Origin of the sequence: Parafrankia discariae (assembly GCF_000373365.1) — a bacterium.
Taxonomy (GTDB): Bacteria; Actinomycetota; Actinomycetes; order Frankiales; family Frankiaceae; genus Parafrankia; species Parafrankia discariae.
This window is the reverse complement of record NZ_KB891230.1, coordinates 114,845-345,530: the sequence shown is the minus strand read 5'-3', so window position 1 is coordinate 345,530 and position 230,686 is coordinate 114,845. Positions and strand designations below refer to the sequence as shown.

Below are 230,686 nucleotides of genomic sequence, written 5' to 3'. Positions count from 1 at the left end.
CACCGCCGGCGCGGCCAACCACGACTATCTGCGCGCCCTGGGCGCGATCCCGGTCGCCTACGGCGACGGCCTGGTCGAACGCGTCCAGGCGCTCGCGCCCCAGGGTGTGGACGCCGCCCTGGACGGAGTCGGCGGCGACGCGCTGACCGCGTCACTGGCCCTGGTCGCCGACCGGGGCCGGATCCTCACCCTCGTCGAGCACGGCCGGGCGGGCGAGCTCGGGATCCGGGTCACTCCCCACCTCCGGTCAGCCGCCCGGCTGGCCGAGCTGGCCGACCTCCAGGCGCGCGGAGCCCTGCGCGTCCACGTCCGCCGGGTCGTCCCGCTCGCGGACGCCGCCGAGGCACACCGGGAGCTGGAGACGGGACACGGCCGCGGCAAGGTCGTCCTCGCCGTCGGCACGGACTGAAACCCGCCCGCCCGCTCCTCAGCCCGCCCGGCTCGTCGCCAGGAGACGCCCGTCCCGGTCGTAGGCCCGGACGACCGGTCGGGTGGCCTCATACCAGTCGTAGTAGTTGAAAAGCCTTCGGTTGTTCTGGTTGAAGTCCTCGAACCCGGGCTCACCGGGCTGTGGACCGGGCTCGGGCGGATCGGTCTGGACGGTCCTGACCACGACCTTCCCGTCCTGGATGGGAACCTCGACGATGTCGCCGGAGGGAGTCGTCGCGGTGACCCGGGCAACCCGGGCCGACACCCGTCCGCCACGGTCATGGACCGTGCGACTGTCACCGGGGCCGCTACTGAAGCCGGGTCCCAGACGGCCACCGAAGCCGCCACCGATCCCGTGACTTCCGCCGGCGTGCTCCAGCTCGAGATCCGTCCGGGGCATCGTGTCGTGCCCGCCCCCCGAGTTGTAGACATACGCCCCGTCGACGTCCAGTCGACCTGCCGCGTCCGCCGGCACGTCGCAGTCGACGAACGTCGAGGGGTTCGACAGGATCACGGTCGCTCCGGTGACGTCCCGCGCCGCCGCCCACACCGTCAGCTCGCCCGGCTGGAAACGCGCCGGGTCCGCCGGCCCAGGACCGGACTGCAGGCACTCGATCACGAGATGTGCCGCTTCGTCCGGGGTGAAGGTGACCGGCTGGAGCCGGGTGATCCGCGGGCCCGGCGGAAGGTCGGCGGGCGCGAGGGAGGCCTTCCCCGTGCCACCCCCCAGGGTCAGACCGGCCGCGATCCCCACCGCGGCCACGGCGAAGGCCACCGCCGGGGCGGCCCGCCGCGTGACCCGGCGCCGGCGCTCCCCCGGAACCCGGGCCCGTACGCCGGCCCACAGATCACCCGACGGCCGGACGTCCACCGCCCGCGCCGCGCCGCGAAGGCGTTCGGCCATCTCCTCGTCGGAGGTCACGCCGCACCTCCTCTCGTCACGTCCAGTTCCGATGAGCCGAGCCGGGGCGACACGGCGCCACCGCCGCCTGATCCCGGCGGCTGCCGCACGTCGTCGGATCGCGGTCCCATCGCCGTCTTCAGCGACGGGTCGGCCCGCAACCGGGCCAGGCCCCGTGACGCGTGGGTCTTCACAGTCCCGACCGAGCAGCCGAGGATCTCCGCGACGCGGGCCTCGGACAGGTCCTCGCAGTAACGCAGCACCACGACGGCCCGCTGCCGCGTCGGCAGGGCGGCCAGCGCCGTCGCGAGCCCCGCCCGGTCCTCCACCGCCGCCAGCTCACCGGCGGACCCGCCGACCAGCCTGTCGGGCACCATGGGCATCAGCGTCTCGACCACCCGGCGGCCGCGGAACCGTCGCCGATGAGCGTTGACGAGGATTCGCCGCACGTAGGCGTCCGGGGAGTCGCACACCCGGACCTTCCGCCAGGCGACGAAGGTACGGGCCAGTGCCGTCTGCGCCAGGTCCTCCGCCTCGGCCGCGTCGCCGGTCAGCAGGTACGCGACGCGCAGCAGGGCCGGCAGCCGGGCGGCGAAGTACGCCCGGAACTCATCGTGTTCATCGTCGTCCATCAGCCCTCCTCAACCCCCCAGAGGCCCCCGGGGCCCGTTCGGGTTGACCGCGGCGAACTGACCGACCCGACGTCGCAGACGGGACCGATCATGACGGGGCGGGTTTGACTTCGAGCACACTCCAAGTCCTAGCTTCGAGACATGACCGCGGTCGACGAGCTCAGCGAGGACGGTCCTCAGGCGGAGGACGGGCCTCGGGCGCCGGACGGGCCTGCGTCGGGCCGCCGGGAATCCGGGGTGGGACGGCCCTCTGCCGGCGTCGCCCGGTCGGCGGACAGCGGCCTCACCATCGCCGAGGCGGCGACGGTGAGCGGCGTGAGCGCGCACACTCTGCGGTACTACGAGCGGGTGGGCCTCATGCTCGAACGGGTGACGCGGGCTCCGTCGAGCCATCGCCGCTACGACGACGGGGACCTGCGCTGGATCGCGACGCTCACCGCGCTGCGCCGTACCGGCATGCCGATCCGCCAGATCGCGCGGTACGCGGCGCTGGTACGGGCCGGCAACGGCAACGAGACCGAACGACTCAAGCTGCTCAGCGCCCACAGACAGCACGTCGCCGAGCGGCTCGACGAGGTTCGCCGCCATCTCACGGCCATCGACACCAAGATCGATATCTATCGGGAAAGGACGAGGCGACCGATGTCCCACGACACACCGCGCCGGGTACCACTCGGTTCCCAGGGACTCCAGGTCAGCGCGCAGGGCCTGGGCTGCATGGGCATGTCCGACTTCTACGGCGCGACCGACGACACGGAATCGCTCGCCACCATCGCGCGGGCCCTCGACCTGGGAGTCACCTTCCTCGACACCGCCGACATGTACGGACCGCACACCAACGAAAAACTGGTCGGACGGGCCATCTCCGGCCGGCGCGACGAGGTGACCCTCGCGACCAAGTTCGGGATCGTCCGCGACCCGGACAACCCCCAGGCGAGGAACATCGACGGCCGGCCGGAGTACGTCCGTTCGGCCTGCGACGCTTCCCTTTCCCGGCTCGGGGTCGACCACATCGACCTCTACTACCAGCACCGGGTCGACCCGACTGTGCCGATCGAGGACACCGTCGGCGCCATGGCCGAACTGGTCGCCGCCGGAAAGGTGCGCTACCTCGGCCTCTCCGAAGCATCACCGGCCACGATCCGCCGGGCGCACGCCGTGCATCCGATCTCAGCGCTGCAGACCGAGTACTCGATCTGGTCACGTCACCCTGAGGAGGAGATCCTCCCGACACTGCGTGAACTCGGCATCGGCTTCGTCGCCTACAGCCCGCTGGGACGGGGATTCCTGACCGGAACCTTCCGCACCCTGGACGATTTCGAGGCCGGTGACTTCCGTGCCGGCATGCCTCGGATGAACTCCGAGAACCTGGCCGCCAACCTCTCGGTCGTCGACCGGATCGAGGAGATCGCGACGGCGCGGAACGCGACACCGGCACAGGTGGCGCTCGCCTGGGTGCACCACCGGGGAGACGACATCGTCCCAATCCCCGGAACGAAACGACGCCACTACCTGGAACAGAACATCGCCGCCGCCGCCCTCACGCTGACACCGGGCGAGGTGGAGATCCTCACCAGGGCCGGGGAGGCCGTACAGGGCGAGCGCTACCCGGACATGTCCAACGTCAATTTGTGATCTCGACAATTTGTGATCTCGACGCACCATCAGCCGGGCCGTGCCGGCCGCGGCCGAACCGGTGGCCACCAGCCATACCGGTGGCCACCAGCCATACCGATGGCCACCGGCCATACCGACGGTGGTTGTCAGCCGTGCCGGCGACGGATCCATCCGCGCACCGCGAACCCGGCCACGACGGCGGCGGACGCCGCGAATCCCGCCGCGGCGGCCCGCCTCACCGCATCCGTAAGACCGGGCAGGACCCCGGAGATGCCGGGCTCCACCCGGCGGCTCCCCAGAGCCAGGCCGCCGATACGAGAATCGGCGTCGGCCCCGATGGTGACGAGCGGGCCGGCCGAGCCGTCGAGCTCGACCGTCATGCCTTCGGCGGCGAGGAGGTCGGCGAGCCCGCGCAGGGCGGTACGCCCGGTGGGGACGGTGGCCGGCAGCGCGCCGGGCGGAAGGGCGGCCAGGAGGTCCCCCGCCATCGACCACAGCCGGCCCGGCTGAAGAGTGGTGATCCGGATACGGTCACCGGACGCCTCCAGGCGCCCGCCGACCGACCCGGAACCGTCTTCGGCGCTGAAGGCGACATCACCCTCGAAGCGGGCTGTCACGAGTGCGCGGCGCCGTTTCCTGCGTTGCCGCCCGAGTCGTTATCCGAGGTGACGATCCGCAGCGTGCCATGCAGCCGCCAGGTCGCGCGCGGAGCGTCGGGCCCGGTGTCCCGCGGTACCTCGACGAGCATGTCGACGAACTGGTAGTTGATCGCCGCGCCTCTACTCGTCAGGTAAGACCATAGATCCTTACCCAGATCCGTCCAGTCAACGACCGCGTGGTCTCTACTGGTCTGCGTCATGGTCATGTCCCCCATTTTCGGCCGGGCGCGGAATTCGCGAAGCTGGCGAACTTCAACTCCGAAGGTACGACGGCCCGCACCGGACCACATCTTGAAAAGACCAGCCGGGCCGATTTCTCCTGTCAGGCCAGGGAATCCGGGCACTCGGCAAGAAACAGCGGATAGGGCCGACGGCATACTGGACGGCCCAACGAAATAGGCGGATATCGGTCCCGGGAGCCGCCGCGGTCGCGGTCGAGGTCGATCGCCGCCGGCCAGGTCAGGCGCGGCCTGACACCCGGGGGCCCGGGGGGCGCCCCCCTGCGACATCGCGGCCAACAGCGCAGCTGACCACAGATCAGCAAGCAGCCGAACCAGCTCGTGGACAAAACCGTCCACAATGCGAACCGCTATCCAAACATCACGGGGCCGACCATAGCCCTAGAGTCCTAGAGTCCTAGAGTCCTAGCTGCTCCAGGCTACGTTCTTACAGGCCCGATCGAGGGCCCTGGTCGGCTTGACGTTCCTTTTCGGGCCGCTCGGGTCGAATGGGTACGGACCGACATTGTTCACTCGCCCCCGTTGCTGACGCCGCCGAGTTGTTCGACCCGCTGGGCCGCAGGTCGGTCAGCACGGCGACGGAGGCGGTGGGTGAGCCGTCCGGCGCACGAGCAGACGGCTCCGAATCCTGTGACGTGACACCGCCCGCCAGCGGCCCCCGGTGCCCTGGCGGCTCAGGGCGCGGTGAGGGCTGCGGTGGGCTGGAGGCGGGAGGCGCGGGTGGCGGGGTAGAGCCCGGCGACCGCGCCGATGACGATAGTGGCGCCGAAAGCGAGAAGCATCGCCCAGGAGGGGACGACGGTAGGCCAGGCCTGAGTGGTGGCGTAGCACGTGGTGACGCCGGTGCCGAGGATGAGTCCCGCTATCCCGCCGAGTGTGGACAGGAGAAGCGCCTCGGCGAGGAACTGGTTGCGGATGTCCCCGCGTGTGGCCCCGAGCGCGCGGCGAAGTCCTACCTCGCCTCGTCGTTCGAGGACGGATATGACCATAGTGTTCGCGACGCCGATGCCGCCGACGAGCAGCGCGACGGAACCGAGGCCGAGCAGGAGCCCGCCGAGGGTGGAGTCGGCCGCGTGCTGTGCGGCGAGGGCGTCGGAGGGACGTGAAACGTCGACCTCGTTGGGCGCCGTGGGGTTGGCCGTGCGGGCGAGCAGCGTCTGCACGGCTTCGACATGGTTGGGGTCTGTGCGGGTGTACAGGGTGGTCGGGTGGGTGTCGAAGCCGAGCAGGTCGGCGGCGACGGGCCAGCCCACGAGGGCGGCGCGGTCGAGCTCGGGCGCGAGGCCGACCGGGGCGAGGATGCCGACCACGGTGAACCACTGGCCGTCTAGGTGGATCTGCTGATCCGGTCCGGTCGAGTCGACGCCCAGGTGGGCTGCCGCCGTCGATCCGAGTACCACAGCGGGATAGTGCTGGGTCGCCTCGTTGAGGTAGGTACCGGCGACGATGTCGGCGCCGACGGTGTCGGGCAGGTCCAGCCTGGTTGCCAGCACGGCGATACTGCCGGATTCCGCAGCCGGGATGTGGTCGTTGCGGTAGACCTTGGCGTCTGGCACCAGGCCCGTGGCGCTGACCGACTCGACGTCGCCGATCACGCCGATCATTGTGACGGCCTCGGTCGGCAGGTGTGCCTGATCACCGAAGAGGTTCTGGCCGGGGCTGATGGTGAGCAGGTTGGTGCCGAGTGCGGCGATCTGGCGGTGGAAGTCCTCCCGGCTGGAGGAGGAGATGCCGATCACCGAGATCATGGCCGCGATGCCGATCGCGATCCCCAGGGCGGACAGCGCGACACGCGTCGGTCGCGAGCGCAGACCTGCGGTGCCGACTCGGACCAGCTCCCGCGCCGCGAGCCGGACCGGGCGAAGCACCGGGTCGGCATCCGGCACCGGTCCGGGGTGAGTCGCAGGTCCGGACTCGCTCGTCGGCGAGATGCCGTCCTGAGTAGACACGTCGGTCGTTGGTGAGGCACCGGTCGTTGATCGGGCGGTGGTCATGCGCGGGCTCCCTGAGGTGTCCGGACGTCTCCGCTGTCGCCGACCTTGTGGCCGTCCCGCATCTCGATGCGTCGTGGCAAGGCGGCGGCGATGTCGCGGTCATGCGTGATGATCACGATGGTGGTTCCGGCGGAGTGGAGCTGTCGTAGCAGGACCATCACCTCGGTCCCGGACGAGGAGTCGAGGTTGCCGGTGGGTTCGTCGGCCAGCAGCAGCGTGGGCTCGCCGACCACAGCGCGGGCGATCGCGACGCGTTGGCGTTCGCCGCCGGAGAGCTCGTGCGGCCGGTGGTGGACTCGGTGATTGAGACCGACCCGGTCAAGGGCTGCGCGTGCGCGTTCGAGCCGTTCCGAACGACGTATGCCGCCGTACAGCAGCCCATCGGCCACGTTGTCCAGCGCCGGCACGCCAGGGGCGAGGTGGAACTGCTGGAAGATGAATCCGATGCGCTGCGCGCGCAGCACCGAGCGCTGGTCGTCACTCAGCGCGTGGACCGGCTGGCCGTCGACGGTAACGATTCCCGTCGTCGGCCCATCGAGGGTGCCCAGCAGGTGGAGCATCGTCGACTTGCCCGACCCGGACGGCCCTACGATCCCGACGAGCTCGCCATAGTTGATCCGCAGGCTGACGTCGGCCAGCGCGCTGACCGGGCCGAAGCGCCTGGACACCCGGTCGAGGACGACGATGGGAACCGCGGCGCTCACTGGGCGACCCGCACGGTGACGCCCTCGGCGATGCCCGCACCGCTGATCTCGACCTTGCCGTTGGCGAACATCCCGGTCGTCACCGGTACGAACGTCGACTGCCCGTCCTGGACCGTCTGGACCGCGTACCCGCCGTCCGGCTTCGCCACGAGCGCGGTCACCGGCACGGTCAGTGCATTCGCCCGCTGCCCCGTGACGATCGTCAACGTCACCGGCGACGAATCGAAGCCACCGGCGAGCGCAGAGGGATCGTCGAACGACACGATCACGGTGACGAAGGTCTTGTTCTGCTCCTCAATGGTCTGCGCGACCGTGCCGACGCTGCTGACCGTGCCGTCGAGATGTTGACCGGTCGGAAGCGCGATGGTCGCAGGGTCGTCTGCGTGGACGAGATGTTGCAGCGACACGTCCAGCGGGATCGATGCCACCTGCGTGGTGCCGCTGTAGGTGATGACCTGCTGGTTGGGTTGCAGACCCAGATGGCTGCCGACCGGGATGGCCTGGAGGGCGACCCGGATGTCGCCGTCGTGGACGAAGATCTGGTCGGGGGAGACTGTGCCTGTGACGGGTAGCCCGCTCTTGGCCTGCCACGCCTGCACGGCCGAGGCGGTGGCGGCGTCGAAGGTGTCATCAACGGCGAAACCGGTGTAGCCCAGCTCCTGGAGGCTGGCCTCCAGCTCTTTCACATCGGGACCCACTGTGCCTGTGGCGAGTGTCCGGTACGGCGTCGCGGTGCCGTGCAGAAGGATGACCGGCCTGCCGTCGACCGCGTACACGGGTTGGCCGATCTTCACAGTTGGGCCCGGCGCTGCGATCCAGGTGACAACTCCGGACTGCTGCTGGGCGACGAGCCCGACCGGCTCGCCGTAGGAGATCAGACCGCCGACCTGCTGGGTCTGGGTGAGGGTGCCGCGTTGGACCGTCGCGGTCGCCGTGGGAACCGGCCCGGTCGGCGACGGCGGCGGGCTGCCGCCGAATCCCAGGGCGGCGGCGACGATCAGCGCGACGGCTCCCGCCCCCGCGAGGACGAGCAGGTGCCGGCGTGGTCGGCGCTGTAGCGGGCTCGTCCACGAGGCAGTCATCGCCCGCGCCCAGGCCCTGCTCGGCACATACCGGCCGCCGGCCTTGTACTCGGCTGCCGTCTGCGGGGCGGTCACGGAAGTCTCACCGGTTCTGGTCTCACCGGTTCTGGTTTCGTCGGTCCCGGTCCCGGTCATGGTCACGCGCCGGCCTTGTCGAGGATGCCCTGGCACTGCTGGGCCGCCTGTTGGAACGCCGGATCGCCACGGTCAACGTCCGCGCCGGCGAACAAGCCGCCGGCCGAGCCGGGCTGGGGGTCGGGGAAGCCCGGCAGACCGTTGTCGCGCATGCACTGCGCGAAGGCCACATAGACATCGAGATCCGCGTCGCCCGGTTCTCCCCTGCTGCCCGCGGGAAGCAGATCCTGGCAGACGGCCAGCGCCTGCTTCACGGCTGGATCGTCCGGATCAACACCCTCCCCGAACTGCGGAACTTCCGTGGACGGGTCCGGGTCAGCCATGTCGATGTCGTGGTCGCGCATGCACTGCGCGTACGTCTGTACCGTCGGCGTCCCAGTGACACCGCCGCCGGACGCCGTCCCGCCCGGCGCCGTGCCACCGCCGGAGCCGCAACCGGCCAACGCCATGACCACCAGGCTCAGGCCGGCGGCCGCCGTCGCCAACGGCCGCGTGGTTCTGATCATCCGTGTCCTCCGTCGTGGTCGAGCGATACCGAGTACGGCGCCCAGTGGACGGCATCGCGGATAACCAGGCCGTAACGTCGGCGGCGCTGGTTATCCGACGGTTATGCCGACGGCGCCACGCTGGACGGGCACCGCACCGGGGCGCAGGCGAGGCGAAGGGCGGAAAGCGGATGGTTCGGGTGATGGTCGTGGAGGACGAACCAGAGCTCGCCGGTGCGCTCTGCGAGGCGTTGACACGCGAGTCGTTCGCGGTCGACGTCGCCTACGACGGCGGCGAGGCACTGAAGAAATACGCCGCTCACGACTACGACGTCGTCGTCCTGGATCGGGACCTGCCCGTCGTGCACGGCGATGACGTCTGCCGCGCGATCGTCGCGGCCCAACGATCGACCCGGGTGCTGATGCTCACCGCCGCCTCGGCGATCCGCGCCCGGGTCGAAGGACTCGCGATCGGCGCCGACGACTACCTCGTGAAGCCCTTCGCCCTGGCCGAGCTGTCCGCCCGCGTGCACGCTCTCGCCCGCCGCACCGCGCCGGCCGCCGCTCCAATCCTCGAACGCGCCGGCCTACGCGTAGACCAGGCCAGCCGGACCGTCACCCGAGACGGCCACTCCATCACCCTGACGAACAAGGAATACGCGGTCCTGGTCGAACTGCTCCGCGCCGCCGGCGGCGTCCTGTCCGCCGAGCAGCTACTGGAGAAGGTCTGGGACGAGAACATCGACCCCTTCACCAACACCGTCCGCATGACGGTGATGAAACTGCGCCGCAAGCTCGGCACACCGCAACTGATCGAAACGCTGCCGGCGGCCGGATACCGCATCCGATGAGCCGCCTGAGCCTGCGCGCCCGTCTCACCGTCCTCTACGGCGCACTGTCCATCCTCGCCGCAGCGGTAATCCTCACGCTGCTCTACCTGGTCGTCCAAGCCCGCCTCGACGCCGAGCTCACCGGAGACGCCGAGTCCCGCATCGCCGCTCTGCAACAGCGGGCCGGCCAGGCAGGCGAAACGACGATCACCACACCCAACGGGAGCCGGATCAGCCTCGACGACCTCACCGAACAGATCAGAGGCAACGAGGAAAAGATCCGGAACGCCGCCCTCGACACACTCCTCGTTCGAGGCAGCGGCATCGTCCTCGCCATCGGCCTCGCCACCTCGGGCACCGGCTGGATCATCGCCGGCCGCGGCCTGCGACCACTCCATGCCATCACCGCCACCGCCGAGCAGATCGCGCGGTCCACCGGCCCGCACCGCGACCTCAGCCGGCGGATCGCGCTGACCAGACACAGCGACGACATCAGACGGCTGGCCGATGCCTTCGACGCCATGCTCGAAACCCTCGACCACGCCTTCGATGGCCAACGCCGCTTCGTCGCGAGCGCCTCCCACGAACTACGCACCCCACTCGCGCTGGAACGAGCCGTAATCGAGCTCGAAGCGACCAAACCAGCCGCTCACCCCGACACCGTCCACTTCGCCGACCGCCTGCTGGCCATCAACACCAGGAACACCGACCTCGTCGACCGGCTCCTGACCCTCGCCGACGGAGGTAACGAACTCACCGAACCGGTCCTCGTCGATCTCGCCGACGTCGCGGCCGACGTTCTCGCCCAGACCAGAACGGACACCCCGACCAGCGCCCGGATCACCGCCGACCTGGCTACCGCTCCGGTGCTCGGCGATCCCATCCTGCTCCACCAACTCGTCCGCAACCTGGTCGAGAACGCGGCCAACCACAACGTGCCGGGCGGCTGGATCAGAATCGGCACCGGCACCGGCCCGACGTACCTGGCCATCACGAACAGCGGTCCGCTACTGCGCCCTCAGGACGTGAACGGACTCTTCGAACCCTTCCGGCGCGGCCGACCCGACCGAACACGTGGCACAGGCCGCCGCGGGTTCGGCCTCGGCCTCACGATCGTCAAGGCCATCTCCGACAGCCATCACGCGCAGATCACCGCTCTCCCCAGGCAGGACGGCGGACTGGACCTGCGCATCACATTCCCGGCAGCGCCCTCACCCCGGTGACGGCCCAGCTGGGACAACTCCGTGACCCTCCAATACCCCGAACGCCTACGCCGCTGGTCACCTCGCCCATGCGCACCATGCCCGCGCATCCGACCGCGACAGCACCACCTTCACCACCGGCCTCGACGGCATCGCAGCTTCACGACACTGCGACCCCCAAGCCGCACTTACTACAGTGAGTAGCAAGGCAGTCGAGGAGCGCAAGGGGCTCGAACCACCCGCAAGCCCCTGACCTGCACAAACGCCTCGCCGCCACGCGACACGCAGCCAGCCGCACAAGAAAAACGATCAATAAATTGAACGTCTTCGCAGGTCATCATGTATGTGACTCTGCGTGGTGGAGACGAGGGGACTTGAACCCCTAACCCCTGCCTTGCAAAGGCAGTGCTCTGCCAGTTGAGCTACGCCCCCGTGAGGTCGACCGCCCAGGCGTCACCGCCCTGAGTGACCGATGCCTGTCAAGAGTACGGCATGACTGCCAGCGCGGGGATGGTCCGGCTGGCTCCTGGCCGCTGATGCCTGGCCGTCCAGAGACCTGCCGGCTCACGCTGTCGCGGTGGCGCCCGCCGGTCGTCCGTCAGCGGGTCGCCGGCCGCCGTCGCGCCCAACCCCGCCGACGCGTGGGTGGCGTCGTTCTCCAGTAGTCACATCCAGTTCACGCTCAGGGGCCGTTTACATGGGTCTTTGTTGTGTGTAGTCGAGGTTTCGCGCCGCGACGCTGCCCACCCAGGGTGTGTGTTGAACCAGAGTGCCACGAATCGGCCGTAGCTCGTGACAAACGGGTGGCAATGCGCCATGCTCTCCACAACAAGCGTTGTGAACACATATGACGATCTCGTTAGCTCGCCCCAGTGGGAGCGTTGTTCGACCGGTTGGGGCTGTGTCCGGTTAGGCCTGTTCCGCCATCGACGGTGCCCGCCAGCGGGCATCGTCAGCGCGGCTGGGCAGCGCTGAGAAGCACGCCCTGTGGATGGCTGTGGAAGGTTCCCTGCCGCTGACCATGGAATCCCTGGGCGACGTGCACCGCCCGCGGAATCCGTTGACGCATTCCCGGCCACGGCCCTTCTGCGCGCACTGCGGCCATTCCCCGGCAGCGGGGCGAGCCGGCCGCCGTGAGACGAGCCGGCTGCCGCGGGACATCTGACCGGCGGCGGACTCCGCGGCCTGCCCGGGGGCATCGAGGCTGGGGCACCGGATCTCCGGTCGCCGCACGCTGCCCTCAGATGGGTGATGTCAGGGTTTTCTCGGATGAACGCCGTGGACAACCCGGGTCAGCCCGGGACTGGGCCGGGCTGACCCGCCGGCCCGCGGTTCGAAGCGACGCCGAGCGTGGCCGCCCGGCTTCACTGCCGCGATGAGCCGCCGCCGACCAGGTCCAACTCGCGGAGACTGATCGACCCGCGGTGTGTCGCGCCCGGGGCGGGTGCACCGCAGAACACCATGATCGATTTCGGTTGGAGATGATGGCGGCCGGTCGTTCGGGACGGCAACGCCGCCGGGCGGGCGGCGTGCGCCGGAGTTGTGAGAACCGCACCCGCAGATCGGTCTCACGCGGAACCGACCTGGCGGAAAAAGGTTCGGTGCAATAAATATTCGCGCCAGCCAGGTCCCTCCGCGCGGTTCCGCGGAACCGTGGCGGTCCAGGGACAGCCAGGACTCATTCAAGCGCCACACATCATTGGACGGCGGGACCCGCCATGCATAAGCACCCGGTCGCTTTGTTCCGGGGAGGGTGTGCGGTCAGCTGATCGGACGGCGGGCTCAGAAAGCACAACCGACACAGATCCTGCTTCCCGACCGAAACGGACCCGGCGTTCCCGGTGGGTCCGGATCCGGCATTCCCGGCGGGTACAGGAGCCGACAACCCGGCGCCGCCAGCGGGGTGCGGAGCCGACGGAAGCCAGCGGGAAGCCAACGGCGACGCCAGGGACAGCGCAAAAGGGCGAGCCGGTCACCGGCGTCCTCACTGGAGTCCGACGTATTTTGTCGCTAAGCAAACGTCGTACACTCACTCCCCACACGGGCAGCGTCCGAATCCTCCAGCACATAGCGCCGGAGGTCATCGATTCCGATTGACGGCAAGCAAAATTTTTGAGTTCCACCACCAGAACCCCTGCGGGGCTTGCACTGTCCGATCCTCCAGACACCTCATCTGGAGTCCGTCAACGTTTGGCGATGAGCAAAATAATTGGACAGAAACCGGCCACGGAATTGGTTCGCGACGCCTTCGGACACCAGCCATGGTCATCGGTATCATTTGACAATCAGCAAAATGAATGGCCATGACCATCCGCGGAGTCCGACGACGAATCGATCGGCCATCGCCGACGGTTTCCGTGATCGTTTGACGATCAGCAAAAGAAAACAACCTTCTCCAGCCGGGGAAATCGATACAGAAGGATGCGGCACGCGCCGATGGTCATCGGTAGATTTTGACGACAAGCAAAGATAAGTAACCATCACCCCGGCCGGCATCCGTCACCTGATAATCGCGACGGTCCGGGCGGTCATCGTCGACGTTTTACGACAAGAAAATTTCGCGAACCGTCACCATGACGGATCTCTGGAGTCCGCCGCGCCCGCGAGCCTCTGCCGAGCCAGTGAGCGCCGGTGGCGGTGGGCGGGCGGCGGGCGGCGGGCGGCTCAGCCTCGGCGCAGCGTCGGGTCGATGAAGACGAGTCTGTCCCGAACCTTTGTCGCCAGCTCCCGGAAGTCCGAGAAGCAGCGCCGTACGGCGCTCTGCGTTCCCCCGACAGCGCCGTCCCCGGAGCGCAGCTCGAACATCGGCTTGCGGGCGTCCTGGGCGAGGGGCATCAACGCGGCGTAGTTCTTCATGGTCGCGATCTCGAAGGAGCGGTCACCGGCGGCCGGGACGGCCGAGCCGAGCACGGAGGTTGCGAACACGCCCGGGATGCGGTCCAGCCACCGCCCATGGCCTTTCGACGGCCGGTCCGCGCGGGCCGGCGGTTCGACCAGGATGTAGCCGATCGGCATCATCAGGCCGCGCGGCGCCGGGATCCGCTCGGGGATCCGCGGCAGGATCGTGCCCTGCCAGGTCATCCGCCAGTCCCGCAGGGTGGGTCCGATGTTGCGCAGGCCGCGCAGCGAGAAGAGGTCGGCCGCCAGGGGCATCAGGATCGTGTCGGCGGAGAGCAGCGCCGCGCGGTTGATGGCACCGAGGTTCGGCCCCACGTCGATGATCACGATGTCCGCGCCGGTCTCCCGGGCACCGTGGTCGATGGCGCGGTGCAGCGCGGTGGTGGTGCGCAGCGCGGCGACGTCCCGGCCCAGGAAACTGTTGGGCCACGCCGCGGAGAGCCGGTCCTCGAAACTGGCGAGATTGACGTCCCCGGGCAGGAGCCACAGGCCGTCCTCGACGGTGACCGGCTCGCTCAGCCGGACGTCCCCGACACCTTCCATGATCGGTTCGATGGCGGTGGCCAGGGTGCCGTTGCCGGCTCCGATCCGGCTGCGGCGCGGGTCGAGCACGGCCGGCCGGGGCGCGGAGGATCCGAGGTCGTCGTCCTCTTTCCAGATGCTGGCGAGCTCGTCCTCGTCCAGGAACTGGGCGGTCAGGTTCGCCTGGGGGTCGAGGTCCACGGCGAGCACCCGGTGTCCCATCCGCTGGAACATGTGGGCCAGGTGGTAAGCGAGCGTCGTCTTGCCCACGCCGCCCTTGTTGTTGAACAGCGCCATCGAGATCACACCCGGACATTCTGGATGGCGGTGATTTCCCCGCCCCGGGCGGGCCGGCACACCGGCAGGCCGGCCTGGCACGGGCGCCGGTGGGATCAGGTCCAGGGGCCCAGCTGCGGCCAGGCCGGGTCGCCGACGTCCCGACCGGTCAGCCAGCGCAGCGCCGGCAGCGTCGGGACGTCCACCCGGACGACCCGCGAACCCCGCCCCACGGCGCGCGACGGCCGGTCCCCCGGGGTGAGCAGGACAGTGACCTCGGCGGGCAGCCGTTCGGGCAGCAGCCGGGTGCTCCACGCCCACTCGGCCGCGACGTAGGCGGGGCTGAGGTCGTCCCACTCCGGGCCGCCGCGATCGGTCAGCGCGAGGTCGACGAGGTGGATCTCGGCCTCCCGCCACCGCAGGAACACCAGGTCGGACAGGCTCGTCGCGCCGCGCGCCGCGGTCAGCCCCAGGCCGCCGCGCCAGACGTCGACATGGGTGCCGTCCCAGGCTCGTTCGAGCCGGGCCACCGCGGCGCCGAGGTCGGCGAGCAGCAGGTCGGCCGGCTGGTGGGCACCCGCCTCGATGCCGCCGTCGCGCTGGGTCAGCCCGCCCGGGTACTGCGCGACGGTCCGTCCTTCGGCCGCCGCCTCGAACATCGAGGTGTGGCTGTCGGCGTTGCGCGCCAGGTGGGTGACGAGGTGGCCGACGGTCCAGCCGGGCAGCAGGGACGGCCGGCGGGCGGTCAGGTCGTCCACGCGGGCGACGGCTTCGAGCAGCCTGGCGTGCGAGCGCGCGCAGCCCAGCAGGATGTCGAGCGGCACGGCGGACGGTGTGTACTCCGGTCCCGATCCCGGCGACGATGACGACCGCGACGACTGCGACTGCGAGACCGGCGAAAGTGACGGTGAGCCCGAACGAGGCCCGACGTGGGCGTTCATGCGTCCAGGGTCCTCCTCGGCGCGTCACCGGCGCCACTTCATCCGGGGCGGTGTTGACGCACGGCGGAACGGCCCTGTACCGATCGGCCCTGTACCGATCGGTCCCGCGCGGGCGGGCCAGAACCACACGGAGGGACTCGCATCGTGACCAGCAACGGTCGGCCGGGGAATCCCACGGCACCGGACGTGTCGCAGGGGACGGTTCCCGATCCGGCACTGCTGCGCGGCCTGACCAGACGTCGCTTCGACCGGCGGGACCTCCTGCGCCTCACCGGGGCGGCCGGCGGTGCCGCGTTTCTGGCCGCCTGCGGGGTCGGGGGGGAGGCCGGTGATTCGGCGCGGGCCGGCGACGTCGCCGGCTACTGGTCGGGCCGGGACAAGGCGGGAACGCTCGACTTCGCGAACTGGCCGCTCTACATGGATGTCGGCGCCACCGACACGGAGCATCCCTCGCTCGACCTGTTCACCCGGGAGACAGACATCAAGGTCACCTATCACGAGGTGATCCGGGACAACGAGTCCTTCTTCGCCCAGATCCGGCCCGGTCTCGCCGGCGACCGGCCCATCGGGTACGACCTGATGGTCCTGACCAACGGCATCACCCTCAGCCGGGTCATCCAGCTCGGCTACCTCGCCCCGCTCGACCACGCAAGGCTGCCCGCCTTCGCCGCCAACGCCGACCCGAGCGTCAAGGATCCCGCCTACGATCCGGGAAACCAGTTCACCGTCGCCTGGCAGTCCGGTATCACCGGGATCGCCTACGACCCGGAGCGGACCGGCCGGGAGATCACCGGTTTCGCCGACCTCATGGACCCCGCCTTCGCCGGCAGGGTCGGAATGTTCGGTGAGAACCAGGAGCTGCCGAACCTGGCGTTACTCGGCATCGGTGTCGCCCCCGCCGACTCCACTCCGCGGGACTGGCGGCGCGCGGCCGACAGACTGATCGAGCAGCGCGACGCCGGAATCGTCCGCAGGTACTACGACCAGCGCTACATCGACTCGCTCGCCCGCGGCGAGCTGTGGATCTCGATGGCATGGTCGGGGGACGTCCACCAGCGGCTCGCGGCCGGCACGAGACTGAAGTTCGTGGTGCCGGAGGAAGGCGGCCTGATCTGGACCGACAGCATGTGCATCCCGAAGACCGCCAAGCACCCGGTGGACGCCCTCAGCTACATGGACTTCGTGTACAGGCCCGACGTCGCCGGGATGCTGGCCGAGCACATCAACTACCTGACGCCGGTGCCCGCCGCCCGTGACCATGTCTCCGCCGAGTTGGCCGAGTCCACGCTGCTGTTCCCGACCCGGGCGGAACTCGACCGCGTGCACCGCTTCCGGATGTTGACGACGGAGGAGGAGGCCGAGTGGAACAGGATCTTCCAGCCGGTCTACCAGTCCTAGCGCACGCCCTCCACAGCGGCGGTACCCGCGGCACCGGTCGGGCGCGGCCGGCGACCGGGCACGCCCACTCGCCGGCCGGGCCGGTTGGCTTCGGTCAGCGGTTCCCCGCCGCGGACGTCGCCTCGCGCCACAGGTCGATCTCGTCCTTGTTCCTGCGGCGGCGGGCGGCGGTGAGGAGTGCGCCGGCGCTCGCCACCAGGGCGACGACAGTGAACTTGCGCATACCGACTCCCCTTCGTCGACTGCCTTCGCAGGCCACCGTATCTCGGCGGGATGCTCCCCGCCCCCGACGATCGTGATCTGGTCACGATCGGATCACACCTCCGGGACCGGGGCACGGCACGGTGCCGGCCCGACCGCCGGTCAGCGCTGGTAGGTCGCCCGCAGTACGGCCCGCGCCAGGCTGTGGAAGGTCAGGTTGAACCCGACGACCGCGGGCGCCACCGTCGCGTCGATCTCCAGCTTCGGGACGTCCACGGCGTGGACGACGAAGACGTACCGGTGCGGCCGGTCCCCCTCAGGAGGCGCCGCGCCGCCGTAGTTCGCCGTGCCCCAGTCGTTGCGGACGTGGTACGCCCCGGCCGGCAGCCCGGAGAGGTCGCCGCTGCCGGCGCCCTTGGCCAGCTCCGTCACGCTGGCCGGCACGTCGACGAGGACCCAGTGCCAGAAGCCGCTCCCGGTCGGGGCGTCCGGGTCGAAGCAGGTGACGGCGAAGCTCTCGGTCCGCGCGGGGAAACCCGTCCAGGACAGGTGCGGCGACAGGTCCGCGCCGCCGGCGCCGCTGAACACCTGGTCCAGGCCGAGCGGGCTTCCGTCGGTCAGGTCGTCGCTGCTCAGCGAGAACGACGGCAGCGGGGGCAGCAGGTCGAGCGGATCCGGTGCGGTGTTGCGGTCCAGCAGGGACATCGGTCGATCCTCTCGTGCACGTTGGATGACACTGTGGAGACAGGGCCGGCAATCCGTCGGCTCTGCGTTTCCTCGCGATGAAACATCAGCGCGCCGGTACGGGTGGAGACGGGTCATGAAGCTGGTCACCGCGATCGTGCGGCCCCACCGCGTCGACGACGTGCGAGCAGCCCTGACAACCTACGGTGTTCATGGGATGACCGTCAGCCAGGTCACCGGATTCGGGCTGGAACTGTGGCGCACCCAGACCTACCGCGGGAACGCCTTCCATGACGAGTCAACCAGCAACATCCGGCTGGAGCTGGTGGTGGCGGACACCGACGCGCCCGACGTGGTGAACGTGATCCGGCGAGCGGCGGCGTCGACGTCCAGCGGGGCCGGCAAGATCTGGGTGCTCCCGGTGGAGGGCCTGGCCCGGATCCGGACCGGCGAGCGGGGGACCGACGCGCTGTGAGCCCCCGGGGCCCCGAAGGACCCCGGGCAGGCCCTGACCAGGACCCGAACATCCCGCCGCAAGACCGGTCGCAATGTGTGTATTGGGACAATCCGGGAGCTTTTCGGCTTATGTTGTGTCGCCGGGGCGACATCGGGCCCACCGAGCGGATACGGTGGACAGGTTCCGGCGGGTGTCTCCCACTGAATCCCCCCGTATCAGTGGGCCGCCCGCCGGAACCCAGAACATCCCCGGTGCCACGGCCAGACCGCCTCGCGGTGGCCGCGCCCTTCTCTCGCTGCCGGCGGCACAGGCCACCCGGCGGACGCCCGTCCCACACCCGCGGACTCCCGCCCACGGGCCTGCGCCGCGCGCTCCCGCCTCAGCGTTCCCGGTCGCTCCCGGCCCGGCTGATGCTCCCGGTCAGCGCTGCCGGGAGCCATCAGCGGGGCCCGAGGGCTCAGCGTTGCCGAGGAGCGGAGTGCCGGCCGCCGCCACGGCGCCCGGCCGGGCCACGGTCCTCCCGGATCGGGCCCTCGCCCTCCCGGGGCCGAGCCTCCGGGAACTTTTCGGTGTCGTACCCGTATCCGCCGGGCCCACTCGGACCCGCCGCGCTCGCGCGGGACTGGTCGTAACGCCCGTCGGCGTAGTGGTTCTCCGGCTGCCACCCGTCGGCGTTCCGGTACCCGGCCGCGGTCTGGTGCTCGTCGACCGGCTGGTAGCCGTCAACGGGCTGATAGCCACTCTGGTAGCCGCCCGCGGCCTGGTGACCGCCCGCAGCCTGGTAGCCGCCCGCGCTCTGGTGACCGCCCGCGCTCTGGTAGCCGCCCGCCGCGTCACCAACGTCGGGAGACCCGGCGGTGACCCCGGCCTTCGCCTTCTTCCGGCGGGCGCGCAGGAACTCGACCATGATCGGCACCACCGAGACCAGCACCACCAGGATCAGAATCGCCTCGACGTTCTCCCGGATGAAATCGATCTTCCCCAGAAGCGCACCGAGCACCGTGACCCCGCACCCCCACAACAGGCCACCGATCACGTTGTAGACCACGAACGTCCGGTAGTTCATCCGACTCACCCCGGCGATCACCGGCGTGAACGTCCGCACGATCGGCACGAAACGCGCCAGCACGATCGAACGACCACCATGCTTCTCGAAGAACTCGTGCGCCTGCTCCACATACTCCCGCTTGAACAGCCGTGAGTCCGGACGCCGGAACAGCGCCGGACCCGCCTTCCGCCCGAACAGGTAACCCACCTGGTCACCCGCCACCGCCGCCACACCGACCAGGGCACACGCCAACCACAGCGGCGTCGACACCTCATCCTGCGAGATCAGCAGACCCAGCGTGAACAGCAACGAGTCACCCGGCAGGAAGAACCCCACCAGCAACCCGGACTCCGCGAAAACGATCAGGAGGACGACCACCAGGCCGGCCTTCGCCAGGCTGTCGGCACTGATGAAGTCCGGCCCCAGGGCCAGAGTGTTCGACGCGAACGTGGTCACTGTCGAGGGCCTCCAGGAAACTCAGGCGACGGGGCCGGCGCCCGCCCGTCCAGGGTCTCACGCCACCCGGGCGGCGCCGATCCCGCCTCGGGGAGGCCGGCCCACCGACGGCACGCCCCCACACCGGGGCGGAACTCGTTATATGGGCCCTCAGCTCACAAGAAACACAGCGGACCCACAGACGACCTCTCCTCCACCGAAACGCCCCATAACCTCATTACGTGGCAAGATCCCGACTGTCTCCGCGCGGACTTGCCCTCTCGCTCGTCATTCTGACGGGGCTGCTCACCACCTGCGCGCCGGAGCCGACCCCACCGCCGGCGCCGGCCACAACCCCCCAGGCACCCGGTTTCGGCTACCAGCTCGCCGGCTACGGCCTGGAGGACGTCATGACCGGCGGCCGGCGGGGCTCCACCGATCTCACCGACCTGCCGCCCGGAGCCCCGGGTGAGCTCGTCTCATCTGCCGAGGTGTCCGCCCCGCACGGCGTCCGCGCCTGGCGGATGATCTATCACTCCCGTGGCCCCCGCAACGAGGACCGCCTGGTGACAGGCCTCGTCGTCGCCCCAGCCGGTTCCTCCGCCGCGCCGGCCGGCGGCCGCCGGCTGATCTCCTTCGGCCACGGGACCACCGGGATCAACGACTCGTGCGCGCCGTCCCGGGCCGAGCCGCCCCTGTCGACGGTGGGCGGGGTGCTGCCCCTCGTCCAGGCCGGCTACGTGCTGGCCGTCACCGACTACATCGGCCTGGGTGGGCCCGGTGAGCACCCGATCTACGTCGCCGAGCAGGAAGGACGGGCGCTGCTCGACGCCGCCCGCGCCGCGCACTCGCTCCAGGCGGCCCGAGCGGGGCGGGACGTCGTGCTCTGGGGCTACTCCCAGGGTGGCCAGGCGGCGCTCGCCGCCGGTGGGCTGGCCGCGTCGTACGCGCCCGACCTACGGGTGCACGGGGCCGCGGCGACGGCGCCGCTGGCGGACCTGCCCACGTCGCTGCGCCTGCTCGACCGCACCGCGCCGGACGGCGTCGCCTACGTGCTCCTCGCCGCGCTCGGCCTGGCCGCCGCGGATCCCACCGTCGACCTGAACGCCATCCTGACCGCGACCGGGCGGCGGCTGACCGCCGTGGCGCGCAACCAGTGCGCGGTGGGCCTGCTGAAGGCCAGCCAGGGGGAGTCCACGGCGAGCGTGTTCACCGCGGACCCGCTCACCACGGAGCCGTTCGCGGGCGGGTTCGCGCGCCAGTGGCGGCAGGCGCGGCTGCCCGGGCCGCCCGAACTGGTGCTCCAGGGCGACCTGGACACCGTGGTCCGGCGGTCCACCACCGACGGCGTCGTCAGCGGGCTGTGCGCCGCGGGCGGCCCGGTCGAGTACCACCGGTACTGGCTGGCCGACCACGGCACGATCCTCGACGTCTCCCTGGCCGATCTGACCGGCTGGATCAACGCCCGGTTCGCCGGGACGAAGCCACCCGGAGACATCTGCGCCCGGCCCTGAACGTCACCGCCCCGCCCTGAGCGTCATCCCATGGGCGGATGGCGGTGCTCGGCGGCGATCCCGAAGCGTCGGTGGGCCGGGGTCTCGGCGGGGGTGACGGGGTCCAGGCGCGCGGGCGACAGATCCACCCGCTCGGGGTGATCTCCAACGCCGTCGTCGGTGGTCCCGGTGTCCGCGGTTCGGGTGTCCGCGCCGGCCTCGTCGAGGGCTTCGAGGCGGGACAGGTCCGCGGCTGAGACCAGCGCCGCGACCGACTTCCCGTGCCGGGTGAGGCTGACGCGCTCCCCGCTGAAGGCGACCCGGCTGACGAGATCCGACAGTTCCGCGCGCGCCTGGGTGACCGGGATCTGGCGCGTCATAGCTTCTCGATGTACGTTCTGTACAGAACGAACAGTGAGGAGAGACTGTCCATGGAAGCAGTGTGTCATCGGAAGGGCCCTCTCTGCCCATCCGCACCCATGAAGATCGACCAGCCCCAGGGCATCGCCGGTCCCTCGTCCACGACGGCGCCGGGCTGGACCCTGGACGAGCAGGTCTACCAGCGGCTGCTGGACGACCGGATCGTCTTCGTCGGCGCCGCCGTCGACGACGCGCTCGCGAACCGGGTGTGCGCGCAGCTCCTGCTGCTCGCCCGGGCCAGCCGGCGCCAGGACATCTCGCTGTACATCAACTCGCCCGGCGGCTCGGTCGACGCCGGTATGGCGATCTACGACACGATGCAGTTCATCGAGAACGACGTCACGACCTACGCGCTCGGGCTGGCGGCCTCGACGGGCCAGTTCCTGCTCACCGCGGGCACCGCCGGCAAGCGCTTCGCGCTGCCGAACGCGCGGATCATGATGCACCAGCCGCATGGCGGCGTCGGCGGCACCGCGTCCGACATCGCCATCCAGGCCGAGCAGGCGCTGCACACCCGCCGCCGGATGCAGGAGCTGATCGCCGAGCACAGCGGTCACCCGGTGGCGGAGATCGCCGCCGACTCGGACCGCGACCGCTGGTTCACCGCGGCGGCGGCGCGGGAGTACGGGCTCGTCGACGCCGTCGTGGAGCACGTCCGGCGCGCGCCCGCCGGCTTCACCCGCTGACCGGCTCCCCCCGCTGACCGGACGCTAAGCGGTACCGACGACCCGGCCGGCACCCCGCGCCGCGGCGAGGGAGAACTCGACGAGCCGGCGGTGGTAGGCCGTGACCGCGCCGGGCGGCCGCTCCCCCGGCTCGTCGCCGGGGTCGGCACGCGGCCGGCCGAACGCCTGGCGCCCGAACGCCTGGCGAGTCAGCAGGGCGCCGAGGAACGCGGCGGCGGCCAGGTCGGTGTCGAGGTCGGGACGGGTCTCCCCGCGCCGCCGGGCGTCGTGGAAGGCGTCCTGCACGGCCGCCGCGCAGCGGTCGACCGACTCCCGCCGGAACGCCTCGTACAGCCCGGGATGGCGGGACAGCTCGGCCAGGCACCGGGCGAGGATCGACATCCGCGGCTCGGTGAAGACGGCGTCCACCAGAGGTGCCAGTCGCAGGAGATCCTCGCGCAGTGATCCGGTGCGCGGCGGCACGAGACCGGCGGCCAGCGTGCCCAGCGCGGCGAGGACGAGATCGTCCCTGGTCGCCCAGCGGGCGTAGATGCCCCGCTTCGCCACGCCCGCACGGGCGGCGACGCTGTTGACGCTGAACCCGCCGACGCCACGACCAGCCAGTTCGTCGACGGCGGCCCGCAGCACACGTTCGTCGATCGTCGCGTCGCGAGGACGGCCCCGGCGGGGCCGCGCGCACTCCGCGGCCGGTTCGTCGGGGGGCATCCGTCAAGAGTAAGGGCCGCCCGCGTGGGCACCGATCTCACGGAGCGCGGAGCTACCCGGCGGTGTGGGTCACAGCATGCCGGCGAATATCCGGGCTGTGGCACTGGTTGTGACCGGCGGGTGCGCCTGTGCCCGGAGGCATCCCGCGCGATCTCGGGGTACCCACGAACGGACCGCTCGAACGGACCGCGGAACCAGACCGCGGAACCGGACCACCCGAACAGACCAGCCCACGAACAGAGGAAACGATGGCCGCACCGCTCTACACCGCCACGTCCACCGCCTGGGGCGGCCGCGATGGCCGCGTGGTGTCCAACGACAGCCGGATCGACCTGCAGCTGTCCATGCCGAAGGGGCTGGGTGGCGACGACGGGCCCGGTACGAACCCCGAGCAGCTCTTCGCCACCGGCTACGCCGCCTGCTTCCACGGGGCGCTGAAGGCCGTCGCCCGGGAACGCAAGATCGACGTCACCGACTCGGCGGTCACCGTGTCGGTCAGCATCAGCCGCACCGACGAGGGCCTCGACCTGGCCACCCGCATCGAGGCACAGATCCCGGGTGTCGACCCGGCGACCGGCCGTGAGCTGCTCGACCTGGCGCACGCCAAGTGCCCGTACTCGCGGGCCACCCGGGGCAACGTCGCTTCGGAGGTGACGCTGGTCGACGGCGAGAGCTGAGCGGCGAGAGCTGAGCGGCCAGAGCTGAGCCGCGGCGGCTGAGCGGCGGCGCCCGCCGCCCGCCAGGCCAGCGGGAGCCCCGCCGCAGGACAGCCCACCGCGCACAGCCCGGGGACGGGTCAGCCAACGCGCGGACAAGCGATCGGACAGACGGTTCGGGGCCTTCGGCACCGATTACGAGCCGTCACCGGCTTTGTCGCGGAGCAGGGGCAAGTGTCCCGATTCCGTGAAGATCGCGGTTCGATGTCCTAGTGTGCCAAGCAACGGCGCTGTCCTCGGGCTCGCGGGACCCGTAGGAGGCCGCGAGCGATGGAGGGCGCACCGTTGCGGATAGCGTTGCTGTCGTACCGAAGTTTGCCTACTTGTGGTGGCCAGGGGGTGTACGTACGGCAGCTCTCGCGTGAACTGGTGACTTTGGGTCATCAGGTTCAGGTGGTGAGCGGGCCGCCGTACCCGAACCTCGACCCGGGGGTGGGGCTCACCAGGCTTCCCAGCCTCGATCTCTACCGCGACGGGGACCCCTTCCGCTGGCCGGGGTTCCGTGAGTTCCACTCGCTGGCGGACGTCGTCGAGTTCGGCATGATGCGCACCGGGCAGTTCTCGGAGCCGCTGGCGTTCTCGCTGCGGGCCTTCGAGGCGCTACGGCCGCGGCGTGGCCAGGGCCGGCCCGACTTCGACATCGTGCACGACAACCAGGGGCTGGGCTACGGCCTGCTGCCGCTGCGCCGGGCGTTGCGGCCCTACGGCATCCCGGTCGTGTCGACGATCCACCATCCGATCACCGTCGACCGGCGCCTGCACCTGGCCGCCACGACCGGTCGCCGGGCCGCGCTGGGCGTACGCCGCTGGTACTCGTTCCTGCCCATGCAGGCCCGGGTGGCCCGTGGTCTGGACGGCGTGGTGGTTCCCTCCGAGAGCTCCCGGCACGAGATCGTCGCCGACATGAACGTCCCCATCGAGACCCTGCACACCGTCCCGCTCGGCGTGGAGGCCGACGTGTTCACCCCGCGGCCGGCGCCGCCGTCCGACGCCGCGCCCGGCACCGGGGGCAGCGCCGACGGCGGCGCCGCCACGCCGGTGCCGGGGCGGATCATCGTGGTGACCAGCGCGGACGTCCCGCTCAAGGGGCTGATGGTGCTGCTGGAGGCGCTGGCGAAGCTGCGGGCCGAACGCCCGGTGCACCTGGTGTGCATCGGGAAGGTGCGCGAGGGCGGGGCCGCGCAGCGCCAGGTCGGCGAGCTCGGGCTCACCGAGGCGGTGACGTTCCGGTCCAACGTCCCACAGGCCGAGATGGTGGACCTGCTGCGCTCCGCCGAGGTCGCCGTCGTCCCGTCCCTCTACGAGGGCTTCAGCCTGCCGCTGGTCGAGGAGATGGCGTGCGGGCTGCCGCTGGTCGCGACCACCGCGGGCGCGCTGCCCGAGGTGGCCGGGCCGAACGGCGAGGCCGCGCTGCTGGTGCCCCCCGGCGACGCCGGCGCGCTCGCCGGCGCGATCGCCACGCTGCTCGACGACCCGGAACTGCGGGCGCGGATGGGCGCCGCCGGCCGGCGCCGGGTGGAGGAGCGGTTCTCCTGGCAGGCCGCCGCCGCCGGCACCGCGGCCTGGTACGAACGGCGGATCGCGGCCGTACGGGCGGCCGTCCCGGGCAGTGGGCCACCGCCCGTCGCCGCCTCGACCGGCGCGGTGGCACCGGTCGAGCCGGCATGCTGACCGTCGACTTCGCCCGGTTCCCCGTCCCGCGCGAGGCGAGGGTGCTCGACCTGGGCTGCGGCGCGGGGCGGCACTCCTTCGAGGCGTTCCGCCGCGGCGCGCACGTGATAGCCCTCGACTACTCGGCCGACGAGGTCACCGGCGTCGGCGCGATGCTCGCCGCCATGTCCGCCGAGGGCCAGGTTCCCGGCGGCGCCCGGGCGGCACCCGTGCGCGGCGACGCGCTGGCGCTGCCGTTCGCGGACAGCACCTTCGACCGGGTCATCGCGGCCGAGATCCTGGAGCACCTGCCCGAGGACACCGGTGCGATGGCCGAGCTGGCCCGGGTGCTGCGCCCCGGCGGGTTCGCGGCGGTCACCGTGCCCGCCCGGCTCCCGGAACGGGTCTGCTGGGCGTTGTCGGACGACTACCACAACGTCGAGGGCGGCCACATCCGCATCTACCGGCGCGACCAGCTGATCGAGAAGCTGCGCGTCAGTGGCCTCGAACTGGTCGGCCAGCACCGCGCGCACTCCCTGCACGCCCCCTACTGGTGGCTGCGCTGCCTGGTCGGCGTGCACGACGACGACCACCCCGCCACGAAGCTGTACCACCGTCTCCTGGTCTGGGACATGATGCGACGCCCGGCGCTCACCCGGACGGCCGAGCGCCTGCTGGACCCGGTGCTCGGCAAGAGCATCGTGCTCTACCTGCGCAAGCCGCGCCCCAGGACGGCGGACGCGACCGACGCGGCGACGCTGGCCGCCAGGGCGGCGGACGCGGCGGACGCGGCGGCGCTGGCCGGCAGGACACCGGAGGTCGAGCGTGCGACCAGGTGAGCCGGCGCCGGGTGTTCCGCTCCTCGCCCGTGAGGCACTGCGCGCCACCGCGGACGCGATAGCCGCGGTCCAGGAGCCGGACGGAGCGATCCCGTGGTTCGCGGGCGGCCACACCGACCCGTGGGACCACCTGGAATGCGCGATGGCCCTGCTGATCGCCGGCCGGGTCGACGCCGCGGACGCCGCCTGGGACTGGCTGCGCCACCACCAGCGCCCGGACGGCTCGTGGGCCACCAGCCACGTCGGCGGAGCCGTCAAGGAGGACTTCGCCGACAGCAACCAGTGCGCCTACGTGGCGACGGCGCTGTGGCATCGCTGGCTCGTCACCGGCGACCGCGCCTTCGTGGCCCGGATGTGGCCGGTCGCCCGCGCCGCGCTGGACTTCGTCGTGGACCTGCAGGCCCCCGGCGGCCAGATCTGGTGGGCCCGCACCGCGGCCGGTGAGGACTACCCGGAGGCGCTCGTCACCGGCTGCTCGTCGACCCTGCACAGCCTGCGGTGCGGCCTCGGTCTCGCCGCGCTGGTCGGCGAGACGCGGCCGGAGTGGGAGGTCGCCGCCGGCGCGCTGTGGCACGCGCTGCGCCGCCATCCCGAGTACTTCCTGCCGCGGGACCGCTGGTCGATGGACTGGTACTACCCGGTGATCGGCGGCGCGCTGCGCGGCGCGGAGGGGCGGGCCAGGCTGCGCTCCCGCTGGGACGACTTCGTCGTGCCCGGCCTCGGCATCCGCTGCGTGGCCGACGAACCATGGGTCACCGGCGCCGAGACCTGCGAACTCGCCATCGCGCTGCACCTGGTGGGCGAGACCGGGGCGGCGACCGACCTCGTCCGGGAGATGCAGCACCTGCGGACCCCCGACGGGGCCTACTGGACCGGCTGGCAGTTCGCCGACAAGTGCCACTGGCCGGAGGAGCAGTCGACCTGGACGGCGGCCGCGGTCGTGCTCGCCGTCGACACCCTGGCCGGCGGCCCCACCGAACGCACCTTCCGCGGGGACGATCTGCCCGAGGGCCTGCACGTCGTGCACCGCGACGACCTGCCCGAGCCACGCGACCCGTCGACGCCCCGCACCGGGCGAGGCACGGCCGGCGAACGGGCGCCGCGCGGCGAGCAGCGGGCCGGCGACCTCGCCGCCCCCGGTCGGGGCGGCGAGGCGCTCACCGGTCCGTGGCGCGCGTGCGGGTGTGACTCAGAAGAGCCGGCGGAGGACCCGCAGCGATCCCGTGCGTGACATCTCGCTGAAGCCGTCCCGAACGGCGCGCAGCAGGACGTGGTACGGCGCCTGGCCACCGTCGGCGGGGTCGGGGAACACGTCGTGGATCACCAGCCGGCCGCCGGGACGCACGTGGCGGGCCCAGGCCTCGTAGTCGGCCTGCGCCTGCTTCTCGGTGTGCCCGCCGTCGAGGAACAGCAGGTCGATGGGGGTGGACCACCATCGCCCGACGATCTCGGACCGCCCGACCACCGCGGTGACGACGTCCTCGACCCCGGCGGCCTCCAAAGTCGTGCGCAGCGTGGGCAACGTGTCCAGCCGGCCGGTACGCGGGTCGACGAGCGTGGTGTCGTGGTACTCCCAGCCCGACTGGTTCTCCTCCGATCCCCGATGATGATCGACGGTGACGACCGCGGCGCCGACGAGCCGGGCGGCGGCGGCGAGATAGAGAGTGGATTTCCCGCAGTAGGTGCCGATCTCGCAGATCAGGCCGCCGCCGGGCAGTTCGGCCGCGGCCGCGTGCAGCGCCTGTCCTTCCTCGGGTGGCATGAAGCCCTTGGCGGCCTCGGCCGCCTGCCGCAACGCCACGTCCACGTTGTCTCCTCGTCCCAATGTCAGGGGATCCGAGAGGCGGATCCGGGGTACGCGACCGGCGGGATGGACCCGCCCGGCGCCCCGCCCCTTCGCCGCTGCCGCTCGCCCGTCTTACCAGATCAGGCAAACCGGACGCATCGGATGTAAGGGCTCCCGGCCCTCTCTCGGCGCACCCACGCGGCTACCGGATGGGGTCAGACCACTGGCCCGGCCAGGGTTTACCTCCTGAGATTCCGCCAGCACGGCCCGACCCGGGTCGGCTGTCCGACACGCCGCTCGCTCACATCCTGCCTGGATACGTCCCGGAACGCACGGAATGAACAGGGATATCCACAGCATCATCCACAGGTTTATCCACAGCCCTGTGCACAGCGCACAGCGCCTGGCAAGCACAACGGCCCGGAAGCACACACTCAGACCCGGCGAGCCCAGCGATCCGCGGCATCCAGCAGTACCCGTGGCAGGGCCGGGGCGCGATCAATCCCGCCCAAACCAGACCCCAGACCCCAGGCCCGGTGCCCGTGGGTGAGGGAACTCGAACCCCCTGCCTCGCCCGAACACCACCAACCCGAAACGCGATCGCGCACGTGGGGGGTTCGGGGGGCTCGGCCCCTCCGAAAACATCGCGGCCCGCCGGAAAGCCGACCAAAGGTCGGCGAACACGACGGGCCAGCTCGTGGACCTAGGTGGACTTGAACCACCGGCCTCTTCCTTATCAGGGAAGCGCTCTAACCGACTGAGCTATAGGTCCTTGGCTGCTGATGAGAGTACAGGATGGCGACGGCTCCATGACGGCCGCCGCCCCCCGAATTCCGACGGATCGGCTACTGGTCGCTCAAGGTGACCTCGAGCCCGCCGATCATGTCCGCGCAGAGGTTGTAGAGCAGCGCGCCCAGGGTCGCCAGCGCCGTCATCAGGACGACGTTGATCGCCCCGACAAGCAGGCTGATCTGCATCGCCCTCCCGAAGGACAGCCAGCCTGAGACGTCGGTGTTCGTGCCGTCGGTCAGCGTGTCGGCGGCGTCGGTGACACTGTCGAAGACCCCGATCGAGTTCAGCACGAACCACAGCACCGCCACGGCGACGACCATGATCAGGAAGACGCACAGCGAGAACGCGAACGAGAGCCGCGTCACCGAGAGCGGTTCCACTCTGGAGAGCCGCAGGCGGGCGCGTCGGCCACCGGCCGGGCCCCGGCGCGGCCCCTGGCCGGCGGTGTCCCGCACCGGCTCGCGGCCGCCTGGCTGCTGGCCCCGCGGGGGACCACCCTGCGGCCCGGGAGCACCCGCGGGCCGGGCGCGGTCGGCCTCGTCGACCCGGTCGAACGGCTCGGTGGACAGACCGTTCGGGCCCAGGCCACCGGACGTCGGCAGCGGCCCTGGCGGCGTCCCAGGGCGGTCGTAGGGGGCGGTACGGTCCGCCGGCGGCGGCGCCTGCCGGGCCGACGGAGTGGCTGCCCGCACCGGTTCAGGGGTGGGGCGGCGCTCGGCGGGCATGCGGTCGGTGACCGTGCCGCGATCCGGGGAGGTCTTCACGTCCGCGCCGACCCGGTCCGCCGGGCGCTTCGAGCCCCGTTTGGGCAGGTTCGGTCGCACCAGCGAGATCGTGTCGCTGTCCCGGGGTGGGTCGGCCGGGGTGCCGGGGCGTGCCGCCGGGCTTCTGACGGTGGTCTGCGCATCGTGCTTTCTCGTCGTCTCGGCTCTGGATGTTTCCGGGCGGGCGGTGTCCGGGCGGGCGCCTGTTCGGGATGTCCCCGGGCCGGCTGACGGGGCGGCCTCCTTGGCGGCGCCCACACCGCCCGCACCGGCCGCCTCCGCCGGCTTCCGGCCGTCACCCGCCGGCCTCGCCGCGTCCGCGTCGCGGGCGGGCTGCCGACCGGCCGACGGCCGGGCTGCCTCGTCGGGTTCGGAGTCGCCACCGCGTGGCGCGGGGGCAGCGCGGTCCGCCCCGCCACCGGCGCCTGCCGGGGACGAGCCCGGAACGGCCCCCGACGCGCTCAGTGGCTTGGGCTCGCCCGCACCGCCGGCACCGAGGCGCGTCGTCTGGCTGGCCTGACCGGCCTGGCCGGGTGCGTTGTCCCGGTCGGGTGGGGCGTTCTCGTCCCGGCCGGGACGCTGGAAGAAGGGGCTCGCCGCACCGCCGGCACCCGCACCGCCGGCACCGCCCACACCCGCGCCACGCGCGGGCGGCGCCGCCCCGGAACCACCGGGCGACGCCGCTCCGGGAGCGCCCTTTCCGGGCGACGCCGGCCCCGGAGCACCCGCTCCGGGCGACGCCGCTCCGGAGGAGGGCCGGGACGGGCCGCGAGAGCCCGTTCCAGCCCCTCGCCCGGCCGCGGGACGGCTCTCCCCCGGCCGGCCGTCCGCGGGACGGCCGGTTCCGGGGAGGAACCCGCGTTTGGACTCGCCGTCGTCCTTCCCCGGTGTCGAGCGGGGGCCGCCCGCACCGCCCACCGCCGCGCTCGTGCCGGAGCCGGCCGCCCCGGCCGTGCCGGCTGCCCCGGGAGCTCCCTTACCGCTCCCGGCTCCGATCCCCGTCCCGGTGCCGGCACCCACGCCCGGTGCCGCGCCCACGGGGCCGGCCTTCGCCGGGCCCGACCGGCGGGTCCGGTCCGGGTCGTCCGACCGGCCGGCCACGGCCGCGGTGCGCTGCTCCGGACGGGCCGGGGAGGCGCGGTGGACGGCCGACCGGGCGGGCCGGTCATTCTGACTGTCGCTCACGGATTCTCCCCGTCCACTCCTGGTCGCACGTGGGGTCGCACGCCTGTGGTCCTGGCGTGCCACCGACGACGCGCGACGTGGCCGCCCGGGACGGTCAGGTCACCGGCTTCAGCCCGCCGCGCCGTCCGGCCCGGCGGTCTCGCCGTCGCCGTCGCTGTCGTTGGCATCAGCATTGCGCGCCACACCGACCACCTGCACACCGGCCTCCAGGTCGATGAGCCGTACGCCCATCGTCTGCCGTTGTGCCTGGCGGACATCCTTCGCTACGGTGCGCAACACACCGCCATTGGATGTGATGGCGTAGAGCTGGTCGTTCGGTTCCACGACGAGCGCCCCGACCAGACCGCCCCGGGTCGACACGATCTTCGCCGTGAGGACCCCCTTGCCGCCTCGGCCCTGGACGGGGTACTCCGCGAGCGGCGTCCGCTTCGCGTAACCGCCGCTGGTCGCGACCAGCAGATCCGCGGGGCTGTCCGGCACGACGACGGACATGGAGAGCAGCTCGTCCGCCTCGTCGAAGCGCATGCCGATCACGCCGGACGTCGCCCGCCCCATCGGCCGCAGCTGCTCGTCGTCGGCGTGGAACCGGATGGACTGGGCGTTCCGGCTGACCAGCAGCAGATCGTCACCCGGAGCGACGAGACGGGCGGAGATGAGCTCGTCGTCGTCACGCAGGTTGATGGCGACCAGGCCGCCGGCGCGGTTCGAGTCGAAGTCGGTCAGCGCCGTCTTCTTGCACAGGCCACGCTTGGTGGCGAGCACCAGGTAGGGGGAGGCCTGGTAGTCCTGGATCGCCATCACCTCGGCGATCCGCTCGTCCTGGCTGAAGGCGAGGATGTTCGCGACGTGCTGCCCCTTGGCGCTGCGCGCCTGCTCGGGCAGCTCGTGCGCCTTCGCCCGGTAGACCCGGCCCTTGTTGGTGAAGAACAACAGCCAGTGATGCGTCGTCGTGACGAAGAAGTGCTCGACTATGTCGTCCTCGCGCAGCGCCGCGCCCTGCACGCCCTTGCCGCCGCGCTTCTGCGAGCGGTAGAGGTCGGTCTTGGTCCGCTTGGCGTAGCCGCCGCGGGTCACCGTGACGACGACGTCCTCACGGGCGATGAGGTCCTCGACGGACATGTCGCCCTCGAACGGGACGAGCCGCGTCCGCCGCTCGTCGCCGAACTTCTCGACCACCTCGGCCAGCTCCTGGCCGATGATCTCGCGCTGCCGCACCGGCGAGGCGAGGATCGCCTCCAGCTCGTCGATCTTGGCGCGCAGCTCGGCGGCCTCGTCGATGATGCGCTGGCGCTCGAGGAACGCCAGGCGGCGCAGCTGCATGTCGAGGATCGCGGTGGCCTGGATCTCGGAGAGCGAGAAGCGCGCCATGAGCTGGCCGCGGGCGACCTCCGCCGACTCCGCGCTGCGGATGAGGGCGATGACCTCGTCCAGGTGGTCGAGCGCGATCAGCAGACCGTCCAGGACGTGCAGCCGCTCGCGCGCCTTGCGCAGCTGGTAGCGGGTGCGCCGGACGATCACGTCGACCTGGTGCTCGACGTAGTAGGAGATCATCTGGTCGAGCCGCAGGGTACGCGGCACGCCGTCGACGATCGCCAGCATGTTGACGCCGAAGGTGTCCTGCAGCTGGGTGTGCTTGTACAGGTTGTTCAGCACGACCTTCGCGACGGCGTCGCGCTTGAGGTCGATCACGAGACGCTGCCCGATACGCGCGGACGTCTCGTCGCGGACGTCCGAGATGCCGGTGACCTTGTTGTCACGGACGAGCTCGGCGATCTTCTCGGCGAGGTTGTCCGGGTTGACCTGGTACGGCAGCTCGGTGACGACGAGCTGGGTGCGGCCCTTGTTCTCCTCGACGTTGACCACGGCGCGCATCCGGATGCTGCCGCGACCGGTGCGGTAGGCGTCCTCGATGCCGTTGCGCCCGACGATCAGGCCGTGGGTCGGGAAGTCCGGGCCCTTGATGATGCCCAGGAGCGCCTCGAGGAGCTCCTCGGCGGTCGCCTCGGGGTGGTCCAGGGACCACTGCACGCCCTTGGCGACCTCGACCAGGTTGTGCGGCGGGATGTTGGTCGCCATGCCGACGGCGATGCCGCCCGCGCCGTTCACCAGCAGGTTGGGGAAACGGCTGGGCAGGACGAGCGGCTCCTGCGAGCGGCCGTCGTAGTTCGGCGCGAAGTCGACCGTCTCCTGGTCGATGTCGCGCAGCATCTCCATGGCCAGCGGCGCCATCCGGGCCTCGGTGTACCGCATGGCGGCGGGCGGGTCGTTGCCCGGCGAGCCGAAGTTGCCGTTACCGTCGACCAGTGGGTAACGCAGCGACCACGGCTGGGCGAGCCGGACGAGCGTGTCGTAGATCGCCGAGTCGCCGTGCGGGTGATAGTTACCCATGACGTCACCGACGACGCGGGAGCACTTGAAGTACCCCCGGTCCGGCCGGTAACCGCCGTCGTACATCGCGTACAGAACCCTGCGGTGGACGGGCTTCAACCCGTCACGCACCTCCGGCAGGGCACGGCCGACGATGACGGACATGGCGTAGTCGAGATACGACCGCTGCATCTCGACTTCGATGCCGATGGGTTCGATGCGGTCGCCGGGGGGCGGGGGTAGGACGTCGACCACGGGGTCCTTCCAGGCAGTGGGGGCGATGAGTCGGCTGGGGCGGGCCGGGCGCCGGGTCGCGGGGATGGCCCGGTCCGGGCCACGCCTTCCGCGGGCCGCTCACTCGCAGGTCCGCCGGGATCGGAGTCGAAGGTGCCAGGCTGCCGGGACGGGTCGATCGGCCCGGTCAGCCCGGACCCGCCCCAGCGGAGGCTGGCTCAGATGTCCAGGAAACGCACATCCTTCGCGTTGCGCTGGATGAAGTTGCGCCGCGCGTCGACGTCCTCGCCCATCAGGACCGAGAACAGTTCGTCGGCGACGGCGGCGTCGTCGAGCGTCACCTGGAGCAGGATCCGCTTGTCCGGGTCCATGGTGGTGTCCCAGAGCTCGGTGGCGTTCATCTCGCCGAGACCCTTGAATCGCTGGATCGCGTCCTTGGGCAGTTTGCGGCCGGCCTCGACGCCCTGTTCGAGCAGGCCGTCGCGCTCCCGGTCGGAGTAGGCGTACTCCCAGTCCTCACGGCCCCACTTGATCTTGTAGAGCGGGGGCTGCGCGAGGAAGACGTGCCCGGCCTCGACGAGCGGGCGCATGAACCGGAACAGCAGGGTGAGCAGCAGGGTGCGGATGTGCTGGCCGTCGACGTCGGCGTCCGCCATCAGCACGATCTTGTGATAGCGCAGCTTGGCGATGTCGAAGTCGTCGTGGATACCGCAGCCCAGCGCCTGGATGAGCGCCTGGACCTCGGTGTTCTTCAGGACCCGGTCGATGCGGGCCTTCTCCACGTTCAGGATCTTCCCGCGCAGCGGCAGGATCGCCTGGAACTTCGAGTCCCGACCACCCTTGGCCGAGCCGCCGGCCGAGTCACCCTCGACGATGTACAGCTCGCACCGCTCGGGGTCGGTGAACTGGCAGTCGGCGAGCTTGCCGGGCAGGCCCGTCCCGCCGAGCAGGCCCTTGCGCCGGGTGAGGTCGCGGGCCTGGCGGGCGGCGATGCGGGCGCGCTGCGCGTCGAGCGCCTTGCTGACGATCGAGCGGGCCTCGGTGCGGTTGACCTCGAACCAGTCCTTGAGCGCCGAGTAGCACATCTCCTGGACGAACTTCTTGGCCTCGGTGTTGCCGAGCTTCGTCTTGGTCTGGCCCTCGAACTGCGGCTGCGCGAGCTTCACCGAGATGATCGCGGTGAGGCCCTCCCGGATGTCGTCGCCGGAGAGCCGCTCGTCGGGGTTCTTCGAACCGGCCTTGACCGGCTTGAGGAGGTTCTGGTCCTTCGCGTAGGCGTTGACCGCGCTGGTGAGGGCGGCCCGGAAGCCCTCTTCGTGGGTCCCGCCCTCGTGCGTGTTGATCGTGTTCGCGAAGGTGTAGACCGACTCGTTGTAGCCGGAGTTCCACTGCATCGCGAGCTCGGCCTCGATGCCGGTGCCCTTGGACTCCAGCGAGATGACGCTGCGGTGGACGGCGTCCTTGGTCGCGTTGAGGTGACCGACGAAGTCGACCAGGCCGTTGTCGTACCTGAAGGTGATCTCGGTCGGCTCGACTGCCTCGACCGGCTTGGCCGCCTCGGCCGCTTCCTCTGCGGCCGGGGCCGGGGCAGAGGCCTTACCGCGCTCGTCCCGCAGGGTGATCGACAGGCCCTTGTTCAGGAACGCCATCTCCTGCAGGCGGCGGAAGAGCGTCTCGTACTTGTACGTGGTGGTCTCGAAAATCGTGGGGTCGGCCCAGAACGTGATGGTCGTACCGGTCTTCTTCGACGTGCCGGTCTGCGCCAGCGGCCGCGCGGGACGGGAGTTCTCGTAGGGCTGGAACCAGCTGTGCCCGTCGGTCTGGATCTCGACGTCGAGCCGGGTCGACAGTGCGTTCACGACGCTCACGCCGACGCCGTGCAGACCACCGGAGACCGCGTACGACTCGCCGTCGAACTTGCCGCCGGCGTGCAGCGTGGTGAGCACCAGCTCGACGGTCGGGATCTTCTTGACGGGGTGTTCGCCGACCGGGATCCCACGGCCGTTGTCCGTGACGCGTACGCCGCCGTCGGCCAACAGGGTCACGGAGATCGTGTCACAGTAGCCAGCGAGGGCCTCGTCCACCGCGTTGTCCACGACCTCGTAGACCAGGTGGTGCAGGCCCCGTTCCCCGGTGGAGCCGATGTACATGCCAGGGCGCTTGCGTACCGCTTCGAGACCCTCGAGAACCTTGATCGAACTAGCGTCGTAGGCCACGCGGCAGGTCCCCTCGTTCTGGACGGAAGTACTACTCAGTCTACCTGGCAACCCGTCGTAACGGACGCAAGGTGCCGTCTCAGCCGTGCGCTGGGCCCCGAACTTCGACCCGGTGACCTCCCCTACCGGCTCCGCACCGCCCGCAGTCTTGCGCGCCTCTGCGACCGGCAGGCGACCGAGGCCGCCTCCCAGCCGCCCCGCCGACCCGCTTGCGGGCCCGCCAGCGCTCCGCCGACCGGCCCGAGGCGGTCTTTCGAGGATCTCCGGGAGCTGCCGGGAGCTGGTCCGTCATCCGTAGGTGTCCCGCGGGCCACGGCCACCCTGCGCGGACATGCCGCCGTGGTTCCATGAGGGCGCGGCCGGCCCCCGTACCGTGATGCGCCGAACCACGTGCGGCCCGAGCTCCTTGCGGAGAATCCCGAGAATCTGCCGGGAGAGCATGCGCAGCTGCGTCGCCCAGGCCGTCGACTCCGCGACCAGCTCGAGCTCCCCGTCCCGCAGCGAGACCGGGGAACAGTGCGCCGCGATGCCCGGCCCCACCAGGACATCCCACCGCGCCAGCACCGACGCGTCGGTCGCCCGCGTCTGCCAGCCGCGCTCGGCGACGAGGCGCGCGACGGCCGAACCGAAGTTCATCGGTGTCCGCCACTCCCGGCCCGGCGCGGCGATGCCCGGCAGCCGCTGGCGGGCCGGCGGATCGCCGGAGTCGTCCCGCCCACGGCGCCCGGCCGCGGTGGCGCGGCCGCCACCGCCGCTACCCGCTGCGCCGCCCGGGCGGCCCGTCCCCCGGGCCCGCGCGTCCTGCTTCGCCCGCGCGAGCATCTGCCGGGCGAGATCGGCCCCGCGCGCCGCGGGCTCTGGCGCCGCGGGCTCTGGCGCCGCGGACCCGGACGTTGCGGACCCGGACGTTGGAGGCGCCGCGGGCGGAGGGAGCTTTCCCGCGCGGTCGGTTGGTTCGTCGGCCGATCCGTCAGCCGGCACGGCACACCTCCCCGGAGACCACCTCGAAGCGCACACCGGCGAGCTCCGCCGGCACGTCCGCGTCGACCGCCGCCGTCACGAGTACCTGCTCCGCGTCAGCGACCAGGGCGGCCAGCCGCGCCCGCCGACGGGTGTCCAGCTCCGCGAACACGTCGTCGAGCAGAAGTACCGGCTCCCGGTCGTCCGCGCGCAGCAGTTCGAACGAAGCCAGCCGCAGCGCGAGCGCCAGCGACCAGGACTCGCCGTGGCTGGCGTAGCCACGGGCCGGCCGCCCGTTCACCGAAAGCAGCAGATCGTCCCGATGCGGGCCGACCAGCGTCACACCGCGATCGACCTCCTGGGTGCGCACCGCCGCGAGACCGGCGAGGATCGCCTCCGCGAGCGCCGCCCGGGTCGCCGTCCCACCGCCCGGCCGGTCCGGGCCGGCGTCGGGTCCGTCCCGCTCGACGTGCCCGTTCTGGTCGACGTGCCCGTCCGGCTCGCCCAGGCCAGCTCGGCCTGCGGGCAAGGCCCGATCGGGTGACGAGTCGAGCGTCACGGTCGAGCGGTACTCGACGCCGGTGGGCGCGTCCTCGCCCGCGACCGCGACATAGGCGCTCTCGACCCGCGGCCGCAGCTCCTCGACCAGCGCCAGGCGGGCCGCGAGCAGCTCCGCGCCGTGGTCGGCGAGATGCCTGTCCCACACCTCGAGCGTGCGCAGGTCACCCCGGCCACCGGCGCGGCGGGCGGCCCCCGCCGACCGCAGGAGCGCCGAACGCTGTTTGAGCACCCGGTCGTAGTCGGACTGCACCGCCGCCATCCGCGGCGATCGCGCGACGAGCAGGTCGTCGAGGAACCGCCGCCGCTCGGCCGGGTCGCCCTTCACCAGCGCGAGATCCTCCGGGGCGAACAGGACCGTGGCGAGCAGCCCCGCGACGTCGCGGGGCCGGGCCACCGGGGCACGGTTCAGCCGGACCCGGTTCGCCTTGCCGGGCACGATCTCCATCTCGACCAGCGCGGCCCGGTCACCTCGTACGATCCGCGCCCGCACGACGGCCTGCCCGCACCCCTCTCGGACCAGGGGAGCGTCGTTCGCGACCCGATGACTACCCAACGTGGCGACGAATCCGACTGCTTCGATCAGGTTCGTCTTGCCCTGACCGTTCGAACCCACGAACGTCGTGACACCGGGCTCGAGTACGAGGTCCAGCCGGGCGTACGAACGGAAGTCGGTCAGCGACAGGTGGGTGAGATGCACGTCACCCGTTGAGTCGGATCGGCATCAGCAGGTAGCGGTAGTCGGGGATCTCGGTCTGGTCGTCGCCGCCCTTGCCCGTGAGGATCGCGGGCTTGCTCGCGGCGAGCGCGGCGTCCTCGGCGCTGGCGAACCCGATCCGGACGATGTCGGACTCGAGCGCGCCGAGGGCGTCGAGCAGGTAGGCGGGGTTGAAGGCGACGGTCAGTTCGGGCCCGTCGTAGCTGACGGGCAGGGTCTCGGACGCCTGGGCCTCGCCGCCCGCACCGGCCTCGAGGACGAGGTGGTCCGGGGTGAACGTGAGCTGCACCGGTGCGGTACGGGCCGCGACCAGCGCGACACGCTTGACCGCCTCGGTGAGCGGAGCTATCTCAAGCTGGGCGATCAGCGGTGAGCTGTCGGGGAGCAGCTTGCGGTAGGGCGGGAAGGTCCCCTCGAGCAGACGCGTGGTGGTCTGGCGGGTGTTGCCGGCGAAACCGGCGAGCGTCTCCCCGGAGGGACCGGTACCGAGCGCGATGGCGACCTCGACGCCCGAGCCGGACAGGCTCTTGGCCGTGTCGAGCAGGGTGCGGGCCGGGACGAGCGCGACGCCGGAGGCCTCCGGGGCCGAGGGACGCCACTTGAGCGTGCGCACGGCGAGGCGGTAACGGTCGGTAGCGGCGAGGGTGAGCGTGTCACCCTCGATCTCGAGCCGCACGCCGGTGAGAACCGGGAGCGTGTCATCCCGGCCCGCGGCCACGGCGACCTGCGCGACGGCGCTACCGAACGCGGCGCCCTCGATGTGCCCGGTGATCTCCGGCATCGGCGGCAGGGTCGGGTAGTCGTCGACGGGCAGCATCGGCAGAGCGAAACGGGCGTTGCCACAGGCGACGACGAGGCGGGTGCCGTCAACGTGGACGTCGACGGGGGCCGCCGGCAGGGAGCGGGTGATGTCCGCGAGCATCTTGCCGTTGACCAGGCCACGGCCCTCTTCGGTGACGGTGGCGTCGAGCTCGCCCTGGGCGGCGACCTCGTAGTCGAACGCCGCGACCTTGAGCGCCGGACCGGTGGCGTCGAGCAGCAGGCCGGCCAGTACCTGGAGCTGCGTGGTCGCCCGGCTCGGCAGGGTGCGGGCCGTCCAGGCCACCGCGTCGGTGAATTCGTCCCGTTCCACGCGGAACCTCATGGACATGTCCTCCCGTCGTCCCGCGGCGGCCGTTCCCACGGCCGTTCGCGGAACTTGACATCACCGGCATAGCTACGCCGAGCCGAGCTCCCGACCCGCGCGCCGCCCGCCTGGTCGGCGGGGAGCGGGCAGTCGAGCACCAGCCTGACCCGATCCAGCATCCCAGAGCGCCGGGAGCGGGCAGCGGGTGGTCTGTGTTCCGAGGGTGGCACACCGGGCCCGGCTGCCGGGCACGCACCCCGCACCGGCCGATCGGAGATCCGCGGTGGGCAGAGCGCAGGGCCGCCCGCCGCGACGGCCCGCGACGGCGTCGTGCCCGGGACCACCGCGCCCGCGCTGGAGCCGTGGAGCCGCACGGTCCCACGGCGATCGTCGAGCCCCGAGCCGGGTGCCGGGTGGGCTGGGGGCCGCGCGGCGTCAGGGCGACTCCTCGGCGGAGGTCGAGGTTTCACGAGACGCCTCGATGGGGAGGCGGCTGACCGAGGGCAGCGACCGGGTTGCTCCGCGCTCACTCCGGGCTGTCGGACCACACCATGATCGAAATTTCGAGGTTGTCCCCAGCTCCTACTGCTTCGAGTTTTTGATCTCTCTAATGAAGATCTCGTTAGTAGTAGTAGTAGGGGCTGTGGAAACTGTGGAAAACGGCCATTTTCCCAGGTCAGAGTGGGTGAGTCCCTGTGCGCATCCTGGGGGTGACGGTGTGGATGATCAAGGCGTTTATCCCCAGGGCTTGATCGATTCCACAGATGACCCTCAGATGCACACAGGCTGTACACACGTTCATCCACCGGCTACCCACAGGTTACGAGGCCACTGTCCCCAGCTTCGACGCCCTTTCGAGGCCCGCTCGGAGTGCGCTCGAAGCCCGTCCGATGATCCGAGCGATCGCCCGAGCGCGCTGGGCGATCAACACTGATTCCTCGCAGGTCGGGAATCACCCGTTATCCACAGCCTTTTCCACAAGCTGTGGGTGAATGCCACGCAGTGGGCTCTCAATCGTTTGATCGGCACGCTCGTTCTCCGCCGGCCCCGCCCCGACTCGCGGCACCGATCCGAAACGCACGCCCGGACGCGAACCCACGCTCGAGGCGAACTCGAACTCGAACTCGAACTCGAACTCGAACTCGAACTCGAACTCAGGACCGGGACCGGACCGCCCGGACCGGTGCTCCTGTCCGGGTCGGCATCCCCGCTCGGGTCGGCCCACCTACCTGAACCGTCGCTCCCGCCCTGATCCGTGCTCCCGCCTGGACCGGTACTCGCGTGGACCGGGACTCCTGTTCGGACCGGGCGGACCCAGCCCCGAACCAGCGGACTCAGCCTCGAACCGGCATCGGTCCGGAGTCGGTCCCGAACCTGAACACGGGCTTGAATCGGCTTCCACCCCGACCCGGCGGAGTCGGGAAGCACGCCAGTCGATCGCCCGGATCCGAACGCCGACCCGTAACCCGGAGTCGTGCCCGGGCCTGGACGCGAATGAACGAAGTGCGGTGGCCGGTGCGGACTGTGCAATTTCCTCCGCCGGTCCTCGCGCGCGTCGAATGTTCCTTTCCGCATTCGGCGTGGCCGCGGCGGAACGGTTGGGCGCTGACAGGAAGTCGCGGCGGCCCGGGTTCGGAGGATCCGGGCGGGTCGGAATCCTGGCGACAGCCGGATCCTGTGCGAACACCGGACCGGGACTGGGCGTGAGGCGCCGGCGGCTCGGAGCCCGCGACGATTCGAGCCCTCACCGCACCGATACGCGGGCCCCTTCACCCGGACGCACCCAAAAACCCAACCCGAACCCCAACAAAACCACCAGAAAATCCATCAAACCCCAAAAGCCCCAACCTGGACCAGGTCACCGGCTCCGGATCCTTGTGTGGCGGGTGAGTGAGTCCCGGGACTCACTCACCCGCCACACAAGGAAATGAGGGCGGCTGGGGGGGTGGGGCGAAGGCGTGGGGGTCAGGCGTGTCGGGCCTGGGCGCGGATGCGGTTGGTCAGCTCGGTCACCTGGTTGTAGATCGCCCTGCGCTCGGCCATCAGGCCGCGGATCTTCCGGTCGGCGTGCATCACGGTGGTGTGGTCCCGGCCGCCGAAGTGCTGACCGATCTTCGGTAGAGACAGATCGGTGAGCTCACGGCAGAGGTACATCGCGATCTGACGGGCTGTCACCAGGACCCGGCTGCGTGACGTCCCGCACAGGTCTTCCATGGAGATGCCGAAGTACGCCGCGGTGGCGTTCATGATGGCCGCGGCGGTTATCTCCGGGTTGGCCGCGTCGGGGATGAGGTCGCGCAGCACGATCTCGGCGAGCGTGCGGTCGACGTGGGACTTGTTCAGGCTGGCGAAGGCCGCGACCCGGATGAGCGCCCCTTCGAGCTCGCGGATGTTGCGCTCGATGTGGGTGGCGATGTACTCGAGCACGTCCGGAGGGACCGGCAGCCGCTCGGTGGCGGCCTTCTTCGAGAGGATGGCGATCCGGGTCTCGAGGTCGGGCGGCGTGACGTCGGTGATCAGCCCCCACTCGAACCGGCTGCGCAGGCGGTCCTCGAGGGCCGAGAGCTGCTTGGGTGAGCGGTCCGAGCTGATGACGATCTGCTTCTCGGTGTCGTGCAGGACGTTGAAGGTGTGGAAGAACTCCTCCTGCGTCCGCTCCTTGTTCTCGAGGAACTGGATGTCGTCCACCAGCAGGACGTCGATGTCGCGGTAGCGGCGCTGGAACGCGAGCTGCCGGTCGTCGCGGATCGAGGCGATGAAGTCGTTGGTGAACTCCTCCATGCTCACATACTTGATCTTGCTCTCGGGGTAGAGCTTGACCGTGTAGTGACCGATCGCGTGGAGTAGGTGCGTCTTGCCCAACCCGGAGTCACCGTAGATGAACAGCGGGTTGTAGGCCTTCGCCGGAGCCTCCGCGACCGCCACGGCCGCCGCGTGCGGGAAGCGGTTGCTGTCACCGATGACGAAGGTCTCGAACAGGTAGCGGGGGTTGAGCCGGGCCGGTTCGGACGGGCGGGGCGAGGGGTCGCGGCCCAGCCCCGGGGCCATCCGCCCGGGGGGCGCTCCGTCGACCCGTCCCTCGAGACGCCCGTCGAGGCGATCTTCGCTCCGGCGGTCCTCCCGGCGGTCCTCGCCTCGGTGGTCCTCTCCCAGGCGGGGCTCGTGGCCGGTCGAGAGCAGCGAGCGTGGGCCGCCGCCGGCGTCGATGCCCGGGAGGGTGAGGGGACCGGTCATCGGCTCCGGGTCCGGCGTGTGCTCGACGGTGACCGCGACCCGGATCTCCCGGCCGTAGGCGGTGGACAGCGCGGTGGAGAGGAACGGGCGCAGCCGGGAGTCGAGCAGGTCTTTCGTGAACTCGTTCGGCGCGGCGAGCAGCGCGGTGTCCTGGACGAGCCCGAGTGGACGGGTGAGCCTCAGCCATGCCCGCTGCTGGCCGGAGAGCGTGCCGTCCGCGACGCCCGCCACTGCCTGTTCCCACACCGCCGACAGGTCCGGCTCCGAGGTGGGCGCGGCTCCCCGGGACGGCTGACCGGCGACGGAGTCGGCGCTGAGGTCGGTCACAGGGGTGCTCCTTGTGGCTCTTCGTGGCTCTCGGGCGGGACCACACGACCGCCGGGAGCCGGAGTCGCTGGCTGGCACTGTGGTCTCTTTGCGTCAATGCGCGTCAGCTGTGTCGGGCCGGCGACATCGCCGACCGGCGGTGCCGCCCGGTCGGCCGCCGGTGCGGTGCCGACCAGCCGGTGCCGCCGGTGGCTCAGGTCCTGGTTCGGTGGTTCGTGCGCTGGTGGTCGAGACGTTCCTGGTGGTTAAGGGGGTGATGGTGACAGGATGCGCGACTGTTGTGTAGCCGAGGATTGTTCCGTGTCGCCGCGGCCGATGGACGTGGACCCCCGGCCCGAGCGCACCGGACCCGCCGGGCGCGGCCGGCGGCGCGCCGCTCCTCCGGAAGCGGTTCTCCACATCGTCGTCCACAACCTGTGCATGGACATGACACCGCATCCGGCGTGGCGTCGGCGACCGGCCCACAAAGTGGATGACAGCCACGCGGACCACTGAGCGGACCACTCTATGAGGTGCGCCAGGGGGGCCGGCCTACGAGGTGCGCCGGGGAGACCGGTCGGTGATGGTGCTCCTGCCCGTGTGGTCCGGTGTGGAGTCCACCCACGGAGTCCACCCACGAGTCCACCCACGGAGCCCGTGGGCTCGGAGGGGCGGCAGACGGTTCACGGACTGAGCTGTGGGCAGCGGACTCGACCGTAACAGTCACACCGGGACACCCGGACCGGGGTGCCCTCGCGGTGTCCGTCCGGTCACCTCGTCGTGGCCTGTGGTCCGGACGGAGCCGGCGTTGGTGGCATCGTGTGTAGGCTAGGGCGAACCACGGCGGCGGTCGGCTCGTGGGCCCGGCTTCGTGCTGGGCCTGATCTCACGGGCCTGACCTCACGGACGTGGGCTCCGGTGGCGGGTCTCCTCAGGCTGAGGGCTCCTGTCGATCGGTCGCCCGGGTTCCGGTCCCGTCACCGAGGTCCCAGCCACGGCCGGCGTCCAGCCGGCATCCCGCCCGTCTGTGTCTCCGGAGTCCTCACGTGAGTAAGCGCACCTTCCAGCCGAACAACCGCCGGCGGGCCCGCACCCACGGGTTCCGGCTCCGGATGCGGACCCGCGCCGGCCGCTCGATCCTGTCCGCGCGTCGCAGTAAGGGCCGCAGCCAGCTCTCCGCCTGACGGTGGAGTGAGCGCGCCCGCCGCCGTCAGCCATGCTCCCCCGGGGCTCCCGAGTTCGCACCAGGCAGGAACACGCCCTTGCCGGGCGTTCCGGCCGGCGCGTTCGGGCAGGGTTAATCGTTGTCCACAGTGTGCAAACCGATGTGGACGGACCGCCTCGGGCCGGGTTCGTCGTCGGCCGCCGGGTGGGTAACGCGGTGATGCGTAACCGCGTCCGCAGGCGGCTGCGCGAGCAGACGCGCTCCCGGCTGTCCTCGCTGCCACCGGGAACCGCTGTCCTGATCAGGGCGTTACCTGAGGCGGCGGGTGCGACGTCGGCTGATCTCGGTCGTTCGCTCGACTCCGCTTTTCGTACCGTCCGCTCCCCGCGGCCGCAGCGATCGGCGCGGTCGGGATGAGCGCGGTCGCCGGTGTGGGCAGCGCGGCCGCCGTCTTGGCGTTCGTCGATCTCGTCCTCGTCGCGCTCGCGACGTCCACGAGGTTCACCATGCTGGCCAGGGCGTCCAACGGCGCGCTGCGTGGCCCGCTGGCCTGGGCTCTCGCCATGGCGGTCCGGGTCTACCGGGCCGGCTGGTCGGGGCGGAACGCGGGCTGTTGCCGCTTCGAGCCGTCCTGTAGTGCCTACGCGCTGACGGCGGTGACCCGCCACGGCGGCGTCATCGGTGGTCTGCTTGCCATCCGTCGGCTGTTGCGCTGCCAGCCGCTTTCCGCGGGTGGCTACGACCCGGTGCCCGGTGAGGCGCCCGGAGGGTCCGTCGATCCCGGCACCGGTCGGTGCCGGACGGCCTCGGGTCCGGTGGGCGCCGTCGATGCCGGCACGAGGCACGGGCATGGCTCTGCGTCCCTCCACCGGGGGACGCGTTCCGAGATCGTCGGTTCCCGTCGCGGAACGCGGGTGTGAGGAGACAGTCTGGTGTTGGATCCGCTTTATCATCTCGCGGCGAACGCGATCGTCTTCTTCCACAGGGGATTCGGGCCGATCTTCGGCGCGGACAGCTTCTTCGCGTGGGCGTTGTCGGTCGTTCTGCTTGTCATCTGTGTCCGGATCCTGATCTTCCCGCTGTTCGTCAAGCAGGTGAAGTCCCAGCGGACCATGCAGATGATGCAGCCCCGGATCAAGGAGATCAAGGAGAAGTACGGGCACGACAAACAGCAGATGCAAGCGGAGATCATGAAGCTCCAGAAGGAGCATGGCAATCCGCTGCTCGGCTGTCTGCCGATCCTCCTGCAGATCCCGCTGTTCATCTCGCTGTTCCACGTCTTCACCCACCTCGCCCCGATGAACGAGGGCCCCGGCGGCTCGCTGGTGTGGCGTCCGCGGGTCGGCCTGTCCGCCGACCAGGTGGAGCAGATCGCCAGCGCGAAGCTGTGGGGCATCTCGCTGTCGAACTCGTTCGGCTCCTCCCAGGACCTGCTGGACTTCCTCGGGGCCAACGGGACACACGCCAAGATCCTCGCGGTCGTGCTGATCGTCCTGATGGGTGCGACGACGTTCTTCACCCAGCGCCAGATCATGGCGCGGACCGGGCCGGTCGATCCGCAGCAGGCGATGGTCCAGAAGATCCTGCTGTACGGTTCGCCGCTCATGCTGGCGATCTTCGGATTCCGGTTCCCGATCGCCGTCCTGCTGTACTGGCTGACCACGAACCTGTGGAGCATGGGGCAGCAGTTCTTCGTCATCAAGAAGATGCCTCCGATCAAGCCGCTCGCCGCGAACGGCAAGGTCCCCGGCGCCCGGACGGCACCGTCTGACGGTGCCGCGGTCTCCCGGCCCTCCCCCGGTGCCCGCGCGGGCGCGAAGTCGAAGAGCCGCCCCCGTCCCGCCACGACGTCCCTGACGAAGGGCGCGGACTCCGGTGCCGGCGGCCAGGCGGCGGGCGAGAACGGGCGGGCCTCCTCCGGTTCGGCGGTCGCCGTCGGGTCCGGTGAGCGGGTGTCGAGCGCCCCGCCCGGAACCCGCTCCCGGTCCGGCACGTCCACGAGCAAGCCGAAGACTCCGGCCAAGGCGGCCGGAGCGAAGGCCACCCCCAAGGGCACGCCCCAGAGCACGCCGAAGGCCACGGCGGTTGACGCCGCCGGCGGCGCCGGGAAGGCGTCCGCCACGAGCGAGATCGCCGACTCCGGCCGGGAAGCCGCCACCGGTTCGGCGACGGCGGCAGCGGGCACGTCCCGTTCGAACGGTGTCGCGGAGTCCGAGGGAGCCTCCCGGTCCACCCCGCCGCCGGTCCCCGCGGGGATGCGCCGCGCCCCCGGTGGGTCGCGGCCGGCCAAGCGCCGGGGAAAGGGCAAGCGACCGGGCGGGCGGCGCTGATGAGCCGGCGGATTCCGGTCCCGCCCACAGGCATCGTCCGGGCTGAACGCCCCGTCCGCCCCGGACGCCCCGGTTCGTCCCGGGCGGTTGCCCCCCGTAACCGCCGCGCTGACCCCGCGGCGCCCGGACGTCCCGTACGCTCGGCACCGCCGCCCCCTTTCCCCTGGAGTAACGCTGATGACCGGTTCGGCACCTGACCTGGCCGTGGAAGGACCCGAGGCCAATGAGGACGGCCCGACGGCCGGGGCCGACACGACCGCGGGCGAGGACACCACGAGCTCGAACGGCTCCGGCGAGCGCCGGCTCGCCGACCTCGAGCAGGAGGGTGAGATCGCGGCCGACTACATCGAGGGCCTGCTCGACATCGTCGACATGGACGGCGACCTCGATCTCGACGTCGAGGGCGGGCGTGCCGTCGTCGCCGTGGTCGGGGACGGGCTGGACAAGCTGATCGGGTCCGGCGGTGAGACCCTCGAGGCGCTGCAGGAGCTGACCCGGCTAGCCGTGCTCCAGAAGACGGGCGTCCGCAGCCGGCTCATGCTCGACGTCGGCGGTCATCGAGCCCGCCGCCGGATCGAGCTGGGGAAGGTCGCGACGAACGCCGCGAACCGGGTCGCCGACACCGGCGAGCCCCAGAAGCTGGTTGCGATGACACCCTTCGAGCGCAAGGTCGTGCACGACGTGATCGCCACGATCGACGGCGTGCGCAGCGAGTCCGAGGGTGAGGAGCCCACCCGCCGGGTCGTCGTTCTGCCTGACTGACGGCCGTGTACCGTCACCGGAGTTTGTCCGGGGCAGGGAACCGATCGCGGATCTGACGCTCGCGCACGACTCTGACGCCGTGCGCGGCCGTGACGCCGTGGTCGGCCCCCGTCGAGGACGTCGGATGCGCGGCGAGGGGAACGAGGGCGCCAGTGGTGCTGCCGAGGGTGGGCGGGCCGCCACCGGAATCGACCACGACACCTGTGATCATTCCCGCGACGCCCGCGACCACCCCCGAGGCGTCCGCCATCATCCGCGGCGGGCCGCGGCTGTGGTTGCCCGGTCTCGTCGCTCTCGCGCTCACCCTCCTGGTGGTGCTGCTGCACGCCTATCTCGACCGACCGTTCTGGTACGACGAGATCTGGCGCGGGCACTTCGTCAGTGAGCCGATCGGCTCTCTGTGGTCCGAGCTGACCGTCGCGAACACGCCGTCGGCTCTGGGATGGCTGGGTGTCACCCGGCTCTCCGGAGACCTGTTCGGCTGGCACAGCTGGGCGTTGCGGCTGCCGGGCTTCGCCGCTCTGCCGGCGCTCGGCGCACTGACCGCCGTTCTCACCCGGCGGTTCTCCGGAGCTGTGGCCGCCCTGTTCGCGGTGTGCTGGCTCTGTCTGAACGCGACCTTCCTGGACCTCGCCACCCAGCTCAAGCCGTACACGATCGAGACCCTGGCGGCGGTGGCCGTCGTCCTGCTGTGGCTTGGCCGCCCGGAGCCCGGTTCCGAGACCGGCTCCGGCTCCCGGAGCCGTCTCGGCCCGGTCGGCCGTGGCCGCCTGAACCGTGGCCGCCTCATCCGCCGCACGGCGGCTGGCGTGATCTCCCTGTTTTCCGTTCCGGCGATCTTTCTTGTCATTCCGCTCGCGGTGATGGACCTCGTGCCCGGCCCGGACCGGCGGCGGCGGATCGCCGAGACGCTGCCGAGCGTGGTGCTGGTTGCCGCGCACACGCTTTTCTTCATCGGTCACCAGTCCGCGCAGCGCGCCGGGGGCTACTGGGACGCTCAGTTCCTCGCCGGGCGGGACCCCTGGCAGGCCGTGAGGTTCGTGGCCGAGCAGCTGTGGCGGTTCGGCACCGGTTCGCCGCCCGGGATCGACCAGTTCGACCCCAGCCTGGTGCCGGGATTCGTCGACCTTCCCGGGTATCTGCCGTGGCTGCTGGCCCCCGCGATCGTCGTGCTCGGCGTGACCGGCGCCGCCGCGCTCGCTCGCCGGCCGGACGGCCGCCGCGTGCTCGGCGCGCTCGCCGGCGCGGAACTGCTCATGCTGGGCGCGAGTGCCGCCCGCTTCTGGCCGTTCGGGCCGACGCGGACCAACCAGTTCGTCGTGCCGCTGTTCGTCCTGGTCGTAGTGGTCGGCGGGGATCGGGTCACCCGCCACGCCGCCCGCCGGGCGGCTCGGGCCTGGCGGGCTCGCCCGGTCGACCGGCGCGCCCGCGCGGTCGACGCGGGGGGTGCGGTGGCGGTGGTCCTCACGGTGGTCCTCGCGGCGGGCGTGGCCCTGGCGGGTGCCGGGTCCGGCGACCGGCTCGTCTGGGAACGGCAGGATCGGATGCGCGGCCTCGACCTCATGGTGGACGCGGCGGTGACCACCCGCCGGCTGGTCCGCCCCGGGGACCTCGTGGTGGTCGGCGGCCGGCTCGCCCGCCCGGGATGGATCTACGCGATGGAGGTCAGCGCGGACGCCCCCCGGATCCCCGAAGCGCTCCCCCAGTCCGGCCGGGGGACCGTCTCCGGAACGTTCTCCGGAACCGCCTCCGGAAACGAGCCGCCTCGGGTGGCCCGCGCGGACACCGTTTTCGTCGATCCCGGCCGGCGTGATTCCGCGGGCCGGCTGGTGCCCCTCGCCGCGCAGTTGGAACGGTCTCGCCGACCCGGCCGTCTTGTCGTCTTCGTCTTCGACATCGATGCGGCCGCGATGGCTCCGGGGCTGGCGGCTTTGCGCGACGAAGGCTGGTGCCCCGGTGAGAGTCGGCGATTCCGACTGACCGGTTCGGTCACGGTCTACTCCGCCTGCTCCAAGCCCCCGGTATCGAGCCGTGGATGATTCACGGTGTCGATGACCGTCGAAAAAGGGGCTGTGCGTGGCTGTCGGAGGTCGGCGTGCCCGCCTGATCGCATCGGTCGCACTGGCACTGCTGGTCACCTCGGCGGCGCTGGCGGGTCTGCTGCTCGAAACACGGCCGGGTTCATCCGGCGGAACCACCCGGGCAGCTGACCCCGCGACGCAGGCCGCGGCCATTGTCGCCGCGGGCGACGACCTGGCCGGGTTCGTCGACCCTTTCATCGGCACCGCGCGACAGCGCCGGGATGTCATAGCCGGCGACGGGGTCGCGGGTGCCTTTCCCGGCGCCGCGGCGCCGTTCGGAATGGTGCAGTGGAGCCCGGACACCGACGGACGGGCGGCCGCGGGGTCGGGAGGATACCGGTACGCCGACTCGGTGATAGACGGATTCAGCCTGACCCACTTACACGGCACGTCGTGCTCCGCGGCACAGGACGTCTCGATCATGCCGTCCACCGGTCCTTATCCGTTCCATCCACCCACCGGCGAGGTGAACGAGACCTCGCCGTGGGAGGCCGGCTTCTCCCACGACGACGAGTCGGCCGCGCCCGGTCGTTACAGCGTCCAGGTCACCTCGCAGGCGGGCGATCGGATAGGCGTGGATCTCGCCGCGGGAACCCGCGCGGCGGTTGGTCGTTTCTCGTTCCCGCCCGGCGTGCCGGGATCCCTGTTCGTCGACCTGGGCCGCCGTGGTGACGGCGCCCTCCGGGCGGACCTGCAGGTGGACTCCGCCACCGGCGAGATCTCCGGCTCGGTGACGAGTCGGGTCTTCTGCCGGCAGCCGGCCGTCAGCACGCTCTATTTCGTCGCGAGGCCGGATCGGCCGCCCGCGGCCGTCGGCACCTGGTCGGCGGGGAACTGGTCGCCGAGCCCGGGCGCGGCCGACGAAGGCGGGCCCACCGCGACGTCGCGTTCCGCCTCGGTCGGAGCCTGGCTGAGAATGCCACCGACAGCAGACGGAGCGGTCGTGCTCCGTACCGCTGTGTCGTACACCAGCGTCGAGGGGGCGCGGGCCAACCTCGCGGCCGAGTACCCCACCAGTGTCGACGCGGTCGCGAGTGCCACCCGCGCCGAATGGAACCGGAGGCTGGCGGCCGTGCGTGGCGTCTCCGCGTCGCGGTCGGAGTTACGCGTCCTGTATACGGCGCTTTATCACGCGATGCTGGGCCCCGGCGCCGTCAGCGACACCGACGGCACCTACCGTGGCTGGGACGGCTCCGCCGCCGCCGCCCCGGGCTGGACCGTTCGCAGCGGGGTCGCCGGCTGGGATGCCTACCGCAGCTCGTTCCCGTTACTGGCGATGCTGGCTCCGGATGTCGCCACCGACACCGCGCGGTCGTTGCTGGCGGGTGCCACGCAGACCGGGTCGGTGCCGGGATGGACCCTCGCGACCAGTCGGCCCGACATCATGCCGGGTGACGGCGGCACGGTCCTGCTCGCCCAGGCGGTGGCGCTCGGGCTGCCCGTCGACCCGGCGCAGGCGCTGGCCACCGCGCTGGCCAGCGCGGCCCGCCGCCCGTTCGCGGCCGAGTACGACCGGCTCGGTTTCGTCCCGGTCAGCCCCGGCGGTCTCCCGGACGCCGTGTCCGTCACCCTCGAGTACGCCCTCGCGGACTTCGCTACAGCGCAACTGGCGCTTGCCGCGAACCGGCCCGAGATCGCGACCGTCTTCACCGGACGGTCGAAGCGCTGGCGGTCGGTCTGGGATCCGGTCAGCAAGCTGCCGGCCCCCCGCGGCCCGGACGGCGCCTTCCTGCCGGTGGAGCCGACGACCCTGCCCGGCTACACCGAAGGCACCGCGGCCCAGTACTCCTGGCTGGTTCCCCAGGATCCCGACGGTCTCGCCGAGGCGATGGGCGGGCGGCGCGCCGCGGTCGACCGGCTCGCCGACTTCCTCACCCGGCTCGACGACGGCCCGATCGGGACGCACGCGGAGATGGGAAACCAGCCCAGCCTGCTCGTCCCCTGGCTCGGTGCGTCGTTCGGCGCCGTTGATCTGACGATCGACGCTCTCGACCGGACGCGCCGGACCCTGTTCCGGGACACTCCCGACGGCCTGCCCGGAAACGACGACACCGGGGGTCTGTCGGCCTGGTACGTGCTCGCCTGGCTCGGGCTGGGTCCCGTCCAGCCGGGAACAGACCTGCTCATCGTGACTCCGCCGGCCGTCTCATCGGTCGAGATCACCCTCCCGCGTGGACAGCTCCGTTCGGTGAGCGAACAGGTCGGCAGGGTGGACGGCCGCCTACCGGTCGGGCTGAGACGGGACGGCGAATCGCTCCCCGGGCCCTGGATCCGCTTTCGTGACGTCAGCGCCGGAGCGACGCTGGCCTGGTCACTGTCCGATCAGCAGCCGACCGCCCCGAGCCCTGGGCGCTGACCGGCGATGATTCACGGGAAACATCTGTCCGCGCTGTCCGGCTCCAGGCGCCGAATTCCCGACACAGCGCCTATCTGAGGTATCACCTGACGCGCCGGAACGGGTCTACCGGGGATGCTGGGGTGGTGCCTTCGCGTCGCACCCTCCCGCCCCGCCCCGAGCGCCCGCGGCCGCCTGCCGCGCGCTCGTCCAGTTTCGGCTGTCCGGGCCGTCCGATCTCAGCCGGGGGCGAGCCACATCCGGGCCCGGTTCCGCGGGCCCGGCGTGCCCTCTCGGCCTGGCCGACAGTTCAGACCGGTCAGCTGTGCCGGCTGGGCATGTCGGGCGCGTTGGTGGTTGAGGTGAAGCGATGACACCGCCCGACCAGACGGCCGGTGACCGCCGTCCCGACTCCTCCCCCTCGGATCAGCTGGCCCCGTCGCCGTCGCCGTCGCCGTCGGCCCCGGCTCAGCCGGGGACGACGTCCGAAGGCCCGGCCGGAACCGCCGAGGTGGTTCCCGACGCCGCTCGCACCGTCTTCGGTGATCGTCTCGGTCTCGCGGTGCGATATGCCGAGCTGCTTTCGACGGCCGGGGTCGAGCGAGGGCTGATCGGGCCGCGGGAGACCGGCCGGCTCTGGGAACGGCACCTCCTCAACAGCGCCGTTCTGGCCGAGGCGATCCCGACCTGGCCTTTTTCTCCCGGTTCCACCTCGTCCTCCCCCGGCTCCACCCCGCCCGGTTCCGACTCCGCCGCTTCCGGTTCCGCTGGTTCCGGTGAGCCCGCGCTCGAGGTCGTCGACGTCGGCAGCGGCGCCGGGCTTCCCGGAATCCCGCTCGCGCTCGCCCGGCCCGACCTGCGGGTGACGCTGCTCGAGCCGATGGAAAGGCGCTGCCGTTTCCTCGCGGAAGCCGTGGCCGAGCTCGGTCTGGCGGGCCAGGTGGAGGTCGTGCGCGGACGAGCTCCGGACGTTTCCGAGCTGCCGCCGCATCGCACATTCGACGTTACGGTGGCCCGAGCAGTAGCCCCTTTGGGACGTCTTGGCGCGGTACTGCTGCCGATCACGCGTCCGGGCGGTGTCATGCTTGCACTGCGCGGTTCGCGAATCCTTGAGGAATTGCAGGCCGCGCGTAGTGATCTCGATTCCCTGGGTTGGCGCGAGGTGAACGTCATGACGTGCGGGGCTGGCCTGGTGGACGAACCCACCCGTGTGCTGCGCGCGATGCGGTCACCTCAGTCCACCCAAGGGGACGGCGGGAGGGGACGGCGCGGCGCGGATGACCGGCAGGCCAGACGGACGACACAGCCACGGCGACCACGGGAGGGCACTCGTGATCGACCGGCACGTGGGAGGTCCCGTTCCACGTGAAACAGCGAAGCCATATGAGACGGCGAGGGCACCTGAAGCAGCGTCGGCGGGTCGAGGCGGCCGGGTACACGGGGGGAGTCCGGGTGGCACGCCCGGCCTCCCGGGCCTGGACCCCCTCGACTCCTCGACCCCGATCGGAGCGGCGGCGGCAGCAGCGGTGGAAGCACTGACGATGGAACGACGACGACCCTTTCCCCGACCCAGCCGGCGGCGTGTCATCACCGTCGCCAATCAGAAGGGTGGCGTCGGCAAGACGACGACCACCGTCAACCTGGCCGCCGCACTGGCCATGCACGGAGTCCGCGTACTGGTCGTGGACCTCGATCCGCAGGGCAACGCCTCCACCGCCCTCGGCGTGGACCATCGGTCCGGCACTCCCTCGATCTACGAGGTGCTGCTCGGAGACCGCCCCCTCGACGACGTGGTCGTGCGGTCCAGTGAGTCCAACGGGCTGTTCTGCGCGCCGGCGACGATCGACCTCGCGGGCGCCGAGATCGAGCTGGTCTCGATGGTCGCCCGGGAGACCCGGCTGCGCCGGGCCATCGACGGCATGCGCAACGAGGTCGACTACGTCCTCATCGACTGCCCGCCGTCACTGGGGCTGCTCACGGTCAACGCGCTCGTGGCGGCCCGGGAGCTCCTGATCCCGATCCAGTGTGAGTACTACGCGCTGGAGGGCCTTGGTCAGCTGCTGCGTAACGTCGAGCTGGTCCAGGCCCATCTCAACCAGGAGCTCCGGCTGTCGACCATCCTGCTGACCATGTACGACTCGCGCACCCGACTCGCCGATCAGGTCGTGCACGAGGTGAAGGAGCATTTCGGGGACAGGGTGCTGAGCACCACGATCCCGCGCAACGTCCGGCTCGCCGAGGCGCCGAGCTACGGCCAGTCCGTCCTGACTTACGATCCCGCCTCCCGCGGGTCGCTGTCCTACCTGGCCGCGGCACGCGAGCTCGCCGAGCGCGGAGTCGACCCGCCCCCCCGCGGCAGCGCCGGGAGTGCCCGCAACGGGGCTCCCAGCGGTTCCGCCCCGACCGGTGGGGCTCCGGCGAACGGCCACTCCCCCAGCGGCCCCCCGCCGCCCGTCGGCCGCGGCACGGGCGCCGCCCAGACCAGCCCTGACCGGCCCGGCCCGGCGCCGTCCGGCTACCGCGCCGACGGTGGCTACCCCGGTGACGACAGCTACTCCGGCGGCGACGGTTATCCCGGTGACGACGGTTATCCCGGCGGCGACGGCTACTCCGACGACGACCGGTACGGCACGCCCGCCGACGGCTACGCCTCGCCGGGCGGTCACGCCGCCACGGGCGGGCCGGCCACGCCGGAGGGCTTCGCCGTTCCGGACGGGCCGCTGGTTCCGGGCACACCCGGCACCCGGGACGGGTACGGACGGCCCAACGGGTACGGCCCGCACGGCGGGGCCTCCGGGTCCGGCGGTCCGAACCTGAACGGGGCCGGTCGATGACGGCGCGGCGCGGTGGTCTGGGCCGTGGTCTCGGCGCGCTCATTCCGGCGGCCGCCGAGCCGCAGGACGGGTACCAGAGCAACGGCCTGGACCACGCTCCGGCACCGGCTCCCGCCCCGGTCGCGGGCGCCGTCTTCCGGGAGATCCCGGTGGACTCGGTGACCCCGAACCCGCGCCAGCCACGGACCCACTTCGACGAGGACGCCATCGCGGAGCTGGCCGCCAGCCTGCGCGAGGTGGGGCTCCTCCAGCCGATCGTCGTCCGGGAGCTCCTGCCCGGCCGCTACGAGCTGGTCATGGGCGAGCGGCGGCTGCGCGCGTCGAAGCTCGCCGGGCTGGAGCGGGTGCCCGCCATCGTCCGGGACACCGCGGACGACGCCATGCTGCGCGACGCCCTGTTGGAGAACCTGCACCGCCAGCAGCTCAACCCGCTCGAGGAGGCCGCGGCCTACGAGCAGCTGCTGCGCGACTTCGGGGCGACGCACGAGGAGCTGGCCGGCCGCCTGGGCCGTTCCCGCTCGCATGTCACGAACACCATCCGCCTGCTCGGGCTGCCGCCGGCGGTGCAGCGTCGGGTGGCCGCCGGGGTGCTGTCCGCGGGGCACGCCCGCGCGCTGCTCTCCCTGGAGAATCCCGATGCCCAGGACAGGCTGGCGACGCGCATCGTCGCCGAGGGTCTGTCCGTACGGGCGGTGGAGGAGATCGTGGCCCTCGGCGAGGAGGGCCCCCGCAAGCGGGCTCCGCGCGGGCCGCGGGCGGCTGAGCCGGCGCTGACCAGCATCGCCGACCGTCTGTCGGACCGACTGGAGACCCGGGTCAAGGTGGACATGGGCCGCAGCAAGGGCCGCATCACCGTGGAGTTCGCGACGATCGAGGATCTGGAGCGGATCGTCGAGGTGATGTCCCCGAACTCGAGGGCCTCCTGACCGTCTCCTGATCTCACCGCGGGGCCCCGGGGCGCACGTGCCAGCCACGTGCGCCCCGACGCATGTCCGGGGTCGGTGCGGTGCGGGCGCGGCCCGCTCAGACGGCGCCGGGGACGGGGTTCACCTGGCGCAGGACGCCTTCGGGATTCATCGAGCCGAGCAGACGCTCCAGGGCCACCTCGACGTCCTCCCGCCAGCTGACGGCGTTCTTCACCTCGAGGCGCAGGCGGGGCCAGCGGTGGTGCGGGCGAACCGTCTTGAACCCGACCGCGAGCAGGTAGTCAGCGGGCACGACGCAGCGGGTGCCGGAGTCGCGCAGGTCGCCGAACGCCTCCAGGGCGCGGTAGCCGCGCCGGGTGATCTCCTTGGCCACCGACTGGATGAGGACCCGGCCCAGACCCTGACCGGTGAACTCCTGGACGATCTGCGCGGTCATGAGCAGCACCGCGTCCGGGCTGACGGGGCTGGTCGGGAACGCCACGGAGCGCGGCACGTACGCCGGCGGCGCGAACATGACGAACCCGGCCGGGACGTTGTCGATGTACACGACTTTTCCGCAGCTACCCCATTCGAGAAGCGCGGACGAGACCCAGGCCTCCTTCTCGATGTCCGTGCCGCCGGCCTCCTCGGCCCGGCTACGGGCTACCGGATCGAGCTCCCAGAAGACGCATCTGCGACAGAGGGGCGGCAGGTCGTCGATGTTGTCGAGGGTGATGTTCGCGATCCGACGACTCATCGAGCCAGCCCTCCCAGCGGTCCGGACGACCGTCCCCGGCCGATTCTTCCGCTTACCTTGAACAGCCTAGGACGGTCGCCACCGCCTGTGGCCACGGGCACGCCGTGACCTGTTCCACGTGAAACCTCGCCAATGAGTTGCACGTTCCCGGGACGTCCGCCGCAAAGCTGGTGGCGACTGTGAAACGCGACAAGCTCGGGTGGCAGGGGAGACTCCCGCGGCGCGGCGCGGCGGGGCGCGAAGGCTGGGGCGCGGCGCGGCGCGGCGCGGGGCGGGGTGGGGTGCTGGGTGGGATGGGGTGGGGCGTCAGGCTCGGGCCGCGATGCGGGGGACGCGCAGCTGCCCCGTCGGCGGGTCCTGCTCGGGCGGCAGGAACAGGCGCTGGGTGGCGGCGAGCAGGCCCTCCGCGACGGCGGCCCGGAACTCGGTCGACGCCAGCGCGGCGGCATCGTGGGTGTTGCTGAGGTAGCCGAGCTCGATCTGGACGGCGGGCATCCTGGTCCGGCGCAGCAGCTCCCAGGTCTTGGGATGGGCGCGGCAGTCCACCATGTCGGTCCGCGAGACGATCTCGCGCTGCACCAGGGCGGCGAAGCGCTCACCGACCGCCGACGAGCCTCGCGCGTGGCCGTAGTAGTACGTCGAGACACCCTGCGCCTGCGCGGAGCCGCTCGCGTCCACGTGTAGCGAGACCAGCAGGTCGGCGCCGATCTCGTTCGCCCGGGCCGCGCGTTCCGCCTCCGGCGGCGACTCGTGCGGACCGTGCACCGGGTAGGCCTCCAGGCCGGACGCGAGCAGCCGGGCCTCCAGCCGCGAGGCCAGGTCGGCCATCAGGTCGCGCTCGCACAGCCCACCACTGGACACGCCGAGGTCGTCGCCGCCGTGCCCGGGGTCGATGGCGACGACCATCCCGAGCAGCGACGGCCCCCGGGCCAGCAGGCGCATGGACTCGCGCAGGACGTCCGGGCGGCCGCCGGTGACCGTGCGTTCGAGGCGCTTGAGCTCGCGCAGGGTCCGCGGGCCGCAGAGGCCGTCTGGGTCGAGTCCCCGGTTGCGCTGGAAGTCCCGGACGGCGGAGTCTGTCCGGGCGCCGAAGATGCCGTCCGCGCGGCCGACGTCGAAGCCCATGTTCGACAGCCGCTCCTGCAGGGCGGCGACGTCGTCACCGACGAACGGGTGGGTGACGCTGTAGTGGAGGAGCCGGTCGCCGAGCCGGCGGCGAGCCTCCTCGATGGCCCGGAAGGTGTCGGGGCCGATGATGCCGTCGACCGACAGCCCGCGGCTCTGCTGAAACGCCCGGACGGCGTTGTCCAGCTCGCTGTCGAACTGGTCGGTGTCGTCCACCTGGCCGCCGTTCCCGGTAGCCCCGCCGCTCCCGTCCGGCCCGTCGGCTGCGGGGGGCACCCCGGGGACAGCTGCCCCGGGGCTGTCGGCCGCATCGGTCTGGCGGGGGGCGACGGGAAGGAAACCCAGGTGGATGAAAGCTGCCCGGGCCTCCACCACAGAGGGGTCACGGTCACCAAGACGCAGCAGCTTCACGAATGAGTACCTTTCGAGTCCGCGTTCATCGAGCCGTCGACCTGCGTCAGGCGGTTCCGCCGCCGAATCCCGGTCATCAGATTAGGCCATCGGTCCCGGGCTGTGAGGACGGCGATCCCCCTCGCCCACCTTTCTGCCCCGGTGCCCCGTACCCGCGCCCGGCGCCCCGCGCCGACCGGGCCGGAACCCGGAGTCGGCGCGGGTGGCCGCTGAAGTGAGTTGTCTGAGCCGTTTCATGTACCGGTGGGGCAGCTCGGTTCGGTGTGAACCCCGGCTGGCGGTGGCCATCCCGGAGAAACGGCCGATGACTACCTGATGTGACCAAAGATGACGTGCGCGGTGCATGAGCAGCTATGCGCCGCTCATTCGATCATGTCTACGGCCCGCTCAGGGCCGATAGCGGTCGACAGTCCGGAAAATCCCACCGGACGTGGGCTTCCGGCTACCAAAAGTTCCACAGACGGGGCTGACCGGCGGAGAGGGCGGCCGGCGGTGCGGTTGGCCGGCGGTGCGGTTGGCGACAGACGCGGTTGGCCGGAGACGAAGACGGCCCGCTCCGGGATCGGAGCGGGCCGTCGAGATCGACCATGGCCGGCGGGGTGCGCTGGCCCGGCCTGGACGTGGCCGGGTGCGGACCGATCAGATGTAGGCCGACAGGTCGCGCAGCAGCGCGGCCTTCGGCTTGGCGCCGACGATGCTCTTGTCGACCTCGCCGTTGACGAAGACGGCCATCGTCGGGATCGACATGATCTGGTACTGGCGCGCGATCTCCGGGTTCTCGTCGATGTTGAGCTTGACGATCCGGAGCTTCTCGCCGTGCTCCTTGGCGATCTCCTCCAGCACCGGCGCGACCATCTTGCACGGGCCGCACCACTCGGCCCAGAAGTCGACGAGTACGGGCTTGTCGCTCTTGAGCACCTCGGCGGCGAACGTGCCGTCCGTCACCTTGGTGGTGGAGCCTGCCATGGCGCTCTCCTCAGGGTTGAACTCTTGTGTCCTGGACTGGTGGCTGGCGGCTTTGCCGTGGCGGGGCGTACCCGTCACGGCGGGGGTGGTTCGCGTCAGGTCGTCGCGGCGAGCTCCGGCGCCGCTTCCCGGGGTGCCTCGGCGGTGGTGTCCGCGGCGCCCTCCAGGTCGGCGATGTGACGCTCGGCGTCGAGGGCGGCCGAACATCCGGTGCCGGCCGCGGTGATCGCCTGGCGGTAGGTGTGGTCGACGACGTCGCCGCAGGCGAACACACCGGGGAGGTTGGTGTGGGTGGTCGGGTGGGCCACCTTGATGTAGCCCTCGCCGTCCAGCTCGAGCTGGTCGTGGATCAGCTCCGTGCGGGGGAGGTGGCCGATCGCCACGAACAGGCCGGTGACGGCGAGCTCGTCCGTCTCGCCGGTGACCGTGTCACGCAGCCGGACGCCGGCGACCTTGTCCTCGCCGAGGATCTCCTCGACCACCGCGTTCCACCGGAACCGGATCTTCGGGTTGGCGAACGCCCGCTCCTGCATGATCGCGCTGGCGCGCAGCTTGTCCCGCCGGTGCACGATCGTCACCGACTTCGCGAACCGGGTGAGGAAGGTGGCCTCCTCCAGCGCCGAGTCACCGCCGCCGACGACGGCGATGTCCTGGTCCCGGAAGAAGAAGCCGTCACAGGTCGCGCAGGCCGACACGCCCCGGCCGAGCAGCCGGTCCTCGTTCTCGACACCGAGCTTCTTGTAGGCCGAGCCGGTCGCGACGATGACCGAGCGGGCGAGGTAGGTCTCGTCGCCCACCTTGATCACCTTCGGGTCCGCGGCCAGGTCGACCTCGGTGACGTCGTCCGCGACGAGCTCGGCGCCGAACCGCTCCGCCTGGGCGCGCAGGTTCTCCATGAGCGCCGGCCCCTGGATGCCCTCGGGGAAGCCCGGGAAGTTCTCCACCTCGGTCGTGGTCATCAGTGCGCCGCCCGCGGACACCGCGCCCTCGAAGACGACCGGCTTCAGGTTCGCCCGCGCGGTGTAGATCGCCGCGGTGTATCCGGCCGGCCCGGATCCGATGATGACGACGTCCAGGACGCGCTCGCCGGAACGCTCCGCTCCGGTGGCCTGACCGGCCTGGTCCTTGCCCTGGGCTGTCACACCCACTCCCTTCACGACTGTCGGACGGGGCCCCGTCGACCCTGTCGTACGTTGCCTCGCCGACGTGATGTCTGCCCCCATAACCGTCGCCGACCGCCGCTGATTCCACCGCGGGGTCACCGTGGCAAGGGGGTGTGTCCGTCCCTACGTGTGTGTCGCCGTGTCGCCGACCCCCGCCTACAGCACGCGGGTGGTGTTCGCGCTGTACAACACCGCGCCCGGCATCCGTACCACGCCGCAGCGTGCGTCGATCACGACGACCCGCGCGGCGGTGGGCTGGCCGGCGACCGAGAGGACCACCAGCAGCGCCCGCTGACCGTCGAAACGCACCCGGTCGAGGGCCAGTACCGACCCGCCCGTCTGGGCGGTGAGGCTGTCGTAGCACATCCGCAGCTGCGGAGTGTCAATCACCCGGGCGAGTTCCTCCGGTGTCGTGGCGGAGGGCACCGACAGGTCCGTTCCCGGTCGCGGGGTGGGCGCGCCGCCCTCGGCGGCCCGCTCCGTGCCCGCGGTGGACGGCACGGGCGTCCCACCGGCAAGGGCGGGCAGGACGGACCAGGTGAGCCTGGTCGTCGGGATCTGCCCGGTGAGCAGGCTCCGGCCGTGCACGACTATGTCGTCGGCCCGGACCGCCTCGCCCGAGTCGGCGACCATCGCGACGGCCGCGGACGGCTCCTCGGACGTCCCGGCGGCACCGGCGGCTTCGGGGGCTTCGGGGGCGTTGGGAACGGTCGCGGCGGCGGCCGGCCCGGGCGCCCGCGCGATCTCCGGGCCGCTCGCCTGGGAGGCGCCTGACAGCGCCGTGGCCGCGTCGCTGGCCGCGGTGGAGCTCGCGTCCCCGCCGCCCGCGGTCAGCCCGCGCAGGGTCAGTACGGCGGCGCCGAACGCCACCAGCGCGACGCAGGTCGCCGCGATCGAGACCCAGTCGCGGGCGGCCCGGCCACCGGCACCGACGAGCCCCCTGCGCCGCCTTCCGCCGCCACCGTGCCGGGTGCTGCCGTGCCGGGTGCTGCCGTGCCGGATGGTGCCGTGGTCGGCGGTGTCCTGTCCGGCGCCGCGCGGCGCCGTCGTGCCCGGAGCCCCGGTGCCTGACGTCGGGGTGCCTGGTGCCTGGTGCCCTGGTGCCCTGGTGCCTGGTGTCGAAGCCTCTGGCGCCGAAGTGTCCGGCGCCGCGGCGCCAGGTGCGGTGGCGGTTGGCTCGCCAGTGCCGGACTCCGCGTTGCCTGCTCCCGCGTTGCCTGGTGCGGTGGCGCCTGATCCCGTGGTGTCTGATCCCGTGGTGCCCGACCCGGCGATGTTCCGCTCGGCGATGCCCGAGCCGAGGCCGCCGGCGCCGACGCCCGCGGCTGTTCGCCCCGGGTCGCCCGCGGTGGTCTTCCGTTCGAACTCCCCAGGGGCGACGAGGCCCGAGGCCGACAGCGAGCCGACCCGCCCGAGACGGCGGCGTGGCCGCGGTGGGCCGCCGGCCGTTCCCCCGCGGGAACCGCGCCCCGGCCGGACGCCTTCCCGTTCCCGGAGGTCCGTGGCCGACCTGGCGGCCAGCGCGGCCTGGATGCGCTCGGCGACGTCGGCCGGCATCGTCATGCTCGCGAGGCGGGCGAGGTCGGCGCGGACCCGGCGCAGGGCCGTGAGCGCCTCCTGGCAGGCGGCACACGAGTGGACGTGGCGCTCGACCCGGGCGACCGCCGGCTCCAGGGGGAAGCCCTGGGCCGCCGGGTCCGGCCGGGCGTCCAGGTAGGCGTCGAGCGCCTCCACGTCGGGATGCCCGCCGGCGGCGTGCTCGCCGGTGGCGAGCCCGTCGGCCGTGCGCTGGGCAGCCGTGCGCTGGGCGGCTGCGCGCTGGGCGGCCGTGCCGGCCCGGGAACGCGGGCCAGGGTCGCCGGGGCGCCAGCCCGGATCAGGGGCGTGGGCGCCGTGTTCGTCCGTCACCACCACCGATCACCTCCTCCGGCGAGTCAGCCGCCCGGCCGTGGTGCCGGTCCGGTCGGCGGGTCTCGGGACGCCGGCCGCGCCCGGTATCTCGACGGGTTCGGCGGCGGCGCCACGAGTGGTCGTGCCGGTGGGGTCGGTACCGTCCGCCTCCTCGCGGTCGGACCCCGCCCGCCCGACCGGCTGGTCGAGCGGTTCGACCGAATGTTCGATCGACTGGTCGGCCGGTTCCTCGAAACCGCCGGCCGATGTGTCGTACCGTCCCTCATCACAGACGGAAGGCGAGGCCGCCTGGTTCCCGGCGGCCGGCCGGCGAGCCCCTTCGGGGGCAAGGTGCCCGAGCAGGACGGCGAGTCGCGCCCGGCCGCGCGCGCAGCGGCTCTTGACCGTCCCGACCGGTATGTCCAGCAGTTCGGCCACCTCGGCGACCGGCCGGCCCTCGACGTCCACGAGGACGACCGGGGTGCGCAGTGTGACCGGAAGCATGCCGAGCGCGGCGCCGATGTCCATCCGGGTGTCGTGCTCGGCGATCGCGTCCCGGGTGTCGGGCGGCTCGTAGGGGACGCCGTCGGGGGTCGAGGGCATCGGCACCGTCGGGCGCACGGCGCGGCGGCGCAGCCGGTCGAGGGCGGCGTTGGTGACGATCCGGTGCAGCCAGGTGCCGACCGCCGCCTCACCCCGGAAGTCGGCGGCCCGCCGGTGCGCGGAGAGCATCGCCTCCTGGACGGCGTCCGCCGCCTCCTCGGTGTCCTGCAGCAGCGCGAACGCCACCGACCACAGTCGGTCGGCGTGCGCGCGGAACAGCTCGCCGAACGCGGCCGGGTCCCCCGCCACGTGCCGACGCAGCGCCTCCAGGTCGGCCGCGGGTGCCCGGCCGGAGGACCGGGCACCCGTCGCCGCGGGCGGGTTCACCGACGTCCAGACGCCGGCGACGGCCGCTCAGCCGCAGTGCGCATCAGAGTCGCCACACCTGATTCCGGCTGGTCAGGCCCGGAAGACGATCTCCGCGATCGACCCCTTGAACTTGCCGTCCTCGGGATTCGTGGGCAGCGACGTCAGCCATAGCACCCAGTACTTGTGCGGCTGCGGGTCGGAGGGCATGGTGATCGCCACCTGGCTCGACTTGTTCAGCTGCGGCGAACCGATGACCTGGTAGTCGTCGATGTTCTCCGAAAGGGTGTCCGAGGCTCTCAGCTCGAACGAGACCGGATTCAGGGATCCGACGGTGACGATGACTTCGCTCGGAGTTATGGCATTGGGGAAGGCGAACCGTAGCCCCACACCGGACTTCAACCCACCGAACTGCCGGTCCGGGTTGTAGCCGGTCGTCGTCCACTGGGTCGACGCATCACCGTCGATGGCCTTCGGGACGTCGGCCGGGTTCTCGTCCTTCGGCGAGTCGGCTGCCTGCGGGTCGAACGAGGTGACCTCGCCGAAGGGGATCGGTGTGCCGGAGGGCACCACGGCCATGGAGGAGGGGCCGGTGTCTCCGTCCGGGGTGCCGCCGCCGTCGTCCTTCGGGCGCAGGGCGATCACGGCGACCACCGCGACGAGGGCGACGACCACCAGCAGCGCCACCCAGGGCAGGACCCGGCGGGCCGTGCCGCCGGCCGAGCCGCCTGACCCGCCGCCCTGGCGGTGGCCGCCGGCGGGCGGGTAGCGGTCGTCGTCGTACCGGCGCTGCTCGGGTGCCTCGCGCTGCGACGGGTAGCCGCCGCGGTCGCGGTCGTCGTAGTTGTCCCGGCCGCCGTAGCCGCGGTCGTTGTAGGAGGTCTGGTCGTAGCCGTCGCGGCCCAGGTAGGAGGTCTGGTCGTAGCCGCGGCGGTCGTAGTCGTCCCGGCCGCCGTAGCCGTTGCCGCCCGAGTTGTTCCCGCCGCCGTAGCCCTGGCCCGGGTAGTCCGAGGGGGCGGGGTAGTCGTCGGTGGCCGGGTTGTAGCCGTCGACCGACATCGCCTCGGTGCTCGGGGGGCCGTCGTCACCGAGGCTCATCAGGCCGGTGTCGAGGACCTGGTCGACCGGGCTGACCGCCTCGAGCTCGGCGACCAGCTCCGCGGCGGTCGTGATCGGCGCACCGGCCCGCTCGTCGCCGAGGGTCGCCAGAGTGATCGCGTCGAGGTCGCGCGGGACGGCCGAGTTGATCTGCCGTGGAGTCCGCAGCCGGCCGTCGCTCGTCGGGGCGGCCGGCAGCGCGTGCTCGCCGAGCAGCGGCCAGGTGCCGGTCAGCCCGGCGTAGAGAAGCCCGCCGAGAGCCCGGACGTCCGCCAGCTCGGCCGAGGGAGGCGCGTCGTCCTTCTCCGGGTCGGAGCCGATGGTCGGCTCCGCGCCGGTCGCCGCGCCGTCCAGCCCGGCGAGGACACCGCCGATCTCCAGGTCGACGACCTTCACGGTGCCGTGGCCGGAGACGATCACGTCGCCGGGGTTGAGCCCGCCGTGGTGGATGCCGCGGTCGTGCGCGGCGGCTAGGACCCGGGCCGCCGCCAGGACGATGGCCCCGGCCTGTTCGGGGCGCAGTGGCCCGTTGGTGGCGAGCTGGCGCAGGGTGCGCCCCTCCACCCACTCCGAGACGACATAGGAGACACGGGCCGTGCCGGTGGTCGTGGTCGTGGCGTCGTAGGTCGACGCGGCACCCGGGTGGACCAGCCGCCCGGAGTTGATCGCCGCCTTCAGCAGGGCGCGGGCGGCGTCCTCCCGGACACCCGGATCGATCTCCGCCGCGGCGTCGGGGTCGGTGCCGGGGTCGACGTGCTCGACGATCCGGACGGCCACCGGCCGGGCGAGGGTGTTGTCGTCACCCCGCCACAGGGTCACCGGACCGCGGGTGTTCAGCGGCGCCAGGAGGCGGTAGCGGCGGTCGAGGACGGATTCGGCCAGCACGGCTGTGCTGGCCGGGCGCTCGCCCGGCGAGTCGGTGGTCACGTCGTTATCGACGTCCGCGCCCTGCGGTCGGTTGCTTCCGTCGACCACAGCGCCTCCGTCGTCCGCACACCCGCCGGCCGACCCGACGGCGGGTTGCCCCACCTCACCCGGGCAGGGGATCCGCCCAGCGTTCCGCTACTGCGAACGAACATCCCGGACACCCTCCGTCGCATCGGAACGCATCGTGTGACCAACGCGACGAGCTGGGTGCTGCGCCTGGTTCACCGGCGACGTTGGGCGGGGCCCGCGCACAGCGTGTTCAGTGTACGAGTCCGGCCCTGGCATCTCGCGGATGTCTCCGGACAAGCCAGCTTGGCACACCGGGGCGAACCATCCGCCTATGGACACGCCATGGACCCGGCGTGCGCTCGTGCGAAATCAGTGGTAACACACCCATCTTCACCCCTACACCCGTTCGACGCCACTAGAGGATCACTTTCTGTGCTTATCTGTGTTCGGGTGTGTCAAATCTTTGCCGAATGATTTGCTGCTGTCACTTAAAGTCGTGTTGATGGGTGGCCGGTGGCATGGGCGTGGTTGGGGTTCCGCTCCCGCCGCCGGGCGCCGTCCGCCACGCCGATGGGACCTTGGTGCCATGCCGGTGGGGAATCCGGGCGACGGAATCGAGACCATCGGCCCGCACGGGCGGGACCAGTGCCAGCAGGTGTCGCGGCCGGTCAGCCGCGGCGGCCCGAGGAGCCGCCGCGCCGCCCTGACGGCCCGCCGGGCCGGCCGGAAGGTCCGCCGCGCCCGCCACGACCGTCCGCGGGCCCGCCACGCCCACCGTCGCCGCGTCCGCCCGCGGGCCCGCCACGCCCACCGGGGGGGCCGCCACGACCGCCTGAGGGCCCGCCCCGGCCGCCGTCTCCCCGGCCGGCCGATCGCGGTGACGGCGTCGCGGACGCCGGCGCCGCGCCGGCACCGGAACCAGCGCCGGCGGCCTTGGCCCGTCGGCCGAGGCCGAGCCGGCCACCGACGATGCGCATCAGTGCCGTCATCTCGTGCATGCCGGTGCGCACGGAGATCACAACGAAGACCAGGCCGCCGACGACCAGCGCCAGCACCACCGCGACCCCGGAACCGAGCCAGCCCCTGCCGAGCAGGTCACGCAGGCCGCTCGCGATGACGCTGGCGAGGACCGCGCCCACCCCGGCCGTCACGCTCACCCGGGTCGTCACCCGCGCGATGCGGTTGCCGTCGATGCCACGCAGGCGGCGGCGCAGCAGGACCGTCGTCGCGACCAGGCCGATCAGATAGGCCAGCGAGAAGGCCAGCGCCAGCGCGGCCGCCCGGTGCTTCTCGGCGACCACCTCCGACAGCACGAACGCTGCCAGCACGTTCGTGGCGACCACGCCGATGTTGACCAGGGCGGGCGTGCGGCTGTCCCGGTAGGCGTAGAAGGCCCGCAGCTGCACCTGGAACAGCGAGAACGGCACGAGCGCGATCGCGAAGGCGCTCAGCGTGTCCCCGATCGCGATCGCGTCGTCGTAGCCGACCGCGCCGTGGTTGAAGACCGTCACGGCGATCGGGCGTCCCAGCGCCAGCAGGAACAGCGCCGAGGGGACGATCGCGGTGACCGTCATCCGGGCCGCCGTCGAGAGGTCCTCGCGCACCAGGTCGGCCTGCTCGCTGGCGGCGTGGCCGCTCATCCGGGGGAGCAGCGCGGTGATCACCGAGACGCCGATGATCGCGTACGGCAGCTGGAAGATCTGGTAGGCGTAGGTGTAGATCGAGTAGGCGGTGGTCGACGACGACAGCCGGGTGATCATCAGATAGCCGAGCTGGCTGATCAGGACGTAGAGCAGCGTCCAGCCGGCCAGCCGGGCCGCCGTGATCAGCCCGGGGTGGCGCAGGTCGAGCCGAGGTCGGTAGCGGAACCCCACGGAGCGCACCGAGGGCAGCAGCGCGATGGTCATCACGACCACGCCGAGCGTCGTGCCGCCCGCGAGAACGATCTTCTGGGCGTCGGTGATGCCGTCCAGGGTCGGCGGGCGCGGTCCGGGCAGGAAGATGAACACCACGCAGGTGGCGATCACCACCAGGTTGTTCAGCACCGGCGCGAACATGGGCGCGGCGAAGGACTGGCGGGTGTTGAGGATCGCCCCGAGCGTCGCGCCGACGCCGTAGAAGAGGATCTGCGGCATGAACCAGCGCAGCAGGTCCGCGCCCAGTGCGCGCTGTGCCGGCCCGGCGTTCAGGTAGAGGCTGATGATCTGGGGTGCGGCGAACATCCCCACCAGGACCGCCGCGCCCAGGCCGAGCACCATCAGCGTGATCAGGGACGAGGCGAAGCTGTCGCCCCCGTCCGGGTCCTCCTTGGACGCCTGCACCAGCACCGGTACGACGACGCTGGTCAGGATCCCGCCGAGCAGCAGGTCGTAGAGGATGTTCGGGGTCGTGTTGGCGACGTTGAAGGCCTGGCCGACGGCCCCGGTGCCGATCGCCGCGGCGATCGCGACCGTGCGCAGGAAGCCCGAGGCCCGCGAGGCGATGGTGCCGATCGCCATCGTCCCGCTGGCGCGGCCGAGCCCACCGCGTTTCGCCGTGGCGGCGCCGCGCGTGGTGCCACCGGCCTGCTTGCCCGGCGCCGGCCGGCTCCCGGCCTGCCGGCCCGTGGCCTGCTTGCCGGTGGCGGGCCGGTCGGTGGCCTGTCGGCCCGGGGCCCGCCCGCGCCCGGCCGGCCGCGCGCCCTCGGGCGCGGGGCGCCGGTTGGACGCCGGTGGCGGTGTCACGGGCGGCGCCAGCCTGCTGGTGCGCTCGTCGGCGGGCAGCTCGTCGAGCGGGTCCACCAGCGGGTCCACGAACGGCTCGACCGGTGGCTCCACCGGCGGATCCGCGAACGGTTCGACCGGTGGCCGGGTCCGGCGCGCCGGACCGGCGCCGGCCCGCGGAGCCGCGCCGGGGGCCGGCGTGCGGGAGCGGGACGACCACATCGCCGGGCCGCCCTCGGACGGCGGTGGCACGGCGGGGGCGCTCGGCAGTCTGCGGGTCTGCTCACCTGCCGGCGGCCGTCCCTCGGGTGGACGCCCGCCGATCTCCGGGCCGTCCTCCTGACGGGACTGGGGCGACCTGCCCGCGCCCGGACCGGCACGACGCGGCCCGGTCGGGTGCGGCGCGGTCGGGTGCGGCGCGGCGTCGTAGGGATCGTCGGGATCGGGGCGGCGCCGGCCGGGCACCGGCGGGGGGGTGTCCGGGTAGGCGGAGCCGGTGGGCACCCGGGCCGTGGTGTGCGACCCGTCCGCGTACCAGTCCGGCGGTTCGCCGTGGCGAGGTTGCCCGTACCGGGGTCCGCCGTCGTATCGGGGCTCGCTGTACCGGAGCTCGTCGTATCGCGGCTCGTCGGGGCGGGAGTCGTCGTACCGGGGCTGGTCACGCCCGTCGTACCGGCGATCCCCGTACCGGGGTTCGCCGCGTTGGGCCTCGCCGTAGGGCGCCTCGTCGTACGGCGGTTCGCCGTAGGGCGCCTCGTCGTACCGGGGATCGCCGTCGCGTGGGTCCCACCCGCCGCGGTCAGGCTCGTACGGCGGCGGTCCGGGGGGCCGCTCCGACGGCGCTTCCCGATCGCCCCACGGCGTCGGCGGGTCCTGAGCGGGCCGGTTCACGTTCGGACGGTAGCGGGCCGGCTGCTCATCGGCATGAGGAAACGGCGAACCCGGCCGATGCGGCTCACCGGTGTCCGCGTACCGGTCGTCCGGGTACGGACTGCCCCGGTACGGGCGGTCGTCGTACCCACTGTCCCCGCCGTCCCCGTATCGACCCCCCGGGCCGCTCGGGCCCGCCGGATAGCCGTCGCCCGCGTACCCGCCGGTGCCGTCGTAGTGCTGGTCGGGACGTCCACCGCCGTCGTACCGCCCGGCGGCGTACCCGTCGTCCCGGTGGGTTCCGCCCCCGTCGCGGCCCCCACCCCGGCCGTCGTCCCGGCCGCCGCTCGGGTAACCGTCGCCGGCGTACCGCTCGTCGGGGTAGCGCTCGTCGGGGTAGTGGTCATCCGGATAACGCCTGTCCGGATAGCGGTCGTCCGGGTGGCGGGGGGTGCCCGGGCCGTCCCGGGGGTCGTGGCGGCCGTCGTCGGGCGGCCAGCGCGACTCGTCGGCCGGGGTCACCGGCCGTCCCGGCGCCGCGGCTGGGACGCGGATCCGGCCGGGGCCGCGGGACGCTCGGACCACGGCCCCGCCGCCCTGCCACCGGGACCACCGGTGGGCTGGCCGTACGGGGAGCCGGTGGGCTCCCGCTCCCGGTAGGCGGCGGGAGCGGTCAGCCCGTCGAAGTAGGGATCGTGCCCGGGGCCGGCCGGCACGGGATCGTCGACGGGCCGCTCCGGCCAGCCCGGATCCGGGCCGGTCCCGGGCGCCGCCGCGTCCACCGCCGTCGTCGCTGTCGCCGTCGCCGTCGCCGCTGTCGCCGCCGATCCGCCGCGGGAGCGCGCGCGGAGCCTGCGCAGCAGGCGGATCAGCACGGCCAGCATCAGCACGCCGATCGCGCCGATCGTGATCGCCGTGGCGATGGCCCCGTAGACCGTCGAACGCACCAGCACCCGGGCGGCGGCGTCCGGGCCGACGGCCTGCCCGTCGACGGTCTCGAGCCGGATGTCCACCGGGAAGGTGCCGGCGCTCTCGGCGTCCACCTCGATCTCGAACTGGTCCTTCTGGAACGGTTCGAGGACCCGGGTGACCTCGGTCGCCGAGACGAGCCGCCCCCGGTCGGTGGACGAGAGTTTCAGGACCACGGTCACATTCCAGTCAGAACCGTTCTCCAGCGTCACCGGGACCCGCCCGCGGCTGCTGGTGAGGTTCACGATCCGGGACGCGACGACCCGGATCTTCGACCGGTAGTCACCGACCTGTCCGTCCGCCTGCTGGGCCAGGGAGAACCCGCCGAGCCGGTCGGTGCGCCACCACGCCGACAGGGCTGTGATCAGTGTGTTGCTCATCGGGGCGACCAGGTCCTGCTGGCACTTGAGCAGCCCCAGCCCGGTCATGGTGGTCGGCGGGCAGAAGGCCGCGCTGAGGACGGCCACCTCGCCGCGGATCTGCCCGACGCCCTTCACGTAGTCGACCGGCAGCTCCCGGCTCTGCGCGTCGGCGTTGTAGGTCAGGCCGGCACGCTGCCGGGTGGCGTCCGGGGACGGCTCCCTGATGCCGACCGGCCTGGAGTAGGCGCTGTCGAGGCTGCGCAGGATCGAGTTGAGCCAGCCGGCGGGCGGCGTGAAGTCGCGCGGGAGGGCCAGCACCGCGGCCCGCTCGTTCGGCTGCTCGGCGGTGATCATCGCCAGCTCGGCGCGGAACCGGGCGAGGGCCTGCTCCGGGAGCTGCTGGCCGTCGTAGCCGGCGACCGCGTCGGCCAGCCGGTGGTCCGCCGCGAGCACGCGGACCTGGCCGGTGGACGTCGCCACGGTGACCGCCGCGGACGGGGTGTACCGCACGGCCTGGGCCGCGGGCAGCAGCCGGTCGTCGACGATCACCGTGCCGGCGCCGTTGGCACCGAGCACGTCGACGGTGGGCGCGTCGGCGATGCCGTCGGCGGGGAAGGCGATCGTGCCGCTCCTCTGGATCCCGCCGCCCAGCAGCCCGGCGATGACGACCTGGCCCGTGTTCACCGAGTACTGCAGCGTGTCGAGCTGGTCGGCGCGGACGAGCGCCGGCAGGTCGGTGTCCCCGTAGGGCAGGGCGATGACGGTGCCGCCCCGCCGCGCGAAATCCTTGATCCGGTCGAGGAAGGCGCCCGCGTCGGGGTCGGCCGGGGCGTCTCTCGCCCCACTCGGGGAGGCGTACCGGTACGGGTCCTCCATGCGCCGCAACGCCTGTACCAGCGTGGGGTCGACCGCGAGGGCGACCTGGGGCGGCGGTGCCCCGGGGGCGGTGGACTCGAGCGGGTCGAGCAGCGCGTCGAGCCGGCCGCCGTCGCGGACCTCGTCGGTGAGGGTGTCGTCGGTGAGCAGGCCGTCCGAGCGCAGCCGGGGCTTGCTGGAGACGGGCAGGACGGTGACGACCGCTGTGCGTGCCGCCGCCTGCGGGGGCGAGACGACGATGAACGTCGTCAGCGACGCGACGGTGCTCCGCGCGCGCTCGCCGACCCGGCCGACGATCCTGATCTGGACCGGCCGCACGCTCACGGTCGACGAGCGGAACAGCGCGGGCACGTCCGCCTGCGCGGCGAACTGGCCGGGGGTCGTCGCGGTGGGGCTGATGGTCAGCGGCCCGCTGGCGAGCGTCGAGTAACGGATCTGCGGGGGCGGGCCGCCGCTGGTCAGCTGGGCGAGCTCGCCGCGGGACCGCAACGGGCCGCCCACCTCGAGGACGACGCCGAGGTCGGTCGGCAGCACCGTCCCGCCCACGTCGACCGTGCCGGTCATCCGGAGCTGGGGGGCGGCGGCACTCGGGGTGACGAGGCTGGTGAGGCGGACCTCGATGGGCAGGCCCGTGGTCCCGTTCGTGGCTCCAGCGGTACCCGGTGTGGTCTGTTGCGTGCTCGATGTGCCGCTTGTGCCGGGGTTCGTCCGGGTTATCGGCTGGGCGATCGTCCCGCCGTCCGGCGAGATTCCCACAGATGAGGCTGATCCTGTGGACAACTCTGTGGACAGCCCTGTGGAAACTGTGGATGAAGCCTGTGGATTATGCGGATTGAGCTTCGTGCTCGCCAGGCTCACGCCGGCCCCGGGCCAGAGCAGCGCGGCGGACCCGAGCAGCGCCGCGGCCGCCAGCCGGTGCCGGCGGAACGGGGTACGGCCGGTCACGAGGCGTCGGCGAGGATCGTCGGCACCCCGTCGAGCAGCCGTCGTTCGTCGGCGTACGCGAGCCGGCGGGCCACCTCGGGCAGCGGGACCCACGCGACCTCCGCGACCTCGACGTCGTCGTCGGACAGGTCGCCCGACGTCCGGAGCAGGAGGAAGTGGTGGACGGTCTTGTGCACGCGCGCCTCGCCGGCGACGAACCAGAAGTCGATCGTGCCCAGCGGGCCCAGCACCGCTCCGGTCACACCGGTCTCCTCGGCGACCTCTCGGACGGCGGCCTCCTCCGTGGTCTCGTCGCGCTCGACATGGCCCTTCGGCAGCGACCACAACAACCGGCCACGCTTGTCCCTGCGGGCGATCAGCGCCGCGTTCGCGCCGGCCGACGCGGTGTCGAGCACGAGGCCCCCGGCCGAGGTCTCCTCCACCCTGCGCAACGGCCTGCGGCCGGGCGTCCTGGGCGGGGAGGGCATGGACTGATCGTACGAGCACCAGCCGAAACAGCCCCGTTGTGTGTCCCGCTCGTCCGGGAAAATCGCCGCAGGGGCCCGAGTGGGCACTTTCGTCCGTCGTGCGGGGCACCATACGACGATGGTCCCGTGTCGAGGGGGGCCGGACACGTGCCGAACAGGCACGGCCATCAGCAACCGCCCGCTCGCCCGTAATCTGAACAGGTGGCTGTGATCAGTCTTGACAATCCCCGGGACTCGGCGGAACAGGTGGTGAGTGACCTGCTCCGGGTGCCCGCGCCCGCCGACGAGCTTGGTCGGATCTTCGCCGACCACGGGCACACCCTCCATCTGGTCGGTGGCTCCGTCCGCGACGCCCTGCTCGGCCGCGCGAGCGATCCGAGGGACCCGGGCGGCCCGAGGGACCCGGGCGACCCGGGCGGCCCGCGCGCGACCGGTGCCCCGATCGGAGGCCCGCCGGACCTCGACTTCACCACGGACGCCCGCCCCGAGCGCGTCCTGGAGATCACCCGGGGCTGGGCCGAGGCGACCTGGGACGCCGGCATCGCGTTCGGCACCGTCGGCCTGGCCCGCCGCGGGGTGCGCTTCGAGGTCACGACCTACCGGTGCGAGTCGTACGACCGGACGTCACGCAACCCGGCCGTCACTTACGGTGACAGCCTGCGGGAGGATCTCGTCCGTCGCGACTTCACCGTGAACGCGATGGCGGTCTCCGTCCCCGGGCACGACTTCGTCGACCTCTTCGGCGGGATGGCCGACCTGGCCCGCGGCGTGCTGCGCACCCCCGGCCCCCCGGAGGCGTCCTTCGACGACGACCCGCTGCGCATCATGCGGGCCGCCCGGTTCGAGGCGGCCCTCGGCCTCACCCCGGTTCCCGAGCTGGTCGCGGCCATGCGCTCCCGGGCCAGCCGCATCTCGATCGTCTCCCCGGAGCGGGTGCGCGACGAGCTGCGCAAGCTGATCGCGAGCCGGGACCCGGTCGCCGGCCTGGAGCGGCTCGTCGAGATCGGCGTCGCCGACCTGGTGCTCCCCGAGCTGGGCGCCATGCGGATGGAGATCGACGAGCACCACCAGCACAAGGACGTCTACACGCACACGATGACCGTGCTGCGCCAGGCGATGGCGCTGGAGGAGGACGGCCCCGACGAGATCCTGCGCTGGGCCGCGCTGCTGCACGACATCGGCAAGCCGCGCACCCGCCGGCACATCGCCGGTGGCGGGGTGTCCTTCCACCACCACGAGGTGGTGGGGCGGGACATGACGCGCCGCCGCCTGGTGGCCCTGAGGTTCCCGAAGGACGTCGTCGACGCCATCTCCTCGCTGGTCTACCTGCACCTGCGCTTCCACGGGTACGGGTCCGGCGAGTGGACGGACGCCGCCGTCCGCCGCTACGTCCACGACGCCGGGCCTCAGCTCTCCCGGCTGCACAAGCTCGTCCGCTCGGACTGCACGACCCGCAACCGGCGCAAGGCGGAGAACCTGGCCCGCGCCTACCGGTCGCTGGAGGAGCGGATCACCGACCTCGCCGCCCGCGAGGAGATCGCGGCGATCCGGCCGGAGCTGTCCGGCGACGACATCATGGCGCTGCTGGGCCTGCGGCCGTCGCGGCTGGTCGGGCAGGCCCGGGCGTACATGCTCGACGTCCGGTTCGAGCGTGGTCTGCTCGGCCGCGAGGCCGCCGAGGCCGAGCTGCTCCGCTGGGCCCGGGAGAACGACATCCCCATCCCCGGCGAGCCCCCCACCCCCGGCGGGCCCCCAGCCCCCGGCGCCTGACGCCGGCCCGGGGCTCGCCCCGGGCTTGTCCCGAAGCGTGTTGTGTCACCGGCGGATGGCGCGGCTGAGGCAACACGCTTCGGCGTCAGCGGGCCGGGCCGGACCCGGTGGCTGAGACCGGGCCCGCGGATCGGCTCGGGCCGGTGGTCGGCTCTGGGCCCGTGACCGGGCCGGGGGGCTCGGTGGAGACGGGCGGCTCGGTGTGGGAGTCGCCGATGCCGCGGATCACCCGGTCCTCCGGGTGGCGCATGGCGGCCCGGTAGTAGAGAAGGCCCGCCAGGCTGTAGCCGATGCCCGCGGCGATGATGGTCGGCGAGGACCGCCCGTCCTCCGGGACCACCACCGCGGCGACCGCGGCCGCGGCCACGAAGGCCACGTTGAACAACAGGTCGTACAGGGAGAAGGCCCGTCCGCGGTACGCGTCCTGGGTCTCCTCCTGCACGATCGTGTCGACGCAGATCTTGCTCGCCTGCGCGGAGAAGCCGAGGAGCAGCCCGGCGGCGATGTACAGCGGGGAGAGGTACGGCAGCCCCAGCACCACCTCGACGACTCCGCCGGCGCCGAGGACGATCGCGATCCAGGTGGCCTTCGGCATCCGCCGGGTCACCCGGGGGGTGACGACGGCGGCGAGGATCGTCCCCACGCCGCTCGCCGCGACCACCGCCGCGAGCCCGGCCAGCCCCCCGCCGGCCCCGGTGAAGTGGTTGCGGTACAGCAGCACCGTCATGACGAGCACCAGCCCGTAGGCGGCGCGGGACGTCGTCAGCGCGGCGAGCGCGCGCCGGGCGGGCCCGTGGTTCCACAGGTAGCGGACGCCGTCCAGCATGTCGGCGACGACGCGGTGGGCCTGTGACCAGGCGCCCTGCCAGGGCATCGTCTCGACCGGGCCGAAGGTGAGGCGGGCGGGGCGGGCCGCGGTGCCGGCGGCGACGACGTAGGCGAGGGCCGCCAGGCCGGCCACCAGCGCGACGGCCCGGTCGTCGCCGTCGGTGAGCCCGCGCAGCCCGCTGCCGACACCGGCCCCGACCAGGGTGGCGATGGTGCCGGAGGTGACCGACAGCGCGTTGGCCGTCACGAGCCGGTCGACGTCGACGACCATCGGCAGGCCCGCGGACAGCGCGGCCAGGACGAACCTGTTCACGCTCACCGAGGCCAGCGCCGTCGCGTAGAAGTCGGCGCCGGTGTGGCCGCCGAGGATCAGGCCGACGAGCACGATCATCAGCAGCGTGCGGACCACAGAGGAGACAACGAGTACCCGCTGGCGGGAGACCCGGTCCAGCACGATGCCGGCGAACGGCCCGATGACGCTGAACGGCAGCACGACCACGGCGAGGGAGGCGGCGAGCGCCCCGGCGGACGTCGCGCGTTCCGGGGAGAACAGCACGTAGCTGACCAGGCTCGCCTGGAACACGCCGTCGGCGGCCTGTGACGTCAGTCGGCAGGCGTAGAGCTGCCGGAACGTGCGACCGCCGAGCAGTGCGCGCAGGTTGCCGGTCCAGGCCACGACGGCCAGCCTACGGAGCCGCCGGCGGCCCCGTGGCGCCGGGCGGCACGTCCGATCCCTCCGCCGGCACAGCGGAAGCCGACGATAGCTATGGCCCGACGGCACAGGGACAGCATTCCGACGTCGAATCAATGCAGGGACTTCGGTTGTCCCATCCGGCGCCGACCTCGGCACGTTCGGTTACGGTCGCGGTCCAGACCTCGGTTTGTCCCGGGAGGTCCCGGTCTGATGCCTGGTGCCCGTCACCGGAACCGCCGTTCCGGTCCCTCGTTACGAGTGGTCGCGGCGGTGGCCGCCGTACCCCTCATGGTCGGCGCCGCGACCTGCGGATGGCTCGTCCTGCGCGGGGGTGCCGGCCCCGTGCGCTGCGATCGCTCGGTCACCCTCGCGGTGACCGCCTCGCCCAGCCTGACCCCGGCGCTGAGCGAGGCCGCCGCGGCCTACGGCAGCGGGCGGCCGACGGTGTCCGGGTACTGCGTGTCCGTCCGGGTGGACACGCAGGGCGGCGGCCAGGTCGCCGCGTACATGAGAGGCGGCTGGACCGAGCCGGCGGCCGGTTCCATCCCGGACGTCTGGGTGCCGGACTCCGCGGACTGGCTCACGCTGGCGCGGACCACCGAGCCGGCGAACCGGCTGCTGGTCGACAACGGCAGCGTGATCGCCACCTCACCGGTCGTCATCGCGATGCCCCGCCCGATGGCCGAGGCGTTCGGCTGGCCGCGGCGCGAGCTCTCCTGGGCCGACCTGCGTGGCCTCGGTGGCGACGAGGACTACTGGGGATCACGGGGCCGGCCGGCCTGGGGCGGTTTCACCCTCGGGCTGGCCGACCCCCGGGCCTCGACCGCCGGGATGACCGCGCTGGCCGAGGTCGTCTCCGCCGCGCTGAAGACCCCGGTCGACCGGCTCACCGAGAACATGTTCACCGACGGCCTCGCGGCCAAGGGCGCCCTGCTGAATCTGGAGCGCTCGTCGGTGCTGGTCGCCGCCTCCGACACCGACCTGCTCAACGCCGTCCGCGCGGCGAACCTGGAGGATCCCGCGGCGACCAGGCTCGCCGCGTTCCCGCTCCAGGAGAGCCTCGTCTACCAGTACAACCACCGGGTGGGCCTCGGTGCCGCGCTGCCGGACGGCCCCGGGCCGGCGCTGGCCGCCTTCTACCCGCGGGACGGCACCGAGCTCGCCGAGATCCGGTACACCGTGCTGAGCCGGGCGTCGGCCGACCCGGTGAAGGCCGAGGTGGCGCGGGACTTCCTGCGGACGCTGACCTCCGGGCCGGGGCGGGAGGCCCTGCTCGGGAACGGCCTGCGCCCCCCGAACGGCATCGCCGACTCGTTCACCGCCCGGACGGGCCTCACCCCCCGGCCACGGCTGACGCCCGAGCGGACCCTGGACGCGACGGTGCTGACCGCGCTCCAGGGGAGCTTCGCCGGGGTCCATCAGCGCGGTAACACCCTCGCCGTGCTGGACACCTCGGGCTCCATGAACGAGGAGGTGCCCGGCAGCGCGGGCCGCAGCCGGCTGTCGGTGGCGCTCGACGCGGCGAGGTCCGCCGTCCCGCTGTTCGCCGACGACAGCAACCTCGGGCTGTGGCAGTTCTCCACCCGGCTGCGCGGCGACCAGGACTGGGAGGAGCTCGTGCCGCTCGGGCCGATGGGCGAGCGGCTGGGCGCCGGCACCCGTTCGCAGGCGGTGGCGGACGCGCTGGACCGGATCGAGCCGCGCGGCGACACCGGCCTCTACGACACCGCGCTCGCCGCGTTCCGGTACCTGAACCAGCACTACGTGCCGGGCCGGCCGAACCAGGTGGTGCTGGTGACCGACGGAAAGAACTCCGATCCGGGCAGCATCGAGCTCGACGAGCTGGTGCGGATCCTGCGCCGGGAGCACTCGCCGCAACGGCCCGTCCAGGTGATCACGATCGGCTACGGGGCCGACACGGATCTCGCCGCGCTGTCGCGCATCTCGGCCGCGACCGGCGCCGAGACGTATCCCGCGCTGGACCCGAACAACATCTTCGAGGTCCTCGTCGACGCGCTGACCGAGGTTCCCGGTTGACGCCCGGCTGAGCGTTGGATTCCCGGCTGGGCGCGGGCCGGTTCCCGCACCGGCGCGCACGCCGGTGGGCCGGTCGTCCCCCCTCCGGACGACCGGCCCACCTGACGGACAGCGGGTGGTGCTCGTACTTCTGGTGGTCGTACTTCTGGTACTGCCTTCTGGCGCTGCTGGTACCGCTGGTACCGCGGAGGTCAGTTCTCGCCGCGGATGAACGCCTCGACCTTGTCGCGGGCCTCGTTGTCGCGGTACTGCTCCGGCGGCGACTTCATGAAGTACGACGACGCGGAGAGGATCGGGCCGCCGACGCCGCGGTCCAGCGCGATCTTCGCGCAGCGGACGGCGTCGATGACCACGCCGGCGCTGTTGGGGGAGTCCCAGACCTCGAGCTTGTACTCCAGGTTCAGCGGGACGTCGCCGAACGCGCGGCCCTCGAGCCGGACGTAGGCCCACTTGCGGTCGTCGAGCCAGGCGACGTAGTCGGACGGGCCGATGTGCACGTTGTCCTTGCCCAGGTCGTGGGAGACCTGGGAGGTGACGGCCTGGGTCTTGGAGATCTTCTTCGACTCCAGCCGGTCCCGCTCGAGCATGTTCTTGAAGTCCATGTTGCCGCCGACGTTGAGCTGCATCGTGCGGTCGAGGACGACGCCGCGGTCCTCGAACAGCTTCGCCATGACCCGGTGGGTGATGGTGGCGCCGACCTGCGACTTGATGTCGTCGCCGACGATCGGCACGCCCGCCGCGCGGAACTTCTCGGCCCACTCGGGGACACCGGCGATGAAGACCGGCAGGCAGTTGATGAACCCGACGCCCGCGTCGATGGCGCACTGGGCGTAGAACTTCGCGGCGTCCTCGGACCCGACCGGCAGGTAGCAGACGAGCACGTCGGCGCGGGTCTCGCGCAGCGTGGCCACGACGTCGACCGGGGCCTCGTCCGACTCGTCGATCGTCTCGCGGTAGTAGCGGCCGAGACCGTCGAGGGTGTGCCCGCGGGCCACGGTCACGCCCAGCGGCGGGACGTCCGCGATCTTGATGGTGTTGTTCTCGCTGGCGACGATGGCCTCGGAGAGGTCACGGCCCACCTTCTTCGCGTCCACGTCGAACGCGGCGACGAAGGTCAGGTCGGAGACGTGGTAGTCGCCGACCGTGACGTGCATCAGGCCTGGGACCTGGGCCGAGGGATCGGCGTCGCGGTAGTACTCGACCCCTTGGACGAGAGATGCGGCGCAGTTGCCCACGCCCACGATGGCGACACGTACCGAACCCATGACGGATGCGCTCCTTAGCTGATGGGGGATACTGGCGTTCCCGGCGGACGGGACAGGCCGGTGCTGACCGGGACACCGGCTGATGCCGACGCCGCGTGGAACTGACGCCGCGTGGAACTGACGCCGCGTGGTGCTGAGACACCGGATGGCGCCGGCGCCGGGCGACCGATCGCCGCCGCGCCGCCGGTTCCGCCCGGCCGCCCGCTAGCTGTCGGGGGATGGGCCGGCGCCGCCGGGGCCCTCGTCATCGTGCTCCGGGCCGCCCACCGCCTCGTCCCGCCCCGCCCCGGCTGTGGACGAACCTGTGGACAACTCTGTGGATGATGTGGACAACACCTGTGCCCCGCGGGCCGAGCCGGGCGTCTGTGCCCGTTCGGTCTCGATCAGCTCGCTGAGCCACCGGACCTCGCGCTCGACCGACTCGAGGCCGTGTCGTTGCAGCTCGAGGGTGTAGGAGTCGAGCCGCTTCGTGGTGCGGGTCAGCGCCGAACGCACCTTCTCCCCACGCTCCTCGAGCCGGCCGCGCCGCCCCTCGAGGATCCGCAGCCGCACCGCCGCGTCGGTCTTGGCGAAGAAGGCGAAGCGGACGCCGAACATCTCGTCCTCCCATGAGGACGGCCCACCTTCGCCCAGCAGCTCCGCGAGCTTTTCCTTGCCCTCGCCGGTGAGGGTGTAGACGACCCGGCTGCGGCCACCCAGCCGGGTGGCCGCGCCGACGTCGTCCGCCGTCACGTACCCCGAGGCCTGCAGGCGGCGCAGGCACGGGTACAGCGACCCGTAGCTGAAGCGGTGGAACGAGCCGAGAACGGCGGCGAGCCGCTTGCGCAGCTCGTAGCCGTGCATCGGGCTCTCCGACAGGAGCGCGAGCACCGCCAGCTCCAACATGCGCGCTCTCCTCTCGCACCGGGCCGGCGCCCGCCGTCTCACGACGGCCGGGTGTGTCGGCGGACTGTATCGCTTGGTTCTGTATCGCCTTGTCCTGTCGCCCCGACATATCGAGGCGATACATCGAGGATAGACGCGCCGGTACTACTACCGCAACTAGGGATGGCCGATCGGCGACCGGCTGATGACGGACGGGCGCGGACAACAGCACGCGGCCGGCCGGCCGGGGGGCGTGTCGGGCGTGCCGGCGCGGTGGCGCGGGACGCGCCCGGGGCCGGGAAACGCCCACTGGCGGACCGGCTTTCACCAGTACGAACGGCCCAGCCGGCCTGTCACCTTCTGTCGGTACCGTCTGCCCGGGCCGCGGCGTCGGCGTACCGTGGATGCCATGCGTCCACGGTCGGTCATCGACTACGCGCTCGCCCGCCGGGCGACGCTGGGCGACCTGTTCGCGGGGCGGATCTCCGCGCCGGACGTGTGTGACGCGCACCCTTATCTGCTCCGTGCGGCGAAGTACCACGGAGAGCCCACGAAGAAGCGCTGCCCGGTCTGCCGCGGGGCTGAGCCGCTCATCAACGTCACCTATACCTACGGTGACGAGCTCGGCCCGAGCTCCGGCCGGGTCCGGGCCACCAAGGAGCTTCCCGGGCTGGCCTCCCGGTACAGCGAGCTGAATGTGTACGTCGTCGAGGTGTGCCCGCCCTGCGGCTGGAACCATCTGATCACGTCCTATGTGATCGGCACCGGCGAGCCGCCGGCGAAGAAGCAGCCGCGCCGCCGCGCCGCCGACACCTAGGCCCGGTCGGGGCGGTCCGGCGGCGTCCGGCGAGGGGTACGGGTAACCCGGCCGAATACCCGGTGTGAGCGGCGAGTCCTCCTCGGCCTTTCTGCCCGCGCCCTGTTGGCACAGGGCCGGGCCGCGGTGTGCCGAGAGTGCGCGCCATCCCCACTTCAGTGCCCTGCCGCAGGGGCCCCGATCTGGCGTGAGATTCTGGTCTGCCATGTGGGCTTCCACGTGGGTGCGGCCGCCTTCGGCGCGCTGTACCGGAATCTGGGGGCACTGGCCGGACTATGGCATCGGCACGGTGACCGGGGGGATTCACGGCAACGGACGGGGTAGTTGGTGAGTACTCCCTATGACCAGGGCGCGCGGACGATAGGACCTCGTGCCGGCGACGGGCGGGTTCCGCCCGGTTCCGCCGTGCCCGGTCCGGGCGGCGGGAGGCCGGCCCCGGGCGGCCGGCCGGCCGGCGCGGGTTCGCCCGGCGGGCCGCCCGCCGGCAGTGGCGCGGCCGGTGGGAGCACCGCCCCCGACCAGGACGCCGGTGGTTGGACCCCGGACCGCGGCGCCGCCGCGCGCCGCCGCGCGGCCACGACCGGCTCCGGTACGTCCGGTACGTCCGGCCGCCGGGCGGCTGACCGGGGCGCCGGGCGCCCGCCGGGCCCGCGAGGTGCTTCCGGCGGTTCTGGTGCTTCTGGTGCTTCCGGCGGTACGAGCGGTACCGCCGGTCCGGGCGGCGCCGGCCGGTCCGGGCCTGCCGAGACGGGGCGGTCCGCGGCGGGCGGCCCGGCCACCGGGCGAACCGGGGCCGGCCGGGCGACCGGCGTCTCCGACCGTGCCGGTTCGGGCCGCGGCGCCCCCGAGCGCGGTGTCCCGGACCGCGGTGTCCCGGACCGTGGTCTCTCCGATCGTGGTGCCGCGGGGCGCGAGGCCCCAGGCCGTGGCGGCTCCGAGCGCGGTGTCTCCGATCGTGGTGTCTCTGATCGTGGCGGCTCGGGCCGTCCCGGTGCCGGGCCCGTGGAGCCGGGCCGCACCGGATCCGACCGCCTTCCCGCCACCCGCGGTGACGCTGCCCGCGGTGACTCGGCGCGCATTGACGCTGCCCGCGGTGAGGCGACCCGTGGGGACTCCACCCGCGGTGGCGCCCGCGGTGATTCAGCCGGCGGTGGCTTCCCACGCGGCGACGCCCGGGGTGAGCTCGCTCGCGGCGACTCCGGCCGGGGTGCCGCCGGCCCCGGCCGTGGTGCCCCGGGCCAGCACGAACCCGGGCGCGGCGAGCCTCGGCCCGGCGGCCCGGAGGGCCGTGGCCGGGCCGCGGCCCCGGACGCCGACCCGGCGGCCACCCGGACCCAGCGGCGGGCGGGTGGGCGGGCGTCCCGTCCTGTGGCGGGTCGGGCGGCCGCTGATCGAGCCGCGGCCCGGTCGGCGGCCGGAGTCGGAGCCGCCGAGGCGACCGGCCGGGACGGCCGGCTGACCGGCGCCACCACCCGGCTGCGGGCGTACCGCCCGGGCGGCGGGCGCGGGGCCGGGCCGGAGGAGCCCACCGGCCGCACGAACGCCCTGTACGACACGGTCGACCAGGCCGCGCTGCGCCGCGTCGACGTACGCGAGCGCACCGCCGACGCGACCGTCTACCACAAGGTCGCGCCCGGCGACGGACTCGACTCGTTCGGTGACGCGGACCGCACGGGCCTGCTCGACCGCACCGGCGGCGGCACGTCGCGCTCGGCCGGCACCCGGCTGGACGCGCTGGAGGACGGCCGCGGCCGTACCGGCACCGGCCGCACCGGACCCGGTCGCCGGCCGGGCGGGCCGACCCGTCCGGGAGAGCGGGGCCGGCGGCCCGGCGCGGGGGACACCTCCGCCGCGCACGCGACCGGTGGCCGGACGGGCGCCCGGGGCCGCGTCCGGCCGAACGCGGGCAGGCGTGGCCCGCGGTGGTGGCGGAACCGGCCCCGGTGGCTGCGCCGACTGGTGCTCATCGGGATGACGTCCGGGGCGCTGCTGTTCGTCGCGGGCATCGCGGTGATCTACGCGGCGACCCGGGTGCCACTGCCCGAAGAGGTGAAAACCGACCAGACGTCGATCATCTCGTGGGCCGGCCCGGACGGAAAGCCCGGCGCCGAACTCACCCGGATCGGCACCGTGAACCGCACGGACGTCCCGCTCTCGCAGGTGTCGAAGGACGTCCAGCACGCGGTGCTGGCCGCCGAGAACGAGAACTTCTACAACGAGCCGGGTATCTCCCCACGGGGTATCGCGCGGGCGCTGTGGGTGAACCTCAGCGGCGGCGAGATCGCCCAGGGCGGTTCGACCATCACCCAGCAGTACGCGAAGAACGCCTATCTCACCCAGGAACGCACGTTCACCCGGAAGATGCGGGAGATCGTGCTCGCCATCAAGCTCGACCACAAGTACTCGAAGGACCAGATCCTCGAGTTCTACCTGAACACGATCTACTTCGGGCGTGGTTCGTACGGCATCGAGGCGGCGGCGAAGACCTACTTCGGGAAACCGGCGGCGCAGCTGACGGCTGGGGAGGGCGCGGTTATCGGGGGACTCATCAGATCCCCGAACTACCTGGACCCGAAGGAGAATCCGGGGCCGGCGGAGTCCCGCTGGAAGGACGTCGTCGCGACGATGGTCGCCAAGGGCTGGGCCCCGGCGTCACTGGCGAGCGAGAAGCCGCCGCCCGTGCAGGAGAAGACCGACAGCTCCGGTAGTTCCTCCGATCAGGTCAAGTACATCCGCGACCAGGTCAAACGCGAACTCACCGCCGCCGGCATCACCGAGGACCAGATCAACCGCGGTGGACTGCGTATCACCACGACCCTCGACCTGGGCCGGCAGACCGCGGCCTTCTCGGCGGTGACCAGCCAGATCTCGAAGGCCTATGCGGCCGTACCCGACCTGCGCACGGGGCTGGTGGCGATAAAACCGGGAACCGGTGAGGTGCTCGCCTGGTACGGAGGTTCCCTTTACGGCAAGGGCACGAACGGCCAGGAACAGTACGTGGACAACGTCTCCGGAGCAAAACTTCCGCCCGGTTCGACGTTCAAGCCCATCACCCTGGTGACCGCCCTGAAAAAAGGCATCAGCCTTAAGTCCACCTACCCGGCCCCCGCCCATCTGCAGGTCCTGGACTACCCGGTCAGCAACGACGAGAGCGACCCCGGAGACCTGGGCTACCCCGACCTCGTGGAGTCCACCGCCGAGTCGATCAACACCGTGTTCGTGCCACTGGGTGTCGACGTGGGCGTCGCGAACGTCATTCAGACCGCCCACGACATGGGGGTCGACGCCGACCTCGAGAACGTCGCCGGCGTCAGCCTCGGCAAGGACGGCGTGACCGCGCTCGACATGGTCGAGGTCTACGGCACGCTGGCCAGCGGCGGCTACCGGGCCACCCCGCACATCGTCGCCAAGGTCGAGGACAACTCGGGCCGGGTCATCCTGGACGGGATGAGCGTCGGCTCGAAGCCGGTCGTCGACAAGGAGCCGGTCGTGCCGCCGTCGGTGGCGAAGGACGTGACCTTCGCGCTGGAGAGCGTGATCGACCACGGCACCGGCAAGAGCGCCCGGCTGGCGAACAACCGGCCGGCGGCGGGGAAGACGGGCACCACCGACGACTTCCGGTCCGCCTGGTTCTGCGGGTACACACCGGAGATCGCCTCCTGCGTGAACATGTTCCGCGGCAAGGGCGAGGTGGCCGACCAGCTCCGGGGCATCCCCGGCGCCGAGCGGGGTGTGTACGGAGGCACCTACCCGGCGAAGATCTGGAAGGCGTTCATGGACGCGGCGCTGCAGGGCATCGCGCCGAAGTCGTTCGACCCGCCCGCCTACGGCGGGATCGTCACCCAGCGCAGCCCCGCGCCGGCGCCGACCCCGTCCGACCTGCCCACGCAGCCGCCGGTCGCGGGGACCGACGACTGGGACATCTTCGGTGACCACCAGAACAACGGTCAGAACGGTGGCCAGAACAACGGCCAGAACGGTGGCCAGAACGGCGCCGGGCAGACCGGGCAGACCGGTCAGACGCCGGGACGTCCCCGGGCGACCCAGCAACCCGGCGGGGGCGGCGGCATCACGGTCGATCCGTTCCGGAACTGAGCGAGCCGACTCCGGAACCGAGCGAGCCGACGGCTGAGCGAACAGCGCCGCGGGTGCCCCTGGCACCCGCGGCGCTGTGTCGTCGGGGGGCCTCGTCACCGCGTGTACCAGAATGGCCGGCATGGCCACGACACCGGCGTCGCCCCACCGGACCAGCCCGGCGCGCACCGACCCGGTGGTCGCGGGCGCGAGTGAGCTCATCGGGGGCCCACCGGGGCGGCACGCGCTGCCCGGCGCGGGCCGGAGCTGGTGGACGCCGCTGCGCGTGCTGATGCTCCTGGTGACACTCACCTGCGTGCTCGGCTACGCGCAGAAGTCCGGCTGCCGCGACACCCGCAACTGGACGGACGAGTACCAGTACACCCGGATGTGCTACTCCGACGTGGTGGCCCTCTACAGCCAGGAGGGCCTGGTCGACGGCAAGATTCCCTATCTGGACTACCCGACCGAGTACCCGCCGGTGATCGGTGGCGCCATGCAGCTGGTCTCCTCGCTGGCCGGCCTCGGCTCGGCACCGGCCGCGGTGTTCCGCACCGACAAGGCGGGCGCCCAGGTCTTCGACCACTACTCGATGGACTCCCGCTCGGCGCTGTTCTACGACCTCACCGCACTGCTGTTCCTGGTGGCCGCCTGCGTGGCGGTCTTCTGCACGGCGCTGACCATGGCGCCCTCCCGGATCTGGGACGCGGCCCTGCTCGCCCTGGCACCGACGCTCGCGCTGCACCTGCTGACCAACTGGGACGTCCTCGCCGTGGCCTTCGCGGCCGGCGGGCTGCTCGCCTGGTCGCGGCGGGCCCCACGGCTGGCCGGCATCCTGTTCGGGCTGGGGGTGGTCACCAAGCTCTACCCGGCGTTGTTCCTGCTGGGGCTCGCCGTGCTCTGCCTGCGGACGGGCAGGATGCGGGAATGGGCGCGCACCGTGGTCTACGCGGTGGGCGCCGCGGTCGCCGTGATGCTGCCCGTCTGGCTGACCGCCGGCTACTTCGACGGCACGACGAAGGTCAGTGACGGCATCTGGTCCACCTTCTGGGGCGGCGGCGATTGGGTCGCGCTGCTGGACGGGGAGCAGGCCGGCGCGCACAACGGCCTGCAACGCTTCTTCGAGCTCAACTCCGAGCGCGGCGCCGACTGGGATTCGCTGGCCTTCGCGACGACCTGGCTGGCCGGCAAGTACGACACCGGCTGGTTCGCGCCCCTGCACCTGGTCGTCCTCGCCGTCGGGCTGGCCGTCGCCGGGGCCACCGCCGCGCTGGCGGTGCGGCGCTGGCCGTGGCTGCGCGCGCAGGTCATCGGCACCGCCGTCGGGTGCTGGCTGATCCTGCTGGTGGCCACGCCGCTGGTCCTGGGCGCCGTGCGCGACCACGGCATCCCGGTCGGGACGCTGAACGTGCTGACCGCGATCGGCCTCGTCCTGGCCGTGGTGGGCATCCTGGCGCTGGCCCTGCTGGCGCCGCGGCGACCCCGGGTGCCCCAGGTGGTGCTCCTCCTGGTGATCGCCTTCCTGCTGACCAACAAGGTCTTCTCGCCGCAGTACACGATCTGGCTGCTGCCGCTGCTGCCGCTGCTGGCGCTGGCCCGGCCGCGCTGGCGGCTGTTCCTGGTCTGGCAGGCCTGCGAGATCTGGGTGCTGTTCACCCGGTTCATGCACTTCATCTACAACGACACCTCGGGCTCCGACGGGATCGACCGGGGCTGGTTCGTCAGCGCCGTGGTGCTCCGTGACCTGATGCTCTGCGTCGTCGCGGCCTTCGTGGTGCGCGAGATCCTCCGCCCCGAGCTGGACGTCGTGCGTGACGGCGGTGTGGACGACCCGGCCGGCGGGATCCTCGACGGCGCGCCCGACGTGCGCGGCGGCCGCCTCGGCCTGCTGCTGCCGTCCCGGCCCTGGGCCCGGGCGGTGCCCGCCGGGCCATTCGCTCCCGGTGGCGACCCGCTCGGCCCCGGCAGTGAGACGCCCGTCCCCGGCGGGGAGCCGGCGGGCCTGGTGGGAGTGGTGGAACCACCGTCCCCGCGGCCCGGTGACGGGCAGGAGAAGGAGTGACGGCGGACGCCCCGGCCGAGTCGCACGCCGGGCGTCCCGTCGAGCCGGGCGGCGAGCCGACCGCCGAGCCGAGCACCGGACCACCCACGGCGCGGACCACCGAGCGGACCACCGGACCGACCATCAAGCCGGCCGCTGAGCCGATTTCCGGACCGGCCACCGGACCGGCCGCCGGACCGACCGCGAGGCACGCCGCTCCCGGCGTCGCCGGGCCGGTGCGGGCGGGCTGGGCCCGGCTGCCCGACGCGGTGCGGGCCTCCCTCCCGGTGTGGTTCGCCAGCCGGGTGGCTGTGGTGGTCGCGTCGCTGGCGGGGGCCCGCGCGCTCTCGAACGGCCCGGCCGGCGACGCGCCCGGCCTCACCACCCTCTGGGACCGCTGGGACGTCGGCCTGTTCACCAAGGTGGCCCGCTACGGCTACCTGTCGTCGGCCTACGCCGACCGGACGGAGGTCGACTTCCCGGGGCTGCCGCTGGCCATCCGTCTCGTCCACGTGGTCGTCCCCGACTGGATCGCCGCCGGGCTGGTGGTCTCGTTCCTCGCCGGCACGCTCGCCGCCGCCGCGCTGTGGCGGCTGGCCGCCGACGAGGTCGGGCGGGAGGACGCGCGGTTCGCGGTCGTCGCGCTCGTCTGCTTCCCGTACGCGGTCTTCCTGTTCGCCGCGTACTCCGAGGGTGTCTTCCTGGGCTTCGCGGTGGCCTCCTGGCTCGCCGCGCGGCGCGACCGGTGGCTGCTCGCCGGCCTGCTGGGCGCCGGCGCCGCCTCGGCGCGGGTGACCGGGATCCCGTTCTGCGCCGCCCTGGTCGTGCAGTACGTGCTCGTGCGCCGTGCCGCCGGGCGTCCGGTGTTCGCCCCGCCGGCGCTGGCGCTCGCCCTGCCCCCGCTGCCGATCGTCGGCTACGTCCTCTACCTGCGCGCCCGGACCGGGCGGTGGGACACCTACACCGAGGCGATGCACGCCGGCTGGAACCGCGGCGTCGACTGGCCGTGGCGGGGGTGGTCGCGGACCTGGGAGTCCGCGTTCGACGGGAGCGGGGCGTCGACGTTCGTCTGGTTCTGGCGCGGGGAGCTGCTCGCCGTCGTGATCGGCGTGCTGCTGACGGGCGTGCTGCTGTGGAGCAGACGCTGGGGCGAGGCGACCTTCGTCGGGCTGATGACCGTCCTGATGAGCTTCTCGAACTACTACGCCTCGGGGATCCGCGGGATCCTGGTCGCCTTCCCGCTCTACCTGCTGCTGGCGCGGATGGCCGCGCGCCGGCCGTGGGTCCGCGGCGCCTACGTCTGGCTCTGCGCGCCGATCATGGTGGTCTTCGTCGTGGCCTTCACTCAGGGCAACTGGGTCGACTGATCCAGCCCGTCGCCCGTCGCCCGTCGCCCGCAGGGAGCGGCGGGGACGGCGGCGACACGACCGTCGGGACCGGATGTCGGTCCGGGCGGCCGGCACATGCGCGAGGATGGGGCGGTGGCGGCAGACGACGTACGGGTGGGCGGATCAGGGTCCTCGTCGCGACCGCCGTCGGGCGTGACGGTGTCCGCCGCCGTGGCGGGCCTGCTGGCGCTGGTGTTCCTGGTCCTCGCCGTCGTCGTGCCCGATCCGTCCCGGCACGCCCACGGGCTGCTGGTGGTCGTCGACCTGGTGGGCGTGGCCGGGGTCGGCGTCGTGTGGATCCGGGTGGTCCGCCTGGTCGGCCGCTCCGTGGGTCGTCGTCGGGTCGAGTAATCTCGTCCAGACACACCGTGTGCCGACGTTTCAGCTCGCCCGTTGGGCGGACCTCCGGCACCGGTCCCTCCTGCCACGGATGATCCGTGGCCGCTAGAGTCCACAGGAGGTGGGTTCAGCCTTGCCACGCCACTATGAACTGATGGTGATCCTCGATTCCGAGCTCGAGGAGCGCACGGTCGCACCCTCGCTCGACCAGTACCTCAACGTCGTCCGACAGGGCGGCGGAGTGGTCGAGAAGGTCGACGTGTGGGGCCGTCGCCGGCTCTCCTACGAGATCGCCAAGAGCTTCGAGGGCATCTACGCCGTCATCGACCTGCACACGGAGCCGGCCGTCGTCGCCGAGCTGGACCGCCAGCTCGTCCTCAACGAGTCCGTGATCCGGACGAAGGTGATCCGGCTGCCCGAGCCCAAGGCCCCGCGGCCGAACCGCCGGGCGGCAGCGTGACGTGCTCGGCCCGGTCGGCGCTGAGCGCGCTGCCGCGGGCCACCCGACCGGAGGAGCGTGATCATGGCCGGTGAGACGGTGATCACGGTCGTCGGTAATCTGACGAACGACCCCGAACTGCGTTTCACGCCGAACGGCGCCGCGGTCGCGAGCTTCACGGTCGCGTCCACCCCGCGCACGCTCGACCGTGGAACGAACGAGTGGAAGGACGGCGAGGCGCTCTTTCTTCGCTGTTCGATCTGGCGGCAGGCTGCCGAGCACGTCGCCGAATCCCTCACCAAGGGCGCGCGCGTCATCATTCAGGGGCGCCTCAAGCAGCGCTCCTTCGAGACCCGTGAAGGCGAGAAGCGAACGGTGATCGAGCTGGACGTCGATGAGATCGGCCCCTCGCTCCGTTACGCGACCACGAAGGTGACCAAGGCTGCCCGCGGTGGCGGCTTCGGTGGTGGCCAGGGTGGTAGCGGCGGATTCAACGGCGGCCAGGGCGGCCCGAGCGGCCCCGGTGGCCCCGGTGGCCAGCCCGGTGGCGGCTACAACGGCGGATCCCCGCAGGGCGGTGGCTCCGGCTATGCCGGCGGCGCCGTCGACGACCCGTGGTCGCAGCCCGCGGGTGGTTACTCCGACGAGCCGCCGTTCTGAGCGGCCGCGTGTCATCTTCGCGCGACCGGAACTCGGGCGCAAAACGAGGTAGGAGCACATCCATGGCCAAGGCGGCCGTGCGCAAGCCCAAGAAGAAGGTTTGCGTCTTCTGCAAGGACAAGGTCCACTACATCGATTACAAGGACACTTCCCTGCTCCGGAAGTTCATCTCGGACCGGGGGAAGATCCGTGCCCGTCGGGTGACCGGCAACTGCAGCCAGCACCAGCGTGACGTCGCGACCGCGGTGAAGAACAGCCGCGAGATGGCGCTGCTGCCGTACACCTCGACGGCCCGCTGAGGAGGATGACGATGAAGCTCGTCCTCACCCAGGAGGTCCCGGGGCTCGGCAGCCCGGGGGACATCGTCGATGTGGCCGACGGCTACGGCCGGAACTACCTGGTGCCGCGCCGGTACGCGATTCTCGCGACCCGTGGCGCCGAGCGTCAGGTCGCCCAGATCAAGCGGGCGCGGGACGCCCGGGCGGTCCGCGACCTCGACCACGCCAAGGAGATCGCCGGCCAGCTCTCCGGCCTGTCCGTCCGGCTGGTCAGCCGCGCGGGCAAGGAGGGCCGGCTGTTCGGCTCGGTCACGGCCGCCGACGTGGTGTCCGCGGTGACCGACGCCGGCGGCCCCGCGCTGGACCGGCGCCGGGTCGAGCTGAGCACCCCGATCAAGTCGCTCGGTTCGCACACCGTCGCGGTGCACCTGCACCCCGAGGTCAGCGCGAAGCTGACCGTCCAGGTCACCTCGGCCTGATCACGGCGCAGGCCAGGGCGCGCCGCTCACGGCGCCGCCCTGGCCTGCTCTCGTCTTCCCCCACTCACCTCGCCGAGGCGGTTCACGGTGACCTGACCGGGTGGCGCGACCACATTCGGATCACTTCTGTGTCCGCGTGTGAGCGGGCGGTGACGCTTCGATTCGGGCAGAATGCTCGTGGGCCTGTCGCCGGGAGATCCCTCCCCTGGGCGGTATAGCTCGAAATGATTAGTCACACCACGATCTCGGGGTAACTCGAAAGTTTCTTTTTGTCCACAGGTGTGTCGTCCCTGTAGTCCTACTGGCGCTGCGGTTCTGGGCGGTTATGACGCCGTCATCCACAACGTCGCTGCCGCCTGTCCCGAGGCGTTCCCCAGAAACTCGCTCGTTACCAACAGGTTGTCCACAGGAGGATGTGGATAACTTTTTGGCGCTGCCCCATGTGGGCCTCTACCGTCGAGCCCTCCACACTGGCCAGGTATCCGTGGGAACGGGATAGTCCAGACGGGTGAGGTGGACGTGATCTTCGGGTCGGTGGGCGGGCGGGCGGGCGAGTTGACACCCTCCTCTCCGCGATCGAACATATGTTCGATGATGTCGACAGGTTCGGGCCTGGCAGGCTTCCCCGCGGTGGGCTCGCCTTCGGTGGGATCGGGCCGGGAGCTCGCGCCGCACGGCGCCGCTCCGACCGCCCGGTCGCGGTGCGCCGGCGGGCCGGCCGACATCCGAGAGGGGGAGGCGTGAGCGTCGCCGACATCACGCGCGGGCCCGGATCCGCGGTCGAGTTCGATCGCACCCCGCCCCACGATCTCCCGGCGGAGCAGAGCGTGCTGGGGGGCATGCTGCTCTCGAAGGACGCGATCGCGGACGTCGTCGAGGTCCTCCGGACGAGTGACTTCTACCGGCCGGCGCACGCCACCATCTACACCACGATCGGCGACCTCTACGGCCGTGGGGAGCCGGCCGACGTCATCAGCGTCGCCGCCGAGCTGGGCCGGCAGAACCTGCTGGAGCGGGTCGGCGGGCCGTCCTACATGCACACCCTGATCTCCAGCGTCCCGACCGCGGCGAACGCCGGCTACTACGCGCGCATCGTCGCGGAGAAGGCCGTGCTGCGCCGGCTGGCCGAGGCCGGCACGCGCATCGTGCAGCTCGCCTTCGGCCCGGCGCCCGACGTCACCGACGTCGTCGACCGGGCCCAGGCGGCCGTCTACGAGGTGACCGAGCGGCGCACGAACGACGACTACACCCCACTCGGCGAGCTGCTGAACCCGGCGCTGGAGGAGATCGAGGCGATCCAGGCCCACGACGGCGCCCTGACCGGGGTGCCGACGGGGTTCACCGACCTCGACGAGCTCACCAACGGCCTGCACGGCGGCCAGCTGTGGATCGTCGCGGCCCGGCCCGCGGTCGGCAAGTCGACCCTGGGCCTGGATTTCGCCCGCGCCGCGTCGATCAAGAACGGGATGACCTCGGTCGTCTTCTCACTGGAGATGAGCCGCATGGAGATCACCATGCGGCTGCTCTCCGCCGAGGCCCGGGTGTCGCTGCAGAACATCCGCACCGGCCGGCTGACCGACGACGACTGGGGCCGGCTGGCCCGGCGGATGGGCGAGGTCGCCGAGGCGCCGCTGTACATCGACGACAGCCCGCACCTGACCATGATGGAGATCCGGGCGAAGGCGCGGCGGCTCAAGCAGCGCAACGACCTGCGGCTGGTCATCCTCGACTACCTGCAGCTGATGTCCTCGCCGAAGAAGGTCGAGAGCCGTCAGCAGGAGGTCAGCGAGATCTCCCGGTCGCTGAAGCTGCTCGCGAAGGAGCTGGAGGTCCCCGTCGTGGCGATCTCGCAGCTCAACCGGGCCTCCGAGCAGCGGGCCGACAAACGCCCACAGGTTTCCGACCTGCGCGAGTCCGGCAGCCTCGAGCAGGACGCCGACGCGGTCATCCTGCTCTACCGGGAGGACACGGTGGAGAAGGAGTCGGCACGGGCCGGCGAGGCCGACCTGATCATCGCCAAGCACCGAAACGGCCCCACCGGTACCGTCACCGTGGCCTTCCAGGGCCACTACTCCCGGTTCGTCGACATGGCCAACTGACCTCGCCGGGTGATGCGTCCGCGGTGGCTGAGACGCGACGAATTCCGGAGATGGCATCCGTTCGGGTGGCTGACGGTGGCGGAAAACGGGCCCGCGCGTCCACGCGGCTGAAGAGCCGGCTCCGCGGTGACAGACTGGGCGACATGAGCGTTTCCGGTGTTCCCCCGCGCGACTCCGGGGTCGTCGAGGTCGCGCGGTTCGACGTGTTGCCAGGGCGCGAGGAGGAGTTCGCCGTGGCGTACCGGGCGGTCCGGCATGAGCTGGTCAACACGCCCGGGTGCCGCTCCGCCCGGATGACCAGGGGGGTCGAGTCCCCGTCCAGCTTCGTGCTCCTGGTCGACTGGGACAGCCTGGAAGCGCACACCGAGACCTTCCGCGGCTCGGAGCGGTTCACCCGGTGGCGGGCGGCGCTCTCCCCGTTCTTCGCGGCGGCGCCGTCGGTGGAGCACGTCGTGGCGATCATGGATCCAGTCGTGCCGGCAGCGGCGTCGGCGGACCGACCGGCCAGTTCCTGAGCCCGCCGGCCGTCGCGCGCCTCCGCCGCCATGCTGACCTTCATCGGGTACCTCTTTCTGGCGCCCCTCTCGGCCGCGTTCTTCGGTTTTCTGGTGTGGTTGCTGCCCGCGATCGCGATGCGCGACGTGATCGGCCGCATGCGGATCAAGCCGTTCACGTTCTTCGTGACCGGCTACGTCTTCATCGGCCTGATGAGCTTCTACCTGCTGGTCTTCTATGAGGATCATGAGGTGGCGCCGTTCCTCGGAACGGTCGCGTCGCTGGGCCTGGTGTGGGCGGTCCGGCGGTGGTGGCGCTCGCGGCGCGGCTCCCGCACGGTCGCCGGGTTCAACCGGCTGACCGGCCCCCGGCAGCGTCCGGGAACGCCCACGGACGGACCCGGTGTCCCCCACCCGGGCCAGTACGGAGCCCACCCGGGCCAGTGGGGCGTCCAGCCGGGTCAGTACGGCGGTCAGGCTGGACCGTGGAGCGGCCAGCCTGGTCCATACGGCGCCCAACCGGGGCAACCCGGCCACCCGGGGCAGTGGGGCGTCCAGCCTGGTCAGTACGGGGTCCGGCCCGGTGCGTATCCCGGGCCGTACGGCGGGCCCGGGTATCCGGGCATGCCCGGCCAGGCCACTCCGTCGGGAGAGCAGACCCCGCCCGGTCAGGGGAGCCGTCCCGGCCATCCGGGGGCCGCGGCCGGGGATGGTCCATCCGGGCCGGCCGGCCGCCCGCCCGCGGGTGGTCCCGTTCGGCCGGGAGATCCCGGCTGGACCCCCGGCCTGGAGGGTGAGCTCCCAGGTGCGACGGGTGCCGGCGAGCCACCCGTCCCCGGCCGGACCGGCCGGATCGCCGGCTATCCGCTCGCGGCGCCGCCGCCGGACCTGTCGTCCGGCCCGCCCGGGTATCCGCCGCCGGAACGCCCGGCACCCGGTGGACCGGCGGGGACCACACCGGAGGCATCGGGCGGACCCGCGCCGAGTGGTCCGGTGCCAGGTGGTCCGGTGCCGGACGGTCCGATGCCGGGCGGGGGTGGTCCGGTGTCCGGTGGACCGGGCGTGGGGTCGTCGGCCTGGAGCGACGAGCCGGACATCGACCCGACCTGGCTGGAGTTCCTCGCCAGCGAGCCCGGCGGCCTGGGTGGCCCAGGTACTCAGGGCGGCCCAGGTGCCCAGGGTGGCCCGAGTGCCCAGGGTCGTCCGGTGGATTCCGCTGGATCCGATGATTCCGCGGGGCCGGACGACCCGGACGACCCGGACGACCCGGCCTCCGGTCCCCCCGGCGGCCGGAGGCCCTGACCTCCAGGTTCGCCGGGGCCGGGCCGGTTCGCCGGGTGGCATCGCCGGCGGCCGGGCCGGGCCGGCGGGTGGCCTGGCTGGCCGGGCGCGCGCGAGGCGTAGCCTGATCGGTGGCGAACGCTCCGGATCGGAGCGCGCCCGCGTGCCGCCCGTCGACTCGGGAACCCCGCCGACTCGGGAGCAGCGACGTCGGAAACACCGCTGTCGGGCTTCGGAAACACCGATGGCGGGTCACCGACGTCGGCGCCGTCGCACGGCGGCGTGTTCGCCAGCCCGCGTCCGGCACCCCGACGCACCGCCCGTCTCCAGTGCCCCACAGCCCAGCTCAGAGGTCGAGATGCCCGCTCTGCGTTCCCGCACCACCACCCACGGTCGCAACATGGCCGGTGCCCGCGCCCTGTGGCGGGCGACCGGAATGACCGACGACGACTTCGGCAAGCCGATCGTCGCGATCGCGAACAGCTTCACGCAGTTCGTTCCCGGACACGTCCACCTGCGGGACGTCGGGAAGATCGTCGCGGACGCGGTGGTCGGGTCGGGCGGGGTGGCCAAGGAGTTCAACACGATCGCCGTCGACGACGGGATCGCGATGGGCCACGGCGGCATGCTGTACTCCCTGCCGTCCAGGGAGATCATCGCGGACAGCGTCGAGTACATGGTCAACGCCCACTGCGCCGACGCGCTGGTCTGCATCTCGAACTGCGACAAGATCACTCCGGGGATGCTGATCGCCGCGCTGCGGCTCGACATCCCGACCGTCTTCGTCTCCGGCGGCGCGATGGAGTCCGGCAACGCCGTCGTCACCGGCGGCATCGTGCGCTCACGGCTCGACCTGATCGACGCGATGACCGCGGCGGTCAACCCGAACGTCAGCGACGCCGACCTCGAGACCATCGAGCGGTCCGCCTGCCCGACCTGCGGGTCCTGCTCCGGCATGTTCACGGCCAACTCGATGAACTGCCTGACCGAGGCCCTCGGTCTGGCGTTGCCGGGCAACGGGACGACGCTGGCCACCGCGGCGGCCCGGCGTGGCCTGTTCGTCGAGGCCGGTCGCCTGGTCGTCGACCTGGCCCGCCGGTACTACGAGAAGGACGACGAGGCCGTCCTGCCGCGCTCGATCGCGACCGCGGCGGCCTTCCGTAACGCGTTCGCGGTGGACGTCGCGATGGGCGGCTCGACGAACACCGTCCTGCACCTGCTCGCCGCCGCGGTCGAGGCCGAGGTCGGGGTGACCCTCGACGACATCGACCAGATCTCCCGCTCGGTGGCCTGCCTGTGCAAGGTGGCTCCCAGCTCGACCGACTACTACATGGAGGACGTCCACCGGGCCGGCGGAATCCCGGCGATCCTCGGCGAGCTCGACCGCGGCGGCCTGCTGGACCCGAACGTGCACAGCGTGCACGCGGCCAGCCTGCGCGAGTTCCTCGACCGCTGGGACGTTCGCGGCACCGACCCGGCTCCGGACGCGGTCGAGCTGTTCCACGCCGCGCCCGGCGGTGTGCGCACCGTCGAGCCGTTCGGCTCGACGAACCGCTGGGACACCCTCGACACCGACGCGAAGAGCGGCTGCATCCGCTCGGTGGAGCACGCCTACTCGGCCGACGGCGGCCTGGCCGTGCTGCGCGGCAACCTGGCGCCCGACGGCGCCGTGGTGAAGACGGCCGGCGTCGACGAGAGCCAGTGGACGTTCCGCGGACCCGCGCTGGTCGTCGAGAGCCAGGAGGCCGCGGTCGACGCGATCCTGAACAAGGTCGTCAAGGCGGGCGATGTGATCATCGTCCGGTACGAGGGCCCCCGCGGTGGCCCCGGCATGCAGGAGATGCTCTACCCGACGGCGTTCCTCAAGGGCCGTGGCCTCGGGCCGAAGTGCGCGCTGATCACCGACGGCCGCTTCTCCGGGGGCAGCTCGGGCCTGTCGATCGGCCACGTCTCCCCGGAGGCCGCGCACGGTGGCCCGATCGCGCTCGTCCGGGACGGAGACCTCGTCGAGATCGACATCCCGCGGCGCCGGATCGACCTGCTGGTGCCGGACGCCGAGCTCGCCGCGCGGCGGACCGAGATCGAGGCGAACGGCGGCTACCACCCGGCGAACCGGGAGCGTGTCGTGTCGGCCGCGCTGCGCGCCTACGCGGCCATGGCGACGTCCGCTTCGACCGGTGCCGTCCGTGACGTCCGGCTCATTACCGGCTGAGATCTCGTTCGGTAGCTGAGTTGATCGCGGTGTGTATGCGAAGGTGGGGTCTGTTCGCTTGGCGCGACTTCAGGTAGCCATCTGATCACCTAGTGATCGGGTGGGTGCGGGTGGTCGTGGCTGGGGCCGCGGGGGGCGCGACCGTTCCAGGAGATCCGCCTCGCCATGGCTCGTCACCGGCACCCAGACCGCCTTCGCGCTCGCCGCGTCCCCGAGACCCGCCGCGTTCTCCGGACCCGTCACGTTCTCCGGACCGGCCCCGGCCACTTCGCTCGTCGCGTCCGCCCGGCTCGCCCTGCCGGGGGTGGGGTGAGGTTTCCCGTGAATCCTCGCGTCCATCGGCGCGGGGGTTCACGGGCGCGTTCGCACCCGGCCCGGCTGCTACTGGCGGTGGTCGCGGTGACGGTGGTCGGACTGGCCACTCTCGGCCTGGTCGCGGGTCTGGACCGTACCGGCGGGTCCAGATCGGGCGACGGGCCGACCCGTCTCGGTGCGGCGGAGATCCCCACCGGGCTGAAAGGGTCACCCGGACCGCTGGCGGCGCCCGGCGCCACCGACCCGGACACCACCCACTCGGGCGGGGCCGGGTCAGGTGTCGCCGAATCGGGTGCCGCCGAGTCGGGTGCCGTGGGGCCGGGTTCCGGAGGACCGGGCGTTGGTGAGCCTGATGCCGCCGGGTCCGGTGCTGCTGGGTCTGGTGCTGCTGGGTCTGGTGCTGCCGGGGCCGGGGCCGCTGGGGCTGGGGCTGGGGCTACCGGGTCCGCGGGGGAGGGCTCGCGGGCGGCGGGAGTGGGCCCGGCACCAGCGGGGACCCTTCGGGAGGGCGCGGCGCAGGGCAGGGTGGGAGGTGGCCAGGCCATGGGCACCACAGGCCGGCAGGAGCCCCGGATGCCGGGATCAGGCGCGGGTGGCGCGGGTGGCGCGGCCACCAGCACGCCGCAGCCCGCCGTGGAGCGGGCGATGACCCCCTCGAAGAGCCCCTCGACCAGCCCCGCACCGGTCGCCGGGAGAGACGACGGCGCCGGTCTGCTGTGGTCGGACGAGTTCGGCGGCGCGGCGGGCGCGGCACCGGACCCGGGTACCTGGATCACCCAGACCGGCTTCGGCTGGGGCGACCAGGAGTTGCAGTGCTACACCCGCGACCCGCGGAACCTGGCGACCGACGGCCACGGCAACCTCGTGATCACCACGCGCAGGGAGCCGTCCTGCGACGGAGCGCGCTTCTCGTCCGCGCGGATCGAGACGCTCGGCAAGCGGACCATGCGCTACGGCTACCTGGAGACCCGGGCCGTGCTGCCGACCGGCCGCGGCGCCTTCCCGGCGGTGTGGCTCCTCGGCTCCGACATGCCGGCCGTCGGCTGGCCGGCCAGCGGCGAGCTGGACGTCGTCGAGGCCGTCTCGACGGCGCCCACGACCGTGCACACGAACGTCCACGGCGTGGACACCGCGGGAGCTCACTGGCAGGCCACCTGGGGCAACGGCGGGATGTACGACGCCGGGGCCGACCTCGCCGCGGCCTTCCACACCTACGGCCTGGAGTGGACGCCGTCCGCGCTGCGGTTCTACTTCGACGGCCGGCTCATCCGGACCGTCACCCGCGAGCAGGTTCCGGTCTGGCTGTGGGACCGGGAGCACTACGTGATCCTCAACGTGGCGGTGAACTCGCAGGGCGCGGGCGCCACGGCCACCGACTACCCGCAGCGGATGGGGGTCGACTACCTCCGCGTCTACGCCACCAAGCCCTGACCCCACCCCCCTGCCCTCCGGGCCAAGCGGGGCCGGCCCCCACGCGGCTGGCGCCGAAGCGAGTCGTCCTGGCGGCGTATGGAGCGGCTGAGACAACTCGCTTCGAGCGCGTGCCGGTGTTCACGGGGAGTTGGGCGGGGCGGGGCGGGCTGGTGGGGCGGGGCGAGCGGCCAGGTCAGGAGGGGACTGCCAGGGTCAGGGCGAAGTCGCCGTCCGGGTCCGTCCACTGGTGGCTGACGGCCAGGCCGGCCGCGGCCAGCTCGGCGGCGATCGCGTCGCGGGTGAACTTGGCGCTGATCTCGGTGCGCATCTGCTCGTCGGCGTCGAAGCGGGCGACCAGGTCCAGGGCGCGAACCGCGACCTTCTGCCTGCGGACGCTGCGCAGGCGCATCTCGATCCAGGAGTTCTCCGCGTCCCAGGCGGCGACGTGGGCGAATCCGCGCAGGTCGAAGTCGGCCCGCAGCTCCCGGTTGATCACCGAGAGGACGTTGCGGTTGAAGGCGGCTGTCACGCCGGCGCTGTCGTCGTAGGCCGCGACGAGGCGCCGCGGGTCCTTCACCAGGTCGGTGCCGAGGAGCAGGGCGTCGCCGTCGGTGAACTGGTCGCTCAGGGCGCGCAGGAAGGCGGTGCGCGCCGTGGGCCGCAGGTTGCCGATGGTTCCGCCGAGGAAGGCCACGAGCCGCCGGTCACCGTGGCCTTCTCGGTGGCCTTCGCCGTGGCTGTCACCGGTGCCGGTGCCGGTGCCGGTACCGGGCCGGGCACCGGGGAGGAGGCCGAGGTGGTGCTCGAAGTCCCCGACGACCGCGTGCACCGAGATGCCCGGATACGCCCGCAGGATGTCCTGGCCGGCCTGGAGGAGGGTCTCCTCGTCCACGTCGAAGGGGACGAAGCGGCGCAGCACCCCGGCGGCGCGCAGCGCGTCGAGGAGCAGGCGGGTCTTCTCCGAGGTGCCGGAGCCGAGCTCGATGAGGGTGCCGGCCGGGCAGGCGGCCACGATCTCGGCGGCGTGCGCGGTGAGCACGGCGTGTTCGCGGCGGGTCGGGTAGTACTCGGGCAGGCGGGTGATCCGGTCGAAGAGCAGGCTGCCGGTGGCGTCGTAGAACCACTTGGGCGGCAGCTCCCGGGGTTGGGAGGTCAGGCCGGCGCGCACGTCCGCGGCGAGCGAGGCGTGCCGTTCGGTGTCGGTGAGGTGGCGGTCCACGGTGATCTGCGGGGTCTGGTCCGTTCGGGCGGGTTCGTCGGGTCCGCCCGACGGGTCGGACCCGTTGCCGGTCGTGGCGGGATGCGGCTGCCTGCCGGGCACGGGAATCGTCTCCGGGGCGGTAGCCGGTGTCCTCGATGTCATCGTGGTGCCCTCCGTCTGCCTCGTACGACTCACCGTAGTCGTTCTAAGAGATCAAACTACTAAGAGTGACTTTGTGTGTGTCGGCCACCAGGAGATATTGGTCCGGTACGTCGACCCAACCCGATTCGTCATCATCTGGCTCACTGGCGATGATGATCCCGTCCGCCTCCTCCCGATAGCTGAGGGTGTCCCGCCAGGTGCTCCCCACGATCTGCGTACCGTCGGTCACCAGCAGGTTCAGCCGGGACGGCGTCCCGTCCGGCTCGCTCAGCCCGCCCAGCGTCAGGACGACGTCCGCCACGGCCCGCGGCAGCGGCAGTCGGGACGTGCTCTCCCACAGCAGGGCGGCCACGAGGGCCGAGTCGCAGCGGGAGTCCGGCACCGGCGCGCCGGGCCGGTCCGCCAGCACGCGCAGCGCCCCGGCGGCGGACACCCGCCCGTTGTGGCTCAGCAGCAGCCGGCCGTCGGTGAACGGGGCGGTCGCGGTCTCCTCGACGGGCATCCCGACGGTGGCACTGCGCACCGCGGCCAGCACACAGCCCGAGGTCACGGCGCCGGCGAACGAAGCGTAGGACGCGTCCGTCCACATCGGCACCGCGCGCCGGTAACGGGCGGGTTCGGGGCGCAGGTCGGGCGCGTACCAGCCGGCGCCGAAGCCGTCGGCGTTGACGGTCCCGTGCCGCATCCGGCGGGGCGCCCAGGACTGGCGCAGCAGGCTGGACGGCCGGTCGAGGGTCAGCGCCGCGAGCGTGCGCGGAGCACCGAGCCAGGCCAGGTGACGGCACACGGGCAGGCGTGACCTTTCTGAGCGCGGGCCTCGGCGCCCCGCCCCGGGCGGCAGCCCGCCGGCACCGACGCCGGCGGGGACGCGGGCGTCGGTGCCGGTGCCGGTGCCGGTGCGGGTACGGGCGGGTGGCGGCGGGGTCAGGAGGCGTCGGCGTCGCGGGCGAGCCGGAACCCGGAGAAGATCTGTCGCCGGATCGGGAAGTCCCAGTTGCGGAACGTGGACCGGACGGCACTGGGATCGGTCGCCCAGGAGCCGCCGCGCAGCACCCGGAACCGGGCCGGGGCCGCCTCGCGAGGATAGAAGACCTCGCTGTACTCCCGGTACGGGAACGACGCGAAGCCCGGGTAAGGGGTGAACCCGCCGGCGGTCCATTCCCAGACGTCCCCGATCATCTGTTCGGCGCCGTACGGGCTCGCGCCGGCCGGAGTGGCGCCCACTGGTGCGGGCCGCGCGATGCGGTGCCCCAGGTTCGCAAGCTCGGGAGTCGGGTTGGTGTCGCCCCATGGATACCGTCGTGAACGCCCGGTGACGGGGTCGTGCGCACACGCCTTCTCCCACTCGGCCTCCGTGGGCAGCCGTCGTCCGGCCCAGCGGGCGTGGGCCTCGGCTTCATACCAGCACACGTGCTGCACGGGCTCGTCGAGAGGCACCGGTTCGACCCGCCCGAATCGGCGGCGTGTCCAGACGTCGCCGTCGCGTGACCAGAAAAGCGGCGCCGTCAGGCCCTCCTGGCAGCGCCACGCCCAGCCCTCGGCGGACCAGAGCCGCTCGTCGTCGTAGCCGCCGTCCGCGATGAAGGCCAGGTGGGCCCGGTTGGTGACCGGGTAGCGGCCGAGGTGGAAGGCCGGCACGAACACCCGGTGCGCCGGCCGCTCGTTGTCGTACGCCCAGGGTTCGGCGGAGGTGCCCATGGTGAACTCCCCGGCCGGCACCAGGACCTCGGCCGCCTCGTCCACCTCGGCCGCCTCGTCCACCTCGGCCGCCTCGTCCACCTCGGCCGCCTCGTCCACCTCGGCCGCCACGGCCACCGGGCTGGCGCCGCCCGCCGGGGACGGCGGTGCCGGTGCCAGCGGCGGCGTCGGCCGCGGGTCGGCCAGGACGGGCGGGCCCGCGCGCAGCTGCAGCGTCGCGAGCATCGTCTCGTCGTGCTGGTGCTCGTGCTGGATGACCATGCCGTAGACGAACGACCCCGAGAGCAGCCGAGCCCGCCGGGCCACGGCCTCGCCGGCGGTCTCCGGGGCGCGCAGCAGGTCCGGGTCCAGCCCGGTCAGGACGTCCAGCGTCCGCCCGCGGACGTCGCGCAGGTACGCGCGGGCCTCATCCGGGCCGAGCAGCGGCAGCGCGGTCCGGCTGGCCCGGCTGTGCCGGAAGGCGTCGTAGACGTCGTCCAGGCCCGGCCGCAGCTCGGCCGCGCCGGTCAGGGCGCGCAGCAGCCAGATCTCCTCGTAGTTGCCGATGTGGGCGAGATCCCAGACCAGCGGTGACATCAGCGGTGAGTGCTGGCGCAGCAGGTCGCCCTCGGCGAGGTCGGTGTAGGCGAGCGACCGGGCCCGGGCCGCCGCCAGCGCCGCCGCCAGCGCCTCCGCGTCGTGGACGGCGGCGGGCGCCGAGCCGGTCAAGGCACCGGAACGCACTGGGACGCCTCCTCACGCAGCAGCTCAGCCGGCCCGCGCGCCTCGAAACGCGCGCTCAGGTCATCCGCCGGGGAGCGCCCGCGCCGCGTGTAACGGTTGGCGAAGGCCTCCACCGCGGCCCGCAGACCGGGATCGGCGCCGGTACGGGTGAGCGCGTCCAGGGCCAGGTCGACGCACGCCACCGCCGCGCGCCCCAGCTCCGGATCCCGCAGGCCGAGCTGGGCCGCCAGGCGCCCCTGCCCGGCGACCGGGAGGCAGGCGGCGAGCGCGGCCCGAGCGGCCGCCGGCTCGTCGAGGAGCACCGCCGGCACAGCGACGGCCACCGGCCACAGGTCGGACGGCTGAGCGTCCAGGTAGCGCAGCTCCAGCCAGCCCCGCGGCCGGACGGGCGGGAACAGCGTCGTCGCGTGCCAGCCGAGGTCCTGGGCGGTCGGGGGACGGGCCACCGGGCCCGCCCCGGCCATCCAGTCCCCGAAGGTCGTCCGGTTCCGGACCGGCTGGTACCGCCCGTCCGGTTCGCCGACCATCATGAGCTCCGCGTCGTGCAGGTAGCGCGCCCAGAGCCAGGCCAGCCGCGCCTCCCCGGTTGGCGGGGCGCCGAGGGCGCCGAGGGCATCAAGGGCGCCAGGGGCACCGGGGGTGCCGAGGGCGTCGCCGGGCCTGTCCTGGTCCGCCTGGGCGAGCCACGCCGCCGCGGGCGCCGCCGGGTCGGGCAGGACGGGCCCGGTGCGGCTCGGGTCGAGGCCGGCCCAGACCGCCTGGCGGCCCGACTGCCAGGAGATCCGCCGGCCCCGGGCCAGCGGCGACGCGGCGAACATGGCGATCAGCACCGGCTCGAGCGCGTGCGCGAGCCGGAAACGCTCGACGGCCTGGGTCGCGTCCGCGCCGACGTCCAGGTTGACCTGGACGGAGGCGGTCGAGCACATCATCGTCCGGCCGTCGTCGCAGTCCCGCGCCAGGAAGTGCTGCTCCATGGCCACGTACCGGGAGGCGGTGGTGTGGCGGACCGGGGCGCGCAGCGGGTCGACCCCCATCCCGACCAGCCCGAGCCGGCGCCGGGCGAGGGCCCCGCGGACGAACGCGAGGTCGGCGCGCATCGCGTTCACGGCGGCGGTCAGGTCCAGCGGCGGCCCTGAGAGCTCGAGCTGGCCGCCCGGCTCGAAGGTGAGCCGGCTGCCGCCGGGAAGCTGCGGTGGCGAGTCGGTGCCCGTGCGGGCCGCCACCGCCGCGGCGGTCTCGTCCGCGGGGACGGGCCGGTGCGGGTTCGCGACGTCGACGACGAACCACTCGGTCTCGATGCCGACCCGGTTCGCCGTGGCGGTGCCCGTGCCCGTGCCCGGAACCGGCGCGCCCGCGGTGGCCGGGGCCACGTCCCGGGCGGCGAGCCGGAGAAGATCGCCGAAGGTGGCGATGGGCGTCGTGGCGGGGCTGGTGGCAGGACTGCTGCCGGTAACTGTGGGCTCTATGTGATCTGCGGTGTGATCTGTCTCGCTGATCGCCCCGGGTCGAGCGGCCGATGCCTCCTGGCCGGTCGTGCCCGGTCGTCGGCGTCCAGAAGCCTCAGGTGTCACGCAGGGTGGCATCGAGTGGCTCCTCTCCCGGCGCCTCGGTCCTCAGAAGGCGCCTGTCGTGAGGGCGTTCTCCCCACGGCGGCGGCCCGGCTACCCCTCGTGGGGCCGCCGCGGGCGGATGCCCACCGGACACAACCCGTGGTGGTGGCTTCCACTTCCCCAAAGGTGGGACATGGGTCCTCTGTGGTTCTTCCGGTTATTCAACGCTTCAGGGCTGTCGTGGTTGTGAATTGGATGGAAGTGTGACTCTGATGGGGGAGATCCCCTGTAGCGCGCGGTGACCGGGGCACGGCAGACTCGCAGTTACCCCCCTGCGGTCCGCCGAAGCGCGGCGGCGGTATCGACCTGACGGGAGGTGGTGACCGCGGACACGTCCGATCGCGTGTCGGCCGGTAGGTCAGCCATGGCCGAGTATCTGCGCCGAAGACAGTTGTACGCCGCTGAACGCGGCGACAGATCAAGACGAGTGATGATCATCGCGGCGGCGGGTGCCGTCGGTGCCGCCGTGCTCGCCGGGCTGGTGTGCGGTGCCGCCGGGCTGGCGAGCGGGGTGGTCGCGCAGGTCGCGGTGCTGGCCGGGCTGGCCGTGCTCGGCGTCCTGGCCGCCCGGCACTATCGCGTGCCGCCGGAGATCGAGGCCTGGCGGGTGGACGCGGAGGCCGAGCGCCGTACCGCCCGCTCGCTGGACCGTCTCACCCGGGCGGGCTACACCGTGCTGCACGACCGCCAGCTCGCCGACTCGGCGGGCAACATCGACCACCTGGTCATCGGCCCGTCGGGCGCCTGGGTGGTGGAGACCGACGCCCACCGTGGCCCGATCCGGCAGAACGCGGCCGGGGTGTGGGCGGGCAAGGTGCCGCTGCGCGCCATGCTCGGCCTGATCGCCTGGATGGGCGAGGAGGCCACCGGCCAGCTCGTCGCCGAGCTCCCCTCCGGATGGCAGCTCGAGGCCCAGTCGGTCGTCGCCTTCGCCCGTACCGAGGTGCCGAACGGCCTGGCGCTGGTCGACGGCGTGCTGCTGCTGCCGATGGCCGGAGTCGCCGACTACATCCTCTCCGCGGGGGTGGTGCTGCGCCCGATCGACGTGGCGATGCTGGTCGACGTCGCCGAGCGGGTGTTCCCGCGCTACGAGGTCGCCGGGCCGCCCCCGTCGTGGCCGGCCCGCTCCCGGCTGCGTGGCCTGCTGCGCCGGTGACGGCGCCGGGCATCAGCCGGCGGTGTCGGGCCCGCTCGCGTGGCCGCCGCGGCCGTGGCGCGGCGGCGCGTCGAGGCCGTGCGGGTCGCCCACCTGGATGTGGTGGAAGCCGTCCCCGGCGGGTGATGGCGCGGACCAGCGCGGCTGCCCGGCGACGAGGTTCTCCTCGACCTCCTCCGCCGGGTCGTGCCCGTACCCGTAGCCACCGTCGTGGTGGCCATCGTTGTAGTGGACGTCGCCGTGGTGGCCGCTGTCGTGATGGCCGTCGGCCGGGCCGGGCCGGTCGCCGGGGATGCCCGGCGCCGGGTCTCCCAGCGGATGCCCGGTCTCCAGCGCCGGTGCGGCGGCCCGCCGCACGAAGGCGGGTGGCCCGGGGGGATCGGTCCACGCCCGGGGGGCGAGCTCAGGCGGGTCGAGCTCGCTGGGGTCCAGGTCGTCCGGCACGAGGTTGGTGTCGTCGACCTCGCCGTGCATCTTGGAGCCGTTGAGGACGACCGGAATCTCCAGGTCGCCGACGACGTGCTCGACGTAGAACGCCCGGTTCTGGATCAGCCACAGCGCATAGCCGGGGTCGAGCCGGGGGAGCAGGTCGGCGGCCACGTCCGTGAGCCCGAGGGCCTCCTGGGTGTCCGCGATCTGGTCGGACGCCTGCTTGTACAGGATGCGGATCGCCGTCTCGGCGAGCAGGCCCTTGGCGATCTCCACGGAGTCGGGGGAGGCCGAGAGCAGGTCGGAGATGCGGTGCGCCACGATCGCGTTGGCGCAGCCCCACTGGCGGGCCAGTTTCTGCTGGGCCGACAGCCGGCGGACCAGTCCGGCGAAGCGCATCAGCCGCCAGCACTCGTCGTAGACCACGTAGCGCTGCACGCCGTCCTGGCGCATCAGCGCGGCTTCCATCCACGCCTGCGCGCAGGTCATGATCAGCGCGATCATCTCGTCGCTGCCCTGGACCCGCTCCAGGTTCAGCACCGCGATCGGCCGGTCGAAGTCCAGCGGGGACGTCGTCGGTCCGTCGAAGAGACCACCGAGGGCACCGTGCGTCAGCCGGCGCAGGGTCAGCGTCGCGTCCCGGGACGCGTCGCGCAGCTCGGTGGCGGTCATCGGCAGCGCCGAGCAGTCCTCCTCGCTCGGGTCGGTCATCGCCTCCAGGACGTGCGGGAGCAGCGGGGTGGCCCAGCGGTCCGGTGTCGCGCCGGTGATCTGCCGGGTGACGACGTCCAGCGCGAGATCGACGGCGGTGTGCTCGGCCGGGGTGAGCGGCACCCCCTTCGCGGTCTCGATCAGCGACGAGAGCAGGGACGAACGCGCCCGCTTCACCTCACGGGCCCAGTCGGCGTCCGCGATGCCGCGTGGGCGCGGCGGGGCGTCCAGCGGGTTGAGCCGGGTGGACATGCCAGGCCCGATGTAGGTCGGCTCGCAGCCCAGCCGGCGCGCCAGCCGGGTGTACTCACCCTTCGGGTCACAGGGGACGGCGGCCTGGTAGCCGAAGGCCGAGCCTCGGGAGATCAGCGTCTTCAGCAGCGCGGACTTCCGGGAGCCGACCGCGCCGAACACCGCGAAGTTCGGGTTCTCGATCACCTGCTGCCGGTAGAGCTCGAAGACGTCGAAGTCGAACGAGTTGCCCGACCAGACGTGCCGGCCGATGTACATGCCGGGCGCGTCGAGCCCGGAGTCGACGACGAACGGATAGATCCCGGCGATCTGGGCCGTGGTCTCCATGTGAGCTGGCAGGCGCAGCTTGTGGTACGCCCGTCCGGCGAACGAGCCGAGCAGCTTCGGGGGCTGCGCACCGCGGCGCAGGGCGGCCTGCGCGCGCCGCATCGCGGCCCGTTCCGCGTTGGCCGCGGCCCGTTCGGCCCGCCGCGACCGGCGGTCGTGCGCCGCCGCGGTCTTCGCGCTCCGGCGGCGGGTGCGCGGGCTGCCGCCGAGGTCGACGAACCCGTCGGCGTCACGGCCCGGATCGTGGCCCGGGTCGATCGGGTCGGCGTCGTCGTAGTCGTACTCGTAGCCCGCGTCGTAGCCGTCGGTGGCGCCGCCGGAGCCGCTGCCAGGGGCGTCGTAACGGATCGGGTCGCCCCAGGCGGCGTCGCCCCCCACCGCGGGCGGGCGGGCGGTCACGCCACCCCCACGGCGAGCGGCAGGGCGCCGACGCTGAAGCCCTGGTCCTGCTCGCCGACGAGACGGACCATCTCGAGCCGGCTGCGCGAGGCCAGGGTCTCCGCCTCACCGCAGGCGTCCGCGAGTGAGTCGAGGTCGTCGGCGGAGACGGTGACGAACCCGTGGAACCGGAAGGCGCCGAAGCCCGCGATCAGCTCCTGCTCACGGCGCTCGACCTCGTCGGCCTCGGCCACATCCCGCTGGGTCGTGACCTTGCCGACCTTGTCCCGCATCTGCTGCTCACCGAGGTGCGCCATCCGCCGCCGGTTGACCGCCTTCTCCGCCTTCCGGCCGGGCAGCGGTTCCACGACGAGCGACACCGTGCGCCGGCAGGTGGTCTCCATCAGCAGCGGCGCGAGGAACGCGGCCGGCGACGGGACCCGGGGCCAGCCGTTGATCCAGTACGTGGTGTGGAAGCCGGAGTCGGTGCGGTAGTGGTCCCAGGCGTTGACCGTCCGGACCGGGCCGGCGATCGCCGGGTCGATGCCGGACGGCAGGCCCTTCAGCCCACCCGCGAGGTCGGTGCTCGCCCCGCCCCGCGCGTCGATCATCTCGATCGAGTACGGGTCGTAGGTGGTGCGGATGACCGCGGCCAGCGCCCGCGGCGGCAGCCAGCCGACGGTGCTGATCGACGCCCTGGCCAGCGCCGCCTCCATGGTCCGCAGCTCACCGAGCAGGACGGCGCACGCGGCCTGGTCACCGCCGCCGGCGCGCTGGATCGCCCGGCGGGCGTCCTTCGCCTTCAGCTGGAAGGAGAGGTAGGTCTCGTGCCGCTGCGCCACCGGCCCGGCCGCGTCGATGACCTGCTCGTAGGCCTGCGACGCCCACGAGTCGTCGTGGTGGCCGCGCACCCGCCAGTGCCGCTGGAGCTGGTCACCCGAGTCCGGCAGCGTCCGCTCCAGCCACTGGATGCGGGACAGCCGGCCGCCGCCACCGGTCAGCCCGGCCAGCAGCTCGCCCCAGGCGTCCACCCGGGCCTGCTGGTCCCCGGACTCGAGCAGCGCGAACTGGCTGCCCTTCACCTGGAGCACGGCGGTGTACGTCTGCTTCTTCACGTCCTTGACCACGGCCACGTACCGACTGCCGCCGACCGGGACCGACAGCATGACCAGATTCGACAGCGGACCCGGCAGGACCGTCCTGGTGATCCGGTCGTCGCCGGGGCCGAGCCGGAAGAAGCCTCCACGGAACACCGTCTCGCCCGTCACCTTCTGCATCGTGAAGCCGAACACGATCGGCACCCACTGGTCGAGGTTACGATCCTCCACCCGGACGAACGCGACGAAGGCGAACCCCGCGGCCAGCAGCAGCCACACGGGCACGAAGACCAACGGCGAACGCAGCGCTCCCAGAACACAGAGCATCACGCCGATCAGGAGCGCGAGCTGAGGCCAGCGCATGCCGAGGAGCACACCGGCGCGCTCCAGCGGCCCGAAGCGGTAGCTGCGTTCAGCTGCCATGACCTGGTCACCCACCCCCGGTACGCGCCGGCGGGGTGACCCGCGGCGGTGGTGACGGCGTCACCGGGGGCCGGCCGGCCGCGCCCGCCGACCCGCTCGGCGCGGGCGCGGTACCGCGCCCGCCGCCGGACGTGCCCGGACGAGCCGTGCCGCCGCCACCTGACGTGATCGCCCGCGCGGTCTGGGGCCGCGCGGTGGACGTAGCCCGGACGGAAGCGGTCGCCCGCGTACCGCTGGACGCCGCCTCGCGGCCCCCGGCCACGGCCGGGGCCGCACCGGAACGGTTCACCCTGGCGCGGACGCCGCGGACCGCCGCGGTTCCGCCGGCCGCCCCCGCGGCGGCTCGGGCCGGAACTCCGAGCGGGGAGCCGATGCCACCGCGACCCGGGCGAACACTCGGGCGGGCCGTCGGTACACCGGCGCCCGCGATGGCACCCGCGTCGCCGAGCATTCCCCGGTTCCGGGTCTGCAGACGCGAGCCGATGCCACGGAACGTCTCCCGGGACGAGGAACCGAGCAGAGCACCCGCTCCGTGCCCGAACGACGCCGCGCTACGGCGCCCGGCCGATCCGACCGCGCGCATCAGCTGGACGTCGGCGAACCCGAGCAGGTGCATCAGCATAAACGGCGAGAACACTGCCGCGATCATCACAACGACACCACTGAGAATGCTCAGCGTCTGATCAACGGCCGATCCACTGGGATCCTGGGCGATGCCGGCCCCGAGGGCGAATATCGCGTAGATCACCGGCTTCGCAAAAATCAACGCCACCAGCATCTCGGTGGCCCGCTTCATCCAGGCGCTCGTCGTCATCGTCGGCTGGCCCGCCAGATACAGCGGGATGAACACGGCCACGACGATGATCGCGACCTTCCGGATGTAGAGCACCACGAACAGCGCGAACGAGAAGATCGCCACGAGCAGTGACAGCACCAGGTCGAGGGCGAAATTGCCCTGTTCGGGTAGTTCTCGCAGCTGCCCGACCAGGTCCGCGCCCAAGGCCTTGTTGTCGCCGAACGCCTCCGCCATGCCGTCCGAGGCGGCGAGGACCATCTGCAGCAGCGTCAGCGCGATGAACGACCCGATGATCGCGGTGCCGGTCGTGGCCAGGGCCCGGAAGAAGACGTGCGGATCACCCCGCAGGGCCGCCACGGTGCACGAACAGAGGAAGAGCCCGGTGACGATCAGCACCGACATGCCGAAGACGATGTTGTAATTGTCGACGACGTACTGCGCGTTCAGGTCGACCGCTGTCTTCTGCGCCGCAAAGCTGAAGACAGAAGATGAAAGGTCGGCCGCCATGTTACAAAAGGCTTTACCAACCGACCCCAAAAACTCGTCAGCCGCACCACCGGCGAGGCCTGCGATTGCATCGCCAATGCCAGACACTGGATTTGGAACAGCCAGAATCTCCACTGTGGGAGTGGCGGTCATGATGTCACCCCCGAAAGAGCGAAGCGCTCGAAGGCCTCTGAACTCCGCTCAGTCATCGCGTGTCCTTCTACTCCACCTGAGACGTCGCGCAGTTTCCAATCCGAGCCGTCCCAGTTGATCGTACATATATCGGTGCCCCAATGCATGGCGGGTTGCAAATCGGGGCTTGCCCCACTTACTCCTGCGGCGATAGCAGAAAGCACTTCTACTTTACTTTCTTCGCCACTAAAATTGCTGACGCGATATCCAATAACTCGATGATTCAGGGTGAATTGTGGAGAGATTACGGAAGGAACGCCAAAATTTTTAGCGGTCTCCGCATCAATTTCAGCGAGTAGGTCAGAAAGTCTCTTTGCGGTCTCTTCGTCTGAGATCGAAAGGATCAAGTCGTGTGATCTTGTGTGTTCGCGGTTGCGTGTAATGCTGGTCGCCGCGATGTAGTTGCCGCAGGCGCTGATTGCGCCGGCTTCTGTGTGGGGGTAGCCGACAGGCACGCCGAACTCGTTGACCCGGGTGGGTGCGCCGATCGGGCTGTCGGCGGCGGGCGCCGTCGTCGCGTCGCTGCTCGGCGGCACCACCACGTCAGGCGCCCCTGTCGGGGGCGCCTCGGTGGGCACGCTGGAGGTCGGCTCCGGGTCGGCCGAGGCCTTGGAACCGTCGTCCGATGAATTCCGCCCCACGAAGAAGCCGAACGCTCCGGCCCCGACCGCGCTCACCGTGGCTGTCGCGACGATGACGATGATCAGGCGCCTGATTGCCCACTCTGCCAGGCTCACCAACGCCTACTCCCCTCCCGTGTCGGCAGGGTCATCATCGCAATGTCGGGGCCCAGATACCCCCGGAACCGCTTAGAAGCCTGTGGACGGCAGCTCATGGACCACGTCGGGGTCATCGACGATGTCTTCTGCGGGCTGGGGGGTGACAGTCTGGACCACGGCGGGCGGGCGCATGCCGTTCGTATCGTCGGTGCTGTTGGAGGCGGAGGCGCCCGTCGCCAGGAAAAAGTTGACGAAGGCGGCGGCGGCACCCACCAGGAACGCCAGGCCGAAGCCGGCCAGTACGCCGCTCTTGCCGACCATCGAGGCACGGTCGAGACCCATGCGTTCGCCGAGCGCCCACGCGATTCCCCCGAGGAGCACGGCGGCCACGGCGGCGATCACAGCGTAGGCCGCAAGGCCGTTGACCAGGTCTTTCAAGGCGTTGATGCCGGGCGCCTTCGTGTCGTCCGGGTTGACCTCCACGGCCAGAATGGCCGCTACTGAGGCGGCGGCTGCATCGACGATCATCGTGGTTCCCTTCCTGCGGGCGGTTGGCCGCCCGGACGATCCGGCCCGGACACCCGCGTGGGTGTGCTTCCGTGCCGCAGGTCGCCAAATGATACGCCTGACACCTCTGCGTGATCAGTATCGGCGTTGCGTGGCAACACCGGAGCGGTGCGTATCGGTCGTTCGAACTGCGGTTGAAAGGAGGGATGTTCTCCGCCGGCCGGTGTCCCGACATCGGCGTCGGCGATGCCGGCGAGCGCGTCCACGGTCTCGGCCGCGAGCCGGAGGTAGGACCTCCGGGTCGCCCACCGCAGCCGTGGGATGCGGACCGGGGTCCCCCTGCTCGGGTCGAGCCGTGGGTCGTACGGGACCCGGACGATGCCGTCGACGTGGCGGGCCAGCCGCGCCGTGGCGGTGCGTGTCCGTGGTGACGGGCGGCCGCGGCGTGGCGACACGACGGCCGCGATGACCGCGGGGCCTGTCCGCTCGTGCGGTGGCAGGCCCGGGGCCTGGCCTGAGGGGACGCGCTCCCGCGCGCTGACCCCGACCCCCGCCAGCGACCCCTGGGGATCGCGCAGGTCAGCGAGGGTGGCCTCGAGATCGGACGCGGTCGCGAGGGTCACCAGGAGAATCACGTCGGCGGCGCGGATCGCCTCCGGGGTCAGCGGTGCGGTCGCGGGGGCGTCCATCAGGATCAGCGGGTAGGCATGACCAAGCGCGCCCAGGGCGGAGCGCAGCATGGCCGGGGTGACCGGCTCGTCGACCGGCACCAGCGCGTTCGTGGTCTCCTCGTCGCCGGCCGGGCGATTGACCGGCAGCACGTCGAGGTCGAAGACGCTGCCGGCCCGCCGGGAGCCGATGCGCGAACGCAGTTCGTCGGGCGTCACCTTGGCGGCGGAACGCCGCTGGCGGAGGATGTCCGCGACCGTGGTGGTGCCCCGGCTACCGACCCGCGCGACCAGGTTGTCGCCCCGGGACTCGTCGATCTCGTCGCTCTCCGACGAGGTGGGTGGCACGAAACCGGGCGTGGCGGCCCCGGGGTAGAGGTCGAGCGCGAGCACCGGCTCGGCCCGCACCCCGGCCAGGGTGAGACCGACGACCCCGGCCAACGTGGTGGTGCCGGAGTAGGGGAACAACGAGGTGACGGCGATCCGCCACGAGCCCGGCAGAGCCACCGCGGCCCGGTCCGAGAGAGTGATCCGCAGCGGGATCTCCTCCCACGGCTCCAGGTCGTCGAGGTCGTCCCAGGGCTCCTGCCACGGCCACAGGCCCCGGCCCGGGCCGGGCAGCGCCGGTGTGTGGTCGGAGCCGGTGCCCGGCCTCGGGAGGTGACCGGCGGGAACGAGCTCGGTCGACGGCCGCGCGGGCGCGGTGGACGTCCGCCCGGAGTCCGCGACGCCGGCATCGGCCCAGGCCGCGTCCGTGGGTGTTCCCTCGCCCGCGGGCGAGGTGTCGCCCTCCACGGGGCTTTCGGCAGCGACCGAAAGCCCGGCCGCGGCTGAAAGCCCGGTCCCGGTCCCGGTCTCGACCTCTGTCTCTGTCTCCATCTCCGTCGCGCCGGCCGCCGCGCCGTGCCCGGCGTGCTCCGCCGGGCCGTCGACGTCGGCGGGACCGCCGGGTGGGACGGCCTCACCCGGCCGGGTCGACTCACCGAGGCTGGTCGGTTCGCCGCCCTGCTGCCAGGTGTCGGTGGCGCCCCACGCGGGCGCACCGGCCGACTCGCGAGGCTCGGCCACTGGCGCCGGGGACGGGCTCGCCGGCGGCTGGGGGGCCCAGGGGTCGTAGTACGGTTCGCCGCCCGGGTGGCCGGCACCCGGCGAACGGTTCTCCACCGGGAGGCCGCCGGGTGACGGGTCCGGGGGCGAGGCGTCGGCCGGCCCGTAGCCGGGCGGAGGCCACGCCGTGGCCGGCGAGACCGCCGGCCCGCCGGGGGCCTCGCCGGCCGTGAGCGGATCGGACCGGTCGTACGGCCCGTCGTACGGCGCGGGCGCGTCGTACGGCCCAGGCCCCACGCCCGGCGTGGGCTCGCCGAACGAACCGCTGGACGGGGCGGGCCACATGGTCGAGTCCGTCTCCGGAGCGGCCGGGGGTGGGCTGGTGGCGGGGGTCCGGGGCGCGAGTGCGGAGGGGCGGCCGGGCCGGCGCGGGCCGGCCGACGTCGGCCGGCGGCCGGGCGGGGGCGCGCTGGTGCCGCCCGATCCGCCGGAGCGCCGGCCTGGCGCCTCCGGGGCCTCAGGACGCTGTGGGCCGCGGGCGACCGCGGACCCGGCCGGACCGGCGGACCCACCTGGACCGGCGGACCGGCCGGTCCCCCCGGACCGCGTGCTCCCGGATCGGGTCGCGGCCGACCCGCCGACACCGGAAGCACCGGGACCGGGCCCACCGGCAGTTGATCCGCTGGCACCGGGCCGGGCCGCGCCGCCAGACGTGGCCGAGCCCGGGTACCCACCCGAGCCGGTTGACGAGGCCGAACCCCCGGCGGTTCCCGCGCCGCCGGGGTGGCCCGGAGCGGTCGTGGTGCCCGCGCCGGCCGCCGCGGCGGCAGCGGCAGCCGCGGCGGTGGAGGTCGCGGGCGGGAAGCTCGGGTCCTTACGGCCCATCGGAGCCGGCGGTGGGACGGCGCGGGGCGTGGCGGCCCGGCGCAGCATCGGCCGGCGCGGCGGGGTGGAGCCGTCGAAGGAGCCCTCGGCCGGGTCGGTCGCCGCCGCGGCGCCGGCGTCGAGCCGCCGCGCCTGGTCAGCGGCCCTGGACGATTCGGGGCGCGGCGAACGTGACGGTACGGCGCGGCCGCCGCGGGCCGGATCGCCGGGCGGAACGGGCGGGCCGGGCGGAACAGCCCGGCCCGATGGAACCGGTGTTCCGGGCGGAACGGACGACCTCGGCGGGACGGGTGAGCCGGGCGCGGCGGAGCGCCCGGCGGCCGGCGGCGTGCGCGGCAGGCGCCGCCCTCGGCGCTGCCCGGGCTCGCGCGGCACCGGGGTGGGGTCGCGGGGGACGCCTGCCCGGTCTGACCCCGACATGCCGGATCGGCCTGCGGATGGCGGGTCGCCGGACACCGCATCCTCTAGATGGAACGCTTGGTCCTGCCACGATCCGTCACCATCGTCGGTGGCTGAGGGATCGTCGGGACCGCCGCGCCGACGGTTCCGACGGCGGGCTTCCCTGGCCGCCGGTCGGTCGTCGCTCTCGCCATCGCGAGCCGGGAGCTTGGCCGCGGAAGGCGTAGGTGAGGGGATTCGCGCACCTATCAACGAAACGGGCCGCGCGTCCCCTTCCTCGCCGTACGGTGCCTGTGGCACATCGCTCACGCGCCGTCGCCCTCCTGGCCGGTCTGGGCTGATTGCAGGTCTGGGCTAGTTGGTGCCAGTTACGGTTACTTACTGTTACTTGCTCTCGGCTGCGGTCGGATCGATGTAACACGAGCCATTCAAGTATGACAAGCGCCAGTTGGGACTCGCCAGGGCGGGCATTGCGGTGTTAGCCTCCCTCGCCGGTGCGTAACGACCGGCGGTCGCCGGCTGGGAAAGGGGCCCTGGGTGGTGCAGGACGGCTTCTCGGTGGCCTCGTCACGCCCGGCGCGGATGCCCGCGCGGCCCGTCTCCAGGACCGCGGAGCCGATGGCTCCGCCCGCCGCGGCGGGCGCCCCACCTGCGACGACGCCCCGCCCGCCGCGTCATGCGGACGACGACGACGTGCTGACCGTGGACGAGCTGGTCTCCTGGCTGCGGCTGTCCGAGAGCACCGTGCTCAAGCTCCTGTCGGAGCGCGCGATCCCGGCGCGCAAGGTCGGGCATCAGTGGCGGATCCGCCGTGGCCGGGTCCGTGACTGGTTGGACGGCCACGAGTGAGACCACGCAGGCACGAGAAAGAATCACCGCATCGGCACTTTGGTTGCTCTCGGTCGGGGGCACCCGTGGCTTCCGTGATTTTGATCTCGTCGCTGTTAGTCGTCACGGCCGGTTGCGGGGCGATCGGCGACGCCACCCAACCGCCAGCACCCTCGGCGACCACCGGGCCTCCGCCGGGCGCCAGTCAGGCACCCGGCCCCCCGCTCGCCACCGCGACGGCCGACGCTCAGGGCACGGTCGATCCCACGGACCCGGTCTCCGTGGCGCGGGACTGCTTCACGAAATGGCAGTCGTTCGACGCCCGGACGGACTCCGGCCCGTCAGCCGGGGTCGAACGCGCCCGTGACTGTCTGACGCCGGATTTCACCGGGGAACTGAACGGATCCGACGCCGGCGGGTCCGGCGCCGGCGATCCGGCCGCCGACCCCCAGGCCGGCCGCGCCTGGGACGAGCTGCGCGCCGCCGGCACGCGGTCAACCGTCACGGTGCTCGCCGCGACCCCCGTCGGGGGTGCGGACACGACCGCCTCCGGGCAGGTGTCGCTCCTGCTCAACGTGCGCCGGGAGACCGTGACCGGTGACGGGCCGCCCGAGGTCACCGTCTCCACGCCCGCGGTGACCATGCTCGTCGGCACCGACGGCACCTGGCGCCTCGCCGGCGCCGATCTCGCGAACGCCGCCGGCGACGCGCCGGGCCGGTAGCGGCGGGACGGACGGGGGCGGGCTGGGATGGCGCGGCGATCGGGCCGGCGGAGAAGCTGGCTGGTCTGGCTGGGTGTCGGCGGCTTCGTGACCATCGCCGGATCGTTCCTGCTGATCTCCGTGCTGATCCTGCTGATCGCCGCGCCGTTCCTGGACGACCAGAACACCGGCAGCCGCACGATCGTCAACTCCGAGGGCATCCCGGCGGAGTACGTCCAGATGATCATCGACGCGGCGAACGCGGCGGGGTGCCCCGAGGTCACGCCCTCGGTGCTGGCGGCGCAGCTGCGCCAGGAGTCCGGGTTCAACCCCCGGGCGCAGTCACCGGTCGGCGCCATGGGCATCGCCCAGTTCATGCCGGGCACCTGGGCCTCGCACGGCACCGGCGACGTGTGGAACCCGGTGGACGCGATCCCGGCCGCGGCGCGCTACGACTGCGCGGTGGCGGCGTCGGTGGCGTCCGTCCCGGGGTCGGGGCAGGAGAAGATGCTCGCGGCCTACAACGCCGGGCCGGGTGCCGTGCTCGCCTTCGCGGGGGTGCCGCCCTACCCGGAGACGCGCAACTACGTGCGCACCATCCTGGCGCAGGCCCAGGTGTACGGCGACGCCCTCGACACCGGGGAGACGGTGTCCGTCGAGGCGCTGGTCCCGGTGATCGAGTTCATGCGTTCCCAGATCGGCAAGCCCTACGTGTGGGGCGCGACCGGGCCGGGAGCATGGGACTGCTCGTCGCTCGTCCAGGCCGCCTACCGGACGATCGGCCTCTCCATCCCCCGGGTGACCACCGACCAGCTCGCCTTCGGCCCGCGGGTGTCGGGCGTCGACCCGCAGCCCGGCGACCTGCTGTTCACCCCCGGTTCGGACGGAACGGCCCTGGCCCCGGGCCATGTCGGCATGTACGTCGGGAACGGGCAGGTCATCGCGGCGAAGGGAGCACGGTGGGGGGTCGTGCTCTCGGAGCTGTCGGACTGGACGACGGTCGTCGCGGTCACCCGTCCGCTGGCTCGGAACCTCTGAGCGGCTCGGAACCTCTGGGCGGCTCGGAACCTCTGGGCGGCTCGGGACCTCTGCCGGGAGCGGGGCGGGTCAGACGGCGGCCACGTCGGAGACGAAGTTGCTGAGACCGTCGGCCACGGTGCCCAGCGCGCCGACCGCGCTGTGGACCACATCGGCTGCGTCTCCCGGAGAGGTGACCAAGAAGAAGATGATGAAGATGGTCACACCCCATGGCCAGATCAGCTGCTTCATGTGGGTCCTCCTGGGGAACTGTGGGCAGCCGGCGGCGTCAGTCACCGGTGCCGTTGGTAACCGTCGGTGGTTACCGACAGAGCGTGTGTACTGACTTTAAGTAGTGGTCGCAAGGGGAACCGCCGTGCCACGGCGGGGTCCGCGTTGGGCCTCCCGGTGGTCCTCCGATGCCGTCGTTCGGCTTCCTCGACGGGGGTGCGGTCTTCGTCCGGACCGCTGCCGGGCCCCGCCGACGCGGGCGGCGGCCGGATGCCGGGAACGTCTGTCGCCAGGCGAACACCGCTATGTGTCGGAAGACACAGGGTGGACAGTGGTTAGACCATCCGTAGCCAGTAGTCGGACCGGGGGGTCAACGGGTGTACTGATCCGTGTCGCTCCGGGCAGGTTGACGTCGACTCCCTGCTCGGAGCGACAGCCAGCCCTCCCGCTCGACTACCCGGAGTAATTATCCCGGGGTGGTCAGGCGGGCGGGATGCTCTGGGCGAAGCTGAAGGCGTTGTCCGGGTCGTAGGCGCGCTTGACCGACCGCAGGCGCGGCAGATTCGCCCCGTAGTAGGCCTTTGCCCAGTTCCGGAGCTCCGGGTCGATGTAGTTCTGGTAGGCCGACGGCGACACGTGGGGCGCCAGGGCCGCCACCGTGCCCCGTAGCCATTCGGCGTTGCGGCCGCGCAGCTCGGCGCTGTCCCGTATGTCGTAGCCGGCGATGTACTGCGCGCTGGCCAGCGCGTCACGGTGCACGAACGCCGTCTCCCCCGCCCCGACCCGGCCGATCGCGCCGCCCCAGGAGTCGAGGATGACCCCGCCGGAGCGCAGGCCGGCCTCCCGCTGCCGGCTCTCGACGGCGCCCAGCAGCGCCTCCACCCCGGTCGCGGACAGCGGCCCGGTGAGGAAGTTCGAGGCGGCGAGCTGGGCGACCCGCCGCAGGGCCCCGTCCGGGCTCCGTCCGGCGAGGTGGCACTGCGCGACCGTCCGCCCCGAGCAGCCGGCCTCGATCAGCATCGCCTCCAGCGGGTCGCGCTGGGCGGCGAAGGTGGACGACGGCGCGCTGCCCACGGCGTCGACCAGCTCCGCCAGCAGCGCGCGCGCCGAGGACGGAACGCCCTCGCCCGCCCCCGCGCCACCCGCCCCCGAAGCAGTTGACCCCGTGCCGGAACCGCCCGCCGTGCCGGCCGGTTCGCTGATCACGCCGCTGATCCGGATCGCGGGCGTTCCCGTCCCGTCGGGTGTCGGCACGGTGGTGACGACACAGGTCGACCACAGCTCGTCCGGTGCGTCCGGGCGCAGGTTCCACTCCTGCCAGGCCGCGACGACGCCCGCGGCCGCGGCCCAGGGCCAGCGGTAGGCGAACAGGGTCAGCGGTGTCGCCCGGTGGGTGGCGAAGGTGAAGGACGTGACCACGCCGAAGTTGCCGCCACCGCCGCCCCGCAACGCCCAGAACAGGTCGGCGTCGCGCCGGCCGTCCACCCGGAGGGTCTCGCCCGAGGCGAGGACCACCTCGGCGGCGAGCATCCGGTCGCAGGTCAGGCCGTGGCGCCGGCCGACGACCCCGATCCCGCCGCCGAGCGCCAGCCCGGCGATCCCGACCGTCGGGCAGGAGCCGGCCGGCAGCGCGGCGCCCGCCGCCGCGAGCTGGGCGTAGACGTCCACGAGCTGGGCGCCGGCGCCGATCGTGGCGATCCCGGAGCTGGCGATCCCGGAGCTGGCGATCCCGGCGCCGGCGGTTCCGGGGCCGGCGGTTCCGGGGCCGGCGGTTCCGGGGCCGCCGGTCGGGCCGCCCATCCCCGACCGGGTTCCCGGGCGCACCGAGTTCAGGGTGGAGACGTCGAGGACCAGGCCGTTCGTCGTCGAGTAGCCGCCGTAGCTGTGCCCGCCGGCACGGGCGGTGAACGGGAGCCCGGCGGATCTGGCGAAGGCCACACCGGCGGCCACATCGGCCGCGGAGGCGCAGTAGGCGACCGCCCGCGGCCGGATCCGGTCGAAGGCCGGGTCGAAGAGCTGGCCGGCGGCGGGATACTCGGCGGCGCCGGGCCGGACCAGCCGGCCGGTGAGCCGGTCGGCGAGCCGGTTCCAGTCCCGCTCGGTCGGCTCGGCGGCGTCGTCACCGCCGCTACAACCGGTGAGGCCCGCGCCGAGCCCACCGGTACCCAACGCCACCAGGCCCGCCCCGGCGAGCCGCAACATCCCGCGCCGATCGAACATGCTGCCCGTCTCGTTCATCCCCGCCCGGCCCTGGCACCTCGCCCGGCCTGTACACCTCTCCGCCTGTGCTGCTTCGCCTGCTCCGCTTACTTCTCCGCCTGCCGCAGCACGGTCGTCACGGTGAGGTCGGGGGCGATCCGCCGTACGACGCCGTAGCTGCCCTCGCTCACGTAGACGGCCCCGGACGTGTCGACGGCCAGCCCCGTGGGGGAGGAGATCCGGGTCTCGGTGGCCAGGGCGCCGTCCGCGTCGTCCGCGGTGTACTCGTCGCTGCCGGCGAACGTCGTGATCTTACCGTCCGGAGTGACCACCCGGATCACGTCGTTGTACGTGTCGGCGATGTACAGCTCGCCCGCCGGGCCGAGGGCCACGTCCTCCGGGGAGGAGAGCAGCGCGTCGACCGCGGGACCGTCGTCGCCCTCGTACCCGGACTGGCCGGGCTTCCCGGCGACGATCGTGATCTTTCCGTCCTTCGTGATCCTGCGGACGGTGTGGGCGCCGCTGTCCGCGACGTAGAGGGTGCCGTCGGCGGCGAGTGCCAGCCCGGACGGCGCGGTGAGGGTGGCGTTCACCGCCGGCCCGCCGTCGCCGGCCGTGCCCGACTCGTCGGAGCTGCCGGCCACCACCGAGATCAGGCCGTCGGTGGTCACCTTGCGGACCCGGTAGCCGGCGGAGATGTAGAGGGTGCCGTCCTCGGCGGCGACCACCGCCGAGGGGCTGGACAGCTTCGCGTCGACGGCACGGCCGGCGCCCCCGCCGAAGCCGGTGCCCGGGCCCGCGCCGGCGACCGTGGTGATCGTCGTGTTGTCGTCGACGCGGCGGATCCGGCCGCCGTCGCTGTCGGCGACGTACACCTCGCCGTCCGGGCCGACGCCGACCCCGGCCGGCCCGATCAGGTTCGAGGCCAGGGCCGGGCCGCCGTCGCCGAGCACGGGGGTGGGGCTGGGGGACGGAGACGGGGACGGGGACGGGCTGGCGCTGCCGGTGGCCGCGCCGGTACCGCTGCCGCTGTCGGTCGCCGTGGCGCTGGGCACGGGAGCGGGCGGGCCGACCCCGGCGGTCCGGGTGACCGTGCCGTCCGGGCGGAGCCGGAGCACCTGGCCCTGGCCGGACGAGCCGCCGCCGTCGACGACGTAGAGGGAGCCGTCCGGGCCGACGTCGAGGCCCTCGGTCGTGTAGAGGCCCTTGACCTCGGCGGCGGGGCCGCTCCAGGCGGGGCGGTCCGGATCGTCGCCGGGCCCGGACAGCCAGAACCCGATCCCGATCGCCGCGGCGAGCACCGCGAGGACGGCGACCGAGGCGATCAGTGCCGTCGGGCGCCCCGGGCCATGCCGGCCGCCGTTCGCGCGCCGCCGTCCGCCGGCCGCCCGCCGGCCGGCGCCGTCCCGGTCGACCGCGGTGGGTGCCAGCGTCGCGTACGGACCGGAGCCACCCGGCCCGCCGGGCCCGGATGGCCCGCTCGGCCTGGACCGGAAGTGGCCCATGGGCGCGGTGGGCGGCGGTCCGGGCCGCTGCCGTCCGAGGTGCGCGGCGAGCGCGCCGGGGGTGGGGGTGGTGCCCTGGGTGTGGCCCGCGGCGGCGAGGATCTCGTCCGGCAGTCGCACCGGCACCTCGCAGGCCGCCAGCCAGCCCGGCCCGAAGACGGAGGTCGCCGAGCCGGCGAGCGCGAGCGCGAAGTCGCGGGCCGTCGGCGGGCGCCACCCGGGTTCCTTCGCGAGCGTCGAGAGGATCACCGACGCCAGTGGTGGCGGCGCCTCGACCAGCGGCAGCGGGGCCACCGACAGGTGGTGGTGCAGCAGCGCCGGGACGGTCAGCCCCGGCGGGAACGGGGTCCGCCCGGCGAGCAGCTCGTAGAGGACGACGCCGAGTGAGTACAGGTCGGTGCCCGGCCCGAGGCGGCCGCCGGTGATCTGCTCCGGAGCCATGTACCGCGGGGTGCCGACGAGGCCGGTCGTGGTCGCCGCCGTGGTCTCCAGGATCTTGGCGATGCCGAAGTCGGTGACCTTGGGAATGCCGTCCCCGGTGAACAGGAGATTGTCCGGCTTGATGTCGCGGTGCAGCACGCCGCGGTCGTGCGCGGCGGCCAGCGCGCTCGCCGCGGCCAGCCCGATCGCGCAGGCGGCCCGCGGGTCGCGCAGGACCGGCCCGCGGTTCTTCAAACTCCCGCCGGTGAGCTGCTCCATCACAAGCAGGCACAGGCCGTCCTGCTCGACGTAGTCGTAGATGCGCACGACGTGCGGGTGGTCCAGGCCAGCCAGGACGCGGGCCTCGGAGAGGAACCGCCCGCGCAGGTCGCCGCCGTCGCCGCTGGCGTCGCCGCCGCCGTGGTCGCCGCCGCCCGGCTCCAGCAGGACCTTGACGGCGACGTCGCGGTCGATCAGTCGGTGCCGACCGGCCAGGACGGCACCGAAGCCGCCCCGGCCGAGTTCGCCACCGAGCTCGTAGCCGGTCAGGGCCGCGGCGACGCGGTTCGTGTCGACGAACGTCACGCGACGGCCCGGCGGGTCGGACGTCCTGCTCGCTGTCGGGTCATGTTCCCGCCGTCCTACTGCGCGACCGTCACGATCGTCCCGTCCGGGGCGATGCGGCGCAGCCGGTGGTTGCCCGAGTCGGCGATGTAGAGCGCGCCGTCGGCGTCCTCGGCGACCGAGCTGGGCTCGTTGAACTGGGCGGCCGTGGCCTGACCCCCGTCGCCGGCCGAGCCCTCGTCCCCGGTGCCGGCGATCGTGGTGATCGTCCCGTTCGGGTCCACCTTGCGGACCCGGTTGTTCCCGTAGTCGGCGATGTAGATCTCCCCGCCGTGGCCGAGCGACACCGAGGGGACGGAGAGCTGGGCGGCGGTGGCGGGGCCGCCGTCGCCGGAGAAGCCCTTCTGCCCGTTGCCCGCGACCGTGGTGATGATCCCGTCCGGGGTGATCTTCTGAAGGGTGTTGCTGCCGAGGTTGGCGATGTAGAGCGTTCCGTCGTCGCCGAGCTCGACGTCGTTCGGGCCGTCGAGCTTGGCCGCGGTGGCGGGGCCGCCGTCGCCGGAGTAGCCCTGGACGCCGGTGCCGGCGATCGTGGTGATGATCCCGTCCGGGGTGATCTTCCGGATGCGGTGGTTGTCGTAGTCGGCGATGTAGATCGAGCCGTCCGGGCCGACGGCGACCTTCTCCGCGCTGTTGATCTGGGCGGCGGTGGCGGGGCCGCCGTCGCCGGAGAAACCCGCGGTGCCGGTGCCGGCGATCGTGGTGATGATCCCGTCCGGGGTGACCTTCCGGATGCGGTAGTTCTGCGCGTCCGGGATGTAGATGTTGCCGTCTCTGTCCGGCACCGCGGAACCGGGGCCGTTGAGCTGGGCGGCCGTGGCGGGGCCGTTGTCGCCGCCGAACCCTTCCGCGCCGGTGCCGGCGAGGTCGGAGGCCTGCCCGGTCCTGGTGACCTTCTGGACCCGGTCGGACGACAGGCTCGTGATGAACAGCGTGCCCTGCGGGTCGATCGCGACGCTGTACGGGCTGAGGCCCTGCACCGTCACCGGCGCGCCGGTGTAGGCGACGCCGGAGATCGGGAGCGGCGACGCCTCGTCGCGGCTCGGGTCGCCGCCACCGCCGCCGCCGGACAGGCCCACGACGAGACCGACGATCAGCGCCACGACCACGGCGGCGCCGACGGCGGCGAGGATCAGCGTGCGGTTGTTGCGGTTCTGGTTGTTGTGGCTCGGGGGTCCCTGCTGGGGACGGTGGCCGCCCACGGGTGGCCGGGGCGGGGGCTGGTGCACGGCCGGCCGGGGCGGGGGCTGGTGGACGGCCGGCCGGGGCCCGGAGCCCTGCCAGCCCTGGCCACCGAAGTTCTGGGCGCCGGCGGGCCGCGGGCCGCTCGGCCCGGGCTGGCCGGGCCCCGGCTGGCCGGGCCCGGGTTGCCCGCCGTAGCCGGGGATGGGGCGCGCCGGCGGCGTGGAGCTGGGCGGGCCCAGCGGGCCGGGGCGAGGTGTCGCGCCGGGTGGCGCGAGCGGCATCGGCTGCGGGGTGGCCCCGCCGGGCGGGCCGTAGCCGCGCCAGCCACCGGGGGGCGTCCCGGGCGTCGGGCCGGGCCGGCCCTGCCCGCCCGGCACACCCTGCCCGCCCGGCACACCCGGTCCGGGCCTGACCGGCGCGGCGCCGGGGAAGCCCGCGGTGGACGGGTGCCCGCCGGTGGGACGCGGCTGCTGCGCGGGCCGGGGCCCGCCCGGCCCGCCCACCCCGTAGCCACCGCCGACGGGCTGCTGCGGGCCGGAGCCCGGCACCGGCCCGCGGTAACCGGGCCCGCCCGGCTGCCCGGGCGCGTAGCCCGGCCCGCCCGGCCCGCCCGGCCCGCCGGGGCCCGGGTAGCCGGGCCCCGGACGGGTGGCGGCCGGGAACCCGCCGGAGTTGCCCGAGGTGGTCGAGCCGCCGATCGCGCCGCGGATCTCGTCGTCCACCCGCAGCTTGACGTCCGAGCGGGCCACCCAGTTCGGCCCGTACGAGCTGGCGCCGGCACGGGCCAGCTCGAGGGCGAACTCGGAGGCGTCGGAGACGCGGGCGCCCGGGTCCTTGGCCAGGGTGCGCATGATGACCGCCGAGATCGGCGGCGGCACCATGGTGAGTGGGTCGGGCAGCACCGTCAGGTGGTGATGGGTCAGCGGCTGCACCGCCATCGGGCGCCCGAACAGCGGCCGCTCGGCGAACATCTCGTAGAGGACGCCGGCCAGCGCGTACAGGTCGGTGGCGGGGAACAGCCGGGCGCCCATGATCTGCTCGGGCGCCATGTAGCGCGGTGTTCCCAGGATGGCGCTGGCCGTGGTCTCCGCGCCGTCGAAGATCTTCGCGATGCCGAAGTCGGTGACCTTGAGCAGCCCGGCGCCGTCGAACATGATGTTGTCCGGCTTGACGTCGCGGTGCAGCACGCCCTGGCGGTGCGCGGTGGCGAGCGCGGCCGACGCGGCGACACCGACGGCGCAGATCGTCTCCGGGGAGAGCTTGCCGGCGGTCATCCGCTGCTTGAGGGTGCCGCCGGAGAGCAGCTCCATCACCAGCAGGCAGGTTCCCTCGTGCTCCACGTAGTCGTGGATGCGCACGATGTGCGGATGGTCGAGCTCGGCCAGGACCCGGGCCTCGGAGAGGAAGCGGGCGCGCAGATCGGGGTCGTCGGTCGTGTCAAGGAGGATCTTGATGGCCACCTTGCGGCCGATCAGCCGGTGCTGCCCGGCGAGCACGAGGCCGTAGCCCCCCTTGCCGAGGTCCCCCTCGACCGCGTAGCCGGGGAGTGCCGCCTCCACGAGAGATCTGTCGATAAGCAAGGTCGGTTCCGTCCGTCGCCGGCTGCCGGGCCGTCACCACGATCACCACGCGGTGGTGACATCCCGAGGGCCACATCGTGCGGGTCGTGCGTTGGCTGTCCCGCGGGTTGTTCGTACTCGTCGCCGCGCTGGATGGTGCTGGTTCCACCTCGGTTCATCGGGCGGGGTTCAGAGCGGTTCGTCGGGCGAGACGCGGTCGCGTGGGTGCACCGCGGTCTTTTGGTGTTCTTCGTCGCGTTCTCGGCGATCCTACGGCCTGTTCCCCCACATTCCGCCCCTCGTAGGGACCCGACAGGCGCGTCAGATGCGCGACTGCACCATGCTGGTCGTCGTCGACAGGTGTTCGGCCGTGTGGGCGCGCGGACGGCGCGGCACACGACAGCACTCCTCCGAGGAAGGACCTGGCAACGTCATGGCGAACACCGAGTCCACCGCCCTCGCCGCTGGAACGGTCGTCGACCGGACCCCGGAGTGGGCCGCACTGACCGCGCACCACGCGGAGATCTCCGGAGTGACCCTGCGGAAGCTCTTCGCCGATGATCCGGGCCGCGCCGATTCGTTCACCGTCGAGGCGGACGGCCTTCGGCTCGACTATTCGAAGAACATCGTCACGGCCCGGACGGTCGAACTGCTGCTCGCGCTGGCCCGCGGCGCCGGCCTCGCCGGGCGCATCGAGGCGATGTTCGGCGGCGAGCGCATCAACATCACCGAGAACCGGCCGGTGCTGCACGTGGCGCTGCGAGCCCCGCTCGGCACCGCCATCCAGGTGGACGGCGTCGACGTGGTGCCCGAGGTGCACGCCGTGCTCGACCGGATGTCGGCCTTCTGCGACCGGGTCCGCTCCGGGGTGTGGACGGGGGCGACCGGCGAGCACATCACGACCGTCGTGAACATCGGCATCGGCGGCTCCGACCTGGGGCCCGCGATGGCCTACCAGGCGCTGCGCGACTACTCCGACCGCTCGATCGCCGTCCGGTTCGTCTCGAACGTCGATCCGACGGACATCTGGGAAGCCACCCACGACCTCGACCCGGCGAAGACGCTCTTCATCGTCGCGTCCAAGACGTTCACCACGCTGGAGACGCTCGCGAACGCCCGCGCCGCGCGGGCCTGGCTCACCGCCGCGCTCGGCCAGGACGCCGTCGCGCACCATTTCGTTGCCGTGTCAACGAATGCGGAGAAGGTGGCCGAGTTCGGCATCGACACGGCCAACATGTTCGAGTTCTGGGACTGGGTGGGCGGCCGGTACTCGATGGACTCGGCCATCGGTCTCGCCCTGATGGTCGCGATCGGCCCGCAGCACTTCCGGGAGATGCTGGCCGGATTCCATGCGATGGATGTTCATTTCCGGAACACCCCGTTCGAACGGAACCTGCCGGTTCTGCTCGGCGTGCTCGGGCTGTGGTACCGGGACTTCTTCGGCGCCCAGAGCCACGCCGTGCTCCCTTACAGCCAGTACCTGGACCGCTTCCCCGCGTACCTGCAGCAGCTGGACATGGAGAGCAACGGCAAGTCAGTTGATCTGGCCGGCCGGCCCGTACCGGTGCCCACCGGCCCGGTGGTGTGGGGCACCCCGGGAACGAACGGCCAGCACGCCTACTTCCAGCTCCTGCACCAGGGCACGACGGTCGTCCCGGCCGACTTCATCGGCTTCCTCTCGCCCAACCATCCCGGTGTCGGCGACGTCGACCAGCACGTCCTGCTGATGGCCAACCTCTTCGCCCAGACGGAGGCCCTCGCCTTCGGCAGGACGGCCGAGGAGGTCGCGGCCGAGGGGGTGGACGCCGCTCTCGTCCCGCACCGGACGTTCGCCGGCAACCGCCCGACGAACACTCTGCTGGCGCCGAAGCTGACACCCTTCACTCTGGGGCAGCTGGTCGCCCTCTACGAGCACAAGGTGTTCACGCAGGGTGTCGTGTGGGGGGTGAACAGCTACGACCAGTGGGGTGTGGAGCTGGGCAAGGTGCTGGCCGGGCGGATCATCCCCGAGCTGACCGACCCGTCAGCGCCGCCGCGGCACGACAGCTCCACCAACGCGCTGATCAATCTGTTCCGGTCGGTCTGAGCCGCGACCGCCCAGTCCGGCCCGGTCAGGGGCTGGGCTGGGCGCTGCCAGTCCGTCGGCGCCGTCAATCAGTCAGCAAGGTTCGACGATTCTTTGATCTATGTTACTCTCTGTAATCGACTCACGGGGCGGTGCCCGTGCTGCGACGGCTGGAGTCCGGGGGGGCGCACGCATGCGGGTCGACGCGACAGCCACGCGGATGACGGTGCGGCGGACCGGGGACGACGTCGTGATCGAGCTCGGGGGCGAGTTCGACACGGTCGGCCGGCTACGTTTCCGCGAGCAGGTCGGCGAGCTGCTGGGCCGGGGCGGCGGAGTGGTGACGGTGGATGTGGCCGAACTTCGGGCGATCGACATCGCGGGGCTCGCCGCCCTGCTCCGCGCGGACCTCCTGCTCCGTCGGGTCCACGCCGAGCTGCGTATCCGCGCGGCCGCGCCGGCCTTCGTCGAGCTCGTCCGCGAGACCGGGCTCGCCGGCCGGCTCAGGGTGGAGGAGGCCGGCCGCGGCCACGGCCACTGAGCCGCCGTCCAGCCGGCCGCTCACGTTGTCGCCGGTCATGTCACCGGTGCCGGCACCGGTGACGGTAACGGTGAGGCTGCGTTCGAGCCGGCTCATCATCAACATCCCGGCCATCGCGACGAGCGGGAAGCCGAGCATGATCAGAATCGCCGGTGATGTCAGGTCCACCAGTGCCCCCAGTGGTCGGGCCGTCGGGGAGCCGGATCGGTGTCCCCGCAGGTCCGCTTACCCGGACCGGAGGTCACCTCACGCGGGGGGCCGGTGCGGTCCCGGACTCACCCGAGCCGGGTAATCACCCACCCGGTGCGCCAGGTCGCCAGAGTGTGGGCTATCCGGTGCTGTGCTCCCAGCCCAACTCCTCGTACCCTTCCTTCACCATGTCTGTGCGACGCGCGGATCTCTCCGCCGGCGGGGGAGGTCCGACCGTCAGTACCGAGGACATGCGCGCCCGCCTCGCGATGGTCACCGAGCAGGTGGACTTCGCCCTGGCGGAGGTCGCGTTGCGCGGAGCGGCCTACCGGCGGGCGGCCCAGGACGCCGCCGACTGGCAGTGGCCGCCGGAGTCGCCGCAGAATCTGGCCAGGCCGGTCGTCGCCCGGGCGCTGTCGGCGCAGCTCACGGCGGTCGCCCGGCTCCGGCTCTGGGCGCAGGAGCTCTACTGGCTGCAGGAACAGGTCCGGCTCAGGGCGATGGTGCCCTGAGCCGGACCCGTTGGCCGTGCCGGTGTCACTGGCCGTGCCGTGTCGCTGACCGCGCCGGCGTCGTGCCGGCCCGCGTCAGGCGGACGAGCAGTCGATGTTGGACGGCCCCGACGACGCCCCGCTGACCTGGTTGTCGCAGCTGACGATGTTCTCGGTTTCGGCGCCCTCGTGGATGTAGATGCCGTAGCCCTTGGCGTTCACCGGGAGTCGATTACGGCGGAAGGTGTTCTGCCGGCCCCAGTCCTTCTGCTCGACATGGGTCTGGAAACCGTCCTCCAGGGCGCCGCCGCCGATTCCGGTGTTGTCCTCGATCAGCCAGCCGTTGCCCTTGATGTCAATCCACGAGTCGGCCTCGGTGAGGGCGTCCGACGACAGCGTGTTCCCGCTGATCACCCCGCCGGTCGTGCCCTCCTTGATGTCGATGTTCTCCGAGGTCGTGCCGGCGATGTCGTTGCCGATCACCGAGTTGCGGTCGCTGCGGTCCGGCCCACAGTCGGTGTACTTGCACCAGTTGCTGCTCGCGCTCCCGACGTAGACACCCTCGCCGAACTTCTCCCGCCGGTTGCCGGTGTCGCGGATGACGTTGCCGATGACCTGGTTGTCCGAGCTCGCCGTGCGCAGGTGGATCGCCTCGTCGCCGATCGTGTTCACCTGCAGCTGGGCGATGATCGAGTGCTGGACGCGGTCCGCCATCACGCCCTTCTGGCCGTTGCGCACGGTGAAGCCGACCACCCGCACCCAGGACGCGCCGTCCAGGTGCAGCACGTAGTCCGCGTCGTCCTCGCCGTCGAGGACGGCCTTGGGCGAGCCGCACAGCCAGATCGGCGCGGCCTCGGTGCCCGAGGCGGCCAGCCGGAAGTCGCCGCCGTAGGTGCCGTCCGTCATCCGGATGACGGCGCCCGGCTTCGCCGCGGACAGCGCGCTGCGCAGGTCACCGGCGTTGCTGACGGTGGTCCCGCCGGCGGGGCACTCGACCGGCCGTTGCGCGGTGACGGCGGCCGCCGTCGGGAACGGGTCGGCGGCCGCGGTCGCCGGGGCGCTGGCCGGGGCGCCCGTTCCGGTGCCGGCGGTCGGCGTGGCGCTGGGCTGCGGGCCCGCCCCGCCGCCGGAGCCGCAGGCGGCCAGGGCGACCGAGGCCGCCGCGAGCGTGCCGGCCGTCCGCAGCATCGCGGCCCGTCGCCGGGATTGTCCCGGCGAAATGGTCCTCACCTGCTGTTTCCCCCTTTGGAACGGCGGCGGCGGCGACCAGGCGCCCCGTCCACCGGATCGATGATCTCCAGGTTCGGGTCGCCGTCCGGCTGGTCTTCCGAACCCTGGCCGCCGGACCAGTAGGCGTCCGGCTCCGGAGGCTGCTCCCACCCGGCGCGTGGCCACTGGGTGGGACCCGCGGGGTGGTCGGCGCCGTCGAACGGCCGTGTCGTGATCTCGGTCGTGACCTCCGCGGCGGACATGCCGTGTCCGGCCAGCATGTCGTGCGCGGCCAGCATGTCCGGTCCGGTGGACAGGTCCGGTCCGGCCGCCAGGTCCCGCGGGGTGCGGTAGAAGCGCAGGCCGCGCAGGGTCGGGTGGGCGTCCTCACTGATCGGCGCGGCGGCCGGCGTCAGGGTCGCGGACGGTGACAGCGCGTTGCCGACGTCGTCGGTGCCGCGGCGGTCGTCGTCAGCGCCACCGGTTCCGGGACGACCGGTTCCGGAGTGGTCGGGGCCGGAGCGGTCGGCGCCGGAGCGGCCGGCCCGGAGACCGCCGGTGTGCAGGACGGTCGTGTCGTCGGAGCCGGCCGTCGCGGGCCGTGGCCGCTTCGCCGGGGAGCCGTTCGGCTCCGCGGCACCGGAGCGGCGCCGCGAGCCGGACCTGGTCCGCCCGCCGGGAGCCGGCTGGACGTCCAGCGCTCCTCCCGCCGCCGGGCCCGCCGCGGCGAGCACCGGTGTCGGGAGGATCTGAATGCCCGCGCCGGCCGGGGCCGGCTGCGCTCGGCCCGGCGTGGGATAGCGCTCCGCGGGCACCCGGGGAAGGGCGGTGCCCGCGGGCGAATCGGCCACCGAGGACCCCGTCCGCTGGTCGGGGATGCCGGAGAAGGCGGGATCCGGTCGCATCGTGCCCCCGGTCAGGCGGCGGACCAGCAGCTCGGACTCGGGATAGGGGTGTCGCGGCGGCCGTCGCCGGGCCCGCCGCCGGGCCCACCAGCCGGCGAGTGGGAAGAGCGCCACCAGACCCCACACGATGAGGGCGGGATGGCGGCGGAACAGCGTGTACCAGTGATGCGGAGTGCGTGACACCCAGGCGTCGGCGTCGTTGCTGTGCACGTCGCGGGAGCGGACCCCCAGAGCCTTGCGGGTGTCGACCGCCCGCCAGCCCTCGCCGGCGAGGATGTTGTGCTGGATCGTGCTGCCGTCCGAGGCGCCACGCAGCGTGATGGCGAAGTCGGTGGCGCCACGCACCTGGTTGCGGCTGATGATGGTGGTGAGGGCGTCCTGGGTGAGCACGCCGAGACGGCCGTCGGCGAGCTTGTTGTCGACGATGGCGGTGCGGCGGGCGTCCGGCCCGATCTGGATGCCGGCCTCGTCCGCCCCGGTCACCTTGTTGCCGGTGATCTGGGTGCCGTTGGCGCCGCTCTTGACCACGATGCCGAGCTGGCCGCCGCTGATCGTGTTCATGCGGACGACGGTGTTCTCGCCGCCGACGACCCGGATGCCGTACCGGCCGTTGCCGGAGACGGTGTTCTCCTCGATCAGGGTGTCCTTGATCTGGTTGACCTGGACCCCGGTCGCGGTGGCGACCACGCCGAGGCCACGGCCGTCCAGCGAGATGCCGTCGCCGCTGTTGTCGCTCACCGTGCTGCGCATCACCCGGGAGCCTGAGGCCCGGTCGATGGTCATTCCGTCGCCGTGGTTGCGGGCCGAGGTCACCCCGGACACGAGCGTGGTGATGGCGTCGCGGTGCACGGCCAGGCCGGACCGCTCGTTGTCGACGAGGCGCACGCCGACCATCTGGATGCCCTCGCTGCCGGAGACGTACGCGCCGTAGATGTTGTCGCTCAGGGTCGAGTTCGCCGCGCCGCCCGTGCTCGGCTCGCCCTTGCTTCCCGTCCAGGCCACGCCGCCGGTCCGGCCGTTCCAGAAGCCGAGGTGGTTGGCACTGGTGTTGCGCATGATCAGCTCGCCACCCATGGTGCGGATGTAGGCGCGGCCGTCCACGGTGAGCTTGTCCGGCTCGAGGTTCTGGACGTCCCAGCCGACCACGGTCAGCGGCTGCTCCGGGGAGCGCCCGGCGAACTCCAGCCCGCCGCGCCAGGTGGCCACGGAGGCGAACCCGGACGCGCCGCTGGCCAGCCGCAGCGTGCTGATGCTGGGATCGATCACGAGCCGGGCCTGCGGGCCGACCAGCACGTTCGCGGTGAACAGCACGGCGCCGTCGACCTCGCGGCGCCCGCCGCCGGCCGCGACGACGTCCCCCGCGGTGTACGGGGCCTGGCGTGCCGGCAGCAGCAGGGTGGGCAGGCTGCCGGCGACCTCGACGAGCGTCGGCGCGGTGAGCACCCCGAAGCGCTCGAACATCGAGCGCAGCCGGATGTCCTCGGCGTCGACCAGGTTGGACTGCTTCTTCGCGTCCGCCGAGCTGACCGGGGGCAGCGGCGCCACCGGTTCGGCGTGCGCGGGCAGGGCGGTGAGCAGGCCACCGCTCCCGATCGCGGCCACGACGAGGGTGGTCAGCCCCGCCCGCCGTATCCAGGTTGGGAGCGGGGCCCTCATCGGACACCGCCCGTCGCCGTCGCCGGGCGTGCGCCCGCGGCCGGGCCGGTGCGGGTGGAGGCGTCGGTCTGCCCCTCCCCGCCGATCATGTCGGAGCGCCGGGTCAGCCAGCCCTGCTTGTTCATAGACACCAGCGCCCAGGCCTTGATGGGCAGTGCGACGACGATGATCATCAGCACTGTCAACGGGAGGATGAAGACATCCCGCGGATGCTCCTTGAGGTGGGAGAGCCCGCGGATGAACCGCCCGAGCAGCAGCCAGGCGATCGCGATGATCGGGGCGTTCGCCTCCGGCCGGAACATCCACAGCACGAAGTAGGTCATCGCGACACCCATGGTCACCGGGGTGAGCACGATCTGCAGCACGCTGACCTGGGTGATCAGCGGCTGCCGCCACAGCCAGCCCTTGTAGATGGCGGTCAGGTAGGTCCGGTAGGAGTTCCGGCTCCAGCGCACCCGCTGCTTGATGAAGGCCTTCAGGTTGTCGGGGAACATCGACATGGCGTGCGCCGTGTGCTGGTGCATGGTCTTGTAGCCGGACGCGAGCACCAGCCAGGTCAGCCGGCCGTCGTCACCGGCGATGCACCGCCGGCCGAGGAAGAACTCGTGCTCCAGGTTGTGCAGCACGGGCAGGATCGCCGAGCGCCGGTAGGCCGCGGTCCGCCCGGACAGGCAGGCGACGGCGCCGACCCGGCCCTGCGCCGGCACGTAGTCGAGGTAGCGGATGTCGACCAGCCAGTTCGCGACCCGCCGCCACACGCTGCTGCGCGGCTCGTAGACGTTCTGCCGGGTGCCCACCCCGCCGACCTGCGGGTCGACGAACGGCATCTGCACCGCGGCGAGCAGCCCCGGCTCCCACGCGGTGTCGGAGTCGCAGAGCACGACGATGTCCCGGGTCGCCGCGGACAGGCCGACGCCCAGCGCCGAGCGCTTGCCCTCGTGGACGAACGGGATCACGCGGACCGTCGGGTCGGCGCGCTCGGCGAGTCTCGCTATGAGCTCGGTGTCCTCCACGTCCGGGATGATGATGATTTCGTCCGGCTGCTGGGAGAGCCAGGTCTCCAGGCAGCGGAGGAGGACGTCGGGATCTTCCCGGAACGAGGGAACGACCACCGAGGTGCTGGCTCGGAAGTTGTTCCGGACGGGGCGGTACCGGGTGGAGAGCAGGCGGCGTGTGAGCCACACCACCCAGGAGACGACGCCCGCGATCCCGATCGGGACCAGAGAACGATGGTCGCGTACGAAATCGAACGCGACGCCGAACCACTCCATCTTGTGCGTTGCCCCCCCAGCTGCAGGCCACCGAGAACGCCAGGGTCATGGGCAAGCGTTGGGACGTGTACGAACCATCCGGCGCGCCAGCCGGGTGGCTCAAGTCCCCACCGCACCCCCGCCGGTGGTCGCTGATGTCTATCCATTGATAGCCGAGGCAGACATTAGCAGTGGTCAGGACTGGGCGTAACCGATCACCGTACCCACCCTCCACCAGGGGCAAACTGGCAACGTTTGGTAGTCGAGTGGCTACCTGTGGCGGTGGCCGGGTCGCCCCGGCACCCCGCCTCATCCGCCGGAAACACGAGCGGGCCACAATGCGCTCCGCGGCCCGAAAGCCCGACGTTGAGTGGGGGGATACACACAATGAGCACACCAGAAGCGGGGAGCCCGCTCCGGATCAGCGTTATCGGCACCGGATATCTCGGGGCCACGCACGCGATCTGCATGAGCGAGCTCGGTTTCGACGTCATCGGCGTCGACGTCGACCAGGACAAGGTCCGCCGGCTCGCCGACGGCGAGGTGCCCTTCTTCGAACCGGGCCTCGAGGAGCTCCTGCGCAAGAACCTCGAGACCGGCCGGCTGGCCTTCACGACCTCCTTCGCCGACGCGGCGAGCGCGGACGTGCATTTCCTGTGCGTGGGCACCCCGCAGCGCGCGGACTCGGGCGCGGCCGACATGAGCTACGTCGACGGCGCGGTCGAGCGGCTCCTCGCCGCCCAGCCGAAGGCCGGGTCCCTGCTGGTGGGCAAGTCGACCGTCCCGGCGGGGACGGCCGTGCGCCTCGCCGACTGGCTCGCCCGGGAGGCCCCCGAGGTCGATCTCGCGTGGAACCCCGAGTTCCTGCGGGAGGGCTTCGCGGTCGAGGACACCCTGCGCCCGGACCGGCTGGTCTTCGGCCTGCCCGCCGACGACGAGTGGTACGGCGTGGCCGACCGCACCGACCAGGGCAACCACACCGGGCGCCGGATCCGGGTCGAGGCCCGGCTGCGGGAGGTGTACGCGACCGCGCTGGCCGCCGGCACGCCGGCGGTCGTCGCCGACTTCGCCACCGCCGAGCTGGTCAAGGTGGCCGCGAACGCGTTCCTCGCCACGAAGATCTCCTTCATCAACGCGATGTCCGAGGTATGCGAGGTGGCGGGCGCCGACGTCAAGACCCTGGCCTCGGCCCTCGCCTACGACACCCGGATCGGCGGCCGGTTCCTCGGCGCCGGCCTCGGCTTCGGCGGCGGCTGCCTGCCCAAGGACATCCGTGCCTTCCAGGCCCGCGCCGAGGAGATGGGCGCCGGCCCGGCGCTCGGCTTCCTGAGCGAGGTCGACCGGGTCAACCTGCGCCGGCGCAGCCGGACGGTCGAGCTGGCCATCCACCTGCTCGGCGGCGGCGCGGCCGGGCGCCGGGTCGCCGTGCTCGGGGCCGCGTTCAAGCCGAACAGCGACGACATCCGCGACTCGCCGGCGCTGGACGTCGCCGACGCGCTGCGCAAGGCCGGCGCCCGGGTGACGGTCTACGACCCGGCGGCCATGGCGAACGCCGCCCGCAAGTTCGCCGACCTACGCTACGCCTCGGGCGTCGCCGAGGCGGTCGCCGACGCCGACGTCGTGCTGCATCTCACCGAGTGGGCCGACTTCCGTGAGATCGAGCCGTCGCTGCTGACGTCGCTGGTGCGCCGCCCGGTCATCATCGACGGCCGCAACACCCTCGACCCGCAGCGGTGGCGGGCCGCCGGCTGGATCTACCACGCGCTCGGCCGCCCCAACGTATGAGCGGTCCGGGCAGGCCGGGGGAGGCCGGTCCGGACCGGCGCGGCTGGACGAGGCGGGCGCTGCTCGCCTCGTCCCTCGGCGCGTTCGCGCTGGCGGGGACGGGCTGCGGCCTGGTCTCCGACGACCAGCCGTTCGACCCGGCCAGCGAGATCCTGCCGCCGGACACGGCGACGCCCGCCGCCGCGCCCGCGACCACCGCCGCCGCGCGGCGCACCCTCGCGGACCCGGCCGCGGCGAAGGAGTTCTTCGGCAAGGACCTGGTGGCCCAGGGCCGGTCGAGCTTCGGGCTGGACCGCGCGCAGATGATGCCGTCGGACGATCCACGCTTCCCGAAATTCCTGCGAATCTCACTTCCGGTTGACGCGATGAACCCCGCGGACGCGAGAATCTACGGCGACGGGCCCACCTACGGCGGGACGCAGCTCTTCGTCGATCACACCCTGAGATCACCCTACGAGCTGTACCTGCGTTACTACCTGCGGTTCCCGGAGGGTTTCGCCTTTGGCAAGGGCGGTCGCCTCCCGGGATTGTTCGGCACCATCGTCAAGAACCGTCAGCGTACGGAGACGTTGCGCAGCGGATTGGCCACCCGCTTCGCGTGGCGGGACGGTGACGAAGGAATCGTCTACGCGAACACCGCGCGCTCCGATCACCCGATCAATGTGATCGGCAAAGGCGCGTGGCACTGGCCGGTCGGCCGCTGGATCTGCGTGGAACAGGGCGTCAAACTCAACTTCGAGGGCTTCGCCGACGGTGTCCTGCTCGCCTGGCTGGACGGTCAGCTCGTCCACAAGGAGCAGAGCTTCAACCCGCGGATCTCCAACGACCTGCGTATCGGTGGGATTCTCGTCACAGCGACCTTCGGCGACGGCGGGACCTCGTACGAGCCGGCCACGCCGCAGACCATCGACCTGGCCGGGTTCACCTACGGCACCACACGGCTCAACCCGCTCCCGAAGCCCGAGGTGACCTGAGCCGATCCCGGTCCCGGAGTCGGTCCGGCCCGGAACTGACCTGAGCCGGCCGGGTCAGCCGAAACGCTCGGCGTCGAGGGTCTCGAACAGCCGCCGGCTGGTGGCCGCCGCCGCCCGGTTCCCCTTCTGCAGGAACCGGGCGCTGGCCGCCTCCATGCTCTCGGCGGCGTCGTCCTTGCGCCCGGCCCGGTAGAGCACCTCGGCGCGGGCCAGCAGCGCGTTGCCCTGCCCGTCGATGTCGTCGGTGCGCCCGGCCAGGTCGCACGCGGTGTCGGCGAAGCGCAGCGCCTCGGCGTCCCGCCCGGAGATCGACAGCAGCTTGGCGTGCACCGAGCACCAGCCCGCCTGGGCGGGGAGCTGGTCGCCGGCGGCCGCGTCCCGGCACCGGTTGACGTACTTCTGCGCCTCCTCCAGCTTGCCGCGCCGGACCAGCACGTCGGCCAGCAACGCGGCGCGGGTCGCCAGGTGCGCGCGCTCGCCCATCCGGGACAGCTGGCGGCAGCTGCGGCGCAGCTCGCGTTCGGCGATCTCCGGCTCGTCGGCCAGCAGAGCCACCCGGGCCACCACGAAGCCGCTGTGGAACGGGTCGGTGCGGGCGCCGCGGATGTCCCCGACGATCTCCTCGGCGTCCTTGAGATGGGTGCGCGCCGCCTCCAGGTCCCCGGACATGGCGTTGAGCAGCGCGAGCTGGGCGAGCACCGCCCGGCGCAGCCCGCGGTCGTCGCCGGCCGCCTCCAGCGCCCTGGTCGCCTTCGCGATCGCGTACGGCACCGGGCGCGGCACGAGGCTCAGCAGCAGCACCAGCTCGCGCCGCAGCGAGTGCGCGGCCCGGGGCACCCCGGACTCCTCGGCGTGCAGCACGGCGGCCTCCATGGCCTTCTCCGCAGCCGCGAACTGGCCGGCCGCGCCGTACGCCGCCGACTGGCTGCGGCAGGCCAGCGCGGCGCCGACGTCGTCGCCGTCCCGGACGAAGGCGGCCAGCGCCGCGGTGGCCTCGGTGAGCGTGCTGGCGACCAGGCCCTCGGGGTCGGTCGCGAACAGCACCCGCAGCTGGGCGAGCCGGGCGTGCGCCCGCAGGCCGTCCTCGCCGGCGCGCCGCGCCCGCTCGGTGACCTGCCGCAGGATGCGCTCGGCATCGGAGAGCCGGCCGAACGAGTACAGCGCCCAGCCGAGGTCGATCTCGGCCCGCAGCCGCAGCGGGTCGGTCTCCGGCAGCAGCGTGATCGCGCGCTTGAGCAGCTGCGCGGCGCCGGTCTCGTCACCCTGGCGGACCCGGTCGGCCGCCTCGATCAGGCAGGTGGCCGCCGCCCGGCCGAGCTCGATCATCTCGGTGTCACGCTGCCCGAGCTCCACCCGGTAGCGGTAGGCCTGTTCCAGGTGGTAGCCGACCAGCTCGTCGTGCTCGCCCGGCCCGCCGACCATCCGCGCCTGCAACCAGCCGGCGAAGCGCTGGTGCAGGTCGGCGCGCTGGCGCTTGGACGCCGCCTGGTAGGCGCAGTCGCGCAGCAGGACGTGCAGGAACCGGTAGGCGTCGACGCCGGGCAGGTCCGAGCGGTCCGGGTGGACGAGCTCCTTGCGGACCAGCGACAGGCAGTGCTCGGTGACGTACGGACGCTCGGACGGGTCGGAGAGCTCGACGACGGCGTCCAGGTAGAACCGCTCGCCGACCACGGCGGCGCGCTCCAGCACCCGGCGCTCCGGGGGCTCCAGGCGGTCGAGCCGGGCGGCCAGCAGGGCGGAGATCGTCGGTGGCACGGTGACCCCGCGCAGGTTCCCGGTGGCGATCCACCGGGAACCCTCGCGGCGCAGCAGGCCGTCGTCGACCAGCGCGGCGACCATCTGTTCGACGAACAGCGGGTTGCCCGCCGCCGAGGTGGTGATCCTCGAGACGAGCGCGGGGTCGAGGTCGTCCGAGCCCATCAGGGTGCGGATCAGCCGGTGGCAGCGCGCCTCGGTGAGCGGCGCCAGCAGCATCGACGTGGCGTTCAGCTTGCCGCCGCCCCACTCGCGCCGGTCCTCCAGCAGCTCCGGGCGGGACAGGCACAGCAGCAGGATCGGCGCGTCGCGCGACCAGTCGGCGACGTGCTCGATCAGGTCCAGCAGGGTCGGCTCGGCCCAGTGGACGTCGTCGAACCACAGCACCAGCGGGCGCTTCTCGGCCAGCGCCTGGAAGAAGGTGCGGACCGCCCAGAAGCTCTCCTGGGCGCCCAGCTCGGCGCCGCCGAGCCCGACCAGCGGGGCGAGCGCGTCGACCACCTCGGCGGCCTGCGGGACGTCCGCCAGCAGCTCCTTGAGGCGCAGCCGGCCGTCCGGCGCGCTCTCGTCGGCGGACATGCCGGTGGCCTGGCGGACCATCTCCATCAGCGGCCAGTAGGCGATGCCCTCGCCGTAGGACAGGCAGCGGCCGGTGAGCACGGTCGCGCGGGAGGCGGTGGCCTGGCAGAACTCGCCGACCATCCGAGACTTCCCGATGCCGGCCGGGCCGAGCACGGTGAACAGGTGGCAGGTCCGCTCCTCGACGACGGCCTCGAAGGCGTCCTGGAGGCGGCGGCGTTCCCGGTTGCGGCCGATCACCGGCGCGGCGAAGCCCTGGGTGGGGGCCCGGCTGCCCGGGCCGGCGGTCGGGTCGACCAGCCCGATCAGCCGGTGCGCCCGCACCGGCTCCCGCTTGCCCTGCACGACCAGCGGGCCCACCGAGCTGACGGTGACGCTGTGCCGGATGAACTTGTAGGTGCTGTCACCGATGAGGATCTCGTCGGGCGGCGCGGCCTCCTCCAGCCGGGAGGCGACGTTCACCGGGTCGCCGGTCGCGCCGCCGCCGGCGACGGTCACCTCGCCGGTGTTGATCCCGATGCGCACCCGCAGCCGCAGGCCCCACTCGCGCTGGAGGTCGGCGTTGAGCTCCTCCATCGCCGCGCGGATGTCCAGGCTGGCCCGCACGGCGCGCAGCGCGTCGTCCTCGTGCAGCACCGGGATGCCGAACACGGCGAACACCGCGTCCCCGATGAACTTCTCGACCGTGCCGCCATGAGCGTGGATGACCTCACGCACGGTGGTGAAGAACCGCCACATGACCTGCTGCAGCGGCTCGGAGTCGATCTTCTCACCGATGTCCGTCGAACCGGTTATGTCGACGAACATGATGGTCACTGTCTTGCGCGACCCGTTGCCCGCGACGGGCAGGGGGTTCCCGCACTCGGAGCAGAAGCGCGCTCGCTTCGGGTTCTCCTCCGCGCATGTCGGGCACGGCACCATGTGCGGGATCGTAGGCCGATCGCGGTGCGGTGCGGCAGGGGATGGGGACACGCGCCGCGCCGGCAGTGACCTATGCCACATCACGGATTCGGTTGGTCCCTTGTTCAGGATGGCAGGTCCCGGTGCAGTGAGGCGCTCGCGGCGGCGGTGAGAACCACCGCCCACGAGATCGCGGCGAGCAGGGAAGAGACACGAGTCTCGCTGGTGGGCCAGAGCAGGACGCCCAACGGTGCGGTCACCGGGCCGTGGAAGCGGGCCACGTCGAGCACCGCCTCGGCCAGCCCGGACAGGGCGATGGCGCCGGCGGCCGCGGTCGAGCCGCGGGTCAGCGTCCCCACCCCCACTCCGGCCACCCCGGCCGCGCACACCATGACGACCACGATCACACAGGCCGACAGCAGCTCCGCCGGCCGGTCCGCGCGCATCGCCGCCGTGCCGTGCCGGGCGGCCCCGCGGGCCCACCAGGCGGCGAACGTCGCCGTGCTCAGGGTGGCGCCGACGGCGAGCACGGTGAGCACCTGGGCGGCCAGCACCCGGGACCGCCGCGGGGTGAGCAGCCAGGCGTGGGTGACCGTGCGATACCGGTACTCACCGGTCACCAGGATCACCCCGAAGAACATCATCGCGTAGGCGAGCAGGAACCCCGAGCGCGAGCGCAGGCCGTTCCAGGCGACAAGCGGTTCGGCCTGGGCGCCCCACAGCAGCAGCAGCGGGACATGGATCGCCAGGGCGACGCCGAGGCCGACGAGCTGCCAGCGTCCCGTCGCGATCTTGAGGAGCTCGGTGGCGACCAGCCGGCCCGTGCCCGGCCCCGCGCCCCGGCGCCCGCGGGGGCGGCCGGACCGGCGGACGACCTCGACGGTCGGGCGGGCCTCGGTCACCGCCACCGGCCTCCGGCCCACTCGCGCGCCCCGTCATCGGCCGCCCCGTCATCGGCCGCGCCGGGTGCCTCGTCGCCGGCCCCGCCGTGCGTCTCGCCGTCGATCCGGCCGGGTGCCTCGTCGCCGGTCCGGCCGGTCAGGTCGAAGAACGTCCGCTCCAGGTCGGGGCCGGTCGTGTGCAGCTCGACGAGTGGGATCCCGTGGGCCGCGCAGAGCCGCCCGACGTGCTCGGCGAGGCCGTACGGCAGGCGCAGGCCGTCGGGGCCGGTCCGGACGACGTCCGCGGGGCGCAGCAGTCCGGCCAGCCGGTCCGCCTCCGGGGTGTGGACCTCGACGTGCCCGCGGCCCACCTCGGCGGCGGGCGCGGCCAGCACCACCCGGCCGCGGTCGACGATGACGACGTGGTCCACCGTCTGGGTGACCTCGGCGAGCACGTGGCTGGACAGCAGCGCGCTGCGCCCGCTGGCCGCCCACGAGCGCAGGAACCGGCGCAGCCAGCGGATGCCGTCCGGGTCCAGCCCGTTCGCCGGTTCGTCCAGGACGAGCAGCTCGGGGTCCCCCAGCAGGGCGCCGGCGATGGCGAGCCGCCCGCGCATCCCCAGCGAGTAGGTGCCGACCGGGCGGTCGGCGGCGGCGGTGAGGTCGACGGCCGTCAGCGCCTCGTCCACGGCCGGGCCGCGCCGACGCCGGGGCAGGCCGAGTGGCAGCGCCAGGCAGCGAAGGTGGTCGCGCCCGGTGCGGGCCGGATGCGCCGCCGGCTCGAACACGGCACCGACCGTGCGGGCCGGAGCGGGCAGCTCGCGGTACGGCCGGCCGTTGATCAGGGCGTGCCCGTCGGTGGGGGCCACCAGGCCCAGCAGGATCCGCAGTGTCGTCGTCTTGCCCGACCCGTTGGCGCCGAGGAACCCGGTCACCGCTCCGGCGGGCACGGTGAACGAGACGTCACGCAGTGCTTCCACCCGCCCGTACCGCTTCGTCAGCCGGTGGACGTCGACCACCGCCGGCGCCGTGTCCGTGCCGGTACCGGGCCCGCTGGCCGGGGCGGGGCGGGGGGCGTGACCCACCGCGAGAGCTCCGGTTACCGTGGCCTCCTCGGGTTGGCGCGCCCAGGTGCTCACCTCACGGTAACGGCAGCGTGTTAACGGCAGCCGCGTTGTCCCGCACCTGCGCCAGGAGCCGGCCCAGAGTGGCCCGATCGTCCGCCGACAGCCCGTCGGTGAAGCGGCGGACGGCGGCCGACGCGCAGGCGCGCCCGGTCTCGAGCGTGGTCTTTCCCGCCGGTGTCAGCTCCAGCAGGATCGCGCGGCGGTCGGCGGGGTCGATCTGGCGGCGGACGAGGCCGTCGGCCTCCAGGCCGTCCACCGTCTCGGTCATCGTGCGGGGTGCCACCGAGACGGCGCTGGCCAGGTCCCGCAGCCGCAGGGGGCCGGTCTCCGCGACGAGCCGCAGGACCTTGAGCCGGGGCAGGGTCAGGCCGGCGCCGGCCCGCAGCGACTCGTTGACCCCGCGCCTGACCTGGTGGCCGAGGGCGAGGATCAGGTCGACGACCTCATCGCCGGTGTCGGGTGGGGGCATGCCGACCGTCCTCTCCGCTGGTGGTGCGCGGCCTGCGTCCGCTGGTGGTGCGCGGTCCGCCGGTACACGGCCCGCCTCTCGATCGCTGAGTCTCATCTATTATGAGGCTGCCTCAGTGAAATGGGAAGAGCTCGTCCGCGGAAAGTGAACGATCGGCGCCCCGGCGTGCGTGGCACCGATCCGGGTTGATACCGGCTGAATTCTGCCGAAAGTTGGACTCGGCCGAACGCCGGACTCGGCCGAACGCTGAAGTCGGCCGAATCGCGACGCGCGGACGCGAACCCGAACCGAATGGAGCTGCTGTGGACGCCCTCGCCTGCCTGATGACCCGACGTACCGCGACCCGGCTCGTGGAGCCCGGCCCCACCGACGAACAGCTCGCCGTCATGCTCGCCGCCGCGACGACCGCGCCGGACCACAAGATGCTGCGCCCGTGGCGGTTCGTCGTGGTCCGCGGCGAGGCGCGCGAGGTGCTGGCGAACGCCATCACCGCGGCGGCCGAGGCGGTCGGCGGCCTGGCCGAACCGGTCATCCGCAAGGCCGCGGGCAAGGCCACCCGCTCACCGGCCCTCATCGCCGTGATCGCCTCCCGGGTGCCCGGCGCACGCGTCCCGCGTGCCGAGCAGGACGCGTCCGCCGCCGCCGCGGCCCAGAACCTCTGCCTCGCCGCGCACGCCCAGGGCGTCGCCTCGGCGTGGAAGTCGACGCCGCTGCCCGACAGCGACCAGGTCCGCGCGGTGTTCGGCCTGACCGGCGGCGAGGAGCTGCTCGGCTGGGTGGAGCTGGGGACGCTCTCGGACGCCGTCCCGCTGCCGTCACGGGAGCCGGTCGCCCTGTCCGCGGTGGCCTCCGAGCTGACCGCGGACGGCCAGCTAACCCCGGTCGGGCTGGCCGCCGCGCTCGTGTCCGTCGACACCCGCTGACCAGGCTCCGACCGGTTCCGGCGGGCCCGCCGGGCCCGCCGGGCCCGCCGGAGCCTGGGGCGACCCGGTGGCACCAGGGGATGGCGGACTCGTCGACACCCGTAGGAGGAATGTGGGCCGCAAGGGGGTAGGAGACCCCCGCGGCCGGACGCCCGCGCCGATCCGGGCCGGATGGAGGAGCCTCCCGGAGACCGTCGACCACCAGGTCTGGGATCACATCCAGACCACTAGTAAGGAGCAACAAAAAAGGCGACAGAGGGACGGTCCCGGGCCCGGATCGCCGGCCCGTTCCGGCCGCCGCCCGGCGCCCGTTCCGGTCAACTGGCCGCATTCGGCACCGGCGGCTACCTAAGCTGGATCGAGGCCGTGGGTCGGACCTGCGAGGGGAGGGACGCCGTGACCGGTGATCACCCGTTCGGCGCGACCTCCCGTGGCACCTCGTCGGGGCACCTTCGAGTTGTCTCCGGCGACTTCGGCGAACTACGGAGAAACAACTCCGACACCCCGGTTCGGCCCCCGCGTCGTCCGCGTGCCGGTCGTGGCCCGCGGGTCGGTCACCGGGCGGTGATCGTCGGCGTGGCGCTCGCCGCCGTGCTGGCCGCCTGTGGCGAGGCGGGCGGCGACACGACGACCACCCGGCCCGAGCCGGCGCCGGCCGCCGCCGCGCAGCCCTCGGGAACGGGCCCGTCCCCGGCCGCGGGTCCCGCCGGCGCCGCCGGGCCGGAAGGTGACGGCCAGACCACGGCCGGCGCGGGCTCTCCCGGCGCGGGCTCCGCGGCGGTCGGGCCCGCGGCGACCGGGTCGGCCTCGGTGGGCGCCGGTCCCGGTACACCGGGTACCGACCCGCAGACGGGGGCCGACCCGCGCACACCGGCCAACCCGCGCACACCGGCCGGCCCGAGCGCGCGGACCACCCCGGGCGCACCGGCCGCCGGGCCCACCGGCCCGGTCGTGCCCGACCTGCCGTCAGTGGCACCGTCGCCGGTGTTCCTGGGCGAGGCGTGCGTCCCGGGCCACGACGTGGAGCCCGCCGTGGCCGTCAACGGCCTGGTTCTCTACTGCGCGCCGGAACCGGGCGGGGCGGGTGCCGGGTCGGCGACCGCCGGCCGGTGGTCGCCGGAGGAGCCCACGCAGTCCACCCGGTCGCGGCCCGAGCCGGGCAGTGAGTGCGACCCCGTCGACGTGGGGCAGATCGTCCCGGGTGCCGACGGCCGTCCGGTCACCTGCCTGCGTGAACCCGACGGCGGAATGCGCTGGGCCGACGTCTCCTGAGCGCGGCCGGCCCGCCGGTCCTGACCGTGGTCAGCGGGCCGGGTGGTTTCGGCTCCGCCGGCGCGGACGCAGGAGGTCGGCCAGTGACCACACCGGCGGGAGCATCAGCAGGCCGAAGACGGCCGCCCACGCGCAGGGGTGATCGGCCAGATAGGGCAGCGCGTCGTCGTGCAGCCAGGGGAAGAGATGGTCACCCACGACCGGGATCACCCCCGCCGCGGCCACCGCCGCCAGCCCCGCGGCGCCCACGACGGCCAGCCCGGCGGGCAGTACCCGCCAGCCCGTGAGACTGATCAGCAGCAGTCCCGTGACGGCCACCAGCAGGCCCACCCCACCCGACGGCCCGGACAGGGTGAGCGCGCCCGCGAGTCCGGCGGCGAGCAGCCCGGCGCCGAGGGCGATCGTGGCCCGGCGCCGGCCGCGGGTCACGTCGTCCACCAGTGCGTAGGCGACGCGGGTGACGGCGCGCACGGCCGAGACCGCCGGGCGCAGCGGTCGCGGAAGCGCCGGCAGCGACGCCAGCCAGCCGGTGAGGACCGCCAGCGCCTGGGCGACCGTGGCGGCGAGGATCGGGCTGTTGGCCCGGTCGGTCAGCCGCTCGTCCGAGACCCGGCACGCCCGCAGCGCGCGGGCGGCGTCGGCGGGATCGAGCCCGGCCGGGGCCGGGCCTGTGGTCGCGGTCGCGGGACGGGGTCCGGCCGGCGCGGGTGCCATCGCGGCGAGGAACTCCCGGGTGGGCGCGGAGCCGGCCCCGGCACCCGCGATGTCCGCCCGGACGGCGTCGGCGACGCTGGTCAGCTCACCGGCGGCGATCTCGCGCTGGATCCCGGCGGCGACCCAGGCCGCGGTCTCGGGCAGGGCGGCCGGCACGGCCGCGTCCGGGTCGTCGAGCCAGGCGAGCTCGGCGCGGACGTCCGCCGGGGCGGGGCTGGCCGCGACGGTCGCCAGCAGCTCCAGGAACCCGGTGAGCCAGGTCGCGGCGCCCTCCGGCGGTCGCTTGTCCGCCTGTGCGTCCGCCTGCGTGTTCGACCGCGCGCCCGGTCGCGTGTCCGGCGCGGCGGCGTCGCGTAAGTGGACCAGGCGGCGCGGGTCGAGCAGGATGCGGGCCAGCCAGGCGGCGCCGTCCAGCCGGCCCCACATCCAGTCGCTGGCCCGCCAGGACGACTTCGCGAACGCCCCGAAGTTCCCGAGCTGGAGCCCGGTCAGCTTCCGGTCGGCGCTCGCCCGCGACGGGTCCAGATCACAGCGGATGTCCGCGCTGACCTGGACCAGCTCCACCGGTTGGTCGACGACGTCGCCGCCGGTCAGGGCATGGGTGACCAGGTGCAGGTCGAGCAGGGCCAGCGCGGCCCGCGTCCGCCGGGTCGGGAGGTAGCCGACGAAGTCCCGCAGGGTGCGGGCGGCGACCCGGCGCCGGCCGGCGAGGCTCAGCCCGTTCGCGTGGGTGCGCGGCCCCGGCGCGATCAGCGCCGCGGGCCCGAACGGCCGGTTCTTGTCCTGGCCGTCGCGGTGGGTCGAGCCGTCGCGGTGGGTGGGACCGTCGCGGTGGGTGGGGCCGCCGTGGTCGGTGTGGTCGGTGGGGTCGTCGGTGGCGGCGGTCCGTGCCGGTGCCGAGCGGGCGAGGATGCCGGTCAGGAGGCCGCGCAAATTCTCGGTGACCGAGCCCAGCGTGCTCCAGGCGAGCGTGAGGTCGGTCCGGCTGGTCTCCTCGTCACCGGCTCCGCGCAGCCAGCGGCGGGTCGCCTCGGCCACCACGGCGGCGGACGACGCCCCCGCCAGGTCCCGCAGGGTGTGCCGGACGACGGTGAACTCGCCCCGGTTCGCCGGTGTCGACGGGAGCGGGAGCAGGTGCGCACCGGCCCGCTCGCGGGGCGCGACGACCGCCGCGTGCACCTCCCGGGCCAGCGTCGCCAACGCCGTCCTGTCCGCCGGATCGGCGGACAGGACGTAGGCCTCGTTGATCATCGAGATCAGGATGCCCTTGGCGGCGTCCACCGCGGGGCGGCCCAGCCGCCACAGCTCACCGAGGTCGTCCGGGCCGGGCAGCCGGTCCGGGGACTCCGCCAGCGCGGCCGCGACCGCGGTGGCCCGCAGGTCCGTCCGGCCGACCGGGTCCGCGAGCAGCGCCGCGGCGTCCGCGGGGACGGTCCCGCCCGCGGCCGACCCGGAGCCCGGAGTCGGCGAGCCTGGAACCGGCGAGCCTGGAACCGAGGAGCCCTGGGCCGACGAACCCGGGCCGGCGGACGTGCCCACGGTCGAGCCGACGTTCGTGTCCGTGACGATCCGGTCCAGCGCGCTCAGCACGGCGTCCGCGGCGCGTTCGGCCTCGCGGTGCCGGTAGGCCTCGTAGACTCCCTCGTCGGCGAGGCGGGGGCCGCCGGCCGGGGCGAGGCGGAACAGCCCGCGCCGGCTCGCCCGGACGCCGCGTACCGCCTCGTTGTGGTCCCTGATCCGTCGCAGGTCGCTCGCGATCGACTGGTTCAGGGCCGCGCCCAGGGCCCCGAGCAGCGTTTCGGTGACCATCGGCGTCGACCCGCCGCGACGGCCCGGCGCCGTGTGGTCCTCGGCGCCGTCCGGGGGATTCGGCGCGGGCACCACGTAGGCGAGCACCCGGCGGACCTGCCGCCCGTGCGCCGGCCGGTCGAAGATCTCCTGCAGGGCCGGCCCGATCGGGCGGTTCACCAGGATGCCGCCGTCGGAGCCGTAGAAGCCGCTGGCCGCGTTGACGTAGTCGGCCATGTCGGGATGGTCCGCGTCGGGCGAGCTCCGGACGGGGACGTAGGTCGGCTCGAAGGCGCCGGGGAAGGCCGAGCTGGCCCGGGCGGCCAGCGCCAGGCGGTTGGCCGCCTCGGGGTCGGTCAGGTCGTCCTCGCCGAAGACGAACAGGCCGCGATGATCGAGGTCGCGGACGATGCCGCCGAGGTCGTCCGACCAGTGGGCGGCCTCGCCGCGCAGGATCGTGGTGGTGATGAACACCGAGGTCGGACGGACCGTGCGCGCGGGCCGGGCGCGGCGCGCCGCGGCGGCGGGCGCGACCGCGGGGCGGGTCTCGAGGCCGCGCAGCGCGGTCCGCAGCGCGGGCAGCACCACCGCGTCGCCCCGCAGCATCGACGGGAACCGTCGTTCGTCCGGGCGGCGCATCAGTTCGCGCAGTGATCCCAGTGTGATCCACAGATCGCGCAGCGGGCCCAGATCGGCGTCGTGGGCGTTGGCGTAGCCGAGCAGCGCCGCGTTGATCCCACCCGCCGAGGCGCCGGCCAGGACGTCCACCGACACCTCGACGTCGAGGATCCCCAGCAGGGCCGCCCAACGGGACGCGGCCGCCGCGTCGGCGGCCGACAGTCCCCGCGCTCCGCCGTCGGCCGCTCCGCCGTCGGCCGCGTCGGTGCCGGCCGATCCGGTGCTGTCCGCTTCCCTCCCGGCCGCGCCGTCGTGACCGGCATCCGCGGCGCGGTCGCGGTGCGCGGAGGTGCTGGTCAGGAGGTTGATCTCCCGGGCGACGCCGCCCATCCACACCGCCAGGCTCGCGCCGCCGGTCATCACGACCGCGAGCCTGACCTCCTGGGTCGACCCGTCGTCGGACTCGTCGGCGGCCGCCACCCTGCCCTCCGTCATGGCCGCAAGACTAAACGTGCCGGACATTACTGACTCGACGCACTTTCCACCCGGCTCCGAACAGATGCGGTTTTCGTCGGCGGATCAGCTGGAACCTTGGTTACTCGCGGGTAGCATGGGCATCACCTACCAGCGAGTAACTACGCCCGCGCCGCCGATGATCATGCGGTGAGCCGGAGGGGAGGAGCCGTCCATGGGGCACTACCGGAGCAATCTCCGCGACATCGAGTTCAACCTGTTCGAGGTGTTCGGCGTGGACCGGACGCTCGGGACCGGGCCCTTCGCGGAGATGGACCGCGACACAGCGCACGAGGTGCTCGCCGAGCTGGAGCGGGTCGCCGTCGGACCGGTCGCCGAGTCCTTCGAGGACGCCGACCGGCACCCGCCGACGCTCGACCCGGCCACCGGCACCGTCACGCTGCCCGAGTCGTTCCACAGGTCCTTCGCGGCGGCGCAGGAAGGCGAGTGGTGGCGGCTCTACCTCCCGCCGCACCTGGGCGGCATGGGCGCCCCGCCGACCATCGCGTGGGCGGCCTCCGAACTGATCCTCGGGGCGAACCCGGCGGTGTTCATGTACATGGCGGGGCCGACCTTCGCCGCCATCCTCGAGGGCATCGGCACCGAGTGGCAGAAGAAGTTCGCGACCTGGGCCATCGAACGGCAGTGGGGCGCGACCATGGTGCTGACCGAGCCGGACGCCGGCTCCGACGTCGGTGCCGGCCGGACGCGGGCCGTCGAACAGCCGGACGGGACCTGGCACATCGAGGGCGTCAAGCGGTTCATCACCAGCGGTGACTGGGACATCCCGGAGAACATCTTCCACCTGGTGCTCGCCCGCCCGGAGGGGCACGGGCCGGGGACCAAGGGCCTGTCGATGTTCGTGGTGCCCAAGTACATGCCCGACCCGGAGACCGGCGCCCCGGGCGCCCGCAACGGCGCGTACGTCACCAACCTCGAGAAGAAGATGGGCCTGAAGGTCTCGACCACCTGCGAGCTGCGCTTCGGCGAGCGCGAGCCGGCCGTCGGCTGGCTCGTCGGCGACGTCCACGACGGCATCGCCCAGATGTTCCGGGTCATCGAGTACGCCCGGATGATGGTCGGCACGAAGGCGATCGCCACGCTGTCCACCGGGTACCTCAACGCGCTGGCCTTCGCCCGCGAGCGGGTCCAGGGCGCGGACCTGACCCAGGCGTCGGACAAGACCGCGCCGCGGGTGGCCATCATCAACCATCCCGACGTGCGCCGGATGCTCATGCAGCAGAAGGCCTACGCGGAGGGGATGCGCGCCCTCGTGCTGTACACCGCCACCTTCCAGGACGCCGTCACGCTGGCGGCGGCCCGCGGCGCGGCGGACGAGAACGCGGTCCGGATGAACGACCTGCTGCTCCCGATCGTGAAGGGCGTCGGCTCGGAGCGCTCGTACGAGCTGCTGGCGAGCTCGCTACAGGTCCTCGGCGGCTCCGGCTACCTGCAGGACTACCCGATCGAGCAGTACATCCGCGACGCGAAGATCGACACCCTGTACGAGGGCACGACGTCGATCCAGGGCCAGGACCTCTTCTTCCGGAAGATCGTCCGGGACAAGGGGCGGGCGCTGACCACGCTGTTCACGCAGGTCCAGGAGTTCGTGAAGGGCGAGGCCGGCAACGGCGCGCTGCGCGCGGAGCGGGAGTCGCTGGGCGCGGCGCTCGACGAGTGCCAGGCCATGGTCGGGTCGATGGTCGGGTTCCTCACCGCCTCGGCCCAGGACAAGGCCCAGGTCTACCGGGTCGGGCTGAACACCACGCGGCTGCTGATGAGCATCGGCGACCTCGTCGTCGGCTGGCTGTTGCTGCGCGGTGCCGACGCGGCGCTGCGCGGGCTGGACGGCTCCCCGGCCGAGCGCGACCGGGCGTTCTACGAGGGCAAGATCGCGGCCGCCCGCTGGTTCGCGGCCAACGTCCTGCCCGAGCTGCGCGCGCGCCGAACCGTGCTGGAGGGCACCGGCCTCGGGCTGATGGAGATGTCCGACGAGGCCTTCTGACGGGTCGTCCTGACAGGTCGTCCCAACTCGGCTCAACCTGATCGGCCACCGTGGTCGGTCTGATCCTCCCGGGGTCGCGGTCGTGTCCGCGTGGCCCCGGGAGGATCTTCGGTCGGCTGGTTCGGTGGAGCTGGCTGGTTCGGCGGAGGTCGGCTGACGACAGGCGCGGCCGCGGGCCACCTCGGCCGTGTCGGGCCGGGGCTCAGGTGGTGCGCAGCGGCGGGAAGGCCTGGTCCAGCTCGTTGCGCATGTCCCGCTTGAGCAGGTCGTCGGCCTCGGAGGACGACTGGCCCTCGAGAAGGAACCGGGCGACCCGCAGCGTGAGGTCCACGCGCTCGGCCAGGTTGAGCGCCCCGTTGAACCGGCCGCTGGTGCTGGCGGAGGTCAGAACCTTCGCGACGAACTCGTCGGCGGCCTGCAGAGCCTCCACGCGCGTCATGCGTTCACCTCTTCGTGGTGGAAGTTGAGCCGGATGCCGGGTGTGAGGCGCAACCGTACCAGGCAGGACACCTGTCTCCGTTGTGCACCCCTATGCGTCCGTTGTTCCCGGGGGGGTGTATGTGGAAAAACGCGTAGTTCATCCCGATCCCCGGACCGGTCCGGGTGACCGGCGGGATCAGTTCCAGGCGAGGGCGAGGACGGGGTCGGCGAGGACCGCCGCCACGTCGGCCAGCACCGCCGAGCCGAGTTCGCCGTCCACGACGCGGTGGTCGAAGGACAGGGCGAGGTGGGCCACCGTCCGTACCGCCAGCTCGCCCTCGTGCACCCAGGGAGCCGGTCGGATCGCGCCGAGGGCGAGGATCGCGGCCTCGCCGGGGTTGAGCACCGGTGCCCCGGTGTCCACGCCGAGGACTCCGACGTTGGTGATGGTGATGGTCCCGCCGGAGAGGTCGGCCGGGCGCAGCCGGTCGGCGCGGGCGGCCTCGGTGAGCGAGTGCAGGCCACGGGCGAGGTCGACCAGGCCGCGCGACCCGGCGTCCGGGATGTTCGGGACGACCAGGCCGCGCGGGCCGGCCACGGCGATGCCGAGGTTGACCCGCTCGCGTACCTGGATCTCGGCGTTCTCCCCGGCCGGGTCGCCCACCCAGGTCGAATTGATCATCGGATGCCGCCGGACGGCGGTGAGCAGGGCCTTCGCCACCAGCAGTAGCGGGGTGACCCGGACACCGGCGAAGTCCGGCAGGGCGGCGATCCGCTCGCGGGCCGCCATCGTCTCGGTGACGTCCACGCTGAGGAACTCGGTGGCGTGCGGGGCCGAGAACACGCTGGCCACCATCGCCCGGGCCATGGTGCGCCGTACGCCTGTGACCGGGATCCGCCAGATCCGGTCGGTGTCGTCGAAGCCGGCGTCGGGCGGGATGGACCCAGGCACCCGGCGTGTGGTCTCCACGTGGCCGTTTGATTCCGGATGGCGGGGGCCGCCGACCGCGGTGGCCCCTGTGCCGGAACCCGCGCCTGTGGGCACCGGCACCGGCGTCGGAGCGGGCACATGGGGAGTGGCCTCGCGGGCCGCGGCCTCGACGTCGGCGCGGCTGATGGTGCCCGCGGGACCGGTGCCCGCGAGCGAGGTGAGGTCCACGCCCAGGTCACGCGCCAGCTTGCGGACGGGTGGCTTCGCCGCGACGCGCCCCCGCGCCGCCGCCCCGATCGGCACGACAGGCGCCGCGGCGCCCCCGGGCGTCGTGCCGGTCGGGGGAACCGTGCCGGCCGGGGGCGTCGTGCCGGCCGGGGGCGTCGTGCCGGCCGGGGGCGTCGTGCCGGCCGGGGGAACCGTGCCGGGCACGGTCGCCGTGTCGGCCGCCGTGGCGGCGACGGTCACCGCGGGCGCCGCCGGGCCGGGCGGGGAGGCGTCCAGGCCGCGGGGGCGCCGCCGGCGCCGCGGGCCGGAGTCACCGCTGCGCGGGCCGTAGCCCACCAGCATCGGGGTGCGTCCGGCGGCCATCGACGACAGGTCCGCCGCGCCGGGACCACCCGGGACGTCCGCGGCCTCGCCGGCCCGGGACACGGGCAGGGCGGCCGCGCCGTTGGGCACGGCGTTGCCCGCCGCGCTCCCCGGGCCGGTCGCGGGCTCGTCGCCGGGCTCGTCGATGGTCAGCAGCGGTGAGCCCACGGCGAGCTCGGTGCCGGCCTCGCCGTGCCGTTCGACGAGCACCCCCGCGAACGGGGACGGGATCTCGACGACCGCCTTGGCCGTCTCGACCTCGACCAGCGGCTGGTTGATCGTCACGGTCTCGCCGACCTCCACCAGCCACCGGACGATCTCCGCCTCGGTCAGCCCCTCGCCGAGATCGGGGAGGCGGAACTGTCGATGGGTCACCGGAGATCTCCTCAGTAGCCGAACGACCGGTCGACGGCGTCGAGGATCCGGTCGACGTCGGGGAGGTAGTGGTCTTCCAGGCGGGCCGGGGGGTACGGGGTGTCGAACCCGGTGACCCGCAGCACCGGTGACTCCAGGTGGTAGAACGCCTGCTCGGTGACCCGGGCCGCGACCTCCGAGGACAGCGAGACGTTCGACGGTGCCTCGTGCACCACGACGAGACGTCCCGTGCGGCGCACCGACTCGACGACCGGGTCGAGGTCGAGCGGCGAGAGCGAGCGCAGGTCGATCACCTCGAGCGAGCGGTCGTCGTCCTCGGCGGCCACCTGGGCGGCGTCCAGGCAGGTGCGGACCATCGGGCCGTAGGCGACCAGGGTGGCGTCGGTCCCGGGCCGCACGACCCGCGCGGTGTGCAGCGCGAGCTGCTCCTGGGCCGGCAGGAGGGCGAGCGCGGTGGTGTCGACCTCGCCCTTCTCCCAGTAGCGGCGCTTGGGCTCCAGGAAGATCACCGGGTCGTCCGAGGCCACCGCCTGCTGGATCATGAGGTGGGCGTCGGCGGGGCTGGAGCAGGTGACGACCCGCAGTCCGGCGGTGTGGCAGAAGTACGCCTCGGGTGACTCGCTGTGGTGCTCGACCGCCCCGATCCCGCCGCCGTAGGGGATGCGGATCGTGACCGGCAGCCGGATCCGCCCGGCCGAGCGGTAGTGCAGCTTGGCGAGCTGGCTGACGATCTGGTCGAACGCCGGGTAGACGAAGCCGTCGAACTGGATCTCGCAGACCGGGCGGAACCCGCGCATGGCCAGGCCGATGGCGGTGCCGACGATGGCCGACTCGGCGAGCGGGGTGTCGATGACCCGGTCCTCGCCGAACCGGTCCTGCAGGCCGTCGGTGATGCGGAAGACGCCGCCGAGCTTGCCGACGTCCTCACCCATGATGACGACCTTCGGGTCGGCGGCCATGGCGGCGAGCAGGCCGGTGTTCAGCGCCTTCGCCAGTGTCAGGGTCTGGCGCGGGCCCGCCGCCGGCGCTCCGCCCGCCGCCCGCTCCCCGCCCGCCACCGGCTCCCCGCCCAGCACCGGGCCCACGGAACCGACCGCGTCCGAGGCGGCGCCGGTCGCCGCCCCCGTGGCCGTATCGCTGGTGGTCAAAGCAGTGCTCCCCGTAGTTCCGTGAACGCGGCGCGCTCGGCGGCGACCAGATTGTTCTCCGTCACCTGGACGTGGTCGAACAGGGCGGTCTCGGGCGGGTCGGGGAGCGTGAGGCAGCGGGCGCGCAGATCCGTCGCGACGGCGTTCGCCTCGGCGGCGAGGCCGGCCTCCTGCTCGTCGGTCAGCGCGCCGCGGGCCCGCAGGTGGATCGCCAGCCGTTCGATCGGGTCGCGCAGCCGCCAGCTGGACACCTCGTCCGACGGGCGGTAGCGCGACGGATCGTCGGCGGTGGTGTGCGGATTGATCCGGTACGTCAACGCCTCCACCAGGACGGGACCGCCACCGGAGCGGGCCTGCCGCAGGGCCCACCGGGTCACGGCGAGGGTCGCGAGGACGTCGTTGCCGTCCACCCGCACGCTGGGGAAGCCGAAGCCGCGCGCCCGTTGGTAGACCGGCACCCGGCTCTGCCGCCGGTACGGCTCCGAGATCGCCCACTGGTTGTTCTGGCAGAAGAACACCAGCGGCGCGGAGAAGACACTGGCCCAGCCGAAGGCCTCGCTCACGTCGCCCTCGCTGGACGCGCCGTCCCCGAAGTACGAGATGGCGGCGCCGTCACCGCCGTCCCGGGTGATGCCCATGGCGTAGCCGGCGGCGTGCAGGGTCTGCGACCCGACGACGATCGCGTAGAGCGCGAACCCGTGCGCGGCCGGGTCCCAGTTGCCGAGCGAGGTGCCCCGGAACAGGCCGAACACGTCCAGTGGATCCACCCCCCGGCACCAGGCCACACCGTGCTCCCGGTACGAGGGGAAGGCCATGTCGGACGGGCCGAGGGCGCGCCCGGAGCCGACCTGCGCCGCCTCCTGGCCGCGCAGGCTGGCCCACAGGCACAGCTCACCCTGGCGTTGCAGCGCCGTCCCCTCGTCGTCGAGGCGCCGCACAATGATCATGTCCCGCAGCAGGCCGAGCAGGTCGTCGTCGGTCACGCCGTCGACGAATTCCTGGTAGTCGGTTTCCTGCCCGGAGTCCGAGGCGACGCGGCGGCCGTCGGGGGTGAGCAGCTGCACGAGCTCCGTCACACGGGCAAACGATAGTCCTCGTCCCGACCGCGGCAACCCGACAAGGCGATGTCCGCCGGGCCGGGTGGGACGCCGCCGGGCGACGCCCGGCACGGCGGGTCGTGGCCGGGTGCCCCCGATACGGTGACCCCGTGAGCGACCCAGTGAGCGACGACCCAGTGAGCGTGAGCGACGCGGCCAGCGGCTCGGGCGGCGACGCGGCCAGCGGCTCGGCGGGCCACCCCGGCCCGCCCGCGACCGCCGCGACCGCCGCGACCACCGGGAGCCCGCGGGGCTCGGAGCCCCCCGGCGAACGCCCGCCGGTCGGGGCGGTCCTCGGCAAGGTCGGCATCTGGAGCGGGCAGTTCGACTTCTCCGACGCCGCCACGGTGCGCGAGGCGGTGGCCGAGCTCGACGGGCTCGGCTACTCCACCCTGTGGACGGGCGAGGTCAAGGGCCGCGAGGTGCTGGTCACCGCCGGTCTGATGCTCGCGGCGACGTCCCGGATCACGATCGCGACCGGGATCGCGCAGATCCTCGCGCGCAACCCCCTGACGATGGCCGCCGGTCAGCTCGCGCTCGCGGAGGCGTACCCGGGGCGGTTCCTGCTCGGGCTCGGGGTCTCGCACGCGGAGCTGATGCGCATCCGCGGCGCGACCTACGCGAAGCCGCTGGGCCAGATGCGGGCCTACCTGGACGAGCTGGACCGGATGGCCGCCGAGCAGTACCGGGCGGTTCCGCCGGAGGGGGTCCAGCCGCGGGTGCTGGCCGCGCTGGGGCCGAAGATGCTCGGCCTGGCCCGGGAGCGCGCGGACGGCGCGCACACCTACTTCGTGCCGCCGGAGCACACCGCCGACGCCCGCGCGGCGCTCGGGCCCGGGAAGCTGCTCGTGCCCGAGCAGGCGTTCGTCCTGCACCGGGACGCGAGCGAGGCGCGCGAGCTGGCCCGCCGGCACACGGGGTCCTACCTGCGGCTGCCGAACTACACGAACAACCTGCGTCGCTACGGCTTCACCGACGACGATCTCGCCGGCACCGGGTCCGACCGGCTGGTCGACACGATCGTCCCGTGGGGGGACGCCGACGTCCTGCTCGGCCGGATCAAGGAGCACCTGGACGCGGGCGCGGACCAGGTGGCGGTGCAGGTTCTGGACTTCGACCGCCGGGGGCTGCCGCGCTGGCAGTGGCGCGAGCTGGCCCCGGCGCTGCTGTCGCTCTGAGGCATCCGAAACGGTCTCCGGGCGGGGCCCCTGGCGCGGGGCCCCGAGCGGGCCCCCGGCCCGGGTCGCGCTGAGGCTCCGCCGCGACACCACGTTGCTTTTAGGAGGGATTGAGAGCTTGGCCCGGTAGAAGATATTTTGGCGAATCGCAATCACGGGCGGGATCCGCCCGGATCCGAGGCCCTCCCGGCCCGGTGCGTTCCGTGTCGTAAACGCGACTCGGTGCCCCGGGCCGGCGCACGCGGCGATATTACGGCCCGGTGCCGATTTCCTGATCAGACCGGGGCGTCGTGCCGTTTTCACATCGGATCCAGTACCGGAGTGCGTCCGGTATGTATCGGTGGGCTCCATGCGGCACAGCGGTGATGGGCCGCCACGGGGGATTCCCGGTAGGGTGACTTTCGTTCGATGATTATCGCGGGCGGGGGTCGGACGAATGCTCGGTGATGACGGAGACGGCCGGCAGGGCCCAACCTCCAGGCGCCGGCATGGCCGGCGATCGGACCCCACGCGTCGATCCGGCGGATTCCGGGAAAGCTGGGGCGCCGCGGTCGCGGGAGGCACTGTTCTCGCGGTCGCCGTGTGCGTCGGTCTGGCCACGTTCGGCCTGATGGGCGGCGGTGACGACGCCTCGGGGAATCTCGCCGCGCTCGGCGGCACCGGGCCGGGCCAGGCCGGCCAGCCCGCGGCCCCGCAGGGCGCGTCCCAGCCGGCCCAGTCACCGCAGGCACCCCCGTCACCGCTGCCCGCTGAATCGTCGGCCCCCGCCGGCCAGGCGGCGGGTAACAGCGCCCGGCGGCCGACCGGAAATCCGGTCCGCATCGCCTTTGGTGGGGACGTCCATTTCGAAGGCGCGCCCGGGCAGCGGCTCGCGGCCGATCCACGGACCGCGGTGGGTCCCATGTCGCGGACCCTGGCCGCGGCGGATCTGGCCATCGTCAATCTGGAGACCGCTGTCACGACCGGCGGCACGCCGGCCACCAAGGCATTCGTCTTCCGCGCGCCGCCCACCGCGTTCACCGCCATGCGCGCCGCCGGTGTCGACGTGGTGAACATGGCGAACAACCACGGAATGGACTACGGAGTCGAAGGTCTCGCGGACTCGCTGCGCAGCGCCCGCGAGGCCGATTTCCCGACCGTGGGTATCGGCGCGGACGACGCGGCGGCCTACGCCCCGTACGTGACCACCGTGAACGGCCAGCGAATCGCGATCTTCGGTGCGACGCAGGTTCTCGACGACGAGCTGGTCTCCGCGTGGACCGCCGGGCCCGGCAAACCCGGGCTCGCCTCGGCGAAGAAGGTCGAGCGGCTGGCCGCGGCGATCCGCGAGGTGCGGCCGACCGTGGACACCGTGATCGTCTACCTGCACTGGGGGGTGGAGCGCGAGAGCTGCCCGAGCGACACGCAGACCAGCCTGGTCGCCCCGCTGGTCGCCGCGGGCGCGGACGCGCTGGTTGGCGGGCACGCGCATGTCCTGCAGGGCGCCGGGTGGAACCACGACGGCGTGTACGTCGGCTACGGCCTGGGCAACTTCGTCTTCTACGCGTCGGGCGGCGGCCCCAACACCGAGACCGGCGTGCTTGAGCTGACCTTCCAGGGCCGGGCGGTGACCACGGCCAGCTGGGTACCCGGCCGGATCGTCGACGGGGCCCCGCGCCCGCTGGCGGGCGCCGCTGCCAGCCAGGCCCTGACCAGGTGGAACAGCCTGCGCGACTGCACGGACCTCGCCGGCACCGCCCCCTGGTAGCGGCGGCCCCGGTCAGCGGCTCCCCCCGGTAGGGGCTCTCCCCTCAGCCCGCGCTTCCCCGCGTCAGCCCGCGCTTCCCCGCGTCAGCCGGCGGCTTCCCCGGTAATCGGCTCCGGCCCCCGGTAAACAGCACTCCCGGGCGGGTCGGCGGACCTCCGCCCACCCGTTCAGGTAATTGTCCCCCGGTGTTTTCCGCCGGGGCTTCACTCTGCTGTACCTTGGCTCGCAGGAAGCCGTGACAAAAGCCGGCACGCGTGGTGCCGACGTCGCCACATCACAGTGCCCCGGAAATGCCTTCCCGTCCTTTCCTGCTCTTTCTCGTCTTTCGTTGACGCGTGACGCCGGTCTCTGGCGAGAAGACGCGTCGCGAAATCGGCGCCTGCCTCGGGTGCCTCGTCCCAGCCTCTGTCGATCCGGGAGTGTCGTGTCGCGTACCCTGCGCAAGAGGTCGAGCCGCCGCGGACTGGCCGCCGGCGTCGGCCGCAAGATACTCGTCGCCTTCGTCTTTCTCGCCGGCGGCGGGCTGGTGGTGGTCGGGGCTCCGTCGCCCGCCCTGGCCGCCGACACCACCCAGTACGCCGGCGACTCGACCCGTGGCAACGGCGCGGCCGTCCCGTTCGAGGGCCTCACGGACCAGAACGGCGGCCCGGTGCCCATCTCCGGGGCCATCGGCGTCGACCTGGTTCTCGGCTCGACGCAGCAGCCCTACCTGCCGTGCCAGAACTACAACCGGAACACCGGCACCGGCGACACCTTCGTCAACGCCTGCCAGGAACGGGGCAGCTACGCGACGTACACGCGTTTCGCCACGGGCAAGGGGCTGGTCTTCCCCAACGGGTACTTCATGGGCGACAGCCAGCCCGACCTGGTCAACGGCGGCACGCTGAACACCGGCTGGGGCCGGCGCACGGCCGGACTCTCGTTCGAGTTCTACCCGCAGGTCGACCGGGACGCCGAGTTCGTCCACTCGCGTTTCTACATCGACGTCTTCGACCATCGGGCCAACGGCTGGACGTACTCGGCGTATGTCGGCCGGATCAAACTGACGACCCTCAATGATCCCGGCACGGCTCAGGTCGGCGGCCGGCTCACCGACGGTGGACTGACCCCGGCCCGCGACCGGGTGAAGTTCCTCATCTTCGGTGGGGACGCCCGTTCGTCGACCGGGTACCCGATCTCGTCCTTCGCCGTCTTCACGAGCTCGGGGGCGGCGAACTGGAGCAGCGGCGCGCTCTACGCCGGCGCGCAGCGCGTCACCGTCACGGATACCGCGAACGGCCGCGAGTGCGTCATGGACCTGAAGCCGATCAGCGGTCGGGGCAACACGCTCGACCTCGACCTCTCCCAGCCCGGGTTCGGCCATGCGGGCAGCGTCTGCCGCTGAGCGCCGCGTTCAGCGCGCCGGGTCGCCGCCGCCGTCGCCACCGGTGCGCGCGGCGGCGCACCGGGCGCAGGTTCCGTAGATCTCGACCGTGTGCACGACGTCGGTGAAGCCCTCCGCGCTGGCCACGGAGGACGTCCAGGTCTCGATCTCGGGGCCGGCGATCTCCACCGTGTGGCCGCAGTGGCGGCACACGAGATGGTGGTGGTGACCGTCGGTGGTGCACCGCCGGTACACGGTCTCGCCGTCGTCGCGGCGCAGGACGTCCACCTCGCCGCGGTCGGCGAGCACCTGCAGGTGACGGTAGACGGTCGTCAGGCCGACGGACTGGCCCTCCTGGCGCAGTCGGGCGTGCAGGTCCTGCGCGCTGGTGAAGGCGTCCGTCGCCGCGAGGGCGGAGGAGACCGCGTCGCCCTGCCGGGTGGCCCGCACGGAGGTGCCGCGGCCCCGGCCCGGGCGGGGCACCGCCCCGCCCGAGCGGTCACCGGAGCCAGCGCCGGAGCCGCCTGCCACCCGGTCGGAAGTCGCTGACCCGCCGCGCGGGGAGCTCATCCGCTCGTCTTCCACACTCGCCACGACATCCACTCTCTCATCTACCCGGCCCGTCTGGAGGGTGCGCGATCTCCTCAGTTCCCGCACTGGGAACGGTGTTGACATCGGTTTTCATTTCGTGCGACGGTGTGTGACGTCATCGGCGCCTACTGTCGCCGATCCGGGTACGTCCCTGGAGGTTCCAGATGTCACTGACCGTCACGCCCGAGCTGGTCGAGGCCGCCGGCGAGGGCCGAATGGCCGACGAGGACTTCGTCGCCTGCGTGCGTGCCTCGCTCCCGTACGCCTACCGGCTGGTCGAGGAACTGGTCGCGGCCCTGCCCGCGGCCGGCCCCGCCGGCCGGGATTTCGCCGACAACCAGGTGCCCCCGCCGGACGAGGCCGCCCGGGGGCAGCTGCTGCGCGCCCTGGCGAGCACGTCCATCCGGTCGGCGCTCGAACGGCACTTCGGTGTCGCGCTGGCGTTCCAGAACTGCCACCGGGTCGCGGTCTTCGCCCCGGACGCCGTCGGGCGCGCGCAGTACCAGGCGTTCGTCTCGCCGCGGGCGCAGGTGCTCAACCAGCGGCCCGACTTCGTCGACTGTTAGCCCACGTAGCCCACGTAGCCCACGTAGCCCACGCGCAGGCCGCGTTCGGCGGAGCCGGGCGTGGGCCGGGCACGGCCCGGGTGGCCTCGCTGCCGTCGGTTGCCTCCGGGTCGGCCTGGTGACCAGCACTGAGGTCATTTGAGGCGCCGGAATGTCCGTCCCGTACCCTTTGCTCTCGGTAATACGGTGGCGGGCAATCCGGGGGTGGTGGGTGGCGGGACGTCCGGCCTGGCTGCGGGGGGAGTCGTGGCGGATCGCCGAGCCGCCGCTGACCCCGGCGGCGACGGGTGCCGCGGTGCTCGGCGCGGTCGTGCTGGTCGTCGGGTGCTTCCTGACCGCCGGCTCGGACTTCACCGAGGGCTCCACGGCGGCGACGCCGGTGGGGGTGGAAGTCGACCAGAGCCCGCTGGCTTCCTGGTACACGTCCACCCAGGGGATGCGCGGCAGTATCGCCACCAGCGTCGCGTCCGCGCGGGCCTACCTCGACGCCCAGGACGGCGCCTCGCTGCGACCGCTGTGCGTCCAGCTCGCGGCGGAGGGGCAGCAGGCCGGCGGGCTCACGCCCGGGCCGGACCCTGAGGCGCAGCGGCTGTTCACCAGCGGCGCCGGCCATTACGAGACCGCCGCGCGCACCTGCGCGCAGCTCTTCGACGGCACGCGGGTCCCCGCCGCGCAGCTGCAGGCCCAGGTCCGGGAGGCGCTCGCCGACGGCGACCGGGACTGGGACACGCTGGCCACCCGGGTAGGGCTCCCCATGGCCACCGCCCAGCCGACCCCACCGGCCGCCACCGGCAGCGCCGATAGCACTGACAGCACCGGCAGTACTGACGGCGCCGACGGCACCGTGTCCGGCTGAGATCACCGTCGGGCCGGTGCGGGCCCGAGGTTCGCCGCCGGCCCGGGCCCGGTGGGATGCTCAGGCGGTGTCGCCGGCCCGGCCCTCGCACGGGGTGAGGACGCGCAGGGTGCCGGTGAGTTCGAAGTCGTGAGTCCAGGCGGGGCACCAGCCCGCGGCCTGTGCCTCGGCGAGCGCACGGGCCGTGCCCCGGCGGTCGTAGGCGAGGACGAACAGGAGTACCCGACCGGCCGGCCCCGGCGCGCGCCGGGCGAGCGTCCGTCCGACGCCGCCGTCTCCGATCGCGGTCAGGAAGACGGTCGAGGAGCGGCGCACCCGTGGTCCCACCGGCCCGGCGACCACCTCGGCGCCCGGGCGGGGGCGTTCCTGGCCGGGCGTGCGGTTGTCGGCGGCGCCGTCCTGGCTGACCTCCATCCCGTACAGCCAGCCCGCGCGGGCGAGACGGCCGCCTACGACGACCAGGTCACCGGGCCGGTAGAGCCGGCGGGCGGTGACGGTCGCGTCCACCATGAGGTCGATCGGACGGCGTTCGCCGCGTTCCTCCCACAGCGGGCGCAGGGCGCTGACCGCGGCGGCGGGCACCGCGGCCGCGGCGAGGACGGTCACCGCCGTCACCGCGGCCAGCAGGACCGCCGCCGCGCCGCGCCGGCCGGCCGCCTGCCCGCCGGCGGGGCGAGCCCCCGCCCACGCGTCGCGGGCGGCGCGGGCCAGCGCCGCGGCGCCGGCGGCCGCGACCACGGTGAGCAGCGGGACGACGAAGACGTTCGTCCGTACGGCGCCGAACGGCCAGTACCGCCCGGCGCTCGCCGCCAGCACCATCAGCTCGGCGCCGCCGGTGGCGACCAGGAGCACCCGGCCGTCCGGGCGCCGGGACAGCGTGACCGCCCCGGCCGCGAACGCGATCGCGACGGCGCAGCCGAGCACGATCACCACCGGGTCGGACGAGTCGGTCAGCGGGTGGACCAGGTTCGGGTCGTAGCGGTCGATCCCCGGGGGCGCGCCGGCCGCGGTCGCCGCGAGCTGGTCGGCGACGAAGCGGATCCCGTCGAGCGGGCCTCGCCCGGCCAGGAAGTGGTCGTCCCAGAAGGTGCTCGCCCGTTGGCCGGACTGGTGCAACACGAACAGCGCCGCGTGCAGCCCGGCGACCACGACCGCGGGGGCATCGCACAGCACGGCGTGAACGGCCGAACGGATCGCCGGCCGGGCGGCAGCCGCGCGAGCGGTCGGCCGGGCGACGTCCAGGACGGTCAGCGGGACGATGAGGAAGAGCGCGGGCAGCGAGAACAGCGCGAGGACACCGACGGCGAACCGGCTCCACAGCAGCGCTCGGGTGGTGGGAGCGGCCCGCGTCCACAGCATGACCACGGCCACCGCGCAGGCCGCGTCGAGGGTGTACGGCTTGACCTGGGAGGCGAGGTCGACGACGGTGCCGGCGAGGGTGACCGTCAGCGCCGCGGCGAACGCCGCCGCGCGGCCGGTCAGTCGGCGGCCCAGCAGCCAGGTGCCGGCGGCGAGCGTGACGAGGGGAACCGCGGACGGCAGCCGCAGGGCCCAGGCATGCCACCCGAACACGTCACCGCAAACCCGGAGCAGCCCCATCGAGCCGATCGCGGACGGGGTGTTCGCCACCGAGAGCTCCGACCAGAAGGTCCCGGCCGGCTCGGCGACGAAGTGCGGGCGCCACAGCTCGTCGTACCAGAGCGGCTGACGGAAACGCTCCCAGAGCACCGCCTGGACCACGACCGCCAACAGGCTGACCGTGACCAGCGCCAGTACGTCCCCCGCGCCGCGCGGCCCGATTGTTTCACGTGTGTCCGGCGCCGGCCGGCCGGTCGGTTCCACTGACCGGCTCGGCCAGTACACGCGCGTCCTCCACCCGGTTGTCCACAGGTTCTGTCCACAGGGTGCCGTCCCTTGTGGACATCGCCTGCGCGGCGCCGTCCGGCAAAGCGGGACGAGACGCTCAGGTCCGAGCGTAGGCGGTCAGGAAACGGTCGATCCGACCGACCGCGTCGGTCAGGTCGTCGACGCAGGGCAGGGTCACCAGCCGGACGTGGTCGGGCCGCGGCCAGTTGAACCCGGTGCCCTGCACCAGCAGGATCCGCTCGGCCCGCAGCAGGTCGAGCACGAAGCTCTCGTCGTCGTCGATCGGGTGGACCTCGGGGTCGATGCGGGGGAACGCGTACAGCGCGCCGCGCGGGGGCACGCACGAGACCCCGGGGATGTCGTTGAGCAGCTTCACCACCGTGTCGCGCTGCTCCAGCAGCCGGCCGCCGGGCAGGACGAGATCGCCGGCGCCGCCGCCCTCGGCGAGCGCCGCCTGGAGCGCGAACTGGCCGGGCACGTTCGCGCACAGGCGCATGTTCGCCAGGACGTTCAGGCCCTCGATGTAGCTGGACGCGTGCTGGCGCGGCCCGGAGAGGGTCATCCACCCGGAGCGGAAGCCCGCCAGCCGGTAGGCCTTCGACAGCCCGTTGAACGTGACGCAGAACAGGTCGGGGGCGAGCGCGGCGGGCGAGTGGTGCTCCGCGCCGTCGTAGAGGATGCGATCGTAGATCTCGTCGGAGAACAGCATCAGGTTGTGCCGACGGGCGACCTCGATGAGCTCCTCGAGCACCGGCCGGTCGTAGACGGCGCCGGTCGGGTTGTTCGGGTTGATGATCACGATCGCGCGGGTGCGTGGGGTGATCTTGCGGATGATGTCGTCGAGGTCGGGATTCCAGCCGGCGGACTCGTCGCACAGGTAGTGCACCGGCCGCCCGCCGGTGAGGCTGACCACCGCCGTCCACAACGGGTAGTCGGGGGCGGGCAGGAGCACCTCGTCGCCGTTGTTCAGCAGCGCCTGCAACGACATCATGATCAGCTCGGAGACGCCGTTGCCGAGGTAGACGTCGTCGGGGGTGACGCTGGTCATCCCCTTGCCGGCCGCGTAGCGCACGACGGCCTCGCGGGCGGGGAGCAGGCCCTTGGAGTCGCTGTAGCCCTGTGCCGCCGCGAGGTTCTCGACCACGGCGGCGAGCACCGAAGGCGGCGCGGAGAAGCCGAACGGGGCGGGGTTGCCGATGTTCAGCTTCAGCACGCGCTGGCCTGCGGCCTCCAGCCGGGTCGCCTCGTCGAGGACGGGACCTCGGACGTCGTAGCAGACGTCGGCGAGCTTGTCGGACTGGGCGAACTCCATAGTGCCCAGGGTAGATGCCGTGTCGACTGGATTTCCCGCCCCCGTGTGCCGTGGGCGTGGCCTCACCCGCGGTGGGTGGCCGCGGCGATCCGCGCCGCCGGCGTCCCGGACAGCCCGCCCCGGGGCGCCAGGACGAGGGAGAGCACCAGGGCCGCGGCCAGCGTCAGCACGATCGCCCCGCCGGCGGCGATGTCCCACTGCTCGCTGACGGCGAGCCCGACCACACCGCAGACCACGGCCACCGCGATCGAGACCGCGGTCATCGTCGATGTGCGCGAGCACCACAGCCGGGCGGTGGCGGCCGGGCCGACGACCAGCGCGACGGCCATGATCGTGCCCACCGCGGGCAGCGAGGTGACGACCGCCGCCTCGACGAGCAGCAGCAGGACGAGCCCGAGCCCCCGGGACGGGTACCCGGCCGCGGTGAGCGCGGTGGGGTCGAACGCCCCGAGCAGCAGCTCCTTGCGCAGGGTCACGAGCGCGGCGAGCACCACGACCGCCGTCACACCGCTGACGACCAGGTCGCTCTCCTGGACGGTCAGCACCGAGCCCACCAGGAAGGCGCTCAGGTCACGGTTCGACCCGTCCCGGGCGGACATCAGCGCGACGCCGAGCGCGAACCCGCCGGAGAGCACGACGCCGGTCACGGTGCTCACGTCCCGCCCGCCGGTGCCCGCGCGCCGCGCGCCGCCGCCCGAGCCGGCACCGCCCGAGCCGCCGCCACCCCGGCCCGCGCCACCGCCACCGCCGGCGGCCGAGTGCCCCGGGGTGCCGGTGAGCAGGGCGACCGCGCTCACCACCAGCACGCCGAACAGCCCGGCGCCCAGCACGAGGTTCATCCCGATCAGGGAGGCGATCACCACGCCCGGGAAGGTCGCGTGGGTCATCGCCATGGTGAGGAAGCTGAGCCGGCGCAGCACGACGTGTACGCCGACGGCGCCGCACAGCGTCCCGACGATCAGTACCTCGATCAGGGCCCGCCGGGTGTAGCCGTCGCCCAGCGACTCGAACAGCGCCATCAGGTCGCCCCGCCCGACGACACGGGCCGCCGCCGCCGGCTCTCCCGGGGCCGGGAACGCGCGGCGCGCGACCGGCGCGGCAGCATGGCGACGAGCAGCGCCAGCGCGTAGATCGCGACCAGCGCCAGGACGACCGACGCGCCGGCGGCGAGCCGGATCTCGTGGCGCACCGACGCCTCGTAGCTGGCGACCAGGCCGAGCCAGCCGCCGAGGACCCCGAGCCCGATCGAGGCCAGCACGATGACCACCAGCCGGTCGCTGAGCAGCCGGGCGGCCGCCGCCGGGATCACGATCAGGGCGATGACCAGCACCGTCCCGACGGCGCGGACGGCGGCGACGACGACGAGCGCGATCACCAGGTTGAGGACCAGGTCCAGCAGCCACACCGGGTACCCGGCCGCGCGCGCCCCCTCCGGGTCGAACGCCCGCAGCAGCAGCTCCTTGTGGATCAGTGCGAGCACCGCGAGGGCCACGGCGGCGGTCACCGCGGTCACGGTGATGTCGGTGGAGTCGACGGTCAGCAGCCGTCCGAACAGGAAGGCGGTGAGATCCGAGGTGTAGGACTCCCGGCGCGAGACCAGCACGACGCCGACGGCGAAACAGCCGGTGAGCAGCATCGCCATCGCCGCGTCCTCGGTGACCCGCCGGGTGGAGACCAACGCGGTGAACCCGGCGGCACCCGCGACGGCGACGAGCAGCGCCCCCGGCACGATGCCGGAGTCGCCGGCGATCAGGAAGCCGACCACGACGCCCGGGAAGACGGCGTGGGTGAGCGCGTCGGTGAGGAAGGCCAGCCGGCGCAGCAGGACGAGGACGCCGACCACGGCGCTCAGCGTCCCGAGCAGCAGCACCTCGAGCAGCGCCCGGTACATGAACGGCCGCTCGAACGGCGTGATCAGGAGATCGCCGGGCGTGCTCACGGCCTGGTCACGAGCGGGTGACGACGACGCCCCGGCCGTCGATCTCCAGCGCGGCACCGCCGTAGGCGGCCCGCAGGGGCTGCGCGGTGAGCGCCTCGGCGGGCGGCCCGAACGCGATCTGCCGACCGCTGAGCAGGCACACCTCGTCGCTGATGAGCTGCGCCAGGGCCAGGTCGTGGGTGGAGACGACGACAGCCGTGCCGGTGGCGGTCAGCGTGCCGAGCGCGGCGAGCAGGGCGTCCTGCGAGACGACGTCCACGCCGTTGAACGGCTCGTCGAGCAGCAGCAGCCGGGGCTGGGCGGCGATGGCGCGGGCCAGCAGCACCCGCTGGCGCTGGCCGCCGGAGAGCGTGCCGAAGCGGTCCCGGGCCCGGTGGGCCAGTCCGACGGCCTCCAGCGCGGCCTGGGCCGCGGCCCGGTCGGCGCGGCCGGGCCGGCGGATCCAGCCGATCCCGCGGTAGCGGCCCATCAGCACGACCTGGCCGACCGAGATCGGGAAGTCCGGGTCGAGTGTGTCCGCCTGTGGCACGTAGGCGACCTCCCGGCGGGCGGCGCCCGGGGGACGGCCGAGCACCGTGATCAGGCCGTCGACCACGGGTACCAGGCCGAGCAGCGCCTTGATCAGCGTCGACTTGCCCGCGCCGTTGGGCCCGATGAGGGCCAGCGTCCGGCCGGGGTGCAGCACGCCGTGCACGCCGTGCAGCACCGGCACCCGGCCGTAGGCGATGCTCGCGTGCTCCAGCGACAGCGCGGCGGGAACGGCCCCGGTCCTGACTCCGGCTCCGGCTCGGCCGCCGCCCTCGGTCTCGGCCGGGATCGCGGTGCCGACCTGACCGGGGAGCGCGATCGCGGCGGCCGCGTCGGCCGCCAGTGCTGTCGCCACCGCCGCCACCGGCGCCGCGGTCGTCGGTACCGCCACCGGCGAGGACGCCGAGGCTCCGTCCGGCCCGTCCGGCGCGGTCAGGCACGCGGCCTGAGCGTTACCGGTCATGATCGACCACCGGTCCATCCTGTAGATCCTGGTTGTGGGTCCTGTCTCACCGGAGGGCGTCGACGATGGTATCCGTGTTGTGCCGCTCGGCTTCGAGGTAGGTGGCACCATCAGACCCCGCCGGGCCCAGCGTGTCGGCGTAGAGCGCGCCCTCGCCGGCGACGACGCGGACGCCCGCCTCGCGGCCGATGGTCTGCGCCGTCCGCGGCGGCAGGGACGACTCGGAGAACACCGCCACGACGTGGGACGCCCGGATCCGGCTGACGATGTCGTCGATCGCCCGGCCGGAGAGCTCGGCGGACGTGTCGAAGCTCGGGATGATCGAGCCGACGAACTCCAGGCCGTACCGGTCTACGTAGTAGCCGAACGAGTCGTGGTTGGTGACCAGCTTGCGCCGGTCCGCCGGGATGGTGTCGATCTTCCGCTGGTTCTCCCGGTCGAGCTCGTCCAGCCGGGTCGTGTAACCGGCGAGGTTGGCGCGGTAGGTGGCGGAGCTCTCCGGATCGGCCGCCGCGAGCCCCTTCTCGACGTTCGTGACCATGATCTTCGCGTTGCGCGGGTCGTGCCAGATGTGCGGGTCGCCCCCGGCGTGCTGGCCCTCGCCGGTGTGGTCCGCCTCCCCTTCGGGCGCGCCCCGGACGGCGACCCCGTCGGCCATCACGACCTCGACGCCGTCGAAGCCGCTGGCCGAGATCGCGTCGTCGAGCCAGCTCTCCAGCCCGACGCCGTTCTCGATCAGGACGTCCGCGGAGCCGATCGCCTCCAGGTCGGCCGGTGAGGGCTCGTAGTCGTGCGGATCGACACCCGGCCGCAGGATCTGCCGGACCTCGATGTCGGCGCCGCCGATGACGCGGGCGAAATCCGCCGCGTAGGTGGTCGTCGCGACCACCCGTGGTGCCGAACCGTCCGTGCCGGCGCCGGAACCCCCGCCCGAGCCGCCGCAGGCCGCCAGGGTGGCGGCGAGTGCCGCCGCGGTGAGCAGGGCGGCGGCGGGGCGGCGGGGCGGGGGCGACATGAGGAAAATGAAAACGGTTGTCGATCCGGATGTCAAATCGGACCGGAAATCGGACCGGCCTGGTCCGGACGGACGGATGGACGGCGTCCCGGTCAGCCGGCCGGGAAACTGATCTGGACCCGCCGGTTCAGCGCCCGCCCGGCGGCGTCGTCGGACCCGTCGGGCCGGGTGTTCGGGGCGACGGGGTCCGCCGCGCCGCGGCCCGTCGCCGAGACCCGCGTCCCGCCCGGCACGGCCGGGCGGAGCAGATCCGCGACCGCGTCCGCCCGGCGCTGCGAGAGGATCACGTTGTAGGCCGGGGTGCCGAGACTGTCGGTGTGCCCGAGCACCGTGACCGTCCTGGTGCCGGGGCCGATCCGGCTGGCGATCCGGGCGATCTCCGTGCGCGCGGCCTCGGTCGTGTCGTCGGAGTCGAAGGCGAACAGGACGTCCGCGCTGACCGTGACGGTGACCCGGTCGCCGGACCGTTCCTCGGTGACCAGCGGGAGCACGGAGTCCGCCGGGTCGATGGTGAGGACCGAGCCGGCGGCGTCGAGCGGGCGCACCGAGCGGGTGATCTCCCCGGCGGGCACGTCACCCGGCGGCGGTGCGCTCGGTGGCGGCGTGCTCGGCGCGCCCAGGGCGCCGGGGCTCGCCGCCCCGGCCAGCGCGCAGAGCGCCGCGGTGACCAGCACCAGCCGGGCGGCCCGGCCCACGGCCGCGCTCAACGTGTGATCGCGGCGTCGTCGACGATCACCCGGTCGTTGAGGTAGACGTCCACGGTGGTGACGTCGGCGGGCGGCGCGGCGAAGGTGAACGAGCCGGCGACGGGCACGTTGTTGCGGGTCCGGGTGGTTCCCGAGGCGGCGCCCAGCGCCACTCCGGCGCTGTCCCGCACGACGGTGTAGCGGCGCAGGTTCAGGGCGTCGACCAGGGTGACCGCGGCGTCGCGCTTGCCGGCCATGTCGTAGAGCGTGATGCCGGTGCCCGGGTCCCGGGCGTACCGGGGTGTGAAGAGCAGATCGAGGCGGGCCAGCTGGCCGTCGACGCGCAGGGCGACGAAACCGACCTCGATGTCGCCGTCGGCCCCCTGGAAGCGGGTGGTGCGGCTCGCCTGCGGCGTTCCCGCGGCCGGTGCTCCCGAGGAGCTCGCGCCCTGGCCGGTGCCCGCCGTGCCGCTCGCCGGGGCCGGCGCGGGCGCGTCGTCGTCGCCGGAGCCCGAGCAGCCCGCGACGGCCAGGCAGGCGACGAGCAGGCCGCCGACCAACGCGGACGTCCTCCGCGGGCGCGGACCACCGGTGCCACGGATCGAGCCCGGCCGAGCGGGCGACGCGGGCACAGCCGACGCGGGCGCGGTCGCCGCCGGGACGGTCGACGCGGGCCCGGCCGCTGGCGGGACGGTCGGCGGTGCCGGGACGGGCGGGGGCAGGTGGGGCATCGGACCTCCGGGCGGGAGGGTCAGGGGAGTCCGCTGCCGATTATGATCCCCGCCCGCCGGGCCTGGGGGCCGGTACGGACACCGCCCGCGCCCAATCCGCCACCCGTGGGTCGAACGGCGAGAGAACCCGCGATCCGCCGACACGCGCCGCCGGGACGACCGCCGCCAGAACCGCCGCCGGACCGACCGCCGCCGGGGCCGGAGCCGCGGCGGTGTCCGGCACCCCGGGCCCGTCGGCGGGGCGGGGCCCGTCGGCGGTCGGTCCCGGTGCGTCCGCGCGGCTCATTCGGCGGTCCCGTGCTCCGCCTCTTCCAGCAGGAGACGCAGCTCGTGCCCGAGCGAGCGGGGCTCGGCCAGCGGTGACCGGAACAGCACCCGGACGGCGTCGGCGCCCTCCGGGCCGATCCGCCACATGTCCAGGCCGGCCCGGTCGAGCGAGGCCACCGACGCGCCGATCACCTCGTCGGGGCGGACGCCGCCGGCCGCCGGGACGCCGCCGGCCGCCGGGACGCCACGCGCGGCGAGCTGGCGCATCTGGGCGGCGTGGGCCTTGTTGAGGTGCTCGATCAGGTCCGGGGCGTAGGCCGTCACGAGGTCGGGCTCGGCGAGGGCGTACGAGGTGATCTCGACGCGGCGGGCCGGCCCGAGCGACGACCAGCGCCCGCCCGGGCGGGCCGCCGCGTCGCGGCGCGCTCCCCGCGCCCGGCGGGCGATCCGGGCCCGCCGGGGGGCCGGCGCCTGCGCGACCTCGGTGCCCGCCGTCAGTTCCGGGCCCGCCTCCTCCGCGCCGGGAACCGGTTCCGGGCCCGCGGCCGACCCGGCGCGCGCGGGCTCGGTGCCGGCCGCGCGCTCGGCCGAGGCGGCCACGGGGCTGGCGGCCGGCCGGCCGGCGCCCGGTGTCAGGGTGGCGCCGGCCGGCGCTTCGGCGCGGCCGGGCAGACAGATGAGCACCTCGTCCACGGCCACGGAGAGGACCCGCAGGTCCGAGATGTCACCGGAGGTCACCGTGATGCTGCGCCCCAGGTTGCCCAGGCGCTGGATGAGCTCGTCGGCGGTCTCCGTCGCCGAGGCCAGCACCCCGGCGAGGACCAGGCGCTCCCCGTTGTGGCCGGGCACGTCGACGCGGGCGCGGCGGCCGGAGTCGGCGCACCGCGCGGGCGGGCTGTCGGCGCCCACGAGCAGCAGGGGCTCGCCGCCGTCGTCGATGAGTCCGACCCAGCCCCGCACGTGGGCGCAGGGCAGCGTGAGCAGCGCGCAGCGGCCGCCGGCGAGGATGGTCCTCGCCTGCTCGGCCAGTACGGGCATGTCGACGTCCAAGCTTGGACTCGTCACCGGGCCTCCTCCTGTCATCAGGTAAGGCTTACTTAAGTCGGCGGGAGCCCGGTGGTCAAGCCTTTTGTCCGGTTGTGGTTCCCTGTCTCAGATCAACAGTGGTCGCGATTCCCAATGTCCGCGCAACGCGGCGCCGGAAGGGCACCGCGATCCGGTTCGCGGGCGGAGGATTCTAGGCTGTCGTGGTCGGGCAGTGTCTCGCCCCGCGAGAAGGAGGTGCCGGTGATCTTCAAGTTGGTCGGTGACGGTCGCCCGTACCCCGATCATGGTCTTGGCCAGCGGGACTGGGCCGCCATCCCGCCGCGTCAGGTGCGGCTCGACCAGCTCGTCACGACGAAACGGGTGCTGGCGCTCGACGTCCTGCTCGACGAGGACTCGACGTTCTACGGGGACCTGTTCCCGCACGTCGTGGAGTGGGGCGGGGCGCTCTACCTCGAGGACGGCCTGCACCGCGCCGTGCGCGCCGCGCTCGCGCAGCGGACGTCCATCCACGCCCGGGTGCACGTGCACACCGCGGCCCGGCCGGCGGGCCGGCTCAGCCACCAGTGACGCCGGGTCCCGGCCGGCGTCATGGCTGGCGGGTGCGGGTCGGCTCGGGCGCGGATCGGTTCAGGTGCGCGCCGGCTCAGTCGTCGGTGACCTGGTAGGTCACGTAGGTGTCCTCACCGACCTTGGCGAAGATGTAGCGCGGGCAGGCCGACCCCGACCGGTAGGCCGCGATGGGCCGCAGCACGGGTGAGCGCATGACCTGCCTGAGCCGTCCACCGGCCAGTTTGCGGGCCTGGGCCCCGGAGACGTCCGCCGTCTCCTGACGCTCGTACCAGCCACCGCAGTAGTGGACGTCGTGCGGGCGTGACGTCCAGGCCGGCGTGTGGAAGACCCAGAGCAGGTAGGCCGTGCGCATGATCAGGACCAGCAGCGCGATCGTGATCAGAGCACGGACGAGGTTCCCGGCCCGGTTCGTGGCGAGAACGGGACTCACAACTCCGGGAGCCTAGGGCAGCTACCCCCGTTCCGGGGCAAGCCGTCCCTTCCGGCCGGGGCGTGTCGCGGGCGTGCCGGGTCGCCGACGCCCCGGCTAAACGGCACAATCGGGCCCGTGGGTGGCCCCACCGACGTGCGTGGCCGCACCGGCGGGCTCGGACGGGGGCAGATCGAGGGCCGGGTTGCCGTCGAAGAACCCGTCCGGGCGCAGCTCGAAGCCGATCCGGCTGACCGGCATCACCGGCCAGTCCTCCGGGCGCACGACGTGATGCGCCCCGAAGCTGTACCAGACGACGATGTCGGTGTCGGCGACCGGCCGGTCCGCGGCCGCGTACTGCGGCAGGCCCTCGTTGCCCGCGTTCTGGTTCGGGTAGCGGCCGGCGGCGTACCGCTCCCGCTCGTCGTGCGCGGTCACCCACAGGTTGCGGGACGCGAACCGCCCGCGCGCCGCCTGGTGCGAGTCGGGATGCGCCAGCAGCGGCGCCGTGTGCCCCGGGACGAGCCGGTAGGCCACCGGACGGCCGAGCGGGCCCTCGACGCGCGGGTTGGTGATCCGCCAGAACCGCGCGACGGACGGGTCGACCTTGCGCTGGGCGTGGCGCTCCGAGTCCAGCGGCGTGTCCCGCGTCCGCCAGGCGATGCCCGTCGGGTTGTCCGGGCCGATCGGGTCGGGCACCGAGTCGATCTCGTGCACCGAGTTCGGGCCGCCGTCGAGCTCCAGGTCCAGGCGCACGTTGAAGAAGTGCTGGTGATGCGGCCCGTACAGGCCGGGCGCCACGAGCACCCCGTGCGACGGCGACTCGCCCGGCCGCACCGCCCCGGTGGAGATCACCCCGGTCAGCTTCACCTCGAACTCGATGGTGCCGTCCAGGTAGAGGTACCAGAAGTAGCCGTACTCGTAGTTGCCGACCGTGCAGATCATCGAGATCACCAGCCGGCGCATCCGCCGGACCTCGACCTGGCCGGTCCGGAAGTCGGTGTGCTTCCAGGCGATCCCGGTGTCCTCCTCGTGCAGGCACACCGCGTTCGGGATCGGCACCGGGTTGCCGTCGGAGTCGTTCACGACCGCGTCGAGGTACCGGATGTCGCCGAGGCAGTCACAGCCGAGCCGCAGCGAGTTGGCCGTCACCCCGACCCCGTACTCGCCCATGTCGAAGACGTTCTTCACCCGGTGCGTCGGCGCCGGGTCGCCGTACGGGACGAACATCTCCGACACCGAGGCGCGCTGCAGGATCGGTCGCCGCCGGCCCCGGTCGGTGTAGGCGACCTGGTGCAGGACGAGGCCCTCCCGCGGGGTGAACCCGACGCGCAGGTCCCACTTCTGCCACCGCACCGCGTACCCGTCCACGGTGAAGCTGGCGCCGCGCGGCTGGGTGACCTCGAGCGGGCGCAGCTCGTCGCGCAGCCGGTCGAACGCGGGGACGTTCGCCGGGTCGGCCGTCATCAGTGCCGGCGCGTAGTTCCCGGGGCGCGGCGGCAGCGGCACCGGGCCGTCCGGGCCCTGGCCGTGGTCGGTCACCTCGACGACGGCCATCGCCTCCAGGTCGACGACGACCTGCAGGCCCTCCACCGGCCGGGCGTAGCCGTTCTCGCCGGGCCCGGAGCGGACGAACGTCACCGGGCGCGCGATGCGCCGCCGGGCGGGGTCGTCCTCCCGCCCGGTGTAGCCCGCGGACCACGGGTCGATCATCGCCAGCGAGAAGTCGGTGACCCCGCGCCGGCGCATCGCCGCCTGCCAGCCCGGGTCGGCGCGGACGACGTCCTCGCAGGCCAGGAACTCCTCCATCATCATCGCCGCCTGCACGCCGGGGACGGCGTACATCTCCACCACCGTCCCGGCGGACAGCGACACGACGGCCTCGTGGGTCAGCCGCGCCCCGCGCTCGTGCAGGACGCAGAACGCCTGCCGGTCCGGCGCGGCCAGCTCGTCGTCGGCGTCCCGCTCGGCCTCGCGTGACACGAGGGCGGCCTTTGGTGGCTCGTTCAGCTCGATGGAAACGAAACGAAACTCCGGCCCGAGGTTCTCGCCGGCCCGCAGGATCGCGGCGGCCCGGCCGATCTCGGCGGCCGACAGCGGTTCGAGGGGATGCGCCGGCCGCGCCGGGGTCGTCCCGGGCTCCGGGGACGCGCTGACCGTCATGGCGACCTCCACCAACATCTCGGGTGCGTGACCCGGCGCGCAGGGACTGGGCCACCCAAAAGTAGAGGTCGCCGAGCGCGGGCCGGCAGCGGCCCGTTCGCCGGTTTCGCCGGTTTCGCCGGTTTCGCCGGCGTCCGGCCGGCCGGACGCCGGCGGCCTTGGGCTGAGCCCGGTCAGGACTCCCGGAGGCCGGAGGTCAGGACTCCCGGAGGTAGGTGAGGACGGCGAGGACCCGGCGGTGGTCCGTCCCGGAGGACTCCAGCCCCAGCTTGGCGAAGACGTTCGAGATGTGCTTCTCCACCGCCCCGGCGCTGACCACGAGCGCCGCGGCGATGGCCGTGTTCGACCGGCCCTCGGCCATCAGCCCCAGCACCTCGCGCTCGCGCGGGGTGAGCGTGGCCATCGGATCGTTGCGGCGGCTGCGCACCAGCAGTTGCGCGACCACCTCGGGATCCATCACCGTGCCGCCGGCGGCGACGCGGCGCACCGCCTCGACGAACTCGCGGACGTCCGCGACCCGGTCCTTGAGGAGGTAGCCGACCGCGCCCGCACCGTCGGCGAGCAGCTCGCTGGCGTACTGCTTCTCCACGTACTGGCTCAGGACGAGCACCGGCGTGCCGGGCACCTTGTCCCGCGCGGAGATCGCGGCCCGCAGCCCCTCGTCCCGGTGCGACGGCGGCATCCGCACGTCCACCACCGAGACGTCGGGCCGGTGCTCGACGATCGCGGTGACCAGGCCGGGGCCGTCCCCGACCGTGGCGACCACCTCGCAGCCGGCGTCGGTCAGCAGGCGTCGGATCCCCTCGCGCAGCAGCACGGAGTCCTCCGCGATCACGACCCGCACAGCACGTCCTCCTCGCGTCCGTCCGGCGGCGTGAGCGGGTCCCCGGGGCGCAGGATCGCCTCGGTCAGCACGGTGACGTAGACCCCGCAGTCGGTATGTCCGTAGTTGCTGGAGAGTTCCTTGAGTATCCGGATGTCACGGATCCCCGTCTCGGGATTCACCGTCGTCGCCGCGCAGCGTGGCGTCCGGGCGAGAACGCGGGCACGAGCGGCGCCGAGACCGAGCTCCAGGCCGGCCCAACCGAGCTCCGCCCACGGCGCGATCCCGTCGATGTAGACGTTCGCCCGGAACCGCAGCGGGTCGACGGGCTCGCCGACCCGCTCCGCGAGATCCCGGACGGAGGCGAGATTGATCACTGAGACGGCGTGCATGAAGGTGTCCCCGTGGCCGCCCGTGTCGGTGAAACGGTGCCGCCCGCGGGCCGCGACGAGCCGCGGCCGGCCGCCGAGCCGGGGCCCGAGCACCGTGAGGACGTAGTCCTCCAGCTCGGCCCGCCCGGCCGGGGTGTTCAGGTCGACCCGGCGCACGTCACCGGGCCCGTCCCCGGCGCGCGCCGCCGGCTCACCCAGGCCGAAGGCCAGCGTCCCGGACGCCGGGTCGAACGACGTGCGGATCCGCGCGAGCGCCTCGTCCTTCTGGAGCATGACGAAACGGCTCTTGGGCAGGACCTCGGGGTCGTCCTCGTCGAACATCGTGTCCGGGCGGGCGAGCGCGAACACGCGGTCACCGGGGACGCCGTCACCCGGATGGAGCGGCACCTCCGGGAGGGCCTCGGGGGTCATCCCCTTCACCAAGTACCGGAAGAGCCGGACGACGCGACCCACCGCGGGGCTCGCGGTCGCGCCTGCCTCGCTGCTGGCGTCCATACCTTCCCATCGCCGATGCCGGTGGACGGATCCCCGACGGTGCCGGGCCGAATCCGTCGGTGCCGGGTGAAACCGTCTCGCCATGTTCCGCGCGACCGTACGCTCAGACCGCCATGGTCAGCGCCCGGATCACCGTCAGTGCCCGGATCACCGTCAGCGCCCGGACCACCCCTCGGGCCACCTCCCGGCCGGCGCGCCTCGTGCCCGCCCCGGCCCGGGGCACGGGGGCGGCCCTGCTCGCGTCCCTGCTCGGCGCGCTGTGGCTGGTCGCGTTCGCCAGCCCCGCGTCCGCGCACACCGTCGGCGGGGCCGGCCCGACGAACTACCACACCACGCTCACCGGGGACCCGGCCGTTCCCGGTGTGCGGCTGAGCGTCGTCGAGAACGGGAACCGGGTGCGGCTGTCGGCCACCGCGGGCTTCCCCATCCTCGTCGAGGGATACGAAAAGGAACCCTACCTACGCCTCGACACCCGCGGAGTGTGGGAGAACCGGCGTTCCTCGGCCACCTACCTCAACGCCAGCCGCACCGGCGACGACCCCGGCCCGGCCGACGTGGTCGACCCGGCGGCCCCGCCGGAGTGGGCGCTGGTCTCCGCGGCGCGGGGCGGCCAGGTCGTGGCCTTCTGGCACGACCACCGGGTCCACTGGATGGGGTCGGCGGACCCGCCCGCGGTGCGCGCGGAACCGGACCGGCGGCACCGCGTCGAGGACTGGTCCGTCCCGCTCACGGTCGACGGGCGGCCGGCCGTCTACACGGGGACGCTCGACTGGATCCCCGGCCCGTCGCCGTGGCCGTGGGTGGCGGCCACGGTCGCGGTGCTGGCCGGCACCGCCGCGCTCGGCCTCCTGCGGCGGGCGCGGTGGCCGGTCGCCGCCGCGCTGGCCGCTCTGGCGGCGGTCGACGCGACGCACTCCGCCCTGGTCGCGGCGGCGAACGCGGACGGTCGCCTCGACGCCTTCGTCTGGGGCAACGCCATGCAGATCGCCGTCTGGGCGGGCGCGCTGGCCGGCACGGTCCTCATCCTCCGGCGCTCGCCGACGGGCCTCTACCTGGCCGTGAGCGCCGGCCTGCTGCTCGCCGTGCTCGGCGGCCTGCCCGACCTCGGGGTGTTCGTCCGCTCGGGCACGCCGGTGGTCGGCCCGGTGCCCGTCGTCCGGGTGCTCACCGCGGTGACGCTGGGCGCCGGGGTGGGGCTGGGGCTCGCCGCGTGGCTGACCCTGCGGCGCCAGCCCGAGATATCCGATTCGTCCGAGGTGTCGGGCGTGCCGGGGGTATCAGGGCTGTCCGTCCCCTGACAGGGAATGTGGTCCTTGAGGCCGACGACGTCCCCGCGTGGCAGGCTTGCTGACTGTGACAGGAACGCCAGGGACTGGCCGGCTCGCGAGAGCGGCCGTCTTCGGCGTCTCCTCGGCCTGCCTGGCGCTCGCGGCGCACGTCGCCGTGGGCGGGGAACGCCCGTCCACGCTGCTGGTCGCGGCCGGCGCCGGCCTGCTCACCCGGGTCTCCTACGGCCTGGCCGACCGGGAGCGCGCGCTGGGGCAGGTCCTCGGGGCCGTCCTGGCCGCGCAGGCCGCGCTGCACACCGCCTTCGTGCTCGCGACGCACCACACCCCGGGAACGGGCGGGGCCGGCTCGGCGCCGACCGCGGTGTCGGTGGTGGGGCCGGGGGTGGGCGACCACCTGGTGGCCTCCCTGTTTCCCGGCGCGTGGATGGTCGCCGGGCACGTGTGCGCCGCGTCGTGCGTGGCCGTGCTGCTGCACCGGTGCGAGCGGCGCCTGTGGTCCACCGCGGCGCTGCGGGTGGCGGTGGAACACGCCGTCACCACCGTGGCGCGGACGACGTCCAACGTGCTCGCCCGGGTGCGGGCCGCGGGCCGCCTCGGGTCGCTCGTCGTCGCGGCGCGGCCGCGGGTCGCCGTCGCGCCGGTGACCTCGATGCCGGGGCGGGTCGCCGGCGGCGGGGCCGGTCCGGGGATCCGCTGGCACGCCCATGTCCTCCTGCTCGGAGCCGACGCCGCGCGGCGCGGGCCGCCGACCCGTCCACCGGGGTCGAGTCCGCGACCGGCGTTCTGAGACCGGCGTTCTGACAGCGCACGGCGGAGACCGGTAGGCACGCGTCCGGAAAGGCCGCGTCGCGGGTGTGTCCGCCGTTTCGCGGTGGTGCCGCCTGCCGTGCCGCGACGACCCCGGTGTTCGGGTCAGCAAATCCGATCACCGACGGAAGGCCCGACGGGCCTTCGAGGAGGACTTCGATGTCCCGCACCATCCGCACAGCCCGGCTCCGCCGTGGGGTCCTGTGCGCGCTCGCCGCCGCGGCGGGCACCATCGCGCTCGCCGTGCCGGCGTCCGCGCATGTCACCGTGTCTCCGGCCGAGGCGGCCGCGGGCGGCTACACGACCCTGTCGTTCAAGGTGCCGACCGAGAGCGACACGGCGTCCACCACCGGGATCGACGTGCAGTTCCCGACCGACAACCCGATCGCGTCGGTCACCGTCCAGCCCAAGCCCGGCTGGACGTACAAGGTCACCAAGGGCGCGCCGCCGACCCCGCTCACCGTGCACGGCAGCCAGGTCAGCGAGATCGTCACCCGGGTCACCTGGACAGCGCAGGACGGCGGCGGCGTCAAGCCGGGCGAGTTCGACACCTTCAACGTCTCGGCCGGCCCGCTGCCGGAGAACGGCGACCAGGTCGTCTTCAAGACCCTGCAGACCTACTCGGACGGCGAGGTCGTCCGCTGGGTCGACGTCGCGGCGGCGGGCGCCGCCGAGCCGGAGCATCCGGCGCCGACGGTCACGCTGACCGCGGCGGTGGCCGGCGACGACGACGGTGACGGCGACGACACCGCCAGCGGTGCCGGCTCCGGCACCGAGCAGGCCGCGGCCGCCACGGAATCGGACTCCACGTCGGACGGCACGGCGCGCGCGCTCGGGATCACCGGGCTCGTGCTGGGAGTCCTCGGGCTGGCCGCCGGGGCCTTCGCACTGATCACGACCCGCCGGCGGGCCTGACCCCGCGGGGTGCCTCCCACCGGCCGGTGGGAGGCACCCCGCACTCGCCGTACACCCTGGGCGGAACACCACCGGGAACGGAACATCATGACCGGATCCGAACGACGGGGCTCTGAGCGTGGCGCCGGCCGCCGGCGCGCCGGCGAGCCCTCCCGCCGCCACGGTGGCGAGTCCTCCCGTCGCGTGGGCGGGTCCTCCCGCCGCCATGTCGGCGCACGCAGAGCGCTGGCGGTCTGCGCGCTGGCCGCCGTCGCCGTGCTGGGCATGGCGCTGCCCGCGTCGGCGCACGCGGTGCTCACCGGCAGCGATCCCGTTGGCGGGGCGGCCCTCGACACCGCTCCCGCCCAGGTGACCCTGACGTTCAGCGAGTCCGTCTCGGTCAAGTCCGACTCGATCCGGGTCCTGGACACCACCGGCGCCCGCGCAGACCAGGGCGGCGCGCACGGCGGCGCGGCGGCGTCGCAGGCGACCGTCGCGCTGCGCTCCGGGCTCGGACCAGGCACGTACGTGGTGAGCTGGCGGGTCGTCTCGGCCGACAGCCATCCGGTCGGCGGCGCCTTCGCGTTCGGGGTCGGCGGCCCGCCGGACGCCGGCGCGGCGGCCGCGCTGCCCTCCGGCGGCGGCGGGTCGCGGGTGGTCGGGGTGGCCCTGGGCACGGCGCGGTTCATCGCGTTCGCCGGCGCCGCGCTGCTGATCGGCGCCACCTTCTTCGTGGCCGTGCTGTGGCCCGCCGGGGCGCGCCGCCCCGGCCCAGCCCGGCTGATCATCGCCGGCTGGCTGCTCAGCATCGTGGGCGCGGTCGGGATGCTTCTCTTCCAGGGCCCCTACACGGCCGGGTCCGGCATCTCCGGCGTCTTCCGCGGTGACCCGCTGGCCACCACCCTGGACGGCCGTTACGGCCAGCTCCTGGCGATCCGCGTGCTGGCGCTGCTGCTGGCCGTTCCGCTCCTGCGCCGGCTGCGCGACCCGGAACTGACCGAACCGGGCGATGACGGCGCCCGCCACCCGGCCGGGGCCGGCCGCCGGGGACTCGTGGAGCTCGCCGGCCTCGGCCTGGCGCTCGTGATGACCATGGCGATGATCGGCCACGCCAGCGCGGGGGACATGGTCTGGCTGGCGACGGCCAGCCTGACCGTGCACATCGCGGCCATGGCGATCTGGCTGGGCGGGCTGTGCGTGCTCGGCCTGAGCCTGCTCGGCTGGTCCGGGAAGGGCGAGGGCATCGCCGCCGCCGTCCCCGCCGTTGTCGTCGGCGGCCGTGGCACGAGTGTCGGCAGCGGCGGCGAGAACGACACTGACACCGGCGGTGCGAGCGTCGAGGGCGAGCCGGTGCCGCCCGAGCAGGCGGTCGAACTGGCCCGGGTCCTGCCCCGCTGGTCGACGACGGCGACCATCGCGATCGCCCTGATCGTCCTGACCGGAGCCTTCCAGACCTGGCGGGAGATCGGCGAGTTCGGCGCGCTGTTCGACACGACCTACGGCCGGCTGCTCCTCTACAAGCTCTGGTTCGTCCTCGGCGTGCTCGGGCTGGGGTTCCTCGCCAGGCGTTGGGTGCGCCGGCACTACCACCCCGAACCGGGGCCGCGGGTCACCTCGATCGCGCTCACCGGGCTGCGCCGGGGCGTGCTGTTCGAGGTCCTGATCGGTGCCGTGGTCCTGGCGGTGACCGCGATCCTGGTGAACACCATCCCGGGCCGCGACTCCTACGCCCCGCCGTTCACGAGGACGACCGTCGCCGGCCCGCTCACCGTGGACATCGACGTCTCGCCCACCCGCACCGGCGCCCAGACGATGCACGTCTACACCTACGACCCGCAGGGCCGGCCGCAGCGGCTGGTCGAGGCCAGCGGTGAGCTGAGTCTGCCCTCGGCGGGCGTCGGCCCGCTGGAGGTCCCTCTGGTGGAGGTCACCGACGGCCACGCCGTGGCCGAGGGAGTGGGCGTGCCACTGCCGGGCCGGTGGCAGCTGCGCTTCACCCTCCGCGTCAACGACTTCGACCAGTACGTGACGACGGTCTTCTACGACGTCCGCTGAGCTCCGCCGGAGCTCGCCCCGGAGGGAGTCGCCCGGCTCAGACCTGATCCGGTCAGCTCTGAGCTGACCGGATCCAGGCCGGGGGCCGGGGGGATCAGACCGGGATCGGGTTCTGCGCGTCCCGGGTGCCCGGTGGGAGCCGCTGGTCACCGGCCGGGGGTGGGGTCGTCGCCGGCGGGGCCGGGGCCTCGGTGGCCGGCGGCGCCGGAGCGGTGCTCGGCGGCGGGGCGGGCTCGGTGGTCGTCGCCGGCGGCGGTGTCGTGGGAGCCTCGCCGTCCGGCGGCGGCGGTGTCGTCGGGGTGTCCGTGGCCGGCGGCGGCGTGGTGGTGGCCGGGGGCGGCGTCGTCGGACCGGTGGTCGTGGTGGGACCGGTCGTCGTGGGCGGGGTCGCGGGCGGGGTCGTCGCCGGCGGCGCGGGCGCGTCCGTCGTGGGTGGCGGCGGTGTGCTCGGGGCCGGCGCGGGCGGCGCGGGCGGCGCCGCGGGCTGGTCGCCGGTGTTGACCTCGCGGACGACCTGGCCGGGCCGGGACACGCCGGGTCGGCTCGTGTAGGCGCCCGCGACGGTCGGCACCACGGTGGGCGCGGGCACCTCGGACGCGATCGGCGGCCGGGCGATCGTCGGCAGGGGGCCGGGGGGCGCCGAGGGGGCGATCGCGACGATGCCGGGGCCGCCGTCGGCGACCAGCTCGGCCTCGCCCGCCGGCCAGGAGATGACGGCGGTGAGCCCGGCGACGGCGACGACCAGGGCGGCGGCCACGGCGATCGCGGGCCGGGCCCGGAACTCGGCGAACCCGCCGGACCCGGCGGCGTCGCCCGGGTAGGCGCGGTCCACCGGGATCAGCGGGAGGACGTTCCCGTGTCGGTCGCGGTCGCGGTCGCGGTCACCGGCGCCGGCCGGTGCCGTGGTCTGCCCGTGCCGGTCGTCCTGACGCTGCGTGCGCAACTGCCCGGTGGACGGCGAGATGACGGTGACGGCGTCCTCGGGGGCGTAGCCGCCCGCGGCGACTCGATCGTCCGCGGCCGACGCCGGACCACGGCGGTCCTGGGTCGGGAAGGCCGAGGCGGTGAAGGCGGGGACGGCCGGGCGGACCGGGGCGGTGCCACCGGGCTGGCCCGACGCTCCGCCGGCCGCCAGGCCCGCCGCCGCGGCCAGTTCGTCGATCCCGGCGGGCCCGACTCCGGCGGGCTCGGAACCGGCGCGTTCGGCGGCTCGGCGGCTCGCCGCCGCGGCGGCCGCTCCGGCGGCGGCGGCCGCGCGGTCGAAGGTGCGCTCCAGGCCGGCCCGCAGGCTGGCCGGTGCCGGGACCACGGCGCCGTCGAGCAGCTCCTCGGGGGAGACGCCGTGCGGAACCGGGACGCTGCGCGCCTGCGGGGATCCCGACCAGGCCAGTGCGCTGCCGCGGGCGAGCTCCAGCAGCCAGGGGCGCAGCCGGGTCGGGTCGGAGAGCGGGTTGAGTCTCGTCCGCGCCACGAGGGCGAACGCGGTGCCGGCGGCCGCCCGCGCGACCGTCGGGTCGCCGAGGATCAGCAGGCACATCGAGAAGACGTCGTCGGCGTAACGGTTGTACAGGTCATCGAAAGCCTGACGATCGCCGCGTCGAACCCGCGCCACCAGGTCCGCGTCGTCGTTCATCAACTCAGCATCTCCCCGTGACGGCGTTCCTGACCTCGGCATCGAGACCAGGCTCCCAACCATCGTGGCGCCGGCCTGGTCACCGGTCAGGCGAGGTCAATAGTAGGAGGTGCGTCATCCCGTCGGGGTGAACGCCGGGAAGATTTTTTGTCGCCAGCTCGACACCACGGTCAGCTTGACGCTGATCGTGGTGTCGTATCCCACTTCGTCGGGCGTGCTGACCACCTTATATGAAGGCAGCTTCGGCGTATCCGTTCCGGCATCGCCGGTGCCGGCCCGGTCCAGGCGACTGGTGAAGAAACCGCCTGGTATTACCGAGAACCATCGTCAGTGTGGTGATCAGGAATTGGGCGGTTGTTCGAGCAGCGTGACGGTCGCGGTCTGGCTGGAGCCGCCGCGCTGGTAGGTGACTTCCACCTGGTTGCCGATCTCGTAGGACCGGACCGCGGCGATCAGCGAATCCACGTCGGTGACCGCGCGATCCCCCACTTTGGTGATGACGTCACCTTCGCGCAGGCCCGCTTTGTCCGCCGGGCCTCCGCTGACCAGGGAGCGGATCTGCGCCCCGGTACCGCTCGCGGCCGTCGACCGGGTGTTCTCGTCGGCTGTGGAGGCGCTCACACCCAGATAGGGGTGCTGGGCGGTGCCGTTGTCGACGAGCTGGCCGGCCACCTTCTCCGCGTAGTTGCCTGGTATCGCGAAACCAACCCCGATGTTTCCGGACTGCTGACTACCACCAAAGGGTGAACTACCACCGACCGTTGCGATCGCGGTGTTCACGCCGATGATCTCGCCCTTGCTGTTCACCAGCGGCCCACCCGAGTTGCCGGGGTTGATGGGCGCGTCGGTCTGGATCGCGTCCAGGACGGTGTTCTGCTGGTCCCGTACGGTCGCGTCGCCGGTGCGGACGGGGCGGTGCAGCGAGCTGACGATGCCGGAGGTGACCGTCCCGTTGAGGCCCAGCGGGCTGCCGACGGCGACGACGAGCTCCCCGACCTGCAGCGCGTCGGAGTCCCCGAACGTGGCGGCGGGCAGGCCGGTCGCGTCGATCTTGATCACGGCGAGGTCGGAGCTCGGGTCGGTCGCCTTGACCTGGGCGTCGAAGGTCCGGCCGTCCTGCATCGTGACCGTGAGGGTGCCGCCCTGCGAGGCGCCGGACACCACGTGGTTGTTCGTGAGGATGTAGCCGTCCGCGCGGATGATCGTTCCGGAACCGGTGCCCGACTCCTGGCTCGACTCCTCGGCGATCGTCACGACACTGGGCAGGATCGCCTGCGCGGCCGCGGCGACCGTGTTGTCCGCGGCCGGGGAGACACCGGCCGCGCCGCTCGACTGGCGCAGGCCGGAGGAGGAGGTCACCACCGCCGGGGAGTTGTCGTTGGCGACGAGCGCGCCGACGCCGCCGCCGATGCCGCCCGACACGAGCGCGATCGCCAGCGCGGCCGCGATCATCCGCCGCCGGCGCATGGGCGCCGGGTTGGGCTTCGCGGGGGTGAACCGCCCGTAGGGGTCGGAGCCGCCCGGCGAACCGGGTGCCTGACCACCGGGTGCCTGACCACCGGGAGTCGCTCCCGGCGGCACCGGGGCGCCCCAGCCGGGATGCCCTGGGTTCCACCACGCGCCGGACTGCTGCTGGCCCTGACCGGTGGCCGGGCCCTGACCGGTGGCCGGGCCACCCTGGTCGATCCGTTGCGTACTGTCGCCGGCGCCGGAGCGGGGATCAGCCCAGCCGGAGTTCTGGCCGTAGGGCGCGGTCGGCCGCGGACCCTGCTGCGGGCCCGACTCGTAGGACCCGCCGGGGGTGCCCGGGCCGGTCGCCGGCCCGGCCGGGTGCGGCGCCGGCGGGGGGCCCGCCGGAAAACCACCGGTCTGGTCCGGACGGCTCGCGCCGGGCCCGGGCGGCGGACCGCCGGCCGGCGGCGTGCCGGGATACTGCTGGTGTTCGACGGGATTCGACCGCGGGTCCACCGACCCCTCCGAACTGTTCGCCTCGGCCCTGGTCCGCTCCGGCGCGTTGTCGGGCGGAGCCCAAGGGGACCGGGCGTCGTGCGTGGTAGTCATGGTAGGCACTTTCCCCCGGGACCCTGAGCGATTCCTGAATTCCAACCTACGTTCCGCTTAGTCGGCGCCGCGAAGGGTGTCCGATCCAGGACATCCTGCCCGAGGCTGGGAATGGCAGCCGTCCCGCCCCCGACCTCACAGCCGGCCCGGCGGCGCGGGGCGGCCCGACCGCCGAGCTCCGGTGCGCGCCGTGGCCGGCGGCATGCCGGGCCGTCGCCGGCCCGGCGCCGGGCGCTCACCGACGCCCGGCCGCCAACAGGTCCCGGATCTCGGTCAGCAGCCGGGTCTCGTCCGTGAGCGTCGGATCGTCCAGTGGGGAGGTCTGGCCGCGCCGGCGCCGCTCATTGATCCTGCTGACCGGTGCCACCACGACAAAGTAGATCACCGCGGCGATCGAGAGGAACGCGATGAGGCTGTTCAGGAATCGACCGTAGTAGAAGACGCTGTTGTTGATCGTGAAGGTGAGCTGCGCGAAGTCCGGCTTCCCGATGATCGCGGCGATGAGCGGGGTGAAGAGGTTCGCGACCAGCGACGTGACCACCGCGGTGAAGGCGGTGCCGATCACGACGGCGACCGCGAGATCGACGACGTTCCCCCGCAGCAGGAACTCTTTGAAGCCCTTCATGCATCCCCCCGGACGTCTCTTCCCCGCGAGGCGGTGCCGAGCGGGTGACCGCCCGATCGGGCGGTTCGTGCTGGTTCCCACCCGCGCACCATCGGGCCGGGTGTCGACCGCCGGCGCCGCCCGGCGCGGTCGCCACGGCCGGCGACGTCGGCCGTCGGTGATGGCGAGGACACTAACGGCGGTGGTAGCGGCCGGCAGCGCGACGAGCGGGAGCCGGCGAACTCCGGCCGGCCGACTTCCCGCGAGAGGTCGGGAAATAGGCCACGAGGTGGACTGAATGTCAAGGGGGCTCGCGCAACACTTCCGCAACGGCGTGATACACCGGTATCCGCTCGGGTATTTCCTGCATGGCCCGGAATCGGAGGTTGTCTGGTGACGGACGGTGCATGGAGAGGTGACCCTCGGGATCAGGCCGGGCCGGGCTACCGGGAACGGCCGCCCGGCGCACCGGACGACCTGGGGCCGGACGGCTACTGGGACGGCCCGGACCAGCGTCAGCAGTACCGGAACGACCCCCGCGCCGACGGTGCCCAGCAGGGTCCGCCCCAGTACCAGGGTCCGCCCCAGTACCAGGGCGGCCCGCCCACGGGCTATCCCGACGCCCCCCGGCCGGGCGGTGCCCATCAGCAGCCGGGATACCCGTCGGCCGCCGACCCCGGAGCCGGCTACGGTCCGGGTCCCGGCGCCGGTGCCTACCCGCCGTCCGGCCCGGCAGGAGGTCAGTACCCGCCGGGAGGCCAGTACCCCCCGGCCGGCCCGCCGGGAGGGCAGTACCCGCCCGGAGGCCAGTACCCGCCGCCGCCCGGGCCCGGCGCCCGTCCGCCCGCGGGTGGCGGCGCGCCCTACGCGCCGTCCGGCCCGGGCCCCGCGACCGGCCCCTACCCGCCACCCGGACCCGACACGGGCGGCTACCCGTCGGCGGGCGGCCCAGGCGGCCCGGGCGGCCCAGGAGGCCCAGGAGGCCCGCCCGGTCCCGGTGCCCGCCGGGACACGACCTCCGTCCGCGGCGCCCTGGTTCCGCGTGCCGGCGCCGGCCGGGCCCCGACGCGTCCGCCGGGGTCCACCGGCCCGGCGCCTCGGCAGGCCCCCGAGCGGGGGAGCGGGGTGGACGCCGGCGCCGCCCGTCCGGACCCGTACCAGCCGGAGCCGGTCCGATCGGCCGCGGCCCCGGGGACGGATCCGGGCGGGCGCCGGGGCGGCCCCGACCCGGCCTACCGGGACGCGGCGTACCCGCAGATGGCGCACCGCGACGTCGCGCTGCCCGACGCCGACCCGCGCGACGCCGAGCGGCGGGACCAGCCCTACCGTGACCAGGAGCGCGGATACCGCGACGGTCCCGCGCGGGACCTGCCGTACCGCGACCCGGACGGTCCGGCGGACGACGACGCCCGTGGCCCGGCACCCGGCACCGGTCCGCGGGCGCGGGCCCGGGCCGCCCGGCGCGCCGGCGGCCCGGACGGCACCGGCCCGCAGGACCGGGCCAGATCCGGGGGCGTCGGCACCGAGGCGCTGGGTGCCGTCGGCGCGGCTTCCGGCGGGACCGGGCCGCGCCGGGCCGCGCCCCCGCGCCGGGGCGGCTTCGACGAGGCCGACTTCCCCGGCGAACCTGACTTCCCGGACGATGGCGACGACTTCGACGGTCCGGACGGCGGCGAGGCCGCCGGGCTGGGGCCCTTCCTGCGGCGCCTCGTGATCGCCCTGGTCGTGCTCGGTGTCGCCCTCGCGGTGGGCGTCGGCGCCGGCGTCGTCTGGGAGAAGGTGCGTCCGAGCGGCGACACGGCGACGACGGCGGGCACGCCCTCGACGGCGACGCCGAGCACCGCCCCGTCGGCCTCCCCGGCGCCGTCCGGCGGTGCTCCCGCGGGGGGCGGCCAGCCACCGGCCGCGGTGCCGGCGGACTGGGTGGCCTTCACCGACCCCGACCAGAAGGCGACGTTCTCCCATCCGGCGTCCTGGAAGCAGCGGCGGGACAACACCGGTGTGTTCTTCGGGGAGCCCGGGGCGGGCGCGGTGGGCACATCCGCCGAGTACGGCCCGCGGATGATCGGCGTCGCCCGGATCCCGGACGCGGACGCCACGACGGCGCTCAGCCAGGTCCAGAGCAGTGAGTTCGGCAGCGTCCCGGGGCTCACCCAGGACCGCTCGGGCCCGGCTACGGACACGTCCGGGGCGACCGTGCAGGAGCTGGCGGGCTCCTACGACCGTGACGGCCAGCGTGTCTCGTACCTCATGCGCACGAGCGAGGCGCCCGGCGCGGTCTACGTGCTCATCACCAGGGTTCCGGCGGACGCCGCGGCGTCGCTGAACACGCTGATGGGCGCGCTGCGCGCCTCGTTCCAGCCGGCCGCCTGACACCGGCCTCCCGGCCCGGCCGACGTCGGCCTGCCTGACGTCGGTCAGCCAGGCCGGTGGGGCGGGGCGGGGTCGTTCAGATCCGGGGGCCGGCGGCGGCCGCGCGGGCCGGCTCCAGCAGCTCCCACAGCACGGTGGCCGTGTCGAAGGAGCCGGCGCCGGTCAGCGGCGGCCAGCCGTGGCCCAGCGCCGGCAGCACGTACTGCACGAGGCGGGCGGAGGTCGAACAGGTCGTCTCGTGCCGGACGGCCACCGGCGCCACCTGGACCGGCGGCGCGAGCGGCTGGGCCGCGGGCGTGCCCGGTCCCGCCGGTGCCGGTCCCGTCGCCGGCGGCTGGCCCAGCGGGGCCTGCCCGAGGGGCGCCTGGCCCAGCGGTCCCTGCCCGGCCGCCGGTGATGTGGTGGCGGCCGGCAGCCCGGGGCCGGCGGCGGTGACGATCGCCGGGTCGGCTGGTCCGGCGGTGGCGGACCCGGCCGGGCCGACCACCCCGACCTGGGCCCCGGCCCCGGTCGTGCCGATCGGGTGGCCGTCCGCGCCGGTGGTCGTGGTGTCGGCGGGCTGGGTGGGTGCCGGGCAGCCGTCCACCGCCCGGAACGGGGCGAGGCTCACCTCGACGGGCGTGATCCCCGTCTGCAGGGCCTCGGACCACAGCGCGCCGGCGTACGGGACGTGGCCGTCCAGTCCGCCGTGGATCGACACCGTGGTCACGGGCGCGGGCGGGACGCAGTTGAAGGTCTGCAGGCTGGCCGCGACGACCGCGAACCCGGCGAGCTCGTCGCCGTGCTCGCAGGCGTAGCGGTAGGCGAGCATGCCGCCGTTCGACAGCCCGATGATGCTCACCCGCCGCGGATCGATCGGGTAGCTGCTCTCCAGGTGCGCGATGAGCGAGCGCAGCCAGCCGACGTCGTCACTGCCGGCGGCCCCGGCCGGGCCGCAGCAGGTGCCCGCGTTCCAGGACATCCCCAGCCCGTCGGGGTAGACGACGGCGAAGCCGGCCGAGCGGGCGAGCTCGTCGAGCCCCCAGCCGCGCTGCGGCTCGGTGCCGTCGTGGTACAGGCTGTGCAGCGCCACGACGAGCGGGTACGGGCCCGCCGTGCCGGCGTCCGGCAGCGTCAACCGGATCTGACCGCCCCGTCCACTCCGCTCGAAGGCGTCGGGACCGATTGTCGGCGGCGGGGTGGGGATGGTCCCCTCCTCGCTCGTCGGGCCGGGCCGGGCGCTCGGCCCGGCCCCGCCCGCGAGCCCGCACCCGGCCACGACCAGCGCTGCCGCGAGCAGGGAGATGAGAAGCCGTACCGCGACGAAGCGGCGGCTGCGGACGGCCGACACGATCGATATTCTGACGCGCCGCCTACCGGGCCGCGCGTCAACGGTGTCGTTGATTACTCTTTGTGTTAGGACTGCTACGTGCGAGGTCGTTCTCGGCTGCCCGCACCACGTTCAGGCGGGGCCGGTCACGGGACCAGCGTTCAGGCACGGCCGGTTCCCCGCCGGTCGGTTCTCTCCCGCCCGGGGGCAGGCCACGCGGGTTCACATGCAGGGGCATGACGTTTCTCGAGTCGACGTCGAACGGGCGCGGATCGCCGCTCGGGATCGCCGACACCCCGCTGTCGACCTTGCCCCGGTCTGACTTGTTCCGGTCGAACCTGGTTCTGTCGCGACCGTCCTCGGCCGTTCCCGTCCCGGAACCGGCGCTGCTCGCGTCCATGATCCGCGTCGCCTGGGCGCGGTCAGCGCCGGGCCCGCGGGGCTCGGTGGACTCGGCCGCGCTCCGGTAGCGATCGAACGCGACCTGCGCGCGAGTCTCCAGGTCGTCGACCTTCTCGAGCGACTCGCGGACCCGTCGTTCGCCGGCCGGGCCGGCAGCCAGCAGATCGGACAGGCAGTGGTCCACCGCCCTGCGAGCCGCCAGCCATCCGAGGAGCAGCCGTGAACGTTCCATGTCGGATGGCTCGTTCACCGAGATGTCCCTTCGCTCGCAATCTCTCGACGCCGGTGCGGCGTCGCCCCCCGCGAGGTCCTGCTCGTCAGCGTTGCGTCCTGGCGTAGGTGTCTCCCACCGTCATGCGGCGTGGCGCGGACGCCGCGCCGCCACCCGAAGCCGTCCCTTCCCAGAGTGCCCCACCCGGCGTCGCGGCGCGTCGCAGTTCGCCGAACGCACACCCACAGGTCAGTCGGAAACAGTGCCGGGGAGCTGGTTCTCCCCCCGGACGGGGGAGGTCGGCGGCGGGCCGGGGAGCACCGACGGCGATGGCAGGGCCGTGCGTGGCGACGCGGGTGCGGGATCCGTGGACGGTACCCGCCCCGGCGCTTCGGCTGTGGAGGGGCCCTTCGGCAGGGCCCCCGGAGCGGCTCCCGGCAGGGTCGGAGCCCCGGGCGGGCGCCGTGGCGCCGGCGCCGGCGTGGCCGTGGGTGCCGGCGTGGCCGCGGGTGTCGGCGGGGACGTGGCTGCCGGCGCCGGTGTCGCCGGTGTCGCCGCCGGTGGCGGGGGCGTCCCGCCCCGGTTCGGCGTCCCGACCCGGTTCGCGCGCCAGACGGCGCGGGCCTCACCGGCGCTGTCCTCGGCCCGGTCGAGGATGTCCTCCCAGCGGCTCTGCATCGGCCGGACGAGACCACCGCCCACCCCGACCACCACCACTCCGGTGCCCGTCGCGAGCACCGCGTAGAGCAGCGGCGTGGTGACCGAGGTCCCGATGCCGAGCTCGTCCAGCGCCGCCTTGCCGAACGCGAGGACGGCGAACCCGGCGACGACCCTGCTCAGCAGGTTGCCATGCTGCAGCCCGGCGAACGACTCGGTGACCAGGCGGCGCGCCCGGGCGGCCAGCGCCAGCCCGAGCAGCGCGATGACGGCCGCGAGCAGCGCGCGGGCGAGCAGTGCCAGGGCGGCGCCGGCCATCCGGTCGGCGGGACTCGGCCCGAACACCCCGAGCGCGGCGCGCAGCACGGCCAACAGGCCGATCACGGCCACCAGCCGCAGCAGCCAGCCCCGGATGACCCCGGTCTGGCAGCGCAACAGTCGGGACGCGCCGGCGCGGTCGATCGCGCCGTCGAGGCCGGCCTGCTCCAGCATCCGGTCCGCGGCGTGGAGCACGCCCCGGATGACCACGGCTCCGACGGCGACGGCGAACGCGAAGACCAGGATCTTGGGGCCGATCTGCGCGATCCGTGACCACGCGTCCGAGACGCCCTGATCCCACTGCACCGCCTGCGTCACCGCGTCAGCACACCGGAAGCCCACGGCGATCTGTCGATGCCACGCCGTGACCTTGCGTGTCATCGAAGTGGTCTCCGTTGGTGACTCACGGTGACTGACTAACCTCTGTCGGATGAGCTCGCCTCCCTCGACGCAGGCGGTGTGGTGGCTTCGCCGCGACCTCCGGCTCGACGACAACCCGGCGCTGCTCGCCGCCGCCGGATCCGGCCGGGTGCTGGCGCTCTTCGTCCTCGACGACGCGCTGCGGCGCCCGGCCGGCCCCGTCCGCCTGGCGTTCCTCCACCGGTGCCTGCGCGACCTGGACGCCCGGCTCGGCGGCCGGCTGTGCGTGCGTACCGGGAACCCGGCGGACGTCGTCCCCGCGCTCGCCCGCGAGATCGCCGCGGACGCCGTCCACATCGCGGCCGACTACGGCCCGTACGGATCCCACCGCGACAACCTGGTGGAACGTGCTCTGGCCGCGGACGGCCGGCGGCTCGTGCGCACCGGCTCGCCCTACGCCGTCACGCCCGGCCGCCTGCGCAAGCCCGACGGGACGTCCTACCGCGTGTTCACGCCCTTCTACCGGGCCTGGAAGGAGCACGGCTGGCGCGCGCCGGCCGGGCCGGCGGATCCCACCTGGCTCCGGCCCACCGACCTCGACGGCGGCGGCGAGCCGATACCGGCCGATCCGGACCTGGGGGGCACCGAGCTACCGCCGGCCGGCGAGCACGCCGCGCACGAGCGGCTGGGCGCCTTCCTGACCGAATCGCTGGCCGGCTACGCGGCGCACCGCGACGAGCCGGCCGCGGCCGTCACCTCCCGCCTCTCGCCCTACCTGAAGTGGGGCTGTGTCCACCCGCGCACCGTCCTCGACGCGCTCCGCACCGCCGCGGCCGCCGGGGCCGGGGCCGCCGGGGCGGAGCCGGCGGCCGCTTCGGCCGAGAAGTTCCGCTCCGAGCTCGCCTGGCGCGAGTTCTACGCGGACGTCCTCGCCACGACACCGTCGTCGGCCCGGACCGACCTCACCGAGACCCTGGCCGCGATGGACTACGAGCCTCCCGGCGACTCCTTCGAGGCGTGGAAGTGGGGCCGCACCGGCTACCCGATCGTCGACGCCGGGATGCGCCAGCTTCTCGCCGAGGGCTGGGTGCACAACCGGGTCCGGATGATCGAGGCCTCGTTCGTGTGCAAGGACCTGCACGTCCACTGGACGCACGGCGCCCGCTGGTACCTCGAGCGCCTCGTCGACGGCGACCTCGCGTCCAACAACCACGGCTGGCAGTGGACGGCCGGCACCGGAACCGACGCCGCCCCGTACTTCCGGGTGTTCAACCCGGTCTCGCAGGGCCGCAGGTTCGACCCCGACGGGGCCTACATCCGCCGCTGGGTCCCCGAGCTGCGCGGTCTCCCGTCCGACGTGGTGCACGAGCCGTGGAAGCTCCCGGCCGGTCCGCCGAACGGTTACCCGCGCCCGGTCGTCGATCACGCCGCCGAACGCCGGGAGGCCCTGGACCGGCACGCCCGGGCCCGCCACCACGCCTGACCGGCCCGCCGGCCGGCGGGGTAACTGGTCGGCTGGGTGGCGGATCGTCAGGTTCGTCCCCTTACCGGGTTGATTGGTCACGTCGCAAGTGAAGGTCGTGTCGGTTATCCGACAGTGCCCGATTCCGTGGACCGCCGGTTCCCGCGGCGGGGATTGGCCACCCTTGATGTGGGCAGGGAGACGGCGGGCTCGACTCCTCGCCCGCCCGACCGGTGGGGAGGTGACGGGCTCCATCGGACGTGGTCGCGCCGGTGCGGGATGTGGAGGGCAGCCCGTACCGGCGCGTCACGGAGGTCGCGGCCGTGTCCGTCCGTGCTCGGAGGGGGCGCTGGGCCACACGGTCGCGACCCGAACCCGATCCCGGCTCAGTCATACGTGAGAAGTGGGGCGGCCGGTCGAGTCCATGGACTCGACCGGCCGCCCCACTTCTTTTGACCACAGGGTGGGCCGGCCACCGGGGCGGCTAGGCGATGATCTCCACCGGAGTGCCCAGGGGGACGGTCTGGGCCAGGCGGGTGATCGCGTCGTTGCTCAGGCGGATGCAGCCGTGGCTGACGTCCCGGCCGATCGAACCGGGCTCGTTCGTCCCGTGGATGCCGATCACCGGGTCCCGGCCGCCGAACGAGTCCAGGCTGGTCGAGAAGCCGCTGAGCCCGAAGGCGTACGGACCGTAGGGGCCGCCCGGGTCACTGGGCTTCAGGAGTTCCATCAGGAAGAAGCGACCGCCGGGCGTCGGGGTGTCGGTGGTGCCGATCGCCACCGGCTCCTCCGCGATCACCTTGTCGTTGCTGAGCAGCCGCAGCTTGTGCGCGCCGCGGGCGACGACGATCCGGTAGGGGGTCTGGCTAGCCGTCACCTGCTCGGCCTTGACCCAGCCCGAGCTCCCGTTGGGCTCGACGGGCAGCAGGACCTGCCACCACCCCGGCATCTTCGCCTGCACCAGGAAGACCCGCGGGGCGCCGTTCTCGTTCGGGTTCGACAGGCTGGACGTCGGCTTCGCCGCGTTCGGTGCCTGGTAGACGTCGACACTCGCGCCGGTGGCGGTCACGACGGTGCTCGCGCCCTGGCCGAGGCCGGCGACGGCGGCGAGCTGGCTGCGCACCGGCTCCGGGACCTGGCCGGACGCCGCGGTCGAGTCGTCCCCGCCGCAGCCGGTGAGGATCACGCCGCCGAGCACGACGGCCAGCGCCGCCGTGCCCACCCGGTCCAGGCCGCGACGGGCCTTCGCGACGTGGCTGGTCGTGCCGACGCCGCCGGTCATCGCGTGTAGTAAGGCTCGGCCCGCACCGCCGTAGCCACGGCCGGGTCGGCGACGGGGAGCGAGACCTGCGGGTCGACGGGCGGGGCCGTCCCAGCGCAGTCCGAGACGCCCACGGTCGGGACGGTCACGAGGAGGTAACCGGTCTCGGCGTCCCACGGCGAGGCGATGACCGCCATCGCGTGGGTCTGCAGCGGCAGGCTCTGGCCGGGGCCGATCTCCGAGATCCCGGCGCCGAGGCTGGTGTCGAACCAGCCGAAGCCGAGGGCCTTGTCGGAGGTGTTCCGCAGCGTCCACTCAGGGCCCGAGGCGCCGCAGGTGAAGGTGAGCAGGAGCGGGTTCGCGTCGAAGTCCTCGATCCCGTCGATCTCCTTGTCGAGCGGCACCTTGAAGGGCAGCAGCGACAGGAACCCGTCGAGGATGGGGTCGCCCGTCCCCGAGCTCGGGGTGGGCGAGGGCGTGCCGGTCGCCGTGGTGCTCACCTCTACGCCGGGGGTGGCGCTCGGGTCCGTGCTGGGGGTGGCGGAGGGGTCGACGCTCGGCGTGGCGCTCGGGTCGAGGCTCGCTGTGGCCTCGGCCGTCGGGGTGCCGGTGGGCGTCGGGTTGCTGCCGCCGAGGATGTCGCCGGCAGGGTCCGGGGTCGGTGTCGCGGTCGGCGTGGCACTCGTCGTCGGGGTCGGTTCCGGTGTGGTTGCTGAGGCCGGTGCGGCCACTGAGATCAGGGCCGCGCCGAGAACGCCGGCCGCGATGGCCCGCATTCTTGTGATCCGCATGAATCCGTCTCCCTCGACTGTGACGGGTCGCCGCGACACCCGCCGTCGGCGCCCGCCGAAGCGTCGACGGGCCGGAGGGCGGCGCGTCGACGCAGGGCGCGGATCAGCGTCTGCCGATCAGTTGCAACTGCACGCAGGAAGGTACCAATGCCTGGTTCGTCACGAGGTGAGCGGGTCTGGTGTAGCGGGAACGTTGGGTGTTCGTCAGTGTTAATCGCGTATCGCCCCCGCGGTGTCGTGCCCCCGGCGCCGAATCGGGATCACGGCCTCGCGCCCACCGGGCCCGTCCGCCAGCCGTAATGACAGCGCTGGCATTTCGGACGTCGTGACGATATGACCGGTTCGCCCGTCTTCAGGGCGCCAGACGCTCGACGATCCATCCCGCAGCGTCGGCGGGCCGACTCGGTGCGTCGGCGGGTCCGGCGTCCGGTGTGCTGCCGGAGTCTCGACGGGGAGTGGTCAGGCGGTAGCGCAGACGGTCGTGGAGGCGGTCCGGACGCCCCTGCCAGAACTCGACCGAGGTCGGGACGAGCCGCAGTCCCCCCCAAAAGGGGGGAGTCGGCACCGGTTGTGGAGCTGGCCACCTGTGGCCGAGCCAGGCGAGCCGCTCGGTGAGCGCCGCGCGGGAGTCGATCACCTGGGACTGGTGGCTCGCCCACGCGCCGAGCTGGGATCCCCGCGGCCGGGAGCGGAAATACTCCGCGCTCTCCGCCCGCGACACGCGTTCAATCGAACCGGCGACGATCACCTGGCGTTCCAACGGGTACCACGGGAAGAGCAGCGACCCGTACGGATTCGCGGCGGCCTCACGGGCCTTCGTCGACGTGTAGTTCGTGAACAGCGCGAATCCGCGCGCGTCGAACCCCTTCATCAGGACGGTGCGGGAACTCGGCCGCCCGGCCGCGTCGGCGGTGGAGAAGATCATCGCGTTGGGTTCGCGGATACCCGCCCCCGGGGCCGAGGCGTCGATGAACCATTCCTGAAACTGCTCGAGCCAGGTCGGGGCGAGCATCCGCTCGTCGAACCGGCCGGGGTGGTAGCCGCGCCGCTGCGCGGCCGGGTCGGGCACGGCCGGGTCGGGCGCGGATGGCTCGACCACAGCCGGGTCGGGCACGGGCGGTTCGTGCACGGGCGGATGGGCGGCCATGCCCCGATCCTGGCAGCCCGGTGGCACCCTCCGTCGATGTGACTGGCTTCACCTCGGGCGGTCGCGGCCCAGGTGATCGCCCGAAACCGGGGAAACCGCCATGGCCCAGGCGATGCCGGGCCGTGCGGAACGCGACTCATCACGCCCCGTCCGGTGGCGTTGCCGTGTCTGACAGGGCAGGATGCAGACGGACGATTGCGCCGTTAACACGGGACTGTCGTGCAGCTCGGCCGGCCACGCGGTTGCGCGACCGGCCGGTCTCGGCAGGGCCCGTCCCGTGGCTGGCTGAGACAGAAGCGGAGATCCGGACTCGATGGCCGAGAAGACAAGCGATTTCAAGCCGGGCCTGGAGGGCGTGATCGCCTTCGAGACCGAGATCGCCGAGCCGGACAAGGAAGGCAGCGCGCTGCGCTACCGCGGCGTCGACATCGAGGACCTCGTCGGCAAGGTCGACTACGGCCACGTGTGGGGCCTGCTGGTCGACGGGTCGTTCGAGCCCGGCCTGCCGCCGGCGGAGCAGTTCCCGGTACCGGTGCACTCCGGCGACATCCGGGTGGACGTCCAGAGCGCCCTGGCGATGCTCGCGCCCTACTGGGGCTTCGGCCAGCTGATCGACATCTCTGACGAGCAGGCCCGCGAGGACGTGGCCAGGGCGTCGGTGATGGCCCTGTCCTTCGTGGCGCAGTCGGCCCGCGGGATCGGGCAGCCCGCCGTCCCGCAGAAGGAGGTCGACCGCGCCCGCACCATCACCGAGCGGTTCATGATCCGCTGGCGCGGCGAGCCGGACCCGAAGCACGTCCAGGCCGTCGACGCCTACTGGGCGTCCGCCGCCGAGCACGGGCTGAACGCCTCCACCTTCACCGCCCGCGTGGTCGCCTCCACCGGGGCGGACGTCGCCGCGGCGCTGTCCGCGGCCGTGGGCGCGCTGTCCGGCCCGCTGCACGGCGGCGCGCCGTCCCGGGTGCTGGCGATGCTGGACGAGGTCGAGCGCACCGGCGACCCGGTCGGCTACGTCCGCCGCGCCCTGGACCGCAAGGAGCGCCTCATGGGCTTCGGGCACCGGGTCTACCGCGCCGAGGACCCGCGCGCCCGCGTGCTGCGCCGCACCGCCCGCGACCTGGGCTCGACCCGGTACGAGGTGGCCGAGGCCCTCGAGGCGGCCGCGATCGAGGAGCTGACCAACCGGTACCCGGACCGTCCGCTGCGGACGAACGTCGAGTTCTGGTCGGCCGTGGTCCTGGACTTCGCCGAGGTGCCGGCTCATATGTTCACCTCCATGTTCACCTGCGCCCGCACAGCGGGCTGGAGCGCGCACATCCTGGAGCAGAAGCGCACCAGCCGGCTCATCCGCCCGTCCGCCCGTTACGTCGGCCCAGCTCCGCGGCCGCTGGGGGACGTCCATGCCTGACGCCCAGACGATCGTCCTGCCGGAGTCACTGCGCCCGGTCGACGGTCGGTTCGGCTGCGGGCCGTCCAAGGTCCGCACCGAGGCCGTGGCGGCCCTCGCCGCGAGCGGGACCTCCCTGCTCGGCACCTCGCACCGGCAGAAGCCGGTGAAGAACCTGGTCGGACGGGTCCGCGGCGGCCTGGCCGACCTGTTCTCCCTCCCCGAGGGCTACGAGGTGGTCCTCGGGATCGGCGGCGCGACCGCGTTCTGGGACGCCGCCGCCTTCAACCTGGTGCGGGAGCGTTCCCAGCACCTGGTCTTCGGCGAGTTCGGCGGCAAGTTCGCCGACACCACCAAGGGCGCCCCGTTCCTGGCCGCGCCGTCGGTGGTGAAGTCCGAGCCGGGCACCCACCCGGACTGGGCGCCCGAGGCCGGCGTCGACGTCTACGCCACGCCGCACAACGAGACGTCCACCGGTGTGGCCCGGCCGGTGCGCCGGCCCGTCGGCGCCGACGCGGGCGCGCTGCACCTGGTGGACGCCACCTCCGGCGCCGGCGGCCTGCCCGTCGACCTCACCGAGGTGGACGTCTACTACTTCGCGCCGCAGAAGTGCTTCGCCTCCGACGGTGGGCTCTGGGTCGCCCTGATGTCGCCGGCGGCGATCGCCCGGCTCGGCGAGATCGCGGCGACCGACCGCTGGATCCCGCCGTTCCTGGACCTGACGACCGCGCTGGACAACAGCACGAAGGACCAGACCTACAACACCCCGGCGGTGTCCACGCTGTTCCTGCTCGCCGAGCAGCTCGACTGGATGCTGGGCAACGGCGGCCTGGACTGGTGCGTGCGCCGGACCGGCGAGTCCTCCTCGACCCTGTACAACTGGGCCGAGAAGACGCCGTACACGACGCCGTTCGTCACCGACCCGGCGCAGCGCTCGCAGGTCGTCGTCACCATCGACTTCGACGGTGTGGACGCCGCCGCGGTCGCCAAGGTGCTGCGTGCCAACGGCGTGGTCGACGTGGAGCCCTACCGCAAGCTGGGCCGCAACCAGCTCCGGGTGGCCTGCTTCCCCGCGATCGAGCCGTCGGACGTCGAGACCCTGACCAGCGCCATCGACCACGTGGTCGAACGCCTCTAACCGCCGACAGGCCGACAGGCCGGGACCGGGACCGGGGGCCGCCCCGTGGCAGGACCGGCATCGGGTGCGCGAACTGGGCCGAGGAGACATGTCGTCTCCTCGGCCCAGTCGCTTGTCAGGGGTCGTCGCGTGACTTCGGAACCCGGAATCCGACTGTCGACCTACTTCTCTCCAGGATCAAACATGGTTCGATCGATCTGGAGCCCGATTTCCGGCGACGCAGTGGGATCTGGACGGAGGAACGACAAAGCCGGTTGATTGAGTCGCTTCTTCTCCGGATACCGTTGCCGACTCTCTACGCGGCCGGGGACGCGAAGGAAACCTGGGCGATCGTTGACGGGATCCAGCGTCTGACGACCATCTGTCGTTGTTTCGCGTGTGTCACTGGCCCAGGTTCGAGGAGACGCAGGATCGCCCGCCGCCCGCGTAGGTGGATACCGACCGGCCATCTCCGATCACACCCGAGGGGTCAGACCGCCGTTTATGGGGCATAAATCCCTTATGTTCCGGGCGGCCTACTCGTCCTTTGGTTTTGTCCCCGCCCTTTCGGGCCGGAACTCGCCGAGATTTCTCCCCGAAACAGCGAGAAAGAAACCAAAGGGCGAGGAGGTCGGAGCTGGCCGAGCCGTGCCTGTTCGGGATTCCCTGCCTGGCATCCCCGTGGCTGGCACCCCTGCGTCCGACATCGCTGTGTCCGGGATGCTTCAGGCAGGAGGGCCACCGAAGTGAGTGCCTCCCAACCCGGGGTGGCAGGGCGCAGACCCGCCGAGGCTCTAATCAGTAAACCGTGGCCCAAGCCGGGCCGTCCCCCGTGTACGGCGGACACCACCCGGTCGTACAACGCTGCCCAGATCCCCATCCCCATCGCACGGCAGTGGAGTGGACCGGGCGGAACGCCGCCACGGACCCGGGAGCGGGGCACCCGGGTCCGTGGAACGTGCGCGGACTGGGGAGAACCAGTCCCGTGGGACTGTCCTACCCCTCGGCCCTGACGGGAAAGGTCAGCGCAGCGGGCGGACGGGAGCCGCGTGCGCGGCCTGGGCGGCGATCGGGTCGGTCTCGGCGTCCGTGGCCGAGGAGCGGACGTGCATCGGGATGTACGGACGCTCGTCGTAGCCGATGTAGAGCTGGCGGGGACGGGCGATCTTCTGCTCGGGGTCGAGCAGGCCCTCCTCCCACTGGGCCAGCCAGCCCGGCATGCGGCCGATCGCGAACAGCACCGGGAACATCTCCACCGGGAAGCCCATGGCCTGGTAGATGATGCCGGTGTAGAAGTCCACGTTCGGGTAGAGCTTGCGGGAGATGAAGTACTCGTCCTCGAGGGCGATCCGCTCGAGCTCCATCGCGAGGTCGAGCAGCGGGTTCGTCCCGGTGACCTTGAAGACCTCGTCGGCGACCTGGCGGATCACCCGGGCCCGTGGGTCGTAGTTCTTGTAGATCCGGTGGCCGAAGCCCATGAGCTTCTTCTTGCCGTCCTTCACCTGGGCGATGAAGGCGGGGATGTTCTCGACCGAGCCGATGTCGGCGAGCATCCGCAGGACCTGCTCGTTGGCGCCGCCGTGCAGCGGGCCGTAGAGCGCCGCGATCGCGGCGGCCGCGGCGGAGAACGGGTCGGCCTGGGAGCTGCCGACGGCCCGCATCGCGTTGGCGGAGCAGTTCTGCTCGTGGTCGGCGTGCAGGATGAACAGCACGTCGAGGGCGTGCTCGAGGTTCGGGTCCGGCTCGTACTTGAGCTCGGTGGCCTTCCACATCATGTTGAGGAAGTTGCCGGCGTACGAGAGATCGTTGTCCGGGTAGACGTACGGGAATCCGACCGAGTGCCGGTAGGAGAACGCCGCCAGGGTGGTGATCTTCGCGATGAGCCGGACGATCTGCAGCCGGCGCAGGCCCGGGTCGTCGATCGTCTTGGCGTCCGGGTAGAAGGTCGACAGCGCGCCGACGGTCGACACGAGCATGCCCATCGGGTGGGCGTCGTGGTGGAAGCCGTCGATGAACTTCTTGATCGACTCGTGCACCAGGGTGTGGTGCGTGATCTCGTCTTCCCAGGTGGAGAGCTCGTCCGAGGTGGGGAGCTCGCCGGCCAGCAGCAGGTAGGCCACCTCGAGGAAGCTGCTCTTCTCAGCCAGCTCCTGGATCGGGTACCCGCGGTAGCGCAGGATGCCGGCGTCACCGTCGATGTAGGTGATCGCGCTGCGACAGCTGGCCGTGTTGGTGAAGGCCGGGTCGTAGGCCATCAGACCGAAGTCGTCGTCATCGACCTTGATGGCACGGAACGCACTGGCGCGGATCGTGCCGTCAGCCACCGGTACCTCGTACGTCCGACCGGTGCGGTTGTCGGTGACAGTCAGGCTACTGACCTGCTCGGTCACGCCGGGCTCCTCTCGCCATGGCACTGCCGGGTGACGGCGTCGGCCACCTTCGGGCGCGCGCCCGGTTCGGAGCGCTCTCGCCAGTTCACTGGTTCTGTTCGGTTGTCCCCAAGTCTCGCGGTTCGGGCCATCACATGCGCGTGATCGGTGGCGTCCGTCCCACGTGTGCTGTGCCACCCTCTATGCCTCCTACCTGCGGGTGGCATCATCGATGCCCCTCCTGGTAAGGGCCGACCCGATTTGGGTCCGTTCGGAGGCCCCGGTGGCCGGTGTCAGGGGTGTCCCGGGGGGACCAGAGCCGGCCAACCCCCGCGGCGGCCGCTCATTTAGCGATATTGGTCACATCTTGTCGGTTGGGGGTGCCGGTCAGGGGCAGCAGCCGTGACCGACCCGTGCCGGGACCAGCCGTGCTCCCGGCACGGCGCGCTCTCAGCAGTCGCAGCCGCAGTCGCAGACCTCACACGCCTCGCAGCAGTCCCCGCAGCGTTCGCACCAGCTCTCCTGCCGCCGGCCCCGTCGGCGTGCCTGCCGCCGGGCCCGCCGACGGCGCCACCAACCGCCGCCCTCCACCGGAGCGGTCCCGGTGCCGGTGGCACGGGCGGTGGTGGCGCCGCCGGCGCCGCCGGCACCGGCGAACGTCCGGGTGACCGTGTGCGCGAGCTCGTCCACCAGCAGCGCGCGCAGCAGCGCCGCGTCGGCGGACGGGGCCAGCGTGAGCTCGTCGACCGCCAGGCGTAGCCCGGTCAGCGCGTCCAGGCACAGCGACCGGGCCGCGGCGTCGGTGGTCCCGCTGGCGGTCAGCGGATTCCAGCGCCCGGCCTGCCCGTCGGCGGCACGGTCGGTCACGGCGTCCAGGAGGTGCGTGAGCCGGCCGAAGAGCCGGCCGGCCTCCGCCAGCGTCCCGGTGTTCTCCGGACGTCCCGCGAGCTCGGCGCAGTGGCGGAACGCCGCCGCGGCGGCGTCCTCGGTCGGCGCGATGAGCGCGAGCAGCGCCCCGGCGCGTTCCGTGTTCCCGTCGGCGGCCCCGTCGGCTTCGGGGCACCGCCGGGTCGCGGTCTCCAGCGCGAACTGGCGGTGCACCGACTCGACCAGCTCCGCGGTGTCGAAGCCGACGCGTCGCCCGGTGCGGTCGGCGGCGCGGTCCACCGCGCCCGCGGCGCGAGTGGCGCCCGCCCGCAGCAGTCGGGTGCCGGCCAGGCCGTCGCCGTCCCGGGCGTGGTCGTGGATGCGGGCCGCCGCGGCGGCCAGGGACGCCGAGGCCGCCAGCGTGATGCCCGGATCATCGGCGGCGACGACCCGCGCCGTCCGCATGGACCGCAGCGGGCACGGGCCGGCGCCGCGGCGCACGGTGGCGGTCGGGCGCTGGGCGGCCACCAGCAGCGAGAGGACGACGCCGTCACCGGTCGTCGCGAGCCGGGCCGGCTGGCCGGCGGTGTCCCGCAGCGCCAGGCACAGCCCGCAGAGGTGCGCCGACCAGAGCTCGTGCGCAGTGGCGCCGAGACGACCCCGGCACGGCTGGATCAATCCGAACACGCTGGGACCTTACGGCGGTGGGCCTACGACGGTGGCGGGCCCTCCGCCAGGCGCGGTATGACGCCGCCCGACGACCGCAGCCAGGCGAGCACGGCGAGCACCCGGCGGTTGTCGTCACCCGACACCGGCATCTCGAGCTTGGTGAACACGCTCGCGACGTGGTTCTCCACCGTCTTCGCGGCCAGGTGGAGGCGTAGCGCGATCCCGGCGTTGGACCGGCCCTCCGCCATCTCCCGCAGGACGGCGCGCTCCCGCTCGGTGAGCCGGTCGAGGGCCTCGGCCTTGCGGCGGTGGGCGAGCAGCCCGGCGACGATCTCCTCGTCCACGACGAGGCGGCCCTCCGCGATCCGGCGCAGGCCGTCGAGGAGGTTGCCGACGTCCTCGACGCGGTCCTTGAGCAGGTAGCCGGTGCCGCCGCGGCCGTCGCCCAGCAGGCGGACCGCGTAGCGGATGTCCGCGTAGGTGGAGAGCACCAGGACGCCGACCCCGGGGTGCAGGGAGCGGATCCGCTCGGCGGTGACGAGCCCCTCGTTGGTGAAGGTCGGCGGCATGCGCATGTCGAGGATGACGACGTCGGGAGGTTCGTCGGCGATGTGCGCGAGGATCTTGTCCGGTTCGGCGGCCTGCGCGATGACCCGCACGCCCGCGGCGGTGAGCAGCATCGCGAGGCCTTCCCGGAACAGCGCCGAATCGTCCGCTATGGCTACCCGCATGTCAGCCGTCACCCTCTACCCCGCCGCTCCAGGGGATGCTCGCCGTCAGTCGGGTTCCCGAGCGCTCCGGGCTCGACAGCGTGAACTCGCCGCCGAGCGCGCGAACCCGGTCGCCGAGGCCGGCGATTCCGCCACCGTCGCTGATCGTCGCACCGCCCTTCCCGTTGTCGGTCACCTGGATGAGGAACTGCTCCTCGAACAATCTGACCGTTACCCGCACATGGCTGGCGTCCGCGTGTTTGACGGTATTCGCCAGAGCCTCGCTCACGGTGTAATACGCCGTGGTCTCCAGGGTGGTGTCGAACCGGTCTTCGGGCACATCCAGATCGACCTCCACAGGAAGCGCCTCGGTGACGTTCTCCAGTGCCGCTTTCAGTCCGCTCTCGCTCAGCACCGGCGGGTGGATGCCGCGCGCGAGTCCGCGCAGCTCGGCCAGCGCGGCGCGCAGGTCCTCCCGTGCTCCCTCGAGGGCGGCGACCGTGGCCTGGTCGGTGGACTGCTCCCGGGCGAGCCCGAGCCGGGCCGAGAGCGCCAGCAGCCGCTGCTGCGCGCCGTCGTGCAGGTCACGCTCGATCCGTCGGCGCTCGGCGAGCCCCGCCTCGACGAGCCGGGTCCGGGTCGCCCGGACGGCGTCGACCTGGGCGGTCACCATGGCGTGCAGCCGCGCGTTCTCCAGCGCGATGGCGCTGGCGTTCAGCGCGACCTCGACCAGGTCGCGGTCGCGTTCCAGCGACGAGTGCGCGGAGAGCACGGCCAGCGGCGCGCCGGCGGTGGTGCGGACGGGCAGCGCGAGCTGGGTGCCGCCCGCCGCGGGCGGGACGGCCGGCAGGCCGTCGGCGTCCACGTGGAAGCCGCGTTCGGGCATCCACAGGTAGAGCTCCGCGCCGCCGTCGCCGACCGCCGCTCGGAGCACCTCGCGGACGGCCGCCGGCGTCGGCGGTGTGCTCAGCCCGCTCAGCAGCTGCGCGATGCGGGCCCGCGCGAGGTGGCGGCGCACGGCGGCCACGGCGAAGGCCACCGGGATGGCGAACAGCGCCAGCTCCATCGGGATGAAGATCGGATCGATCTCGGCGCCCTGCGGGTAGTAGACGAACAGGTTCACCACCGCGGCCATGGTGAACGCGGCGAGCATGCCGAGGGCGACCGGCCCGAGGGTGCGCCGTTCCAGCGCGGAGGCCCGGCGGTGGCGCCGCGCGATGGCCACGCCGAAGGCGACGACCACCACGAGGGTCAGGGCGTCGAGGGTGTGCACGACGGCGTCGAACACGCCCAGGCCGATCGCGGAGCCGTACCACCACACGCCGGGGTCGTAGCCGAAGGATTCCGGGCGGGACAGCGCGATCAGCACGAGGTTGCCCACCGGGATCACCGCGACGGCGGTGCCGAGCAGCACCCGTTCGCCGGTGTCGTGCAGACGTCCGGTCGGGTAGCGAAGCACGCCCCAGCCGAGGCAGACCCAGAAGTGGGTGTAGGCGAACGAGGAGATCACGGCGGACGGGCCGGCCTCCCAGGTCGCTGCCCAGGACGCCGTCCACAGCACCCCGCCGAGGACGAACGCGCTGCTCACGCTGTCGAGGGCGTCCTCGTCCAGGAGCAGGAGCCCGGTGAGGACGAAGGTGAGGGAGACGAAGACGTTCAGCGCGGCGGGGAACGGCGTCGTGGACCAGGCCGGCCACTGGGCCGCGATGGTGATCGCGACCGTCATGACGCCGGCGGTGGTCAGGGCAGCCGAACGGTGCCGCGCGGCCATTCGGGTCAGGGGCCGCGGCAGGTACGGATGGGGCACCTCAGGCCACCACCGATCGCGACGATCTCACTCGACAAGGGTTACACACCAGGCCCTTCGGCCCGAGGGTTACCCCCCAGGCGCAAAGGTGGGAACTACCCCGCAACCGTGGAGATCTCCCCGAAGCGGGGCTGTGTCGTGTCGGTGAATAGTGGAGGCGTCCCGCCGCATGGCCGTGGGCGGGTGTCCCGGACCGTCGGGAGCCGGACGCTACCGGGGGGTGGCCGGCTCTCGACGCTCGGTACGCGTGCCTGCCTGTTGTCTGGTCGGATCGTTGGTTCATCCGCCCTGGCGGAGTGCCGATTCACCCCCGTGGCCGGCGCATCGCGGGGGGAGACACGAGAAAAAGGCCGCCCTGATCGCCCTTGAAGTTTAGCGACGCTAACGAGTACTTTCGAGAAATGGAGAGCGGCAGCGCGGCGGAACTCGCCTCCACCCTGCGCCTGTCGGTCATGCGGCTCTCCCGGCGAATGCGCCAGGAACGTTCCAGCACACTCACACCGACCCAGGTCGCCACGCTCGCCACGCTCGACCGGCACGGGCCGATGACGCTCGGCGAGGTGGCGGCGCACGAGCGGGTGCAACCGCCGTCCATGACCCGGGTGATCGCGAACCTGTCCGAGGCCGGCCTCGTCCACCGCGGTCAGCACCCCTCCGACGGCCGGCAGGTGATCGCCGAGGTCACCGAGGCCGGTCGGGAGCTTCTCGCCGCGGACCGCCGCCGCCGTGACGAGTGGCTGGCCGAGCGCCTGGTGGAGCTCTCCCCGGCCGAGGCCGACGCGCTGCGGGTCGCCGCCCCGATCCTGGACCGTCTGGCCGGCCTGTAGCCCCACAGCCCCACAGAGCCCTACAGACCCCAGAGCCCTACAGCTCCACCCAGCCGCCCCGCTTGTGTGACGCCGCGGCCGCCACCTGCAGGCGCGTCGCGGTGAGCAGGTCGTGGAAGGTCGCGCCGCGCACGAGCGCCGGGTCGTCCAGCTCGGTGGCCCGCACGACGTCGTAGGTGGCCTCGACCAGACCGGGCCGCTCGGCGGGCACCGTCGGCATCCACAGGTCCCGCACGCCCGTCCCGTCCTGCCGACGGACGCGCCGGCCCTGGACGACCATGCGCCCCTCCTCGCCGCAGACGGTCACCGTGGCGGTGGCGATCTCCCCACCCATCCGCTCGTTGATCAGGACGGTCGTCCCGTTGGCGGCGAGCAGGGCCAGCGTGACCGGCGCGTCGGGGGTGAGCGTGGTCGCCGGCATGCTGCCGGGATCGGCGCACACGGCGAGGATCTCGCCGCACCAGCGCAGCGTCAGGTCGATGATCTCGGCCCGGCCGATCGGCCCGGACGGCGCGCCGACCACGGTGATCTGGCTCAGCCGGCCCAGCGAGTGCACCGACGCCTGAACGTGCCACGCCGCGGGCCACGCCCGGCCGTCCAGCGCGACGACGTGGGCGAGGTCGGCGTCCTCGGCGATGTCGGCCACCGCGCGCAGCGCCTCCGCCTCGGCCGTGGCCGGCTTCGCCAGCAGCACGTGCAGGCCGGCCTCGGCCGCCCGGCGGGCCACGATGTCGGACGCCGGGGGCGACATCTCGATGCAGACCGCCTCGATGTCGTCCGACAGCAGGGCGATCAGATCGCTGTAGGCGCGCGGGGCCTTCGCCTCGGCGGCCCAGGCCAGCGACTCCAGCGGCTCCGGCGCCAGCAGCCCCACGACGTCGACCCCGGCGTCGCGCAGGACGTCCGCCGTCGAGCGTTCGGAACCGTCGGTGACCAGGGCCATCGCGACCGGGAGGTCGGGTTGCCCGCGCCGGGCGGCCCGGCGGTCGGAGCGCCAGGCTCTGGACAGGCCGGGATCGCGGGGCGCCACCAGTTCGGGGACCGTCGTCACAGCTCCGATAGTGCCCCTGATTGCCGTCCGCGGGTGGGCGGTCGGGCCGATCCCGTCGCCAGACCACCCACTCGAACCAGCCCGCTGTGACCAGGTCGCGTCACGCCGCCCGGGTGTGCCCGTCGTGCGGCGGCCCGGGGTGTGTCAACTTCGGTTGACAACTTCTGGCTGTCAACGTAAGTTGACGCCCATGAGCGCTACAGCCACGACGCTCGCCGGCGCGGCGTCCAGCGACGACCCCCGGGTGGGGCTCGCCGCCGTCGCGTCGCTGCGGGCGTTGCTCGAGTCCCTGGAGGAGCTCCAGGTCGCCAGCGCGCGGGGCAGCGGCTGGTCCTGGCAGGAGATCGCGGACGTGCTCGGCGTCAGCCGGCAGGCCGCCCACAAGAAGTACGGCCGTCGCTTCGGGAAGGGAAGGTAGACCGTGCTCGAACGATTCACGGAGGAGTCCAGGCGGGCGGTGCGGGCGGCCGTCGACGCGGCCGTCCTGGGCCACGGTGAACGGGTGCACACGGCGCACCTGCTGCTCGGGCTGGTCATCGAGGGCGGCCCGGTCGGCCGGGCACTGGCCGGGCTCGGGCTGGATGAGTCCGCCCTGCGCGGCGAGCTCGCCGGGGCGCGGGTGATCTCCTTCGGCGGCCGCGACCTCGACACCGACGCCCTTGCCTCCATCGGGGTCGACTACGACGCCGTGCGGCGGGCGGTCGAGCAGCGGTTCGGGGAGGGCGCGCTCAACGGCACTCTCGGCGCCACGCTCACCCGCCGCCCACCGCGGCGCTCCTGGTTCCGGCGCCGCCGGCCGGTCCGGCTCGCCGGGGAGGCGACCCGCGCGCTCGAACGGGCGCTGCGCGTGACCCAGGCCCACGGCGCGAGGGACGTCGAACCGCGACACCTGCTGCTCGGCGTGCTGAGTAACCCGTCGTGCATCGCGGTCCGCCTGATCGAGCGGCGCGGGCTGACGACCGACCAGGTCCGCGCCGCGCTGTGACGGGGCCGGTACCAGGCCGGGAGCGGCTCTTCGTCGCGCTGCTCCCGCCGGCGGAGACGCTGCGTGAGCTGGCCACCGCCGTCTCCGAGATGACCGGCGGCACGGGGGCGACCGGCAGCGGGGCAGTGACCGGTGGCGCGGGGGCGGGCGTGCCGCGGCTGCGCTGGACGGAGCCGGCGCGGTGGCATGTGACGCTGGCGTTCCTCGGGCCGGTCCGCCCCGAGACGCGGCCCGCGCTCGCCGAGCGGCTCGGCCGGGTCGCCCACCGGCACGGCCCGGTCGGGCTGCGCCTCGACGGCGCGGGCCGCTTCGGTCACCGGGTGCTCTGGGCCCGGGTCGCCGGCGATCTCGGGCCGCTGGCGGCCGGGGTGCGCCGCGCGGCCGTCCGGGCCGGCGCGGACGGTGGCGACGACCGCCCCCTGCGGGCCCACCTCACCCTGGCCCGCGTTCCCGACGGCGCCATCGCCGACCTGCGGCCACTGGTCCGCGCCCTCGGCGAGATCATGGTGCCCTCGGCCTGGACGGCACGGACCCTGACCCTGATGAGCAGCGTCGGCGGGCCGTCCCCCAGCTACAGCGTCGAGGATGAGTGGGACCTCAGCGGCTCGTCGCCCGCCGGCCGGTAGCGGTACCCGACCCGCCGGACCGTCTCGATGTGGTCCCGGTGATGGCGGCCCAGCTTGCGTCGCAGCCGGGTGATCATGACGTCGACGGTTCGCGGGGCGGACGCGCCGAGGGCGCCGGGGTCCTGCCGCCACACCTCACGCAGCAGCTCCTCCCGGCTGTGTACCCGGCCCGGGTTGCGCACGAGGTAGTCGAGCACCTCGAACTCCAGGTAGGTGAGGTCGATCGGCCGTCCGTCGACCAGGACCTGCCAGGCCAGGCGGTCGACGTCCACGGCGCCGCTGACGGGTGTACTCGCGACGAAGCCGGCATGGGCTGCCACGGACGCCTCCAGACGATTCGGATGGGGCACGAGGTCGGGTGCCACGGGTTGGATTGACGAGCCGGGTGGAACAGGCGGACCGGGTGGGGTCGACGGACACGGCGACGTGGGTCAGGAGGAGCCGCCGGGACCCCGACGCGAGCGGCTGGGCCCGGGACCCCCTCGTGACTGTTACGAGCAACCCGCGATGTCCTCGCTGGTCGTTCGGATGGAGCCGGTCCAGCGCAGGTCCGGCAGGTTGACGACGATCGCGTCCTGGGTGCTGCGGGCGATCACCACCAGGGCCTCGTGCTCGGGATCCGGGTTCTCCTCGCGGTGCGGCACCCACGGCGGAACGAAGATGTAGTCCCCCGGGGACGTCCGGACCCGGATCTCCCGCGGTGGTGCGCCCGGGTCGCTCCCGCCGTTCCCGCCGCCCGGGTCGCTCCCGCCGCTCGCGCCGTCGGCGTCGTCCGCCGCGAGCTCGTCCGCCGGGAAGACGAACTCCGGATGCCCGCTGACCACGTAGATCGCGGTCTCGGACCGGCCGTGGTGATGGTTGGCCGACGCGGTCGCCGGCGCCACGTGCGTCTGGCCCATCCAGAGCTTCGACGAGCCCACGGTGCGCGCGCTCACCGCCGCCAGCCGCCGCATCCCGGACGTCTGCGCCGTCTCGGGATCGAGCGCCCAGGGCGCGATGTGATGCAGCCGCCGATGGAAGGCGTCGATCTCCTCGGGGGACGGTACGAGATCGTCGATGGAAGGAACGTGCAGGTCACTCACGGGTCGGCGCTCCGGTGCTGAGGTCGGTGGTGCGGTTGTCAGGTCTGTGGCAGCACACCGCGTCAGCGGACGCGCCCGCCGGAGGCGGCACCGAGCGGACAGCCACGTTCACCGGAGTGGGCCGCGCCCGCGGTGCCGCGCCGCCCGCCGAGCCGGTGGAGCCGGTGGCCGGTGGAGCCGTGCCAGGCCCCGTATCGGGCCGGCCGAACCGCCGGCGGACCTCCGGGACGGCGAGGCCCCGGACGTGACGTCCGGACAGTGTCGGGGTGGCCGGCCGGCGGCGTGGTTCGCGTGGCGACGGCCGCGTACGGAGCGGGGCGTGTGGCGGCGCGCGGCGGTGGCAGCGTGGTGCGAGCGGCCGGATCGCGGCGGCGGACCCGGGTGCGGGCCGCGCCGCGGCGCACCACGAACGGCGTCAGTGAGCCGAACAGGCGGCGGAGGCAACCCTCAACAAGTCGATGTGCCCACGCGTCACGAGGTAGGCCGGCTTCAACACAGAAGCAACGGAAACACGCCGGTGAATCGCCGCCAACCAATTCGCGGTGTGATCTGATTCACTTTATCACTTCTTGACTGAACAAAGCGCCTCTCCGCACAGTTCTGGACGTGGCCGCTCGCGTTTTCCTCACCCGTTGGGCGCTGCCATCGCACAGATCGTGGTTCGCATCCCGCCCGCTGCTCACCCGCCGGCGCTGCGTCGACTACGGCCGCGCCACCCGCTGCCGCTGTAGTGCCTCCGGTCGATCCTGACCAAGTCCGGTCCGCTGTCTGCCACTGCGCGTCGCTGTCCGTCACCGCGCACGGTCTTTCATCGCTGTGCGTGGGTTGCGTGCCGACGCTCGGTGCCCGTCGCACTCGTCCCTGTCCGACTCGCGGTCTCTGGTCGGCCGAAGGCTTCGCTCTGATGCGCGCCGGTTGTGGCCTGTTCCGTCATGGCCTGTCCTGCCGTGGCCTGATCGGCTGACGGTCGGATCGGCTGGCGGTCGGAGCCGACGCGGCGGCCGGGCGCGGCACGGCGGTTCAGGTTTGGCACCTCTCGGTCGAGGTCCCGGAACCAGGCCGACCCCGTGGCGCCGCCACGTCGACTGGCGAACGAGCAACGAAGAGCGACGACGAGCAACGAAGAACGACGACAAGTGATGGCGAGTGACGAGGACTGACTCGCGCGAAGTCCAGCCGGCGAACCCGCTCCGCGACGTCCATCCTGATCGGAAGGCCGCACATGCCTCAGAGCACCTCCTCCGCTTCGCCGCGCCTCGTCCTGATCATCGGCAACCCCAGGCCAGGCTCCCGGACGCTGACTCTCGCCCGCTTCCTCGCCGAGCGGATCACCGATGAGCTGCCGGTCGTGAGCACGGAGATCATCGACCTCTCCACGCTGGCGCGGCACCTCTTCGCCGACGACGGCCGGGTCGCCGCGGCCCTCAGGACCGCGGCCGAGGCGGATCTGCTGGTCGTCGCGTCGCCGGTCTACAAGGGCAGCTACACCGGGCTGCTCAAGTCGTTCCTGGACCTGCTGCCCGGTGGGGCGCTGCGGGGAGCGACCGCCGTACCGGTGGTCATCTCGGCGGCACCTGACCACTCGGTGGCCGGGGAGCTCTACCTGCGCCCGGTCCTCGTGGAGCTGGGCGCGACCGTCCCCGCCCGGTCGTTCGCGGTGATCGAGGAGCAGCTGCCGGACCTGGACATCGTGGTCGACTCCTGGGTCGTCTCGTACGCGTCAGTGCTCCGCGCCAGCGTCGCCGCCCACACCGGGACGGAGCTTTTCGCCCGGGACGTCCGGGTGGAGAACGACCTCGTGGAGTCAGCTCGATGACGCTCGAAACCCTCGGCCGCGACCCCTCGGCCCAGCCGGCCCAGCCGCGGTCGGCGGACCCGGCCCAGTCGCAGTCGGCCCAGCCGCGGTCGGCCCAGCCGGTTGACCCGGCGGCGCTGCGCAGTGCGTTCCGCCGGCACGCGGCGGGGGTCACCGTGGTGACGATGACCGGCCCCCGGGGTCCGGTCGGCTTCACCGCGACCTCGGTCGCGTCCCTGTCCGCGGATCCGCCGCTGCTGTCGCTGTCGCTGTCCGCGACGTCGTCGAGCGCGCCGGCGCTGCTCGCCACCGACACCCTCGTCGTCCACCTGCTTTCGGACGGCCAGCAGGAGCTCGCCGCGCGGTTCGCGACCTCGGGCATCGACCGGTTCGCGGAGCCGACCCGCTGGCGCCGCCTGCCGACCGGCGAGCCGCTGCTGGTGGACGCGGCCGTGTGGCTACGAACCCGTATCCACTCCCGCCTCGACGCCGGCGATCACCACCTGGTGATCGCCGAAGTCCTGGAAACCCGCTCCCACGGCCAGTCCCGCCCCCTCGTTTACCACAACGGCACCTACGGCACCATCCACCCCAGCCCCCACGACTAACCCAACCCCAAACCCCAGCAAAAACCCCCATAAACCCCCGGCCCCGGAGTCGGGGGGAACTCCGGCGAAGTGTGGCGACTGAATGAGTCCATAGACTCACCTGGTCGCCACACTCGGGCCGCGCGCCGGCCAATTCTTCACTTAATTGGTGAAGAATGTGGGCTAGAGTGTTCGGTGCGCGTGTGTTTTCGCCCGGAGGAGGGGGCCGGCGTGGCGCTGCCTGATTTCATCGTCATCGGGGCTCCGGAAGCCGGGACGTCGAGCCTGCATGCCGCGCTCACCCGCCACCTGGGCCTGGCGATGTCCCCCGTGGCGGAACCGGGCTACTTCCTGACCTCCGGACGCCCCCGGGACGACGCCGACCTCCCTGGCTCGGGCGGCGATCGCGACGCCAGCCCCGGCAGTCCCGGCGGCACCGCCGGTCTGACCACCGAGAACTACATCTGGTGTCTCGCGGACTACGAGGCGTTGTTTCGGGGGGGCGACGGGCGCCGTCCGCGCGGTGAGAGCACTTCCTACTACCTCGCGGAGTTCTCCGCCCAGCGGCGGATGCACGAGCTCCTGCCGTACCTGCGGATGATCGCCGTGCTGCGCGATCCGGTGGAACGCGCCTACGCGGACTGGCTCGCGCACCGCGGGGCCGGGCTGGAGCCGTTGCCGACCCTGGTCGAGGCGCTCGACGCCGAGGAGGAGCGGGCCGCGGCCGGGTGGGGCCGTCGGTGGCGGTACGCCGAGCTCGGCCGGTACGGCGTCCAGTTACGGCGGTTGTACACCCTGTTTCCGCCCAGCCAGGTGCTGCTGGTGCGGTACCGGGACCTGGTGCTCGAACCCGCGGCCGTCCTGCGTCGCGTCTGCGGGTTCGTCGGGGCGGTAGACCCGGCGGCCGGGTTCGGCTGCGACAACCGGATCTTCATGCCGGCGACGATCGAGCCCGGCACGGCGCGTGTCGTCAGGGCGGCGCCGACCGCCGTCGATCCGCTGGACGCCGCGCTGGCGGAGCTGCGGCGCGCCCTCCGGCCGGGCCCGCCGCCACCGCCCGGCCTGCGGGAACACGTTCTCGACCGGTTCCGGGACGACATCGCCCTGCTCGGCGAGCTGACGGGATCCTCGTTCGCGCAGTGGCTCGACCGTGGTGACCTCCCCCTGACCGCCGGCCGCTGACCCACGTCGCCGGCCGCTGACCCGTTGGCGGTGGACCGGGGGTCCGAAGGCGGTAGCGTCGGCCCGGATGAGCACACAAGCGGGTGACCAGGCCGAGCCGGATGTGGCGGAACTGCGTCCGCTGCCCTACGACGGCGTCCGCTCCGTCGCGGTCGGCACCGTCCTGTGGCTGATCGCCCTGCTGGTCATGATCCCGTTCGCTGACGACCTGCGGGCGGACGGCCGGCTCTGGTGGATCGCGACGGCGGCGGTCGGTTTCGGGCTCGGGCTCATGGGCCTGTGGGTCGTGGTGCGGCGCCGGAACCGGCTGCGCGCGGCCGCCGCCTCCACCGCGGCCGACTGAGCGTAACGGCCGACTGAGCGCAACGGCCGACTGAGCGCAACGGCCGACTGGGCACCGCGTCCGTTCGGTGGTACGACCGGGCGGTGCCCGCCACCGGGCGAGGGCCGGGGGTCAGAGATCGTCGAGGTCGTCCTCGGCCTGGCGGCGGCCGGCGCCGTCGGGGTCCCGCAGCGCGGCGGCCAGTCCATGCCGGCGCTCCCACCGGCCGGCCCGCCAGGCCAGCGCCCGGGCGAGCGCGTCCGTGCCGGCCTCGGCGTCGACGTGGATCTCACCGCCGATGCCGCCGACCACCCGCCACGGGACCCGGACCCGCCCGCCGTCCAGGCTCGCTGTCCACAGTTCGGGGTGGACCCGGTAGCGCGCGACGAGTGGACGGGCGGCGCCGGGCACCGCGGCCAGGTCCACCCCGTCGAGCGGGTCCGGGGTGTCCGTGCCCCCGGCCGGAGCGGCGCTCCCGACGACGACCGCGTTGCCGGCCACCATGACGGTCCTCGTCACGGGGCCGTCCGCCGTGGCGCAGCCGGCCCGGGCGGCGCTGTCGACCAGAACAGCGGACCCGCCCGGTCCAGCTGACCGATCCAGTGCGGCGGACTCGGCCGGTCCAGCGGATTCGTCCAGTACGGCGAAGTCGGACAGCTCGGAGGCGAGCCGCAGCCCGAGCACGTGCGCGGCCTCGGCGGCGCGGTCCAGTGGCAGTCGCAGCGCGGGACGGTCGGCGCCGATCACCTCGAGCAGGTCCGGCGCGTCCACGACCACCACGTCGGCGGAGCGGAACACCCCGGTGGGGGTGCGCACGGTCAGCGGCGGGTCGAGCCGTGGGCCGACCGCGCCGGACGGGTCGGTGCCGAGCAGGCCGGCCGCGCTCACTGCGGCCAGGTAGAGCGTCCGGGCCGCCGGCCAGCCGATCCCGCGGTCGGCGTCGCCGAGCCGGTCCAACAGGTCGATGACCGCGTCCGGGTCGGTGAGCACGTCGTCGAGGGTGAGCCGGCAGCCGAGCCGGCGCAGCAGCTCCGGGTCCACGCCCGGCAGCGGCGCGGCCGGCGCGAACAGGCCGGTCAGCAGCGGGTCGGCGCCGGGCAGGACGAGCTCGCCCGGGGGGAGCCGGGTGTCCGGGTCCCCGTCCACCGGCAGCAGCGCGTGCCGGGCCAGCCACCAGCGGGTGTACGACGGCTCCGCGCCGAGGACCACCTGGCGCAGGGGCGGCCGGGCGAGTTCCGCGAGTGCCTCGGGCCAGGCGTCCGGGTCGACGAGCTCAAGGTCGCGGACGGCCGCGAAGTGCCGCACCACCCGCGGTGCCCCAGGCAGGCCGTGCGCTCCCGCTTCCCCCGCCTGGTCGGCGCGGTCGTGGACGTCGTCCGCCCAGGTGTCGCTGTCGTCCAGCTCGAACAGCACGGGCTCGTCCGGATCGACGGTCACGTCCGACGCGTACAGGACTCCGAAGGTCCGCAGGACACCGACGGCTTCGAGAACATGGTCCGGCCAGATGGCGCTCAGCCGTCGGTCCAGGGCACCGAACGGCGCGTCCTCGGCGAGCAGACGGTCGAGTGGTCCATCGGTGATGACCAGCTCGGACGCGGGCGCGAAGCCACCGCCCTGTTCCGGGAGCAGCAGCCCACCCAGCCACGACGGCAGGGCGGACGTCTCCTGCTCCGGGTGGGCCAGGGTGGACGTCTCCCGCTCCGGGTGAGCGGTGTGCTCGTGCGGGACGATCGCGCGGACCAGCGCGAGCACGGCGGCGCCGAGGGCGTCCAGCTCGGCGGGGTCGTCGTCGGGGTCGGCCTGGGTGACGGCCTCGCGCACCGCCGGGTCCCGCAGCACCCCGGGCGGTGTGCCCTCCGCGGCGCCCAGGGTCCGCAGCGCGTCGCGGGCCGGGCCCGCGCACGCGTCGGGATGGACGACGCGCAGTGGCAGCCCGGAACGGGCCAGGGCCACCACATCCAGATCGGGAGTGGGCAGCAGCGCGCCGCGCGGCCCGGTGACCATCCGACTGAGCGGTGTCTCCGGAGCCGTTCCATCCCCGTCCGGTCCGGTCCCGGTGGACGGATCGGCGCCGGCGAAGGCGGGCGGGGGGCCGAGGTCGTCGGCGTCGGGCACGACCACGACCGGCACCGGCAGCGCGCCCAGCGCGTCCCGGTCGGGCGCGGTCAGCAACAGCGGGTACAGCCCGGCCCACCAGGACGGCGCCCGCCGCAGGCCGCGCAGGACCTCGACGACCGCCCCGGTGTCCAGCCGGCGGACGCCCAGCAGGTCGAGGGCGGGCCGGCGGCGCCGGGTGGCGAACTCGGCCGGCAGCAGCCCGTCGAGCACCGCGTCGTCGGCCGCGGACCCGCCGGCCCGCCCCGGCGCGCCGAGGTCGGTCAGCTCCGGGTCCGTCAGGTCCGTGGCCGTAGTCGGGTCCAGGCCCGGGTCCGGGTCGGCACCCGCGCGCAGCAGGTCGGTGACGGCGTCGGTGGCCGGGCCGAGGTCCAGGACGAGGCAGTCCCGGCCGCGGCGGCCGCCGGGCAGGACGGGGGCGTCCGGCAGCAGCGCGAGCAGGTGGTCGCGCAGCCGGCCGTCCACCTCGCCGCGGGGCAGCCCGGTCGGCACCAGGTCCAGGACGCTGAGGGGATCGGGCACCGGATGGCCGGCGGCCAGTCGGTCGGTGGCCGGATTACCGGCGGCCGGGTTATCGGTGGCCGGATTAATGGTGGCGAGGTCGGCGGTGGCGAGATGGGTGGCCAGCGCGACGACCGTGTCGGCGAGCCGGTCGGTGAGCCAGTCCCGCAGCGGCCCGGACACGGTGTGCCGTCGGGACGGGTCGAGCGGCAGGTCGACGCTGATCAGCGCGGGCAGGCCGACGGCCTCGTCGGTCGGCTGCGGTGCCCGCACCACCCGCGCCACCTCGGCGGGCCAGCCGCCGTCCGGGATCATCACCCGGGCGTTGTAGGTGGTCCGGTCCCGTTCCTCGACCGGGCGGTCGGCGAGCAGCCCGGGCGGGATCGAGCCGCGGCGGACACAGCCGAGCCACCGGGTGCCGTCGACGGTGGCGATCTCGAGATCGGTTCCGTCCGGCCCGGGCCGCGCCGGCTCCCAGGCGCACCGGTGGGTCCGGACGTCGCCGTCCACCTCGACGACGATCTCCTCGAGTCCGGGCAGCACGAGGGGCAGCGTGGGGTCGAACGCGGCGATGAGCTCGCGTGCCGTGGCCGCCGCCGCCGGGTCTCGCAGCGGCAGCCGGACAACGGTGTCGAACCCGTCGCCGGGCCCGGACGCCGTCCCGGTGAGGTCGAAGGGCAGGCGCAGGACGGGCACCGCGCCGGCGCGGCGGTCGAGCTCGCGGCGCAGCGCGTCCGCGCCCGTCGCGACGACCAGGTCGGCGGTGCGCCCGCGCGACCACTCCACCCCGCGCCATCCCGCGCCCGAGGGCACCCTGGAGATGATCGACGGCGTGTCCGTCACGGCGAGGACCGCGGCGAAGCCGGCGCCGAAGCGGCCGACGGCCCGCACGTCGCGCTTCGCGGACGCCCGCAGTGTCGACAGGGCCTCGACGCCGGCCGCGGTCAGCGGGGCACCGGTGTTCGCCACCTCGAGCAGCCCGCCCGGGCCGCCGTGCGGGTGCCGCTCCGCCGTGAGCCGGATGTGTACCTTTGCCGGCACACCGGCGGCGGCCGCGGCGTCGACCGCGTTCTGGAGGAGCTCGACGAGCAGGCGGTCCCGGTAGGCGCCGAGCGCGGCGTCCTCCTCGGCGTTCGCGTCCTCCCGGAAGCGGCTCGCGGAGGCGGCCCACGCCTCGATGACACGTGCCCGAAGCGCCGCGGTGTCGAACGGGGTGGCATCCACGGCCTCATCCTCGTCCGCGGCGGGACGGGCGAGCGGCAGGGGTGCCGCGGCCGGAGCCCCGAACGACGCCACCCGGGCGGCGGCCCGCCGCCCGCGACCGCCGTGTTGGCCGGTGGTGGGGTGGCGGTGGGACAGCGGCGACCGGGGGAGCCGCGGGCGGGGAGAGGGGAGACCGGTCCGGTGACACGAGGCGATGGGCGGGACGGCGGTCCGCGGGACGGCGGTGCGCGGGGGCGCGCGGGGCGGGGCGGGCCGGCGCGGCGCGGGGGGCGCGGCGGCGCGGCGGGCTTCGATCCGGCGCTGCCGGGTGCCCTGGAGGAGCAGTGGAAGGCGATCTCCGACCGCCTCGACGGGCTCCCCGACGAGGCGTTCGCGGCCCCGAGCGCGCTGCCCGGCTGGACGACCGCAGAGCTCGTGACGCACATCGCGCACTCCGCGCTCGCCCTGAGCGCCGCGCTGCGCGCCGACCCGGCGCCCGACCCGGCCGGGGGACCGGCGCCGGAGGCGGTGCGCGCGGCCTTCCGCGCCGCCGTCACGGCAGCCGCGGCGGACCTGGCCCGCGTCCCACCGGACGGGATCGCCGACCGTCCGGTGATCACCCCGGGTGGGCCCCCGTCGCTGGGTGAGTTTCTGCTCACCCGGGTGGTGGAGGCGGTCGTCCACGGCCTGGACCTGGGCGTGCCCCCGGCCCGCCCCGCGCTGAAGGCCGTCGTGCGGCTGTTCACGTCGACGCTCGCCCAGCGTGCTCCGGGGCACGCCGTGGAACTGCGGGTGCCCCCTTTCGCCGCCGTACAGATCGTCGAGGGGCCGCGGCACACCCGCGGTACCCCGCCGAACGTCGTCGAGGCCGACCCGGCCGCGTTCGTCCTGGTGGCGACGGGCCGGCTGGCCTGGGGGACGGCGCTCGCCGACGGCCGGATCCGCGCCAGCGGTGAGCGGGCCGACCTGCGCTTCCTGCTGCCGCTGCTCACCTGATCGCGATGGGGCGCGCCGGTGTGCGTGTTTGTCGTGTTTTCTCCGTGACCTCTGTGTCGCGTGACGGGGGAGATCGCGCTCGACCGGCCGATCGGCGTCCCCGCTGCTAGCGTTGGTTATGTGGGGAGTCGAGGGCGGGCGTGAACGTCGGGTGGTCCCGGGGTGCTTCCCGTGACTGTCGGTTGATGTGAGCGTCGTCGTGCCCGGGGGTGTCACGACATCGCCTTGAACCCGACCCGTTCCTCCCGACATCTCGGTCACCCTGACCTCTCTAGGAGACCTGGTGCCACACGTCGCCCACAGCGACGACCCCGCAGCTCGCCGGGAGTCGACGTCCGTCCGCCGCCCGCCGCAGTCCCGCGACGGCCGCCGTCGCGACGGTTCTCTCCTTCGTGACCTCCCCGGCGACCCCCGTGACCTCCCCGGCGGTCCGCACGACAGCGATCTCCTCGACGACGATCCGGGCCCGCGCGACGCCTGTGGCGTCTTCGGTGTCTGGGCGCCCGGGGAGGACGTGGCGAACCTCACCTACTACGGCCTCTACGCCCTCCAGCACCGCGGCCAGGAGGCGGCCGGGATGGCGGTCGGCGACGGCCGCACCGTCGTCGTGTTCAAGGAGCTGGGCCTGGTCGCCCAGGTCTTCGACGAGATCACCCTGTCCAGCCTGTCGGGGCACGTGGCCGTCGGGCACACCCGGTACTCGACCACCGGCTCGTCCACCTGGGAGAACGCCCAGCCGTCCTACCGGACGGCGGGGTTCGGCGGGCCGATCGCGCTCGGCCACAACGGCAACCTGACGAACATCGTCGAGCTGGCCGGATCGCTCGGCGACAGCGTCGGCGGCCAGGGCGCCACCACCGACTCCGACCTGATCACCGCGATGCTCGCCGCGCATCCCGGCCCGACCCTGGTCGATGCCGCGCTGGACGTCCTGCCCCGGCTGGCGGGCGCCTTCTCGCTGGCGTTCGCGGACGCCTCGACCCTGTACGCGGCGCGCGACCCGCACGGCATCCATCCGCTGGTGCTGGGCCGGCTCGACGACCGGCCGGAGGGCGCGTGGATCGTCGCCAGTGAGACCGCGGCGCTCGACATCGTGGGCGCCCGCTTCGTCCGCGAGATCGAGCCCGGCGAGTTCGTCGTCATCGACGCGGACGGCCCGCGCTCGCTCACGTTCGCCCAGGCCGACCGGCATGTCTGCCTGTTCGAGTACGTCTACCTCGCCCGCCCGGACACGTCGATCGGCGGCCGGTCGGTGCACGCCACCCGGGTCGAGGTGGGCCGGCGGCTGGCCCGGGAGGCACCGGCCGAGGCCGACCTGGTGATCCCGGTCCCGCAGTCCGGCGTGCCGGCCGCGGTCGGTTTCGCCGAGGCGTCCGGCATCCCGTTCGGTGAGGGCCTGGTCAAGAACTCCTACGTCGGACGGACGTTCATCCAGCCGTCGCAGACCATCCGCCAGCGGGGCATCCGGCTCAAGCTGAATCCGTTGCGCGACGTCATCGAGGGCCGCCGGCTCGTCGTCGTGGACGATTCGATCGTGCGCGGCAACACCCAGCGGGCGCTGGTGCGGATGCTGCGCGAGGCCGGGGCGACCGAGGTGCACGTGCGGATCTCGTCTCCCCCGGTGCGGTGGCCCTGTTTCTACGGCATCGACTTCGCCACCCGCGACGAGCTGATCGCCAGCGGCCTCGGGGTGGAGGACATCAGGCGGTCGCTGGGTGCCGACTCACTCGCCTACGTCTCCCTGGACGAGCTGGTGGAGGCCTCCGGGCAGCCGGCCGACGCGCTGTGCCGGGCCTGCTTCGACGGCGTCTACCCGGTTCCGCTGGCCGACGCGGACAAGCTCGGCAAGTACCGGCTGGAGCCGTTCGGCCCGCAGACCACGGAGGAGGTCATCGCGCAGGCCCTCCGGGAGCGGGTGACCCTGGGCATGAACGGCGCGGACCCGTCCCCCGACAACCACGACCTCGACGTGGAACCCGTCCCGCGCGAACCCGCCCGGGACGTCGCCGTCGCGCACGCGAACGGGACGAGGGCTAACGGAACCACCGCGAACGGAACAGCGGCGAACGGGGCACGGGCCGACGCCGTGCCGGTGGACGGCGCCCCGGCCGACGGGGTGCCGACGAACGGAGCGGCCACGAACGGAGCGGCCACGAACGGGATGACGGCGAACGGGGTGGCAGTGGACGGCGCACCGCTGGGCAGCGCGCGGTGGTGAGGCACACCGACGGATCCGGGCCGGCCGCGGAGGCCGGCGGTCGGGGCGGCGACACCGGGGGACGCTCGGTCTCCTACCGGGACGCCGGGGTCGACGTCGAGGCCGGCGACCGGGCCGTTCAGCTCATGCGCCAGCACGTCGCCCGTGCCACCCGACCCGAGGTCGTGGGGTCACTCGGTGGCTTCGCGGGCCTGTTCGCGCTGGACGTGGCCCGCTACCGGCGCCCGCTGCTCGCCTCGTCCACCGACGGCGTGGGCACGAAGATCGCCCTGGCCAGGGCGATGGACGTCCACGACACGGTGGGCATCGACCTGGTCGCCATGGTGGTCGACGACCTGGTCGTCTGCGGCGCGGAGCCGCTGTTCCTACTCGACTACATCGCCTGTGGCTCCCTCGAGCCGGCGCGGATCGCCTCGATCGTCGCCGGGATCGCCGCCGGCTGCGAGCAGGCCGGGTGCGCCCTGGTGGGTGGCGAGACCGCGGAACACCCCGGCCTCATGGGAATCGACGACTACGACCTGGCCGCGACGGGGGTCGGGGTCGTCGAGGCCGACGCCGTGCTCGGGCCGGAGCTGGTCCGGCCGGGGGACGTGGTGGTCGCGATGGGGTCATCCGGTCTCCACTCCAACGGTTTCTCGCTGGTAAGACACATCCTGTTCGGTCCGGTCGAGCCTGACCAGCCCGGAGGGGTCTCCGTGGCGGGTCGGGCGGCGCTGGCGCGGCACGAGGAAGCCCTGGGGACGACCCTCGGGCAGGCGTTGCTCACGCCCACCCGTATCTACGCCCGGGACTGCCTGGCCGTCATCGAGGCGGCGGAGGTGCACGCCTTCGCCCACATCACCGGCGGCGGTCTCGCGGCGAACCTGGCCCGGGTGATCCCACCGGGGACGGCCGCCGTCGTGGAACGGTCGACCTGGGCTCCGCCGGCCGTGTTCGGCCTGCTCGCCGAGCGCGGCGGGGTGAGTGAGGCCGACATGGAGGCCACGTTCAACCAGGGGGTCGGAATGGTCGCGGTCGTCGCGCCCGCCGATGCCGGGGCAGTGGTGCGGACGCTGGCTGACCGTGGCGTCGCCGCCTGGGTCGCCGGGCGGGTCGAGCCGCTGCCCGGAGAAGCCGAAGCGGACGGCGCGGCGCGCCTGGTGGGCGCTCATCCCTGACCCGGTTGGCCCGGCCACCGGCCCGCTCGTCGCGGGCCGGCCGGTCGTGGACCGGCTTGTCGCGACCAGGCTCGTTGTGGCCCGGATGGTCGGGGGTGCGCACGAACCCGTACCGGCATCCGCCCGCGGGGGCAACCGCGCGGGCGTCCAGCCATCACTGGCATGGGAGGCTCCTCGGTCGGGAAGATCCTGACCTCTGAGACTCTAGGACGGGACACCGACAGTTCCGCCCTGTTCGGTTCGGCGCCCGGTGTGCCCGCACGAGGCGGGCGTACCGGACTCGACCTGCTGCCGACATGAACGACCACCTGGCGACAGGTGGTCGCAACCGGTCCCCGGAAATCCCGGAGGCCCGGCGCCGGCCGGGGCAGCCCCGGGTTCAACGGGACGAGCGGTGCTCGTCCTCATCGTCCAGGTAGGCGTCGTAACCGTAGTCGTCATCCGAGTACGGTTCGTCGCTCTCGGTCTCCCGCGTAGTACCCGCGCCCAGATCCGCCTTCAACCGGTCGAGATCCATAGTGGGCGAGTTGTACTTGAGCTCGCGGGCGACTTTCGTCTGCTTGGCCTTCGCTCGGCCGCGCCCCATGGCTCGACCCCCTCGAACATGACGACGGGGACCCGCCCCGGTGCTCTCACTGTCTCGTGCTTCCCGAGACTACAGGGATCGCAGCCTACTCGGCACGCCAACCCGACAGTTACCTGTCGTCGGACAACACGGCGGAGATCATCTGACCCCCGCGAACGGTCCCGGGACTCCCCTGGCGACGGGTGCGCGGGCGCCGCGGCGGGCCCGCGCGCCCGCTGGCCGGTGTGCCCGGTCTCACGGCTTCCGGGGTGGGAAAAGCCTGCCGGCACGCGGATTCCGGGCGGGTCCGCCGGTGCCGGTCAGGGCAGCAGGATGCCCCGCAGTCGGCCGATGTCGGTCATCCGGCGCTCGGCGAACCGCCCCGCGGCCACCGCCGGGGTCACCCCCTCCGCCTCGGCGAGCCGGAAGATGTCCAGCGCCGTGTCGAAGATCCGGGCGGCCCGGGCCCTGGCCCGTTCCGGGGAGTACCCCTCGATCTCGTCCGCCACCTGGATCAGGCCGCCGGCGTTGACCACGAAGTCGGGCGCGTACAGCACGCCCGCGTCGGCCAGGACCTTGTCCACGCCCGGGTGGGCCAGCTGGTTGTTCGCCCCGCCGCAGACGATCTCCGCGCGCAGCGCGGGCACGGTCTCGTCGGTGAGCACCCCGCCCAGCGCGCACGGCGCGTAGATGTCGACCTCGGCCCGCAGGAGCTCGTCGGGGTCGGCCACCAGCCGGACGTCGGGATGGCGGGCCCCCAGTCGCCGCAGGGCGCCCGGATCGGTGTCCCCGGCCAGAACGGTCGCCCCCTCCTCCACCAGGTGCCCCACGAGGCGCAGGCCGACCTTGCCGACCCCGCTGACGGCGACCCGGCGCCCGGCGAGCGAGGGCGTCCCCCATCGGTGCCGGGCGCTGGCGCGCATGCCCTCGAAGACGCCGTACGCGGTCAGGACGCCGGAGTCGCCCGAGCCGCCGTGCGCCGGCGACCGGCCGGTGACCCAGCGGGTCTCCCTGGCGACGGTGTCCATGTCCTCGACGTACGTCCCGACGTCGCAGGCCGTCACGTAGCGGCCGCCCAGGGAGGCGATGAAGCGTCCGTAGGCGCGCAGCAGCGCCTCGGTCTTGTCCCGGGCCGGGTCGCCCAGGATGACCGCCTTGCCGCCGCCGAGGTCCAGGCCCGCGCAGGCCGCCTTGTAGGCCATCGCCCGGGAGAGCGCGAGGGCGTCGGCGAGCGCGGACGCCTCGTCCGGGTAGGTGTGGAACCGGGTTCCGCCCAGCGCCGGCCCCAGCGCGGTCGAGTAGATGGCGATCACGGCGCGCAGGCCGGTGGCCCGGTCGGAGCAGAACACCACCTGCTCGTGCTCCGCGCCGGCCTCGAACACCGACGAGACTCCCGTGGACGTGCCGACCACCGCTGACATGACCGAGCCTCCCTCCGGACGGCTCGGCGAGCCGACGGCCCGCGAGCCCGCTGCGCGGCGGGCTCCCGCCGGCCGCTGCGGCGAACATTACGGGCCCGGCCCGCGGGGCTCCTCTCGTGCGGCCCGGGCCGGCCCGGGAGGGGGACCGGCGGGGTTGCGGGGCGGTGTGGCGGTACCCGGCCGCACCAGGCCTCACCGGGCAGATCACCAGGGTTGCCCGACCTCTCATCGCCGCCGGGCCCGCCACGCCCGTGGTCCGTGCCAGGATCGGAGGCATGCCAGGATCCAGGGGCATGTCCGCACCTGTTCCGGTCCTCCGCGGGGGGTCGGCGTCCGTGGAGTTCCCGTCGTCGGCGGGCATCGCGGGTGACGCCGCCGTCGAGGCCGGTGTCTAGCGTGGCTGTCGTCTCACCCGCCGCCTACCTGCGGGTCTATGAGCCATTGGCCGCGTTCCCGCCCCCGGACCGCGTCCGTTGGCAGCGGTACGCGGCCTCGGGGCCGCCGTCGCGGCGCGCGGGCGCCCGGCGCGAGCGGGTCGTCGCGCTGGTGGCGACCGTCCGGCCGTCGCTGGACGTCGCCGACGAGTCCGCCTTCGTCCAGTGGGCGGACGGCCTGATGTTCGTCTGCCCGTGGTCGACACAGCTGCGGGTGTGGCAGGCGGCGATGGAGTTCCGCGGGCTGATGCCGGAGCGGGTCGCCGAGGCCTTCCTCCCGCGCCGGCTGGTGGACCCGGCCGAGACCGAGCTCGACCGCTGGAAGGCCCGCCGGCCCGAGATCAAGATTTATGTCCAGACCTGCACCTGGATGGTGCCGCCGACCTGGTTCGTGCTGTTCGACCCGGGGGAGCGGGCGTTGGTCACCGGCGACAGCGCCGACCGGTCCATGGTCTACCGGACCACGATGAGCCTCGCCCGCCGCCGGGTCGGCCGCGCGGTGGAGGCGATGGAGACCCTCCGGGCGGCGAACACCGACGCCCCCGCGATCGAGGGCGTCGCCGAACTGGCCCGTTGGCTGGGGTCCTTCCATCCGCAGAGCAGGGTCGAACTGGACTACGACGGGCTAGTTGACCTGCTGGACGACGACATGCTGCGGCGGGACACATCCGTCGAGGACATCGTCGAGGCGGTCAGTGCGTTACGCCGTGGGCGAACAGACCTTGCGGTCGAGGCGTACGAACGAGTGCTGATCAGGTGGAGACCCCTGCAGTCACGGGAATCCGCCAGTTGATCGGCGCCGCCTGTTAGCAGAGCGTTGCCCTCCGCTTCGGACGAGCTGTGACTAGTCAGCAGATGGTCCTGACGTGCCATGTCCGAAATGCCCCCGAAGGATGCACGATCTGTATGGGACGGAGCGACGCTCTGTGACGGGAGGCCAACGCAATGACGACGAGAACGCCGGATGCCGAGCCGCTGCTGACGCCCGCCGAGGTAGCCACGATGTTTCGGGTGGACCCGAAGACCGTGACCCGGTGGGCCAAGGCCGGAAAGCTGACCTCGATCCGGACGCTGGGCGGTCACCGCCGGTACCGCGAGGCGGAGGTGCGTGCCCTGCTGAAGGGAGTTCCGAGCATCGGAAGTGACATCTGATAACCGCGCCGAGTCGGCGCTGATGGCGGCGTCCTGGTAACACCAGGCGTTCGGTGGCTGCCCGGCCGGGCGAACAACCCGACGGCCGGACCCGCCTGCTGAGCGGACGTCCCATATGCCTGAACTCTCCACCGCTCCGGGAGGGCGGTGGTGGTTCACGTGTCGAAACCGACGGGCGGCACCCACGCTGTCCGTCGGTTTCGTTCGTTCCAGCTCGCCTCGCGGCTGCGCACGCACCCGCGGGACCAGCGGGAACAGCGGCTTGGGAGGGCGGCTGGGGACGGCGTCTCGCCATGCCGGCTCGGTTTTCGCCATGCCGACCCGGATGGTGTGTGCCAGGTCGCGTGGGCTCGATGTCCTGCGTGGCAGGTAGTACGGGAGCCTGGGGCCATGCGCGATCTTGCATGGCCCGCCGGCGCCCATGAGGCTGTTCGCATGGTGGGAACAGCCGGCGGCCGGGCCGTGGGTCGACGTGGTCCGCGAGCCCGAACGCCAGGTGCCGTCCTGGTCTTTCTCACCGTGGTGCTGCTGGCGGTCCTGTGCCCGGCCTGCGGTGGCGGCGAGGCCGGGGGCCGCCCCGGTGCGTCCGGTGCGGGCACCGGCGTGGCAGCGGGCGGTGGCGCGGCGGGTGGCGGCGGGGTGGTGCCGACGGCCGAGCCGGTCGTGCGGACCACCGGCGGCGAGGTCCGCGGTGTCACCGAGGGCCCGGTGGTGTCCTTCTTCGGTCTTCCCTACGCGGCGCCGCCGGTCGGCGCGCTGCGCTGGCGGCCGCCCGCCCAGGCGGCCCCCTGGAACGGCGTGCGGGACGGTTCCGTGCGCGGCCGTCCCTGCCCGCAGGAAGGGCCGCTGGCCGGCGCCGCCAGCGAGGACTGCCTGTTCGTGAACGTGAGCATGCCGGCCGGCGCGCCCCGGGCGACCGGTACGGGGCTGCCGGTGCTGGTGTGGATCCACGGCGGCGGCTTTGTCACCGGATCGGCCAACGAGGCGGACCTGTCCGCGCTCGCGGCCGGCGGGCCCGCCCTGCTCGTGGGCGTGAACTACCGACTCGGCGCGCTCGGCCAGCTCGCGCTGCCGGCGCTGAACGCCGAGTCCGGCGGTGACGCGGGCTCGTACTCGCTGGCGGACCTCATCGCCGCGCTGCGCTGGGTGCGGGCGAACGCCGCCGCCTTCGGCGGGGACCAGAACAACGTGACGATCTTCGGGGAGTCCGCGGGCTCGGTGAACGTCTGCGGGCTGCTGGCGGCGCCGTCCGCGCACGGACTGTTCCAGCGGGCGGTCATGCAGAGCGGGCCGTGCCAGTGGCCGCTGCCGACCATGGCCACGGCCGAGGGAACAGGCCAGCAGTTCGCCGCCCGGATGGGCTGCGCGGACCCCGCCGGGGTGCTCGACTGCCTGCGGGCGCGGCCGGTGGAGCAGATCGTCGGCGGCTCCGGGCAGTCGGACATCCTGACCGCTCCGACCTGGGCACCGGTGGTCGGCAGCCGGACGCTTCCCCGCCCTCCGGTGGACGCCGTCGCCGCCGGCTCCGCGGCCGGGGTGTCCGTCCTGCTCGGGACGGTGCGCGACGAGGGGCGGGCCTTCACCGCCAGCTACGACTCCGGTGGGGAGCTCACCGACGAACGGTTCGCGCAGATCGTCCGGGCGGAGATCCCCGACCGGGCGGACGCCGTCCTCGCGGCCTACCCGCCCGGGGTCGTCCCCGCCCGCGAACGGCTCGCGCAGGTGATCACGGACCGGGTCTTCGCCTGCCCGACCGCGCACTCCGCCGACCTGTTCAGCCAGCCCAGCGGGCAGCCCGGGGCCGGGTCGGGGTCCGGGTCCGGGCCGGGGGGCGTCGGGCCCGGTCGGACGTTCCTGTACGAGTTCGACGTCCCGGGCCTCGGGCCGGTGACCGACGGGGTGGCCACGGGCGCCACCCACGCCGGGGAGCTGCCGTACCTGTTCCGCTCCGCCGCCTCGGACGCGCCGCGGCCGGGGGCGACCGCCGGGGAGCGCGCGCTGTCCGCGGCGATGGTCGACTACTGGACCCGGTTCGCCGCCACCGGTGATCCGAACACGCCGCCCGCCGGGGCCGTCGGTATGGGGTCCGGGGAGCGGGTGCTCCCGGCCTGGCCGCCCTGGCCGGGAGAATGGAACTCGACGGTTCCGGACCGGCTGGCCCTTGAGCCGGGTGTGCTGGTGGCGCGCTCCGGCTACGCCGCGGCGCACCACTGCGACATCTGGGGCTGACCACCTCAGTCCGGCGGGGAGCCGGGCGGGGGTTTGCGGGCGATCGCCCCGTAGCTGCTCACCTCGGCGTCCGCGAGTCGCTCTTCCCCCTCGTCTTCCGGATGCCAGCGGTGCACCGGGACGAGCCCGGGCGCCACCGGTTCGAGGCCGTCGAGCAACGCGGTGATCTCGGCGTGGGAGCGCGGCTGGAAGGGGATCCCGCGGTCCTGGTAGATCGTGGTGCCGAGCTCGGCGACCTCCGGGGCCACGAAATCCCCGGTGGCGTGGGTGATCGCCAGGTAGCTGCCCGGGGCGAGGGCCCCGAGCAGCTCCCGGACGATGCCCGCCGGGTCCTGGTCGTCCGGCACGAAATGCAGGATCGAGAACAGGGACAGCGCGACGGGCCGGTCGAGGTCGAAGGTGTCGCGCAGCTCGGCGGAACGGATGATCCTGCCGGGATCGAGCAGGTCCGCGTCCAGGTAGGCCGTCCGGCCGCGCGGGGTGCTCGTCAGCAGGGCGCGGGCGTGCGACAGGACGATCGGGTCGTTGTCGACGTACAGGACCCGGGCCGCGGGGACGGCCGCCTGCGCCGTCTCGTGCAGGTTGGAGCTGGTCGGGATGCCCGTCCCGATGTCGAGGAACTGGTGGATCCCGGCGTCGCGGGCCAGATGGCGGACGGCCCTCGTCATGAACGCCCGGCCCTGCACCGCGGTCGTCCTGGTCGCCGGGTAGACCGCCAGCAGGTGTTCGGCCGCTTCGCGATCGGCGGGGAAGTTGTCCTTGCCGCCGAGGAAGTAGTCGTACATCCGGGCGGAATGCGGGATGTCGGTGCGCAGGTCCACCGGGGGTGTGCTTCGGTGCGTCGGCCATCTCACCGCAGCACGCGTGGCCTCGTCCATCCCCGCCTCCGGGTGTCGCAGTCATGCCTGGCCGCCGTCGCCCAGACGGGTGCTCTCCGCGGACCGCCCGCGACCGGTCACGCGAGGACCGGTCGCCGGGGGCCGCGACGCCCGGAACCCACTCGTCGGTGATCGTGCCGGTCGGGAGCCGCCCGAGCGAACACCACCTGAGCCGGTACCGGAGACCGCGCACCGTGCTGGTGTTGGCACGATGTGTGGAGGGCACTTGCCGCGATTATGTCGAACTCGGACACTTGCCGCGTCCAATGTGTCGTTGGGGGGACCAACAGACCGATTGATCCCGATCCGCCGGCCCGGACCTTGCTCCAGGTCAGGCCCGGCGGGGCGCGCCGGGGTAGGTCCCGAACGACCAGCTGTTGCCCTCGGGGTCACGGGCGGCGAAGTCCCGTGACCCGTAGTCGGTGTCATGCGGTTCCATGGTGATCTGTGCCCCCGCGGCCCTGGCCCGGGCGCACAGGGCGTCCGGTTCCGCTGTCACCACGTAGGCGCCGAAGCTGCCCGGTTGGAGGCCACACGGGTCGTCGGGGTCGTCACGGGTCGAGCCGAGCATGACGCCGCCGCCCGCCGGCCAGGCGAGCTCGGCGTGGTCCACCCGGTCGCCGGACCCGCCGTGGTCGGCGGGTCCGTACGAGACGACCTCCTCGAAGCCGAACGCCTCGGTGAGGAAGGCGATCAGCGCCCGCGCGTCGCGGGCGCGCAGCGTCGGCCAGACCTGGGGCGGTGGTGCCTTCACATCGCTCATGAGTAGTTCATGTCCTCTCCGTAGCCTGATCGTCAGCGGACCCGGGACGGGCCAGGCCCGGCCGACGATCCGCCGGGCCTGGCCCCCCAGGCTTGGACGTTTCGGAACTGGCATGGTGGGCGGTCCACCGGGACCGCTCGGCCGCCCTGCCCGAAAGGAGACCGGTGCCTTTCACGTTGAGTCATCCCGCCGCGGTGCTGCCGTTGCGGCGGCTCGGGCTGCCGATGAGCGCGCTGGTGGCCGGGTCGATGGTTCCGGACGTACCGGTTTTCCTCGGCTGGTCGGCGATGTACCACCTCAGCCACAGCCTGCTCGGTGTCGTGACCTTCGTCCCCCTGCTCTCCCTGGCCGCGTTGGGGATCTGGTTCTGCCTGGCCCGCGACGCCCTGCTCGACCTGGCTCCGGATCCGGTCAGGCTGCGGCTGCCGCCCCGGGCCCGGCCCACGGGACGTCAGTGGCTGCTGGCCCCGGTGGCCGCGGTCGTCGGGGGCCTGACGCACACGGGTTGGGACGCCTTTACCCACGAGAATCGATGGGGTGTCCGTCAGGTGGCCTGGCTGCGCGCCGAGCACGGCGCCCTGCCCGGCTTCAAATGGCTCCAGTACGGCATGGGCGCGGCCGGGCTGATCGTGGTCGCGGCGGCGGTCGTCGTCCACCTGCGGGCGCTGCCACGAGGGCCACGACGGCCGCGGCGGCATTCGGCGGAAGCGGCGGTCCTTCCGGCGGTGGTGGCCCTGGCGGCGGGGACCGGCGCCGTCGTCGGCCTGGCGCAGGCGTCGCGCGGGCTGCACGCGGTCGCCTTCCGCGGCGTCGTCACCGGCGTGATCGCGTTGGTGGTGGGCCTGTTCCTGATCGCCGCCGGCTGGCAGGCGGCGAACCGCGGGCCCCAGGCCGACGGTCGGTGGGCATCGGGACGCACACTGGAGTGATGGCCAGGCCAGCTGACCCGCTCGCGGTGGTGGACGAGTACGTCCGCGCGGCGCCGGTGCCCGCGTTGCGCCCGTACATCGCCTGGTACAGCGGCTACCGCCAGCGTGGGCTCGCGCCCGCCCTGCACCGCGGCCTGCCCTCGCCGTACCTCACGTTGATCTTCACCCTGGACGAGCCACTGACGGTCGTCGGGCATCCCGATCCCCGCCAGGCGCCGGGCGGCTACGACACCCTGCTCGGGGGGCTGCACACCTCGCCTGCGCTGATCGCACACGACGGCGCCCAGTCGGGAGTGCAGGTCGCGCTGCGGCCGCTCGGCGCGCGGGCGCTGCTCGGCCTGCCGGCGGGCGAGCTCGCCCAGCACGATCTTCCGGCGGACGCGGTCCTCGGTCGTGTGTGCGAGGAGGCGCGGGAGCGGATGCGGGCGGCTTCCGGTTGGGCGGGAACATTCGCGGTGCTGGACGACATCCTGTCCCGACGGTCCGGTCACCGGGTGTCCGCGGTCGATCCGGAGATCGCCGAGGCATGGGCGATGCTGGAGCGTGCCCGAGGCTCCGTCCCGGTGGTGGAGTTGGCGGCCGAGGTCGGCTGGAGCACCCGCCACCTGCGGACGCGGTTCAGAACCGAGATCGGCCTGACCCCGAAGGCGGCGGCCAGGGTCATCCGTTTCGATCATGCCCGTCGCCTGCTCGGTCGCCGGGCCGCGGCCGTGGCGGGTGCCGGAGGCCCGGGGGAACTGGCCCTGGCGGATCTGGCGGCCGGTTGCGGGTACTTCGACCAGGCGCACCTGGCCCGCGAGTTCCGCGCGCTGGCCGGGGCGCCGCCGAGCCGTTGGCTCGCGGAGGAGGCGGGCTACCCGGCGACCGGTCGACGGGCGCGGGCGGAGAACATCGGGACGAAATAGGCCGGGCCTTCGGGTCGCACCGTCGCCCGGCCGCCAGGCGTCGCCTGGTCGTCAGGCGCGGGTCAGGTCTCGCCGCGGATCAGCAACGGCAGGTCGTGGGCGTAGTCGGCCACCGAGGTGCCCGTCAGGTAGGCGACCCGGGCGGTGCCGTCCGGGCCGAACGCGGTCACCTGCGCGCTGTGTGTCACGTTCACCGTGCCGTCGGCCTCGCGTACCGCCGGTTCGATCGCCACGTCCAGCGCGTCGGCGAACTCCTTGATGTGCGGCCAGGTGCCGGTCAGGCCGATGAAGGACGCGTCGAACTGGTCCAGCCAGTGGCGGATGACCGGTGCGGTGTCGCGGTCCGGGTCGGTCGAGACGAACACGACCCGGATCCGGTCGCGGTCGGCCGCGGGGATGCTCTCCAGCGCCGCGTCCAGGTCGGCCATGGTCGTCGGGCAGATGTCGGGGCAGTTGGTGAACCCGAAGAACACCAGCGTGACCCGGCCGGCGGTCGCCTGGTCCGTCCGCAGGTCGAACGGAGCCCCGGCGGTGTCGACCAGCGTCGTGGTGGGCTTCGCGACGGGGGTACCGAGGGACACACCACGTACTCCGGCCGCCCCGCCGACCTCGCTGAGATCGACCACGGCCGGGCTGGACGAGCCGCCGTCCCCGGAACCGCAGGCCACCCCGGTGAACAGCAGCAGGGTCGCCGTCCCGGCGCAGGCCAGGCCAGTGGACGCCCGCCCCCGCTGCCCGTGCCGCTCAGCCGGTCGCCGCAAGGCGGACCAGCTCCTCTGCCTGCTGCTGCCACCAGGCGCCGGCCACGGGGTCGCCGCGTCCGCACTCGCCGTCGCTCGCACCCGGGGTTTTGATCCAGAGGAAGGCGTCGGCATGCGGTGAGCCGGTCTCGATCGTCGGGGCGGCCCCCAGGCCGCGTCCCGGAGGGTTGCACCACGGGTCCTGGATCCCGTCGGCGGGGCCCTGCCCGTTGCGGGAGGTGTCGACCACGAAGTGGGTGCCGCCGGTCAGCGCCGAGACGACCTCGCCGCGGGCCGTCTCGTCCGCGGTCCGGTAGTAGTTCGACACGTTGACCGCGAAGCCGCGGGCGCCCTTCACCCCGGCTCGCAGGAGCCGATCGGCGATCACCGGGGCGGCCGTCCAGCCGCAGTTCGCGCCGTCCAGGTAGACGCTGGTGTTGGGCAGCGCGCCGTAGACGCCGACCGCGTCGTTGAGCAGCGCGTAGCGCTCGGCCTGCTGGTCGGCGGGCAGGCTGTCCATCTGGCCGAGCGAGTCCGGCTCGAGGACGACGACCGCGCGGGCGTCACTGATCGCGCCGGCGACCTGGCGGGTGAACGTCCGGTAGGCGTCGGCGTTGGGCAGGCCGCCGGCGGAGTGTCCGGCACCCGCGTCGCGGTGCGGAATCGCGTAGATCATGAAGATCGCGGTCGTGCCGGTGTCGCGGCTGGCGGAGACGCGCGTGCGGACCTCGCCGGACACGTCCCGCAGCCAGTCGCCGACCGGGAACGCGGTGGGGGTGTTGACCAGCGGCGCGATGGCCTGGGCACGGGCCGGGTCGCGGTTCGCCTCCTCGGCCGCCTGGCTGTTGCGGTCGATGAGGAAGGGCGCCGCCGGAGCCGGATCGGGGGAGGAGGCGGACTCGGCCGGCCGCTGGGCGCCGGCCGGGTCGCCGGCCGGACAGTTCGGTCCGACCGCTGTCAGCGGACCGGTCGGGACGTCCGGTGTGGTTACGGCCACAGAGGGTGTTACCGGAGTGGGGTTCGAGCCCCCGCCGCAGGCGGCGAGGGCGAGCACCGCGGCCGCCGTCGCCCCGGCGGCACAGGCCCGGCGCCGCAGGCGGGTGCGGCCTGGCCGACCCGGCCGACCTGGCCGGTCCCGAAGCTCGCGCCATCGCGGCTTCGGTCCGTTGCCGTCTTCCGCCCGGACGGTCACCCGGCATCCCCCTTGCTCCCGCGATCCAGGCTCCCGTGATCCAGCCGGCCGGGCCAGACGCCTGCGCTGCGCCGATTGAACCCGTCCCAGGCTAGTACTGACCGTCCGGCTGGCCCGAATGGTGGGGGTGTGGGCTCACTGGACCTGCACCCAGGTGGCGACGGACGGAATGTTCTTGCCGTTGTCGACGAAGAGCATGTACCAGTCCGGCGGGAGCAGGTTGGCGTTGTCGGGAACACTCACCGTTACCTTGCCGTTCGCCTGGCTGACCACGGGGAGGGCCACCGAGCGCTGCTCGGTGTCGGTCACGTGCGTGTAGGCGCCCGGCCGGATCAGGCGGACCTTGGAAACATCCTGCGAGACACCCAGATCGATTGTGGTGCCGCGGGTCACCGAGGTCGGCGCGGTCTTGATGACCGGCCGCTCACCCTGATACATGTACGGCGGACTGTAGATCTCGATCCGGGTCTCGAAGAAGTTGTCGTCGCTCAGCGGATTCGAACCGAAAACCGCCACCCGGCCGTCGGGCATCAGCAGATAGCTCGAGTGGTAGTCCCGGCCGACGAGCGGATCGGCGGCCGGGGTGAAGGTGTTCGTGTCCGGGTGGTAGAGCTCCGCCGTCTGGGTGTCCTTCTGCCGGTAGGCGGTGGAGCCGCCGGAGACGAGCACGGTGTCGTCCGGCAGGACGACGACACCCGGGTACCGCTTCGCGACGGTGGTGTTCGGCCCCTGCACGTAGTGCGGGTTCGGGTCGTCCAGGTCGACTATGGCGGTGCGGGCGGTGGCCAC

At 73.1% G+C, this 230,686-nt stretch carries 182 protein-coding genes, 2 tRNA genes and 2 pseudogenes (2 of these 186 cut by a window edge); 83 read left to right on the top strand and 103 right to left on the bottom strand.

Going from position 1 to position 230,686, the window contains the following annotated elements:
* On the top strand, positions 1-409 hold the 3' portion of the coding sequence (locus B056_RS0122595) for an NADP-dependent oxidoreductase (protein WP_018504134.1). It extends 539 nt beyond the left edge of the window; the window shows 409 of its 948 coding nt (coding positions 540-948); its start codon lies beyond the left edge, outside the window; its stop codon occupies positions 407-409.
* Between the two features lie 18 nt (positions 410-427).
* On the opposite strand, the gene B056_RS0122590 is transcribed toward B056_RS0122595, so the two are convergent.
* Both B056_RS0122590 and B056_RS37590 read right to left on the bottom strand, forming a co-directional pair.
* The gene (locus B056_RS0122590; RefSeq protein WP_018504133.1) at positions 428-1,351 is read right to left on the bottom strand and encodes a hypothetical protein; all 924 of its coding nucleotides are present in this window, start codon (positions 1,349-1,351) and stop codon (positions 428-430) included.
* Positions 1,348-1,962, bottom strand: a complete 615-nt coding sequence (locus tag B056_RS37590) for a SigE family RNA polymerase sigma factor (protein WP_018504132.1) — start codon at positions 1,960-1,962, stop codon at positions 1,348-1,350. Before B056_RS37590 ends, B056_RS0122590 begins: the two co-directional genes overlap by 4 nt.
* Before the next feature lie 141 nt (positions 1,963-2,103).
* On the opposite strand from B056_RS37590, the pseudogene B056_RS44635 reads away from it, so the two are divergent.
* Together B056_RS44635 and B056_RS0122580 are read left to right on the top strand one after the other, a co-directional pair.
* Positions 2,104-2,436, top strand: a pseudogene (locus tag B056_RS44635) (MerR family transcriptional regulator); the annotation flags it as partial.
* A gap of 168 nt (positions 2,437-2,604) precedes the next feature.
* Positions 2,605-3,597, top strand: a complete 993-nt coding sequence (locus B056_RS0122580; protein ID WP_026240020.1) for an aldo/keto reductase — start codon at positions 2,605-2,607, stop codon at positions 3,595-3,597.
* 128 nt (positions 3,598-3,725) lie between these two features.
* Here B056_RS0122580 and B056_RS0122575 read toward each other — a convergent pair whose 3' ends face one another.
* The 6 genes from B056_RS0122575 to B056_RS0122550 form a co-directional block, all read right to left on the bottom strand.
* Positions 3,726-4,196 (bottom strand): hypothetical protein, encoded by a 471-nt coding sequence (locus B056_RS0122575; RefSeq protein WP_018504130.1) that lies wholly within the window; start codon positions 4,194-4,196, stop codon positions 3,726-3,728.
* A complete protein-coding gene (locus tag B056_RS0122570) occupies positions 4,193-4,453 on the bottom strand; it encodes a hypothetical protein (protein ID WP_018504129.1) in 261 nt (86 codons plus the stop codon). The genes B056_RS0122575 and B056_RS0122570 overlap by 4 nt, the downstream gene beginning before the upstream one ends.
* A gap of 698 nt (positions 4,454-5,151) precedes the next feature.
* Entirely contained in the window at positions 5,152-6,363 is a 1,212-nt protein-coding gene (locus B056_RS0122565) for an ABC transporter permease (RefSeq protein ID WP_018504128.1), read from the bottom strand.
* Positions 6,364-6,467: 104 nt separating this feature from the next.
* Positions 6,468-7,175 (bottom strand): ABC transporter ATP-binding protein, encoded by a 708-nt coding sequence (locus B056_RS37585; protein ID WP_018504127.1) that lies wholly within the window; start codon positions 7,173-7,175, stop codon positions 6,468-6,470.
* On the bottom strand, positions 7,172-8,332 hold the full coding sequence (locus B056_RS0122555) for a peptidoglycan-binding protein (RefSeq protein ID WP_230203119.1): 1,161 nt from the start codon (positions 8,330-8,332) through the stop codon (positions 7,172-7,174). Before B056_RS0122555 ends, B056_RS37585 begins: the two co-directional genes overlap by 4 nt.
* Before the next feature lie 62 nt (positions 8,333-8,394).
* Positions 8,395-8,898 (bottom strand): hypothetical protein, encoded by a 504-nt coding sequence (locus B056_RS0122550; RefSeq protein WP_018504125.1) that lies wholly within the window; start codon positions 8,896-8,898, stop codon positions 8,395-8,397.
* Positions 8,899-9,068: 170 nt separating this feature from the next.
* On the opposite strand from B056_RS0122550, the gene B056_RS0122545 reads away from it, so the two are divergent.
* Together B056_RS0122545 and B056_RS0122540 are read left to right on the top strand one after the other, a co-directional pair.
* Complete coding sequence (locus B056_RS0122545) at positions 9,069-9,728, top strand: response regulator transcription factor (RefSeq protein ID WP_154677169.1); 660 nt, start codon at positions 9,069-9,071, stop codon at positions 9,726-9,728.
* On the top strand, positions 9,725-10,930 hold the full coding sequence (locus tag B056_RS0122540; protein ID WP_018504123.1) for a sensor histidine kinase: 1,206 nt from the start codon (positions 9,725-9,727) through the stop codon (positions 10,928-10,930). Before B056_RS0122545 ends, B056_RS0122540 begins: the two co-directional genes overlap by 4 nt.
* A 335-nt stretch (positions 10,931-11,265) precedes the next feature.
* On the opposite strand, the gene B056_RS0122535 is transcribed toward B056_RS0122540, so the two are convergent.
* From B056_RS0122535 to B056_RS0122525, 3 genes are all read right to left on the bottom strand, one after another.
* Positions 11,266-11,341 (bottom strand) — tRNA-Ala (locus B056_RS0122535).
* A 2,232-nt stretch (positions 11,342-13,573) separates the two neighbouring features.
* The gene (locus tag B056_RS0122530) at positions 13,574-14,635 is read right to left on the bottom strand and encodes a ParA family protein (protein WP_018504122.1); all 1,062 of its coding nucleotides are present in this window, start codon (positions 14,633-14,635) and stop codon (positions 13,574-13,576) included.
* An 86-nt stretch (positions 14,636-14,721) separates the two neighbouring features.
* Positions 14,722-15,429: a maleylpyruvate isomerase N-terminal domain-containing protein gene (locus tag B056_RS0122525; protein ID WP_018504121.1), complete on the bottom strand. Its 708-nt coding sequence runs from the start codon at positions 15,427-15,429 to the stop codon at positions 14,722-14,724.
* 261 nt (positions 15,430-15,690) lie between these two features.
* On the opposite strand from B056_RS0122525, the gene B056_RS0122520 reads away from it, so the two are divergent.
* A complete protein-coding gene (locus B056_RS0122520; protein ID WP_018504119.1) occupies positions 15,691-16,944 on the top strand; it encodes a polyamine ABC transporter substrate-binding protein in 1,254 nt (417 codons plus the stop codon).
* A 94-nt stretch (positions 16,945-17,038) separates the two neighbouring features.
* Here B056_RS0122520 and B056_RS0122515 read toward each other — a convergent pair whose 3' ends face one another.
* The gene (locus B056_RS0122515; protein ID WP_018504118.1) at positions 17,039-17,167 is read right to left on the bottom strand and encodes a DLW-39 family protein; all 129 of its coding nucleotides are present in this window, start codon (positions 17,165-17,167) and stop codon (positions 17,039-17,041) included.
* A gap of 140 nt (positions 17,168-17,307) precedes the next feature.
* A complete protein-coding gene (locus B056_RS0122510) occupies positions 17,308-17,850 on the bottom strand; it encodes a YbhB/YbcL family Raf kinase inhibitor-like protein (protein ID WP_018504117.1) in 543 nt (180 codons plus the stop codon).
* A 115-nt stretch (positions 17,851-17,965) separates the two neighbouring features.
* On the opposite strand from B056_RS0122510, the gene B056_RS0122505 reads away from it, so the two are divergent.
* The gene (locus tag B056_RS0122505) at positions 17,966-18,304 is read left to right on the top strand and encodes a P-II family nitrogen regulator (protein ID WP_018504116.1); all 339 of its coding nucleotides are present in this window, start codon (positions 17,966-17,968) and stop codon (positions 18,302-18,304) included.
* Positions 18,305-18,743: 439 nt separating this feature from the next.
* Here B056_RS0122505 and B056_RS0122500 read toward each other — a convergent pair whose 3' ends face one another.
* Positions 18,744-19,790, bottom strand: coding sequence for a DedA family protein (locus B056_RS0122500; protein ID WP_018504115.1), 1,047 nt, complete (start codon positions 19,788-19,790; stop codon positions 18,744-18,746).
* A 221-nt stretch (positions 19,791-20,011) separates the two neighbouring features.
* Between B056_RS0122500 and B056_RS0122495 the strand changes: the two genes are divergently transcribed.
* Positions 20,012-21,283, top strand: coding sequence for a lipase family protein (locus B056_RS0122495; RefSeq protein WP_018504114.1), 1,272 nt, complete (start codon positions 20,012-20,014; stop codon positions 21,281-21,283).
* 23 nt (positions 21,284-21,306) lie between these two features.
* Here the strand turns inward: B056_RS0122495 and B056_RS0122490 are convergent, their stop codons facing one another.
* Positions 21,307-21,642 carry a type II toxin-antitoxin system Phd/YefM family antitoxin gene (locus B056_RS0122490; protein ID WP_018504113.1) on the bottom strand — a complete coding sequence of 112 codons (336 nt, stop codon included), beginning with the start codon at positions 21,640-21,642 and terminating at the stop codon, positions 21,307-21,309.
* Positions 21,643-21,741: 99 nt separating this feature from the next.
* On the opposite strand from B056_RS0122490, the gene B056_RS0122485 reads away from it, so the two are divergent.
* On the top strand, positions 21,742-22,368 hold the full coding sequence (locus tag B056_RS0122485; protein ID WP_018504112.1) for a ClpP family protease: 627 nt from the start codon (positions 21,742-21,744) through the stop codon (positions 22,366-22,368).
* Between the two features lie 24 nt (positions 22,369-22,392).
* On the opposite strand, the gene B056_RS0122480 is transcribed toward B056_RS0122485, so the two are convergent.
* Positions 22,393-23,073, bottom strand: coding sequence for a TetR/AcrR family transcriptional regulator (locus tag B056_RS0122480; protein WP_018504111.1), 681 nt, complete (start codon positions 23,071-23,073; stop codon positions 22,393-22,395).
* A gap of 248 nt (positions 23,074-23,321) precedes the next feature.
* Between B056_RS0122480 and B056_RS0122475 the strand changes: the two genes are divergently transcribed.
* From B056_RS0122475 to B056_RS0122460, 4 genes are all read left to right on the top strand, one after another.
* Complete coding sequence (locus B056_RS0122475; RefSeq protein WP_018504110.1) at positions 23,322-23,750, top strand: organic hydroperoxide resistance protein; 429 nt, start codon at positions 23,322-23,324, stop codon at positions 23,748-23,750.
* Positions 23,751-24,059: 309 nt separating this feature from the next.
* Entirely contained in the window at positions 24,060-25,460 is a 1,401-nt protein-coding gene (locus B056_RS37575; RefSeq protein ID WP_035752326.1) for a glycosyltransferase family 4 protein, read from the top strand.
* A complete protein-coding gene (locus tag B056_RS0122465; protein WP_018504108.1) occupies positions 25,454-26,278 on the top strand; it encodes a class I SAM-dependent methyltransferase in 825 nt (274 codons plus the stop codon). The genes B056_RS37575 and B056_RS0122465 overlap by 7 nt, the downstream gene beginning before the upstream one ends.
* Positions 26,265-27,509, top strand: a complete 1,245-nt coding sequence (locus B056_RS0122460) for a prenyltransferase/squalene oxidase repeat-containing protein (protein ID WP_018504107.1) — start codon at positions 26,265-26,267, stop codon at positions 27,507-27,509. Before B056_RS0122465 ends, B056_RS0122460 begins: the two co-directional genes overlap by 14 nt.
* On the opposite strand, the gene B056_RS0122455 is transcribed toward B056_RS0122460, so the two are convergent.
* From B056_RS0122455 to dnaA, 9 genes are all read right to left on the bottom strand, one after another.
* A complete protein-coding gene (locus B056_RS0122455) occupies positions 27,468-28,085 on the bottom strand; it encodes a class I SAM-dependent methyltransferase (RefSeq protein ID WP_018504106.1) in 618 nt (205 codons plus the stop codon). The genes B056_RS0122460 and B056_RS0122455 overlap by 42 nt on opposite strands.
* Positions 28,086-28,762: 677 nt before the next feature.
* A tRNA-Ile gene (locus B056_RS0122450) sits at positions 28,763-28,836 on the bottom strand.
* Between the two features lie 73 nt (positions 28,837-28,909).
* On the bottom strand, positions 28,910-30,805 hold the full coding sequence (locus tag B056_RS44630; RefSeq protein ID WP_230203118.1) for a DUF3566 domain-containing protein: 1,896 nt from the start codon (positions 30,803-30,805) through the stop codon (positions 28,910-28,912).
* Positions 30,806-30,913: 108 nt separating this feature from the next.
* Positions 30,914-33,427, bottom strand: a complete 2,514-nt coding sequence (gene gyrA, locus B056_RS0122435; protein WP_018504104.1) for a DNA gyrase subunit A — start codon at positions 33,425-33,427, stop codon at positions 30,914-30,916.
* Between the two features lie 197 nt (positions 33,428-33,624).
* Entirely contained in the window at positions 33,625-35,622 is a 1,998-nt protein-coding gene (gene gyrB, locus B056_RS0122430) for a DNA topoisomerase (ATP-hydrolyzing) subunit B (RefSeq protein ID WP_026240015.1), read from the bottom strand.
* A 288-nt stretch (positions 35,623-35,910) separates the two neighbouring features.
* Positions 35,911-36,444, bottom strand: coding sequence for a DUF721 domain-containing protein (locus B056_RS0122425; protein ID WP_018504102.1), 534 nt, complete (start codon positions 36,442-36,444; stop codon positions 35,911-35,913).
* Positions 36,445-36,592: 148 nt separating this feature from the next.
* On the bottom strand, positions 36,593-37,840 hold the full coding sequence (gene recF / locus B056_RS0122420; RefSeq protein ID WP_018504101.1) for a DNA replication/repair protein RecF: 1,248 nt from the start codon (positions 37,838-37,840) through the stop codon (positions 36,593-36,595).
* A 1-nt stretch (position 37,841) separates the two neighbouring features.
* Positions 37,842-39,002 carry a DNA polymerase III subunit beta gene (dnaN, locus tag B056_RS0122415; protein ID WP_026240014.1) on the bottom strand — a complete coding sequence of 387 codons (1,161 nt, stop codon included), beginning with the start codon at positions 39,000-39,002 and terminating at the stop codon, positions 37,842-37,844.
* Positions 39,003-40,949: 1,947 nt separating this feature from the next.
* On the bottom strand, positions 40,950-42,545 hold the full coding sequence (gene dnaA / locus B056_RS0122405; RefSeq protein WP_018504098.1) for a chromosomal replication initiator protein DnaA: 1,596 nt from the start codon (positions 42,543-42,545) through the stop codon (positions 40,950-40,952).
* Positions 42,546-43,570: 1,025 nt separating this feature from the next.
* On the opposite strand from dnaA, the gene rpmH reads away from it, so the two are divergent.
* The 10 genes and pseudogenes from rpmH (at position 43,571) to B056_RS0122350 (ending at position 54,957) form a co-directional block, all read left to right on the top strand.
* Complete coding sequence (gene rpmH, locus B056_RS40935) at positions 43,571-43,708, top strand: 50S ribosomal protein L34 (RefSeq protein ID WP_020464714.1); 138 nt, start codon at positions 43,571-43,573, stop codon at positions 43,706-43,708.
* 32 nt (positions 43,709-43,740) lie between these two features.
* The gene (gene rnpA, locus B056_RS40930; protein WP_076784750.1) at positions 43,741-44,106 is read left to right on the top strand and encodes a ribonuclease P protein component; all 366 of its coding nucleotides are present in this window, start codon (positions 43,741-43,743) and stop codon (positions 44,104-44,106) included.
* On the top strand, positions 44,103-44,609 hold the full coding sequence (gene yidD / locus B056_RS0122390) for a membrane protein insertion efficiency factor YidD (protein ID WP_018504097.1): 507 nt from the start codon (positions 44,103-44,105) through the stop codon (positions 44,607-44,609). Before rnpA ends, yidD begins: the two co-directional genes overlap by 4 nt.
* 12 nt (positions 44,610-44,621) lie before the next feature.
* Positions 44,622-46,019, top strand: a complete 1,398-nt coding sequence (yidC, locus tag B056_RS0122385) for a membrane protein insertase YidC (RefSeq protein WP_018504096.1) — start codon at positions 44,622-44,624, stop codon at positions 46,017-46,019.
* Positions 46,020-46,196: 177 nt separating this feature from the next.
* A complete protein-coding gene (locus B056_RS0122380) occupies positions 46,197-46,781 on the top strand; it encodes a Jag family protein (RefSeq protein WP_026240012.1) in 585 nt (194 codons plus the stop codon).
* Between the two features lie 203 nt (positions 46,782-46,984).
* Entirely contained in the window at positions 46,985-48,820 is a 1,836-nt protein-coding gene (locus B056_RS0122370) for a hypothetical protein (RefSeq protein WP_018504093.1), read from the top strand.
* Between the two features lie 37 nt (positions 48,821-48,857).
* Complete coding sequence (locus tag B056_RS0122365; RefSeq protein WP_018504092.1) at positions 48,858-51,218, top strand: GH92 family glycosyl hydrolase; 2,361 nt, start codon at positions 48,858-48,860, stop codon at positions 51,216-51,218.
* Positions 51,219-51,567: 349 nt separating this feature from the next.
* Complete coding sequence (gene rsmG / locus B056_RS0122360) at positions 51,568-52,566, top strand: 16S rRNA (guanine(527)-N(7))-methyltransferase RsmG (protein ID WP_018504091.1); 999 nt, start codon at positions 51,568-51,570, stop codon at positions 52,564-52,566.
* A pseudogene (locus tag B056_RS46135) lies at positions 52,529-53,536 on the top strand (ParA family protein); the annotation flags it as partial. The gene rsmG and the pseudogene B056_RS46135, both read left to right, overlap by 38 nt.
* 491 nt (positions 53,537-54,027) lie before the next feature.
* Complete coding sequence (locus B056_RS0122350; protein ID WP_018504089.1) at positions 54,028-54,957, top strand: ParB/RepB/Spo0J family partition protein; 930 nt, start codon at positions 54,028-54,030, stop codon at positions 54,955-54,957.
* A 97-nt stretch (positions 54,958-55,054) separates the two neighbouring features.
* Here the strand turns inward: B056_RS0122350 and B056_RS0122345 are convergent, their stop codons facing one another.
* From B056_RS0122345 to B056_RS0122300, 10 genes are all read right to left on the bottom strand, one after another.
* Positions 55,055-55,693 (bottom strand): hypothetical protein, encoded by a 639-nt coding sequence (locus B056_RS0122345; protein ID WP_018504088.1) that lies wholly within the window; start codon positions 55,691-55,693, stop codon positions 55,055-55,057.
* Between the two features lie 306 nt (positions 55,694-55,999).
* Complete coding sequence (locus B056_RS0122340) at positions 56,000-57,229, bottom strand: N-acetylmuramoyl-L-alanine amidase (RefSeq protein ID WP_026240008.1); 1,230 nt, start codon at positions 57,227-57,229, stop codon at positions 56,000-56,002.
* A gap of 639 nt (positions 57,230-57,868) precedes the next feature.
* The gene (trxA, locus tag B056_RS0122335) at positions 57,869-58,195 is read right to left on the bottom strand and encodes a thioredoxin (protein WP_018504086.1); all 327 of its coding nucleotides are present in this window, start codon (positions 58,193-58,195) and stop codon (positions 57,869-57,871) included.
* A gap of 95 nt (positions 58,196-58,290) precedes the next feature.
* On the bottom strand, positions 58,291-59,337 hold the full coding sequence (gene trxB / locus B056_RS0122330; RefSeq protein ID WP_035752429.1) for a thioredoxin-disulfide reductase: 1,047 nt from the start codon (positions 59,335-59,337) through the stop codon (positions 58,291-58,293).
* A 177-nt stretch (positions 59,338-59,514) separates the two neighbouring features.
* Entirely contained in the window at positions 59,515-61,272 is a 1,758-nt protein-coding gene (locus B056_RS0122325; RefSeq protein ID WP_230203117.1) for an anti-sigma factor family protein, read from the bottom strand.
* 3 nt (positions 61,273-61,275) lie between these two features.
* Positions 61,276-62,178, bottom strand: a complete 903-nt coding sequence (gene sigM, locus B056_RS0122320; protein ID WP_018504084.1) for an RNA polymerase sigma factor SigM — start codon at positions 62,176-62,178, stop codon at positions 61,276-61,278.
* A 72-nt stretch (positions 62,179-62,250) separates the two neighbouring features.
* A complete protein-coding gene (locus B056_RS0122315) occupies positions 62,251-64,230 on the bottom strand; it encodes a protein kinase family protein (RefSeq protein ID WP_018504083.1) in 1,980 nt (659 codons plus the stop codon).
* 629 nt (positions 64,231-64,859) lie between these two features.
* Complete coding sequence (gene murJ, locus B056_RS45450) at positions 64,860-68,285, bottom strand: murein biosynthesis integral membrane protein MurJ (protein ID WP_268258382.1); 3,426 nt, start codon at positions 68,283-68,285, stop codon at positions 64,860-64,862.
* Positions 68,282-70,726 carry a DUF6049 family protein gene (locus B056_RS0122305; protein WP_018504081.1) on the bottom strand — a complete coding sequence of 815 codons (2,445 nt, stop codon included), beginning with the start codon at positions 70,724-70,726 and terminating at the stop codon, positions 68,282-68,284. Before B056_RS0122305 ends, murJ begins: the two co-directional genes overlap by 4 nt.
* Positions 70,727-70,911: 185 nt before the next feature.
* Positions 70,912-71,382 (bottom strand): NUDIX hydrolase, encoded by a 471-nt coding sequence (locus B056_RS0122300; protein ID WP_195905939.1) that lies wholly within the window; start codon positions 71,380-71,382, stop codon positions 70,912-70,914.
* Between the two features lie 207 nt (positions 71,383-71,589).
* Between B056_RS0122300 and B056_RS0122295 the strand changes: the two genes are divergently transcribed.
* Positions 71,590-73,152, top strand: coding sequence for a CCA tRNA nucleotidyltransferase (locus B056_RS0122295; protein WP_026240006.1), 1,563 nt, complete (start codon positions 71,590-71,592; stop codon positions 73,150-73,152).
* 85 nt (positions 73,153-73,237) lie between these two features.
* Here B056_RS0122295 and B056_RS0122290 read toward each other — a convergent pair whose 3' ends face one another.
* Complete coding sequence (locus B056_RS0122290) at positions 73,238-74,656, bottom strand: MFS transporter (RefSeq protein WP_018504078.1); 1,419 nt, start codon at positions 74,654-74,656, stop codon at positions 73,238-73,240.
* A gap of 288 nt (positions 74,657-74,944) precedes the next feature.
* On the opposite strand from B056_RS0122290, the gene B056_RS0122285 reads away from it, so the two are divergent.
* The gene (locus B056_RS0122285) at positions 74,945-76,711 is read left to right on the top strand and encodes a substrate-binding and VWA domain-containing protein (RefSeq protein WP_230203116.1); all 1,767 of its coding nucleotides are present in this window, start codon (positions 74,945-74,947) and stop codon (positions 76,709-76,711) included.
* Between the two features lie 191 nt (positions 76,712-76,902).
* Here the strand turns inward: B056_RS0122285 and B056_RS0122280 are convergent, their stop codons facing one another.
* Together B056_RS0122280 and B056_RS0122275 are read right to left on the bottom strand one after the other, a co-directional pair.
* On the bottom strand, positions 76,903-77,976 hold the full coding sequence (locus B056_RS0122280; RefSeq protein ID WP_018504076.1) for an inositol-3-phosphate synthase: 1,074 nt from the start codon (positions 77,974-77,976) through the stop codon (positions 76,903-76,905).
* A gap of 204 nt (positions 77,977-78,180) precedes the next feature.
* Positions 78,181-78,861: a PadR family transcriptional regulator gene (locus B056_RS0122275; RefSeq protein ID WP_018504075.1), complete on the bottom strand. Its 681-nt coding sequence runs from the start codon at positions 78,859-78,861 to the stop codon at positions 78,181-78,183.
* A gap of 388 nt (positions 78,862-79,249) precedes the next feature.
* Here B056_RS0122275 and B056_RS0122270 point away from each other — a divergent pair, with 388 nt between their 5' ends.
* The 14 genes from B056_RS0122270 (at position 79,250) to B056_RS0122205 (ending at position 97,187) form a co-directional block, all read left to right on the top strand.
* Positions 79,250-79,657 carry a DUF5318 family protein gene (locus B056_RS0122270; RefSeq protein WP_018504074.1) on the top strand — a complete coding sequence of 136 codons (408 nt, stop codon included), beginning with the start codon at positions 79,250-79,252 and terminating at the stop codon, positions 79,655-79,657.
* 1,368 nt (positions 79,658-81,025) lie between these two features.
* Positions 81,026-83,752 (top strand): transglycosylase domain-containing protein, encoded by a 2,727-nt coding sequence (locus B056_RS37565; protein WP_018504072.1) that lies wholly within the window; start codon positions 81,026-81,028, stop codon positions 83,750-83,752.
* A 112-nt stretch (positions 83,753-83,864) separates the two neighbouring features.
* Entirely contained in the window at positions 83,865-85,793 is a 1,929-nt protein-coding gene (locus B056_RS0122260; protein WP_018504071.1) for a glycosyltransferase family 87 protein, read from the top strand.
* Positions 85,790-87,139, top strand: a complete 1,350-nt coding sequence (locus B056_RS0122255) for a glycosyltransferase family 39 protein (RefSeq protein ID WP_018504070.1) — start codon at positions 85,790-85,792, stop codon at positions 87,137-87,139. The genes B056_RS0122260 and B056_RS0122255 overlap by 4 nt, the downstream gene beginning before the upstream one ends.
* Positions 87,140-87,253: 114 nt before the next feature.
* The gene (locus B056_RS0122250) at positions 87,254-87,511 is read left to right on the top strand and encodes a hypothetical protein (protein ID WP_195905938.1); all 258 of its coding nucleotides are present in this window, start codon (positions 87,254-87,256) and stop codon (positions 87,509-87,511) included.
* 121 nt (positions 87,512-87,632) lie between these two features.
* Complete coding sequence (rpsF, locus tag B056_RS0122245) at positions 87,633-87,959, top strand: 30S ribosomal protein S6 (protein WP_020464685.1); 327 nt, start codon at positions 87,633-87,635, stop codon at positions 87,957-87,959.
* A 63-nt stretch (positions 87,960-88,022) separates the two neighbouring features.
* Entirely contained in the window at positions 88,023-88,598 is a 576-nt protein-coding gene (locus B056_RS0122240; RefSeq protein ID WP_026240002.1) for a single-stranded DNA-binding protein, read from the top strand.
* A gap of 62 nt (positions 88,599-88,660) precedes the next feature.
* Positions 88,661-88,897, top strand: coding sequence for a 30S ribosomal protein S18 (gene rpsR / locus B056_RS0122235; protein ID WP_006543269.1), 237 nt, complete (start codon positions 88,661-88,663; stop codon positions 88,895-88,897).
* Between the two features lie 11 nt (positions 88,898-88,908).
* Positions 88,909-89,355, top strand: a complete 447-nt coding sequence (gene rplI, locus B056_RS0122230; protein ID WP_020464683.1) for a 50S ribosomal protein L9 — start codon at positions 88,909-88,911, stop codon at positions 89,353-89,355.
* Positions 89,356-90,095: 740 nt separating this feature from the next.
* On the top strand, positions 90,096-91,454 hold the full coding sequence (gene dnaB, locus B056_RS0122225; protein ID WP_018504065.1) for a replicative DNA helicase: 1,359 nt from the start codon (positions 90,096-90,098) through the stop codon (positions 91,452-91,454).
* Positions 91,455-91,597: 143 nt separating this feature from the next.
* A complete protein-coding gene (locus B056_RS0122220; RefSeq protein WP_035752420.1) occupies positions 91,598-91,969 on the top strand; it encodes an antibiotic biosynthesis monooxygenase family protein in 372 nt (123 codons plus the stop codon).
* Between the two features lie 30 nt (positions 91,970-91,999).
* A complete protein-coding gene (locus B056_RS39615; RefSeq protein ID WP_051105705.1) occupies positions 92,000-93,250 on the top strand; it encodes a hypothetical protein in 1,251 nt (416 codons plus the stop codon).
* A gap of 337 nt (positions 93,251-93,587) precedes the next feature.
* A complete protein-coding gene (gene ilvD, locus B056_RS0122210; protein ID WP_018504063.1) occupies positions 93,588-95,441 on the top strand; it encodes a dihydroxy-acid dehydratase in 1,854 nt (617 codons plus the stop codon).
* Positions 95,442-96,299: 858 nt separating this feature from the next.
* Entirely contained in the window at positions 96,300-97,187 is an 888-nt protein-coding gene (locus tag B056_RS0122205) for a glycoside hydrolase family 16 protein (protein WP_018504061.1), read from the top strand.
* 175 nt (positions 97,188-97,362) lie between these two features.
* Here the strand turns inward: B056_RS0122205 and B056_RS0122200 are convergent, their stop codons facing one another.
* The 4 genes from B056_RS0122200 to egtA all read right to left on the bottom strand — a co-directional run bounded on the left by B056_RS0122200 (position 97,363) and on the right by egtA (position 102,323).
* Positions 97,363-98,532 carry an L-histidine N(alpha)-methyltransferase gene (locus B056_RS0122200; protein WP_051105704.1) on the bottom strand — a complete coding sequence of 390 codons (1,170 nt, stop codon included), beginning with the start codon at positions 98,530-98,532 and terminating at the stop codon, positions 97,363-97,365.
* A 43-nt stretch (positions 98,533-98,575) separates the two neighbouring features.
* A complete protein-coding gene (gene egtC / locus B056_RS0122195; protein ID WP_018504059.1) occupies positions 98,576-99,319 on the bottom strand; it encodes an ergothioneine biosynthesis protein EgtC in 744 nt (247 codons plus the stop codon).
* Between the two features lie 137 nt (positions 99,320-99,456).
* Positions 99,457-100,953, bottom strand: coding sequence for an ergothioneine biosynthesis protein EgtB (gene egtB / locus B056_RS0122190; protein ID WP_018504058.1), 1,497 nt, complete (start codon positions 100,951-100,953; stop codon positions 99,457-99,459).
* Positions 100,935-102,323 (bottom strand): ergothioneine biosynthesis glutamate--cysteine ligase EgtA, encoded by a 1,389-nt coding sequence (egtA, locus tag B056_RS0122185; RefSeq protein ID WP_018504057.1) that lies wholly within the window; start codon positions 102,321-102,323, stop codon positions 100,935-100,937. Before egtA ends, egtB begins: the two co-directional genes overlap by 19 nt.
* Positions 102,324-102,927: 604 nt before the next feature.
* Between egtA and B056_RS0122180 the strand changes: the two genes are divergently transcribed.
* Complete coding sequence (locus tag B056_RS0122180; RefSeq protein ID WP_026240001.1) at positions 102,928-103,719, top strand: nuclease-related domain-containing protein; 792 nt, start codon at positions 102,928-102,930, stop codon at positions 103,717-103,719.
* Positions 103,720-103,731: 12 nt separating this feature from the next.
* Here B056_RS0122180 and B056_RS37555 read toward each other — a convergent pair whose 3' ends face one another.
* From B056_RS37555 to B056_RS0122155, 6 genes are all read right to left on the bottom strand, one after another.
* Positions 103,732-105,837, bottom strand: coding sequence for a conjugal transfer protein TraC (locus B056_RS37555; RefSeq protein ID WP_020572635.1), 2,106 nt, complete (start codon positions 105,835-105,837; stop codon positions 103,732-103,734).
* Positions 105,834-107,336, bottom strand: coding sequence for an SCO6880 family protein (locus B056_RS0122170; RefSeq protein WP_026240000.1), 1,503 nt, complete (start codon positions 107,334-107,336; stop codon positions 105,834-105,836). Before B056_RS0122170 ends, B056_RS37555 begins: the two co-directional genes overlap by 4 nt.
* 7 nt (positions 107,337-107,343) lie before the next feature.
* Positions 107,344-108,639: a hypothetical protein gene (locus tag B056_RS0122165; protein WP_018504053.1), complete on the bottom strand. Its 1,296-nt coding sequence runs from the start codon at positions 108,637-108,639 to the stop codon at positions 107,344-107,346.
* 128 nt (positions 108,640-108,767) lie between these two features.
* Positions 108,768-109,547: a RodZ family helix-turn-helix domain-containing protein gene (locus B056_RS40925; protein ID WP_084647221.1), complete on the bottom strand. Its 780-nt coding sequence runs from the start codon at positions 109,545-109,547 to the stop codon at positions 108,768-108,770.
* A gap of 72 nt (positions 109,548-109,619) precedes the next feature.
* Positions 109,620-110,057, bottom strand: a complete 438-nt coding sequence (locus tag B056_RS0122160) for a DUF6112 family protein (RefSeq protein WP_018504052.1) — start codon at positions 110,055-110,057, stop codon at positions 109,620-109,622.
* The gene (locus tag B056_RS0122155) at positions 110,054-112,096 is read right to left on the bottom strand and encodes a MinD/ParA family ATP-binding protein (RefSeq protein WP_026239998.1); all 2,043 of its coding nucleotides are present in this window, start codon (positions 112,094-112,096) and stop codon (positions 110,054-110,056) included. Before B056_RS0122155 ends, B056_RS0122160 begins: the two co-directional genes overlap by 4 nt.
* Before the next feature lie 1,476 nt (positions 112,097-113,572).
* Between B056_RS0122155 and B056_RS37550 the strand changes: the two genes are divergently transcribed.
* From B056_RS37550 to B056_RS0122135, 3 genes are all read left to right on the top strand, one after another.
* Positions 113,573-113,884 carry a helix-turn-helix domain-containing protein gene (locus B056_RS37550; protein ID WP_018504051.1) on the top strand — a complete coding sequence of 104 codons (312 nt, stop codon included), beginning with the start codon at positions 113,573-113,575 and terminating at the stop codon, positions 113,882-113,884.
* 65 nt (positions 113,885-113,949) lie between these two features.
* Positions 113,950-114,585 carry a hypothetical protein gene (locus B056_RS0122140; protein WP_230203115.1) on the top strand — a complete coding sequence of 212 codons (636 nt, stop codon included), beginning with the start codon at positions 113,950-113,952 and terminating at the stop codon, positions 114,583-114,585.
* Positions 114,586-114,612: 27 nt separating this feature from the next.
* Positions 114,613-115,602, top strand: coding sequence for a C40 family peptidase (locus B056_RS0122135; protein WP_018504049.1), 990 nt, complete (start codon positions 114,613-114,615; stop codon positions 115,600-115,602).
* Between the two features lie 69 nt (positions 115,603-115,671).
* Here the strand turns inward: B056_RS0122135 and B056_RS43675 are convergent, their stop codons facing one another.
* From B056_RS43675 to B056_RS0122115, 4 genes are all read right to left on the bottom strand, one after another.
* Positions 115,672-115,833, bottom strand: coding sequence for a hypothetical protein (locus tag B056_RS43675; protein WP_020572634.1), 162 nt, complete (start codon positions 115,831-115,833; stop codon positions 115,672-115,674).
* A 459-nt stretch (positions 115,834-116,292) separates the two neighbouring features.
* Entirely contained in the window at positions 116,293-118,050 is a 1,758-nt protein-coding gene (locus B056_RS0122125) for an FAD-binding oxidoreductase (RefSeq protein WP_018504047.1), read from the bottom strand.
* A gap of 68 nt (positions 118,051-118,118) precedes the next feature.
* On the bottom strand, positions 118,119-120,521 hold the full coding sequence (locus tag B056_RS0122120; protein WP_018504046.1) for a serine/threonine-protein kinase: 2,403 nt from the start codon (positions 120,519-120,521) through the stop codon (positions 118,119-118,121).
* A gap of 56 nt (positions 120,522-120,577) precedes the next feature.
* On the bottom strand, positions 120,578-123,325 hold the full coding sequence (locus B056_RS0122115; protein WP_026239996.1) for a protein kinase domain-containing protein: 2,748 nt from the start codon (positions 123,323-123,325) through the stop codon (positions 120,578-120,580).
* 412 nt (positions 123,326-123,737) lie between these two features.
* Here B056_RS0122115 and pgi point away from each other — a divergent pair, with 412 nt between their 5' ends.
* The 3 genes from pgi to B056_RS37545 all read left to right on the top strand — a co-directional run bounded on the left by pgi (position 123,738) and on the right by B056_RS37545 (position 126,611).
* Positions 123,738-125,390 carry a glucose-6-phosphate isomerase gene (gene pgi / locus B056_RS0122110; RefSeq protein ID WP_018504044.1) on the top strand — a complete coding sequence of 551 codons (1,653 nt, stop codon included), beginning with the start codon at positions 123,738-123,740 and terminating at the stop codon, positions 125,388-125,390.
* A gap of 172 nt (positions 125,391-125,562) precedes the next feature.
* Complete coding sequence (locus B056_RS0122105) at positions 125,563-125,910, top strand: STAS domain-containing protein (protein WP_018504043.1); 348 nt, start codon at positions 125,563-125,565, stop codon at positions 125,908-125,910.
* A 377-nt stretch (positions 125,911-126,287) separates the two neighbouring features.
* Positions 126,288-126,611 (top strand): hypothetical protein, encoded by a 324-nt coding sequence (locus tag B056_RS37545; RefSeq protein WP_026239995.1) that lies wholly within the window; start codon positions 126,288-126,290, stop codon positions 126,609-126,611.
* A 75-nt stretch (positions 126,612-126,686) separates the two neighbouring features.
* Here the strand turns inward: B056_RS37545 and B056_RS0122095 are convergent, their stop codons facing one another.
* Genes B056_RS0122095 through B056_RS0122085 form a run of 3 tightly spaced genes read right to left on the bottom strand, consistent with a single transcriptional unit; the run spans position 126,687 to position 131,631 of the window.
* On the bottom strand, positions 126,687-127,778 hold the full coding sequence (locus tag B056_RS0122095) for a right-handed parallel beta-helix repeat-containing protein (RefSeq protein WP_018504041.1): 1,092 nt from the start codon (positions 127,776-127,778) through the stop codon (positions 126,687-126,689).
* Positions 127,779-127,816: 38 nt separating this feature from the next.
* Positions 127,817-130,360, bottom strand: a complete 2,544-nt coding sequence (locus B056_RS37540) for a right-handed parallel beta-helix repeat-containing protein (RefSeq protein WP_230203114.1) — start codon at positions 130,358-130,360, stop codon at positions 127,817-127,819.
* The gene (locus B056_RS0122085; RefSeq protein WP_018504040.1) at positions 130,357-131,631 is read right to left on the bottom strand and encodes a glycosyltransferase family 2 protein; all 1,275 of its coding nucleotides are present in this window, start codon (positions 131,629-131,631) and stop codon (positions 130,357-130,359) included. Before B056_RS0122085 ends, B056_RS37540 begins: the two co-directional genes overlap by 4 nt.
* Positions 131,632-131,997: 366 nt before the next feature.
* Here B056_RS0122085 and B056_RS0122080 point away from each other — a divergent pair, with 366 nt between their 5' ends.
* Positions 131,998-133,395: a UDP-glucose dehydrogenase family protein gene (locus B056_RS0122080; protein ID WP_026239993.1), complete on the top strand. Its 1,398-nt coding sequence runs from the start codon at positions 131,998-132,000 to the stop codon at positions 133,393-133,395.
* Complete coding sequence (locus B056_RS0122075) at positions 133,392-134,369, top strand: polysaccharide lyase (RefSeq protein ID WP_018504038.1); 978 nt, start codon at positions 133,392-133,394, stop codon at positions 134,367-134,369. The genes B056_RS0122080 and B056_RS0122075 overlap by 4 nt, the downstream gene beginning before the upstream one ends.
* Before the next feature lie 54 nt (positions 134,370-134,423).
* Here the strand turns inward: B056_RS0122075 and B056_RS0122070 are convergent, their stop codons facing one another.
* From B056_RS0122070 to B056_RS0122055, 4 genes are all read right to left on the bottom strand, one after another.
* Positions 134,424-137,624, bottom strand: coding sequence for an adenylate/guanylate cyclase domain-containing protein (locus B056_RS0122070; protein ID WP_018504037.1), 3,201 nt, complete (start codon positions 137,622-137,624; stop codon positions 134,424-134,426).
* Between the two features lie 104 nt (positions 137,625-137,728).
* Positions 137,729-138,511, bottom strand: coding sequence for an ABC transporter permease (locus B056_RS0122065; RefSeq protein ID WP_154677166.1), 783 nt, complete (start codon positions 138,509-138,511; stop codon positions 137,729-137,731).
* Positions 138,502-139,569 carry an ABC transporter ATP-binding protein gene (locus tag B056_RS0122060; RefSeq protein ID WP_018504035.1) on the bottom strand — a complete coding sequence of 356 codons (1,068 nt, stop codon included), beginning with the start codon at positions 139,567-139,569 and terminating at the stop codon, positions 138,502-138,504. The genes B056_RS0122065 and B056_RS0122060 overlap by 10 nt, the downstream gene beginning before the upstream one ends.
* Before the next feature lie 55 nt (positions 139,570-139,624).
* Complete coding sequence (locus B056_RS0122055) at positions 139,625-140,080, bottom strand: MarR family winged helix-turn-helix transcriptional regulator (protein WP_018504034.1); 456 nt, start codon at positions 140,078-140,080, stop codon at positions 139,625-139,627.
* A gap of 302 nt (positions 140,081-140,382) precedes the next feature.
* Here B056_RS0122055 and B056_RS0122050 point away from each other — a divergent pair, with 302 nt between their 5' ends.
* Complete coding sequence (locus B056_RS0122050; protein ID WP_018504033.1) at positions 140,383-141,003, top strand: nitroreductase family protein; 621 nt, start codon at positions 140,383-140,385, stop codon at positions 141,001-141,003.
* Positions 141,004-141,399: 396 nt separating this feature from the next.
* Entirely contained in the window at positions 141,400-142,275 is an 876-nt protein-coding gene (locus tag B056_RS0122045; RefSeq protein WP_154677165.1) for a hypothetical protein, read from the top strand.
* A 30-nt stretch (positions 142,276-142,305) separates the two neighbouring features.
* On the opposite strand, the gene B056_RS0122040 is transcribed toward B056_RS0122045, so the two are convergent.
* Complete coding sequence (locus B056_RS0122040) at positions 142,306-145,890, bottom strand: patatin-like protein (RefSeq protein WP_018504032.1); 3,585 nt, start codon at positions 145,888-145,890, stop codon at positions 142,306-142,308.
* 193 nt (positions 145,891-146,083) lie between these two features.
* On the opposite strand from B056_RS0122040, the gene B056_RS0122035 reads away from it, so the two are divergent.
* Entirely contained in the window at positions 146,084-147,913 is a 1,830-nt protein-coding gene (locus B056_RS0122035; protein WP_018504031.1) for an acyl-CoA dehydrogenase, read from the top strand.
* A gap of 202 nt (positions 147,914-148,115) precedes the next feature.
* On the opposite strand, the gene B056_RS0122030 is transcribed toward B056_RS0122035, so the two are convergent.
* From B056_RS0122030 to B056_RS0122015, 4 genes are all read right to left on the bottom strand, one after another.
* Complete coding sequence (locus tag B056_RS0122030; protein WP_018504030.1) at positions 148,116-148,352, bottom strand: hypothetical protein; 237 nt, start codon at positions 148,350-148,352, stop codon at positions 148,116-148,118.
* A 177-nt stretch (positions 148,353-148,529) separates the two neighbouring features.
* Positions 148,530-150,230: a dihydrolipoamide acetyltransferase family protein gene (locus B056_RS0122025; RefSeq protein WP_018504029.1), complete on the bottom strand. Its 1,701-nt coding sequence runs from the start codon at positions 150,228-150,230 to the stop codon at positions 148,530-148,532.
* An 11-nt stretch (positions 150,231-150,241) separates the two neighbouring features.
* Positions 150,242-151,189 (bottom strand): alpha-ketoacid dehydrogenase subunit beta, encoded by a 948-nt coding sequence (locus B056_RS0122020; RefSeq protein ID WP_051105715.1) that lies wholly within the window; start codon positions 151,187-151,189, stop codon positions 150,242-150,244.
* 185 nt (positions 151,190-151,374) lie between these two features.
* Positions 151,375-152,454 (bottom strand): thiamine pyrophosphate-dependent dehydrogenase E1 component subunit alpha, encoded by a 1,080-nt coding sequence (locus tag B056_RS0122015; protein ID WP_018504027.1) that lies wholly within the window; start codon positions 152,452-152,454, stop codon positions 151,375-151,377.
* A 329-nt stretch (positions 152,455-152,783) separates the two neighbouring features.
* On the opposite strand from B056_RS0122015, the gene B056_RS0122010 reads away from it, so the two are divergent.
* The 3 genes from B056_RS0122010 to B056_RS0122000 all read left to right on the top strand — a co-directional run bounded on the left by B056_RS0122010 (position 152,784) and on the right by B056_RS0122000 (position 156,784).
* A complete protein-coding gene (locus B056_RS0122010; RefSeq protein ID WP_051105714.1) occupies positions 152,784-153,653 on the top strand; it encodes an LLM class F420-dependent oxidoreductase in 870 nt (289 codons plus the stop codon).
* 580 nt (positions 153,654-154,233) lie between these two features.
* Entirely contained in the window at positions 154,234-155,400 is a 1,167-nt protein-coding gene (locus B056_RS0122005) for a CapA family protein (RefSeq protein ID WP_018504025.1), read from the top strand.
* A gap of 424 nt (positions 155,401-155,824) precedes the next feature.
* Positions 155,825-156,784: a hypothetical protein gene (locus B056_RS0122000; RefSeq protein WP_018504024.1), complete on the top strand. Its 960-nt coding sequence runs from the start codon at positions 155,825-155,827 to the stop codon at positions 156,782-156,784.
* Positions 156,785-156,793: 9 nt separating this feature from the next.
* On the opposite strand, the gene B056_RS37535 is transcribed toward B056_RS0122000, so the two are convergent.
* Entirely contained in the window at positions 156,794-157,333 is a 540-nt protein-coding gene (locus B056_RS37535; RefSeq protein ID WP_407672412.1) for a Fur family transcriptional regulator, read from the bottom strand.
* Positions 157,334-157,518: 185 nt separating this feature from the next.
* On the opposite strand from B056_RS37535, the gene B056_RS0121990 reads away from it, so the two are divergent.
* Positions 157,519-157,920 (top strand): SCO5389 family protein, encoded by a 402-nt coding sequence (locus B056_RS0121990; protein WP_018504022.1) that lies wholly within the window; start codon positions 157,519-157,521, stop codon positions 157,918-157,920.
* A 211-nt stretch (positions 157,921-158,131) separates the two neighbouring features.
* Positions 158,132-158,776 carry a hypothetical protein gene (locus B056_RS0121985; protein ID WP_018504021.1) on the top strand — a complete coding sequence of 215 codons (645 nt, stop codon included), beginning with the start codon at positions 158,132-158,134 and terminating at the stop codon, positions 158,774-158,776.
* Positions 158,777-158,836: 60 nt separating this feature from the next.
* Here the strand turns inward: B056_RS0121985 and B056_RS0121980 are convergent, their stop codons facing one another.
* The 9 genes from B056_RS0121980 to B056_RS0121935 all read right to left on the bottom strand — a co-directional run bounded on the left by B056_RS0121980 (position 158,837) and on the right by B056_RS0121935 (position 168,648).
* Complete coding sequence (locus B056_RS0121980) at positions 158,837-160,618, bottom strand: glycosyltransferase family 39 protein (RefSeq protein ID WP_018504020.1); 1,782 nt, start codon at positions 160,616-160,618, stop codon at positions 158,837-158,839.
* Between the two features lie 121 nt (positions 160,619-160,739).
* The gene (locus B056_RS0121975) at positions 160,740-161,954 is read right to left on the bottom strand and encodes a pyridoxal phosphate-dependent aminotransferase (protein WP_018504019.1); all 1,215 of its coding nucleotides are present in this window, start codon (positions 161,952-161,954) and stop codon (positions 160,740-160,742) included.
* Positions 161,955-162,016: 62 nt separating this feature from the next.
* Entirely contained in the window at positions 162,017-162,973 is a 957-nt protein-coding gene (locus B056_RS0121970; RefSeq protein WP_018504018.1) for a metal ABC transporter permease, read from the bottom strand.
* The gene (locus B056_RS0121965; RefSeq protein ID WP_018504017.1) at positions 162,973-163,893 is read right to left on the bottom strand and encodes a metal ABC transporter permease; all 921 of its coding nucleotides are present in this window, start codon (positions 163,891-163,893) and stop codon (positions 162,973-162,975) included. Before B056_RS0121965 ends, B056_RS0121970 begins: the two co-directional genes overlap by 1 nt.
* A gap of 7 nt (positions 163,894-163,900) precedes the next feature.
* A complete protein-coding gene (locus B056_RS0121960) occupies positions 163,901-164,902 on the bottom strand; it encodes a metal ABC transporter ATP-binding protein (protein WP_018504016.1) in 1,002 nt (333 codons plus the stop codon).
* Positions 164,903-164,930: 28 nt separating this feature from the next.
* The gene (locus B056_RS0121955) at positions 164,931-165,899 is read right to left on the bottom strand and encodes a metal ABC transporter substrate-binding protein (RefSeq protein WP_018504015.1); all 969 of its coding nucleotides are present in this window, start codon (positions 165,897-165,899) and stop codon (positions 164,931-164,933) included.
* Between the two features lie 92 nt (positions 165,900-165,991).
* Positions 165,992-166,606, bottom strand: coding sequence for an OmpA family protein (locus tag B056_RS45795; RefSeq protein ID WP_026239988.1), 615 nt, complete (start codon positions 166,604-166,606; stop codon positions 165,992-165,994).
* Entirely contained in the window at positions 166,603-167,316 is a 714-nt protein-coding gene (locus B056_RS0121945; protein ID WP_230203111.1) for a hypothetical protein, read from the bottom strand. Before B056_RS0121945 ends, B056_RS45795 begins: the two co-directional genes overlap by 4 nt.
* 282 nt (positions 167,317-167,598) lie before the next feature.
* Positions 167,599-168,648, bottom strand: a complete 1,050-nt coding sequence (locus B056_RS0121935) for a hypothetical protein (protein WP_026239987.1) — start codon at positions 168,646-168,648, stop codon at positions 167,599-167,601.
* Positions 168,649-168,870: 222 nt separating this feature from the next.
* Between B056_RS0121935 and B056_RS0121930 the strand changes: the two genes are divergently transcribed.
* The gene (locus tag B056_RS0121930) at positions 168,871-169,197 is read left to right on the top strand and encodes a type II toxin-antitoxin system VapB family antitoxin (protein WP_035752408.1); all 327 of its coding nucleotides are present in this window, start codon (positions 168,871-168,873) and stop codon (positions 169,195-169,197) included.
* Positions 169,198-169,273: 76 nt separating this feature from the next.
* On the opposite strand, the gene B056_RS0121925 is transcribed toward B056_RS0121930, so the two are convergent.
* The 4 genes from B056_RS0121925 to B056_RS0121910 all read right to left on the bottom strand — a co-directional run bounded on the left by B056_RS0121925 (position 169,274) and on the right by B056_RS0121910 (position 173,482).
* A complete protein-coding gene (locus tag B056_RS0121925) occupies positions 169,274-169,630 on the bottom strand; it encodes a hypothetical protein (RefSeq protein WP_018504009.1) in 357 nt (118 codons plus the stop codon).
* A 96-nt stretch (positions 169,631-169,726) separates the two neighbouring features.
* Complete coding sequence (locus B056_RS0121920; protein ID WP_035752309.1) at positions 169,727-171,772, bottom strand: primary-amine oxidase; 2,046 nt, start codon at positions 171,770-171,772, stop codon at positions 169,727-169,729.
* 196 nt (positions 171,773-171,968) lie between these two features.
* A complete protein-coding gene (locus B056_RS0121915; RefSeq protein ID WP_018504007.1) occupies positions 171,969-172,616 on the bottom strand; it encodes a response regulator transcription factor in 648 nt (215 codons plus the stop codon).
* Positions 172,604-173,482, bottom strand: coding sequence for an MOSC domain-containing protein (locus tag B056_RS0121910; protein WP_018504006.1), 879 nt, complete (start codon positions 173,480-173,482; stop codon positions 172,604-172,606). The genes B056_RS0121915 and B056_RS0121910 overlap by 13 nt, the downstream gene beginning before the upstream one ends.
* Before the next feature lie 113 nt (positions 173,483-173,595).
* Between B056_RS0121910 and B056_RS0121905 the strand changes: the two genes are divergently transcribed.
* The 4 genes from B056_RS0121905 to B056_RS0121890 all read left to right on the top strand — a co-directional run bounded on the left by B056_RS0121905 (position 173,596) and on the right by B056_RS0121890 (position 178,527).
* Positions 173,596-174,780: a hypothetical protein gene (locus B056_RS0121905; protein ID WP_018504005.1), complete on the top strand. Its 1,185-nt coding sequence runs from the start codon at positions 173,596-173,598 to the stop codon at positions 174,778-174,780.
* Positions 174,781-174,835: 55 nt separating this feature from the next.
* Positions 174,836-175,558: a hypothetical protein gene (locus B056_RS0121900; protein ID WP_018504004.1), complete on the top strand. Its 723-nt coding sequence runs from the start codon at positions 174,836-174,838 to the stop codon at positions 175,556-175,558.
* A 179-nt stretch (positions 175,559-175,737) separates the two neighbouring features.
* Positions 175,738-176,493 carry a YcnI family copper-binding membrane protein gene (locus B056_RS0121895; protein ID WP_018504003.1) on the top strand — a complete coding sequence of 252 codons (756 nt, stop codon included), beginning with the start codon at positions 175,738-175,740 and terminating at the stop codon, positions 176,491-176,493.
* An 87-nt stretch (positions 176,494-176,580) separates the two neighbouring features.
* Positions 176,581-178,527 carry a copper resistance CopC/CopD family protein gene (locus B056_RS0121890; protein ID WP_020572632.1) on the top strand — a complete coding sequence of 649 codons (1,947 nt, stop codon included), beginning with the start codon at positions 176,581-176,583 and terminating at the stop codon, positions 178,525-178,527.
* A 94-nt stretch (positions 178,528-178,621) separates the two neighbouring features.
* Here B056_RS0121890 and B056_RS0121885 read toward each other — a convergent pair whose 3' ends face one another.
* Positions 178,622-180,160, bottom strand: a complete 1,539-nt coding sequence (locus B056_RS0121885) for an RNA polymerase sigma factor (RefSeq protein ID WP_230203110.1) — start codon at positions 180,158-180,160, stop codon at positions 178,622-178,624.
* A 109-nt stretch (positions 180,161-180,269) separates the two neighbouring features.
* On the opposite strand from B056_RS0121885, the gene B056_RS44615 reads away from it, so the two are divergent.
* On the top strand, positions 180,270-180,566 hold the full coding sequence (locus B056_RS44615) for a hypothetical protein (RefSeq protein ID WP_230203109.1): 297 nt from the start codon (positions 180,270-180,272) through the stop codon (positions 180,564-180,566).
* Here B056_RS44615 and B056_RS37530 read toward each other — a convergent pair.
* Together B056_RS37530 and mscL are read right to left on the bottom strand one after the other, a co-directional pair.
* Positions 180,500-182,221 carry a trypsin-like peptidase domain-containing protein gene (locus tag B056_RS37530; protein ID WP_026239984.1) on the bottom strand — a complete coding sequence of 574 codons (1,722 nt, stop codon included), beginning with the start codon at positions 182,219-182,221 and terminating at the stop codon, positions 180,500-180,502. The genes B056_RS44615 and B056_RS37530 overlap by 67 nt on opposite strands.
* Positions 182,222-182,456: 235 nt before the next feature.
* Positions 182,457-182,846 carry a large conductance mechanosensitive channel protein MscL gene (gene mscL / locus B056_RS0121875; RefSeq protein WP_018504000.1) on the bottom strand — a complete coding sequence of 130 codons (390 nt, stop codon included), beginning with the start codon at positions 182,844-182,846 and terminating at the stop codon, positions 182,457-182,459.
* Positions 182,847-183,218: 372 nt separating this feature from the next.
* Here mscL and B056_RS45445 point away from each other — a divergent pair, with 372 nt between their 5' ends.
* Positions 183,219-185,198 carry a hypothetical protein gene (locus B056_RS45445; protein ID WP_051105703.1) on the top strand — a complete coding sequence of 660 codons (1,980 nt, stop codon included), beginning with the start codon at positions 183,219-183,221 and terminating at the stop codon, positions 185,196-185,198.
* A 76-nt stretch (positions 185,199-185,274) separates the two neighbouring features.
* On the opposite strand, the gene B056_RS0121865 is transcribed toward B056_RS45445, so the two are convergent.
* The 3 genes from B056_RS0121865 to B056_RS0121855 all read right to left on the bottom strand — a co-directional run bounded on the left by B056_RS0121865 (position 185,275) and on the right by B056_RS0121855 (position 188,476).
* Positions 185,275-186,528 (bottom strand): alpha/beta hydrolase family esterase, encoded by a 1,254-nt coding sequence (locus tag B056_RS0121865; protein ID WP_018503999.1) that lies wholly within the window; start codon positions 186,526-186,528, stop codon positions 185,275-185,277.
* 37 nt (positions 186,529-186,565) lie between these two features.
* Positions 186,566-187,159, bottom strand: coding sequence for a hypothetical protein (locus tag B056_RS0121860; RefSeq protein WP_026239983.1), 594 nt, complete (start codon positions 187,157-187,159; stop codon positions 186,566-186,568).
* A gap of 210 nt (positions 187,160-187,369) precedes the next feature.
* On the bottom strand, positions 187,370-188,476 hold the full coding sequence (locus tag B056_RS0121855; RefSeq protein WP_018503997.1) for a hypothetical protein: 1,107 nt from the start codon (positions 188,474-188,476) through the stop codon (positions 187,370-187,372).
* A gap of 49 nt (positions 188,477-188,525) precedes the next feature.
* On the opposite strand from B056_RS0121855, the gene B056_RS0121850 reads away from it, so the two are divergent.
* Positions 188,526-189,938: a cryptochrome/photolyase family protein gene (locus tag B056_RS0121850; protein WP_035752306.1), complete on the top strand. Its 1,413-nt coding sequence runs from the start codon at positions 188,526-188,528 to the stop codon at positions 189,936-189,938.
* 463 nt (positions 189,939-190,401) lie between these two features.
* Here the strand turns inward: B056_RS0121850 and B056_RS0121845 are convergent, their stop codons facing one another.
* The 3 genes from B056_RS0121845 to pdxH form a co-directional block, all read right to left on the bottom strand.
* The gene (locus tag B056_RS0121845) at positions 190,402-191,199 is read right to left on the bottom strand and encodes a L,D-transpeptidase (protein WP_018503995.1); all 798 of its coding nucleotides are present in this window, start codon (positions 191,197-191,199) and stop codon (positions 190,402-190,404) included.
* Positions 191,196-191,969, bottom strand: coding sequence for a hypothetical protein (locus B056_RS0121840; protein ID WP_026239981.1), 774 nt, complete (start codon positions 191,967-191,969; stop codon positions 191,196-191,198). The genes B056_RS0121845 and B056_RS0121840 overlap by 4 nt, the downstream gene beginning before the upstream one ends.
* A 352-nt stretch (positions 191,970-192,321) precedes the next feature.
* Positions 192,322-193,116: a pyridoxamine 5'-phosphate oxidase gene (pdxH, locus tag B056_RS0121835; protein ID WP_018503993.1), complete on the bottom strand. Its 795-nt coding sequence runs from the start codon at positions 193,114-193,116 to the stop codon at positions 192,322-192,324.
* A 313-nt stretch (positions 193,117-193,429) separates the two neighbouring features.
* Between pdxH and B056_RS0121830 the strand changes: the two genes are divergently transcribed.
* The 3 genes from B056_RS0121830 to B056_RS46130 are packed head-to-tail and all read left to right on the top strand — an operon-like array spanning position 193,430 to position 196,135.
* On the top strand, positions 193,430-194,524 hold the full coding sequence (locus tag B056_RS0121830; protein ID WP_018503992.1) for a citrate synthase 2: 1,095 nt from the start codon (positions 193,430-193,432) through the stop codon (positions 194,522-194,524).
* Positions 194,517-195,641 (top strand): phosphoserine transaminase, encoded by a 1,125-nt coding sequence (gene serC, locus B056_RS0121825; protein WP_018503991.1) that lies wholly within the window; start codon positions 194,517-194,519, stop codon positions 195,639-195,641. Before B056_RS0121830 ends, serC begins: the two co-directional genes overlap by 8 nt.
* On the top strand, positions 195,566-196,135 hold the full coding sequence (locus tag B056_RS46130; RefSeq protein WP_407672411.1) for a DUF262 domain-containing protein: 570 nt from the start codon (positions 195,566-195,568) through the stop codon (positions 196,133-196,135). The genes serC and B056_RS46130 overlap by 76 nt, the downstream gene beginning before the upstream one ends.
* 507 nt (positions 196,136-196,642) lie before the next feature.
* On the opposite strand, the gene B056_RS37520 is transcribed toward B056_RS46130, so the two are convergent.
* From B056_RS37520 to B056_RS0121805, 4 genes are all read right to left on the bottom strand, one after another.
* Positions 196,643-198,010 (bottom strand): citrate synthase, encoded by a 1,368-nt coding sequence (locus B056_RS37520; protein WP_018503990.1) that lies wholly within the window; start codon positions 198,008-198,010, stop codon positions 196,643-196,645.
* 429 nt (positions 198,011-198,439) lie between these two features.
* Positions 198,440-199,543, bottom strand: a complete 1,104-nt coding sequence (locus tag B056_RS0121815) for a DUF5685 family protein (protein WP_026239980.1) — start codon at positions 199,541-199,543, stop codon at positions 198,440-198,442.
* 23 nt (positions 199,544-199,566) lie between these two features.
* The gene (locus B056_RS0121810) at positions 199,567-200,256 is read right to left on the bottom strand and encodes a response regulator transcription factor (RefSeq protein WP_026239979.1); all 690 of its coding nucleotides are present in this window, start codon (positions 200,254-200,256) and stop codon (positions 199,567-199,569) included.
* A 1-nt stretch (position 200,257) separates the two neighbouring features.
* Positions 200,258-202,042, bottom strand: a complete 1,785-nt coding sequence (locus B056_RS0121805; protein ID WP_018503987.1) for a histidine kinase — start codon at positions 202,040-202,042, stop codon at positions 200,258-200,260.
* Positions 202,043-202,443: 401 nt separating this feature from the next.
* Between B056_RS0121805 and B056_RS0121800 the strand changes: the two genes are divergently transcribed.
* Positions 202,444-202,869 carry a MarR family winged helix-turn-helix transcriptional regulator gene (locus B056_RS0121800; RefSeq protein ID WP_018503986.1) on the top strand — a complete coding sequence of 142 codons (426 nt, stop codon included), beginning with the start codon at positions 202,444-202,446 and terminating at the stop codon, positions 202,867-202,869.
* 37 nt (positions 202,870-202,906) lie between these two features.
* On the opposite strand, the gene B056_RS0121795 is transcribed toward B056_RS0121800, so the two are convergent.
* A complete protein-coding gene (locus tag B056_RS0121795) occupies positions 202,907-203,920 on the bottom strand; it encodes a Gfo/Idh/MocA family oxidoreductase (protein WP_018503985.1) in 1,014 nt (337 codons plus the stop codon).
* Between the two features lie 190 nt (positions 203,921-204,110).
* Between B056_RS0121795 and B056_RS0121790 the strand changes: the two genes are divergently transcribed.
* The 3 genes from B056_RS0121790 to thpR are packed head-to-tail and all read left to right on the top strand — an operon-like array spanning position 204,111 to position 205,531.
* Positions 204,111-204,338 carry a helix-turn-helix transcriptional regulator gene (locus B056_RS0121790; protein WP_018503984.1) on the top strand — a complete coding sequence of 76 codons (228 nt, stop codon included), beginning with the start codon at positions 204,111-204,113 and terminating at the stop codon, positions 204,336-204,338.
* Between the two features lie 3 nt (positions 204,339-204,341).
* Positions 204,342-204,905 carry a Clp protease N-terminal domain-containing protein gene (locus tag B056_RS0121785; RefSeq protein WP_018503983.1) on the top strand — a complete coding sequence of 188 codons (564 nt, stop codon included), beginning with the start codon at positions 204,342-204,344 and terminating at the stop codon, positions 204,903-204,905.
* Complete coding sequence (gene thpR, locus B056_RS0121780) at positions 204,902-205,531, top strand: RNA 2',3'-cyclic phosphodiesterase (RefSeq protein WP_018503982.1); 630 nt, start codon at positions 204,902-204,904, stop codon at positions 205,529-205,531. The genes B056_RS0121785 and thpR overlap by 4 nt, the downstream gene beginning before the upstream one ends.
* Here thpR and B056_RS0121775 read toward each other — a convergent pair.
* The 3 genes from B056_RS0121775 to B056_RS46125 form a co-directional block, all read right to left on the bottom strand.
* Positions 205,477-205,851 carry a winged helix-turn-helix domain-containing protein gene (locus tag B056_RS0121775; protein WP_026239978.1) on the bottom strand — a complete coding sequence of 125 codons (375 nt, stop codon included), beginning with the start codon at positions 205,849-205,851 and terminating at the stop codon, positions 205,477-205,479. The genes thpR and B056_RS0121775 overlap by 55 nt on opposite strands.
* A 171-nt stretch (positions 205,852-206,022) precedes the next feature.
* The gene (locus tag B056_RS37515; RefSeq protein ID WP_018503980.1) at positions 206,023-206,613 is read right to left on the bottom strand and encodes a cupin domain-containing protein; all 591 of its coding nucleotides are present in this window, start codon (positions 206,611-206,613) and stop codon (positions 206,023-206,025) included.
* Positions 206,614-207,028: 415 nt separating this feature from the next.
* On the bottom strand, positions 207,029-207,109 hold the full coding sequence (locus tag B056_RS46125) for a putative leader peptide (RefSeq protein WP_407672410.1): 81 nt from the start codon (positions 207,107-207,109) through the stop codon (positions 207,029-207,031).
* A 726-nt stretch (positions 207,110-207,835) separates the two neighbouring features.
* Between B056_RS46125 and B056_RS0121760 the strand changes: the two genes are divergently transcribed.
* The 4 genes from B056_RS0121760 (at position 207,836) to B056_RS0121745 (ending at position 210,520) form a co-directional block, all read left to right on the top strand.
* Positions 207,836-208,429 carry an NADPH-dependent FMN reductase gene (locus B056_RS0121760; protein WP_018503978.1) on the top strand — a complete coding sequence of 198 codons (594 nt, stop codon included), beginning with the start codon at positions 207,836-207,838 and terminating at the stop codon, positions 208,427-208,429.
* Positions 208,426-209,016, top strand: a complete 591-nt coding sequence (locus B056_RS0121755) for a flavin reductase family protein (protein WP_018503977.1) — start codon at positions 208,426-208,428, stop codon at positions 209,014-209,016. The genes B056_RS0121760 and B056_RS0121755 overlap by 4 nt, the downstream gene beginning before the upstream one ends.
* 210 nt (positions 209,017-209,226) lie before the next feature.
* A complete protein-coding gene (locus tag B056_RS0121750; RefSeq protein WP_020572630.1) occupies positions 209,227-210,177 on the top strand; it encodes a sulfotransferase family protein in 951 nt (316 codons plus the stop codon).
* A 67-nt stretch (positions 210,178-210,244) separates the two neighbouring features.
* Positions 210,245-210,520 (top strand): DUF2530 domain-containing protein, encoded by a 276-nt coding sequence (locus tag B056_RS0121745; RefSeq protein ID WP_035752302.1) that lies wholly within the window; start codon positions 210,245-210,247, stop codon positions 210,518-210,520.
* A gap of 111 nt (positions 210,521-210,631) precedes the next feature.
* On the opposite strand, the gene B056_RS0121740 is transcribed toward B056_RS0121745, so the two are convergent.
* Complete coding sequence (locus tag B056_RS0121740) at positions 210,632-214,339, bottom strand: sacsin N-terminal ATP-binding-like domain-containing protein (RefSeq protein WP_026239977.1); 3,708 nt, start codon at positions 214,337-214,339, stop codon at positions 210,632-210,634.
* A gap of 180 nt (positions 214,340-214,519) precedes the next feature.
* On the opposite strand from B056_RS0121740, the gene B056_RS0121735 reads away from it, so the two are divergent.
* From B056_RS0121735 to purM, 3 genes are all read left to right on the top strand, one after another.
* Positions 214,520-215,314 (top strand): sterol carrier family protein, encoded by a 795-nt coding sequence (locus B056_RS0121735; protein ID WP_018503973.1) that lies wholly within the window; start codon positions 214,520-214,522, stop codon positions 215,312-215,314.
* Between the two features lie 283 nt (positions 215,315-215,597).
* Positions 215,598-217,532, top strand: coding sequence for an amidophosphoribosyltransferase (gene purF / locus B056_RS0121730; protein ID WP_018503972.1), 1,935 nt, complete (start codon positions 215,598-215,600; stop codon positions 217,530-217,532).
* A complete protein-coding gene (gene purM / locus B056_RS0121725; RefSeq protein WP_018503971.1) occupies positions 217,526-218,689 on the top strand; it encodes a phosphoribosylformylglycinamidine cyclo-ligase in 1,164 nt (387 codons plus the stop codon). The genes purF and purM overlap by 7 nt, the downstream gene beginning before the upstream one ends.
* Positions 218,690-219,068: 379 nt before the next feature.
* Here the strand turns inward: purM and B056_RS0121720 are convergent, their stop codons facing one another.
* A complete protein-coding gene (locus B056_RS0121720; protein ID WP_018503970.1) occupies positions 219,069-219,275 on the bottom strand; it encodes a DUF3073 domain-containing protein in 207 nt (68 codons plus the stop codon).
* Between the two features lie 299 nt (positions 219,276-219,574).
* Positions 219,575-220,675, bottom strand: a complete 1,101-nt coding sequence (locus B056_RS0121715; RefSeq protein ID WP_018503969.1) for a Leu/Phe/Val dehydrogenase — start codon at positions 220,673-220,675, stop codon at positions 219,575-219,577.
* Positions 220,676-221,071: 396 nt separating this feature from the next.
* Here B056_RS0121715 and B056_RS0121705 point away from each other — a divergent pair, with 396 nt between their 5' ends.
* From B056_RS0121705 to B056_RS37510, 3 genes are all read left to right on the top strand, one after another.
* Positions 221,072-221,902 carry a hypothetical protein gene (locus B056_RS0121705; protein ID WP_018503967.1) on the top strand — a complete coding sequence of 277 codons (831 nt, stop codon included), beginning with the start codon at positions 221,072-221,074 and terminating at the stop codon, positions 221,900-221,902.
* Between the two features lie 152 nt (positions 221,903-222,054).
* The gene (bldC, locus tag B056_RS0121700) at positions 222,055-222,261 is read left to right on the top strand and encodes a developmental transcriptional regulator BldC (RefSeq protein WP_006540950.1); all 207 of its coding nucleotides are present in this window, start codon (positions 222,055-222,057) and stop codon (positions 222,259-222,261) included.
* Between the two features lie 519 nt (positions 222,262-222,780).
* On the top strand, positions 222,781-224,490 hold the full coding sequence (locus tag B056_RS37510; RefSeq protein WP_018503966.1) for a carboxylesterase/lipase family protein: 1,710 nt from the start codon (positions 222,781-222,783) through the stop codon (positions 224,488-224,490).
* Between the two features lie 5 nt (positions 224,491-224,495).
* Here B056_RS37510 and B056_RS0121690 read toward each other — a convergent pair whose 3' ends face one another.
* Both B056_RS0121690 and B056_RS0121685 read right to left on the bottom strand, forming a co-directional pair.
* Positions 224,496-225,368 (bottom strand): SAM-dependent methyltransferase, encoded by an 873-nt coding sequence (locus tag B056_RS0121690; protein ID WP_051105702.1) that lies wholly within the window; start codon positions 225,366-225,368, stop codon positions 224,496-224,498.
* Between the two features lie 331 nt (positions 225,369-225,699).
* A complete protein-coding gene (locus B056_RS0121685; protein WP_018503964.1) occupies positions 225,700-226,131 on the bottom strand; it encodes a VOC family protein in 432 nt (143 codons plus the stop codon).
* Positions 226,132-226,295: 164 nt separating this feature from the next.
* On the opposite strand from B056_RS0121685, the gene B056_RS0121680 reads away from it, so the two are divergent.
* Both B056_RS0121680 and B056_RS0121675 read left to right on the top strand, forming a co-directional pair.
* Complete coding sequence (locus B056_RS0121680; RefSeq protein ID WP_026239975.1) at positions 226,296-227,060, top strand: DUF4184 family protein; 765 nt, start codon at positions 226,296-226,298, stop codon at positions 227,058-227,060.
* A complete protein-coding gene (locus B056_RS0121675; RefSeq protein ID WP_026239974.1) occupies positions 227,060-227,965 on the top strand; it encodes a helix-turn-helix domain-containing protein in 906 nt (301 codons plus the stop codon). Before B056_RS0121680 ends, B056_RS0121675 begins: the two co-directional genes overlap by 1 nt.
* A gap of 62 nt (positions 227,966-228,027) precedes the next feature.
* On the opposite strand, the gene B056_RS0121670 is transcribed toward B056_RS0121675, so the two are convergent.
* From B056_RS0121670 to B056_RS0121660, 3 genes are all read right to left on the bottom strand, one after another.
* Entirely contained in the window at positions 228,028-228,726 is a 699-nt protein-coding gene (locus B056_RS0121670; RefSeq protein ID WP_018503961.1) for an SCO family protein, read from the bottom strand.
* The gene (locus B056_RS0121665; RefSeq protein ID WP_230203107.1) at positions 228,710-229,702 is read right to left on the bottom strand and encodes a glycoside hydrolase family 6 protein; all 993 of its coding nucleotides are present in this window, start codon (positions 229,700-229,702) and stop codon (positions 228,710-228,712) included. The genes B056_RS0121670 and B056_RS0121665 overlap by 17 nt, the downstream gene beginning before the upstream one ends.
* A gap of 330 nt (positions 229,703-230,032) precedes the next feature.
* Positions 230,033-230,686, bottom strand: partial view of a galactose oxidase-like domain-containing protein gene (locus tag B056_RS0121660; RefSeq protein WP_026239973.1) — the end only. Its footprint extends 933 nt past the window's final position; 654 of the gene's 1,587 nt are visible here — the last part of the coding sequence; its start codon lies beyond the right edge, outside the window; its stop codon occupies positions 230,033-230,035.

Bases quoted from the DNA above. Each gene is read 5' to 3' on its own strand.
- B056_RS37590 (WP_018504132.1), bottom strand. From the start codon at position 1,962: ATGGACGACGATGAACACGATGAGTTCCGGGCGTACTTCGCCGCCCGG.
- B056_RS0122580 (WP_026240020.1), top strand. From the start codon at position 2,605: ATGTCCCACGACACACCGCGCCGGGTACCACTCGGTTCCCAGGGACTC.
- B056_RS0122570 (WP_018504129.1), bottom strand. From the start codon at position 4,453: ATGGGGGACATGACCATGACGCAGACCAGTAGAGACCACGCGGTCGTT.
- B056_RS0122550 (WP_018504125.1), bottom strand. From the start codon at position 8,898: ATGATCAGAACCACGCGGCCGTTGGCGACGGCGGCCGCCGGCCTGAGC.
- B056_RS0122545 (WP_154677169.1), top strand. From the start codon at position 9,069: ATGGTTCGGGTGATGGTCGTGGAGGACGAACCAGAGCTCGCCGGTGCG.
- B056_RS0122540 (WP_018504123.1), top strand. From the start codon at position 9,725: ATGAGCCGCCTGAGCCTGCGCGCCCGTCTCACCGTCCTCTACGGCGCA.
- B056_RS0122515 (WP_018504118.1), bottom strand. From the start codon at position 17,167: ATGCGCAAGTTCACTGTCGTCGCCCTGGTGGCGAGCGCCGGCGCACTC.
- B056_RS0122510 (WP_018504117.1), bottom strand. From the start codon at position 17,850: ATGTCCCTGCTGGACCGCAACACCGCACCGGATCCGCTCGACCTGCTG.
- B056_RS0122505 (WP_018504116.1), top strand. From the start codon at position 17,966: ATGAAGCTGGTCACCGCGATCGTGCGGCCCCACCGCGTCGACGACGTG.
- B056_RS0122490 (WP_018504113.1), bottom strand. From the start codon at position 21,642: ATGACGCGCCAGATCCCGGTCACCCAGGCGCGCGCGGAACTGTCGGAT.
- B056_RS0122485 (WP_018504112.1), top strand. From the start codon at position 21,742: ATGAAGATCGACCAGCCCCAGGGCATCGCCGGTCCCTCGTCCACGACG.
- B056_RS0122480 (WP_018504111.1), bottom strand. From the start codon at position 23,073: ATGCCCCCCGACGAACCGGCCGCGGAGTGCGCGCGGCCCCGCCGGGGC.
- B056_RS0122475 (WP_018504110.1), top strand. From the start codon at position 23,322: ATGGCCGCACCGCTCTACACCGCCACGTCCACCGCCTGGGGCGGCCGC.
- B056_RS37575 (WP_035752326.1), top strand. From the start codon at position 24,060: ATGGAGGGCGCACCGTTGCGGATAGCGTTGCTGTCGTACCGAAGTTTG.
- B056_RS0122465 (WP_018504108.1), top strand. From the start codon at position 25,454: ATGCTGACCGTCGACTTCGCCCGGTTCCCCGTCCCGCGCGAGGCGAGG.
- B056_RS0122425 (WP_018504102.1), bottom strand. From the start codon at position 36,444: ATGCTCGCGCGGGCGAAGCAGGACGCGCGGGCCCGGGGGACGGGCCGC.
- dnaN (WP_026240014.1), bottom strand. From the start codon at position 39,002: ATGAGGTTCCGCGTGGAACGGGACGAATTCACCGACGCGGTGGCCTGG.
- rnpA (WP_076784750.1), top strand. From the start codon at position 43,741: ATGCTCCCCCGGGGCTCCCGAGTTCGCACCAGGCAGGAACACGCCCTT.
- yidD (WP_018504097.1), top strand. From the start codon at position 44,103: ATGAGCGCGGTCGCCGGTGTGGGCAGCGCGGCCGCCGTCTTGGCGTTC.
- B056_RS0122380 (WP_026240012.1), top strand. From the start codon at position 46,197: ATGACCGGTTCGGCACCTGACCTGGCCGTGGAAGGACCCGAGGCCAAT.
- rsmG (WP_018504091.1), top strand. From the start codon at position 51,568: ATGACACCGCCCGACCAGACGGCCGGTGACCGCCGTCCCGACTCCTCC.
- B056_RS0122350 (WP_018504089.1), top strand. From the start codon at position 54,028: ATGACGGCGCGGCGCGGTGGTCTGGGCCGTGGTCTCGGCGCGCTCATT.
- B056_RS0122345 (WP_018504088.1), bottom strand. From the start codon at position 55,693: ATGAGTCGTCGGATCGCGAACATCACCCTCGACAACATCGACGACCTG.
- trxA (WP_018504086.1), bottom strand. From the start codon at position 58,195: ATGGCAGGCTCCACCACCAAGGTGACGGACGGCACGTTCGCCGCCGAG.
- B056_RS0122300 (WP_195905939.1), bottom strand. From the start codon at position 71,382: ATGCCCTCCCCGCCCAGGACGCCCGGCCGCAGGCCGTTGCGCAGGGTG.
- B056_RS0122280 (WP_018504076.1), bottom strand. From the start codon at position 77,976: ATGGGTTCGGTACGTGTCGCCATCGTGGGCGTGGGCAACTGCGCCGCA.
- B056_RS0122275 (WP_018504075.1), bottom strand. From the start codon at position 78,861: ATGTTGGAGCTGGCGGTGCTCGCGCTCCTGTCGGAGAGCCCGATGCAC.
- B056_RS0122270 (WP_018504074.1), top strand. From the start codon at position 79,250: ATGCGTCCACGGTCGGTCATCGACTACGCGCTCGCCCGCCGGGCGACG.
- B056_RS0122260 (WP_018504071.1), top strand. From the start codon at position 83,865: ATGGCCGGCATGGCCACGACACCGGCGTCGCCCCACCGGACCAGCCCG.
- B056_RS0122240 (WP_026240002.1), top strand. From the start codon at position 88,023: ATGGCCGGTGAGACGGTGATCACGGTCGTCGGTAATCTGACGAACGAC.
- rpsR (WP_006543269.1), top strand. From the start codon at position 88,661: ATGGCCAAGGCGGCCGTGCGCAAGCCCAAGAAGAAGGTTTGCGTCTTC.
- rplI (WP_020464683.1), top strand. From the start codon at position 88,909: ATGAAGCTCGTCCTCACCCAGGAGGTCCCGGGGCTCGGCAGCCCGGGG.
- B056_RS0122220 (WP_035752420.1), top strand. From the start codon at position 91,598: ATGAGCGTTTCCGGTGTTCCCCCGCGCGACTCCGGGGTCGTCGAGGTC.
- B056_RS39615 (WP_051105705.1), top strand. From the start codon at position 92,000: ATGCTGACCTTCATCGGGTACCTCTTTCTGGCGCCCCTCTCGGCCGCG.
- ilvD (WP_018504063.1), top strand. From the start codon at position 93,588: ATGCCCGCTCTGCGTTCCCGCACCACCACCCACGGTCGCAACATGGCC.
- B056_RS0122205 (WP_018504061.1), top strand. From the start codon at position 96,300: ATGGGCACCACAGGCCGGCAGGAGCCCCGGATGCCGGGATCAGGCGCG.
- B056_RS0122200 (WP_051105704.1), bottom strand. From the start codon at position 98,532: ATGACATCGAGGACACCGGCTACCGCCCCGGAGACGATTCCCGTGCCC.
- B056_RS0122180 (WP_026240001.1), top strand. From the start codon at position 102,928: ATGGCCGAGTATCTGCGCCGAAGACAGTTGTACGCCGCTGAACGCGGC.
- B056_RS0122170 (WP_026240000.1), bottom strand. From the start codon at position 107,336: ATGGCAGCTGAACGCAGCTACCGCTTCGGGCCGCTGGAGCGCGCCGGT.
- B056_RS0122165 (WP_018504053.1), bottom strand. From the start codon at position 108,639: ATGGCGGCCGACCTTTCATCTTCTGTCTTCAGCTTTGCGGCGCAGAAG.
- B056_RS0122160 (WP_018504052.1), bottom strand. From the start codon at position 110,057: ATGATCGTCGATGCAGCCGCCGCCTCAGTAGCGGCCATTCTGGCCGTG.
- B056_RS0122155 (WP_026239998.1), bottom strand. From the start codon at position 112,096: ATGTGGCCCGCCCCGTCCAGCGGTTCGTTCGGCGAGCCCACGCCGGGC.
- B056_RS0122135 (WP_018504049.1), top strand. From the start codon at position 114,613: ATGGCGCGGCGATCGGGCCGGCGGAGAAGCTGGCTGGTCTGGCTGGGT.
- B056_RS43675 (WP_020572634.1), bottom strand. From the start codon at position 115,833: ATGAAGCAGCTGATCTGGCCATGGGGTGTGACCATCTTCATCATCTTC.
- B056_RS0122125 (WP_018504047.1), bottom strand. From the start codon at position 118,050: ATGAACGAGACGGGCAGCATGTTCGATCGGCGCGGGATGTTGCGGCTC.
- pgi (WP_018504044.1), top strand. From the start codon at position 123,738: ATGGCGAACACCGAGTCCACCGCCCTCGCCGCTGGAACGGTCGTCGAC.
- B056_RS0122105 (WP_018504043.1), top strand. From the start codon at position 125,563: ATGCGGGTCGACGCGACAGCCACGCGGATGACGGTGCGGCGGACCGGG.
- B056_RS37545 (WP_026239995.1), top strand. From the start codon at position 126,288: ATGTCTGTGCGACGCGCGGATCTCTCCGCCGGCGGGGGAGGTCCGACC.
- B056_RS0122095 (WP_018504041.1), bottom strand. From the start codon at position 127,778: ATGCTGCGGACGGCCGGCACGCTCGCGGCGGCCTCGGTCGCCCTGGCC.
- B056_RS37540 (WP_230203114.1), bottom strand. From the start codon at position 130,360: ATGAGGGCCCCGCTCCCAACCTGGATACGGCGGGCGGGGCTGACCACC.
- B056_RS0122085 (WP_018504040.1), bottom strand. From the start codon at position 131,631: ATGGAGTGGTTCGGCGTCGCGTTCGATTTCGTACGCGACCATCGTTCT.
- B056_RS0122080 (WP_026239993.1), top strand. From the start codon at position 131,998: ATGAGCACACCAGAAGCGGGGAGCCCGCTCCGGATCAGCGTTATCGGC.
- B056_RS0122075 (WP_018504038.1), top strand. From the start codon at position 133,392: ATGAGCGGTCCGGGCAGGCCGGGGGAGGCCGGTCCGGACCGGCGCGGC.
- B056_RS0122070 (WP_018504037.1), bottom strand. From the start codon at position 137,624: ATGGTGCCGTGCCCGACATGCGCGGAGGAGAACCCGAAGCGAGCGCGC.
- B056_RS0122055 (WP_018504034.1), bottom strand. From the start codon at position 140,080: ATGCCCCCACCCGACACCGGCGATGAGGTCGTCGACCTGATCCTCGCC.
- B056_RS0122040 (WP_018504032.1), bottom strand. From the start codon at position 145,890: ATGACGGAGGGCAGGGTGGCGGCCGCCGACGAGTCCGACGACGGGTCG.
- B056_RS0122035 (WP_018504031.1), top strand. From the start codon at position 146,084: ATGGGGCACTACCGGAGCAATCTCCGCGACATCGAGTTCAACCTGTTC.
- B056_RS0122030 (WP_018504030.1), bottom strand. From the start codon at position 148,352: ATGACGCGCGTGGAGGCTCTGCAGGCCGCCGACGAGTTCGTCGCGAAG.
- B056_RS0122020 (WP_051105715.1), bottom strand. From the start codon at position 151,189: ATGGCCGCCGACCCGAAGGTCGTCATCATGGGTGAGGACGTCGGCAAG.
- B056_RS37535 (WP_407672412.1), bottom strand. From the start codon at position 157,333: ATGAGCTCCCCGCGCGGCGGGTCAGCGACTTCCGACCGGGTGGCAGGC.
- B056_RS0121990 (WP_018504022.1), top strand. From the start codon at position 157,519: ATGTCACTGACCGTCACGCCCGAGCTGGTCGAGGCCGCCGGCGAGGGC.
- B056_RS0121975 (WP_018504019.1), bottom strand. From the start codon at position 161,954: ATGGAGTTCGCCCAGTCCGACAAGCTCGCCGACGTCTGCTACGACGTC.
- B056_RS0121970 (WP_018504018.1), bottom strand. From the start codon at position 162,973: ATGGCGCTGTTCGAGTCGCTGGGCGACGGCTACACCCGGCGGGCCCTG.
- B056_RS0121960 (WP_018504016.1), bottom strand. From the start codon at position 164,902: ATGGACCGGTGGTCGATCATGACCGGTAACGCTCAGGCCGCGTGCCTG.
- B056_RS0121955 (WP_018504015.1), bottom strand. From the start codon at position 165,899: ATGTCGCCCCCGCCCCGCCGCCCCGCCGCCGCCCTGCTCACCGCGGCG.
- B056_RS0121945 (WP_230203111.1), bottom strand. From the start codon at position 167,316: ATGCCCCACCTGCCCCCGCCCGTCCCGGCACCGCCGACCGTCCCGCCA.
- B056_RS0121920 (WP_035752309.1), bottom strand. From the start codon at position 171,772: ATGACGGTCAGCGCGTCCCCGGAGCCCGGGACGACCCCGGCGCGGCCG.
- B056_RS0121910 (WP_018504006.1), bottom strand. From the start codon at position 173,482: ATGGACGCCAGCAGCGAGGCAGGCGCGACCGCGAGCCCCGCGGTGGGT.
- B056_RS0121905 (WP_018504005.1), top strand. From the start codon at position 173,596: ATGGTCAGCGCCCGGATCACCGTCAGTGCCCGGATCACCGTCAGCGCC.
- B056_RS0121895 (WP_018504003.1), top strand. From the start codon at position 175,738: ATGTCCCGCACCATCCGCACAGCCCGGCTCCGCCGTGGGGTCCTGTGC.
- B056_RS0121890 (WP_020572632.1), top strand. From the start codon at position 176,581: ATGACCGGATCCGAACGACGGGGCTCTGAGCGTGGCGCCGGCCGCCGG.
- B056_RS0121885 (WP_230203110.1), bottom strand. From the start codon at position 180,160: ATGAACGACGACGCGGACCTGGTGGCGCGGGTTCGACGCGGCGATCGT.
- B056_RS37530 (WP_026239984.1), bottom strand. From the start codon at position 182,221: ATGACTACCACGCACGACGCCCGGTCCCCTTGGGCTCCGCCCGACAAC.
- mscL (WP_018504000.1), bottom strand. From the start codon at position 182,846: ATGAAGGGCTTCAAAGAGTTCCTGCTGCGGGGGAACGTCGTCGATCTC.
- B056_RS0121855 (WP_018503997.1), bottom strand. From the start codon at position 188,476: ATGACACGCAAGGTCACGGCGTGGCATCGACAGATCGCCGTGGGCTTC.
- B056_RS0121850 (WP_035752306.1), top strand. From the start codon at position 188,526: ATGAGCTCGCCTCCCTCGACGCAGGCGGTGTGGTGGCTTCGCCGCGAC.
- B056_RS0121845 (WP_018503995.1), bottom strand. From the start codon at position 191,199: ATGACCGGCGGCGTCGGCACGACCAGCCACGTCGCGAAGGCCCGTCGC.
- B056_RS0121840 (WP_026239981.1), bottom strand. From the start codon at position 191,969: ATGCGGATCACAAGAATGCGGGCCATCGCGGCCGGCGTTCTCGGCGCG.
- pdxH (WP_018503993.1), bottom strand. From the start codon at position 193,116: ATGGCCGCCCATCCGCCCGTGCACGAACCGCCCGTGCCCGACCCGGCT.
- B056_RS0121830 (WP_018503992.1), top strand. From the start codon at position 193,430: ATGGCCGAGAAGACAAGCGATTTCAAGCCGGGCCTGGAGGGCGTGATC.
- serC (WP_018503991.1), top strand. From the start codon at position 194,517: ATGCCTGACGCCCAGACGATCGTCCTGCCGGAGTCACTGCGCCCGGTC.
- B056_RS0121810 (WP_026239979.1), bottom strand. From the start codon at position 200,256: ATGCGGGTAGCCATAGCGGACGATTCGGCGCTGTTCCGGGAAGGCCTC.
- B056_RS0121800 (WP_018503986.1), top strand. From the start codon at position 202,444: ATGGAGAGCGGCAGCGCGGCGGAACTCGCCTCCACCCTGCGCCTGTCG.
- B056_RS0121790 (WP_018503984.1), top strand. From the start codon at position 204,111: ATGAGCGCTACAGCCACGACGCTCGCCGGCGCGGCGTCCAGCGACGAC.
- B056_RS0121760 (WP_018503978.1), top strand. From the start codon at position 207,836: ATGCCTCAGAGCACCTCCTCCGCTTCGCCGCGCCTCGTCCTGATCATC.
- B056_RS0121755 (WP_018503977.1), top strand. From the start codon at position 208,426: ATGACGCTCGAAACCCTCGGCCGCGACCCCTCGGCCCAGCCGGCCCAG.
- B056_RS0121745 (WP_035752302.1), top strand. From the start codon at position 210,245: ATGAGCACACAAGCGGGTGACCAGGCCGAGCCGGATGTGGCGGAACTG.
- B056_RS0121720 (WP_018503970.1), bottom strand. From the start codon at position 219,275: ATGGGGCGCGGCCGAGCGAAGGCCAAGCAGACGAAAGTCGCCCGCGAG.
- B056_RS0121715 (WP_018503969.1), bottom strand. From the start codon at position 220,675: ATGTCAGCGGTGGTCGGCACGTCCACGGGAGTCTCGTCGGTGTTCGAG.
- bldC (WP_006540950.1), top strand. From the start codon at position 222,055: ATGACGACGAGAACGCCGGATGCCGAGCCGCTGCTGACGCCCGCCGAG.
- B056_RS0121690 (WP_051105702.1), bottom strand. From the start codon at position 225,368: ATGGACGAGGCCACGCGTGCTGCGGTGAGATGGCCGACGCACCGAAGC.
- B056_RS0121685 (WP_018503964.1), bottom strand. From the start codon at position 226,131: ATGAGCGATGTGAAGGCACCACCGCCCCAGGTCTGGCCGACGCTGCGC.
- B056_RS0121675 (WP_026239974.1), top strand. From the start codon at position 227,060: ATGGCCAGGCCAGCTGACCCGCTCGCGGTGGTGGACGAGTACGTCCGC.